General features: G+C 49.5%; 181 protein-coding genes, 2 tRNA genes and 1 riboswitch (1 of these 184 cut by a window edge). Of the genes, 90 read left to right on the top strand and 93 right to left on the bottom strand.

The window, feature by feature from the left end:
* The first annotated feature begins 1 nt into the window (after nucleotide 1).
* Together COW20_18100 and COW20_18095 are read left to right on the top strand one after the other, a co-directional pair.
* Nucleotides 2-790, top strand: coding sequence for a hydrolase TatD (locus tag COW20_18100; GenBank protein ID PIW46234.1), 789 nt, complete (start codon nucleotides 2-4; stop codon nucleotides 788-790).
* Nucleotides 723-1,652: a hypothetical protein gene (locus COW20_18095; protein ID PIW46153.1), complete on the top strand. Its 930-nt coding sequence runs from the start codon at nucleotides 723-725 to the stop codon at nucleotides 1,650-1,652. The genes COW20_18100 and COW20_18095 overlap by 68 nt, the downstream gene beginning before the upstream one ends.
* Before the next feature lie 146 nt (nucleotides 1,653-1,798).
* Here the strand turns inward: COW20_18095 and COW20_18090 are convergent, their stop codons facing one another.
* A complete protein-coding gene (locus COW20_18090) occupies nucleotides 1,799-2,977 on the bottom strand; it encodes a hypothetical protein (GenBank protein ID PIW46152.1) in 1,179 nt (392 codons plus the stop codon).
* A gap of 121 nt (nucleotides 2,978-3,098) precedes the next feature.
* On the opposite strand from COW20_18090, the gene COW20_18085 reads away from it, so the two are divergent.
* From COW20_18085 to COW20_18075, 3 genes are all read left to right on the top strand, one after another.
* Nucleotides 3,099-3,686, top strand: a complete 588-nt coding sequence (locus COW20_18085; protein PIW46233.1) for a uridine kinase — start codon at nucleotides 3,099-3,101, stop codon at nucleotides 3,684-3,686.
* Nucleotides 3,687-3,843: 157 nt separating this feature from the next.
* Complete coding sequence (locus COW20_18080) at nucleotides 3,844-4,440, top strand: bacteriocin-protection protein (protein PIW46151.1); 597 nt, start codon at nucleotides 3,844-3,846, stop codon at nucleotides 4,438-4,440.
* A gap of 17 nt (nucleotides 4,441-4,457) precedes the next feature.
* The gene (locus tag COW20_18075; GenBank protein PIW46150.1) at nucleotides 4,458-4,973 is read left to right on the top strand and encodes a hypothetical protein; all 516 of its coding nucleotides are present in this window, start codon (nucleotides 4,458-4,460) and stop codon (nucleotides 4,971-4,973) included.
* Here COW20_18075 and COW20_18070 read toward each other — a convergent pair.
* On the bottom strand, nucleotides 4,970-5,428 hold the full coding sequence (locus COW20_18070) for a hypothetical protein (protein PIW46149.1): 459 nt from the start codon (nucleotides 5,426-5,428) through the stop codon (nucleotides 4,970-4,972). The genes COW20_18075 and COW20_18070 overlap by 4 nt on opposite strands.
* Before the next feature lie 132 nt (nucleotides 5,429-5,560).
* Here COW20_18070 and COW20_18065 point away from each other — a divergent pair, with 132 nt between their 5' ends.
* Together COW20_18065 and COW20_18060 are read left to right on the top strand one after the other, a co-directional pair.
* Nucleotides 5,561-6,151: a TetR/AcrR family transcriptional regulator gene (locus tag COW20_18065; GenBank protein PIW46148.1), complete on the top strand. Its 591-nt coding sequence runs from the start codon at nucleotides 5,561-5,563 to the stop codon at nucleotides 6,149-6,151.
* 63 nt (nucleotides 6,152-6,214) lie between these two features.
* Nucleotides 6,215-7,570 (top strand): alpha-amylase, encoded by a 1,356-nt coding sequence (locus tag COW20_18060; protein PIW46147.1) that lies wholly within the window; start codon nucleotides 6,215-6,217, stop codon nucleotides 7,568-7,570.
* A 156-nt stretch (nucleotides 7,571-7,726) separates the two neighbouring features.
* On the opposite strand, the gene COW20_18055 is transcribed toward COW20_18060, so the two are convergent.
* From COW20_18055 to COW20_18045, 3 genes are all read right to left on the bottom strand, one after another.
* Nucleotides 7,727-8,854, bottom strand: coding sequence for a hypothetical protein (locus COW20_18055; protein PIW46146.1), 1,128 nt, complete (start codon nucleotides 8,852-8,854; stop codon nucleotides 7,727-7,729).
* On the bottom strand, nucleotides 8,854-9,156 hold the full coding sequence (locus tag COW20_18050; protein PIW46145.1) for a hypothetical protein: 303 nt from the start codon (nucleotides 9,154-9,156) through the stop codon (nucleotides 8,854-8,856). Before COW20_18050 ends, COW20_18055 begins: the two co-directional genes overlap by 1 nt.
* Nucleotides 9,157-9,342: 186 nt before the next feature.
* Entirely contained in the window at nucleotides 9,343-9,846 is a 504-nt protein-coding gene (locus COW20_18045) for a hypothetical protein (GenBank protein PIW46144.1), read from the bottom strand.
* 288 nt (nucleotides 9,847-10,134) lie between these two features.
* On the opposite strand from COW20_18045, the gene COW20_18040 reads away from it, so the two are divergent.
* Nucleotides 10,135-10,782 (top strand): hypothetical protein, encoded by a 648-nt coding sequence (locus COW20_18040; protein ID PIW46143.1) that lies wholly within the window; start codon nucleotides 10,135-10,137, stop codon nucleotides 10,780-10,782.
* 106 nt (nucleotides 10,783-10,888) lie between these two features.
* On the opposite strand, the gene COW20_18035 is transcribed toward COW20_18040, so the two are convergent.
* Entirely contained in the window at nucleotides 10,889-11,263 is a 375-nt protein-coding gene (locus tag COW20_18035; GenBank protein ID PIW46142.1) for a hypothetical protein, read from the bottom strand.
* Between the two features lie 361 nt (nucleotides 11,264-11,624).
* Here COW20_18035 and COW20_18030 point away from each other — a divergent pair, with 361 nt between their 5' ends.
* Nucleotides 11,625-11,855: a hypothetical protein gene (locus COW20_18030; protein PIW46141.1), complete on the top strand. Its 231-nt coding sequence runs from the start codon at nucleotides 11,625-11,627 to the stop codon at nucleotides 11,853-11,855.
* Between the two features lie 374 nt (nucleotides 11,856-12,229).
* Here the strand turns inward: COW20_18030 and COW20_18025 are convergent, their stop codons facing one another.
* On the bottom strand, nucleotides 12,230-13,582 hold the full coding sequence (locus COW20_18025) for a hypothetical protein (protein PIW46140.1): 1,353 nt from the start codon (nucleotides 13,580-13,582) through the stop codon (nucleotides 12,230-12,232).
* 77 nt (nucleotides 13,583-13,659) lie between these two features.
* On the opposite strand from COW20_18025, the gene COW20_18020 reads away from it, so the two are divergent.
* Entirely contained in the window at nucleotides 13,660-14,289 is a 630-nt protein-coding gene (locus tag COW20_18020) for a hypothetical protein (GenBank protein PIW46139.1), read from the top strand.
* Here the strand turns inward: COW20_18020 and COW20_18015 are convergent.
* On the bottom strand, nucleotides 14,286-14,645 hold the full coding sequence (locus COW20_18015) for a hypothetical protein (protein ID PIW46138.1): 360 nt from the start codon (nucleotides 14,643-14,645) through the stop codon (nucleotides 14,286-14,288). The genes COW20_18020 and COW20_18015 overlap by 4 nt on opposite strands.
* On the bottom strand, nucleotides 14,642-15,247 hold the full coding sequence (locus tag COW20_18010; GenBank protein ID PIW46137.1) for a hypothetical protein: 606 nt from the start codon (nucleotides 15,245-15,247) through the stop codon (nucleotides 14,642-14,644). The genes COW20_18015 and COW20_18010 overlap by 4 nt, the downstream gene beginning before the upstream one ends.
* 947 nt (nucleotides 15,248-16,194) lie before the next feature.
* Between COW20_18010 and COW20_18005 the strand changes: the two genes are divergently transcribed.
* Complete coding sequence (locus tag COW20_18005; GenBank protein PIW46136.1) at nucleotides 16,195-18,288, top strand: hypothetical protein; 2,094 nt, start codon at nucleotides 16,195-16,197, stop codon at nucleotides 18,286-18,288.
* Here the strand turns inward: COW20_18005 and COW20_18000 are convergent.
* Nucleotides 18,274-18,999, bottom strand: a complete 726-nt coding sequence (locus COW20_18000; protein ID PIW46135.1) for a hypothetical protein — start codon at nucleotides 18,997-18,999, stop codon at nucleotides 18,274-18,276. The genes COW20_18005 and COW20_18000 overlap by 15 nt on opposite strands.
* Nucleotides 19,000-19,154: 155 nt before the next feature.
* Here COW20_18000 and COW20_17995 point away from each other — a divergent pair, with 155 nt between their 5' ends.
* Together COW20_17995 and COW20_17990 are read left to right on the top strand one after the other, a co-directional pair.
* On the top strand, nucleotides 19,155-20,744 hold the full coding sequence (locus COW20_17995) for a hypothetical protein (protein ID PIW46134.1): 1,590 nt from the start codon (nucleotides 19,155-19,157) through the stop codon (nucleotides 20,742-20,744).
* A gap of 114 nt (nucleotides 20,745-20,858) precedes the next feature.
* Nucleotides 20,859-21,377: a hypothetical protein gene (locus COW20_17990; GenBank protein PIW46133.1), complete on the top strand. Its 519-nt coding sequence runs from the start codon at nucleotides 20,859-20,861 to the stop codon at nucleotides 21,375-21,377.
* 3 nt (nucleotides 21,378-21,380) lie between these two features.
* On the opposite strand, the gene COW20_17985 is transcribed toward COW20_17990, so the two are convergent.
* The 4 genes from COW20_17985 to COW20_17970 are packed head-to-tail and all read right to left on the bottom strand — an operon-like array spanning nucleotide 21,381 to nucleotide 25,275.
* Nucleotides 21,381-22,511, bottom strand: coding sequence for an ABC transporter permease (locus tag COW20_17985; protein ID PIW46132.1), 1,131 nt, complete (start codon nucleotides 22,509-22,511; stop codon nucleotides 21,381-21,383).
* Entirely contained in the window at nucleotides 22,504-23,457 is a 954-nt protein-coding gene (locus COW20_17980) for a multidrug ABC transporter ATP-binding protein (GenBank protein ID PIW46131.1), read from the bottom strand. Before COW20_17980 ends, COW20_17985 begins: the two co-directional genes overlap by 8 nt.
* Nucleotides 23,450-24,598: a hypothetical protein gene (locus tag COW20_17975; GenBank protein PIW46130.1), complete on the bottom strand. Its 1,149-nt coding sequence runs from the start codon at nucleotides 24,596-24,598 to the stop codon at nucleotides 23,450-23,452. The genes COW20_17980 and COW20_17975 overlap by 8 nt, the downstream gene beginning before the upstream one ends.
* Entirely contained in the window at nucleotides 24,595-25,275 is a 681-nt protein-coding gene (locus COW20_17970; GenBank protein PIW46129.1) for a TetR family transcriptional regulator, read from the bottom strand. The genes COW20_17975 and COW20_17970 overlap by 4 nt, the downstream gene beginning before the upstream one ends.
* A 160-nt stretch (nucleotides 25,276-25,435) precedes the next feature.
* Here COW20_17970 and COW20_17965 point away from each other — a divergent pair, with 160 nt between their 5' ends.
* A complete protein-coding gene (locus tag COW20_17965) occupies nucleotides 25,436-26,302 on the top strand; it encodes a hypothetical protein (GenBank protein PIW46128.1) in 867 nt (288 codons plus the stop codon).
* A 225-nt stretch (nucleotides 26,303-26,527) separates the two neighbouring features.
* Nucleotides 26,528-27,142, top strand: a complete 615-nt coding sequence (locus COW20_17960) for a hypothetical protein (GenBank protein ID PIW46127.1) — start codon at nucleotides 26,528-26,530, stop codon at nucleotides 27,140-27,142.
* Between the two features lie 28 nt (nucleotides 27,143-27,170).
* Here COW20_17960 and COW20_17955 read toward each other — a convergent pair whose 3' ends face one another.
* From COW20_17955 to COW20_17945, 3 genes are all read right to left on the bottom strand, one after another.
* Nucleotides 27,171-27,959: a hypothetical protein gene (locus COW20_17955; protein PIW46126.1), complete on the bottom strand. Its 789-nt coding sequence runs from the start codon at nucleotides 27,957-27,959 to the stop codon at nucleotides 27,171-27,173.
* Nucleotides 27,960-28,022: 63 nt separating this feature from the next.
* Nucleotides 28,023-28,592 (bottom strand): hypothetical protein, encoded by a 570-nt coding sequence (locus COW20_17950; GenBank protein ID PIW46125.1) that lies wholly within the window; start codon nucleotides 28,590-28,592, stop codon nucleotides 28,023-28,025.
* Between the two features lie 76 nt (nucleotides 28,593-28,668).
* On the bottom strand, nucleotides 28,669-28,983 hold the full coding sequence (locus COW20_17945) for a hypothetical protein (GenBank protein ID PIW46124.1): 315 nt from the start codon (nucleotides 28,981-28,983) through the stop codon (nucleotides 28,669-28,671).
* A gap of 77 nt (nucleotides 28,984-29,060) precedes the next feature.
* On the opposite strand from COW20_17945, the gene COW20_17940 reads away from it, so the two are divergent.
* The gene (locus tag COW20_17940; GenBank protein ID PIW46123.1) at nucleotides 29,061-29,957 is read left to right on the top strand and encodes an RluA family pseudouridine synthase; all 897 of its coding nucleotides are present in this window, start codon (nucleotides 29,061-29,063) and stop codon (nucleotides 29,955-29,957) included.
* A gap of 58 nt (nucleotides 29,958-30,015) precedes the next feature.
* On the top strand, nucleotides 30,016-31,335 hold the full coding sequence (locus COW20_17935; protein ID PIW46122.1) for a peptidase S8: 1,320 nt from the start codon (nucleotides 30,016-30,018) through the stop codon (nucleotides 31,333-31,335).
* A gap of 5 nt (nucleotides 31,336-31,340) precedes the next feature.
* Here the strand turns inward: COW20_17935 and COW20_17930 are convergent, their stop codons facing one another.
* Nucleotides 31,341-31,715, bottom strand: a complete 375-nt coding sequence (locus COW20_17930; GenBank protein ID PIW46121.1) for an RNA-binding protein — start codon at nucleotides 31,713-31,715, stop codon at nucleotides 31,341-31,343.
* Between the two features lie 214 nt (nucleotides 31,716-31,929).
* On the opposite strand from COW20_17930, the gene COW20_17925 reads away from it, so the two are divergent.
* Complete coding sequence (locus COW20_17925; GenBank protein PIW46120.1) at nucleotides 31,930-32,607, top strand: hypothetical protein; 678 nt, start codon at nucleotides 31,930-31,932, stop codon at nucleotides 32,605-32,607.
* A 14-nt stretch (nucleotides 32,608-32,621) separates the two neighbouring features.
* On the top strand, nucleotides 32,622-34,238 hold the full coding sequence (locus COW20_17920; GenBank protein PIW46119.1) for a hypothetical protein: 1,617 nt from the start codon (nucleotides 32,622-32,624) through the stop codon (nucleotides 34,236-34,238).
* Here COW20_17920 and COW20_17915 read toward each other — a convergent pair whose 3' ends face one another.
* The gene (locus COW20_17915; protein PIW46118.1) at nucleotides 34,239-34,955 is read right to left on the bottom strand and encodes a short-chain dehydrogenase; all 717 of its coding nucleotides are present in this window, start codon (nucleotides 34,953-34,955) and stop codon (nucleotides 34,239-34,241) included.
* Between the two features lie 111 nt (nucleotides 34,956-35,066).
* On the opposite strand from COW20_17915, the gene COW20_17910 reads away from it, so the two are divergent.
* The gene (locus COW20_17910; GenBank protein ID PIW46117.1) at nucleotides 35,067-35,645 is read left to right on the top strand and encodes a hypothetical protein; all 579 of its coding nucleotides are present in this window, start codon (nucleotides 35,067-35,069) and stop codon (nucleotides 35,643-35,645) included.
* A 2-nt stretch (nucleotides 35,646-35,647) separates the two neighbouring features.
* On the opposite strand, the gene COW20_17905 is transcribed toward COW20_17910, so the two are convergent.
* Together COW20_17905 and COW20_17900 are read right to left on the bottom strand one after the other, a co-directional pair.
* Nucleotides 35,648-35,890: a hypothetical protein gene (locus tag COW20_17905; GenBank protein ID PIW46116.1), complete on the bottom strand. Its 243-nt coding sequence runs from the start codon at nucleotides 35,888-35,890 to the stop codon at nucleotides 35,648-35,650.
* 4 nt (nucleotides 35,891-35,894) lie between these two features.
* Nucleotides 35,895-37,058 carry a lipid-A-disaccharide synthase gene (locus COW20_17900; protein PIW46115.1) on the bottom strand — a complete coding sequence of 388 codons (1,164 nt, stop codon included), beginning with the start codon at nucleotides 37,056-37,058 and terminating at the stop codon, nucleotides 35,895-35,897.
* A 21-nt stretch (nucleotides 37,059-37,079) separates the two neighbouring features.
* On the opposite strand from COW20_17900, the gene COW20_17895 reads away from it, so the two are divergent.
* Together COW20_17895 and COW20_17890 are read left to right on the top strand one after the other, a co-directional pair.
* The gene (locus tag COW20_17895; protein ID PIW46114.1) at nucleotides 37,080-37,568 is read left to right on the top strand and encodes a hypothetical protein; all 489 of its coding nucleotides are present in this window, start codon (nucleotides 37,080-37,082) and stop codon (nucleotides 37,566-37,568) included.
* Nucleotides 37,565-38,380, top strand: a complete 816-nt coding sequence (locus COW20_17890) for a hydrolase (GenBank protein ID PIW46113.1) — start codon at nucleotides 37,565-37,567, stop codon at nucleotides 38,378-38,380. The genes COW20_17895 and COW20_17890 overlap by 4 nt, the downstream gene beginning before the upstream one ends.
* Nucleotides 38,381-38,403: 23 nt before the next feature.
* On the opposite strand, the gene COW20_17885 is transcribed toward COW20_17890, so the two are convergent.
* A tRNA-Leu gene (locus tag COW20_17885) sits at nucleotides 38,404-38,487 on the bottom strand.
* 168 nt (nucleotides 38,488-38,655) lie between these two features.
* Between COW20_17885 and COW20_17880 the strand changes: the two genes are divergently transcribed.
* Entirely contained in the window at nucleotides 38,656-39,351 is a 696-nt protein-coding gene (locus COW20_17880; GenBank protein PIW46112.1) for a hypothetical protein, read from the top strand.
* 4 nt (nucleotides 39,352-39,355) lie between these two features.
* Here COW20_17880 and COW20_17875 read toward each other — a convergent pair whose 3' ends face one another.
* Complete coding sequence (locus tag COW20_17875; protein PIW46111.1) at nucleotides 39,356-41,248, bottom strand: glycoside hydrolase; 1,893 nt, start codon at nucleotides 41,246-41,248, stop codon at nucleotides 39,356-39,358.
* Between the two features lie 124 nt (nucleotides 41,249-41,372).
* On the opposite strand from COW20_17875, the gene lepB reads away from it, so the two are divergent.
* Nucleotides 41,373-41,942 (top strand): signal peptidase I, encoded by a 570-nt coding sequence (lepB, locus tag COW20_17870; GenBank protein ID PIW46110.1) that lies wholly within the window; start codon nucleotides 41,373-41,375, stop codon nucleotides 41,940-41,942.
* On the opposite strand, the gene COW20_17865 is transcribed toward lepB, so the two are convergent.
* The 10 genes from COW20_17865 to COW20_17820 form a co-directional block, all read right to left on the bottom strand.
* Complete coding sequence (locus COW20_17865) at nucleotides 41,939-42,832, bottom strand: hypothetical protein (GenBank protein PIW46109.1); 894 nt, start codon at nucleotides 42,830-42,832, stop codon at nucleotides 41,939-41,941. The two genes, lepB and COW20_17865, sit on opposite strands and share 4 nt — an antisense overlap.
* On the bottom strand, nucleotides 42,832-43,068 hold the full coding sequence (locus COW20_17860) for a DUF1653 domain-containing protein (protein PIW46108.1): 237 nt from the start codon (nucleotides 43,066-43,068) through the stop codon (nucleotides 42,832-42,834). The genes COW20_17865 and COW20_17860 overlap by 1 nt, the downstream gene beginning before the upstream one ends.
* 3 nt (nucleotides 43,069-43,071) lie before the next feature.
* Entirely contained in the window at nucleotides 43,072-45,438 is a 2,367-nt protein-coding gene (locus COW20_17855; GenBank protein PIW46107.1) for a hypothetical protein, read from the bottom strand.
* Nucleotides 45,439-45,501: 63 nt separating this feature from the next.
* Entirely contained in the window at nucleotides 45,502-46,533 is a 1,032-nt protein-coding gene (locus COW20_17850) for a hypothetical protein (GenBank protein PIW46106.1), read from the bottom strand.
* Between the two features lie 96 nt (nucleotides 46,534-46,629).
* Complete coding sequence (locus tag COW20_17845; GenBank protein ID PIW46105.1) at nucleotides 46,630-48,039, bottom strand: hypothetical protein; 1,410 nt, start codon at nucleotides 48,037-48,039, stop codon at nucleotides 46,630-46,632.
* Between the two features lie 104 nt (nucleotides 48,040-48,143).
* Nucleotides 48,144-49,154: a pirin gene (locus COW20_17840; protein PIW46104.1), complete on the bottom strand. Its 1,011-nt coding sequence runs from the start codon at nucleotides 49,152-49,154 to the stop codon at nucleotides 48,144-48,146.
* A gap of 54 nt (nucleotides 49,155-49,208) precedes the next feature.
* Nucleotides 49,209-51,065, bottom strand: coding sequence for a hypothetical protein (locus tag COW20_17835; GenBank protein ID PIW46103.1), 1,857 nt, complete (start codon nucleotides 51,063-51,065; stop codon nucleotides 49,209-49,211).
* Nucleotides 51,066-51,521: a hypothetical protein gene (locus COW20_17830; protein ID PIW46102.1), complete on the bottom strand. Its 456-nt coding sequence runs from the start codon at nucleotides 51,519-51,521 to the stop codon at nucleotides 51,066-51,068. It abuts the gene before it with no gap.
* Nucleotides 51,522-51,558: 37 nt separating this feature from the next.
* A complete protein-coding gene (locus COW20_17825) occupies nucleotides 51,559-54,861 on the bottom strand; it encodes a hypothetical protein (protein ID PIW46101.1) in 3,303 nt (1,100 codons plus the stop codon).
* 245 nt (nucleotides 54,862-55,106) lie between these two features.
* Nucleotides 55,107-56,171 carry a hypothetical protein gene (locus COW20_17820; GenBank protein ID PIW46100.1) on the bottom strand — a complete coding sequence of 355 codons (1,065 nt, stop codon included), beginning with the start codon at nucleotides 56,169-56,171 and terminating at the stop codon, nucleotides 55,107-55,109.
* Nucleotides 56,172-56,348: 177 nt separating this feature from the next.
* Between COW20_17820 and COW20_17815 the strand changes: the two genes are divergently transcribed.
* Genes COW20_17815 through COW20_17800 form a run of 4 tightly spaced genes read left to right on the top strand, consistent with a single transcriptional unit; the run spans nucleotide 56,349 to nucleotide 59,328 of the window.
* On the top strand, nucleotides 56,349-56,990 hold the full coding sequence (locus COW20_17815) for a hypothetical protein (protein PIW46099.1): 642 nt from the start codon (nucleotides 56,349-56,351) through the stop codon (nucleotides 56,988-56,990).
* Nucleotides 56,987-57,505 (top strand): hypothetical protein, encoded by a 519-nt coding sequence (locus tag COW20_17810; GenBank protein PIW46098.1) that lies wholly within the window; start codon nucleotides 56,987-56,989, stop codon nucleotides 57,503-57,505. The genes COW20_17815 and COW20_17810 overlap by 4 nt, the downstream gene beginning before the upstream one ends.
* 2 nt (nucleotides 57,506-57,507) lie before the next feature.
* The gene (locus COW20_17805) at nucleotides 57,508-58,869 is read left to right on the top strand and encodes a hypothetical protein (protein PIW46097.1); all 1,362 of its coding nucleotides are present in this window, start codon (nucleotides 57,508-57,510) and stop codon (nucleotides 58,867-58,869) included.
* Between the two features lie 27 nt (nucleotides 58,870-58,896).
* Complete coding sequence (locus COW20_17800; GenBank protein PIW46096.1) at nucleotides 58,897-59,328, top strand: hypothetical protein; 432 nt, start codon at nucleotides 58,897-58,899, stop codon at nucleotides 59,326-59,328.
* Between the two features lie 5 nt (nucleotides 59,329-59,333).
* On the opposite strand, the gene COW20_17795 is transcribed toward COW20_17800, so the two are convergent.
* From COW20_17795 to COW20_17775, 5 genes are all read right to left on the bottom strand, one after another.
* Nucleotides 59,334-60,530: a fatty acid desaturase gene (locus COW20_17795; protein ID PIW46095.1), complete on the bottom strand. Its 1,197-nt coding sequence runs from the start codon at nucleotides 60,528-60,530 to the stop codon at nucleotides 59,334-59,336.
* Nucleotides 60,531-60,568: 38 nt separating this feature from the next.
* Nucleotides 60,569-62,572, bottom strand: coding sequence for an ATP-dependent RNA helicase (locus tag COW20_17790; protein ID PIW46094.1), 2,004 nt, complete (start codon nucleotides 62,570-62,572; stop codon nucleotides 60,569-60,571).
* 198 nt (nucleotides 62,573-62,770) lie between these two features.
* A complete protein-coding gene (locus COW20_17785) occupies nucleotides 62,771-63,271 on the bottom strand; it encodes a hypothetical protein (protein PIW46093.1) in 501 nt (166 codons plus the stop codon).
* Between the two features lie 114 nt (nucleotides 63,272-63,385).
* A complete protein-coding gene (gene metB, locus COW20_17780) occupies nucleotides 63,386-64,582 on the bottom strand; it encodes an O-succinylhomoserine (thiol)-lyase (GenBank protein PIW46092.1) in 1,197 nt (398 codons plus the stop codon).
* Nucleotides 64,575-65,693 carry an alpha/beta hydrolase gene (locus tag COW20_17775; GenBank protein ID PIW46091.1) on the bottom strand — a complete coding sequence of 373 codons (1,119 nt, stop codon included), beginning with the start codon at nucleotides 65,691-65,693 and terminating at the stop codon, nucleotides 64,575-64,577. The genes metB and COW20_17775 overlap by 8 nt, the downstream gene beginning before the upstream one ends.
* A riboswitch (SAM riboswitch) is annotated at nucleotides 65,687-65,803 on the bottom strand. Its footprint overlaps the gene before it by 7 nt.
* Before the next feature lie 200 nt (nucleotides 65,804-66,003).
* Between COW20_17775 and COW20_17770 the strand changes: the two genes are divergently transcribed.
* From COW20_17770 to COW20_17725, 10 genes are all read left to right on the top strand, one after another.
* Nucleotides 66,004-66,990, top strand: coding sequence for a glycosyltransferase (locus COW20_17770; GenBank protein PIW46090.1), 987 nt, complete (start codon nucleotides 66,004-66,006; stop codon nucleotides 66,988-66,990).
* Nucleotides 66,991-67,064: 74 nt separating this feature from the next.
* Entirely contained in the window at nucleotides 67,065-67,865 is an 801-nt protein-coding gene (flgF, locus tag COW20_17765; protein PIW46089.1) for a flagellar basal-body rod protein FlgF, read from the top strand.
* Nucleotides 67,866-67,897: 32 nt separating this feature from the next.
* A complete protein-coding gene (flgG, locus tag COW20_17760; GenBank protein PIW46088.1) occupies nucleotides 67,898-68,683 on the top strand; it encodes a flagellar basal-body rod protein FlgG in 786 nt (261 codons plus the stop codon).
* An 85-nt stretch (nucleotides 68,684-68,768) separates the two neighbouring features.
* Nucleotides 68,769-69,119 carry a hypothetical protein gene (locus COW20_17755; protein ID PIW46087.1) on the top strand — a complete coding sequence of 117 codons (351 nt, stop codon included), beginning with the start codon at nucleotides 68,769-68,771 and terminating at the stop codon, nucleotides 69,117-69,119.
* A 6-nt stretch (nucleotides 69,120-69,125) separates the two neighbouring features.
* Complete coding sequence (gene fliM, locus COW20_17750) at nucleotides 69,126-70,121, top strand: flagellar motor switch protein FliM (protein ID PIW46086.1); 996 nt, start codon at nucleotides 69,126-69,128, stop codon at nucleotides 70,119-70,121.
* A 4-nt stretch (nucleotides 70,122-70,125) separates the two neighbouring features.
* Entirely contained in the window at nucleotides 70,126-71,274 is a 1,149-nt protein-coding gene (locus COW20_17745; protein PIW46085.1) for a flagellar motor switch phosphatase FliY, read from the top strand.
* A 180-nt stretch (nucleotides 71,275-71,454) separates the two neighbouring features.
* Nucleotides 71,455-71,817, top strand: a complete 363-nt coding sequence (locus COW20_17740; GenBank protein ID PIW46084.1) for a two-component system response regulator — start codon at nucleotides 71,455-71,457, stop codon at nucleotides 71,815-71,817.
* 28 nt (nucleotides 71,818-71,845) lie between these two features.
* Nucleotides 71,846-72,169: a hypothetical protein gene (locus tag COW20_17735; GenBank protein ID PIW46083.1), complete on the top strand. Its 324-nt coding sequence runs from the start codon at nucleotides 71,846-71,848 to the stop codon at nucleotides 72,167-72,169.
* Nucleotides 72,159-72,578 carry a hypothetical protein gene (locus COW20_17730; protein PIW46082.1) on the top strand — a complete coding sequence of 140 codons (420 nt, stop codon included), beginning with the start codon at nucleotides 72,159-72,161 and terminating at the stop codon, nucleotides 72,576-72,578. Before COW20_17735 ends, COW20_17730 begins: the two co-directional genes overlap by 11 nt.
* 56 nt (nucleotides 72,579-72,634) lie before the next feature.
* A complete protein-coding gene (locus COW20_17725) occupies nucleotides 72,635-73,414 on the top strand; it encodes a FliA/WhiG family RNA polymerase sigma factor (protein PIW46081.1) in 780 nt (259 codons plus the stop codon).
* Nucleotides 73,415-73,418: 4 nt separating this feature from the next.
* Here COW20_17725 and COW20_17720 read toward each other — a convergent pair whose 3' ends face one another.
* The 3 genes from COW20_17720 to COW20_17710 form a co-directional block, all read right to left on the bottom strand.
* Nucleotides 73,419-73,856 carry an HNH endonuclease gene (locus tag COW20_17720; protein ID PIW46080.1) on the bottom strand — a complete coding sequence of 146 codons (438 nt, stop codon included), beginning with the start codon at nucleotides 73,854-73,856 and terminating at the stop codon, nucleotides 73,419-73,421.
* Between the two features lie 149 nt (nucleotides 73,857-74,005).
* On the bottom strand, nucleotides 74,006-75,022 hold the full coding sequence (locus tag COW20_17715) for a hypothetical protein (protein PIW46079.1): 1,017 nt from the start codon (nucleotides 75,020-75,022) through the stop codon (nucleotides 74,006-74,008).
* Nucleotides 75,023-75,032: 10 nt separating this feature from the next.
* Nucleotides 75,033-75,335, bottom strand: a complete 303-nt coding sequence (locus tag COW20_17710) for a hypothetical protein (GenBank protein PIW46078.1) — start codon at nucleotides 75,333-75,335, stop codon at nucleotides 75,033-75,035.
* 244 nt (nucleotides 75,336-75,579) lie between these two features.
* On the opposite strand from COW20_17710, the gene COW20_17705 reads away from it, so the two are divergent.
* From COW20_17705 to COW20_17680, 6 genes are all read left to right on the top strand, one after another.
* Complete coding sequence (locus tag COW20_17705; protein PIW46077.1) at nucleotides 75,580-77,037, top strand: hypothetical protein; 1,458 nt, start codon at nucleotides 75,580-75,582, stop codon at nucleotides 77,035-77,037.
* A 229-nt stretch (nucleotides 77,038-77,266) separates the two neighbouring features.
* Nucleotides 77,267-78,073 (top strand): hypothetical protein, encoded by an 807-nt coding sequence (locus COW20_17700; protein PIW46076.1) that lies wholly within the window; start codon nucleotides 77,267-77,269, stop codon nucleotides 78,071-78,073.
* An 8-nt stretch (nucleotides 78,074-78,081) separates the two neighbouring features.
* Nucleotides 78,082-80,376 carry a hypothetical protein gene (locus COW20_17695; protein PIW46075.1) on the top strand — a complete coding sequence of 765 codons (2,295 nt, stop codon included), beginning with the start codon at nucleotides 78,082-78,084 and terminating at the stop codon, nucleotides 80,374-80,376.
* Nucleotides 80,377-80,594: 218 nt separating this feature from the next.
* Complete coding sequence (locus tag COW20_17690) at nucleotides 80,595-81,071, top strand: hypothetical protein (protein PIW46074.1); 477 nt, start codon at nucleotides 80,595-80,597, stop codon at nucleotides 81,069-81,071.
* Nucleotides 81,068-81,982, top strand: a complete 915-nt coding sequence (locus tag COW20_17685; protein PIW46073.1) for a homoserine kinase — start codon at nucleotides 81,068-81,070, stop codon at nucleotides 81,980-81,982. The genes COW20_17690 and COW20_17685 overlap by 4 nt, the downstream gene beginning before the upstream one ends.
* A gap of 45 nt (nucleotides 81,983-82,027) precedes the next feature.
* Entirely contained in the window at nucleotides 82,028-83,281 is a 1,254-nt protein-coding gene (locus COW20_17680; GenBank protein PIW46072.1) for an aspartate kinase, read from the top strand.
* 53 nt (nucleotides 83,282-83,334) lie between these two features.
* Here the strand turns inward: COW20_17680 and COW20_17675 are convergent, their stop codons facing one another.
* The 5 genes from COW20_17675 to COW20_17655 form a co-directional block, all read right to left on the bottom strand.
* Nucleotides 83,335-84,249 carry a phosphate/phosphite/phosphonate ABC transporter substrate-binding protein gene (locus COW20_17675; protein ID PIW46071.1) on the bottom strand — a complete coding sequence of 305 codons (915 nt, stop codon included), beginning with the start codon at nucleotides 84,247-84,249 and terminating at the stop codon, nucleotides 83,335-83,337.
* Nucleotides 84,246-85,382, bottom strand: coding sequence for a glucose dehydrogenase (locus COW20_17670; protein PIW46070.1), 1,137 nt, complete (start codon nucleotides 85,380-85,382; stop codon nucleotides 84,246-84,248). The genes COW20_17675 and COW20_17670 overlap by 4 nt, the downstream gene beginning before the upstream one ends.
* A gap of 75 nt (nucleotides 85,383-85,457) precedes the next feature.
* Nucleotides 85,458-87,692 carry a hypothetical protein gene (locus COW20_17665; GenBank protein ID PIW46069.1) on the bottom strand — a complete coding sequence of 745 codons (2,235 nt, stop codon included), beginning with the start codon at nucleotides 87,690-87,692 and terminating at the stop codon, nucleotides 85,458-85,460.
* A gap of 10 nt (nucleotides 87,693-87,702) precedes the next feature.
* Nucleotides 87,703-88,713: a tRNA (adenosine(37)-N6)-threonylcarbamoyltransferase complex transferase subunit TsaD gene (gene tsaD, locus COW20_17660; protein PIW46068.1), complete on the bottom strand. Its 1,011-nt coding sequence runs from the start codon at nucleotides 88,711-88,713 to the stop codon at nucleotides 87,703-87,705.
* On the bottom strand, nucleotides 88,714-89,703 hold the full coding sequence (locus tag COW20_17655) for a hypothetical protein (GenBank protein ID PIW46067.1): 990 nt from the start codon (nucleotides 89,701-89,703) through the stop codon (nucleotides 88,714-88,716). It abuts the gene before it with no gap.
* Nucleotides 89,704-89,758: 55 nt separating this feature from the next.
* Between COW20_17655 and COW20_17650 the strand changes: the two genes are divergently transcribed.
* Nucleotides 89,759-90,790: a hypothetical protein gene (locus COW20_17650; protein ID PIW46066.1), complete on the top strand. Its 1,032-nt coding sequence runs from the start codon at nucleotides 89,759-89,761 to the stop codon at nucleotides 90,788-90,790.
* Between the two features lies 1 nt (nucleotide 90,791).
* Here COW20_17650 and COW20_17645 read toward each other — a convergent pair whose 3' ends face one another.
* Nucleotides 90,792-92,450 carry a hypothetical protein gene (locus COW20_17645; GenBank protein PIW46065.1) on the bottom strand — a complete coding sequence of 553 codons (1,659 nt, stop codon included), beginning with the start codon at nucleotides 92,448-92,450 and terminating at the stop codon, nucleotides 90,792-90,794.
* Nucleotides 92,451-92,656: 206 nt separating this feature from the next.
* Between COW20_17645 and COW20_17640 the strand changes: the two genes are divergently transcribed.
* Nucleotides 92,657-93,619 carry a hypothetical protein gene (locus COW20_17640; protein ID PIW46064.1) on the top strand — a complete coding sequence of 321 codons (963 nt, stop codon included), beginning with the start codon at nucleotides 92,657-92,659 and terminating at the stop codon, nucleotides 93,617-93,619.
* Between the two features lie 15 nt (nucleotides 93,620-93,634).
* On the opposite strand, the gene COW20_17635 is transcribed toward COW20_17640, so the two are convergent.
* On the bottom strand, nucleotides 93,635-94,099 hold the full coding sequence (locus tag COW20_17635) for a hypothetical protein (GenBank protein PIW46063.1): 465 nt from the start codon (nucleotides 94,097-94,099) through the stop codon (nucleotides 93,635-93,637).
* Between the two features lie 196 nt (nucleotides 94,100-94,295).
* Nucleotides 94,296-95,300, bottom strand: coding sequence for a hypothetical protein (locus COW20_17630; protein ID PIW46062.1), 1,005 nt, complete (start codon nucleotides 95,298-95,300; stop codon nucleotides 94,296-94,298).
* Nucleotides 95,301-95,430: 130 nt separating this feature from the next.
* On the opposite strand from COW20_17630, the gene COW20_17625 reads away from it, so the two are divergent.
* The 9 genes from COW20_17625 (at nucleotide 95,431) to COW20_17585 (ending at nucleotide 103,505) form a co-directional block, all read left to right on the top strand.
* Complete coding sequence (locus tag COW20_17625) at nucleotides 95,431-96,960, top strand: hypothetical protein (GenBank protein PIW46061.1); 1,530 nt, start codon at nucleotides 95,431-95,433, stop codon at nucleotides 96,958-96,960.
* Nucleotides 96,961-96,973: 13 nt separating this feature from the next.
* The gene (locus COW20_17620; protein ID PIW46060.1) at nucleotides 96,974-97,402 is read left to right on the top strand and encodes a hypothetical protein; all 429 of its coding nucleotides are present in this window, start codon (nucleotides 96,974-96,976) and stop codon (nucleotides 97,400-97,402) included.
* A gap of 63 nt (nucleotides 97,403-97,465) precedes the next feature.
* The gene (locus tag COW20_17615) at nucleotides 97,466-99,631 is read left to right on the top strand and encodes a hypothetical protein (protein PIW46059.1); all 2,166 of its coding nucleotides are present in this window, start codon (nucleotides 97,466-97,468) and stop codon (nucleotides 99,629-99,631) included.
* A gap of 8 nt (nucleotides 99,632-99,639) precedes the next feature.
* Nucleotides 99,640-99,876 carry a flagellar protein gene (locus COW20_17610; protein PIW46058.1) on the top strand — a complete coding sequence of 79 codons (237 nt, stop codon included), beginning with the start codon at nucleotides 99,640-99,642 and terminating at the stop codon, nucleotides 99,874-99,876.
* Between the two features lie 14 nt (nucleotides 99,877-99,890).
* Nucleotides 99,891-100,688, top strand: a complete 798-nt coding sequence (locus COW20_17605) for a motility protein A (GenBank protein ID PIW46057.1) — start codon at nucleotides 99,891-99,893, stop codon at nucleotides 100,686-100,688.
* Complete coding sequence (locus tag COW20_17600) at nucleotides 100,685-101,515, top strand: hypothetical protein (GenBank protein ID PIW46056.1); 831 nt, start codon at nucleotides 100,685-100,687, stop codon at nucleotides 101,513-101,515. Before COW20_17605 ends, COW20_17600 begins: the two co-directional genes overlap by 4 nt.
* 3 nt (nucleotides 101,516-101,518) lie before the next feature.
* Entirely contained in the window at nucleotides 101,519-102,121 is a 603-nt protein-coding gene (locus COW20_17595) for a hypothetical protein (protein ID PIW46055.1), read from the top strand.
* Nucleotides 102,122-102,198: 77 nt separating this feature from the next.
* Nucleotides 102,199-102,783, top strand: coding sequence for a hypothetical protein (locus tag COW20_17590; protein ID PIW46054.1), 585 nt, complete (start codon nucleotides 102,199-102,201; stop codon nucleotides 102,781-102,783).
* The gene (locus COW20_17585; protein PIW46053.1) at nucleotides 102,780-103,505 is read left to right on the top strand and encodes a DNA-binding response regulator; all 726 of its coding nucleotides are present in this window, start codon (nucleotides 102,780-102,782) and stop codon (nucleotides 103,503-103,505) included. Before COW20_17590 ends, COW20_17585 begins: the two co-directional genes overlap by 4 nt.
* Before the next feature lie 75 nt (nucleotides 103,506-103,580).
* Here the strand turns inward: COW20_17585 and COW20_17580 are convergent, their stop codons facing one another.
* Nucleotides 103,581-103,838, bottom strand: a complete 258-nt coding sequence (locus COW20_17580) for an RNA-binding protein (protein PIW46052.1) — start codon at nucleotides 103,836-103,838, stop codon at nucleotides 103,581-103,583.
* Nucleotides 103,839-103,854: 16 nt separating this feature from the next.
* Nucleotides 103,855-104,094, bottom strand: coding sequence for a 30S ribosomal protein S16 (locus COW20_17575; GenBank protein ID PIW46051.1), 240 nt, complete (start codon nucleotides 104,092-104,094; stop codon nucleotides 103,855-103,857).
* Between the two features lie 173 nt (nucleotides 104,095-104,267).
* Between COW20_17575 and COW20_17570 the strand changes: the two genes are divergently transcribed.
* Nucleotides 104,268-104,798, top strand: a complete 531-nt coding sequence (locus tag COW20_17570; GenBank protein ID PIW46050.1) for an RNA methyltransferase — start codon at nucleotides 104,268-104,270, stop codon at nucleotides 104,796-104,798.
* On the opposite strand, the gene COW20_17565 is transcribed toward COW20_17570, so the two are convergent.
* The 6 genes from COW20_17565 to COW20_17540 all read right to left on the bottom strand — a co-directional run bounded on the left by COW20_17565 (nucleotide 104,753) and on the right by COW20_17540 (nucleotide 111,625).
* Nucleotides 104,753-106,348: a hypothetical protein gene (locus COW20_17565; protein ID PIW46049.1), complete on the bottom strand. Its 1,596-nt coding sequence runs from the start codon at nucleotides 106,346-106,348 to the stop codon at nucleotides 104,753-104,755. The two genes, COW20_17570 and COW20_17565, sit on opposite strands and share 46 nt — an antisense overlap.
* A 5-nt stretch (nucleotides 106,349-106,353) precedes the next feature.
* On the bottom strand, nucleotides 106,354-108,015 hold the full coding sequence (locus COW20_17560; protein ID PIW46048.1) for a hypothetical protein: 1,662 nt from the start codon (nucleotides 108,013-108,015) through the stop codon (nucleotides 106,354-106,356).
* A gap of 204 nt (nucleotides 108,016-108,219) precedes the next feature.
* Nucleotides 108,220-109,614 (bottom strand): dihydropyrimidinase, encoded by a 1,395-nt coding sequence (gene hydA / locus COW20_17555; GenBank protein PIW46047.1) that lies wholly within the window; start codon nucleotides 109,612-109,614, stop codon nucleotides 108,220-108,222.
* Nucleotides 109,615-109,850: 236 nt separating this feature from the next.
* On the bottom strand, nucleotides 109,851-110,546 hold the full coding sequence (locus COW20_17550; protein PIW46046.1) for a hypothetical protein: 696 nt from the start codon (nucleotides 110,544-110,546) through the stop codon (nucleotides 109,851-109,853).
* A gap of 13 nt (nucleotides 110,547-110,559) precedes the next feature.
* Nucleotides 110,560-111,042: a single-stranded DNA-binding protein gene (locus COW20_17545; GenBank protein ID PIW46045.1), complete on the bottom strand. Its 483-nt coding sequence runs from the start codon at nucleotides 111,040-111,042 to the stop codon at nucleotides 110,560-110,562.
* Nucleotides 111,043-111,283: 241 nt separating this feature from the next.
* Nucleotides 111,284-111,625: a hypothetical protein gene (locus COW20_17540; GenBank protein PIW46044.1), complete on the bottom strand. Its 342-nt coding sequence runs from the start codon at nucleotides 111,623-111,625 to the stop codon at nucleotides 111,284-111,286.
* A 404-nt stretch (nucleotides 111,626-112,029) separates the two neighbouring features.
* Here COW20_17540 and COW20_17535 point away from each other — a divergent pair, with 404 nt between their 5' ends.
* The 3 genes from COW20_17535 to COW20_17525 all read left to right on the top strand — a co-directional run bounded on the left by COW20_17535 (nucleotide 112,030) and on the right by COW20_17525 (nucleotide 118,580).
* Nucleotides 112,030-113,961 (top strand): hypothetical protein, encoded by a 1,932-nt coding sequence (locus COW20_17535; GenBank protein ID PIW46043.1) that lies wholly within the window; start codon nucleotides 112,030-112,032, stop codon nucleotides 113,959-113,961.
* Nucleotides 113,962-114,126: 165 nt separating this feature from the next.
* Complete coding sequence (locus COW20_17530; protein ID PIW46042.1) at nucleotides 114,127-116,022, top strand: tRNA uridine-5-carboxymethylaminomethyl(34) synthesis enzyme MnmG; 1,896 nt, start codon at nucleotides 114,127-114,129, stop codon at nucleotides 116,020-116,022.
* Between the two features lie 98 nt (nucleotides 116,023-116,120).
* Nucleotides 116,121-118,580 (top strand): glycogen phosphorylase, encoded by a 2,460-nt coding sequence (locus COW20_17525; GenBank protein ID PIW46041.1) that lies wholly within the window; start codon nucleotides 116,121-116,123, stop codon nucleotides 118,578-118,580.
* Nucleotides 118,581-118,629: 49 nt separating this feature from the next.
* On the opposite strand, the gene COW20_17520 is transcribed toward COW20_17525, so the two are convergent.
* The 6 genes from COW20_17520 to COW20_17495 all read right to left on the bottom strand — a co-directional run bounded on the left by COW20_17520 (nucleotide 118,630) and on the right by COW20_17495 (nucleotide 125,124).
* Nucleotides 118,630-119,334: a hypothetical protein gene (locus COW20_17520; protein PIW46040.1), complete on the bottom strand. Its 705-nt coding sequence runs from the start codon at nucleotides 119,332-119,334 to the stop codon at nucleotides 118,630-118,632.
* 149 nt (nucleotides 119,335-119,483) lie between these two features.
* Nucleotides 119,484-120,533, bottom strand: a complete 1,050-nt coding sequence (locus tag COW20_17515; GenBank protein PIW46039.1) for a peptide ABC transporter substrate-binding protein — start codon at nucleotides 120,531-120,533, stop codon at nucleotides 119,484-119,486.
* Nucleotides 120,530-121,525 carry a peptide ABC transporter ATP-binding protein gene (locus COW20_17510; GenBank protein PIW46038.1) on the bottom strand — a complete coding sequence of 332 codons (996 nt, stop codon included), beginning with the start codon at nucleotides 121,523-121,525 and terminating at the stop codon, nucleotides 120,530-120,532. The genes COW20_17515 and COW20_17510 overlap by 4 nt, the downstream gene beginning before the upstream one ends.
* 102 nt (nucleotides 121,526-121,627) lie before the next feature.
* Nucleotides 121,628-122,482: a hypothetical protein gene (locus tag COW20_17505; GenBank protein ID PIW46037.1), complete on the bottom strand. Its 855-nt coding sequence runs from the start codon at nucleotides 122,480-122,482 to the stop codon at nucleotides 121,628-121,630.
* Between the two features lie 14 nt (nucleotides 122,483-122,496).
* The gene (locus COW20_17500) at nucleotides 122,497-124,680 is read right to left on the bottom strand and encodes a hypothetical protein (protein PIW46036.1); all 2,184 of its coding nucleotides are present in this window, start codon (nucleotides 124,678-124,680) and stop codon (nucleotides 122,497-122,499) included.
* Between the two features lie 120 nt (nucleotides 124,681-124,800).
* On the bottom strand, nucleotides 124,801-125,124 hold the full coding sequence (locus tag COW20_17495) for a hypothetical protein (GenBank protein ID PIW46035.1): 324 nt from the start codon (nucleotides 125,122-125,124) through the stop codon (nucleotides 124,801-124,803).
* 188 nt (nucleotides 125,125-125,312) lie between these two features.
* Between COW20_17495 and COW20_17490 the strand changes: the two genes are divergently transcribed.
* The 3 genes from COW20_17490 (at nucleotide 125,313) to COW20_17480 (ending at nucleotide 127,940) form a co-directional block, all read left to right on the top strand.
* Nucleotides 125,313-125,708 (top strand): hypothetical protein, encoded by a 396-nt coding sequence (locus tag COW20_17490; GenBank protein ID PIW46034.1) that lies wholly within the window; start codon nucleotides 125,313-125,315, stop codon nucleotides 125,706-125,708.
* Between the two features lie 128 nt (nucleotides 125,709-125,836).
* Complete coding sequence (locus COW20_17485; protein ID PIW46033.1) at nucleotides 125,837-126,730, top strand: hypothetical protein; 894 nt, start codon at nucleotides 125,837-125,839, stop codon at nucleotides 126,728-126,730.
* 13 nt (nucleotides 126,731-126,743) lie between these two features.
* On the top strand, nucleotides 126,744-127,940 hold the full coding sequence (locus COW20_17480; protein PIW46032.1) for a pyridine nucleotide-disulfide oxidoreductase: 1,197 nt from the start codon (nucleotides 126,744-126,746) through the stop codon (nucleotides 127,938-127,940).
* A gap of 61 nt (nucleotides 127,941-128,001) precedes the next feature.
* Here COW20_17480 and COW20_17475 read toward each other — a convergent pair whose 3' ends face one another.
* On the bottom strand, nucleotides 128,002-129,465 hold the full coding sequence (locus COW20_17475; protein PIW46031.1) for a hypothetical protein: 1,464 nt from the start codon (nucleotides 129,463-129,465) through the stop codon (nucleotides 128,002-128,004).
* Between the two features lie 238 nt (nucleotides 129,466-129,703).
* Between COW20_17475 and COW20_17470 the strand changes: the two genes are divergently transcribed.
* Nucleotides 129,704-130,678: a hypothetical protein gene (locus tag COW20_17470; GenBank protein ID PIW46030.1), complete on the top strand. Its 975-nt coding sequence runs from the start codon at nucleotides 129,704-129,706 to the stop codon at nucleotides 130,676-130,678.
* Between the two features lie 43 nt (nucleotides 130,679-130,721).
* Here the strand turns inward: COW20_17470 and COW20_17465 are convergent, their stop codons facing one another.
* The 3 genes from COW20_17465 to COW20_17455 are packed head-to-tail and all read right to left on the bottom strand — an operon-like array spanning nucleotide 130,722 to nucleotide 133,619.
* Nucleotides 130,722-131,345 carry a hypothetical protein gene (locus COW20_17465; protein PIW46029.1) on the bottom strand — a complete coding sequence of 208 codons (624 nt, stop codon included), beginning with the start codon at nucleotides 131,343-131,345 and terminating at the stop codon, nucleotides 130,722-130,724.
* Between the two features lie 15 nt (nucleotides 131,346-131,360).
* Nucleotides 131,361-132,737 carry a hypothetical protein gene (locus COW20_17460; protein PIW46028.1) on the bottom strand — a complete coding sequence of 459 codons (1,377 nt, stop codon included), beginning with the start codon at nucleotides 132,735-132,737 and terminating at the stop codon, nucleotides 131,361-131,363.
* A gap of 30 nt (nucleotides 132,738-132,767) precedes the next feature.
* Complete coding sequence (locus COW20_17455) at nucleotides 132,768-133,619, bottom strand: hypothetical protein (protein PIW46027.1); 852 nt, start codon at nucleotides 133,617-133,619, stop codon at nucleotides 132,768-132,770.
* A 271-nt stretch (nucleotides 133,620-133,890) separates the two neighbouring features.
* Here COW20_17455 and COW20_17450 point away from each other — a divergent pair, with 271 nt between their 5' ends.
* From COW20_17450 to COW20_17440, 3 genes are read left to right on the top strand one after another with little or no spacing between them, the layout of a single operon-like run.
* Nucleotides 133,891-135,753 (top strand): hypothetical protein, encoded by a 1,863-nt coding sequence (locus tag COW20_17450; GenBank protein PIW46026.1) that lies wholly within the window; start codon nucleotides 133,891-133,893, stop codon nucleotides 135,751-135,753.
* Between the two features lie 19 nt (nucleotides 135,754-135,772).
* On the top strand, nucleotides 135,773-137,347 hold the full coding sequence (locus COW20_17445; GenBank protein PIW46025.1) for a hypothetical protein: 1,575 nt from the start codon (nucleotides 135,773-135,775) through the stop codon (nucleotides 137,345-137,347).
* Entirely contained in the window at nucleotides 137,344-140,313 is a 2,970-nt protein-coding gene (locus COW20_17440) for a hypothetical protein (GenBank protein PIW46024.1), read from the top strand. Before COW20_17445 ends, COW20_17440 begins: the two co-directional genes overlap by 4 nt.
* Here COW20_17440 and COW20_17435 read toward each other — a convergent pair.
* The 6 genes from COW20_17435 to COW20_17410 form a co-directional block, all read right to left on the bottom strand.
* Complete coding sequence (locus COW20_17435; GenBank protein PIW46023.1) at nucleotides 140,300-141,460, bottom strand: arsenic-transporting ATPase; 1,161 nt, start codon at nucleotides 141,458-141,460, stop codon at nucleotides 140,300-140,302. The two genes, COW20_17440 and COW20_17435, sit on opposite strands and share 14 nt — an antisense overlap.
* A 62-nt stretch (nucleotides 141,461-141,522) precedes the next feature.
* Nucleotides 141,523-143,175, bottom strand: a complete 1,653-nt coding sequence (locus COW20_17430; GenBank protein PIW46022.1) for a hypothetical protein — start codon at nucleotides 143,173-143,175, stop codon at nucleotides 141,523-141,525.
* On the bottom strand, nucleotides 143,175-144,431 hold the full coding sequence (locus tag COW20_17425; protein PIW46021.1) for a hypothetical protein: 1,257 nt from the start codon (nucleotides 144,429-144,431) through the stop codon (nucleotides 143,175-143,177). The genes COW20_17430 and COW20_17425 overlap by 1 nt, the downstream gene beginning before the upstream one ends.
* Before the next feature lie 51 nt (nucleotides 144,432-144,482).
* Nucleotides 144,483-145,754, bottom strand: coding sequence for a hypothetical protein (locus COW20_17420; GenBank protein ID PIW46020.1), 1,272 nt, complete (start codon nucleotides 145,752-145,754; stop codon nucleotides 144,483-144,485).
* 3 nt (nucleotides 145,755-145,757) lie between these two features.
* Nucleotides 145,758-147,254 carry a hypothetical protein gene (locus COW20_17415; protein PIW46019.1) on the bottom strand — a complete coding sequence of 499 codons (1,497 nt, stop codon included), beginning with the start codon at nucleotides 147,252-147,254 and terminating at the stop codon, nucleotides 145,758-145,760.
* Nucleotides 147,255-147,367: 113 nt separating this feature from the next.
* A complete protein-coding gene (locus tag COW20_17410) occupies nucleotides 147,368-148,330 on the bottom strand; it encodes a hypothetical protein (GenBank protein PIW46018.1) in 963 nt (320 codons plus the stop codon).
* A gap of 210 nt (nucleotides 148,331-148,540) precedes the next feature.
* Here COW20_17410 and COW20_17405 point away from each other — a divergent pair, with 210 nt between their 5' ends.
* Together COW20_17405 and COW20_17400 are read left to right on the top strand one after the other, a co-directional pair.
* Nucleotides 148,541-150,613 carry a hypothetical protein gene (locus tag COW20_17405; protein ID PIW46017.1) on the top strand — a complete coding sequence of 691 codons (2,073 nt, stop codon included), beginning with the start codon at nucleotides 148,541-148,543 and terminating at the stop codon, nucleotides 150,611-150,613.
* A gap of 45 nt (nucleotides 150,614-150,658) precedes the next feature.
* On the top strand, nucleotides 150,659-151,030 hold the full coding sequence (locus tag COW20_17400; protein PIW46016.1) for a hypothetical protein: 372 nt from the start codon (nucleotides 150,659-150,661) through the stop codon (nucleotides 151,028-151,030).
* Between the two features lie 333 nt (nucleotides 151,031-151,363).
* Here COW20_17400 and COW20_17395 read toward each other — a convergent pair whose 3' ends face one another.
* Nucleotides 151,364-151,777: a CoA-binding protein gene (locus COW20_17395; protein ID PIW46015.1), complete on the bottom strand. Its 414-nt coding sequence runs from the start codon at nucleotides 151,775-151,777 to the stop codon at nucleotides 151,364-151,366.
* A gap of 101 nt (nucleotides 151,778-151,878) precedes the next feature.
* On the opposite strand from COW20_17395, the gene COW20_17390 reads away from it, so the two are divergent.
* Complete coding sequence (locus COW20_17390; GenBank protein ID PIW46014.1) at nucleotides 151,879-153,105, top strand: hypothetical protein; 1,227 nt, start codon at nucleotides 151,879-151,881, stop codon at nucleotides 153,103-153,105.
* A 16-nt stretch (nucleotides 153,106-153,121) separates the two neighbouring features.
* Here the strand turns inward: COW20_17390 and COW20_17385 are convergent, their stop codons facing one another.
* From COW20_17385 to COW20_17365, 5 genes are all read right to left on the bottom strand, one after another.
* On the bottom strand, nucleotides 153,122-153,658 hold the full coding sequence (locus tag COW20_17385; protein PIW46013.1) for a hypothetical protein: 537 nt from the start codon (nucleotides 153,656-153,658) through the stop codon (nucleotides 153,122-153,124).
* A gap of 194 nt (nucleotides 153,659-153,852) precedes the next feature.
* Nucleotides 153,853-154,944, bottom strand: a complete 1,092-nt coding sequence (locus tag COW20_17380) for an amidohydrolase (GenBank protein PIW46232.1) — start codon at nucleotides 154,942-154,944, stop codon at nucleotides 153,853-153,855.
* A 65-nt stretch (nucleotides 154,945-155,009) separates the two neighbouring features.
* Complete coding sequence (locus tag COW20_17375; protein PIW46012.1) at nucleotides 155,010-155,885, bottom strand: hypothetical protein; 876 nt, start codon at nucleotides 155,883-155,885, stop codon at nucleotides 155,010-155,012.
* A 207-nt stretch (nucleotides 155,886-156,092) separates the two neighbouring features.
* A complete protein-coding gene (locus COW20_17370) occupies nucleotides 156,093-156,368 on the bottom strand; it encodes a hypothetical protein (protein ID PIW46011.1) in 276 nt (91 codons plus the stop codon).
* 102 nt (nucleotides 156,369-156,470) lie between these two features.
* Complete coding sequence (locus COW20_17365) at nucleotides 156,471-157,943, bottom strand: VWA domain-containing protein (protein PIW46010.1); 1,473 nt, start codon at nucleotides 157,941-157,943, stop codon at nucleotides 156,471-156,473.
* 228 nt (nucleotides 157,944-158,171) lie between these two features.
* On the opposite strand from COW20_17365, the gene COW20_17360 reads away from it, so the two are divergent.
* The 3 genes from COW20_17360 to COW20_17350 all read left to right on the top strand — a co-directional run bounded on the left by COW20_17360 (nucleotide 158,172) and on the right by COW20_17350 (nucleotide 164,021).
* Nucleotides 158,172-159,623, top strand: a complete 1,452-nt coding sequence (locus COW20_17360) for a phosphoenolpyruvate kinase (protein ID PIW46009.1) — start codon at nucleotides 158,172-158,174, stop codon at nucleotides 159,621-159,623.
* Nucleotides 159,624-159,627: 4 nt separating this feature from the next.
* Entirely contained in the window at nucleotides 159,628-160,401 is a 774-nt protein-coding gene (locus COW20_17355; protein ID PIW46008.1) for a hypothetical protein, read from the top strand.
* Nucleotides 160,402-160,523: 122 nt separating this feature from the next.
* Nucleotides 160,524-164,021: a hypothetical protein gene (locus COW20_17350; protein PIW46007.1), complete on the top strand. Its 3,498-nt coding sequence runs from the start codon at nucleotides 160,524-160,526 to the stop codon at nucleotides 164,019-164,021.
* A gap of 3 nt (nucleotides 164,022-164,024) precedes the next feature.
* On the opposite strand, the gene COW20_17345 is transcribed toward COW20_17350, so the two are convergent.
* Together COW20_17345 and glmU are read right to left on the bottom strand one after the other, a co-directional pair.
* Nucleotides 164,025-164,618, bottom strand: coding sequence for an aminoacyl-tRNA hydrolase (locus tag COW20_17345; protein PIW46006.1), 594 nt, complete (start codon nucleotides 164,616-164,618; stop codon nucleotides 164,025-164,027).
* Complete coding sequence (glmU, locus tag COW20_17340; GenBank protein PIW46005.1) at nucleotides 164,615-166,027, bottom strand: bifunctional N-acetylglucosamine-1-phosphate uridyltransferase/glucosamine-1-phosphate acetyltransferase; 1,413 nt, start codon at nucleotides 166,025-166,027, stop codon at nucleotides 164,615-164,617. Before glmU ends, COW20_17345 begins: the two co-directional genes overlap by 4 nt.
* A 257-nt stretch (nucleotides 166,028-166,284) precedes the next feature.
* On the opposite strand from glmU, the gene COW20_17335 reads away from it, so the two are divergent.
* On the top strand, nucleotides 166,285-167,091 hold the full coding sequence (locus tag COW20_17335; protein ID PIW46004.1) for a hypothetical protein: 807 nt from the start codon (nucleotides 166,285-166,287) through the stop codon (nucleotides 167,089-167,091).
* Between the two features lie 37 nt (nucleotides 167,092-167,128).
* On the opposite strand, the gene lysA is transcribed toward COW20_17335, so the two are convergent.
* A complete protein-coding gene (lysA, locus tag COW20_17330) occupies nucleotides 167,129-168,388 on the bottom strand; it encodes a diaminopimelate decarboxylase (GenBank protein ID PIW46003.1) in 1,260 nt (419 codons plus the stop codon).
* A 162-nt stretch (nucleotides 168,389-168,550) separates the two neighbouring features.
* Between lysA and COW20_17325 the strand changes: the two genes are divergently transcribed.
* Nucleotides 168,551-169,042 (top strand): hypothetical protein, encoded by a 492-nt coding sequence (locus tag COW20_17325; GenBank protein ID PIW46002.1) that lies wholly within the window; start codon nucleotides 168,551-168,553, stop codon nucleotides 169,040-169,042.
* Between the two features lie 122 nt (nucleotides 169,043-169,164).
* Here the strand turns inward: COW20_17325 and COW20_17320 are convergent, their stop codons facing one another.
* Entirely contained in the window at nucleotides 169,165-169,725 is a 561-nt protein-coding gene (locus COW20_17320; GenBank protein PIW46001.1) for a hypothetical protein, read from the bottom strand.
* A 610-nt stretch (nucleotides 169,726-170,335) separates the two neighbouring features.
* Between COW20_17320 and COW20_17315 the strand changes: the two genes are divergently transcribed.
* Nucleotides 170,336-170,941 carry a hypothetical protein gene (locus tag COW20_17315; protein ID PIW46000.1) on the top strand — a complete coding sequence of 202 codons (606 nt, stop codon included), beginning with the start codon at nucleotides 170,336-170,338 and terminating at the stop codon, nucleotides 170,939-170,941.
* A 98-nt stretch (nucleotides 170,942-171,039) separates the two neighbouring features.
* Here COW20_17315 and COW20_17310 read toward each other — a convergent pair whose 3' ends face one another.
* Nucleotides 171,040-172,554 (bottom strand): hypothetical protein, encoded by a 1,515-nt coding sequence (locus tag COW20_17310; GenBank protein ID PIW45999.1) that lies wholly within the window; start codon nucleotides 172,552-172,554, stop codon nucleotides 171,040-171,042.
* A 96-nt stretch (nucleotides 172,555-172,650) separates the two neighbouring features.
* Nucleotides 172,651-173,946 carry a hypothetical protein gene (locus COW20_17305; protein PIW45998.1) on the bottom strand — a complete coding sequence of 432 codons (1,296 nt, stop codon included), beginning with the start codon at nucleotides 173,944-173,946 and terminating at the stop codon, nucleotides 172,651-172,653.
* Nucleotides 173,947-174,082: 136 nt separating this feature from the next.
* Between COW20_17305 and COW20_17300 the strand changes: the two genes are divergently transcribed.
* Both COW20_17300 and COW20_17295 read left to right on the top strand, forming a co-directional pair.
* Nucleotides 174,083-174,700 carry a hypothetical protein gene (locus tag COW20_17300; GenBank protein PIW45997.1) on the top strand — a complete coding sequence of 206 codons (618 nt, stop codon included), beginning with the start codon at nucleotides 174,083-174,085 and terminating at the stop codon, nucleotides 174,698-174,700.
* 47 nt (nucleotides 174,701-174,747) lie between these two features.
* A tRNA-Arg gene (locus COW20_17295) sits at nucleotides 174,748-174,820 on the top strand.
* On the opposite strand, the gene COW20_17290 is transcribed toward COW20_17295, so the two are convergent.
* Nucleotides 174,782-176,428: a hypothetical protein gene (locus COW20_17290; GenBank protein PIW46231.1), complete on the bottom strand. Its 1,647-nt coding sequence runs from the start codon at nucleotides 176,426-176,428 to the stop codon at nucleotides 174,782-174,784. The genes COW20_17295 and COW20_17290 overlap by 39 nt on opposite strands.
* Before the next feature lie 170 nt (nucleotides 176,429-176,598).
* Between COW20_17290 and COW20_17285 the strand changes: the two genes are divergently transcribed.
* Entirely contained in the window at nucleotides 176,599-177,945 is a 1,347-nt protein-coding gene (locus tag COW20_17285; GenBank protein PIW46230.1) for a sodium:proton antiporter, read from the top strand.
* Nucleotides 177,946-177,954: 9 nt separating this feature from the next.
* The gene (locus COW20_17280; GenBank protein ID PIW45996.1) at nucleotides 177,955-179,010 is read left to right on the top strand and encodes a hypothetical protein; all 1,056 of its coding nucleotides are present in this window, start codon (nucleotides 177,955-177,957) and stop codon (nucleotides 179,008-179,010) included.
* Nucleotides 179,011-179,066: 56 nt separating this feature from the next.
* On the opposite strand, the gene COW20_17275 is transcribed toward COW20_17280, so the two are convergent.
* Nucleotides 179,067-179,675: a hypothetical protein gene (locus COW20_17275; GenBank protein ID PIW45995.1), complete on the bottom strand. Its 609-nt coding sequence runs from the start codon at nucleotides 179,673-179,675 to the stop codon at nucleotides 179,067-179,069.
* A gap of 149 nt (nucleotides 179,676-179,824) precedes the next feature.
* Between COW20_17275 and COW20_17270 the strand changes: the two genes are divergently transcribed.
* From COW20_17270 to COW20_17245, 6 genes are read left to right on the top strand one after another with little or no spacing between them, the layout of a single operon-like run.
* Nucleotides 179,825-181,204 carry an N-ethylammeline chlorohydrolase gene (locus COW20_17270; GenBank protein ID PIW45994.1) on the top strand — a complete coding sequence of 460 codons (1,380 nt, stop codon included), beginning with the start codon at nucleotides 179,825-179,827 and terminating at the stop codon, nucleotides 181,202-181,204.
* A gap of 9 nt (nucleotides 181,205-181,213) precedes the next feature.
* Nucleotides 181,214-183,766: a DNA mismatch repair protein MutS gene (locus COW20_17265; GenBank protein ID PIW45993.1), complete on the top strand. Its 2,553-nt coding sequence runs from the start codon at nucleotides 181,214-181,216 to the stop codon at nucleotides 183,764-183,766.
* A gap of 4 nt (nucleotides 183,767-183,770) precedes the next feature.
* Nucleotides 183,771-185,393: a hypothetical protein gene (locus COW20_17260; GenBank protein ID PIW46229.1), complete on the top strand. Its 1,623-nt coding sequence runs from the start codon at nucleotides 183,771-183,773 to the stop codon at nucleotides 185,391-185,393.
* On the top strand, nucleotides 185,383-186,417 hold the full coding sequence (locus COW20_17255) for a threonylcarbamoyl-AMP synthase (GenBank protein ID PIW45992.1): 1,035 nt from the start codon (nucleotides 185,383-185,385) through the stop codon (nucleotides 186,415-186,417). The genes COW20_17260 and COW20_17255 overlap by 11 nt, the downstream gene beginning before the upstream one ends.
* Entirely contained in the window at nucleotides 186,414-187,031 is a 618-nt protein-coding gene (locus tag COW20_17250; GenBank protein ID PIW45991.1) for a hypothetical protein, read from the top strand. Before COW20_17255 ends, COW20_17250 begins: the two co-directional genes overlap by 4 nt.
* Before the next feature lie 8 nt (nucleotides 187,032-187,039).
* The gene (locus COW20_17245; GenBank protein ID PIW45990.1) at nucleotides 187,040-187,291 is read left to right on the top strand and encodes a hypothetical protein; all 252 of its coding nucleotides are present in this window, start codon (nucleotides 187,040-187,042) and stop codon (nucleotides 187,289-187,291) included.
* 45 nt (nucleotides 187,292-187,336) lie between these two features.
* On the opposite strand, the gene COW20_17240 is transcribed toward COW20_17245, so the two are convergent.
* From COW20_17240 to COW20_17225, 4 genes are all read right to left on the bottom strand, one after another.
* Nucleotides 187,337-189,064, bottom strand: a complete 1,728-nt coding sequence (locus tag COW20_17240) for a hypothetical protein (GenBank protein PIW45989.1) — start codon at nucleotides 189,062-189,064, stop codon at nucleotides 187,337-187,339.
* A 132-nt stretch (nucleotides 189,065-189,196) separates the two neighbouring features.
* A complete protein-coding gene (locus COW20_17235) occupies nucleotides 189,197-190,435 on the bottom strand; it encodes an acetyl-CoA acetyltransferase (GenBank protein ID PIW45988.1) in 1,239 nt (412 codons plus the stop codon).
* 24 nt (nucleotides 190,436-190,459) lie between these two features.
* Entirely contained in the window at nucleotides 190,460-190,762 is a 303-nt protein-coding gene (locus COW20_17230; GenBank protein ID PIW45987.1) for a hypothetical protein, read from the bottom strand.
* A gap of 54 nt (nucleotides 190,763-190,816) precedes the next feature.
* Nucleotides 190,817-192,682, bottom strand: a complete 1,866-nt coding sequence (locus COW20_17225; GenBank protein ID PIW45986.1) for a hypothetical protein — start codon at nucleotides 192,680-192,682, stop codon at nucleotides 190,817-190,819.
* A 173-nt stretch (nucleotides 192,683-192,855) separates the two neighbouring features.
* Here COW20_17225 and xdhB point away from each other — a divergent pair, with 173 nt between their 5' ends.
* Nucleotides 192,856-195,195 carry a xanthine dehydrogenase molybdopterin binding subunit gene (gene xdhB / locus COW20_17220; GenBank protein PIW45985.1) on the top strand — a complete coding sequence of 780 codons (2,340 nt, stop codon included), beginning with the start codon at nucleotides 192,856-192,858 and terminating at the stop codon, nucleotides 195,193-195,195.
* A gap of 2 nt (nucleotides 195,196-195,197) precedes the next feature.
* Nucleotides 195,198-196,286, top strand: coding sequence for a choline monooxygenase (locus tag COW20_17215; GenBank protein ID PIW45984.1), 1,089 nt, complete (start codon nucleotides 195,198-195,200; stop codon nucleotides 196,284-196,286).
* 93 nt (nucleotides 196,287-196,379) lie between these two features.
* Here the strand turns inward: COW20_17215 and COW20_17210 are convergent, their stop codons facing one another.
* Nucleotides 196,380-198,266, bottom strand: coding sequence for a hypothetical protein (locus COW20_17210; protein ID PIW45983.1), 1,887 nt, complete (start codon nucleotides 198,264-198,266; stop codon nucleotides 196,380-196,382).
* Nucleotides 198,267-198,521: 255 nt separating this feature from the next.
* Here COW20_17210 and COW20_17205 point away from each other — a divergent pair, with 255 nt between their 5' ends.
* Nucleotides 198,522-199,016: a hypothetical protein gene (locus COW20_17205; GenBank protein ID PIW45982.1), complete on the top strand. Its 495-nt coding sequence runs from the start codon at nucleotides 198,522-198,524 to the stop codon at nucleotides 199,014-199,016.
* A 48-nt stretch (nucleotides 199,017-199,064) separates the two neighbouring features.
* Here COW20_17205 and COW20_17200 read toward each other — a convergent pair whose 3' ends face one another.
* Nucleotides 199,065-200,396, bottom strand: a complete 1,332-nt coding sequence (locus tag COW20_17200; GenBank protein ID PIW45981.1) for a hypothetical protein — start codon at nucleotides 200,394-200,396, stop codon at nucleotides 199,065-199,067.
* Nucleotides 200,397-200,608: 212 nt separating this feature from the next.
* On the opposite strand from COW20_17200, the gene COW20_17195 reads away from it, so the two are divergent.
* Nucleotides 200,609-201,535, top strand: coding sequence for a hypothetical protein (locus tag COW20_17195; GenBank protein ID PIW45980.1), 927 nt, complete (start codon nucleotides 200,609-200,611; stop codon nucleotides 201,533-201,535).
* 3 nt (nucleotides 201,536-201,538) lie between these two features.
* On the top strand, nucleotides 201,539-202,971 hold the 5' portion of the coding sequence (gene asnB / locus COW20_17190) for an asparagine synthase (glutamine-hydrolyzing) (GenBank protein ID PIW45979.1). 439 nt of this gene lie beyond the right edge of the window; the window shows 1,433 of its 1,872 coding nt (coding positions 1-1,433); it begins with the start codon at nucleotides 201,539-201,541; its stop codon lies off the right edge, out of view.

The raw sequence follows: 202,971 nt of genomic DNA, 5'->3' as shown, positions 1-202,971 counted from the left end.
AATAGTGGAATTGGCGGATATCGGTCTCAATTTGATGCACCGGCGATTTGATCCAGATCGAAGCGCCGTGCTGGAACGGGCCAAAGCAGCCGGGGTGACCCGAATGGTGCTCACGGGCACCTGTTTGAGCAGCAGTCAAGCAACAGCAGCCTATGCCCTTGAATACCCTGGGCAGCTTTACAGTACGGCAGGCATTCACCCCCATGATACCGAGCGGGCACAAAAAAGCGATTTGCAGGCTTTGCGGCATTTGGCTGCCCAGTCTCAGGTGGTGGCGATTGGGGAATGCGGGCTTGATTTTAACCGCGATTTTTCACCCCGACCTGTTCAGGAAGCCTGGTTTGAAGCCCAGGTCGCTTTGGCCTCTGAACTGCAAAAACCGCTGTTTTTACATGAACGCGAGGCCCAACCCCGTTTGCTTGAAATTCTCGCGGGCTTTCAAGGAGCCTTGCCTGCCTGTGTGGTGCACTGCTTTACAGGCTCCGCCTCGGAGCTGGCGCTGTATTTGGCCCAGGATTTTTATATCGGTATCACGGGTTGGATTTGCGATGAGCGTCGGGGGCTGCATTTGCAGGAGATTGTCTCCCAAATCCCGCTCAATCGCCTGATGCTGGAAACTGATGCGCCTTTTTTGACCCCCCGTGATCTGCGTCCCAAACCGAAAAATGGGCGCAATGAACCTGCGTTCTTGCCCCATATTTTAAGCACTGTGGCCCGTTGCTATGGTTTGCCTGAAGAAACCGTGGCTGCCGCCAGTTTCGAAACCACACGTCAATTTTTTAGGATATAAATTTTTAGGATATACAAATATGCGATTTGGTCTGCGAATTTTTCTTGCGGTCTTACTTTTCAGTGGCTGGGCCCAGGCCCGTGTGCCCCTTGGCAAAAGCTTGCCAGATCCCCCCAAACCAGGCCTGGAAGTTGGGGTGGATCGTCACCGTCAGACCCTCTGGGTCGAAAACAAAGAATACGCCCCCTACACGCTTGAGTTTACCTTTCCCCTCTTACAAAATGTTTCTGTCGATTGTAAAGTGCCCTGCCGTTTTGTGGTGCCCCCCCGCCAACGCCTTCGCCTGCTGCGCTATACCCAAATTTCAAAAAAACAGGCCTGGCATTGGAATTACCATTATCAGAGCCGAATCGGCGATTATCGCCGCCAGTCAAAAAAACACCTTTACCAGATTCCCTTTGCCTCAGGTTTTGAGGTTTTGATCGCCCAGGGCTACCAGGGCCGTTTTTCTCATAATGGCAACCATGCCTACGCACTTGATTTTATGGCCCCACAGGGAACACCGGTCTATGCGGCCCGTGGCGGAACCGTGGTCTGGACGGTGGATCTCTTCAGCCAGGGAGGCCATGAGGAGCGGTTTAAAAATCATGCCAATCAGGTTTTAATTCTGCATTCTGATGGCAGTTTGGGGCTCTATGCCCATTTCATGCACAAGGGAGTGGCGGTGCGCAAGGGGCAAAAACTGAAAGCCGGAGATTTGGTGGGGTATGTGGGCAAAACAGGCTATGCCTCCCGGCCCCATTTGCATTTTGAAGTGGTTCAGACAGGCCCGGATCTCAAACTGCATTCTTTTTCAACCCTGTTTCAAACCTCCTCTGGCCCCCAGATCTTAAAACAGGGACAAAAAGTGCGACGCCCCTAAGCCCTTAGTGGGGTTTGTTTTGCTGGCGGCGTTTTAAAAACTCGGTCAGTGCAGTAAAAAAGAGGGAGAGTGAAAACGAAATCAGAAAGAGTTGAAAGCCGTTCAGCTTTTTTTGAGCTTTGTTTTTGGACATCGGGTTTCCTTTCTCAAATAAATCGGTCGGTCAGACGGATCAGTTTGCCCAGCGCTGTTTGGGGTTTATTGCGCAGTTCTGCGATCAGGGCGGGCCAGCCCAGTTTTTCTAAGCGTGCAGCCATTTTGCGATACCCCTCCCCATAGATAGGGTCGCCGTCTTTTTCGAGACGCCCCAAAAGCACCTGGGCCAGGGGGGTGGCCTCATTCCGGTAAATCAGGGCGGTTCCCAAATTGCAAAAACCTTCGATTTCTTTTTCACCCCAGACAGCATTGAGTTCGCGCTCATTCAACCAGACATGCAGCAGTTCGTGGGCCAGCACGCCCATAAACAGCAGGCGGGGCAAGCCATAGAGAATAAAGATGCTGTGTTCCATGACGCGGGTTTGGTTGAGGTTTTTGATCAGGGTTTTGGTATAGCCGTGGCTATTGGCATTGCGCCCAACACCCAGGCGTTTTTGCAGCGTGCGCTGGTCGGCGAGATTGACAGAGATATAGTCGGGAATATAGTCAAAGCCGACGGCCTGAAGGGCTTGCAATATTATCTGCCGGGCATGGGCAATCTGTTCGGCTGTGGTGATTTCGGTAATGCGGCAAATGCCACAGACCACACGGCCATCGCCATACTGAACGCCTCCCTGGGAGGTTTTTTCTGAAATCAGGCGGGCACAGACATGGCATTGGGGCGTGGCCAAGCCTCCGTGATGGGCATGCATGCGATGCCCCCACAGATCCTGAAGAAATTGCCCTGTCATGGCCTGGCCACAGCCATCGCAGCGGGGAGCGCGGTGTTCGGCATAACAGGCGGGGTGGTAGACCCCCTCCTCATCACGGGTATAGGTGCCTGTCAGTTCCCTTCCGCAGATCGTACAATTTTCCTGGTAATGGGCACGGTAACAGGCCTCGTGAAGTTTTTTTCCATCCAGAGTCAGCCATTGATCCCCCAGCACCTGTTTGCAGTGGCTGCAGATCTGTTGAAAACGTTCCTGTCCACAGCGGGGATGGTAGAGGCGATTGTTTTTCTGGCGGTATTCCTCGCCCAGCGGTTGTTCGCAGGCGCTGCAACGAAAACAATGGGCGTGAAACAGCAGGTCTTCAGCCCGGATATATTGTTTGCCGAGGGGGGCCAGACAGCGGTTGCAGCGTTTGACTGGGGGCATGGTCTTTCTCCCGGTGGGTAGTGGCCTGATCATAGCAAATCACAGGGGCAAGCTACAATCCGATCTTGCGGCTCAGGTTTGAGGGGGCTATCCTGAGCCTATGCCACCTGAAGAAATAAAGAATTTAGCTGATTTGCAGAAGACCCTGCTGGCTTTGCCGGCAGAGCCGGTCCTGCGGGTTGCGATCGATGGGGTAGATGGGGCAGGAAAAACCACCCTGGCAGATGCCCTGGCCTTGGGCTTGCGCGCAGCGGGGGCCCAGGTGATTCGGGCCTCGGTGGATGGTTTTCATTTTCCCCGCGCCATCCGCTACCGCCAGGGCCCGCATTCCCCCCAGGGGTTTTATCAGGATTCCTATGACTATGCGCGCCTGCGTGCGGTCTTGCTCGATCCGCTTTCAGTGGGAGGCAATCTGCGCTATCGCACTGCGATTTTTGACCACCGTCAGGATCTGGCGCTTGACCAGCCTGAACTTCAGGCTGTTCCGGGCAGTCTTCTGATTCTGGATGGCATTTTTCTGCACCGTCCAGAACTTCGGCATTACTGGGATTATTCTGTTTTTCTAGCCCTCAGTTTTGAGGTCTCTGTGGCCCGTATGGCTGTGCGCGATGGCTCAGATCCCGACCCGCAGGCTCTCTCCAATCGCCGCTATGTGGAAGGCCAAAAACGCTATCTCAAGCTGTGCCAACCTGAGGAACATGCACACCTGGTCTTGGATTATACCCAAGGCTGGGTGTTTTAGCGCGAAGGTATCGCTGCTATTTTGGGGGCTGCTTGGAGCTGAAACCGGCAGTCCTGAAAGAAGATTGAATACAAATGTATTTTATTGTATACTGATTGAAGTGTCTTTGCTTTAGAAACTGCTTGATTGAAACCCGGCGCTGAACAGGAGAGAGCCCATGCCGCAAACCCAGAAGAACCGATCTCAGGAACTTGAAATTCTGAGCTTTGCCAGCCAGCAGGATTGGCAGGCCTGGCTTGCGCTTGAACACCAGAGGGAAGCGGGCGTTTGGCTGAAACTTGCGAAAAAAAATTCCCAATTTACCACACTGAGTTATCAAGAGGCGCTGGAAGCAGCCCTTTGCTGGGGCTGGATTGATGGTCAAAAAAAAGCCTGTGATAGCGATTTCTGGCTGCAAAAATTTACCCCCCGCAGAGCCAAAAGTATCTGGTCGCAAATCAACAAAGACAAAGCCCTGGCTTTGATGGCTGCTGGCAAGATGCAGCCTGCGGGCCTGCGTGAAATTGAGAAGGCCCAGGCCAATGGGCGTTGGCAGGCGGCTTATACTTCTGCGGCTCAGTCTGAGGTGCCAGAAGATTTGAGCCGGGCCCTCCAGGCCCAGCCTGAGGCCCTTGCCTTTTTTGAAAGCCTCAATCGCCAGAACCGATACGCGATTTTGTTTCGGATTCACAATGCGAAAAAGCCCCAAACACGGGCCCAGCGGATAGAGACCTTTGTCGCCATGCTGGCCCGCCATGAAAAAATTTACCCTTAGAGTGAAAGGATATTCCCATGCTTGAAAACCCCCTTGCCGAATTGGAAGGCGAAATTGATGAGGTACGTGTGCAACTCTTTGACGAGGAGCTGAGTTTGCATTTTCCCTACCACAAGTCAGCTGTGGCCTCGGTGAAGGCGATTGAGGGAGCGATTTACAATCCTTCCGATAAATCCTGGTGTCTGCCGATTACCCCCCAAAATACCTATACCGTTCAAGATGCCGTGGTCAGCCTGCGCAAATTCTTTCGCCGAGAAGTGGCTCTGGCAGAACAGCGTGAAGAAATGCGCCATGAGATTGCCGACTCCGTTGTGGAAGGCTTGCGCTCAGATTTTGAGCATGCCCGTGTCAGCTTTGAGAAGCAGGAAGGTTGCGTGGCCTTGAGTATTCCCTATGATCCCAAAAGCATTCGCTTGATCAAGAAAATTGAAGGAGCCCGCTGGGACAGCTCAGACAAAGTCTGGCTCTTGCCTGCCGATCAGGAGCGCAAAATTCGCACGGCTTTGAAGGGCATCTTTAAATTGCTGGGTTAGTTTTCTTTTAAGGCCTTGCTGATTGCCAGTACACCGACAACGGCTGCACCTGTTGCCAAGGCTCCAAGTAGGGGTTTTTTTGTGATTGCGCCGACAGCCAAACCTACCCCTATCGATGCTCCCCCTCCTACAAAGGCCACAGCCCCAGAACCAATGTCTTTGCCATCGACGATACGCGAAAGCATTAAACCTGAACCCATAATTCCCATGCCAACAGCCATACCCGTGACAGATTTTGAGGCCAGCATTGTATAGCCTCCCCCCAGGAGACCTCCAATGGTTCCCAATCCGACCAGTAAGTCTTTGGTCTTTTTGTGTTGCATTTGCAGATCCAGTGCATCTAAGTTGCTCTGCGTTACTGCTTCATGGGGGGCTGGCTGGGGAACTGGTTTGGCTGCTGTTTGAACAGGCAGGGGCTGTACGGTTGTCTGTTGGGAAATACTGAGATTACTCATCTGGATGTCTCTCTTTACTGAGAAGCTTGATAACTCATATTGTATCAGGAAAAACATGGATTGAACCCATCACTTTTGAAATGGAAAATGAATGAACTTGACAGGCTATACCATTCGGTATAGTATAGGGGCATGTCAAATACAGAAATGCCTTTCGATAACCGTCTCAAATTGATCCAGGTGGGTCTTGCCCTTTTCGCCCGCCGGGGCTATAGCTCTGTGGGGGTGCAAGAGATTGTCAAAGCGGCTGGGGTGACCAAACCCACGCTCTACCACTATTTTGGTCATAAACAGGGGCTGCTTGAAGCGATTTTAGCAGCCTATTCCCCTGCTTTTTTGAGTTGTCTACAAAAGGCAGCAGACTATCAGGGCGATTTGATTCTCTGCCTCGAAGGCCTGGTGAAGGGCTATTTGGATTTGGTACAAGCCGAGCCCGATTTCTTTTATCTGCAACTTTCCATGAGCTATTTGCCGGCTGAGCATGAAACAGAACCTTTGATTCAGCCTTTTCGTCAAGCGCTTCAAGCACTCCTGGAACAACTTTTTATTCAGGCCGTGCCCCAGCATGGCAATTTGAAAGGCCACCATGCTTTGCTGGCCAGCTCTCTGACAGGGCTGCTCAATCATTCTGCCCTGGGCCTGCTGAAGGGTGGGCTTGAAAACCGCTCCGATCTGGTGCACCGTGTGGTGAAACAGTATATGTATGGTATTTATGTTCTGTAAGTGATTTGTTTTTTATGCCGATTATACCGAACGGTAAGTATAAATTTTGAATGGAGATTTCAAATGTTCACCCAAACCCGTTTTCAACCTGCTTGTTTTTACCATGTCTATCCCTTGGGGCTTTGCGGGGCTCCTGAACGCAATCAGCGCTGGGAAGAGGCGCAACCCCGCATCCGGCAATTGGAAGCCTGGATTCCCTATTGGCAGGAACTGGGTATTGAGGCTCTGTATCTGGGGCCTGTCTTTGAATCACAGAGCCACGGCTACGATACGGTGGATTATTTTCAGCTCGATCGCCGTTTGGGCCAGAACAGTGACCTGCGTTCGCTGGTAAACCAGCTGCATGCAGCTGGCATCCAAGTTTTACTGGATGGTGTCTTTCATCATGTGGGGCGCGAATTTTTTGCCTTTGCAGATATTCAGCAAAGGGGGGCTGATTCCCCCTATCGCGATTGGTTCTTTTTGGATTTTTCCCGCCGCTCGCCTTTGGGAGATGCTTTTAACTATGCCTGCTGGGAAGGGCATGCCGAGCTGGTTAAACTCAATTTGAATCATCCCCCGGTTCGCGATTATTTTTTTACGGCGCTCGAAACCTGGATTCGTGAGTTTGAGATTGATGGTCTGCGTCTGGATGTGGCCTATGCCCTGGAAAAGGACTTCCTCAAGGCCCTGGCCCGAAAAGGGAAAAGTCTCAAGCCTGGTTTCTGGCTCTTGGGAGAAGTGATTCACGGCGGGTATCAGGATTATTTAGTCGATGATCTGCTTGATTCGGTCACCAATTATGAAGGCTATAAGGCCTTGTTCTCAAGCCACAATGACCGCAATTATTTTGAATTGTCCCATTCACTGGAACGGATTTTTGGAGCTGGAGGGTTGTGCCGAGAGAAACCACTGTATAATTTTGCCGACAACCACGATGTGGATCGGGTCGCCAGCCAACTCAAAGAGCCGGCACATCTTTACCCTTTGGCGATTTTGCTGATGAGCATGCCGGGGATTCCCGCTCTTTACGCAGGCAGCGAATGGGGGCTGGGGGGGCGCAAGCAGAAGGGCGATGATCGGCCCTTGCGCCCGGCTCTGGCTTCTGAGCAGGCTTTTCTACAGGCGGGGCTTGCCCCGCTCTGGCGCCATTATCAAAGGCTGATTGCTTTGCGTCGTCACTTTCCTCAGCTATTTCAGGGGGTGTATCAGCCGCTCTGCGTGCGTTCTGAACAATTGGTGTTTTCGCTTCAGGGGGGCGAAACCGGCCTCTTTGCTGTGAATATGTCAGCTCAGTCAGCTTCGGTTCCAGTCACAGGTCTTGAGCCTGGTCTTTATGAGGATTTGCTCAATCCTGGTGTCAGTCTTGAATTGCACAGCGCTCAGACCAGCCTTGAGTTGGATCCCCATTGGGGCAGAATTCTCAGACGCATTCGCTGAGCTTGGGTTATTTCCTGACACTGCGGCCAAAAAGCGTGAGAAACAGGGCGGCGGCAGTGAGAACGATGATCAGGGGCATAAAGGTATCCATCTGCACCCCTCCTTGCGAGATACCCCTAGTTTAACAAAGTCTCGGATTGAAACAAAGACGCTGAATCAAGGGTCTTCAAAAAGCCAGGCCAAGGCCAGCGGCAGGCGCTTGCTCCAGTGCCACTCATTGTGTTCCCCTTCGGGATCGGGCACCCAGAGAAAATGGGCCCCCTCCTCAAAGCCTTTGGCCTCGAGGATTTCGATCAGGTACTCGGCGTCTTCGAGGGGGTCGGTATCCCATTCCTCTTCGTCGTCATCGGGCTCTTGTTCGCCAGGCTCTGTTTCAGTCTGTGTCAATTCAGCTGCTGCTTGATCAAGCTCAGCCAGCGGATCTTCCTGGGTATTTTGAGAATCTAAGAGAAGGGATTCTGTTGCTTCGCTGGAGACTTCTTGAGCTTCTGTATCGCTCGCTTCAGGGCTTTGATCGGACACCTCATCAGAAGCAGCATCGAAATCATCATCGGGCAGATCTTCGGACGTGTCTTCAAAGGACTCCTCAAACGTATCCTCTGAATCCGCTTCCCAGAAACTTTCACTCCAGGCAGAATCATCATCGTCATCTTCAAAGGCACCACAGTCGATATACAGGCGCATAAAATCGAGATTATACAGAAATGCAGCTTCAGCGATATAGTCATAAATGGCACCATTGCCGACCCACAGCGAGGGCGACATGGACATGATTTTTCCAAAGAAATCACTGTTTCTGAAGCCCGCATAAAGTGCCAGCAGACCGCCCAAAGAAGCCCCCCCGATCAGCCTGTTTTCAGGGGTATCCTCAATTCTAAGTTGTTCAACCAATTGGGGGTGTAAATCATGAATAATCCAATCGAGCAGAGCGTCTCCGCGCGGGGTTTGGCCTTTTTCAGCAGGCCAGGGACAGAGTTCTTCATCCCGGTTCAGGCCATGGTGGATGCCGACAGCGATCGGCACTTCCAGTCCGTCAGCGTAGCGGGCATCCAGAATTTGGTGTAAATTCCAGCCGGGAGGCCCGCTTTCCTGGCCTTCGTAGAGGTTCTGACCATCGAAGAAATAGGCAATAGGGTAATGCTGATCGGGTTCGAGCAGATAATCGGGGGGCAGATAAAGGGTCAGGGGGCGAGTACCTTCTAAGCCTGGAATTTCAACTGGATCAGTGTGAAAGACATCGCCCTCACCCGCCTCTGAATAGAGCAGCTGTTCAAAGAGATCCATCAGACGGCATCCAGGGGGAATTCAATCTGTTTGAGTTTGCGATCGAGCACAAAGGTACCAAAGGGGATAAAGGCTGCTGAAAAAGCCAGCCCTGTTTGCATTAAAGACCACTGATACCGCAGTTTGGCCTGAAAGAGGCTGATGCTGAAGAGAATAAACAAAAGGCCGTGCACCGAGCCTGTAATTTGTACGGCCAGTGGCATATGAGCCAGGTATTTGAGGGGCATGGCGACACCCAATAAAAACAGATAGGAAAAACCTTCCAAAATGCCCGTCAGACGCAGGGCTTGAATTGCATTCATTTCACGATTCCTTTGCTGGGGTCACGGTCAATTTGCCGTTTCTGCTGCTATTGTAGCGCAGAGAATTCTTTTTGCGTCAGGATTCGCAGCGGGTTCTTTGTTTCTGTCAGTTGAAATGGCGTTTTTCTTTTTGCCCAATGAAAAGAGGGGCTTCATCAGCCCCTCTTTTTTGAATTTTATAACTGATTATTTTTTCTCAGGAGCGCCCCAATAGCCACCACCCGCGCCTACCAATGCGGCGGGTGCTGCGGCCATGGCAGCAAAGGATGCACTTTTGGTAACTGCGAAGGCGATTCCGCCTGCAATGGCGCCACTGGCTGCAGCACCCATGGCTGCGCCTGAACCTTTGGAGTTGGCAAAGGCTGCACCCAGGGTGCCACCAATCCCCCCGCCTACGCCGGCCACAAGACCGATAACAATCAAGCCACCGCCAATAAAGCCAGAAGCCAATGCTCCAGAACCTGTCGTGCCCTTGGCTGCGTTTAAGACCAGCGCACCGGCTCCGACCAGGGCACCACCGCCCAAAACAGAAGTGGCAGCTACTTTGCCCACACTTTTGGCATTGAATTCTAAATTGTCTTTTGCAAGTTCAGGGGTTTTCTTTTCTGCGGGGGCAGCTGCTTGCTGTGCTTTGGGAGCTGCGGGTGCGCTCTGGGGGATAGAAGGAGAAACAGATTGAATAGGACCCATTTTAAAATTACCTCTACGTTTTTGGATTACTTTATAGCTAGATTATCTGGTGCTTGCCGGGGGATCTGACGTTAAAATAGTAATCGTTTGAATAAATTGGCGTTAAGTAATAGATAAGTCCAGATTTGTGGGGGGCGCTATTTTTCTGACAATCAAGAAAAACGCAGGCGCGAAGTTTGCTTGCCGAGAGTCTTGAGGGCATGGCATGCTAAAAATAGGAGCTTTGTCTTTGAAAAAGTACAGGCGAATAAGCCCTGATATTTATATTGAGAGAGAGGTTTGGGAGCATTGGTTATTTCTCCATTTTATAAACGGCTGAAAGCACAATTGATTCTGCCGATCCTGCGCATGCAGGACCCAAGCCTTTGTCTTGATTTCTGCAAGGTATTGAGAGAAGAAGGGTTTGGCTTGCTTGAAATTACCTTGACCACTCCCGATGCCCTGGCCTTGATTCAGGAGTTGGCACAGCAGGGATTTGAAATAGGTGCAGGCACCGTCTTGAATTTGGCTGAAGCTGAAAAAGCAATGGCAGCAGGTGCCCGTTATCTGGTTGCGCCTGGCCTCTGTACGCGGGTGGCCGGATTGGCGCATGAAGCTGGGGTTCCCTATTTACCTGGGGTCTATACCGCAGGAGAGGTCATGCAGGCCTTGCAATTGGGGCTGACGCAACTCAAGTTTTTTCCGGCGCAACCCTTGGGGCCGGAGTATCTCAAGCATTTGAGTGGACCATTTCCCCAGATTCACTGGCTGCCTACCGGCGGGATTGAATTTGAGCAGATCCCCAGTTGGCTTTCTTTGCCGCTTTTGGGCATTGGGCAGGGCAGTCGTTTGGTTTCAGCCCAGGCCCTTCACTCCCAAAATTGGCAAGCGATTCGTGAAGAACTTCAAGATATTCAAGCCAGGATTCAGATTTGGCAAGCACAGCCGGGCAAATAAAAAGCCTCCTTTTTTCGCTTAGCTGAAAAAAGGAGGCTATATAAGAAGAGGCTATAAAGAATCGGTGCTTCAAAAACGGATAAGCTATTTTGAAGTCAGCGCTTGTTTAGACGCCGCAGACGGGAACGAGTTCTTTATAGACGTCGCTGCTTACAAAGGAAGCATAGGTGCTGGAAATGATCGCCCAGCTGGCATCGGGTACCTGGCTGATGGCTGTAATCTGTTGATCAATATTCTTTTTGCCTTCCTCAGTGGTTTGTTTGCCCTTGAGGCAGTTCAAAAAGGCGATATAGTTCTGTTTAGAGGCCATAATATGGGCAATTGAACCTGTTGTGCCGGTTCCTGTACCCGTTCCAGATCCCGTACCGGTTCCAGTTTGACTGCCCGAACCTGTGGGAGTGCCGCTTGAAGCCGGGGTGGGGCCACAGGCTGTCAGGGAAAGCGCGAGCAAGGCACTGCTCAAAAGAATCATCAAACGCATAGGAAATTCTCCTCGAAATATAGTTTGGGGCGAAAAAAGTGCCAGCAGAAAAACTCAATCGGCCCATCATCGCTGTACACAGTGTATCATGCGCTTTTTTCGGGGCAAGTGAATTTTTATTTTATTCTTTTCTTAATTTTTTTTTAGTCTTATCTTGACATTTTCTTTGCCAGGGGCTATGATGAATATCACGAGCTTCGAAGAGCAATCAAAGAAGTGTCGCGCAGGGTCCCGGTGTAAGCCCGGGCCAAAAAGCCTCAGAGGGGCGGCGGCGCACTTGAAGCGTTGAAAGACATGCGTTGTCTCAGACGGTTGAAGTGTTTTAAGCAAGCCAACTCTGAACCGGAACAAAGCCTTAAAGTTGTCAAAACAGCAGAAAGGCAGTCCCCTGGAAGCAGGCGGGCGCTGGTGCAGAGGGGAAATCCCTGAAAGGCAAAACACCCAAGAGGGTCAAGGTTTGGGCGCAAGCTCAAACACACGAAAAGCGTGGAATAAACCGCTGAAGTCCCGGCCAGCAATGGCGAAAGGACAGGAGTGGCAGGTGCCGGTGACGGTGGCCGATACGCAGGAGTGTAAAACCCTGAAGGCGTAACCACAAGAGGGTCACTGGCCGCAAGGCAAAGGATTCTGTCGGAGTGTAAAGCACTGAAGGTTTGTAAAAAGCCAGGAGTGCCCAGGTGCGAAGAAGCCGCAAGGTTTGTCCGCATAAGGCCGACAGGGGAGAATACCCTGTAGTGGCGCATAAACCTTGTAGAAGGATCCCGTGCGCGGGATAGTTGGAACCAGATACAAGCCGCTAAGAGCGCTGAACGCTGAAAGTGGTTGAGGCACCTGAAATGGGAAGTTGCCTGGGGAAGACGAAGACTTCAAGAAGGAAAAGCGATACGAGAATTTGAATCGACTTCGAGGCTTGTGCCTTTTACAGGCTCAGCCTTGTAAATGAAACCCGGTAAGCACCTCCCCCCCCTATCGCTTACCGGGTTTTTTCATTTTGCCCAATTTACTTCCCCCCGGTTTATTTCCCCCTGGTTTGGGAGGCTCAGGCCTTCTTTGCGCAAAGCGTTCACGAATCTTTTCTGCGATTTCAGGAGCCACTTCCGGACGGGGTGGGGGTGGCGTCTGCGCTGATGCTTCAGGGCGACTGCTTGCCGGAGTTTGGGCCAGACGGGCTTTGAGTTCTGCCAGCTTTTCAGCGGTTTTCGCATTCCGTTCTGCTTCAACTGAGCGCGGAGCAGGGGGTGTGGGAGCTGCTTTTATTTGCGGCTTTAAGACTTCTGCTGGCGGTGCTTCTAAGCGCTGCTCTGGGTTCTGTAGCGCTGCCAATAAAGCAGGCCAGCCCAGTTTATTTAAGCGCCAGGCCATGGCGCGGTAGCCTTCGCCATAGGCCGGGTCAGGATCGGTTTGCATGCGTTCCAGCAAGACCCGTGCCAGGGCTGAATCTTCCTGCTGAAGTGCGTTCTGGCAAATCAAGGCCGAACCCAAATTACAAAAACCTTCAACTTCTTCATGGCTGAGATGACTCAGCGGGCGTTCATTGACCCAGACATGCAGCAGTTCATGTGCCAGAACCCCCATAAAGGCCACTTTGGGCAAGCCTTCAAGAATATGAATGCTGTGTTCGAGAATCAGGCCATAACCGGGAATATTGCGTTGGGCTGTGCGGGTATAACCATGAATATTGCCTGTGGCCGAAGCGCGCATGCGCTGGTTGATCAACTGCTGGTCTTCGTAGCGTTTGACTTGGATATAGTCTGGGATATAGTCAAAACCGACCGCGTGCATTTGGGCAATGACAGCCAGTTTTGCGGCTTGGGTAGCAGCAAACCCTTCAACCTGTTCAGCATGACAGCCAGCACATAGTAAACGGCCATCGCCTAAAATATGGGTGCCCCCTGCGGCGCTGGCATAAATCAGGCGGGCACAGACATTGCATTGACCTGTGGGGCCTTCGGGGTGCTCTGGGTGCGCCTTCTGCCCCCAGCTGTCCTGAAGATAGGGCCCTTCAATCGCTTGCTGACACAGGCTGCAGACCAAATTGTGAAGTTTTTGATAGCACTCTGGGTGGTAACGGCCCTGCGCGTCTTTGTGATAGGTCCCTTGAATGGCCTGACCACAGGCTGTGCATTTGGGAACAAAGAGTTTTTCATGGCAAGCTGGATGGTAAAGTTTGTCGCCACGCGGCACAAAGGTTTTTTCAAGCGGTTTTTTGCAGCTGTCGCAGATATAACATGGGGGGTGAAACTGTTTGCCTGCGGCACGAATGGCCTGTGGGCCCAGACGTTTGCCACAACGGGTGCAGAGATTGGGGGGCATTGGCATTGATTTTTTCCTCTTTTTTATTTTAGTGGCAGGGATTTTAAGCGGCAAGAGCGAACCTCTTGCTGGATTCAGCTTGAATGGAGTATTATCCGGCTCAGAATCAATCGACTATTTTTGGGCTGGAGCTGTGTGTGATTGCAAAATTATTTTTCTCGCTTTTGATCCTCGGACTCTCAAGTTCGCCTGTGGAAGCTGCTGAGTCTTCTCCCTCTCCTGCTTCGGGAGCGGTGGTGGAAATCAATCTGGGCTCTTTATTGGGCAAGATGAATCCCTATCAGGAAACTTTTTCAACCCTCTATGGCGTGCTCAAAGAATTGAGCCATGACCCCGATAAGGTGACGAGCTATACCGCGGATTTACCCCATGAGGTGCATGTGGGGGATGAGCTTGAATTTACCATTTCTCAGGTTGATGATGAGGCCACACTTGTCTTTGATGGCATTACCCAAACCTTGAAAATGAATCAGCCCCCCTGGCGCAAGGTCGTCAAAGTACGCCGTGAAGGTGAAAATTTGGTGCTTTTCAGTATTGGTCAGGGCATGATCAATCCTCAAACCTGGCGTGGCAATCTGGTGGTGCGCAATCTGACCAAAAATGAAGAGTTGATCGACCACCATCCCTCAGGCAACGATTACCTTGCTCCGGGCCGTCGCCGGATTTATCTCTTCAAGTTCAAAGCCCGCCAGCGTATTTTTGGGGTCTTTTAAAGCGCGAAGCAGGCGGTTTCAATACACAGTTCTTGAGCAAACTGGGGGTCGGCTATTTGCGCGCTAAAACTGCCGTCTGCCTGAGGGGTGACAGTTTCCTGATGAAGCAGGGTTTGATTGCGTTTCAGCTGCAGATAGAGTTTTTCCAATTTGAAATTCAGTTGGCCAGTAATTTTCAGAATATTGTCAGCGCTGCGTTCCCAGCTGATTTTAATTGTGCCATTGGCCACTTGGCTGCTGGCACTGCCCTTGCTCAGGTTGATGCCTTGAAAATTGCTCCATTGCAGACTACAAGCGCTTGTACTGATGCAAAATAAGCCCAATATTCCGCCTAGAAAAAGAGTGGTGGCTTTCATGGGGTGAGGGCCTGGGGTTTCAGGATTTCTATGCGTTCATCGAGAATTTCGCCAAATTGTTCCACCAGAAACAGCCACATTTCATAATCGGGCATGAAAACCGTGATTTCATGCCCCTGTTGTTCGAGGGTATCGAGCAGATCGGCAACCTGATCACAGCGATCCATAAACATTTCAAGCCCGGCTTCAAATTTGGGCAGATGATAGGGCAAAATTTGCTTGCTCAGGGCAATACTTGCTTCTTTGACTTCAGCGATTTCAGCTTTGATACGTGTATCGAGGGATTTGAAAATTTCTGAAACGCGCAGCGCTTCATCCAATAAAGCCAGCCGCAGTTGCAGGGGTTTCAGATTGAGATGCAGTTGCGCTGTTTCATGGGTTTTGTCTGTATCCAGGGCATCGAGCGCGGTTTGAAAACTATCACAGCTTTTTTTTAAAAACTGTTGATCTTTACTCAGTTTGAGCAAGTCAGCTGGGTCGAGAGAGGCCTTGATCGTCGGGGCCTGTTGGTAGCTTGCGACCAGACCTGCAATCGCAGCTTCGAGTTGATCATAGTGATGATCAAGCTCCAGGCTTGTGTTGTGAAGCATTTGCACGGTCATGGGCTTCCTTGTGTCTGAATTTGGACTATGCTCAGTATTTCATGTTTTTTAGCTTTCGCAAAAAATATTTTTGAAACCCGCTCTTGGCCTCAATTTTTCTGATTGTCTTAATTTTATTTTAAATTAAATTTAGTTAAATCTTGACATTTAAAGTCGGGAGCTGTAAGATGATTTACATGAGCTTCGGAAAACAAATGAAGAAGCGTCGCAGAACAGCTGATGAAAATCAGCTGGAAAGCCTGAGAGGGGCGGCAGCGCGTGCCTGTTCCTGGCAAGGAGACGAGCCAGGTGACTTACACGACCAGCCATGCCAACTCTGGATCTGAACAAAGCCTTGAAGTCGTAGAAACGGCACGAAGGTCATTTTCTGGAAGCAGAGAAAAGCGGATCGAGAGGAGAAATCCCTGAGAGGTCAACACCCAAGAGGGTCAAGGTTTGAGCGCAAGCTCAGACACACACGCTGTGTGGAAAAACCGCTGAAGTCCCGGCCAGCAATGGCAAAAGGACAAGAGTGGCAGACGCCGGTAACGGGGGTCGATACACAGAGTGGGTAAAACCCTGAAGGGGCAACTGTAAGAGGGTCACTGGCCGCAAGGCAAAGGACATCTTTGGATTGCAAAGCACTGAAGGCTTGAAAAAAGTCAGGAGTGCCCAGTCGAGAAGGGGCCGCAAGGTTTGTTCCCGAAAAGCCAAAGATGGGGAATCCCCTGAAACAGGGCAAGAACCTTGTAGAAGGATCCCGTGCGCGGGATAGTTGGAACCAGATACAAGCCGCTCAGAGCGAGCTTCCCGCAAGGGCAAGTGAACGCTGCAAGTGGTTGAGGCGCCTGAAACGGAGAGCCGCCTGGTGAATACGAAGACTTCAGGAAGGGCAGCGACGCGGAAATTCTCGTTTTCTCGAGGCTCATCGCCTTTTTCAGGCTGAGAACTTTTCAGAGGAATTGAGCATGTCCCTGCTTTCTCTGCCCCCCTCTCCTTTTTCTTCAGATTTTACGCAATGGCAGGAATTGCTGGAACAATTGCGTTTTTTGCCCCCCAAAGAGTTTCTTTTGCTCTGGTATTGGCTGCTGGCCTGTTTAACCGAAGAGGCCTCCACTTCTCCACCCAGCCGACGTTCCCGACGTTTACTTCAGAAACGTCAGGAACTCTGGCATCTGTTTGCAAACAAAAGCCTAAGTGAGTTTGAGGAATTGCAAGAACTCTTGCCCTTGGAAGGGGTTTTGCTTTTGCTGGGGCGTGACCTGCAGGTCTGGAAAGATCCCACGGTTTGGCAGCCTGCTTTGCCCAGGCTTTATCCCTGTTCTTTGCTGATTTTACAGCTGGCCCCCATGATTCGTATGGTTCCCGATTGGAGCCGCTCTTTAAAGCAGCTGCTTTTGCGTTTGGCGATTCAATGGCTGGAGTCTGTGGCTGGAGCAGAAATTCAGTTGGAATTGCTGGGGGAGCTAACCCAGATAGCCCAGGGCCTGGGCTTGCAAACCCAAGCCGAGCTTTTGCTTGAAGAAATGGCTGTCTTGCTTAGCCAAAGTCCTTTACAGAATCAGGCTGGTTTGGCTTTTGATTTGGGCTTGGTTTGGCTGCGCTCTGGCTATGCACGGCCTGCCCGTTTTGCTTTAAAACGTTGGAAAGAAACCTTTCCTCACCTTTCTCAAGAGGCCCAGCGTGTCGAATTGGAACGCATGCTGTTTCAGCTCAATTATTTAGAGCTTGAGACCGTTCAAGGGCCCTTGGATCGCTTCAGTCTTTTACAGGCCTGGGTGCGTGAATTGGGCAGCAAGTACCAGGGCCTGACTGAAGAGTCTGAGAATGGCCTTTTGCGCTTAACCAAGCTGGTCGCAGGTTGGCAATGGCCTGTGGAGCAAAATTGGCTTGTTGATTTAAAGCTTGAAGATTTGTCCCCGGTTCAGCGTGCTGTTTATCTGGGGTATCGCGAGGCCCTGGGGGATCAGGACGCCGCGCGGGCTTTGCTTGCCGAGCTGCCAGTTTGGTTGGCGCGTTGGGGCGAGGCTTCGGCTGCCCCTCTGTTTCGCGAGTATTGGTTTTGCAGCCATGAGTTGAGAGGCGAGGCCAAAGCCTTGCTTTTGCATTTGCAGACCGCGACCCATCTGCTGAAACACAGTTCGGGCAAACGTTACCAGGCGCGGCGACGCCAGATTCTTGCCTGGGGTTTCAGTTTGATCCAGCCGCTGACGGTTTCTGAATTGAAGCGTCAGCAAAAATCGCTTTTGAAAGCGCTCTCGCAAGGACGCAAGTGGATTCTTCAAGACAGCCCGGTTGCTGCACAGGCTTTAATGGCCACTTTGGAAAATGCTTTGCAGGAAGCGCAGGATTGGGCGCTGGCCCAAGAAATGCGTACAGAAAGTCCCTGGGAACTGCGTGATTGGGTCGCTGCTGTTTTGGCCCTGCCTGCGCAGGAGCTGAGTTCAGAGCATGTGAAGCTTTTGGTTGCGTTTTTACAGGCCCGTCTGCCGGGTTGGGGGCATTGGATTTTGTGTTTGGAAATGGCGCAGGGCTTGCTGCCCCATCTGCCTTGGCATGAGGTCAAGCCCTATTGGCAGGCTCTGTTTACGGATTGGGATACCCTTGAGGCCTACCAGCCCTTGCAGGCCCTTTCTGCACTGGGACTGGCGCTGGCCCAGCACCCTCCCCCTGAACAGGAGGCTTGGTTTGCTGAACTGAAGCAGCGTGTTGAAATGATTGCGCCTGAATGGCGGGCCGATGCCTTGGGGGCCGTCGGGCATACCCAGATCTGGGCCGGTCAACTGGCCGCTGGCTTTGCCACTTTGCGCGAAATCACGCCCGTGCAGGCTCAACTTGCCTCGTTTTTACGCTTGGGGACGGTTTTGCGGGAGTCCAATCAATGGGCGCGCTATCCTGAAGTGATGGTTGAAATTTTGGCGTGCGCCCGACGTCAAACCGATCCACTCAGCCAATGGCAGGGATTTTTAGGCGTTGCTCTGGTGGCTTGGGCGCGTGCCGATTATTCTGCGGGCTTAAAGGCCATGCGAGACGGGATTGAGCAGTTCTTAAGCCAGGCGTGAGCGTGCTTCTTCCAGCCAGACAGGTGCCGTACTGCCGATCGGAAAGGCTGCTACCAATTCCTGCCAAAGATTTTGGGCTGCGTTAATTTGGCCCTGATCGTGTAAAAAACAGGCCCAATAATAGCGAACATCAGGCGAGGGGTATTGGGCCAGCAGATATTCAAACAGAGGTTTTGCTTTTTCGTTGCTGCCTTGAGCCGCGTAGCTGCGGGCCAGCAGTAAGCGCACTTTGGCCGGTGAGTAATCCGAAAGGGCCCGGATTTTGTTCAGGGCTTCCTGGGCCTGGCTGAATTCCCGTGCCTGAAAAGCAGCTTCTGCCAGTTTATACAGCAGTTCGGGGTCGTCTTCACAGGGGCCCTTTAAGCAGGCGCGCAAATGGTTGAGGGCTTCAAGGGGTTGGCCCGACTGAAGGCAGATTTCCGCTTGTTTTTCCAGACTGCGAATTTCAGGAATTTTGCGGTAATTTTCACGTTCGCTCTGAATTTCTTTTTCACTGGGCCGGTAGCGCAAGGGGTTGGGATTGGTTCTGCGCGGTGAGCCCCAATGGGGGAAGACCTCTGCCAGCAAATAAATCAGTGAGCCAATCAGCGGAAAAACCAGAATCAACCAGATCCAGTTGCGTGAAGTGCATTTGCCACGCAGGCAATGCACAGCGCAGGCAATTTGGAGTCCGACAATCAAGGCACCATAAAGCAACATCATTCTCTCCATCAAAACTGAGCTGTTTGGATTTTAGCTTAAACTTCTGAAACTTTCAAAATATTTTTTAATAGTTAATAACAATTAAAATTAAAAAAATAAACGATTTTGACTTTTATTGTTTCTCTGTCAGACTGAAATCAAATCCATTTTCAGGAGGCAAGCACATGTGGAAAGCGGTTGGTTTTGTAGCTGAGTTAGAAAGCAAAGGGCGAATTCTGGTGCGCGAGGGCACCCGTCAAATTGCTGTATTTATGAGCCAGGGGGAAGTTTACGCGCTCGACAACCGTTGCCCCCATGAGGGCTATCCTTTGCTGCAAGGCGCCTTGAATGCAGCCCAGTGTAGTTTGACCTGCCATTGGCACAATTGGAAATTTGACTTAAAAAATGGCAAGGCCTTGGTGGGGCAGGACAGCGTGCGCACCTACCCGGCCCGAATAGAAGCAGGGCAGGTTTGGCTCGACTTCAGCCCCCCTGATCGTGCACAACGCGAAACGCAGTTGAAAGAAAATCTACGCCAAGCCTTTGAAAAAAGACAATACGGGCGTTTATCGCGGGAATTGGCGCGGCTTGATTTTGAAGGCTTTGATCCGGTGCTGAGCTTGCGTGATGCCATCTTTTGGAGTCATGCACATTTGGAATTTGGCTTTGGCCATGCCTATGCGGCGGCAGCGGATTGGATTCAACTTGCCGATCGCTCAGAAAAACAGGCGGATCGTCTGATTGCCTTGACAGAAGCACTTGATCATTTGGCTTTGGATGTTTTGCGCGAACCCGTTTTCCCGTATTCTCAGGCGCGCAGCCCCTATGCGTCTCAGGCCCTGCAGAAGGCCCTTGAAAATGAAGAGGAAGCCCAGGCCCAGGCCTTGCTGAATGATGCCTTGGCCCGTGGCCTGCATTTTGCTGAACTTGAAGAGACCTTGGCAGAATTTGCACTCAGCCACTATCTGGATTTTGGTCACAGTCTGATCTATCTCTTGAAAACCCGAGAATTGATTCAACGCTTGGGTTCAGAGCTTGAAGGGCCTTTGCTCAAAGCGCTTGTGCGTTCCCTTTGTTTTGCTACCCGAGAAGAGCTTTTGCCAGCGTTTCGTGCCTATGCACCTGCCTTGGCAAAGCTTCAGGCTTTGCCTGAATGGGGCTCTCAAGCTTCTCCGCCTGAACCTGAGGCCTTGCTCGGGGCTTCCCCCAAAGCAGCCTTTGAATGGCTGTTTGAAAGCGCCAAGCTTTATCGTCCGGAGGCGATTTATCAAAGCCTTTTGGCTGCCAATGCCCACAGTCTGCTGTCTTTTGACCTGCGTTTTCAGGCCGCGACTGAGAATCCTGTCAGTGAAAATATGGGTTGGCTGGATTTAACCCATGCTCTGACCTTTGCCCAGGCCGTACATCAAATCTGTCGCGCCTGGCCACAACTCTGGCCCCAGGGTTTGTTGCAACTGGCTGCCTTTTATGGCCGCAATACCCCCTATCTCACCCAAGAGAACCGTTCAGAGGCCTGGTTCGTGGCTGATCCTGAACGCTTTTGGGCAGAAACCGATCAGCTTCTCTTGGATCATGGTCTGGGGGTTCCGATTTTTTCGGCCCATCTGCTCAAAACCTCTCAAGCCCTGCGTTCAGAATATGCTGCGCTCGACCCACGTTTTCAAGCCGAATTGCTGGCGGGTTTGAACCGCTTTCTGCATAGCCCAATCAAGCAGCGCCATGCCCGGCGCACGGCTTTGCAAAGTTTGGCTTTGGTCGGCAAGGATATTGTTTGAAGCAGGTACTTCTTGTTCTGGATCAAGATTTGTCTTTGTTGTAGATCAAGTTTTGCGTTCAGGGGCTGTGTCAGAATGAACGCAGATTGATTTGCCTGAAGGAGCGCTTTTTGTATGACAGTTCAGATTTTATCTCCGGGGGAAGATTTACAGGGCTTGGACCTGACCGGGCTCTGTGACCATCTTGAAGATACCCACCATGCCTATATCCGTGGGCAGGGCCCTGTGATTTTGGAGCAATTGAAGCGTTTGAGCAAGCAAGATCAGCAATGGGCACCTTTGATGGAGCTTTTTTGTGGTCTCTACTCCGATTTATTGATGCATTTGCAAAAAGAAGAACAGGTGCTTTTTCCCTATTGTCGGCAATTGCTTGAAACCCAGGAACCCGTAGAAATGCACTGTGGCACCGTGGCCCATCCGATTCGGGTGATGGTCTATGAGCATGACAGCGCAGAGCAGATGCTGGGACTGATGCGCAAACTCACCCAGGATTATGTACAAACTGAAAATCAAGCCTTGATGCAGGCACTACAAGCTTTTGATGCTGATCTTTGCCAACATATGTACAAAGAAAATGAAATTCTCTTTCCCCGTGCCCTGGAGCGGGAGCGTTTTGTAAACGCTGCTGAATAGGTTTTAGGCCAGGCTGCGGCGAAAACGCAGCACGCTGACGACAATCAGCACCAGGCCGAAGAGAATGACCGGAATGACATGCTGCCAGAGGGCTTCCAGCCCCACACCGCGCAGCACGATGCCGCGCAGAATTTCTACGAAATAGGTAAGTGGGATCAGCAGGCCCAGGCTGGAAATCAGCCAGGGCATGGATTCGCGTGGAAAAATAAAACCTGAGAGCATCATCGAGGGTAAAAAGACCAGCAGGGTGAACTGCAGGGCCTGCACCTGGTTTTGTGATACCGTCGAGATCAAGAGGCCGATGCCCAGCGAAGCCAAAATAAAAAACACAGAAAGCCCCATCAGCAAAGCCAAACTTCCGGCAATGGGCACGCCAAAGAGAAAGACCATCAGCCCAATCACCATCAGCATATTGAGCAGGCCAATCAGGAAATAGGGGCTGAGTTTTCCCAAAATGACCTGGGCTGGATTCACGGGCGTGACAATCAATTGTTCAAGGGTGCCCTTTTCCCGTTCACGCACAATCGAAAAGGCAGTCAGCATCACGGTCACCAATTGCATGATCACCCCCAGCAGCCCTGGAATCATAAAATTACGGCTTTTCAGCTCGGGGTTAAACAGGGTTTTGGGCCGGATTTCAACGGCTTCGCGAAAGCTGGCTCCACTGCCCAAAACCCGGCGCATGCGCTCTTGCAGCACCTTGATCGAGTTGAGTTGGCCAATGCTGCGTGAGAGGTTCAGGGCCTGGTTGGCGACTGTGGAGTTGGAACCATCGACCAGAACCAAAACATCTGCGGGCTGATTGCGCAGCAGTTTGCGTGAATAATCGGGGGGAATAATCAGACCGACCCAGGCCTTGCCCATCAGCAGGGCCTGGGTCACCTCGTGTTCAGAATGGGCAGTGGCAACCTGGTCAAAATAGCCGGTATTGGTAAAGTTTTTGATCAACTCCCGACTGGCCTGGCGCTGATCCTGATCCCAGATAATCGTTTTCATATGCTGCACGTCCATATTGATGGCAAAGCCAAACAGCGTCAGCTGCATAACGGGAATCATAAACATCATGGCCAGGGTCAGACGGTCGCGGCGAATATGCAGCCATTCCTTGATAAAGATCGCAAATATTTTATGCATGGCGTTGCCTGTCGGCTTCCCGGGTCAGATCGAGAAAAACATCTTCAAGACTGGGCCGGATTTCACGCCATTCGATCTCCTGCAAACCCTCGGCCTCAAGAAAGCCGATCAGTTCGGCCTCCGTCAGGCTGTTTTGAATCAGCAGGTGCAGGCTTTGACCAAAAAAAGTGACATCGCGCAGGTCGGAGCGGGCTTGCAGCAGGTTATAGGCTTTCATGATCGGTTCGCCACTGATCTCGATTCTGCGCCACCCCGTTTCGGGGGTGGCATGCTGGTTTTTTAAGCTTTCAGGCTGGCCTGAAACAATCAGATTGGAGAGATAAATATAGCCGATTTGACTGCAACGTTCGGCTTCATCCATATAGTGGGTTGAAACGAAGAGGGTTTTGCCCGCACTGGCCAGGGTAAAGAGCAAATCCCAAAGCTCCCGCCGGGCGACAGGGTCAATCCCTGCTGTCGGCTCATCGAGAAAAATCAGGTCGGGGTTGTGCAGCAGCGAGCAGGCCAGCCCCAGTCGCTGTTTCCAACCCCCGGAAAGATGGGCTGCCAATTGTTGCTCGCGCCCGCTTAAATGGGTAAGTTCCAGTACTTCCCGTTTGCGTTGCGGAGCCTGGGGGCCTGTTACCCCATAGACAGCGGCAAAAAATTCAAGATTTTCGCGCACGCTTAAGTCTTCATATAGGCTGAACTTTTGCGACATATAGCCAATTCTGGGGCGAATTTGTTTGGCCTGGGTGCGAATATTGAAACCCAGTACCGAGGCTTCTCCCCCACTGGGGGGTAAAATCCCGCAGAGCATGCGCATGGTGGTGGATTTGCCTGAGCCATTGGGGCCTAAAAAGCCAAATATTTCGCCACGTTTGACCTTCAGGCTCAGTTGGTTGACCACGGTGGTCTCACCATAGCGCTTGGTCAATTCCTGCATTTCAATCGCGTATTCACTCATATGGGGGCTTTTCCCAATGCACATCGACGGGCATGCCCGCAAAAAGTTTAGGCTCTGACTGCCTGACAGCAACTTTGATGGCAAAAACCTGATGAATCCGTTCTTCGCGGGTTTGAATATTGCGGGGAGTAAATTCAGCTGTGGCTGAAATATACACCACCTGGCCTGCAAAACTTTGCTTGGGCCAGGCATCGACGCGCAGCCAAACCTTTTGATTGAGTTGAACTTGCTTGAGTTCAAGGGGCGAAAGATAGACCTTGACCCATAAATCTTCGGGATCCAGCAGGGTGAGTACGGGGCTGCCTGCGCTCACCAGTTCACCCTGTTCTGCGCCCAAGACACTTAAAAGACAGGAGCAGGGTGAGAGAATACTGGCCTCCTGTAAACGCACGCGCAATTGCTCGGCCTGGGCCTGAATCTGTTTGAGATTGGCTTCTGCGACCTGGATTTCCTGAGGGCGAACCCCATTTTGCAATTTATTCAGTTGGGCTCTTTGCTGGCGGGCTTGTTGGCTGGCAATGGCGATTTCCTCACTGCGGCTGCCTTCCAGAACCAATTCCTGATTCTTTTGGGCCTGAAGCAGACCGCTTTGTGCTGATTGCAGGGCTTGGCGGGCTTGATCCAGTTTTTGGCTGGGAACCGCTGAATGGGCCACCAGTTCAGCCAGACGGGCATATTCTTTTTCAGCCAGTTCTACCTGGCTTAAACGGTTGGCGACTTCAGCCCCTGCCCGTTCTTTTTCTGCCCGCCGGCTGCCGCTCTTGAGTTCACTGACGCGCAATTCTGCGGCCTGCAAAGCGGCTTGGGCGCCCTGAATATCTTCAGTGCGTGCGCCTGCTTTGAGCAGTGACACCTGGGCGCGTGCTGCTTTTTCCTGGGCCTGAACCTGTTGGGTTTGGGCTTCCAGTTCGCGGGCATCAAAACGCATCAACACCTGATTTTTTTTCAGCAACTGGCCTTCTTTTGCCAAAACCTGGGTGACACGCCCCCCCAGACGTGAGGCCAGATCAATCGGGGTGGACTCAAGGGTGCCCGAGGCGATCAGGCCCCTTTCTGCAGCCTCAGGATGGGTATAATTCCAGCCTGTCCAGCAGGCCGTGCCCACAAGCAGAAGGATCAGGGGAATCAAGGGCTTCTTCATGTTTTGGGCTCCGGGGCCAGCCCCTGAACCAGGGTTTGCAGGGTCTGTTGAATATCCTGCTCTTCAGGTTCCTGCTGTTCTGGAAAAAGCAGCACGCGCGAGATGATCAGCCCCATGACATTGGAGAGAATCAGTCGCAGACAGGAACTAAACGCCATTTCACGGATCTCGCCACGGGCTTGAAAAGCTTTCAATTGGGCTTCGAGAGTGGGCTGCAGGTGTTTTTGAAACTGTTCTTTCAGGCTCTCAAAGAGTTCAGGGTGCAGCCAGATTTCCTGTAATATCAGGCGCAGCAGGCGGTGGTGCTGGCGCACGAAGGCCAGGCGTTCGCGCAGGAGGGCTTCCAATAATTCTTTTAAATGATGGTATTCCTGCGTCAAAATGGCTTGAATCCGGCGAACGCTTAGGGGAAAAAAGAATTCAAGCAGCAGGGGGCGGGCCAATTGCAAAAGCAGTTCTTTTTTATTGCGGAAATGCTTAAAAATAAGCCCTTCGGCGACACCTGCCTGCTTGGCGATCGCACCTGTTGAGGTGGCAGCATAGCCTTTTTCGGCAAAAAGCTCGAGGGCGGCATTGAGAATGCGTTTTTGTCCGGGCGTCAGCTGTGCAAAATCTGGGTAGAGATTTTCGAGTTCAGCTGAAAAATCGGGCAGGGGGGTCTCTGTTTTGGCTGGCATGTTTCAACCCATGGCTTCTAGAGGTGAGTGATTAATCACTAAGATACTCAGGCTGATTATTCTTTGTCAAGCGCAGGGCAGGAACTGTGCTTGACAATGTAGGCACATGATAAGCTAATCATGTGTATTTGAAAGGTTTTTATGCATTTTGGGAGGCGGGATGGCTTACGATAAAATCAAATGGCATCTTCAAGCAGATTATCCTAAGGACTTGCCAGCTGAAAATGCAGGAACGCATATTGGTATGTTCTTGGCCTGGTGTTTTGGACAGGGGTGGGCGGGAGCTCTTCATCTTGAAAATTCACCTGAGGCTGTTGCAGGGGTGATCAAGGGAGAACTTTCGGGGCGGAAGTTTTTAGAAGCTTATTGTGAGGGTGTTTTTACTGAAGAAGATCTCAACGCAGAGGGCAACGCCTTTGCGCATGTCTACTATGAATCAGAGCATTATCTTGAGGATTTTCAAGCTCTGTTTGCTGACTACCCAACGCTTTACCATGTCACTGACGATCAGCAAAATATTCAGGTGCTGGCAAAGAGACTTGCCAAGCGTTACCGAAAGTGGAGCCAGCGACAAAAAACTAAAAAAGCAGAGTCGCAGAGTTTGGTTGAGCAGGGTTCTGCAGTGGGTATTCTTGATCGGCTTACGGGGGAATGGAGCTTTACCCAGCCAGATTTTCGTTTGGGGCCTCAAACCACCCCAGAACGGTTTTTAGCTTCTGAGGTGGGGAAAAGAGCTGTGCTTGAGGTGGACAATCCTCCTTGGAGAACTTGGCGGCTTGAGGTTTCTCCTCACTTGGGGGAAATGGTTGTGAATTTGAGCGTTTGTTTTAAGGGCGATAAGCCTGATATGCTCACGATCAGATTTGAAGACCCCGATCCAATTGAGGACCCCTGGGGTGGAAATCAGGCCCGAATCAAGCTGCTTGAAAAAGCCTGGTTGAGGCAGATTTTGGCTGAAACCCGTGAATTTGACTGGGGGTTTATTTCTGACTCTCCAGGGGGTGGGATTTATGTGCGTTATCTTTGAGGACTAAAAATGTGCAATGAAATAGGGTTGCTTGAACCTTGCTGAGCACAGAACCAGAGGGTGAAGCCACAAACAGTACCTGCTTTTGCCAAAACATTTCGTCAGAAACGGATGTTTTTGAAGTGAGGTTCCTGCGATTGCTGCGGCCCAGGTTTGATTGATCCGCTCTCGGATTTGGGGTAGACTGTTGCGGGTCTCAACAACTGCAAAAGGATGGGTGCAAAAATGTTTGGAAAATTAGCCGCAGATGCCTTGGGCATCAGTGATATTGGCAGTGTCATCAGTCCCGAAGATTTTAATAAAACGGATTCTGATGATTATGTGATGCATGAGGAAGGCGAAAAAATCTACTTCCTGATCAAATCCAAATCCGATGAATATTGTTTTACCAATCTGGCTTTGATTCATCTCGATGGCACCAGTGCGGTGAGTAAAAAGCGTACTTTGCGCCGTCTCAGCTATGCGCATTATCCGCTCAGCCATGTTTTGCTCGAAACCGCAGGCACGATTGATTTGGATATTGAAATCAAATTTGTAATGGGTGAAAAAAGCTATTCTATTGATGTCAATAAAAAACAGATTGAGCTTTTGAAAGACCTGTATAAATCTCTGCTTAAAATTGCTGAAATTCAGTATGAAAATGAACGCTATCAAGCATTCGGGCATAAGAGTTTAGAGGTGGCAACGACAACCCTGGGCCGGGTGAACAAGGCTGAAATCAATTTGCAGGAACAGTTCGATGCGGTCAATCAATACAGTTTCAACTGGCTCAAGCAAATGCACAAGACCTATGTGCGCAAAGATTTTGGTGAAGTATTTGAGCTCTTTTTAAGCAAATAAATCGGTTTGAAAATTTTGAAAAAGGCGCTTAAGCTTGCTTAAGGGCTTTTTTCTTGTTCTTTTTCTTGTCTTTTTTCTTGCCTGATTTTTTATCTTTGCTTTTTTCAGCTTTGGGTTTATAGGCTTTGAGCTCTTCATCGGGGGCCTCACGCAGCAGACTGACCAAGGGGGATATTTCGACGGCCGGTGTGACCTGGGGTTGCGGTTCGGGGGCTTCCGGCGGGGCACTGAAGCCTGTCGGCTGCCAAAGCTGGAGCATGGTTTGCAGGCTGCGTTTAATTGCGCGCGGCAAGGGTTCGGGCTCCAGGAGTGCCCAGTGCAATAGACAGCCCTGCAAACTCTGATAGAGTTGTTGGGCGCGGGGCTTGCTGGGGCCCGTGCTGAGCAGTTCGGCAATCGCTGCGGCTTTTAAACTGTTTTCAAGTTCCTGAATCAGAGTTTGGGCTTGCAAAACAACAGCCTCTCGAAATTCAGGATCGTGAAGATCGGTTTGCAAAAAACTTAAATGGTGATTCAAAATCTGGGGCGTTTGAAATTCCTGATACAGGTTTTGGCAAGCCAGATAAAGTGCATTCAAGGGGTTGCGCTGTTGGCTGCGGGCCTGGCTAAAGACCTGGGGGATCTCTTCTTGGCGGGCCCGTAAAAGGGTGAGCAGAAGCCCGCGCTTGGAGCCAAAACGCTGCATCAAGGTGCCTGGCACCAGACCCACTTTTTGGCCCACGGCTTCGAGGGTCAGCTGTTGGGGGCCGAATTCAGCCAATACGGAACGTGCCGCCTGAAGAATATCTGAATTTGAAATGCGTTGTGGTCTGGCCATGCGCTGATTATAACAGTAAATGAATGATGATTCAATTTTGATGCTTAACCAAAGGGTTCTAATTTACCTTTTGAATAAAATTTCAATCTCCCGTGGCTGATGCAAATGCAGAATCAAGGGGCCGGTCTGTTCCTTTGCCCGTTCTTGATAGCGCAGACGTTGACGGGCATGTACCTTGAGGATCCAGAGCAAAAGTGAATCGCGGCTGAAAAATGTCATGCGCAGGGATTCATAATTGCCATTGCAGCAGGCTTCTTTCAGAAAATACCTGTACAAACAACGTTTCAGCGCCCGTTTTAAAACCAGGTCTTTTTCAAAATCCAACCAAATCACGACCTGGGCCTGTGGCCAGCTGAGATCCTGGGTTCGCTCGTAGTTCCCGGCGAGAACCCAGGCTGGGGTATCCACAATCTGGCGCACGCTTTCCCGCAATTCCTCGCTGGAGCGCATTTGCCAACCTGGCAACCAATTCAGCTCATCGAGATCAAATGCTGGCAGTTCAAGATGCTTGCCAAGTCTTTGGGCAAGTGTTGATTTGCCACTGTTGCTGGGCCCCACGATCATAATGCGTTGTGGTTTGAGCTCTGGCCACCAGGCTGGCAGACTGCTGGGATGGCGTAAACGGAGGGACATGATTTCTTTTGACTGTTCCTAGATTTTTATTGAGAAGATGCGTTTGTCAGCACCAGGGTTCCCTTGTGGAGGACTTTCATTTTTGATAACTGCGCCGCACGAAGGCCGATACCACCAGAAAGAGCGGCAGACCCAGCAGGAATCCTTCTCCTTTGAGACTCTCACCCAAGAGCATTTGCATGCCCAGCCAGGAACCTGGCACCCACAGGAAACGGGGACGTTTGATAACTTCTTCTGCCCAAATATACAGCAGCAGTCCTGCTCCCAGCAAAATAAAGCCTGCTCTCCAGTTTTTCTGAGAGAGAAAATGGTTGCTGAAGAACAAGCAAAACAGACTCATGGCGACAGCCAGACCGCGTACAAGTTGACTTCCGGCAGCCTGAATGCTCATGCGTTTTTCTCCACGGATTTGATATGCTGGTGATTAAAACAGCATAGGTCTCAGGTCGTCTTTTGTCCAACTTAGCAATGCGTGTCTTTACCATTGATGCTGATCAGGCCCAGGAACCACTTGAGGAATTTCTGGCCCGACAGTTCGATCTGCCCTATCTCAAAATTCGGGAGTGGATTCAGAAGGGCCATGTGCGCGTGGATGGAGAACTGGGCAAGGCACGGCGTTGGTTGAAGCCTGGTCAGCAGGTTCTCGTGGAGCCCCCAGCTCTTCTGCCCCATGCCGCCCTGCCAGAGGCTTTGTCTTTGCCGATCCGTTACCAGGATGCCGATCTGATTGTGGTCGCCAAACCGGCAGGCATGGCGACGCATCCTGGGCCTGGCTGGTGGCGGGGCAGCTGTGTCAATGCGCTCTTGTCAGCCGTTCAGGATTGGCCGGGAATCGGGGGCGTGGCGGGGCCTGGTATTGTGCACCGTCTGGATCGCGACACCAGTGGCCTTTTGGTCTTTGCGAAATCAGAATTTGCGCATAAGCGTTTATTAGCGGCTTCTCAGGCCCGGCAGTTTCAACGCCTTTATCTGGCTTGGGTTGAGGGGGAACTGGCTGGTTCGGGCACGATTGAGCAGCCCCTGGCCCGCGATCCTGCGTCTCCCCAGCGTGTGGTGGTCAGCCCCCAGGGTAAATGGGCACTGACCCATTACCAAGTGCTCTTGGGCAACCCTGAGCGCAGCCTTTTGCTCTTGCGCCTTGAAACGGGGCGAACCCATCAGATTCGGGTGCATCTTGCGCATCTCGGACATCCGCTCTGGGGAGATGCTGTCTATGGGCGGGGAGGAGGATTTTTGGCCTTGCATGCCTGGCGGCTCAGTTTTCAACATCCAAGAAATGGGCAAATGCTGGCGTTTGAAGAATCTTTGCCCGCCTATTGGGAGCCCTCAGAAGCGCTTCTGTCGATCTTGAGTTCAATCGCTTAAGCCGTTATAATACGAGTCTGTTCTGTCACGTTATCTTGAAAAACTGGAGTTTTTGCCCATGTCTTCACGTGTTTTGCTGTTTTCGAGTCTGGCCTTGAGTACCCTGATGTGTGCGTGCCAAAGCGCTGTGGGAACCTTGCCCTCAGCCCGTCTCAATCAGGCATCAACACGATCGAAAGCCAGTTTGAACCGCGTGGCCATTCGGGTGCAAAACCCTCAGCAAACTGTTTTACCCGGTGAAATTGTGCTGCGTTATCAGCCTGGGGTGGCGGCTCAAAGCCGTGACTTGACCTTGCAAAGCCTGGGCTTGCAACGTGTGCGCAGTTTGGGCAACCCGGAATTGGGGCTGGAATTGGTGAAACTGCGTCAGGGTGAAAATACGGCAGCTGCTCTGCAGGCACTCTCCAAAAATCCGCAGATAGCCTATGCTGAACCCAATTACGTGGTTTCAATTCCACGTATTCAACCCCATGAAGTTTTGCCGCCCTTTCAAGGCCAGGCACTTTATCCCAATGACCCGATGTACAATCAGCAGTATGCACACCGTGTCAGCAGTTCAGAGGCCGGTTGGCGCAAACAAAAGGGCAGTGAAAAAGTCGCGATTGCGATTATTGATACCGGGGTCGATTTGCAGCATCCTGATTTGGCTGCCAAGATCCTGCCCGGCTATGATGCCGTTGATAAAGACGATCAGGCCCTGGATGGACATGGACATGGCACCCACTGCGCAGGCATTGCTGCCGCCATCACGAATAACGAAGTGGGAGTCGCCGGTTTTGCCCCCCAGGTGGGCATTATTCCTGTGCGGGTTTTAGACAATAATGGCAGTGGCAGTTCAGCTGATGTCGCTGAGGGCATTCTCTGGGCTGCCGACCATGGTGCCCAGGTGATCAGCATGAGTTTGGGCTCTTACAGTGAGTCTCAAGCCAAGGAAGACGCCGTTAAATATGCTTTGAACCATGAAATTGTCGTGGTTGCCGCGATGGGCAATGATGGCAATAAACGTAAAATTTATCCAGCAGCTCAACCCGGTGTGATTGCGGTGGGATCCACAGATTCACGCGATAAACGTTCTTATTTCTCAAATTATGGCAGTTGGATTTCGGTTTCTGCGCCTGGTTCCAGTATTCTTTCGACCTTTCCCACCTACGGTGGAGAGGGCATGAAAGATTATGGCTCCATTTCAGGAACGTCCATGGCCACGCCTGCGGTGGCCGGGGTCGCGGCGATGATTCGCTCAGAGTTCCCCAATTTCAAGGCCAAAGAGGTAAGAGCACAGCTTGAGTGGGGTACCGATGATCTGGGTACGCCGGGTTATGATGAATTCTATGGGCATGGACGTATCAACCTCGCCAAAGCCCTCACCCGGCGTCCTTAAACGGTTTAAACTTTGTTGCGGCCGGTGGTTCCAATATTGAAACCACCTTTGCTGCTACTACCTTTGGCTTTCTTGGCACCTGCTGCCGGGCGGCTGCCAAAGCCTACACCGGGGCTGCGGCTGAGATTGCGCCCTGCTTTTTTGTCGGGGCGGGCTTCATTCAGTTTCAAGGCCTGGCCTTTGAGCTCTTTGCCTTGTAAACCGTTCAATGCGGCCTGAACTTCGGCTGCGCTGGACATTTCAATAAAACCAAAGCCTTTGGATTTGCCTTCTTCATTTTGGGTAATGGTGACGTTGACCACTTTGCCAAAGGCACTGGCGGCCTGGTTCAGATCTTCTTCAGTTACCGACTCTGATAAATTGCCTACAAATAGTTTCATCTGTGTTCTCCTGCGCTTTTGGGTACGGGAATGATTAAGATCATATCTTAGCAGACCGTGAAGCAAAGGGGGAGATGACCAGGCTCTTTGTTATAACTTTCTTTCAGGTTCTTTTCAGTGCCTTGAATTGAGCGAACAGGATGCATCGAAAACTTTGTGATATAATGCCCCTCAGGCCAATGCTTTGATTTGCAAAAAAAGGAGTGACTGTTCCATGGGAATCCTTGACCGAATTTCTACTGTACTGAAAGCCAATATTAACGATTTGATCGATAAAGCTGAAGATCCTGAAAAAATGCTCAAGCAGCTGATGATTGATATGGAAAAAGATCTGATCGAAGTGCGCAAAGAAGTCGCCCTTGCGATTCAGACAGAAAAACGCCTGCACCAGCAATATACACAAAATGAAAACCAAGCCGTAGGCTGGGAAGAAAAAGCGACCCTGGCTTTAAAAAGTGGCCGCGAAGATTTGGCCCGCGAAGCTCTGCAGCGCCGCAATACCTATCAGCAGACAGCTGTTGGGTTTCAATCTCAATGGGAAACCCAAAACAAGAACGTGGAAATGCTCAAGGGGCAACTCAGCCAGCTTGAAAGCAAAATGAATGAAGCCCGGATTAAAAAAGATTTGTTGATTGCCCGCAGCCGCCAGGCCAAGGCCCAGCAGCAGATTTCCAAAACCATGGGAAAAATTGGCGAAAGCCGTGCTCTATCTGCTTTTTCTCGGCTCGAAGACAAGGTTATGGAACAGGAAGCCCTGGCTTCTGCCTATGGCGATCTGAATCTCTTGGGGCCTGGAGCCGGTATTGAAGATGAGTTCGCAAAATTGAGCGCCAGTTCTGGCGTCGATGATGACCTTGCTGCTCTGAAAGCCAAGCTGAACGCTGGCGATTAACTGACCCAGTGCCTATGAATGCTTTTTTCAGGCTGACCCACGCGCTTGGTGTGGGCAGCCTGTTCTTTCTTTTGAGCGCTGCTCAGTCACCGCCCTCAGAGAATCAGCAAGCCCACGAACGTTTTTGCCGTGCAACCGCTTTGTCGTTTATGTCAGGGCGCAGCGGGGATCTTTTCTTTTTCCCACGCAAATACAGTTTTGTGACCTTTGATTCGGGAGACTACTCCCACGATGGTTTCAGCCATGTTTTGGAAAAAGGCCAGGAGTCCCATGTTAAGCATGGCGGTAGCAGCCATGGTTCGGTTTGGGATTATGATATTGATATCCCCCTGGCGCTCTATGGGCCTGGTTTTATTCAGGCGGGGAAAAAGATTGCCCGCCCGGCCACACAACAGGATATCGTGCCCACTTTGGCCCAGTTGATTGGGGCTGTTCCCCCCGAAGATGCCCGCCATGGCAGCGTTTTAAAAGAAGCCTTAAAGCCCACTTCCCGAAAACCCAAGGCGATTCTGACCCTGGTCTTTGATCAGGGCGGCTGGGCCTATTACCGTGCGCATCCTCAAGCGCATCCCTTTCTGGATAGCTTAATGGCCGCAGGTACGCTCTATACCCAGGCCCAGGTGACACATCTTGATTCAGAAACCAGTGTGGGGCATATTGCGATTGGGACAGGAGCCTATCCCTATCAGCATGGCATTGTCTCCAATAGTTTTTTTCTGGCGTCTTTGGGCAAACGCTCCAGTCTTTTGGGGCCTGATCGTTCCCCGATTTTTATCAACAGCCCCAGTCTGGCTGATGTTTGGGATTTGCAAACGGCCAATCGCGCGATTATTTTCAGCTATGCCTATGCCGATCGGGCGGCGATTGGAATGGCGGGGCATGGCGCAATGTATGCCGGTGGCGATAAAGACCTTGTGATTTACTATGACTCAAAAACAGGGTTGCCCACGACCCATTCCCGTTATTATCAAGTGCCTGATTATCTCAAAGACCACCAGATCAAACCCTATCTGGATGCGGTTGTGAATGCCCAAGGCCTTTGGCATGAACACCAAGTGAATAATTTGGAAGACGTCAATAAAACCCCTGCTCAAGCCCGCTATGACGCAGATCTTTTCTTGAAAATGCTGGCACATGAGCCCGTGGGTGAAGATCAGATTACCGATTTGCTCTTTCTGACGCTGAAATCTTCCGATGCCTGTGGCCATGCCTTTGGCATGGAAACCGTAGAGTGCGGCGAGGTTTTGGCTGAACAGGATCGACAGGCCCGCCGGATTGTGGAAGCACTTGAGAAAAAACTGGGGAAAGATAATTTCGTCGTGGTTTTAAGCGCCGATCACGGGGGGGCTCCTCTGGCCGAGCTTTCAGGCGGGCACCGGATTTCTGCAAATCCATTAAAAGCAGCTTTGAACAAAGCACTCGATACCCTTGATAATGGCGTGCCGCTTGTGCAAGATTTAACCGCTTCTCAGATTTATCTTGAAGAGAATGAGTTGCGACGCAATGGCAAAAGCTTTGAAGATGTACGCCAATTTCTTTTGAACTACCGCGTTGGGGGAGAACCTGTTTTTAGAGAGGTTCTCACCCGCGAGGAAGTTGTTAGGGAGCAATTGAAAATGGGGCTTTACTGATTACCAGCTGATGGGGTTGCGATCCCGGAAAAATTTTCCACTGGGTCCATTTTCGGGGAGCTTGGTCAGCCAGACGGCGGTATCTGCTCCCTGGGCTACTGAGCGGTTGGCTTGTGCACCGCCCATATCTGTTTTGACCCATCCTGGGCACATGGCGTTGACCAAAATCGGTTCACCCTGGAGTTCTGCTGCTAAAATCCGGGTCAGGGCATTCAAAGACGTTTTTGAAATTCGATAGGCGGTATATCCCCCGCCCATTTCACTGAGTTGCCCCATGCCGCTTGAGAGATTCACAATCCGGCCATAGCCTCTTTTTTTCATCAGTGGGATCAGGGCCTGACAGAGCATCAGCGGGCCATAGAGATTGGTTTCGAGGGTTTCCTGCAGAGTTTGGATTTCGACTTGAAAAATACTGGCCTGATTGCGTTGAGCATCGAGCAGAACGCCTGCGTTATTCACCAGGATATCCACACCCCCATATTCTTTTTCAAGCCATTGCGCCAAATTTGCAATATCTTGGGCTGAGGTGGTTTCCAGTTGAAAAGGGGTTACTTTCAGGCCTTCTTCTGCCAGCTTTTGGGCGGCTGACTGGGCTTTTTCAAGCGTGCGGCTGGTTAAAATCACCTGCGTATCTGAATCCTGTGCCAGCTGACGACAAATTTCCAAGCCTATTCCGCGATTTCCACCCGTGACCACCGCAATTTTTTTGTCTGTCATTTTTTTTATCCTTTGTAATTGCTTTTTCTTTCATTTTAACGGATGGCGTTTTGTTCAGAATTAAAAAGTGATACAATTCACGAATATTGCATTTTTGAAGGTAGACATTTCATGGAAGAAAAAGTGTGTCCCCATTGTAATCATACTGTGCCCCCTGAGTTTGCAGTCATGCCCGTGTGCATGATGTGTGGGGGGGATTTGAATGCCCAAGCCACCCAGGTTTGGTCAGCTGTAGATATCAAGGGGGAAAGCTCTTATAATTGCCCTTCCTGTCATGCCGAAATTAAATCGGTATTGGCAACCGAATGCCCCAGTTGCGGCGTTGCCTTACAGGCGGGTGCTCAGCCTGTGGCTGCGGCCCCTGAGCCTGCGGCACTTGAATCGGCGCTTGATGCGGTGCTTGAAGAGCCCGTGGCAGTTCCAGAACCTGTCTATCAACCTGAGCCTGAACCCGTTGTGGCTCCCGAGCCTGTGGCTGCGCCCGAACCGGTTGCGGTTCCCGAACCCGTGGCTGCACCTGAACCGGTTTCCTTGCCCTCGTTTGTCTCTGAACCGGCACGCGAGCCTGAGCCCATTGCGGCCAAGCCTGAACCCAGACCTGAGCCCAAGCCCGAACCCAGACCTGCGGCTGCTGCCAAGAAAGAAGGTTTCTTCGACAAACTGCTGCGCATGTTTGGTTTGAAGAAATAGCTTCAGTTCAGCTCTTGAAGTTCATCAAGGGGCAAACGGGCCAATTGTTCCAGCAGGGTGTGGGTTTCCACACCCCGCTGGCAGATTTCCTGTAAATGCTGGCGCTCTGAGATGACGGCGTGCGGCCCTTTTTCGACCTCAGCTTCAAGCTGTTCCAGATGCCAGCGCAAAGCCTCTAAATGTTCTTTGATAAATTCCCAGCGGGTACGTGAAGACCATTCGTGGAGCGCAGGAAGACAATCCATGTGTTCAGTTCCTTTTTATTTCTTGAAGTATGGCCTGAGCAGCACGCGCTGAAGCACCTCTTGGTTGAAGCAACTCCAGCAGTTTTGCTTGGGTTTGCTGTGTATCAGGTGGCGATTTTAAGCATTTTTCAGCACAGTTCAGGAGTTCTGTTTCTGAGAAGTTCTGAATAAATTCAGGAATCAGGGCCTGCTGCAAAAGAATATTGGGAAGGGTAATATACTCTACTTTTAGCAGACGTGAAGCCACGGCATAGGTCAGACCTGAAACCTTATAGAGTGCGATCACGGGGGTTCCTAACAGTGCGGCTTCTAAAACCATATTGCCTGATGCGCCCAGAATTAAATCTGAGGCGATCATGGCATTGTAGCGCTGTTCTGACATGAGTGGCTGGATAAATTCAGGCAGCTTCGGCCCCTTGAGAAAAGGGTCTGCAATTGGCAGTACACATTGGGCGCCAGTTGTCTGATGCAGGTTCTCTGCTGTTCTAATTAAGACGGGCAAGAGCCGATCCCATTCCCTTTGACGGCTGCCAGGCATCAGGCAGAGACACGGCCTGTGTGGGGCGAGTTTCAGGCTGGTTTGGGCTTCGTCTTTGCTTTGCGGAGGCAAAATTTCAAGCAGGGGGTGCCCCACATGTTTTACCTGGGCGCCTTGGGCCTGATAATAGCTGAATTCGGGCTGAAAGATGGCAAGAATCAGATCGCTTAGGCGGCTGAGACGTTGGGCATTTTGAGGCATGCCCCAGAGCCAGTCCTGGGGGGCGATATAGTAAATCACTGGAATGCCCAGCGATTTTGCGGCTTCTGCCAGGCGCAAATTGAGGCCTTGAAAATCGATCAGCACCACAGCCTGAGGTCTGACCTGTTGCAGCCAGCGTTTTAGGCGTTGAAAAAGGGCATAAAACCAAGGCAGGCTGTTTAGATTTTCACTCAGACCAATGGCACTGCGACTGAGGGGATTGGCTAAAATCTCCATGCCTGCTGCCTGCATTCTCTGTCCACCCACGCCACTGAAACGCAAGTGGGGGGCTTGGGTTTTGAGTGCCTGGATCAGCAGGGCAGCATAAAGATCTCCGGAAACCTCTCCAGCAGAAAGAAATATTCGCGCAGAGGTCGGATCGGATTCTTGTTTTGGGAATAAAACCATATACAATACATTAAACCTCATTATGCAGATAGGGAACTCATTATGGCTGTAGAATTGAAAGCCGTTCGCATCGAAAAACCTGAAGATGTCAATCTGATCATTGGTCAGAGTCACTTTATCAAGACCCTTGAAAATCTCTATGAAGCCTGTATGAATACCAGTCCCCATATCCGTTTTGGGGTGGCTTTTGCTGAAGCTTCAGGGGCTTGTCTGATTCGTTCTGATGGCAATGATGCTGAACTGAAAGACGTGGCCGTTAAAAATCTGCTGAAACTCGGCGCAAGTCATTGTTTTATCGTGACCATGCGTGAAGCCTATCCGATCAATCTGCTCAATACCATCAAGCTGATTCCCGAAGTCTGTACGATTTATGCCGCCAGCGCCAACCCGCTTCAGGCCATTGTGGCTGAAACAGAGCAGGGACGGGGTGTGATTGGGGTAATTGATGGCTTTCCTCCACGGGGCGTTGAAGCCACCAGTGATGCAGAAGCCCGGATCCGCTATCTGAAAAACCTGGGCTATAAACGTTGACAGCTTTGCGTGTTGCGGCTGTTCAGCTTTCCCCAAGCTCTGATCCCGAGGCCAATTTAAACAAAACAGCAGCTCTTTTAGAGCAGGCCGCTGCCCAGGGGGCCCAATTGGTCTGTTTGCCCGAGGCTTTTATTTATCGCGGTAAGCACGATGCTGAGCATCTTTTCGCTTCTCCTGTTCCTGGCCCCTTGACTGAGCGATTGGGGGCTTTGGCCCGTGATTTGCGCATCTGGCTTTTGGCGGGCAGTATTTTTGAGCGGGTTGCAGATTCTGAAAAAGTTTTCAATACCAGCCTGGTCTTTAACCCTGCCGGTGAGATCGTCGCCAAATACCGCAAAATTCATCTCTTTGAAATTCACAATGAAACCGGCAAAGAATTGTCTGAAGCCGATTATCAACAGCCGGGTTCGGAATTGGTCTGTGTTGAGATGCCTTGGCTGAAAATGGGGCTCTCGATCTGTTTCGATCTGCGTTTTCCTGAGGTCTACCGTGGCTTGGCCCGGATGGGAGCCAAACTTTTGGCTGTGCCCTCGGCTTTTTTAATGAAAACAGGCAGAGATCACTGGGAAGTGCTTTTGCGGGCCCGTGCGATTGAATCCCAATGCTACGTAGTCGCGCCCAACTGTCTGGGGCATTCGGCCACGGGAGTAGAGGGCTATGGCCGCAGTATGATTGTTGACCCTTGGGGGCAGGTCATTGCCCAGGCCTCTGATTGTGAAGGCGTGATTCTGGCCACTTTGGATTTGAATTATTTAGAAACAGTGCGCCGACGGGTTCCTACTTTGTCCAATTGCCGATTGCCGGGGTTTTAATTTTAAAAATAGACATGAAAAAATGCCGGTGGTCGGAGTCGAACCGACACGGGAGAGTATCCCGGCTGATTTTGAGTCAGCTGCGTCTGCCATTTCGCCACACCGGCATGAACAGGAGTCATTATACATGATCCCTGTTCCAGATCAGAAGTAGTTAATCTTTTCCACTGTATTCTAAAGCCATTTTTAGATCTGAAATGGCTTGTTTACAGGACTCTATCGCTTTTGTGTATTTCTCTATTTAGGTTTGAGTATTTTTCTATTATCCTAGAGATATGTCTACTGTATTGAAACCGCTTCTGCTTAGCTTTTTTTTGCTTTGGTTTCCTTTGCCGCTTCAGGCTTTGGTAGCTGATTATCTTTGCGCAGAAAACCATGAGACGGATTTTTTTCTTAAACACCGATGGTCTCCCAAAGAGTTTCCTCTGCGCGTTTATTTGCCTTATCCTGATGCTTCGATTTCATTGGCTGATCGTGAAATGCCAGTCAGAGCCGTTATGAAAGCCTTGGAAAGTTGGCATCAGGCTTGGCCTTATATTCGCTTTCAGTTTGTGGACAGTCCCCAAAAGGCCAGTATTCAGGTTGTCTGGTTTGAACAACTTTTTCGTGATAATCAAGGGCGGTGGGGAGAGGCTTTTTTCCCTGAACCCTATCGTACTCCCAAGGGTAAGCTCAGGCATTGGAGTAAATTGCATCTGGCTTTATTTACCCATCCAGGTTCAGCACAATTCTCTTCAGAACCCGTTGCCTTGAATTTTCAAGAAATTCGTGATCTTGCGATTCATGAAATGGGGCATGCCTTGGGTTTGATTCACAGCAATGATGGAAACGATGTTATGGGGGGAGGCAATTTGTTTTTAGCAACTGTGCTGGATCAACGCAATATTTCTGCTCGGGATATTGCAACACTTAAACGCCTTTACTCCCTGCCTGCAAAATCAAAAAAACAGATTTGCGCTCCCTCAAAATAAATTTTTAACGTGTTGCGCTGGTTTCGTAGAGTTGCAAGAGTTTTTGCATGCGTACCAGACTGTCACTGAGCCCGCCGCTGCGGTTGCGGGCCAGCCAGAGGCGCTGAAAATCTTTGGCAAGGCTTTTCCAATTTTCTGCCAGCGATTTGCGAATATCTTCAGGCAGTTCAGGAATCGTTTCGGCTCCCGTTTGCAGTCTGACCAAAGCCAAGCGGCAGGCATGCAAGAGCATCTGGGTAACCCAGCGGAACTCATCGAGCAAGAGGCCGCCATCGTGACGCTGGCTTTGCAGTTTTTCCTGACGGTTTGAGAGCTGATCCAGCCATTGTTTGGTCAGTTTAAGATTTTCCAGGCTGAGCCCTTCACTTTTGCCGGAGCCCAAGGGTTCTTCCGGGTTTTGAAGCAGATAAAAGAGCAGGGATTGATTGCTGAGCAGTATTTCGGGTTTGAGGTAGGTATTGCCCAGGTCTTGTGCCACTTGGGCCAAATGGCCATCGGGGTCTCTGAAAAGATGCAAATTGCTTGCTTTGCAGAGATCTCCCGCTTTGTTCTGATGCACCTGCCAGGCCAAGCCTGCGCCGTAGGCCAGGGGCAGCAGTGAAACGGCCCAGGGCTGCCAATGGCCATTGTCACCCCAATCGGTAATTAAATAGCCGATGGCCTGGTGTTGAAGGCCTTGTTCGGCGGCGTTGCGCAAATTTTTCAGGGCATTTTCAATGCGACCCGCCAGGGCGTTCCAACTGGAGGTTCCAGGGCAGACATAAAAGGGAATGCCTGCTTTCGCAAAAGCAGCGGCTTCGGATTCAAAGGGATGATCGGCTTCATAGCCCCAATTCAAGGCAATTGCCGGGCGTGGAATTTCGGGAATCAGGGCGGGGTGGTTGAGCACGATATCCCCCCAAAATTGAGGGACAGATCCCTCTTGGCTGACCAGCGCATGGAGTTTGCTGAGAAAATCGAGATAAACCCTGCCTGTGCCTTGTTTTTGACAGGCCTCCTTGCTGCGGCCCTGTCCCAAATCAAAGGTCTCGTCACAGCCAATATTGAACTGTCGGCTGTGAAAATGGGGCAGCAATTCCTGGTACCAGCCCGAAACCAGCTCCAGGGCTTTGGGGTCAAGGGGGCAGAGACTGAAGGGCTCTTGGATCTGGCGTTCCTGAAGGGGATCCTCATATCCGGTTTCAGGAACTTCTGCCAGATGGCGGTAAGGGGCATGTTTGAGCCAGCGGGTCAGGTGCCCGAAGGAATTCTGATTGGGCACCAGTTCAATAAAGCGCTCCCGGCAATAGCGATCCAGATGCAGAATTTCTTCGCCTGTCAAAGCCGAAGCATTTTTCCAGACGATTTCATGGCCGGTATAGGCAAAGGTATGTTCTGTATAGAGCTGAAGCTGGTTGAGTTTCAGTTCTGCCATCTGATCAATGATCTGAAAGAGGGTGGCTTGGGTGGGCACTTTATCACGGCTGATATCCAGCATCAGGCCGCGATGGCGAAAATCTGGCCAGTCGCGGATCAGCAGGCAGGGCAGGCCATCAGGGGGATATTGCCTGAAGAGTTGTTTGAGGGTCATCAGGCCGTAAAACAGCCCAGCCAAGTCAGAGGCTTCCAATTCAATCACGCGGGTATAGATCTGCAATTGGTAAGCTTCCTGGCCTGGTAAGTGAGAATTGATGGCCAGACGCAAGCCTTGGTCGCGTGGCGGTAAGAGTGGTGAAGCACTCAGCGCCCAGTTCAGCCCTGCGGTTTCTCGCAGCAGGGTTTGGGCCAGCAGCCCCAAATCTGTCAGGTCTGGCCCCCTGTGGTCGAGCAGAATTTTTAAATCGGGTTTGAGTTTGCAATGCCCTTTTTGTAAGTGGATATGCCGCGGGGCAGGAAGCAAAACCGGGGGGTAACTCATCTCTTTTTCTCTCCAAAACGATGCGCTGCTTTAGATTTTAACAGCCGAAGGAGGTTTTTTCTGTGCGCATCTGAACACTTTTTCAAGCGGGGGTGTCTTAAGCGTATCTTCAGGAGGAAAATCCATGTCTCTATCCCAACGTTTAAAAGAAGTTTCGACCTCGCTGCTGGTGCCTGTTTTTCTGGTGCTGATGACCCGAGGAGCCGTGGCCGAACCCCGTTATATTCCTTCGGGCTCCATGGAGCCTACGCTGCAATTGCAGGATCGGCTTCTGATTGAAAAACTCAGCCCTTTGCTGGGGGCTCCCAAAAGAGGGGAAATCGTGGTCTTTGAGCACCCGACCCAATCTTTGGCCTCAGAAAACCTTTGGCAAAAATTTGCCCGTTGGCAGGGGTATAGCCAAACCCCCCCGCTGATTAAGCGGGTGATCGGCTTGCCCGGTGAGCGGGTGGCTGTGAAGGGCGGAAAGGTGTGGATCAACCGGCAGCCGCTGGATGAATCGGCCTATCAGCCTGAAACCCCGGCCTATGAAATGGCTGAGCTGACGGTTCCCCCCGGCCAGATTTTTGTAATGGGCGATAACCGCAACAACAGCTGGGACAGCCATCTCTGGGGAACTCTGCCGCTTGAAAAAGTGCGCGGCAAGGCCGTCTTTCGTTTTTGGCCCCTGCAGCGCAGTGGTTTTCCAGGTTAATCGCTTAATTGCGGTGTACTCAGCCGAATCCGGCTGGAAACCCCAAAATGATCCGAGAGCATATAGCCTGCGACCGGTTCCGTAAAACGCAATTGGGAATCGAGCACCTGGGCGCTGATCAGCTCGTTTTTGAGTACAAAAATATAGTCAATCCGCTGCGAGCGCATTTTGGCCTGGGGATTGGCATCGTGGTGGACGGTAAAGCCACTGTGCTCGGGGTGAATTTCACGAAAACTGTCCATCGCCGGCAAGCGTTTCATCAGATCCTGATATTCCTCTAAATCGGGGTAGAGATTGAAATCTCCTCCCATCAGGGTGGGGTAATACTGGTTGTTTTCAAAAACAAATTCTGCAAGCACGGCGTTTTGGTCTTCGCGTCTGACACGCTGGGCTTCTGGCTTTTGCATGGATTGGTAATGGGTATTGTAGACATCAATCGGCCCCAGTTCAGGGTGCTGAATTCGGGTAAAGAGCACGCCCTTGCGGGCCAGGCAATCGGGCAAAATACAGCGTTTGAAGGGCTTAAAGCCTGTTTTGAGAATGGGCCAGCGCGAAAGGGTGGTCAGGCCACTGCGGATTTTGCCCCAACCGGGGTTGTGTTGCTGGTACCAATGCTGGAAACGGGCTTCCAGACCGATGGCATCGGTACTCTTGTCGAAGGTTTCTTGCAGCAGCACAATATCATAGTCCTGTATGGCGCGGGCGATGCGCTCCATACGGGGCTTCAGATCGGTACCCAGTGGGGCCGGTAGCCCCCAGACATTCAGACTGAGCACATGAATTTCGGCGGTTTTCATGGCAAATAAAGCTCCAAAAGCGGGAAATGTCAGTGTCAGGCTGCAAAAAAACAGGGCCCCCAGCAATTTGGGGGCTTTGAATTTTAAGGCCATCAGCTTTCTTCTGCTTCACCCAGATAGGCAAAGCGGGGCAAATTTTTGCCCTCGATCTCGACCTCTTCGGTAAACATGCTCAGCGGTCTGACCCACAGGCCATAATCCCCGTAGAGGGTGCGGTAAACCACCATCCATTCTTCGGTTTCAGAATGACGGGCCAGGGCCATGACCTCGTAACGGGGGCCCTTATAGTGCTTATAAATTCCGGGTTTTAAAAAAGGTTGTTCTGACATGGTTTATTGCTCCAAAATATGTGCGCTGAGCTCGGCATCTAAGATCGCATAACTTTCGATCATTTTGGCGTGGAGGGCGCTGGGGTTCTCGACGTATTCACCCAAACCATGCCGCTGCATAATGGCGGTGGCATGGCGCAGTTTGGCCTGATCTACACTTTCGCCCCCATTGATTTTCATGGGATTCTCGCCTCCGATTTGGTCTTTGCGCAAGGCCAGAAGCCCCAATTTTTTATTCTCGCCTGAATAGCCTTCTGCATCCGATAATTTCTGCAGGAAAGCACGGGCCTCGGTAGCGGCGGGGCTGAGTGTTATGCCGGTTTTGCTGATCAGATCCTCATAATTGCGGTTGGCACGGCCAAAGTATTTGGCGGCTCTTACCAATTGCATCGGGGCAGGATCCTCTTTGTGGTGGTTGATTTCTTTAAAGACATTGCCAATATTTTCGCGCCCGGCTGAAGCGTATTCTTCACTGGAAACGTCAATCATTTCAACGGGTTCCAAATCTTTTTCGGCCCGTTTTTCATTGATACCAGGTACAATTTGCTCTTTGGCCACCGTTGCACGCAAGACCCCACTGGTCATGGCGGCCTCATTGGCAAAATAGTGTGCTTTGGTCATTTCATGATCTGCTGCCACGGTATCAAGCGGAGTGCTTGCTTTGTCAGTCAGTTCATGCGCGACCTCCGAAGCTTTTTCATAGAGAATATTGCTGGCAATCAGCTCAAGTTCCTTGTCATTTTTGCCAACGTATTTTCCGCTCTCACGCAATTCCTGCATTTTTTCTTTGACGGCCAGGGCGCTGCTTTCACTGATTTTCTGGCCCGCTCCCAAACGCCCGGTTAGGGCTTCGGCTTTGTCGGGTACAATGGTTTTGAGGGTTTCGGCATGAACCGATTTAAACTGCTCAAATTGCGAACCTGACATAAAGCGGTGCATGTGCAGATACGAAATAATCGACTCATTCTTATCATCCAGTTTTTGCGCATCAGGGGGAAGTACACGGGTGCGTTCCGGCGTGATTCCGTCGCCTTGGGCCAATTCTGCATCCACATTGGGGAATTTATTGTTCATCGAGTTATAGACATTGATATCGTATTTATTGCCGGTTTGGTCCCCATGGGTGGCTTGGCTGAGGGCATTGAATTTCATAATGAATTTTGTTTCTGTGCCTATGGGCAGATTGATCGGCGTGGTATTCACGTCAATATCTGAAGACAATTCTGTGCTGCCGCAGATCGTGACTTTCAAATAGGAAGCATCTTTTTCCTGGGGCAGCGGATCACCGGGAAAAACTACTTGAATTCCCATTTCTTTGCCGATTTGACGTGAGGCCTCTTTGAATTCTGAAAGTCGGGCATCGAGGGCCATGACCATACTCAGTTTGGTGGCCGAAGTTGTTTGGTTGATATGGGTTGTTTTGACACGTTCCCAGGTGGTTTGGTGCTCGGCAGAATGGATATGCGCTTCGATTTCTTCGATGCGTGTGCCGATTTTTTCAGGATCAATCGAAGCGATGCTTTTTTTCAGGGTATTGATTTGATCCTGAATCTCAGTACCCGCTTCAGAGCCCAGAACCTCTTTGGCTTTGCTGAGATTTTGCTGCAGTTGTTTGACCTGGGTGATCAATTTATCGCGTTCATCCAGACGTCCTTCTAAATGTGTCAATTCCTGTCTTAAACCGGGCAAGGCGGCCAGACTCTTTTCAGTGGCCAAGGGATCGACAGTGCGTTTTCGCAGCAATTCATGGCCTTTTTGGACGGGAGCCATGGGGATTTCCCGGCTGCTGATGCGGGCCTTCAGGGTTTGAATATCCCTGTTGATCACATGTTTGACAATCGCAACATCTTCTTTTTCTTTGGGAGTGGTCGGCACAACCGTTGTTTCTAGACTGAACTGTTGCATTTCTTTACTGTACAGTTCCTTTTTCAAGCTGGGGAGATCGCTTTCCATTTTGACTGGGGTCAGGCTGTTTTTGGCTTTTGCCAAGGCAATGGCGGTGGTGACACTGCTGTCCATCTTGGTTTTGCCCACCAATTTATGGTCAAAAACAGGCAGGGTATTTTCGCGAATGGCTTTCATCAAGCCCTTGGTTTGAGTCGCATTTTCATCCAGGGTGCTGGGATCAATGCTTTCTGCCGCAGCCCGCACTTTTTCGATGACGCTGGGAGTGTCTTCCAATTTTTTTTGCGCGGCAATGGCCTGTCCTGTCGCGCCTGTTTTGACCCATTCGCCTGTTTCGCTTTGTTTCCAGGTCGGGGCTTTTGTGGTTGTCGTTGGGGCTGTTGAGGCCGTTGTTGTGGTGGTAGGAGTGGCTGTGGGGGGGGGCACTGGGGGAGTTGAAATTAAAGATTTTGAACGAATATCCATCGTGGTTCTCCTAGCTTGCAGATGATGATTTTCTGATTATAATTTTCTTTTGAATAAAAAACATTATTTTTGAAAACGTACAGCGATCTCATCGAGTAAATCTTGGTATTTTTCAATGCTTTGATTTAATTGTTTGTACTGAGCGAAAATAGATTCTGGAATTTGGCTTTTTTTCTGAAGTTCATCCAGTCTTCTCCCATAATCTGCGTAGTTTTCCATCACGGCCTCCAGGTTTTCTTCTAAAATGGAAAAGTCTTCTTCTGTTTCAATGGTCTGGGCTTCTTCACTGACCTGTTGCAGCAGTTGAATTTCTTCTTCAATCGTATGTTTCAACTGCAGCATCCTCTCACTGTTTTGAACCAGGTTTTGGTAGCGTTTTCGTAGAGTTTCGATCGGGCGAGAAATTTGGATCAGCGGCTGGGTTTCCAAATCTTCATTCAAAATTTCAATGATTTTTTGAAAGTTTTGCAAATGGGTTTCGATTTCGTCAAGTGCTGATTTTTGAGTTTCTAAATCTGTGTCTTGGGCGGCCAGCTCAGGAAAAGGGGTTTGCATCAAATTTCTGATCCAGGTAAAGAGACTGTTTTCTGTATTTTCATAGAGCTGATCAAATTCATCAGCGCTTTCAGGGTGTATTTCGAGAGAAAAGAGCTTGCCGATTGACGGGCCTTGGAGCAGAGTGATTCTGTTAGCAGCAGGATCTCTGCTTTCTGTTCTATTTTTTTTGAGGGGGCGTTCCTCTTGTCGACGTTCAGCTTTTTCCTGAACCAGGGCCTGTAATTGAAGAATGATGGCATGCTTGGGATCGATGCCCAAAGCGCTGTGAATATAGTGGGCGGCCATACTCAGATCTTCAAGGATATAGAAGATCGTGGCCAGGGCTGCGTAACTGCGAATATCCCCGCGATTCAGTTTCATGGCTTCAATCAGTTTTGCGCAGGCATTTTGCAGGCTGATAAGATCCTGAAAATGGGACTGCTCTGCTTTTTCAAACAGATCCAAGCCCTGGTGCAAGAGGGTTTCGGAACGTTGGCTACGAACTTGACTCAGATCTGATGTTTGATTTTGAACAGATTGCAGGGCTTTAAAATCCAAGGGCTTAGCTGAGTCCTTTTCGATGTTACTTATAGTTTAGCTTTTTTTTAAAAAAAATAACCCGGACTTTTGGTCCGGGTTATGCTTGAAAAGGAATTATCTTTTCTTGTTTTTCTTTCCGCCTTTGGTTCCACCACCTGAGGTGGCGGCCACAGCTTCTGTCTGAACAGGAGCTGCTACTTCTTCAGATGCTTCTTCTGCTTCTGCATTCAGACCGAGGCGAGTTGCGTCGCAGTGTAGCCAGAAATAGTGAATGCCTTTATAGTGCATTTTTTTCTTGGGCCATTCGTGCTGGAATTTGAAATAGCGTTCAACGGATTCGTCGATAATCGCTTCAAATTCTTCACTGGCGAAGTATTCATGGGCTTCCTGTTCAAAATTGGGCAGGCTTTCAGCCACGAATTTGTTGAAGTTGGCAGTATCGAACATTTTGTCGGCAATCGCTGCGTAGGCATCGATTTTCTTTTTATAATCCCAGCCTTCAGCATTGGCTTTGTCCATAACTTGGTGCATTTCTTCCCAGCATTGGGCGAAGAGGGGTTTCTTGTGGCCGGTGACTGCTACGAAGAGCAACCAGCGCACCATGCCCTTGACCAGTTCAGGGAAATAGAAATGCAGTGAAGTGATATTGCTGTCGGGATAGGCATTGGCGAAGTCAATCGGATGCGATACGCCATCATGGTCAATCAGAATTTCACAGGAATTGTGATCCCAATTGTAGAAGGCGTTGATAATTTTGGTGATTTTGCTGACTTCGTCATGCTGTTCAGGAGGAATAAAGCCAAATTCTACAGCCTGTTGCTCGTTACGCAGATAGCGATCATGTGAGAATTCGGCAGAGGCATTGTAATGCATGGGATACATTTGCGGGCCTACACCTACAATACGCACAAATTCTTTGTAGTCAACAGCTTTCTGAAGATTAACGGGCTTATCTTTGATTTTATGATAGGCTTCGTGTAATTCCTGAGCATTGTTGACTTTGATAACGTCTACCCAGCCGCCGCCATTTTGGGGCTTCATATATGAGGGGTAGCCAATTTCTTCGCCAATAGCTGCCAGATCAAACATTTCATAATCAGGGAAGATCAGGTCGAGCTGGAGTTTATCTGATTCGAGCAGCTCGCTGTAATCAGCTTGGGGAATGGCCCACGTGGGAGGAATATGCATACCCAGTTCAAACATATGACCGTAGCTGGTGTTTTTATCGATGGACTTGAATGAAACCATATCGTTCACCATATAGCTATGGGGCATAACCAAGTGGAAAAAACTGTTGTGGTGAGCATTCCAGTGAGCACCACGGTTCAGGATGACGTTACAGGAGGTAGAGGCTCCCAAGACGTTGTAGGGACGTGACATAATCCGGCGCGTTTCAATTTCATGGGTCTTACCCTGCCACTGAATATCGCGGGTGATATGGTTCAAGAGGCCTTCAATTGAGGCTCTGAAAGAAAAACTATTGGGATCCATAATGCCAATGATGGCTTTTTGCTTTTCAGACATAAATTAACGACTCATCTCCTTGTGGTACTCTCCCCATTTCAATGTGAGGGGTATGATACAGAACACTCCATTCTAGCATGGATCTTTCGGGGTCGGGGGTTCGCTCAGGGTTCTTCTATCTGCCCATCGAAATAGCGTGCGAAACGTCCTTTTTCTTTGCCGTGGATAGGGTCTGAATCTGGCCAGGGCCAGCCTCCGAACTGATCCTTCTGATAATCTAAAAAGGCCATCTGAATTTCAGCTTGGGTATTCATCACAAAAGGGCCATATTGTACGACCGGTTCTTTCAGGGGTTTGCCCTGTAAGAGCAGCAGGCGACTTTCCTGCTCGCTATTTTCAAGGCCCAAAGACTGATCAGAAGGCAGATCAATTCCATAGCCTGGTTGAAGCGTTTCGCCGCCAATCTTTAAACTCTCACCTTGATAATAGTAAAGGGTGCGGTTGAGACCTGTTTCCGCCACAGGCAGATGCCACTGGGCACCGGCTTCGAGTTTGATTACCCAAATGGCCACACTGTGACTGGGATCCGCAGCCCAGGAATCGGGGGGTGGAGCCGGGGGACTCAAACCCTCAAGCGAGCCAGCGATAATCTCGACTTGAATCTTTTTTCCGTTTGCATCCTGGGTTTGCCAGATTGGTTTTTGCTCTGACCAGATCATCTGAAAATGGGGGGGGGCCATTTTGCTGGCACGTGGCAAATTCAACCAGATTTGAAAAAGCTCGAGCGTATTTTCTTGGTTTTGATTCAGCAGGGGAAACATTTCGGAGTGCTGAACCCCTTTTCCGGCGGTCATCCACTGGGTATCGCCTGCCCCGTAACGACCTGCGGCGCCCAAGGAATCAGCATGATCGACCCAACCCTCTTGAACCACCGTGACCGTTTCAAAGCCTCTGTGGGGATGGCCCGGAAAACCAGGGATCCTTAAGCCGTGGTACATGCGCCAGCCGTCTTTCAGGGTAAAGTCCTGGCCCAAGGAGCGTCCTGCTAACGAGGCGTCGGGGCTAAGATCGGTTTTTCCTTTGGGGTAAAAATCCTGATGGTAGACGCAAAACAGAAAGGGGTCCCGTGTTTGCCAGGGAAAGCCCAAGGCAAAAGGTTTGGAGATGGTTTTCATGGCAAGGCCTCTGCTTGATTTTTGTTCAGCATAGCATTTGTTTTGGCTGAGAGGTTAAGCTTCTTCAGTGGATAATTCCAAGCGTTTTTGATTCAGACTTTGGCGTGTACGGGTATCCACGATTCCCGTCATGGCCAGTTTCTGGCGTGTTTGGTAGCTGCGTACTGCACTCAAGGTTTCTGGATCATACTCTGCGCTCATGGCAACTTCGAAGCCTTGAGCTTTGAGGATTTGCTGCAGCAAGAAAACTTCAAGGCCTTGAGATATTTTGGCGCGTCCTGCTGGGCCCAGATCGTGTTCAAGGGATTTGGGCAAGCCTATTTTTTGGATCTTTTGAGATGCTTCGGGGGGCAGTTTGCAGAGCGTGAGAATTTGCTCGCAAAAGTCCCGAATCTGTTCCTGTATTGGGACTGTGCTTTTGAGCCCCAAGGCTAGAAGGGTTTGGAAGAGCGTTTTTTGAAGTTCCAGCAAGAGTTCTTCCTGATCGTAACGCGCTTCCAAGAGGGGATTGATCTGATCCCGTGTGCTGGGATCCAGATATCCTGAAACGGAAAGGCCCTGTTCTTCCTGGTATTTTTTTAAGGCTGTAAAGGTCTGGAGATCAAAGGTTTGATTGATCTTCAGATCATAGCCCAAGTCGAGCAGGGTTTCCTGTAGGCGTATGACTTCCTCGCCTTCACTGACAATGCCCTGTTGCCCTTTGGTGCCCAAAAATGATTTTAAATAGATCCGGGGGGGGGCTTGAAAATCGGGCGGGGCGCTGAAGTTCTCTGCTTTTGCCTGTTTTATTTTTTCAAACAGTTCCTGAAAGAGCAATTCCCGAATCTGTTGTTTTAGGGGGCTGTCTTCAAATTGATGTTTTTCAGCATAATGCGAGAGACATTCCCAAAGTTGCAGACGGCAGTCGTTTTGCGTTTGGTTGCGTGCCAGCCGCTCTTCAAGTATTTTGTAAGTTTTATCATCTACCAAGCCTGTTACCTGGATTCGGTTTTGGGCCTGAAAACTGCGTACGGCAGCGAAGGTCTTTGCGTCATATTCGCCCTGGCCTGTGACTGAAAATCCTTCAGCGATCAGTGCTGCTTGAATTTTTTCTACCTCAGCTCCCTGGCTGATGGTCTGTGGTTGATCGGCTGGCCCGTAGACAAGCGGACGCTCTGTCTGGCTGTTTTCCTGTGTCTCAGGTTTTTGGCTGACTTCTTCAGACAGGTATTGAAAGAGGTTGATTTGTGTGGGCGCCTGATTTTGTTTGCGTGCTTCGTTTTCACGGATTTTTTGCAGACGTTGGTTTAAGATGGCGGCGGTTTTTTGATCCACCATGCCGGTAATGGGGAGTTTGGCTTTCATTTGAAAATGGCGCAATTGTGAAAAGGTATCCTGATCAAATTGACCTGTCATTTTGAGCCTGAACCCCAATTTATTTAACAAGCCTTGCAAGAGTTCTATTTCGGGCCCTTGATGTATGGCGCCCCGTCGATCCGCAGGCCCCAGCACGCGGGTAAAGCTTTCAGGGGCTTCTTCTGGTGGTTCTGTGAGGGCAGGAGGTTCTTCGGCCTGTATTTCTGGAGGCGCTTTGCGTGCGCCAAATTTGTCTTGGATTTTTTGGCGCAGTTCACTTTCAGACAGTTGCGTCTGTTTCAGGGGCCTTTCTGGGGAAACAGCCAGACTGGCTGCTTTGCGATCAAAAATTTCCAGTCGTTCAAATTGAGCTTTGAGCTCTTCTGTGCGTCCGGCGGCCTCGCGAATTTTATTCGAAAGTCGCCTGTAAGATTTAAAGATGAGTTCTATCTTATCTTTTTCCTGTGTTGAGAGCGCTTCTTCACGAGAGAATTCCAGCATCTTTAAAATAGACTCTTCTACTTTTTTGGCTGCGCGCAATTGATCAATGCTGGGTATAAAAAGATCGGTTGCCACTTAGCTTCCCCGTGCTTCTGGATAAAGTTTTTCCTGGCGTGATTTTCCTTTCAATTCACCATAGCCCAGACAGAGATAATTTTCTAATTTGAGACAGGCATACTGATCTGCCTGCACTATTTCTTCTGGTCGGTGGGCTGAAGCATAGGCTTTTTTGAGGGCAGAAAAAACTTCAGGTTTCATTTGAAAGGTATAGGTCAAATAACCATTCTCAGCGGCTGCCAGAGCCGCGAATTGTGGTTTTAAACTGGGGATACTCTCGCTTGCGATTTCAGCGATCAGCAGCAGGCCTTCGGGTGAGGGCTGTCCCTCCTGAACCCTTGAAACCAGGATCAACCTGAGTTCGGGAAGATGTATTTCTTGCCCTTGAAAGGAGGCCCTTACTTTTTTTAAATCAAACTGAAAGCGGCTGCGGCCACGACTGTCTTCTAAGTCTGAAATATCTATTTCTGTCATAGGCTGCCTGTTTTCCTGTTTTTTTCAGTGGGCATGGTTAATGGTGTCCCCCTCCGGCTTTGATCAGCCCCATTTTTTCCATCAGGGGGGTAATATTGATCGCTGCTGCCAGTTCATAGGAAGCTCCCGCTTCCATTTTGCCGTAGAAAATACCACTTGAAGCTGAGACTTCGTAGTTATATTCTCCCTCTATGCCGACTTCAAAGGCATAGTGTGGTGCTTCCCCTGGCATTTCTGCGCGTTCTATTCCGAAAATAATTTCGGATTCACCCATAAACTTGGCAGATTGGGTGGTTTTCGAAAAGAGATCGTAGTTCCCCCCCATCACGCCATCAATCAGTTCAAGAATTTGAGCGGTATTCAGGGCAACTCCGCCAGGATTGAGTTGGTTAAACTGGGCAATAAAGGCCTCTTTAAAGCTGTCTCCCATTTCGTCTACCAATTTGGAGAAGGCTTTGGTTCCTCCTTTGCTGGCGTGTTCGAGGGCGTGGGAAACCATCGCGACGGGAAGTTTGACATGGTAAGCCGTCATATGCGCAACCTGATCGGTGGGTTTGCCATCTGCCCCCAGCACACTGGAAGTGACATTGTGAATTTTAAAGCCCACTTCCTTGTGGTGCCCAAATTTAACTTTAAAATCTGTGTCGCTAATGACGTCTTCGGTTTGAATACCATTGCCGTAGGAGTTGTTTTCGGTGCGGGTTTTATAGCCTGCGCCTGCGCCAATATGCCCTTTGGTTTCGACCTCGGCCTTGACAGAACCCTCTGTAAAGGTGCCTGTATAGGCGTGTTCTTTGAATTTTTTACCCAGTTCATCGGCTTTGGACTGGAGCTCGTTGCGAGCTTCTTCACTGCTGAGATCGCCCTGCGCCAGCGCGATGACTTCGACCACCAATTTGCCGAAATCTTTGGCTTCTCCCAGATCATTAAAGGCCAGGCCACCGCTCCAGCCTGCTTTGAGTTCAAATTCGACCCCGGCTTTAATCAGCCAGGCATTGATACTGAGTTCTCCTTCCAGTGTGGCCGCCAAATCGAGATGCGCGAGATAGCTTGGGCCCATGCCAAAACTTTTTTCGACCGTAAGCGATGCTTCAACCCCAACGCCAATGCGGGCTGTAGCTCCAAAGGTGTCATTGCCGACAGAGCCTCCGATTCCCCCTGAAAGCCCCAGGTAGACACGGGCATGTGAACCATAAGCCAGGCTGACAAGGCCATGATCGCCCCCTTCACCGTGGCCCCCCTCTTCGAGTTTGATCATGTCTTCAACCATATGATCTGCCACTTTGGTCGCATCAGCGGCCTCTTCTTTGGCGCGGGTGATCATGTCTGTGAGAACTTCTTGAGACGCTTCAAGATTGGAAGTCAGCACCAATTTTGAGCCTGAATAGTTGGTTACATTATCATCAAGGCCTTTGAGAGCATTCAATTCACGCAAATCCAACTGCGAGGGAACCATATCTTCCAGGGCATGAATAATATTCTGGCGTACTTCTTCAAGCTGGTTGATTTTTTCAGTGGGGCTCAGGTTTTTGCCGTCGAGCGCTTTCAGGGTTGCCAACTCTGCTTTCAGCAGCTCAATTGTTTTGGGATTGACTGTTTTGGTGCTTTCATAGGTCTGAATCAGATCTTCCATGCCACCGACCATATTCTTCTGAATCTGATCGGCTTTTTGCGAGATATTGTGAAGTTCTTTTTCCTGGGCCTCTAAGGCCAGCACACGGTTTTCACCCATGGCAGATTTAATAAAGGGAGCGATTTGGGGGTCATTGACAAATTCTTCAATGCTGCCGCTTTTGGCTTCATGCTCTTTTAAAACATTGAGAATGCCCTGGGCCATGCCCCCCGCAAGAGTGCCTGATTTGGCCATCTGTTCAATATTGGCACGCATTTCTTTATAGAAAACAGCCTTGTTGGTGGGCAGATTATCAATGGCATCTTTGAGTTTGACCAACTCCTGGGTGCCTTGTGTCAGCTTACCCGACATCATATTGACGCCGGCAATCCGTTGGCGCATTTCTCCGTCGATTAAACGCAGGGATTTAAGTGATTTCAGGGCATCTACTTTTTCACTGGTTAAGGATTTTAAGCGATTCCCCAAGGCTTCGGTTTTGCCGAGAATATCTTTGTGCTGAGCCACCATCAATTTGACTTGGGGATCATGGATGATCTCTTCTTGGGGCAAACCTTGGCTGGAAAGCTCACTGATTCTGTTCTCAATCTGACTGTTCAGGCTTTCTGCCTGTTTTTTGAGCACGGGCAAGGTTTTGTCGCGAATCAGACTGATCTCTTCATCGGCCCGATCGATGGCGTCGGTAATGCGGATAAAAGAACGGCCCAGGCTGATATCCTTGGCTTTCTGTGCTTTTGCGGATTCTATCGTCAACCCGACTTCTTTGGTGGCGAGCCTGAGATCGTGAATATCGGCGTCACTTTCAGCCAACAAGGCATCAATATTTTGATGCACAGTTTCAAAATCGGCTTCGGGATTGGCGGATTGTTCAGGATCGAGGGCTTTGAGGGCATCTTCGTCCAGTTTGAGAATGTCTATTTCAGATGCCTCGCTGGATTCAGATGCCTCGCTGGATTCAGGTGCTTCGCTGGATTGAGATGCCTCGCTGGATTGAGATGCCTCGCTGGATTCAGATGCCTCGCTGGATTCAGATGCCTCGCTGGATTCAGGTGCTTCAGGGGTTTCCGTCTGTCCATCCAGTTTGGCGATCATGCCCTCGATCATCTGATCGAGCCCTTGTATATCTTCGGGTGTGAGGCTGTTGATACTGCCCTTATCAACCTTATCGATCAAGCTGTTGAGTTGTGCAACTTGCTCTTTGCCGAGCAGTCCGGTGCGCTCTAATAAAATGGCGTCCTGGAGCAGAATTTTTCCACCCGTTGCTTTGGCGATACTTTTGTAGTTATCGCCGGTATATTTTTCTGCCAGGGTTTGATCGGCTTTGAGATGGCCTTTAATTGCATCCACATTGTCTAAATTATCGTAGAGACGGGCCCTGCGGGTGGTGCTTTTTTCAACATCCCGGTTCATTACTTTCTGAATTTCAGAGGCTTTTTGTAATGCACCTTGTTTTACATCAGGATTTTCTGCGAAATTTAAACTTTTCGCTGCGAAATCAGAACCTTCAAAAGTCAAGACACCGTCACTGCTGTCAGTGGTCAGGGCTTCGACAATTTTATCTAAGAGTTGGGATTCGTTTTCACTGATCTCGCCATCTTTGGCGAAGACATTGATGACCTCTTCTGCGCTTGAGGCTTTTTGAATCGCTTGTTTTTGTTGTGTGGAGAGATTGTATTGATTGAGATCGATTCTTCCATTGATCGCCACCATTGTTTAAATACCGCCCTGATGAAATAATGCCCAAAGCCTTTAACATGCCCGAGAGTTTTTGCCCGATTCTAAAAGAACTTGAATAACTAAATAAATTTATGAGTAGGAATATATTTATTCTATACCCCAAAAACGCATTTTATAACAGTTTTTTGTTACGAAAATGTTTTTATTTTGCTTGTTTTGTATTCTGGTCGTAATATTTAAAATCGACCCTGCTTGGGATCAAAAAAGCAAATCCAGGTTCAGGAAACCGTCTTGAACAAGTTTTTGAAGGCCGGCCGAGATCGCAAACGCATGAATTCCCGCCGGTTCAGTGCTTCCTGTCTGAGCTGTGGTTGGAGTTGAATTGCCTGTTCTAAATGTTCAAGTGCTTGAGTCGCTTTGCCGGCTTCTGCTTCCAGACGCGCGAGCGTCAAGAGAATCTGAGCATTGCGTGGCGCATAATTTAAGGCCTTCAAATAGTCGTTCAGGGCTTCTGCCTGCATTTTTTGCTGCAGATACAGTTCTCCCCTTGCTTTTAAAAGTTCTGCAGAGGGGCTTTTCTGAATGGCTTGGGTATAGGCTTGCAGAGCTTGGGTGGGCTGCTGCAGTTTAAGCAAAGCCTTTGCTTTTAATTGAAAGGCTCCAGCGTCAGGCTGTTTTTTGAGGACTTGCTCAAGATCTTGCAGGGCTGCTTGGGCTTGGTCTGAGGCCAGCAGGCTGCGGGCCCTCCCGAGCAGGGCTTGGGTGTTTGTGGGGTTTTGTTTCAGAATTTGATTATAGGCTGTTTGAGCCTGTTTGGGTTTTCCGAGTAAAACGGCGAGGCGGGCTTGATCTTGTAGTGAAAGTTGAGGGCTCTGCTTTTGGAGCAAGAGATAATCTGCACGGGCCAGTGATTTTTTTTTTAATTCTTGGTAGAGCCAGCCCCGATTCCAACGTCCATCGATATGTTGCGGATCGATTTTCAAAAGCAACCCGAGGGTGTTGAGGGCTTCGGTTTTTTTTCCCTCACGAATCTGTACCCAGGAAAGGTTATAGAGGCTTTCGGTATCTTGAGGTTCGAGAGTCAGGGCTTTGCGAAAGTCAGATTCCGCTCCCTTCAGGTCATTGAGCCGGGCACGTAAAACGCCTCGGTTATACCAGGCTTCGCCGTCCTGTTGACTGGTTTTTAAAAGCCTGTCCTGAGCTTGAAGCTGATTGACTAAAATCTGCTCGCTCTGCCAGTTTTGCCATCTTTTCTGCACATTGCTCCATTGGGTACTGGCCAAGGCAATCAAGGCCAGTACAGTGCTGAGCAGCAATAAACGGGTCAAAATCTGGTAGGACATCTTTTCCTCAGTAGGGAACTGTGTTTTGAGTGTACCCGGCGTGACAGCAAGGGTCAAGCTGCTTGTTGGATCTAAATATCCTTGATCATTATCAAGCTTTTAAAAGATCTCTATCATGTCTCTGTCTCTTGAGTCATTTTAAACTCAAAAACAAGTAGATCCTGAGGAATAATTATCATGAATAGAGTACTTATTCTTTTTAGTTTTGTCTTGGTTTCTCTTGGGCAGATGGGCAGTTTTACTCTTTCTCCTGCTGCACAGGCAGCGAAGCCAAAGCCTTCTGCCACACCGAAACCAACTTCCCCTCCGGTTATTCCCCGCATGAGTCCGATTCCAACACCAGTACCTTCATTGGCTCCACCTCTTGCAAGCCCTGCTCCTCGAACTGTTGAAAATCCTGTTTTGGAGAGTGAACTGGGTTTTAGTCTTCAGGTTCTTGAAGCTTTGCCTTGGGGCTCGGGCTGGACGCCAGGTTCTGGGCTTATGTTGGGAGCCGAGTATGATTGGCAGCCTCAATTCGGGATTTTTGCCGGTGCCGGTGGTTTTTTTCAAAACAATGGTTTGAGTTTGTTTTTTCCACTCAGCCTGCGTTATCGGATACCACTTCAGACAGGCATGAACCTTTTCAGCGGCTTGGGTGGTTTTGTGGTTTATGCGCCAGGAGTTGGTTTTGTGCCGGGTGCGCTTGTCGAATTGGGCAGTGAATATCGTTTGAACGCCCATTGGCAATTGAGCCTGACCCTGGATACCGGGATTTCTTTTGGCTCTGGAATGGCTTTTACAACAGGATTGAGAGGCGGGTTGAATTTTAGACCATGAAGCATCATCTTCTTTTTCTCATGGCATTTTCTCTTTGGGGCATCAGTTGTACGCAGAGTATTCCCTATACAGGAATGGAAAGGGGAAACGGCGGATTGGTGTTTGACCGCTCTCAGGTCAGACAACCCACAGAGGTGGTCAAAAATACATTGCCAATTATTCAAAATCTCACTGCAAACCCTACAGCCAAGGTGGCTGCAGGTGATCGGATCAGTTTCACGGTCGAAGCAACCGATGCCGAAAAGGATGTTTTGAAATATTATTGGAGCAGTGATCAGGGAACCCTTTCGTCTTACGAGGGCTATTCTGTTTATTGGCAACCGGTTTCAGGGGGGAACCAAGGCATTGCAACCGTGAGTTTAACGGTGAGTGACGGCAAAGGGGGAGAATGTCAGGCCTTTGTCAAATTGGCAGTAGAAGCCTCAGGACAGGCTCAGGTTGGGTTGGTTTCCCGTTTGAGTTGTGCCGAAGGCACAGGACGTATGGAAGAACTCTATCGCAATGAGGGCCTCTGAAGATGAAAGTTACAATTTTTCCTTTCTTATCCATGGTTGGATTTACGGCTCTTTTGGCCTGCAATACGGCTTCTCAGCCGCTCAGTGGTCAGCGTCCTTCAGGAATTCAGGATGAGGCCACAGTCGGAAACAGTCCTCCGATTATTCAAGCCTTGACTTCTTCTGCTCTCAGCATTAACAAAGGGGGAACGGCTACTTTGCGGGTAGTGGCCTATGACGGTGAAGGAGATCCTTTAACGTATCGTTGGAGCAGCACGCGGGGGACTCTGCTTCAAACTGAAGGGGCTGAAGTCAGCTGGAACTCGCTTAAAAATGGCCAGCCTGAAAAAGGTATGGGTATTTTGATGGTCGAGGTCAGCGATGGCAAATATACAACTCCTGGGGCTTTGAATATTCTGATTAAAGAGGATGGCTCTAGCCGCTTGGAGCTGGATACACAAGCAGCCAATCTACTCTGTCGCAAAGATCCGACGGAGGGAAAGACACGCGATGCTTTGGCTACCGATGATCTCTTGCCCCCCTTGAAACTCGGCAGTAAGGTTTTAAAGACCCAAACCATGGTCTTGGATGGCAAGCCAGAGGATTGGCAGAATATTCTTCCCGTGGTTCAGGACAGCCCCCGTGATACAGGAAACAGCGAGAGCGGTATGGATTTACGCGCGCTCTATCTGGCCCGTGACAGCCGTCATCTCTATTATCGTTTGGATACCTGGGGAAAACCTGAACCGGCCAAAGCTCAGGATTATCGCTTGAGTATGGGCTGGACAGGCAATATTCATAAGGATGGTTTACCTGAAACGACGGGTTTGGAAGTTGGGCAAATTGTAGAAGGTAAGATTCCGATTGTCAATCTCAGCAGTCTGGATAAACTCTATGTCAGTGGTGTGATTCGCTCAGGTACACAGTTGGCTGATCGTACCCGTCTGGTCAAGCTTTTGGATCAACCAGAGCCTGTTCCTTCTGCGACACCCCTCCCCAGTGGAAACAATACCTCTCGGGTAGCCCGTCAGATTTTCAGTAATTTTGAGATTGCGCTGAATTATTTTTCAGATCCCAGTTGTCAGCCCAGTTTTACAACCACCCAGGCTTATCTTCTGGCAGGGGTGGTAAATTATCACAGTACCAGCAGCACTGGTCCCGTCGAAATCAGTTTGAAGAGTAGCAGTGGGCAGGTCTATGGACCTTGGCCTGCAACGGGATCTTCTACAACCGCTTCTTCGGGTGCCCGGCTTTGGACCGCCAGTCCAGCTAATCTGGTCTTGCCTGCCGGAAGCTATACCGTTCAGGATTCTGCTACCACTACCTGGTTGAGTGCGACCTCTGCTTCCTGTGGAATGAGTGTGGTACAGGGTGTGGCTCAATAAATTGAATCTTAAAAAGGAAAAAGAACCATGAAACGAATTTTGATGCTTACAGTTATTTTTCCAGTTTTATTGGCTGGATGCGATACCCGACAGAATGTTGTCGTGAATACACCTTCGGCTGTTCAGGCTACACCTCAGGCAAATCGCAAACCCATTGTTCAGCAAATGAATGCTAATCCGACAAATATCACTAAAAAAGATGATATTATCAGCTTTAAGGTGGTTGCTGTCGATGAGGATAATGATATCCTCAAATATGTTTGGTCTGCAACCAAAGGTACTCTTTCTGCGACTCAAGGTGAAATCGTCACCTGGATGCCTCAGAAATCGGATGGAAGTCTTGAAACTGGGGTCGCTGTTATTTCCGTGCTGGTTTCAGATAATAAAGGGGGCACAGATACTTCTTCCGTCAATATTACGATTGACAGCACAGGGGCTGCGCGCATTGAGGGCAAATAGAAAGCTTAAACCGCGACCATATCCCGTTCCCGCTCCTGGCGAGAGCGGGTTTTAAAAAAGGGATTGCGGCTTTGGCCTGTGAGCAGGCGCATGGTTTGCCCGATTCTTTTCCAGATCGACTGGCGGATATAGGGCACTCCGTATTTTTTACAGAGCGCTTCTACTTCAGGCTGGGCTTTTTGGTACTGCAACATGGTCATTTCGGGCCAAAGATGGTGTTCAATCTGGTAGTTCAGCCATCCCTGAAGATAATCACTGAAATCTGTGCCCCCTGTAAAATTGGCAGAGCCGATAATTTGACGCACATAAAACTCAGCTTTATCAGAAACAGGTTCATCAAAACGGTAAACATCGTCTCCGGTATGGTTGGGCACAATAATCAAAAAACTGTGTAAATTGGTCATCAATTCGGCCAGAATACTGGTGAGTAAAACGTTGAGGGTGGCGGTGATGCCCAAGGGCAAAAACAGTGCGGGCAGCAAAGCAAAACGAAACAGCGCATAGGGTAAAACACAGCGCGCCCAGAATTCCAGACTTTCACGTTGAAAAGGCCACCAGAGGGGAGCTCCGTGGAAGATCAGGGGTTGATGGGCTGCTATTTTGGCTTCCAAGCCCTTGCGACCGGGTCGCGAACGTCGTTGTTGCAGCATCCAGAGGGTATTGGGTGCGTAATAACTCAGTTTCCAGGTCAGCATGAAGAAAATCGCCACGGCATATTTCATCCAGAGCGGAAAATTCAAGCTGCGCATCAGATGAGCCCGGTCTTCCAGTACATCGGGGTCGAGTTTTTCACCGGTATGGTAGTGGTGCAGCACATTGTGCTCAAAATCCCAGGCCTCGGGTACCAACCAGTCGGGCCAATCGACCCAGCGCCGCCAGCCGCGGGCAAAACCTTTGCTGGTATAGCGCTTGGGAATATTGGGAACCCGATCATAGCCCCTGTGGCGAATATGATGGGTCATATTCGCCCAGCGGGTCATCTGGCCCTGGCTGATCAGATAGGCACTGATCGGGTTGGGCAAGAGCCAGGCGGTAGCATAGCCCAAAAGAGAGCAGACCTGCCCCCAACTTTCGATTTTGGTCAAATGGCGAAAGTCGGCTTCACTCACTCCCGCCTGGAGACGTTGATGTAAATCTTCAAGTTCTGCTGCAAATGCGGCATAATCCAGATTTTGCAAAGTATCGGGCGTTTCGTGGCTCATGATGCTCTCCGTAATGCTGAACGCGATGGGGTGAAACTTTATTTCCCGAGAAAGCCACGTTTCCCTGCTTTGGCGCGGGGAGCGTGATCGGGCCGGCCTTTGGGGGCGGGTGAAAATTTCGGCTTTTTATCAAAGCTTCTGGGAGCACTTTCTGTAAAAGCATTGCTTTTGCCCAGACGTGAAATCCGCAGGGGGTGGTTGACCACGCGGGTTTTGGCAAGGGCCTTAAAGAAGTGTTTTTCAAGTGCAAGGGGCAAATCAACGACGCTATAGGTATCGTGCATTTTGATTTTGCCGATAAATTTGCTGTCTACGCCTGCTTCGTTGGCTATCGCGCCTACCAGCATGCTGGGACGCAAACCATGAATTCGGCCTACTTCGACCCGATAGGGCACCAGACCCATTTCAGAATCGTTTTTGGGGCTTCTTTCACGGCTGAATTTGTCTTTGCGCACGCGTTGGGACAGATCAGGATCGGCTTGCAATCCAGGCGGATCGGGGGGCAAGAGCAAGGGGGTTTTGCCCTGTACGAGCAAAGCCAGCGCTGCTGCGACTTCTTCGAGCGGCACTTCATTTTCCTGCGCATAATTCAGCATCATTTCACGGAAATATTCAAGTTGAGGCAATTTGCGGGCTTGGCTAATCCGTGATTTAAAACGTTCGACGCGCTTTTGATTTAAACTTTCGGCATCGGGCATAAACATACGCGTCATCGGCTGGCGTGTGGCCCGCTCAATGGTACTGAGCAGGCGTTGCTCACGGGGTTCAATCAAAAGGATGGCCTCACCTGAACGGCCCGCGCGGCCCGTGCGGCCAATGCGGTGGGTATAGGATTCAGGGTCAAAGGGTACATCGTAATTGATGACATGAGAAATGCGTTCAACATCCAAACCACGGGCGGCTACATCGGTGGCAACCAGCACATCCAGTTTGCCGCGACGCAGGCGCTCAACGGTCTGTTCACGCTGATTCTGGGGCAAATCACCATTCAGGGCGGCTGCCTTATAGCCCGCGTTTTCAAGACGTTGGGCCACTTCAATCGTGGCGTCTTTGGTGCGCACAAAGATCAGTACGCCTTCAATCGGTTCGCTTTCGAGCAGCCGAATCAGGGCCTGTTGTTTGCTCAAACCACGTACAATCCAAAAGCGCTGTTGAATGGTGTCGGCGGTGGTAGTTTTGGCCGCCAATGCGATTTCGACAGGATCTTTCAGGTATTTACGGGCCAATCGGCGAATTTCGGGAGGCATGGTGGCAGAGAAAAGAGCGGTTTGACGTGCTTCGGGGGTTTGCGAAAGAATCCATTCTACATCTTCGGCAAAACCCATATTCAACATTTCATCTGCTTCGTCCAGAACCAGGGCTTGCAGATTGGAAAGATCCAAGCTGCCCCGGCGCATATGATCCATGACCCGTCCGGGGGTGCCAATCACGATTTGGGCGCCTTGTCTGAGATCCCGCAGTTGGGGACCATAGCTTTGGCCGCCATAGATGGCGGTGATTTTCAAACCAGGAAGTTTGGCGCCGTAACGCTCAAAGGAGTCACTGACCTGCAGGGCCAATTCACGGGTAGGAGCCAGCACCAAGATTTGGGGAGAGTGGTTGCGGCTGTCCATGCGGGAAAGCAGGGGCAGTGCGAAGGCTGCTGTTTTGCCCGTACCTGTCTGGGCCTGGCCCAGTACATCTTTTCCTGCCAAAACATGGGGAATCATGCTGGCTTGAATTGGGGTGGGATCTTCATAGCCTGAAGCCAAAACAGCTTCCAGAACAGGTTTTGCCAGCTTCAAGGCCGCGAAGCCACTGGTTGATGCCGTATCTTCTGGGGCTTCGCTTAGATTTTCAAGGGGTTCGGCTTGCAGATCTGAAGCCTGAACACTGGCTTGAATTTCAGTTTCTGGAGGATTTTGTTCTGTGTGAGATTCAAATTCTGTTTCAGGAGAGGGGAGTTCAGCGGGGCTTTCAATCTTTGCTTGGGGGGCAGGAGGAGCTTGTATTGTCGCGGGATTGAGAAAAAGGTGCTCCGGAAGGAGGGTTTCATGGGGCATAGGGAAATTCCAGTCATAGTCAAATGTGATGCCTCAGGGGCCTGTAAACAGAAGCAGCAACCGGGAAACGTCAGCAGCGTCAGCGAAAAGGACATTGAGGGGAAACTGGTTTTTTAACCAGTATATATCCTTACTATAACACAACCACAAAAAAACAGGGGCAATTTGCCCCTGTTCATTTTTGTCATTTTTTTGAGATTAGCTGGCAGCTTTGATGCTTTTGACCATTTTTGTGAGGGTTGCTTCGTGTCTGTTGAAAGCACCTTTTTGTGCTATCGAAACAACGATCAGCGGCTTGTCAGCCATGATCACAGCCACTTCCCAGTCTGCAGCTTCGCCTTCAACTTGGCCTGTGCCTTGAATATAATAGGCTTGCATGCCATTGATGGTAATTTCACCAGGCTCTTCACTCTGGTATTGGATATCTTGAACGATTTTTTCAAATTCAGGTCCGAAGGCGTCAAGCACGGCTTTGATGTCGACTCCGTCAATGACCCAAAACATCACCATTAGGCTTTCATCTTGGGGGTTTACAACCAGAATGCCATCGCCATTGACATCTTGTTTCCAGCCATCGGGAACATAGAGTTTTACATTGGCGCCCTCATGTGAAATCCAGTCTGCCCGTGCTGGAGCCGTATAAAAACCCAGACCCAGCATGGCGATCAGGCCCATTTGAATAATTTTGTTTTTGATCATGGTAGTTTCCTTCAGATTTTAAGTTTAAATTGGGTGAGGGAAATGCAGTTGCGTCATTATACCTGGATTTTAAAAGATCGCCTATCGGCAAAAAACGCGTACTGTGCTTATTTTTTAGGCATGTACCAATGACTTTGTTTGCTGCTCGGGAAGCTTCCTGCCTGCTTTTTCAAAAGCTTGGTTCAGATCCTGAATCAAATCCTGGGCGGCTTCAATGCCAACCGAGAGTCGCAGCAGACGGGGGCCAATGCCTGCCACCTGGCGATCGGCTTGCGACATCGAGGCATGGGTCATGGTGGCGGGGTGGGCAATCAGGCTTTCCACGCCCCCCAAAGATTCCGCCAGGGTAAAGAGTTCCAGTGATTCAATAAAGACAGGCAAATCTAAATCGACCTGCAGATCAAAACTGATCACACCGCCAAAGCCTGTCTGCTGGCGCAGGGCCAGTTCATGCTGGGGGTGGCTGGCCAGGCCGGGGTAATAGACCTGTTCGATGGCTGCATGGTTTTCAAGAAAATGGGCAATTTGCAGGGCATTTTCCTGGTGCTGGCGCATGCGCAGTGGCAGGGTACGCAGGCCGCGCAGGGTCAGCCAGGCATCGAAGGGTGCGCCTGTCAGGCCCAGGCAGTTGCCCCACCAGGCCAATTTTTCGCCCAGGGCGGGATCCCGTGTGATGACGGCTCCACCCACGACATCGCTGTGACCATTGATATATTTGGTGGTGGAGTGCAGTACGATATCTGCGCCCAGTTCAAGTGGGTTTTGCTGAACGGGAGAGAGAAAGGTATTGTCTGCCACGACCAGGGCTCCGATGCCATGGGCTGCTTCTGCGATGGCTTGAATATCGCTCAGGCGCAGAAGGGGATTGCTGGGGGTTTCAATCCAGACCATGCGGGGTTTGAGGGTTTGAATCTGCGCAATCAAGGCTGCACTGTCTGTAAAACGCTCAAGTTGAAGTTGCAGGTGTCCTTGGGCTTGTTTGGCGCGGAACAGGCGGTTACAGCCCCCATAACAGTCATCGGGTGCCAGCAGCCGTTCGCCTGGTTGCAAAAGTTGCAAAATTAAGGTGACGGCTCCCATGCCCGTGGCTGTAATCACAGCCTGCCTGCCTTTTTCGAGTTTGGCCAGGGCCTGGGCCAGTTGATCCCGGGTGGGGTTGCCTGAGCGGGTATAGTCGTATTCTCGTTTTTGATTGAAACCGGCAAAGGAAAAATTTGAGCTGAGGTGCAGAGGCGGCATGACTGCACCATGTTGGCTGTCGCTGTTAATGCCTTCGCGAGCGGTTAGGGTAGAAGCTTGTAATTCAGTCATGTTTTCTCTCCAGGTGGTTTTTAATGGTTTGTGTGGTTTGCAAATTTTCTTTTAAAAAGGCGTCGTGCCCATAGGGGCTGTTCAGCAAGGTGAGGTTGCCGGGCTTGGGCAGGCGTGTGTGAAGTGCCTTGAGTTGTGGCGCAGGAACCAGTAGATCGCTGGTATAGCCCAGCAGATCCACCCGAAGGGGAATCGCTTCTGCTTCAATTCGGTGGGTATCGATCGAGGTGCTTAAGCAGAGATAGCTATAAGGATCAAAGCGCTTGGCAAAGCTTTGGCCTTGATGCTTGAGATAGGGCAGGCAGCCTGCGGAACCCAGCCCTGAATCAAAACGCTGTGAAAATTCGAGTTCTGAGCGATAGGTCGTCACCGCCAGTTCTCGCGCCAGACGTAAACCTGCTTCAGGGTCTCCCTGTTTCAATGCCATGCTGACAATTTCACGTTGCACATGGCGCCAGGCTGTGGCCAGGGGAGCAGGGCGGTCTGCGGCACAAATCACCAGGGCTTTTTTGAGATACTCTGAGAAATGTTGCGCAAAAGCCAGGGTGACCATGCCGCCATAGGACGCGCCAATCATACTTTCCAATTTTTGAATGCCCAAAGCTTTGAGCAGCGCTGCAATGGCGCGGGCTTGATCCCGAGTGGTAATTGCTGGAAAATCTGGGCCTGAAAGTCTGCTGTTGTGGGGGCCTTCGCTGTTGCCACTGCTGCCCAGAAAGTCAAAACTGAGCAATTGGTATTTTTGGGGATCTAAAGCATTTCCAGGGCCAATCTGATCCTGCCACCAGCCGGGCGTGGGGCTTTGTTCTGTGCACCAGGCATAGCGCCCGGCTGAGATGCCACCCAAGATAAAAATGGCGGGCAAATGAGGTTCGCCCAATCTGCGCCAGGCCAGACGCGGTTTGTGCAGAATTTGACCTGAATCCAGAAGCAGTGGTTCTGAGAGGTTTAAAATGCCACTGTTGAGGGCTAAATAGGTGCTTTGGGGAAGATCCGCAAAGAAAAGGGTTTGGGCCATGTCGCTTACTCCAAATGAGATACTCACTTGGAAACCCTGCAGACCCAGCAGGTAAATGACCAGTTCCATCCGAACGGCTGACTGATCACTCATTTTTCAGATACCCGAAGGTATCCGCAGGAGTTGGCACCTTTTCAGAGGGGTTAGCTCCAAAGGTTGCCCCGGCGTCAAAGGGCCAGTCCCTCAGCCGGTCTAAATGAGATTAACCCTGATTGTAATCGATGGGCGTGCTGAGGTCAATCCCCTGAATTAAAAAAATGGAGATTGAAATGTGCAGATTAATACATTGAATTCATTGGCGCGAAATGCCATGGGTCAAGGTCTAATTTTTTCCAAGCTATTTGTCGCCTTTGGGTAGGTAGCTTATACTGAGACCAGCATTTCAGCACGCATTGAGGTTATTATGAATACCGCTGTCGAGAATTCTGTTCTGAGTCAGGATGAAACCAATACGATTCCTGAGGTCTCTCTGGTTGCACCGATGTACAACGAAAGTGAGGGGCTGGATAAATTCTTTGACACGGTGATTCCGATTCTGGAACAGGTGGGGCCAGAATGGGAGATTGTCTGCGTGAATGATGGCAGCCGCGATGATACGCTCGAAAAATTGATCGCCTATCACAAGCGTGATCCGCGCATCAAAGTGATTAATTTTTCACGTAATTTTGGCAAAGAAGCAGGCACCACCGCAGGCATTGATCTTTCGCGTGGGAAGGCCGTGATTCCGATTGATGCGGATTTGCAGGACCCGCCTGAAATGATTCTGGCCATGATTGAAAAATGGCGGGAAGGCTATAAGGTGGTGCTCGCGACCCGCACTGAGCGCAAAGAAGATACCTGGTTCAAACGCCATTCTGCTTTGATGTTTTATCGCCTGATCAGTGCCATGAGCGAAGTGCATATCCCCAAAAATACAGGGGATTTTCGCCTGATGGATCGGCAGGTGGTCGATACGCTCAAGCAGTTGCCAGAAAAAACCCGTTTTATGAAGGGGATCTTTGCCTGGTTGGGTTTTCCCACGACGACGATTTATTTTGAGCGCCCCGCGCGTTTTGCTGGCCAAACCAGCTGGAACTACTGGAAACTTTGGCGTTTTGCCCTCGATGGTATTTTTGCTTTTACCACTTTGCCGCTGCAAGTTTGGACCTATCTCGGTGCCGGTATTTCTTTGCTGAGTTTTCTCTATGCTTCTTTATTGGTATTTCAAACCCTTTTGCATGGCAATGCTGTGCCGGGTTATGCTTCGACCATGGTGGCGATCCTGTTCCTGGGGGGCATTCAATTGACCAGCCTGGGCATTATCGGGGAGTATGTCGGGCGCATTTATAAGGAAGTCAAAGGCCGCCCGATCTATATTGTTGAAAATACCTATGGTTTTTACACCGATTAAATTTTTCAGAATTTAAGTCGTGCTGATCTCTGGCCGATAGCTTAGGATAAGAATGCCAGAAAGGAAATCAGCAGGTGTCTTCACGGGGTTTATATACTGCAGCCTCTGCCATGATGATGGATATGGTGCGCATGGATACTGTGGCCAATAATCTGGCCAATGTGAATACGACAGGGTATAAACGGCAGCAGACACTTCACCATGATTTTCGTACGGGTTTTATTGAACGCCTGAAAAATGTTCAGCCTTATCTCGACTCCCGCTCTGGCCAGGAAAGCATAGAATACCGTCAGGCCAGAAACGCCACCTTGGGCGAGTTGGGTACTGGTACAGTGGTTTCGGGTGCTTTTGTAGGGTTTGAAGATGGCGCGCTTGAAGATACTGGCAATTCCCTGGATTTGGCTTTGCAAGGCACAGGTTTTTTTGCTGTAGAAACCCCCAATGGGGTGATGTATACCCGCAATGGCGCTTTTACGCGCAATGAACAGGGTGAACTGGTGACCGCCGAAGGTTTTCGCGTTTTGGGTGATCAAGGGCCGATTCAATTGCCTGAAGAAAAAGTCAATATTTCTGAAAAAGGTGAAATTTATGCCGGTGATCAGTATCTTGACAGCCTGCAACGCGTTGATTTTGTAGAGCCCTGGTCTTTGATTCGGCGGGGCAGTAGTTTTTTTGCTGCTCCCAGCAATGCGCCTCAATTGCCGCCCGAAGGGCGGGTTCTACAGGGCAAGTTGGAACGTGCGAATGTTGAAACCGCCCGTGAAATGGTGCAGATGATTACGGCTTTGCGTTCTTACCAGATGAGCCAGAAGGCTCTGCAGACTGAAGATGAAATGACTGGCCGTTTGATCAATGACCTGGGCCGTCCGGCCTGATTTTGAAGGATTGAAGGAGAGAAATACCCCCTATGATGCGTGCTCTTTATACTGCGGCTTCAGGCATGAAAGCCCAGCAACTGAATCTCGATGTGACCTCGAATAACCTGGCGAACGTAAATACTACGGGTTTTAAAAGTTTTCGTACAGAGTTTCAGGATTTGCATTATCAAATGCTGCGCCAGCCTGGTTCGCAGGTTGCCAATAATATTCTCTCTCCTCAAGGCACCCAGATTGGTATGGGGGTAACTGCGATTGGGACGCCTCGTTTTTTCAGCCAAGGGGATTTTCAACATACCGAAAACCCCTACGACCTGGCGATTCAGGGTGATGGTTTTTTTCGGGTGGTCATGCCCAATGGAACCTTTGCCTATACCCGTGATGGCTCTTTCAAAACAGATGCCAACGGTGCCTTGGTGACCCATGACGGTTACTATGTCGATCCCAATATTACGATTGATCAGAATGCGACCAATGTGACGATTGGGTCTGATGGCACTGTCTCTCAAACCGTGAATGGTGTGACTTCGAATTCTGGTCAAATTCAATTGGTACGTTTTGTGAATCCTGTGGGGCTTGAAAGTTTGGGCAAGAACTATTTCCGTGCAACCCAGGCTTCGGGTACGGAAATTACAGGGACAGCAGGAACCAGTCCTGGCTTTGGTGCATTGGCCCAGGGCATGCTTGAAATGTCGAATGTACGGGTGGCCGATGAAATGATTCGCATGATTGTTTCCATGCGTGCCTATGAAGCCAATTCCAAGGCGATTCAGACCTCCGATGAAATGCTTCAGATTGCAAATAACGCCAAGCGTTAGCCCTGTTTTTCGTTTTGTAAAAAATTCGCCCTTTCGCTGGGTGTAGTTTACAATGAAGATATACTGAGAGGTTTCTATCGATCCCATGCATCAGATATCTCAATTGAACCCATCTTCTGAATATACCAAAGTCGCTTCAGGTGCTGCTGTTCAAGCAGCGTCTCCTGAGCAGGCGCGTCTGAAAAAAGCTGTACACGAGTTTGAAGCGCTTTTTATGACGCAAGTTTTGCAGGAAATGCGCAAAACCATTCCTGAAGGGGGGCTTTTGGCCGGGGGCTCAGCGGGGCCTCAGCGTATGTATGAAAGCATGAGCGATGAGCAATTGGGCTACTCGCTTTCGCAGGGCCGGGGCACAGGTTTGTCGCAAGCCCTCTTGCGCCAGTTGCTTCACAGTTCTGGGCAGAAACCTGCTCCTGCTTCTCTAGCGGAGGCCTAAGCAAACGTGGCCAAGGGCAGTGAGGTTCTCTCCCAGAATCAGATCGATTCTCTTTTGTCTGCAATTGACAGTGGCTCGACCACGGTTCAGAACATGCAGGAAAAAGGGCAAACCAGCGATGTTCGCCTGTATGATTTCCGCCATCCGTCTAAATTTTCACGTGAGCACAGCCAAACCCTCTTGGCTGTGCATGAAATTTTTGGACGTTTATTGGGAACCCAGCTGACCACGCAAATGCGCCTTCCTGTTCAGATGGAAGTCGCTTCAGTTGACCAGTTGACCTATGATGAGTTTATGCGTTCGATTACCAATCCCACCGTGGTCATGATCTACCGGCTTTTGCCCCTGGAAGGTACGATTCTGTTTGAATTTACCCCAGGAACAGCGATCTCCATTATTGAGCGCTTATTGGGGGGGCCCGGCCGGGCGGGGGCGCGTCCACGTGAATTGACGGATATTGAACAGACCCTGATGTCGAATGTCTTTAATAAGGGCATGGTCTCTTTTAAAGAGGCCTGGAAACATATTCTTCCCAATCTGGAGCCCGTGATTCAGGCGCTTGAAACCAATCCCCGTTTTGTGCAAATCTGTGCTTCTTCAGACAGTGTTTTGGTGATCTCCTATGAAATGAAATTGGGAGAAAGTACAGGCTCGATGCGTATCTGTCTGCCCTACCCTACGATTGAACCTGTTTTGGCAAATATGCACCGCCAGTTTTTTATGAGTGGGCAACTGCGCAAAGAAGAGCTTCAACCGCTTAGCGAAGAGGTCAAGCGCACCATGGAGCAGGTCGAGGTAAAAGTTGCGCTTTTGCTGGGGTATACTGATATTACCGTTCGGGATTTAATCGGACTTCAAGTGGGGGATGTCATTCAGCTCGGCTCTCAACCCGCTGACAGTTTGCCGCTTACGGTTGAACAAACCTGTAAGTTTCATGCGCGGCCTGGCACCTTGGGGCGTCAAATGGCAGCCCAAATTACAGCAATTGTAGACGAAGGATAAAAAAGTGGGTCTATCTCAGGAACAAATCAACGCCTTACTCGAAGGAACAGGAACATTTGACAGTCCTGCATCAGGAAGCTCAGCGCTGGCCAGTTCAGACAGTGATTTCTTTCTGAATTTTGCCACTGTGGCGATGGATGCCGGTTCTTCAGCTGTTTCTCAGGCCTTGGGCAAAACCGTGAATGTCACGCATCCTGAGATTCTCATACAGACATTTGATGAGTTGCAGCATGAATTGCCTGTGAATCAGGTCATGATCCGCACAGGTTATCTTTTGGGGGAAGAAATTCCTTCGCTGCTTTTGATCAAAGATTATGACGTGGCTGTGATTTTTGATATTTTAATGGGCAAGGATGGGCGAAATCCGGACCTTGAAATCAGCGATTTGCAGACCAGCGCAATTGGTGAAGTCATGAACCAGTTGATGGGAGCTGCTGCCACTGCACTTTCACAGGAATATAAACAAAAATTGGCAATGAAGGCCCCCGAAAGCCTTTTGGTGCAAATCAATGATCCTTCTGTGGTTCCCCTGGAGTTCCTCAATCAGCCCTTGATGGTGATCAAATTTAATTTTGTGATTGAAGGGGTCTTGGACAGTGAACTCTATGAATTGCGTCCGGAGCCCAAAGCAAAAAAATTGAAAGCACTTTTGTCGGCGGGGCCGACCGCAGCTTCTGCCGCACCGCCGTCTGCCCCTTCTCCTCAGATGCCTTCTCAGGCGCAACAGGCCGCTCCAGCTTATTACCAGGAGCCTGTGTATGCGCAGCCACAATCGCCCCAGCAGATGGCCTATTACCCCCCTCCCCAGGCCGCTTATCAAGGGCCCCCTGCTTCTGTTCGCCCGGCTGAGTTCAGTCCGCTGATTCCAGGGCATCCCATGCCTGCCAACCCCAGTTTGGATCGGATTGTGGATATTCCCCTGCGTGTGACGGTTGAATTGGGCAGTACCAAGCTCAAGATTAAAAATGTTTTGGACTTAACCAAGGGTTCGGTGGTTGAACTGGACAAACTGGCGGGAGAACCTGTTGACCTTTTGGTCAATGGCAAATTAATGGCCAAAGGGGAGGTGGTGGTGATCAATGAAAATTTTGGTGTCAGGATTTCTGAAATCCTGGGACCGGCTGATCGACTGAACCATCTCCGTGGTGATTAAACCGAAAGATTGCGAGAGGCTCTGCTCTCTGATAAAATATGGGTTAGAACAGGAGCCTGCGAATTGCTGAAATATCTGTTGATTCTAAGCACTTTAACAGAGCAGACTTCATGGCTAAGGCATCCTAAAAGAGAAAGGTAAATCAATTCGGGTTAACCGGATTGGAATCGAGAAACAATTATGGCAGCAAGAGTTCTGGTTGTAGATGATGCCGCATTTATGCGCATGATGATTCGTGATATTCTGGTTAAAAATGGCTATGAGGTAGCGGGTGAAGCTGCCAACGGGTCCGAAGCCGTTCTGAAGTATCAGGAGCTTCGTCCTGATGTCACCACGATGGATATCACGATGCCTGAAATGGACGGAATTACTGCCGTTCGTGAAATTCGCAAAATAGATCCCAATGCTCGGATTATTATGTGCAGTGCCATGGGTCAACAGGCAATGGTTTTAGACGCCATTCAGGCCGGTGCCCGTGACTTTATTGTAAAACCCTTCCAGGAAGATCGCGTGATTGACGCGATTAAAAAGGTTCTGCGCTAAACTTAAGCGGGTTTCAGGAGGTTCTTGATTGCCGCTTTCAGAACAGGTTCTGAGTGGGCAGGTTAATTCGGCAGGTTGGCTGGAGTTGATTCTCAAACTGGCTCTGGTGGTTTTGTTGATCTATGCTACAGCCTTTCTTTTGCAAAAACGCAATCTGCGTTTTCCTTTTGGGGCTCAAGCTCTCCCTGGTGTTCCGCCCTCAGAGATTCGAACGGTAGCCGTTCATCCTTTGACTTCGGGGGTCTCTTTGTATCTGGTTGAAGTTGAAAATCGGCGATTGCTACTGAGTGTTTCAGCCCAAAGCTCAGCCCAATTGCTTCTGGACTTGGGGGGAGAAACTGATGAATCCTGAAGAAAGAAATACTTTGGGGTTCCCTTTATTGGATAAATTTCCCCTGAAATTTGCGGTTTCAGCTGTTGTTTTAACGGCGCTTAGCGCGGTAAATGCTCAAATTTCCCCTTTGCTTGTGATGGTCCGATGCCTTTTGGCGATGCTTGTCTTCTTAATGCTGGGCCAGTGCCTTGTCTGGGTATGGGCCCTGCTCGAAGAAAGTCAGGATTTACGCGGGCCTTTGTTTAAACCCCAGATTTCTCAAGCAACAAAAGTGGCTGGAATTGAGCCTCTGGTGTCCACTGAAGCCAAGCCTGTGAGTGGAAGACTTGTTTCTGAAAGCTTAAAATTGCCCGATCTTTCCAGTTCTGTTTTACCCTCTGATCTGCGCCAAGAGAAAGACCCCCTTCCTCTCCTCGTTCAGAAATAAGCAGTTTTTGTTTTCAGTGACAGAGACTTGCAGTTACAGGCGCTGATCAGGCTATAATGGCCACTATGTCAAATTTAACCCCAGAAGAAATCGCTTCCAGTTGGGAAGCGTATTTGAAGCAAGGCCAGGCAGATGCCCGTGACCGTTTAATTCGACACTATCTGTATCTGGTGCGTTATGCGGTTTCTCGCATGTTGGTGCAATTGCCAACGCATCTTGACAGTGACGATTTGATTGGCTACGGTCTTTTGGGCTTGATTCAATCCGTTGAAAAATTTGACCCAGAACGAAAAGTCCGTTTTGAAACCTATGCCATGACCCGTATTCGGGGGGCAATTCTCGATGAACTGCGCGCCATGGACTGGATGCCACGTTCACTCAGGCGCAAGGCCAGAGAAGTTGAAAAGGCCATTCACCGGATTGAAAACCGTACGGGCAAGCCGGCTCAAGAAGAGGATTTGGCGCTGGAATTAGGGATTGAACTCAAGCAGTTGCACCAGATTTTGAATGATACTTCTTATTTGGTCGTGTCTTTGGATTATTTACTTTCTGCAGGCAGTCATTTGAAAAATTGGGAAGAATCGCTTCCCGATACCCGTGCTTCCAGTGACCCGACCCGTGAGATCGATCGCCAGGCCATGCAGGAAGCACTGCAGGAAGCTTTGCGCTCCTTGCCTGAACGGGAGCAGAAATTGGTTTCACTTTATTATTTTGAAGGCTTGACCATGAAAGAAATTGGCCAGGTACTTGAACTGACGGAAGCCCGAATTTGTCAAATTCATGCCCAGGCTGTCCACCGCTTAAAAGCACGGATGCATGATTTATTGTTGATCTGAGTGATCATTCCCCATTAAAAAACTGATGCCAATCAATTTGCATTAAAATGCTGGGCTTCCGGGGAGTTGTTTTCAAGGGCATTGAAGCTTCATCCGGTGTCTTGTTGCCTTTGCGCGCATTGCAGGGGGAACAGGCGGTTACCACATTTTCCCAGGCGCTTTTGCCCCCGCGTGAAACCGGCATGACATGATCCAGCGTAAGTTTTTCACGCGAACCGCAGTACTGGCAGGTATAATTGTCGCGAATATGTACGTTTTTGCGGGTATAGGTGACTTTGGGTACAATATGTTTAACCAATTTGCCCAAGAGACGAATCACCCTGGGAATGGGAAACTGAGAAGAAATCGAGCGCAGGAAATCGCCACTTTCCTTTACGATTTCAGCTTTATGGGTATAAACCAGGGCAATGGCCCTGCGAATATCGCAATACATCAAGGGCATATAATCCCTGGATAAAACCACTACTTTCACGTTTCTTTTCCCCCAAATCAGACACTCTTTTCTGATTTGATTAAACCTGATTGCCCTTGAAAAAATCAAGAGATATTGTCACACAAGCGCTGAAAGTGCAAAAAAAGAGCGTGAAGCTTTTATTTCAATTCAGGTTTTTGCTCAGAAGGATTCAGAAAAGAACGCACTTGAGCCAGGGTTGCTTGAGGGTTGTCGAGCAGAAATTCGTGGCCGCTGTGCTTGATTTCTGCTTTTTTAACCTGTTGAAACAGGCGCATTTGATGGTTCTGAAAGGTTTTTCCAGTCAGGGTATTGCATTCGCTGATCAGAAACAGAACGGGTTTTTGAAAGCTTTTCGGGTCTTTGATAAAATCAATCGCGATTTGTCCTTGTTTTGTAAAGGTGGATTGGGTGATCGTTTTCCAGGCTTTGAATCCCCCTCTCCAATAGCTTTCAGCGGTGGGAAGTTTTTGGGGACAATGGTAACGGGGTTGTACACGGATCTGGCTGTAAACAAAGTCGGCTGCGGCTTCGCGATCGGGTTCCTGAATATGCAATGATTTGATCCAGGAAAGCGTGGTATTGAAAATAAAACCTGCAGAAGTGCGTGAAAGTTCAGGCAAGATTTTGTGGGCCATTTCGGTATTTAGAAACCCTGGTTCGGCCAAAATCAAGCTGGCTGTGCGTTGAGGGTGTCTTCCTGCATAGGCTGTGGCGAGCATGCCTCCCCAGCCGTGCCCGAAGAAACTGACCGCCTGGTCTGGAGAGATATGATCCACCAGGGCTTCAAGCTCTTCAAGGGCTTGCTGAACAGAGAGTTTGTTTTCAGGTACCCGTGCAGAAAGACCACTGCCCCGCTGATCATAAAAGACAACGCGAAATTGATCCGAGAGGCTTTTTAAGGGCAAGAGAGAGCGATAATCTGCACCAGGCCCATCGTGCAAAACAACCAGCACGGGGGCCTGTGGGGGACCAAACGTTTCGGCGTGTAAGGTCATTTGCTTTAAAACCACGCGCGGCAAATTGCTGTCTGTTTCAACCGTTGCCTTCACCGGATAGCTGCGCCAGGTCAGAAGATAGGTGGCGGCAAAAAGCAAGAAGGGCCCTGCCGCCATCACAACCAAGGCACTTAAAAAAGTCAAAAAACCACGTTTCATAAGTTTAAACCTAAAGGTCTGGGAATGTTTTGCTTCTCACATTGCCTGTTTTGGCATCGTATTCTAAATCTTGAGGATAATTTAAACTCAGATTCAAATCTTTGAGAGAATCTGGATATTTTTCATTTTGCATTCTATAGGTTGCCAAGGCGCCTGTGATTTGGGTGAGATCTGAGAGCACTTTGGCACGATCAATTTGACCCGTGGTAAGTTTTGCGCCTTCTTCAATGGTTTTTTGAGCATCTTCGGCAGCTTTGCAGGCGGTCAACGAACTGATTAAGAGTAAGGCCAGGGCCAGTTGTTTCATTTTCATGGCGTGCCTCCTTTTTCATAAAGTAGTAATTGAGAAAGCATTTCAGGTTTTGGGGAAAGCTTCTCACCGAGTGTAACGAGGGCAGGATAGGCCTGTCAATCTGATGGTGCCTTTATTTTCTTTCAAAAGCGAGTTTAAAATTTATTCACTTGGGGCTCTTCTCTGCAGACTGCTATAATAAGCCTTGCGAATCAAGAATTCCAGCCGTCTCGCAAGAAGAAAACAGGAAAATGCGCAAAAATCAATGAACTCTATCTATGCTCCCCCCCCACTGAAAGCTTCTTTGCTTGCTGTTTTATCTCTTCTGAGCCTTTCAGCTTGCCCCGACTCAAAGCAGAATGGGCAACTGAAAGGGCCCGTCAAGAAAGTTTCCCGTATCAGTCAGGAGCTCGGGCGTGATTTTAAAGCGGTCTCACAGGGCGTGATTCCCTCGGTGGTCAGTATCTCAACACATGCCACTCAAAAGACCCCCAAAATGCGCAAAAATACGCCTAAGAACCAAGCACCTTTTGAAGATTATTTTGGCTTTTCACATCCTCAGGAAGAGGAGCATGTGGGCTCTGGGGTGGTGGTGGATGCTCAAAAGGGATATATTCTCACCAATCACCATGTGATTGAAAATGCCAGTGAAATCGATGTGGTTCTGGCGGGTGGAAAAACGCTGAAAGGGCGTTTAATTGGCGATGATCAGCCCACCGATCTTGCTGTGATTCAGGTTCAACCCAATTCTCAACTGGTCGCAGCGACCTTGGGCGATTCAGGCGGAATTCGGGTGGGCGAATGGGTGCTTGCGATTGGCAGTCCGTTTGGGCTTCAGTCTACCGTGACAGCAGGCATTATCAGTGCCAAGAGCCGTGCAGATATTGGCGTTGCCGACTTTGAGGATTTTATTCAGACCGATGCCGCGATTAATCCTGGCAACAGTGGTGGAGCGCTTGTCAATATTCGGGGCGAAGTGATTGGGATCAATACGGCCATTGCCAGTCGCAATGAGGGGTATATGGGGATTGGTTTTGCCATTCCCAGCAATCTTGCCAAGAAAGTTTTAAATTCCTTGATTACCAAGGGAAGAGTAGTGCGTTCTCAATTGGGCATTATGATTGGACCCATTGATGAATTGATGCTTAAAAGTCTGAAACTTTCAGCCACAACCCAAGGTATTTTGGTGATGGATGTTTTTCCAGATACGCCCGCAGCCAAGGCAGGATTTAAAAAATATGATCTTTTGACCCATCTAAACCAAATGCCTGTCCATGAGGTGCAGGACTTTCGCAATCAGATTGCCATGACCGCGCCAGGAACGGTTGTTACGGTCAAACTTTTGCGAGATGGAAAACCCCTGGAACTCAAGCCTGTACTGCGGGAAATGACTGCTGAAAACAGCAATCCCTTAGAACCTGTTCGCCCCGAGATCTTGAAAAAACTGGGCCTGGAAGTGCAGGTGGTGGATGACCGCCTGCGGCGAAAGCTGCAACTGCCGGCCAGTCTGCAAGGCCTGGTGGTGACCCAGGTGGAGCCGGGCAGTGAGGCGATTCAACAGGGGATTCGCCCAGGGGATATTCTGACCGAAGTGGATCGGCAACCTGTCGGAAGTCTGGCTGAATTTTATGCCCAATTTGAAAAACATGCTTCCGGGGATGTTTTGTTAATGAGCATTATTCGCGGACAAGAAACTCTGATTCGCGCGTTGAGAGTGCCTTAAATCAGGGCGATTTCTTAATATGAGCGGGGTTTGTTTTTAATTTTTCATTAAATTTTTGTTTGTTTGTTAAATTTTAATTGTTTGACTTAATCTTGAGCCATCAGCATAAGCGGCCTCTAAAAGAGTTTATACTTGATTTTTAAGAGTGTTTATCTGGCAAAAAGCAGTATGCTATACTTAAGTCTGAAATATTCCGGCATTCTCGTTAAGCCGTAACCCCGGCACGCCGATGCTTACTGTACATCTTCTAGGAGGAGTGGGTCGTTTGTCCAGCAAAATTTTTTCTACCCTGATCCTGTCCCTGCTTGTGGTTACCGCTTGCAGTAACAATGATAATCCAATCATTACGCCATCACCGACAACGGATGCGCCAGCCAGCGCGACAGGACTTGTTATTGAGCCTGGTAATCTGACTGTGGAGGTCGGCAAAACGGTTAAGGTTTCTGCTCTCCTCAATCAGAATGGAGATATTAAGCGTGATCTCCCTACCCAATGGAGCAGTTTAAGTCCTGAAATTTTAACCATTGACAACAATGGGATGATTACAGCACTTAAACCTGGAAATGCTCAGATCAAAGCAGAAAGCCTGGGACGTGAATCTTTGGCGCTGGTAACGGTTTCTCCTGCTTCTGTCACCAGTGGAGCTGCCACGACCCCCGCCACGGATACTTCTGCCACTACGATTCTGGGGGATACTGCTGCAGCTTCCCCCGAACTGGCCAAATTGCGGACGATCATTATTCGTCCTGAGAATGAAGCCACCCAACCCACGCTGTTTAAGTTCAGCCGACTTCAAGAACAGCGTCAGTTTGTTGCTGCAGGCAAAGATTCAGAGGGGCAGGATATTTCAAATCTAACCTTTAGCTGGTCTTCCAGTGATGAATCGATTGCCAAGGTCAACAGCACCGGTGTGGTTGAAGCTGTTGCGACAGGCACCACCAACCTGATCGCCAGTGCAGGCAATGTCACCAGTAATATTATTCAGATTCAGGTCCAGGAAGGAACCATCCGGGCCCATATCAAGTTTACGGAGTAGTTTCGACTGTGAAAAACAAAAGAAATCAAATCACAGGTCTTCTGATTGCTGTTTCTGTGTCTTTGGCCAGTGTGCTGAGTTGTCAGACTTTGCCAACGACAGGAAACCATCAAGCCACTTTGAATCAGAGTGTCCTGCAGTTGAACACTGAAACGGCTGGATCCATTCGCCTGCATATCGATTTGCCGATGGCCAAAAGCTACCCTGCTTTGGCTGCTTATCATGGCTTTTCCACGCAATCCATTGAAGAGGGACGCATCAATCGCATTAAAGTGACGATTACTTCTGTCAGCACGGATTTTAAAGCTGAAAAAATTATTCCGATCAGCCAAGGCGGTATGACGGCAACGATCAAAGTGCCTTTGGGAAGAAACTATCTCTTAAAAGTACAAGGGATGGATGATTTGGATGAAGTTCCTGGTGCTCTGGTAAAAGGGGTTTTTACGGTTGAATCTTCTGAGGTTACGCCTGATGTGGATGTCAATTTATTGACCACAATGATTGCCACCATTATTGAGCAGGTAAGTGCTCAAGACAAGGTTGCCGCAGCCGCCGTGGATTCTGAAAAGCTAAAAGCACTGGTTCTCGAAGGCAAAAGTGCAGCCAATCCTGCACTTGTGAACGCCGCAGCTTTTTCTGCTGCGTTGGTGACAGGTAAAGGCGTTGTTCCCTCGATTGTTCCCGTCAATCCGGTTTTAAAGCCCGGAAATATCAGTGGCTCGATCAGTGGGCTGATGCCCGGTGATGCCGCTGTGGTCTTGTGTAATGATCCCGTTTCTTCGCCTGTGATTGTGGTCGCTCCTCCTCAGACAACAAGTGGTGCTTTGGCTCCGACAACTGTGAGTTTTAGAATTGACAATATTCCTGCGGGAAGTTGGACCACTCGGGTCATCGCTTCTGGCTACCAAGTTCAGGGTGACTCTATCGCAAGCACCAATGAGCTGAGTGCAGCAAAAACAGTTGTCGTCAGCAGCAATACCCAAGCTTCAATTTCCTTTGGTGTATCCAAGGTGACCTGGTCTGCAACACCGATCAATGCCTCTGGAAATATTGGCTCTTCTGATCAACCCGATGCAGAAGTTGATGGCTCTGACAATATTCATATGGTCTGGCGCCAGGATGGCTTTCAAGAGGAAAAAGAAAGCGGCATGATTTTTTATAGCCGCTACAATGGCAAAACTTGGTCGACTGACAACCGCAATGTATCTACTCAGCCTTCAGGTTTTGTCTCAATTTCAGGCGATGATAAATTCAGAGGGGCTCGCAATCCCGCTGTTGCTGTAGGGGTAGATCGGTCTCCCCATGTTCTTTGGTCGTCAAATAGCGACAACAAAGACTTCAAAGGTCGCCGCATTGTTTACAGTCATTTCGATGGCGTGAATTGGAGCAAGCCTTTGATCATCTCTGTGAATTCGCCGACAACCGAAGTTGAAGCTGATTTCCCTGATATTGCGGTAAATCCGATCAATGGGCAGGTTTACGCTGTTTGGAGTCAACTTGAAAACAGTGTGAAAACTGTTTATTTAAGCCAATTACAAGATGGCAAGTGGCAGGCTCCGATTCAACTTTCCAATCAAAATACCCAATCTTACCGGCCGCGCATCAATATTGGCACCAATGGGATTATGCACGTGGTTTGGGAGATTGAAGATACGGCCCGTGTGCAATATATCAGTTGGGATGGCAAGCAATTCCTGCCGATTGAAGAGGTTCCTTTTACCCAGGATGCCACAGGAAAGCTTCCTCGCAGTCTGGATGCGCGCGTTGACCTCCTGAACCGTTTGCATCTTGTGCGCAGGAGTGAGTCTACGATTCAGTATCTCTATCGTTCCAATAACAGTTGGTCGCGATCAGAGGCTGTTCACGAAATTGGCAATATTACCGTACCGGTCTTGAGCAATGCTTCTGTTTATCTTGATAATATTGGCAATGTGAATGTGGTTTGGACTTCTGCACTGAGCAATGGCACGCCCATTTTGCGCTTCAGACGCAGAACCAATGAAGGTTGGGAAAGAACACCGGGTTCAAGTGCGATTACTGTTCCTTCAGCTACGGCAACCCCTTCAGCCTTTCCTTCTCCCACGCCCGAACCCACAGGTACGCCTGCGCCTACGCCTGCTCCTGTGACTCAAGCCACGCCTTTCCAAGGCTTTGATGATTTACCTGCGTCTGAAAATAAGATTCCAACAGAAAAACCATTGGTACTAATTGACAGTCGCGGTAAGATCAGCGTGATTTGGAGTAATAATGCAACCGATCCTGTGAATTCAGAGATTTACCACTCACTGAAAACAGGAACGTAGATTTTATTTTATCGAAGGTCAGCCTGGAGAAATTTCTCCAGGCTGTTTTTCTTGTCGCTTACCAAAGCTTTTTATCAGGCTTTGAGGGCCCTATTGAGCCAATTGGGCTTTTGGGAGCTTAACGCTTCTGCGAGGCGTCTGAGCATTCATTACTGGATGCGGTATAATAGACAGACCGGTTGAATTGGCCGGCAACCGTCATTAGCGAGGAATAAACCATGCCTATCCTTGTCCGTTCCGTGCTTATTTTGGGAACACTTCTGCTTTTAAATGCCTGTGCTGTTCAGCGGGGGGTTATTGAACGCCCTGATTGGGCTGCTGTCCCTGTTTGGGATAGCTCAGGAATGAGTGTCACTGGACACGGTGTCTCTGATTACAGCACAAACTCCAATGATGAAGCGCAACTGGCAGAAGAAAATGCCCTGAAGGAAGCTCGCAAATTGCTTGCGCGTGAATTGGCCAAGGCCTATGTTGAATACATGGCGACGCAAAAAGAAACAGTTTCTGAAGAAGAGGCTGCAGGAAAAATTGTGCGTCAGTTGGGCAATATTGTGGCGCGTCAACGCTATTATGACGACCAGCGCCGCGTTTACTTTATTCAGCTCTACCTGCCCGCACATCGTGTTCCTGAAATTATTCATGCTGTCTTTGGTGTGCAGATTAAAGTGGGAGAAAACGGCAAGTTACACGCGTGAATCCCTTTCCTGAACTTGAGATTCGGGTTCCCGCCACGACTGCGAATTTGGGAGCCGGCTATGATTTGCTGGGTGCAGCACTCAAACTTTATAATACCTTTATTTTCAAGCCCCAGTCTGCGCTTGAGATCTTTGCTTCTGGGCCCTTTGCCGATCAATTGGGCTTTCCGCTGAATCATGAGAATAGGGTCTATCAGGCTTTTGCCTCTGTTTTCCAGCGTTTGGGTTTAGCTATTCCTCTGTTTCAATTAGAACTCCAGGTTCAGATTCCACCGGCCAGAGGTTTGGGCAGCAGCTCAACAGCTGTGATTGCCGGGCTTTTAGCTGCGAATGCCTGGGCCGGATCTCCTTTTTCCCGCCATGAAATTTTAGAGCAGGCCATTGCCTGGGAAGGCCATCCAGACAATGTGGCTCCGGCCCTTTTAGGGGGCTGTATCCTGAATATTCAAACCCCTCAAAATTATTTCAGCGCCCCTTTAGACATCCCTAAAAATTTGGACTGGGTTGTGCTTTACCCTGCGTTTGAACTTGAAACCCAGAAAGCGCGTGCGGTGGTTCCCGATTCATTCTCCAAAGCAGATTGTATTCGCAATACCAGTTTTTTAGCTGCTTTGGTCGCTGGATTTGCGCAAAACAATGATCAGCTGATTGCTCTGGGCTTGAATGATTGTTTGCATCAGCCCTATCGTCAGGTTCTGGTGCCAGGTATGCCGGAAGTGATGCAGGCCGGGCGTGAGGCCGGGGCCTTGGGGGTTGTTTTGAGTGGGGCGGGCCCCAGCTTATTGGCGTTGACCCGGCAAAACTCGGAAGAAATTGCCAAGGTCATGCAGGCCCAATGGAACCAATTGGGAATTTCCTGCGACTATGTGATTGCAGCTATAGATGCAGAGGGCGCTCTGGTACTATACTGAATAGGCAAAGCAGCAACTTCAGTACGCAATAAGAGAGCAAGATTGATGAGTATTCTCGTACAAAAGTTTGGCGGCTCCTCTGTCGCCGATGTAGAACGTATTCAAAATGTAGCCCGTAAAGTCGCGGCAAGTAAAGAAAAAAATTCTGAGGGCTTGGTTGTTGTTGTTTCTGCCATGGGAAAGACCACCGATCGTCTGGTCGGAATGGCCCGTGAAATTTCCAGCCAACCCCATGCCCGTGAAATGGACATGCTTTTAGCGACAGGAGAACAAGTCACCATTGCTTTGCTGTGTATGGCCCTGCATGAATTGGGTTTTAAGGCTGTTTCCATGACGGGTGCGCAGGCTGGGATTATTACCGAAAATCGCCACAACAAAGCAAAAATTATCAATATCGACACAGAGGCGATTCGTAAGCTTTTGGCCGAAGACTTTATTGTGGTTGTTGCAGGCTTTCAAGGGGTGACTCCCGATCACCAGATTACCACCCTGGGGCGAGGAGGCTCAGATACCACTGCCGTAGCCTTGGCCGGTGCGCTCGATGCCCCTGTCTGTGAAATTTATACCGATGTCGATGGGGTCTATACCACCGATCCCAATATTGTGTCTGAAGCGCAAAAACTTCAGGAAATCTCCTATGAAGAAATGCTGGAACTCGCTCAATTGGGCGCGAAAGTTTTGCATCCGCGCTCGGTAGAGTGCGCCAAGAAATATGGCACGATGGTGCATGTTCGCTCGAGTTTCAATACCAATGAAGGGACCTATGTCAAACCCATGAAGGATCTGGAAATTCATCGCCCGGTGACGGGTGTTACTGCAGATGCCCGCCAAGCCAAAGTCGCGATTCGCCATGTGCCTGACCGTCCAGGGGTTGCAGCGCAACTCTTTGGGGCTTTGGCTGAAAAAGGAATCAGCGTCGATATGATTATTCAATCTGTGCAAGAGAACCTTACCAATGATATTGCTTTTACGGTGCATGAAGATGATTTGACCCAGGCCATTGCGATTACCCAAGCCGTAGCAGATCAATTGGGAGCCAAGGATGTGGTCTCTGATGGCGATGTGGCCAAGGTTTCGATTGTGGGCGTGGGCATGATTGGAACCCCTGGCATTGCCGCTGAAATGTTTGAAGCCCTTTCAAAGGCTGAAATTAATATTCAGATGATCAGTACCTCCGAAATCAAAATTTCGTGTGTGGTGCAACGCGATCAGGTTAAAAAAGCGATGCAGGTGATTCACGAGCACTTTGTTTTACCCGAAGACAGCGCACTCGAAAATCAAGAGCTACTCGCACTTTAATTTTTTGTTTTTAAAAGGGGCTCTGTCATAAGAGCCCCTTTTTTAGTTGGGCTTCAGGGGGACTTTTTCAATTTGGCCTTGAGATCAATTCCTGCGGCCGCAAAGCCCTCTCTTACGCTTTTATAGTCGGCGTCATTGGCTTCTACATAGCCATCAAAATGATACAGCTTTTTGATCAGCGCTTTGCCTTCAGGGGATTGACTGTAATCCAGAATGGTTTTTTGCAGGCGTTGGGTAAGAGCTTCGGGGAAATCTTCACTCACACAAATCGTGTCAGAGGGAATGGGTTCGGTATAGGTTAAGACCCGAATTTTTTTAAGATCTTCAGGTTTGAGAAAGCGGCTCCAGGCGCTGGACTTGCCCTGGTTATCATCGGCGTAGGTAGCCCCTGCATCGACTTTATCATTGAGAACGGCTAAAATCGTCGCGTCGTGGCTGCCTGAATAAATCACTTTGTCTAAATCCGTATCAGGGTTGACGCCTGCTTCTTTCATAATCTTGCGGGCAAAGATATGCCCCGAAGTAGAAATCGGATCGCCAAAAGAAAATTTCTTACCTTTGAGATCGGTGAGTTTGTGAATTGGGCTGTCGGCACGTACAATAATCGCCCCGTAATAAGAGGCTGAGCCATTGCGTTGAGATTTGACAATAATGCGTACATTGGCTTCCTGTTTGGCTAAAACATAGGATGCTGGGCTGAGAAAGGCGGCATCGAGTTGCTTATTTTTAAGGGATTCAACAACACCTGTATAATCAGCGGCAACAGAAGGCTGAACCTCCATGTCCATCCCCTTTTCAATCACATTGAGCAGGGGTTGAATATCCTTGAGCAATTCTTCACCTGTTTCAAAGGGAACAAGCCCCAAACGTAAGACTTTGTGGTCGTTTTTCTCTTCCGATCCAGGCGCACAGGCCATGACTCCCAATAACAGAATGGCGCTTAAGGCGCTTGGAATCCACTTTTTCATTTTCTGCTCCCTGCTTCTATCCGATAAATCCGACCTTTGCTATAGTCTAGCAAGTAGAGTTCTCCATGGCCATCTTCTCCAAAGGAACTGATATTCAATCCCGAGTTGAGAAGGGGCTGATGCCAAAGGATTTTTTTCTGTTTTTGTTTAAGCCCCCAGACTTTGCCTGAGCCAAAATCGCCGTAAAGATAGAGACCTGAAAGCGCTGGAAAGCGTTTGCCGCGATAGACATAGCCACCTGTGACAGCGATTCCTGCTTGGCGACCATACGCTACGAGAGGGGCTGTCAAACCTTTACTTGAACAGTTTTGCGGCGGGGAAAAACATGAAAAACCTTCCTGTCGGTTCCAGCCATAATTTTGACCTTTCTCAACCAGATCAATTTCTTCAAAACGATTTTGTCCCACATCTCCGAGATAAAGTTCACCCGTCTGACGATCAAAACTAAAGCGCCAGGGGTTGCGCAGGCCATAGGCCCAAATTTCAGGCCGGTAACCGGCTTGCCGCTGAAAGGGATTGTCCGTTGGAATACGGTAGCCGGGGCCTTTGCTGACATCTATACGCAAAATTTTTCCGAGTAAACTGTTGGGGTTTTGTCCATTGCCATGGGGATCGTTGGCGCTGCCCCCATCACCCATACCAATATAGAGCATGCCATCTTTGCCAAAGGCAATCTGGCCGCCATTGTGGTTTTGATAGGGCTGGGGAATTTCAAGCAAAACGCGCTCACTGCCTTGAATGATGGTTTGTTTCTGAGGGTTGGCACGCCATTCCGAAATACGGGTTTTCAGGGGCGTGCCGGTTGTATAGTTGAGAAAGAAGCGCCCATGGCGTAGGTAATCAGGTGCAAAGGCCATAGAAAGTAAACCTTTTTCTCCTCCCGCTTGGATCTGTCTGCGGAGATCTAAAAAAAGTGTTTTGGGTTGGCCTTTGGCAATTTTCCAGATCATGCCCTGCTGTTCGATTACAAAGAGCAGATCGCTTCCAGCAGGAGCGGTTAAAAAGACCGGTTGCTTAAATTTTCCCGGAAGGGGCTGCAGTGAAAGACTGAGAGCCTGAGCTGAAGATGGGCTCCATAAAAACAAAAGCAGACCCGATAAACTTTTGAGTGGCAAAGCTTGAATATTCAACATGATAAAATCTCTGTTTAAATTAGTAGAAGTATCTTAGCAGGAGACCTTGGTTTTTGGCTGAATTACCTGTTTCCATTAAGCCTGCAGCCATTTATTGAGCCTGAAACTGTCCATTGGACAGATCAGAATATCTTCCCAAGGTTTTAATTGTGGAAGCAGCGCCAATTCCTGTTCTTCAGTGCCACTGAGGTAAAGCACTTGAGGAGGTGTTCGTGCTTGTTTAGCCCAGTTGTGAATTTTCTCAATATTTTCAACCGTCAGGCGGCTGATCATGCGCTGGCCAGAGGGCGGAGCTGTCTGGGGGATTTCAAGGGCAGAGTAGGTATACTCTGGGCCCAGCGAATTCTCAAGACTCTCCAGATCTTTTTCGAAAAGTCCCAGGATCAGGAGATTGGATGAAGAAGCTGGGGAGAGAGGAGTGGAAAGCATGGCCGGAAGATAAATTTCAAAACAGGTTCCTGTTTGGGGAGAACTGTTCAAGAGAATATAGCCGCCATATTCTGTGACGATGCCATAGATGATGGCCAAGCCCAAGCCGGTTCCTTCGGCTTTTGTCGTAAAAAAGGGAGCAAAGATTTTTTCCTGAATTTCAACAGGTATGCCTGTTCCCTGATCTTTGACTGAAATACACAGGTATTTTCCCGCAGGGCGGTTCCCAAAAAGCGGAACGAAAATTTCCCGCTTTTCATCTTTTAAAAAGGTTTTGATGAAAATTTCTCCCTGTTTATCCATGGCGTCGCGGGCATTAACGACCAGATTCATGACCAATTGTTCAAGGTGGGTTGGTTCCATTAATATTTGAGGGAGGTTGGGGGCGCAATCGGTGTGTAATTGTAGATTTTCGCCTAAAAGAGGCAGAAAAAGAGGATTCATTTCAAGCAGCAGTTTTTCAATGTTCAGCGGACGGGGATTGGGGCGGTGTTTACGGCTGAAGATCAGTAATTGGCCGGTAAGCGCTCGGGCTTTTTCACAAATACGTTGAATTTCGTGAACATGCTCAGCCGCAACTGTACCTGAGGCTAAAGATTCTTCAATCAGTTGGGCATACCCTTGAATGCCTGCCAAAATATTGTTAAAATCGTGGGCAATTTCCCCTGTCAGTTGGCCAATGGCATCTAATTTTTGAATCTGGCGCAGCATCTCTTCATGCTCGCGCAGGGCTTTGCTGGTTTTTTCGCTTTCGGTGATATCAATGCCTGTTGCTACGTGGTATTCAACCGTGCCTTCAACATTCAGCAAAACTGTTCCTGTCCAGGAAATACTGCGAATTTCAGCTTGCCGTGTGACCAAGGGCATTTGTGTGCTGATGGGAAAGTCTTTGACCTGAAGATCGTCAAATCGTTTTAGGTAGGATTCGCGTTCTGATTTTGGCAGCAGAAAACCGAAATGTTTTCCCTGTACCTCGTGAAAAGTATAGCCACTCAATTTTTCACAGGCTTGGTTGAAACGAATAATACGCCCCTTTTGATCGAGAACCAGAATCAAAGCGCTGCTGGTATCTAAAATGGCAGAAACGAAAAGTTGCTCATGGTGTAAAAGTACCTGCATCTGTTTTTGGGCTTCAATATTCAGACCTGTAAAACAGACCCCACAGATTTGATTCTGCTCATCCCGAATCGGAGAGTAGCTCATTTCATAGCTGACAGCTTGTCCGTCGGGGGCATGAATAATCCGTTCTTTGAAAACATGTTGACCTGTGAGGGCCTGTTCAAAACTGCTGTAAAAATCATCCAAGCGGTCGGGTTGAACATAGTTGATAAAATCTTCGCCAGCCTCCATTTCACGAAAAAAACGTTGGCGCGCAGAAATGGCGGCAACATGATTAAATTCCGTGACCCGATGCTTGCGATCTAACATGATAATCATTTGGTTACTGTTGCGAAACAGGGCAATGATTTTTTCGCGCAAATGGTGATTGCTTTGATTGGCCTGTTTCAGCTCTGTACGGTTTTCTAAGCAAGCCAGAAAACCCTGGGCAGAATGACTGATTTTTACCAAGAGAAAATCAACGTTGGGTTGTGTGAGTTTGGGGGTAAAAAAAGCTTCGAAGTGACCTTCAGGCTGGCTGCAAAAAGAGCGCCATTTGCTTTCCAGTTCGGGCTGTTCACTGCTCAAAACCAAGTCAAACCAAGGTTTTTGCAAGACTTCATTCGCATGCAATCCCGTCAATTTCTGCCAAAAAGCATTAACAGACAGAATGCAACCCATAGAATCCAACTCAAAAAGTGCCACAGGAAAATCCACTGCGGTCTTGCCCAAACTCTTCATGATGGTATCATAAGACACTTTTAAGCCTTTGTCACGCTTCAAATTGAACTTTTCAAATCTGTGAAAGTGGGTAGCGTGGGCGGGTTTGGAGTTTAAAACGCATGTCTTCAGGTTTTTTTTGCCATTGATACCAAGCGCAGGCTGCAATCATGGCTGCATTGTCTGTGCAGAGTTGCAGGGGCGGCATAAAGACCTGAAAATTTTGAGCTTGGGAGGCTGTTTTAAGACGTGAGCGTAAGAGAGAATTGGCGGAAACACCACCTGTCACAGAGAGTTGTTTGATATTTTTTGTTTCAATCAGACGTAAGGTTTTTTCCAGCAGTGTATCTATGGCGGCACTCTGAAAACTGGCACAGAGGTCTGCAATCGGCAGTTCTTGCTTGTTTTGCTCAAGTTTGCGAACTGTGTAAAGCACAGCTGTTTTCAAACCGCTGAAACTGAAATCCTGTTCCTGAAGCATGCTGCGGGGAAACGGAAATGCCTCTGGATTGCCTGACTGGGCCAGCTGATCGATCACAGGGCCTCCTGGATAAGGCAGCCCAAGCAGGCGGGCGACCTTGTCAAAGGCTTCACCGATGGCATCATCCCGTGTGCCCCCCAAGACCTGATACATTCCATGGCCATCCATTTGCAATAACTGCGTATGTCCTCCCGAAACCAATAAAACCAAGAGGGGAAATTCAATCTGATCGGGAAAACTGAGGAAGTTCGCGTAAATATGCCCTTCGAGGTGATTGACACCAATCAAGGGGCGATCGATCAGCCAGGCCAAGGTTTCTGCTGCGGTAACACCGACCAGAAGTGCGCCTTGAAGGCCTGGGCCACAGGTAACTGCAATGGCATCTACGTCGGTATAACTGAGGCCAGCGTTTTCAAGGGCACTGTTTAAAAGGGGGTGCAGGGCTTCGACATGGCAACGGGAAGCCAGCTCTGGTACCACGCCCCCATAGATTTTATGTTCTTCTATTTGAGAGCGAATTTCACTGGATAAAATCCGACGTCCGTTTTCAACCAGAGCGACCGCTGTTTCATCGCAACTGGACTCAATCCCCAGAATAATCATTTAGAGATCCTTGCGTCGATTGACCGGGCGAAACTGACGCAGTTGTTGGGCGCTTAAGCCTGTATCTGATGTTGGTGCGGCTGGAGGGGAGTCCTCCAGCGGAGCCTCTTCCATTTCATTGGCAAGGGCTTGTTTGAAGAAACTATTCTTGCGGGGTTGGGCAGTTTCAGGGGCCGCTTGAAATGATTTGGGCCTGGGAGAGACGCCCTGGACGCTTAAAAAAGGTTTAAGCACAGACTCTACGTAAAGAGGATGGTGTCGGTGCTGCAGCAGAATGACGCTTTCAAGACACATTTGCAGGTAGTGGATTTGGCGGGCTCGCCAGGCATCCAACTGCTCTGCGATCGGCATGAAAAACAAGGCTGAAAACAGCACGCCGTAAAGTAAACTGACCAATGCAGCCCCTAAAACCTCTACAGAAATCGCGGCCTCAGCAGTTTTTTGAGTCAGTTGCAGTAGGATCAGCAGCGCGCCGCCCATGCCAAAAGCGGGGGCAGATTGACCCATGAATTTCCAAATACGAATTTCGCGGCCTTTTTGAATACTGGTTTGGGCCAGTGTGGTTTCCAAGGTTTCACGGATCATGGCTGCAGTATAGCCGCCGCCGACCAGGCCCAGTCCTTCTTTTAGCAAGGGGTGATGTAAACGGGGGCGCATTGCTTCGAGTAGGCGTTGGGAAGCTTCGGGAGAATCCGCTTCCCGCATTTGTTGCGAGAGGTAAACGCTGGTATCATAAACATCCTGAAGATCAGGGTCTTGGCCTCCAGAAAAGGCAATCAGGAAACTGCCCAGGCTGCCGATCAGTTCTGACCAGGAAAATCCAAGCATGGTCGCACTGAGGGTGCCGCCCACAATCAAAGCCAGTGCTTGTGGTTGAAAGAGCAGGCCGAGCAGACGCTCATCAGAGAAGATGGCCCAGATCAAAAGTCCCAGGCCTGCAAACATACTGAGCAAGGTGGGCATTCGTTTTTGTAGAAAATGTGTCGACATTTTTCCTGGTTCCTTGGCTGAACTTGTTGTATTATAGCCGAAAGAGAAAACGATTATGTTCAGTTTTGCATTTATTGTACCCACGGGTATTGGAGCCGCTGTGGGCGGTTATGCCGGCGATGCTGGTATTGTTGTGCGCTATTTGGCTTCCTTGGCGGATTGTGTGCTGACGCATCCCAATGCGGTCAATGCCGCCATGTTTTATGAGCAGCCTCCACAGGTTCGTTATTTAGAAGGCACGTATCTTGATGCTTTTTTTCAGCGTGAATTGGGTTTTAAAAAACAAGCCAAACAAAGCATCGGGCTGGTGATTGATCGGGCCTGTGAACCCTATCTGCCGATACTTGAGAATGTGGTGCATGCCACAGCAATGAGTACAGGCTGTACGCTCAAGGGCTATACCCTGACCTCTGAACCTGTTGCCTTACATTTTGAACCCCATGCCTATGGCTATAGCGGTACGGTTGAAAATTTAGAGGTTTTGAGCGCAGCAGCGCATCGTTGTTTGGCGCAGGGAGCGACAGCTTTGGCGATTTTGACCTGGATGGACATTTTAGAGCCTGGGGTGGGGGATGACTATTTACAGGGCAAGGGTGTGGATCCGATTGGCACACTGGAAGCTTTGATCTCCCATGCTTTGGCACGGGAACTGCAAGTACCTTTGGCTCATTCCCCGATTTTTGCACCCGAAATTATTTCTGAGCGTCTGGATCCACGTGTGGCGGCTGAAGAAATTGGTTTAAGTTATTTGCCCTGTGTTTTAAAGGGCTTGCACCATGCGCCTGCGATTGTTCCCTATACAGACTCTGAAATAAAACTTGAAGATTTAGATGCAGTGCTGGCTCCCTGGAATGCTGTAGGGGGGCTTCCGATGCTGAGAGCGGTTGAAGAGGGGATTCCCTTGATTCTGGTCAAAGAAAACCAGAGCGATTTAAAGATCACCCCCGAGATTTTGGGTTTTGCTCCAGAGGCTTATTTTTTGGTTGAAAACTACTGGGAAGCTGCGGGGCTTTTGCTGGCGCTGAAAGAGGGGATTGATCCCAGAGTCTTACGCAGACCCTTGTCCCCTCTGCTTCAGCAAATTTAGGCTAATCAGCTCTTTTTCTGAGCAGTCGCCAAAGCAATCCTATAGCGGCCAAGCTGAGGAATCCAGCCATTCCCCACCGTTTTTGCTGGCGTGGAGAGGGTTTTAAACGTGGCAGGGGCGGAACCGGTTCGGTGGGGGGGATGGCTCTGCGGCGTCGATCTTCCGGTCGCCAGTCATTGACTTCATCGCGGGGCCAGGCGGGCCCATTGAGCTGAACTTCTAAGATCCGATCAAAATCAGTAATTCCCTGGGTTTTGACATAAAAACTGGCAGGACAATGGGCAGCATAATAGAGTCTGAAATGAAAGAAATTTTTGACGACCACAATATCGGCTTCTCGGACTTTCAGTCCGAGATCCTCGTAAAAATCAGGCTTCATGGGCATGGCATAGCCTTCTGTCAGAACCAGTTGCACGCAATCCGCGTCTAAAACAGCCATTCGTCCAAAGTTCTTGGTCTGTTTCAAATTGCGCAGACGCCCAGTCACACTGATGGCGGGATTGACTTCAGGTTGTAAGCGCCCCCCCACAGAGAGTGTGACCTCATCGCCTATTTCAAGCTGAGAGAGTTTTTCAACCGCAACGGGGTCACGCAAGGGAATGAGAGAAAGCAGATCGTGTTCTTCTAAGAGTGCTTTGAGCAAATGGGTATTTTCCCCCGTTCCGCCCGCGCCGACGACATCTGAAGCATCACAGAAGGCGATGGCGCCGAGTTTTCGACGGAGTTTGGTCTGATGCACTTTGCGCAGGGCCTCATCAACTTCCATAAAGCGTGGCGGTTGTTGGTGGCGTACTTTCCAGCAGCGTTCGGCCAAATCTTCGGCCAAAGATTCAGCCAAATCCTGATTATTTTCGCTGATCACGACCACTGACCAGCCCAGTTCAGGGTGTTTGAGATAGGGGTGGCACATAAAAACAGAGGCATCCAGAATGCCGGGTTGGCTGCACAGGTCTTTAAGATATTCAAAAATCCCGCGCATGGGGGGCCAGAAATCAAGGGTATTGCCGCCTCCTAATAAAAGGGGAAGGCTGCGCCAGGCCAGGGTGGGGCTTGATTTCTTGTCTGCAAGTGGAATTAAAAGCTTGCCTGCGCGAAAGCCCGTACGTGCCATATCCCAATGGGGATTGGTATGGTAGGCGCAAAGACCATTCAAAAGTGCAATTTTTTCAGCTGTCATCAGCCCGTGTAAATCAAAACTGGCGATAATCGGCAGATCGGGTCCGACCACTTCGCGGATGGCTTTAAGCAGGCGAACCTCAGGATCCTGTTCATTTTCTACACCCAGGGCCCCGTGCAGAGCCAGATAAAGGCCATCCAAAGGGCCTGTCTGTTCCAGCAATTCCTGAAAGCGTTGGCAAATCTGATTGAAATAGGTCTGTTCAACTGGCCCTCCTGAAATAGACCAGGCACTGAGGAGGGGGACTGTTTCAATCTGATCTGCCTGAGTGGACTTGCGAACAGCTTTCAGAAAACCAGATAATTCAAGGTTTTTCAGAAAGCCCTCAACTTCCCACTGTCCCTGTTGACAGGCTTGCTTCAGCGCCTGCCCTTCGAGATAATGGGTACGCTCAAAATCTTCGCGGCGGGTGAGAACCGAAGAAAAAGCATTGCTTTCCTGCATAAAACGTCCAAAAGCCAAACGAAGAGGGCGCTGATTCATCGGGGGTCTCCTGTTTCAAATACAATCTCAGGGATTGCTTTGATTGATCTTTCTGCTGCCATTATACCGCTCTTGTTCCTGTCGCGATTTTCAGATCCACGAGATTAAGACCAACTTAATTTTTACTCAAATCCATTTAACGAAAAGCAGACTCTGGTCTGTTTACCCATATAAAAGTCTGAGAACCCAGTCCACAAGGAGTATTTATGCAACTGAATTCTCTGGTGTCTTTGGCCCCTGACCTTTTGTTGGATCCCCGCCGTTTGTTTCAATTGCCGCAAGCGAAAAAAAACACTATTCAGACGCAGAGTTCTCCCCCGCAAGCGTTTGCCCCTTTTGTGCTTGCGCCCATGCTCCAGCAAGGACAAGCGGCAACTTCCCTGAATCTCTTTCCAGCAGAGGCAACCGAGCTGAGCCTCGATCAGATTCGTGCAGGAAGTATTGCCGGAGTAGGTTCAAAAGGAGCCGCTGTACGGTGGTTGCAGGAAAATCTGACAAAGCTGGGTTATGCCGTTCAAATCACGGCTGAGTTGGGGCCTACCACAGAATCACGATTGCAAAAATTTCAAAAAGATTATGGAGTTCAGTCCACAGGCAAATTTGGCCCTACCACCTTGAAAGCTGTCGAATGGGCGATTCAACAGACCCATGCGATTCAGGCCTTGAGAAAAGTCAGTCCAAGCCAGCTAAAAAAAATGGATGCCAGCCAATTTTTTAAAACCCTTTTACCCGCAGCCTTGGAATCGGAACGGGTTTATCATGTGCCTGCCGCAGTCACTTTGGCGCAAGCAGCGTTAGAGTCAGGTTTCGCGGCTTCACCGATTGGGGGCTATAATATTTTTGGTATCAAAGGCCGTGGACCTGCGGGTTCTGTCATGGTGGGTACCACAGAATATTATGGGGGCAAAAAGACGGCGATTCAGGATCGGTTTGCCAAGTACCATGATTTTTATGAAGCTGTCAGTGCGCACGGAAAATTGTTTCACAATGGCTATTATGATAAAGCGGTGACACAATTTGCGAAAGATCAAAATACCCACCGTTTTATCGACAATATGGCCAAAACCTATGCAACCGATCCCCAGTATGCAAGCAAACTGAAGTCTATGATTCAGCAATATGGTTTGGAGATCTTGGTCAATTCAGCGCGTAAAATTCCCACGGTTTAGCTTCTTGGGTTTGGCTTAACCGTTGCTGAGCACCATGTCTCGCCCCAGGTGTTGAATGCGATTTGCCTGCTGGTCATAGCCATAAATTGCGTAACTGCCGGTTCCCAAGATTTCGTAGGTCACCAAACCCGGTGTTTTGGTGGCTGATTCATCATCATAGGAATTGCTTTTTCCCATTTTATTGGTGAAGGGGTTTCTAAACTCCTTGGCTGCTGGCTCGTTGATCATGGCAATATCTGTCATGAGAGCTGTCACATCATCTGGATAGATTGCAGAATAGATTACACCATAGACTTCGACCATATTTCGGAAAGTCGACATATTGGTCTTGGTGCTCGCAACTTTGGCGCGGGCTTGCGAGGAAATCATATTGGGCAAGGCAATCGCAATTAAAATACCCAGAATGACGATCACGACCATCAATTCAATCAAAGTAAATCCTGATTGGTTACGAAGCAACGGTTTTTGAAAAATTTGCATTGATACACCCTATTAAAATGAGAAACAATGTAGCTTTTTAACGCAAAACGAAAGCGTATTTACAATTTTGTTACATTTTCTCTAAATAAATTAATTACACCTGTTATGAAATTATATTCCCAGCTTTTTCGAAGTGTAAACCGGAGTATGCGAAAAAAATCAAAAAAGCGAAAAAAAAGACAGAAATGTCTGCGTTTTAGCTGTGAGAGCGATGGGTGAAAATTCTTGCAAAATCGGTGCGGTGGCGGGTGGCTGTCCAGATTGGCGGGTTGGTCGCCAAAAGGGTTAAAAGTGCTTGAGAAAAATCAATTTTAAAGGCATCTGCTGAGAACCAGCGAAATCCAATCCCAATTGAATGGCTGAGATTGCTGACATGGTGCCACCAAGAGGGAGGGTTAAACAGAATATCCCCGGCCTGCAAAACACATTCGTAGTGATCGAGATGGCGCATGGCAGGATAAGTTTCATAGTCAGGGTTTTCGGGGTTAAATTCACTGTGAAAATAAGGGGTTTTGGTTAAAGGTGGATTCAAGACACAGTCATATTCCGGTGGATAAAGAATCCAATGTTTCTCCCCATAGACCTGAATAAAAAGATTGTGTTCACTGGCGCTGTGCAAATGCGTTTTGCTGCCTTTTCCGCCAATGAAAACCTGAAATGTTCTTCCTGAGGCGATCTGATTGCGATGTTTCAGCAGCCAGGGCAAATCAAGATCAGCCTGCAGTTCAGGGTGTTCGTAGAGTAAACGATTAAAACGGCTGTATTTTTTGAGGGCTTGGGCATCCATATTGGCGATCACATCGGCCAAGGTGGTTTCTTCGGGCGTGCGTCTGATGGTTTGGATATTGTCAGGTGCAGCATCAATTAAGAGGATTTTGTCCTGGCCATAGTGCTGCGATAAAAATGCAGGGGTCCATTTGCCTATACAGGGCCAATCTTTCGCAGCACCTTGCAATATAACTGGAATACCCCGCTGAAGATAGACCCGTTGAAACTCCTCAAGAGAAAGATTTTTTCGCCGCTCGATTGGAAGTGTTTTTCCGGGGGTGGAAGGCAGATTTGCCAAAATTTGATGCTTAATTTTTTCTCGTTCTTTTGCGGGCCATTCACCCAATCGGGAACCCAATAAATGTTCAAGGATCCAAACTTGGCTAAAAGCTTGTCGCAGCGATTGATTTCCCGGTAAGCGGGTCATCTCCATCTTTTTATACTTCTTTCTGAATACTCACCCTTTAATTCTAGACTTCGCCTTTCTGTATGTACAGAGGTTTTTATTTCTAAATTTAAGTTTGGGAAGACTGTGTCCGATACCCAATGAAGAGGTAAAAAATATGCAGTGTGTTTCAGCGCTGACACCGGTTTGTCCTGCGACCATCCAGACAGAAAATCAAAACCTGACCCAAGCGGCTGTTTCTTCTGAAGATTCAGGCGGATCTTTTCGGTCTGTTTTTCAGGGGGTCAGGGCGGAGCTGTCTGATACTGTTGAGGATAATGCGGCAAATGGGGCTGAAGAGTGTGCTCCCTCCGTTCCTGTTGCGGAAGAAGAACCAGGAGCTGAGGAAGAAAACGCTGTCGCTTTATCGGATACAGGTTGGCTTCAGCCCAGTATTCAAAGTTTACTGCTTCAATCCGCAGTGCATGTAGAAGACGAACCTGATCCCATTCAGTCAGAAATCGAGCAGAATTCGTCTTCTCTCCCAGTGCAGAAGACTGAAATGAAGGATCCGTCAGCCATGACTGTTGATCCGACAGTAAAAGGCCCTGATGAAGCAGGGCAAAATCCAAAATCTGCGTCTGCTGAGACACAAAATCAGAGCTTGGCTGTCACCACAGAAGAAACCGAATCTGTTGTGCCTCAGCAGCAGGAACCCCAGCAGTCGAATCGAAAAAGTGACTCTGAAAAAAACGCAGAAAGTTTAACCGCTCAGCCTGAGATCTCAATGGTTTTGCAAAATCCAAAATCTGAAAATACGACCGTTGCGAAGCCTTTTGAAGAGCCGGTTTTAGAAAAAGAGACAGCCAAAGCAGAGCCAAAGGAAACCCAAGAAGGGCCTGAAGAAGCACCCGTTTCTCAACAAAACATAGGGCATGCGCCGACTTTGATTATTCCAGAATTGAAGTCTGATCTCCAAGCTGTTCTGGGGGCGGATGCCAGCAGTATCAAAACCCAAACGCTTCCAGCCACCCTTTTTTCATCGGCCTCAACCCAGCTTCAGCCGATTCTAACGGCAGAACTTCCTGTGTCGAAGGCCGAGCTTGCCTCTGCTTCTGAATCGACTGCTTCGTCAGAACGCTTAGCCCCCATAGCGTCTGCCTCTGTCTTCGGCTTGGGGCAGAGTGGCAGTCTGAAAAGCGAAGCTGATCTTTCTGCTTCGGGGCCACCGCAGCATTTAGAGCCGCACTCTCCCCTTCCTGAAAAAACGGGCCTTCAAATGATGGGAGAGAAAATCCGGCTTTTGCGTCAGGAAGGGGGGAATGAAATTCGTTTGAGTTTGAAACCCGCTGAACTGGGCAAAATCTCGCTGCAAATGGTACAGCAAAATCAGGAATTGAAATTACATATTTTTACAGACACTGTACTGGCCAGGGAAGTGCTGGAAAGCCATTTGCCACTTCTCAAACAAAATCTCCAACATCAGGGGCTTTCATTGCTGAATGTAGAGATTGAATTTAACCCTCAAGAAGCCCAGGGTGGTTTTTCAGAGCAACGACAGTCTTCATGGGCTTCACAACAGGGAGCTCAGCAACACAGAACATTTTTTTCAGAAGCAGAGGAGGATGAGAGTTTGGATCTAAGTCAACATCTCAGTCCCCTTGTGATAAAGCAAATCGAAACAACGCGCGTCAATTTTCTGGCATGAAGGAGAGCATACGATGACTTCACTCGATCCGATTTTATTCAGTGGAACGGCCCCCAAAAGCGCCGATTCAGTACCCAATCAACAATTGGGAAAGAATGACTTTATGAACCTTTTGATGGTGCAACTGCGCAATCAGGATCCCCTCAATGTGCAGGATGATCGTCAGTTTATTGCGCAAATGGCGCAATTCAGCTCTTTGGAGCAAACCACCAATCTTTCGTTGGCGATTGAAAATTTGGTGGGGTTTCAGCAATTGACCCAGGGCAGTGCTCTGTTGGGCAAAGAAGTCGAGGGGCTTTATTTTCCACCTGGATCTGATACCGCTGAAACGATGCAGGGAAAGGTGACCGAGACGCGTATGACAAACGGTGAAATGCATGTTTTAGTCGATGGGCAGGAATTGCCAATTAAATATATTACCCGGGTGATTGAACCGAAATGAAGACAGAGAACCCCATGACGCTCAAGACAAATCTATTAAATTTTCTTTCAGGGAGGCTGATGCATGTATCGCGCATTTAATACGGCTGTTTCAGGCCTGCAGGCCAATCAAACGCGGATGGAAGTGATTGGCAATAATATTGCCAATGTGAATACCACGGCCTTTAAATCCAACCGTGCAACCTTTGAAGAACTTTTCGCCCAAAACTTGCGCGGAGCAGGGCAACCCAATGGCAACCGAGGTGGGATTGACCCCATGCAAGTGGGCTTGGGTACCCATGTGGTCTCGATCGATACGATCTTTACGCAAGGGGCTTTGCAAACCACAGGCAAGAATACTGATATCGCGATTCAGGGCAAAGGATTTTTGGTCTTACGCGATGTTCAAGGTGCACAGATGTATAGCCGGGATGGAAATTTGGGGCTGGATGCCGATCGACGTTTGGTGAGCGCCACAGGCTTAATGGTGCAGGGCTACACGGCTGACAAACAGGGTGTGATTAATGAAAATGGACCGATAGGGAATATTACGATTGAAGCCAATCGAACCTACCCCCCCCGTGCCACGACCAAAGTAAATGTTGCTGGGAATATTTATCGTCCCAGCAGTTTAACGGCTGCAGAAGCCTATGCCCATTCTCAACAGGGGCGGGTGACCTCTGGGGTGACCGTTACGGGTTTGGGCAATGGCGCCGGTCAGTTACAACTGGGAACCGCCAATCCCAATACCTTAGATGCGGGAGAGTTTACGATCAACAATGTGTCGATTGTCGGAACTGTCCCTTTGGTAGCTACGGATACAACGACCACGGTTATGCAGAAATTGGCAGATTTGATCAATTTTCACAAGGACAAAACCAATGTGGTGGCAACGGTCAAACAGGCAGCGAGCGCAGGGGCTGGTGAAAATCAAATTGTTTTAACCCAGCTTCAGCCCAGTACAGACAAGCAGATTGTCGTCGGAGGGACGGGTTTAGCGGGTATTACCTTGAATGCCTCACAATTGTTTACAGCGGGTACCACCACGATTGAAACCCTGGCCACCAACACCACTGGGCAGGCAACGGCTGCTTCGATTTCATTAACCAGTGGCGATATTCTGGTCAATGGCGTGGATATTGGCTCTTTAGCCGCGACACCTGCGACAAGCACAGCAGAGCAGAATGCCCAATCAATTATTTCTTTGATCAACGCCAAAACCGATGTAACCGGTGTGACCGCTTTTAGTGATGGCAATGGACGCATTTCGCTCAAAGCCATGGCGCGCGACATTATCCTCAGTGGGCAGACGGTTGCTGCGGGACTGGTGCCTACGGCGGCTACCCCAGGGGGAGTTACCAAACCCAATGTCTCCGGCTTGTTTACAGGTCTGAATCAGGCCAAAACCGCAACAGTGATTGCTGGAACTTCCACCGATGTCTTTGACGCTTTGGGTGCCAAGCATACGATTGCCATGGATTATATCTCTGATTATGATGTGGTGGTTGCTGGGGGCATTGTTCAAGGAACCCGTGATTCAGGGATTTGGAACTGGGCAGCTACTTCAGGAGAGGCCAATGTGGCTGTTTTAAGCAGCGATGGCAATACCACCACCAGCAATTTGCCTTTGCGCCAGGTGAGTTTTAACGATAAAGGAATTCTCAGTAATTTTTCAGGGCGTTTTACCTTGAATTTCTTGAACAGTGACGCGATCAATGCAAATTCAATTTTTTCATTCAATACCAATTTGAGTCCGAATATTTCCCAGCCTCAACCCATGACTGTTGATGTGGGAACGGCGGGCGATACCAATGGTTTGACGCAGTTCAGTGGCCCACAGACTTTGACGGTGGCGACGCAGGATGGTTATTCTGCGGGTGATTTAAGTTCGTTTACGATTGCGCCTGATGGCACGATTCGTGGGCTTTTTTCAAATGGTCAGCTCCTGTCTTTGGGAAAACTGGCAATGGCGAGTTTTGTCAATGAAGACGGCTTGATTCGCGGTCAACAGACCTCTGGACAGGGGGGCAATGTCTATCAGGAAACTTCAAATTCAGGTTCTGCACGAATTGGTTTTGCCCAAGCCGCTGGCAATGGCACGATTATAGGCGGTGCCTTGGAAGGCTCGAATGTGGATCTTGCCGAGCAATTCACAGACATGATTGTTACTCAACGTGCCTTCCAGGCCAATTCGCGTACGATTACCACTGCTGATGAAATGTTGCAGGAGGTTCTCTCCCTGAGAAGGTAAGCTGAAATATGATTGAACTTACCCGTTTAAATGGACATAAGATAGTGGTCAATCTGGATTTGATAAAATTCATAGAGGCGACTCCAGATACCCTGTTGACGCTTTCTACGGGCGATAAACTGATGGTTCAGGAATCTGTTGAAGAGGTTCTGGAACGGGTGATCGTTTTTCGGCGCAGCATTCAATTTCCCCTGGTACGCCCTCTCGAAATTGAGGGGCTCCAGGGGTGTGATACAATGGGCTGAGGTATTTCTGAACAATGGATTTAACTGCACCCATCGGACTTTTAATTGCACTGGTAGGAATTGTTGGGGGCCGCGTTCTTGAAGGCGGTAACCCTCTTTTCCTGATCCAGCATACTGCCTTTGTGATTGTTTTTGGCGGCACGGTGGGCGCGATGATTTACGGATCACGCAGTCTGGATATCCTTTCCTTTCCGAAGCATCTCCGTAAAACCTTTGTCAAAAATGAAATACACCCTGAAGAGGTGATTCCCCAGTTGGTGCGTTTTGCAGAAAAAGCGCGCCGTGAAGGCTTGCTTTCCCTTGAACGCGAAGTACCCAATGTTCAGGATGAATATCTGAAGCAGGGGCTGCAATTGGTGGCCGACGGAACCGATCCTGAAATTGTAAAATCGATTATGACGATCCAGCTTGAACAACAGGAAACACGGCATGAGCGCGTGATTAAAATGTATGAATCGGGTGCAGGGTATGCTCCTACAATTGGGATTATTGGGGCGGTTCTGGGCTTAATCAGCGTCATGGAGCATTTGCATTTGGGCATTGAAAAGGTCGGGCCCGGGATCGCTGTGGCTTTTGTTGCCACGATTTATGGCTTGGTTTTGGCCAATATTCTCCTTTTTCCCATGGCAGGAAAGCTAAAATTAAACAGTCACGCTGAATTGCATGTGCGCGAAATGATTTTGGAAGGAATTCTTTCGATTCAGGCCGGAGACAATCCCCGCATTATTGAAGAGCGCCTGAAAGCCTTTTTGTCTGCAGAAGAGCGCCTAGCCTATGAAGAAAGTCGCGAAGCCCGGAAAAACAAAGCGTGAGCAGGCGTCGTAAAAAAGCAGAAGGGCATATTAACCATGAACGTTGGATGGTTTCTTTTGCTGATTTCATGACTCTGCTTTTTGCCCTTTTTGTCGTACTCTTTGCGGTTTCCAGTGTGGATCAGCATAAATATGAGCAAATGACAGTTTCTGTAGAGAAAGCCTTTGGTGTGGTGCCTGGTCAGGCCGCTGATCTGCTCGAAAAAAAACCTGGAGAATCAGCCGGTGTGAGCATTGTGCGTCCGATTGTGGCCCATCCCCCCATGGAGGCTTTGCGCAAAGCCAATGCGGATACCAACCAAAAATTAGAAAAGATCTTAAAAAATTCAGAGCAGTTGTCTAAGCTTTTGCGCTTGCGCAAAGAAGAGCGCGGGAGTGTTCTGCAGCTTCAGGACAGTTTATTTTTTGCCAGCGGCAGTTCTCAACTGCGACCAGAGGCCTTTCCCGTATTGAAAAAATTAGCGCAGGAACTGCACCAATTGAATCTGCCTTTGCGGATTGAAGGGCATACAGACAATGTTCCGGTTCAGGGGGGGCTGAGTTCAAATTGGGAGCTTTCAGCCCTGCGGGCGACCCAAGTCTTGATGTTTCTGGCAAAGAACAGTAAAATCCAGCCGTCCACCATGTCTGTGGCTGGCTATGGTGAATTCCGTCCGATTGCATCCAATCAGACAGAATCTGGGCGTGCACGTAACCGACGTGTGGATATTGTGGTCTTGAGTTCGATTGCGAGTCTTCAAGAACCCGTCAATAACAGCTATACTACCCAAAGCCCTGATCAACTGAATCAGGAATTGGAAGCCAAACTTTTAAGCAGGAGGAAATGAGTTATGGCCGCACGATTAAGTGGTAGACCGGCTCCCCGACGTAAAGGGCCAGGAATGCCTGAGGATGAGCCTGCTGCTCCTTCTGTTCAAAAAAATAAGCCCTCCAGACAAACCCTTCTCTTGATTTCTGCATTGACAGCTGCGATTCTTTTGGCTGGCCTCTCTACTGCAGGGCTTTTATTTATTACCTTAAATCCCTCTGCAGGCCTTTTGAGGGGCTCAGAGGCTTCTTCTGGAGCAGAGTTTAAGGCCGGACCGATGTTTAATCTGGGGCAGTTTACAGTGAATTTGGGCGATGTGGACCAGCGTCGTTTCCTGCGTACTTCTTTGACACTTTTGTTTACCACTTCGGATAGGGCCTATCTTTCAGGAAATACCTCCAAGAAAGAAGCCTGGCTTGAAAATCTTAAAGCGAGCATGAAAGAAAAGCAACCCGTTTTTCAGGATATTGTCGTTTCAACCTTGAGTGCAAAAACTGCCCAAGCCCTGGGAACACCGCAGGGCAAAGCTGAATTGAAAGCAGAGCTTACCACGCGCTTGAATCAGTATCTCGACAAGCAGACTTTTATCCAAGATGTATTTCTGACTGAATTTATTATTCAGTAGTCCATGACAGGAGAGCCAAAGAGCTTCTTGCTTTTGAGACTGGACGAGATCTGAGATGAGTGGATATAATACAAGTCATGGCGAATATTGCTAATTGCAACAAATTATTTCTTTGTGTAAAGGCCTTCGTGCTGTCTTGCTTGCTGTGGCCTTTGGCTGTACAGGCTCAAACACGTAGCTTTGCTGCTCCCCAGATTTCATCTGGGGTGTATCAAGCGTTCCAGAAAGATCTTGTCAAGCACCCTTTGATGGCGGTGTCCTTGCCTGAGCAAAGCTATGCCGTGCTCCGTTTGCTGGAATACCAGCGCGAAGATGCACAACGCAGTTATTGGGCGCAGTTACGTTTGGATGAGCAGCAGCAGGTTTTCAAGATGCGCGTACGTTTTGAAGTTTGGCAAGCGGGTCTATTGCGCTGGCAAGTGACTGTAGCTCCGCAAAGAGCCCTGCGCTATCTTTCGGATGAGGTTAAAAGTACAGGGCAACCTATTTTGCCCTCTTATTTATCACAAGAAGCAGGGCTGCTTTATTTTCCATCACTTTCGGGTCCGCAGGAAGCCAAGTTGCGCCAGGAATTGGCTTTAGAGGCTGCGGATTTAATTTTGGCAGATTTAGAAAAATATTTGAATCAGAGCACAACGCAAACTTCGGGGGATGAGTCATGAACAAAGGCAAAGTGCTGGTTGTGGACGATGAAGCAAGTATTCGGCAAATCGTTGAGGCCCGTTTAAAAATGGCTGGTTTTGAAGTCACCACAGCCTGCGACGGCGCAGAGGCCATGGAGTCTTATTATGAAGTGCATCCTGATTTGATCGTCTTGGATATCATGATGCCACGTATGGATGGTCTGCAGGTTTGCCGGGAAATTCGAAAAAAAGATACCACACCGATTATTATGCTGACCGCCAAAGGCGATATTGCAGACCGCATCAATGCCTTGGAGATGGGGGCAGATGATTATATTATAAAACCCTTCAGTCCACGTGAGCTTGAGGCGCGCATCAAGGCAGTTTTGCGTCGGACCTATGTTAAACCCGCCAAGCCCGCTTTGATCGAGGTGGACGAGATTTCGATTGATTTGATGCGCCGGCATGTCTTGAAAAATGGAGAGCGCGTCAAACTCACAGAGATGGAGTTCAGTCTTTTAGAATTGCTGGCTTTGAATCCTGGCAAGCCTTTTTCCCGCAATGATATTCTTCAACAGGTTTGGGGCTATCGCCTCAACCAATATTCGGATACCCGCGTGGTGGATGTGCATGTCAGCCGTCTGCGCAGCAAGCTCGAAAAGGACGTCAGCGATCCTGAGTTGATCCTGACGGCCCGTGGTACAGGGTATATGTTTCAACATTATAATCTGAATGAGTTGAGCGAAGACGAAAGCCTCTGATCGCTCTTATAAATATCCAGACTAAAAAGCACCCCATCGGGTGCTTTTTTCGTTTCGGTCCTGTAAAAGGTTAGATTAGTTATCCAGAACTTCTATATTAATGCGCTGCTGAGACTTAACCGCAGCTGCTTTAATGACCGTACGCAACGCATTGATTGTTTTGCCCCTGCGTCCGATTACGCGTCCGCGGTCATCTGGATGTACCTGGAGGCTAATGTCCAATTGGGACAGATCCTCTTCTTCAGGTTCAAAACTATTGACCTGAATGCCGACATCTTCAGGGTATTTGACCAACATTTTGACGATCAATTCTACTGCATCGGTAACAGCCATGATTTCTGTTCCTGCCTTAAGCGCTCTGGGCTTGTTTGATCAGACGCTCTACCACATCTGTAGGTTGAGCACCTTGGTCGAGCCATTTTTTCAGAGAATCTTCTTTAAAGCGGATGATGGAAGGTTCCTGACGGGGATCATAAAAACCAATTTCTTCGATCGGACGACCATCGCGACGGCTGCGTGAATCGATCACCACAACACGGTATACGGGTCTTTTTTTTGTTCCGAAACGTTTCAGTCGAATCTTGACCATTGAAAAATTCACCTCTGGAGTCTAACTTGCTATCTATTTTAAGGATGCAAATATTTTTGCATCTCTGCTTTGGGACTGGGTTTGGATTTACATTCTGAATTTGAAAAGGCGGCTCAAGAGCAGGGGCTCTATGACGCAAACATCGGTCAGAACAAACAGTTGTCCACAAATCTATGTCATTATACGATACATCCACAGGTGTGTACACTGAATGCAAAGGAAATGCTATGTCTGAAATCTATTTAATCCTGCACAATATCCGCTCTTTGCACAATGTTGGGAGTTTGTTTCGTACCGCAGATGGAGCGGGTGTTTCAAAAATATATCTGACAGGCTTGACGGGTTTTCCTCCACGCAAAGAAATTCATAAAACCGCATTGGGGGCTGAAGAGTTTGTGGCCTGGGAGCATCACTGGGAACTTGAACCTGTTTTAAATCAATTAAAAGCAGAGGGGGTTCAATTGATTGGCGTTGAGCGTTGTGAACGCTCTCAGCATTATCTTCGGGTAGATTACCGCTTGCCAGTGGCCTTTTTACTGGGCAATGAGGTTTGGGGACTTGAGCCCGAGGTGATAGAATCCATGGACGCCTTGGTGAATATTCCCATGCATGGCCAGAAAGAATCTCTGAATGTTTCTGTTTGTGGCGGTATCTTGCTCTACGGTGTCAGGGCCTGGGCGGAATTCAAGGGAATTTCCTTATAAAGGGCTTCTTGCAGTATCAATTTGCGTGCATTCAACTCACTGACTTTCAGACAGACGGGGCCAGAAATATTTTGAGTGATACTTTGTCGATACGTGCCCATATTGATTTCAATGCCTGCAAAGATCTCTGTTTGAATCTCAAGCTTTTCTCCTTCAGGGTAGAGCAACCAGTTTTGCCCTACAAAGGAGAGTTCGTCCCGCAATTGCTCAAGACTGAACTCCTGTTGGTTTCGCCTGATTTTTAGAGTATCGTGTGTCAAGGTTTTTAAGGGCCTGGTTCGGGATTGAATCATGAGTTTTAGGGTGTCCTCAAGCTCGATACGTGTCTCTTTCAATTCCTGAACCAAACCTTCATAGCGGTTCATGAACCATTGATCCAGGCCCATATGTAAAAAAGTTTTTGTATTTTTGTGGCTGCCCAAGATTCCAATATGCGCTGCTTTTAGGACGATCAAATGTCCTCCTTCTACCTGTGCGGCCTGTGCGTTTCGCCCACAACGGACATGGCTGTGGCGGATGGCTTCCCTGATCTTGAGATCGCGTTGGCACTCAATAAAAGAGTTTTGAAGCGAACGGGCTTGAAGTTGGCCTTTGACCCAGACGGCGCAGCATTCTGTTATGTCGCCATGGACATGCAGATCACCTGCGATTTCAAGCCGAGCCCCGTTTAAATTGCCAAGTACTTCAAGATGCCCCTTGGTTTTGACCGTATAATCTTTTTCGATATTTCCCAAAACCAGCACACAGCCATCATAATCGATATTGCCCGTCTGCCTGTCTACTTTTTCGAGAGTCAGAATTGGGTCGACCCGAATCGTATTGAAACGTAAGACTGGACAGCCTTGGCGGGTTGAGACCAAGACCTGGGGATTCGATTCTGAATGTTTTGAGCCCTGTGAACTGAGCAAAGTCAAATTTTGGCCTGGATGGGCAGATAATTTTTGGCCCGTTACGAGATAGCCTTCTGTGCCCGCCGTAGCGGGGTTTAGGCGTCCCAAAGTGGTATGGATGTCTACAGAATGAACGGTTTGACCTAAAACAGGCAAATTGGAGGGGGTTTCTTGCCAAAGGGGCTCGAGCCAGGCCGCTTGGCCATGGACAGGTAATTTGCCCCGAGCAATTAGAAGATTCTCGGCCTGTGTGTGCTCAAGAATATAGGCAATAGCGTCTTCGAGATAGCCTTTGAGAATATGCGTATAACTTAGGCGTTCGATAAGGCGTTCACGCTGAATCTTTTCTCCTTCATAGGCCGCTTGAATGCTGACCCAAGCCGACATCTTATCTTCGGAAACGCGGGTTTGCATGTTAAATTCAATCCGACGGGCAAGGCAACGTATGATCTCATTATCATGATGGGCCCAAGATTTTTGAGTCAATTCATCAAATACTTTTTGATCCATTTCAAATTGAAATGAGGAATAATCGGTTTCCAGCAAGGCTTCGAGTAAAAGTTCAGGATCGAGAATTCCTGTTTCAAGGGCCAGGGGGTTGAGAATTGCGTAAATTTGGGTTTTATCTTCTGAGGTTTGAATGCGTAGAGCTTGGGACATGAAAATCAACGCTTGCTATAGGGTGACCAGGCAACTTCAGGCCCGCTTTGAGACTCTCTGAGGCGGAGACGGGAGGGGCCCATATCTTCATTCACCAGATAGGGAATTTCAGCAAAAAATAGGCGTACACCGGCATGCAATTGTTCCATGACGCAGACTTCAGATTGAGAGCGTGACATGCGCAGGCTTTCATGTAAATTATTGATATGCTCAGAGAGCATATTGACGGTTTCAAGTAACTCGCTTCTTTTTTCTTCAAGGTTTCCCAATTCACTGGCTTTTTCCATGGCCCGGGTACGGATATAAATAATCGATTTAATCACCTGTTCCAATTCGTTTTTATGGTGGCGAAGATTGTGGTCGATATCCTTGAGCTTTTGACGCAGATAGGGGTCTTCTCCCAGAGAAATATGGGTAGCAGTAGAGGCCATTGAACCCAGAATACGTGCTTTTAAAGAGTTTGCTCCCCAAATTTTGCCACCGTTTATTTGGCCCTTGCCCCCATTGCAACCGACAAAAATATTGCCCATGACGCGGATTTGACAATGAAACAGCCCATCATGAATGTGGAGGTCACCAAAGCATTCAACAGAAGCGTTTTGAATAAAAGCGGCCTGAATATCTCCCCGAGCAGAGAGTGAGGTGTTTTCCCGACCATAGACACTGCCTTTGATTTCGATATTGCCACCGGCTTCCAAAATGGCATCTTCAACGGAGCCGTGCACAATAATATCGCCGCGGGCTCTGACTTCAAAACCGCTGTTGACGGAACCCATGATCATCACCGAGCCATTGAATTGAATATTGCCCGTTTCAAGCCCTACGTTTTCAATGCTGATCACATCCTCGACTTTGACTGAACGGCTCAGGCGTACGGGGCGTCCTGAGCGTGAGGACAAGAGCAGATTTTTGTCCTGATCTGAGATGCGGGTGCCGGGGCTTTCGGATAAATGGTAGTCCCGACCTGTTTCAGCAGGAATTTCTTCACCCGTGACCCGTTTGCCGGGGGTTCCCGGCTCAGGAGGATGTTTCCGCATTAAGGGGGTATCGGGTTCAACTGATTGAATCTGATTGAGTTCACGGTAATTGACGCTGCCATCGGCCCTGAGTTTGGGGCCTTGGCTGTCCTCTGGGTTGGCCAAGAGAAACTCAAACCAGGCGCCTTTGCCTTTCTGAGCAGGTAGGCCTTCAGCAATCAGTACTTTTTGAGCACGCCCTTGAGTCAATACCGCATCGAGAATATCTTCTTTAATTCCGTAAACAATGCCTGCTTTTTTCAGGCTGTTGAGAATCTGAACCCGTTCAGGCGGGCTGGATGCAGGAGAGGGTTCCAGGGTCAGCCATGCTTTGAGCGCATCTGCTGAGATTTGGATATCAATGCCTTCGAGGGGCTTTTGCAACGCACAGATACGTGTGACGGGGCCAGATAATTGACTTAAATCCAGAGCCGTGAGTTCGTCTAAAACCTCAGGACGAAGCGCGAAGCCCTTGAAGCCCATGGCGGCAAAAGCCGATTCCAAAAAGGGGCGTGTCAGAGGACCTGGAATTTCTGCAGGATCAAGAATCAGAATAATTTGAGTTTGATCAGGGTTGGGGTAAAAATGCAAGCCCTGCTGTTCTTGGTTTTCAGAGGATAAGTCCGGTACATGGTAGGTTGAATGACTCATGATAGCAGATCAGATCCTTCTGATTCCGTTTACTAACTCTCTCGCAATGCCCTTGTAGATGATCCATCTGAAAAGCTGAAAAATGCAGATCCTGCAGTGGGCTGAAACATGTTCTTCTATAATTAAACACCAAACAAAGGATAAAATGAAGGGCTGAAAACAAAATCCTTGAGATAAAATGATGTTTTCAGCCCCGTAAATTGCCTATTTCAGGCCCCCGTAAAGGCCTCTTTTAAGAAAATGCCCATCCCCTTTGCGGCCAATATAGTTGTTTTTCTCGACAACGACTTTGCCTCGGGAGATAACCGTTTCTGCAATGCCCTGAACTTCTACCCCTTCATAGAGGCTATAGTCTACGTTCATATGGTGCATATGGGGATTGTTGATGCTGATGGTCTCTTTGCGTTCAGGATCAAAAATAACGATATCAGCGTCAGAGCCGATGGCAATGGTGCCCTTTTTGGGGAAGAGCCCAAAGGTTTTGGCCGCTGCCGTTGAGGTCAGTTCCACGAATTTATTCACAGAGATGCGTCCGCCAACAACCCCGCCATTATAGACAAGACTCATGCGGTTTTCAACGCCTGGGCCGCCATTGGGGATTTTTGTAAAATCATGCAAACCCAGTTCTTTTTGGTCTTTAAAACAGAAGGGGCAGTGATCGGTGGCGATGGACTGAAGATCGCCAAAACGCAAACCTCTCCAGAGTTTATCCTGGTTCCACTGTTCGCGCAGTGCTGGGGTCATGACATATTTGGCGCCTTCAAAACCCTCTTTAAAATAATAGCTTTGGTCAAGAAAGAGGTACTGAGGGCAGGTTTCTGCAAAGGCAGCAACCCCCCGTTGACGGGCCAGCGAAACCTGCTCAAGGGCATCAGAAGAAGAGAGGTGAACAATATACACAGGCACCCCTGCCACTTCGGCGATCGAAATGGCGCGGTGGACGCCTTCTGCCTCCATGCGGGTGGGGCGGGTCAAGGCATGCCATTTGGGATCGGTTTTGCCTTCGCGGATGGCGTCTTTGATAATTTCATCAATCACGATGCCATTTTCAGCGTGCATGCAAATCACGGTTCCGTCTTGACCCGCTTTGCGCATGGCGCGGAAAATCGTGCCATCATCGGCATAAAGTACACCAGGATAAGCCATAAACAATTTATAGGAGGTAATGCCTTCATTGGCCAGACGGGTCATTTCAGGAATGCGTTCTTCAGGTAAGTCGGTAATAATCATATGAAAGCCATAGTCAATTGCCGCTTTGCCTTCGGCTTTGGCATGCCAGGTATCGAGCGCTTCAAAGGTTGATTTCCCTTTGGTCTGAATCGCAAAATCAATAATCGTGGTGGTTCCACCACAGGCGGCAGCCCGTGTGCCTGTTTCAAAATCATCCGCTGAAACGGTGCCTCCGAAGGGCATGTCCATATGGGTATGGGGGTCGATTCCACCGGGAATTACCAGTTTACCGGCGGCGTCGATGACCTGATCCGCAGGCATTTCCAAATTTTTTCCGATCAGGGTGACCGTATCGTTCTCTATAAAGACATCGGCGTGATAATCGTCTACTGCGGTTACAATGCGGCCATTCTTAATCAGCAATGACATAGATTCATGATTCCTTTCCGATTCAGAGGTGAGTTACAGGCTTGGGATGTCAGTCCTATTTTGCTGAATGCGCTCTGAGATAAAGACTGTGACTTGCACTCAGGCTTTTACTGACAGGTTTATGTTAGCACAGAAGCGTGCTTTCTCCAAACCGCCAAGCAGTTGTCTGGTCTCAAGAAAGTTTAATCTGGGGATAAAGTCAAAGAAAAAAAAAGAATTCTGTTGAAAAATAAAATTCAATGGCTTTGTTTTGAAAGGGGCTGGGCTAAGATCTCAGGCAATTCTCTGACATGATTGAGCGTAAAGTCAGGTTCTTCAAGCTTGTTTTGCGGCAAAATATGGGCGCATTCGCCGTGTCGAATCCAGACAGTGGTCATGCCCAATTGGTTACCGGCGACAATTTCATTGTTGATGCGATCTCCGATCACGGCAAATTCGTGGTTTTCACCGCCAAGGCTTGTTTGAAGTTCGTAAAAAGCCTTGTACTTTCCGTTTTTGTCTTTGATATCTACGAAATGAATTCCCTGAAAGAAGGGAGCAATTTTTAAGAGTTCGACTTTGCGCTTTTGGGTTTTTTCATAGCCTGAAGTGACGAGAAAGAGGGCGTAGTTTTGAGCCCAGTTTTCAAGCAAAGCGCGTGTACCCGGAAAAAGGTCCAATTCTGTCAAATGGGGATTGAAATAGGTTTCAAAGCCGGCTTGAATCACGGCCTGAGACTGGCATTGATAGTGGGCAGCCAAAAGTGCATTGATTTCAGCTCGGGGGTGCTGAAGCAGAAGATTTTGGCGGGTTTGCATCAGTTCCGCAGGGGAAATCTGCAAACCCGCCGCATGCATGGCCAAACAGGCTTGCCAATGGGCTTGATAGACCAGTTGGCCATGGGTGTCGATCAGGGTATCATCCAGATCGAAGATCAGGGCGCGTAGCGACATGCTGGCTCAGAACTCAAAAAGGCGGCAGTTCATCATCGTCTACAAATTCATCTCCGCCAAAATCATTATGAGATGAGGAGGGGGCTGCTGCGCGCGCTGGAGCAGCTTCACGCCGAGGAGCGGGTGCCCCTCCGCCAAAATCACCGGTGCGCTCTTCACGGGCCCGGCGGGATTCGAGCATTTGGAAGTTTTCACCATGAACATAGTATTTTTGACGTTTTTCACCTTGGGGGCTTTCCCAGTTGTCGACACGTAACGCGCCGGTCACGCTGATCAAATCCCCTTTTTTGACAAACTCACCCAGGCGTTCGGCCTGTTTGTCCCAGAATTTACAGCTGATCCAGTCGGTGATGGGATTGCCTGAAGCGTCTTTGGTGGTGCGGTTGACAGCCAAACGCACTTCTGCGATGGCGGTTCCACTTTGGGTATGACGCATATCGTCGGAAACATTGTTTCCTGCGCGTCCAATCACGACAATTTGATTATTAGCGGCCATTCAGTATATTCTCCTTTTAAGAGCATTCAAAATTACGTAAAAAAACAAGTAAAATGCATTCAGGACAAGGGTCTGTGAGGGCAATAGAAAGTTTCTCTCAGTTAAAAGTTGACTTTTTCAAGCCCTCATTTTCAAGCCCATTTTCAACTCTTTGAGCCTGAACCTTCAGCATTTACATACAGAATAACATACGCACAAATACAGGTCAAGAGGCTTTCCTCAAGCCAAATGAGACAAGTTTTTAGCTTGTGAAATCATCATCCTCTTCGTCTTTGGCTGAGCTGCCTTTGCTTTTGCGAAAAGCCCGAAAATCTGTAATCTGGGCCACTTCGCTCTGGGCCTCTTTTTTGGCTGCAGGCGCAGCGGCAGGGGCCGCAGGCGGTGGGGCTGAGGAGGCTTGAAAGCCACGACCTGTTAATGCGACCACAGATTCTTCTACCATTTTGGCGAAGTGCATAAAATCTTCGCGGGAAAAATAGAGTGCGGCCTGGTAGGCATTGACGACCACTTTATTTTCGCTCTGTACTTCCCAGATCGTGCCAAATTCGCATTCACCGAGTGTTTTGAAATCTTCTGCATCCATAAAATTCAATCCTGGTTTTTTGATCTAAGACGGCTGGGGGGTCGTTGCTTGAGCAAGATTCCCGCTGGAATCAGCAAAAGACAAGTAATTGCGCTCATTTTAACACAGCTTTTCAAGTGCGGGTAGGGTCAGCTGTGCTGAGACGGGAACAAAGATTTTGCCAGCAGACACTGTTTTAAAGCTTAAATTCTGTTGGCTGGGATTCTTGAAAGTACTTGCTTGAAAAGATTTCTATCGCAAATATTCTGAAATGAACAGAGGTACTGTGCTAAATTTTAGGCAAGATTTCTGGCTGTTTTCGGGATAATACCCTAGAAATAAAGAATTACCTATATTCAGAGGTTTTCGAATTCTTCGATACTTCAAACTGAAGGTGGGTTTAGTTTGTACAAAGGAGTTTTTCCATGGCAGAGGGTGGTCTCAATATTGGTTCTCATGACAAGGGGTTTTGGGATCCGAACAATCCCGTAAAAGCGAATAAAACGCCCTTGGCTTCTGGCTTAAGCCTTGAACAGGCGCTTGAAAAAGCCAAACAGCATGAGGGCGCAGAACTGGTCATCGTCGATGCTGATGGCAAGGCCAATGTGCATGCCCTGACGATTGAAGATGGCTTTTGGAAAGAAAACAAACAGATCTTAATTTCAGAGCTGGATCGCGATCCCAATATCAAGCAGGATCATGGCAAAACACCGCTGGCGATAGACAATAATATTGCCCAGGCTTTTTCAGGCCGGGGGGCTTTTTTGGTGGATGAAAAAAATCAGAGCACCTTTTTAGGCGATGATGTCGATCAAACCACTGCCAATGTCAAACTTCAGGCCGCAGATTCCTATCTCAAGCAACCGACCCAGTCACGCGTCGATGCCGCTTATGTGATTGCAAAAGATGCAGGCCAGGAAAAGCACGTAGATCAATTCCTTGCGGTTCAGGTGCTTGACCGTTTGAAGGCCGATTATCGCCAGACTGCCCCCGCTGCACAGCAGATTTCACTGCTGAAAACCGGAGCGGTCAAAACGAAAATGGAAGATCTGATTGGCAATCTCTCAGGTCTGGCAGGACAGGAAACCCAGCGGGTGGGGGAATTGCGTGGACAGTTAAAAACCCGTACCGATACATGGGTCGCTGATTTAAAAACACCCACCCGTGAGCGCGACAGTGCCCTGGATGCCTGGCAAACCGCTGATCGTCGTGAAACAAAGCGGGTAAACCAAACGGCGCATGATTTGCGTGAAGCCCGTTTCCCGCATGTCTTTGAGTTGGAGGCTACCCTGGCAGATGCCAAAGATCATCGCAGTGAGATGCGTTCTCAGCTGGAGCGGGCCTCTCAATCCAGAAGCCAGGCCCAGGCGAATGTGAATGCCTTGGAACGCTTGCCCGGCGAAGCAGAAGGCCATTTGCAGCAAGCCCGCCAACTGGAGTCTGAAAACCGGGGCCTGTATGCCCAAATTCAGACCTATACCGCTTTAACGCTCTCGCAGGTCAGTTCAGATCGCCGCCAGGCAGAAAGAGATTATCAGCGGGCTTCGACGGATCTCGATTTTGAACGCGCGAAACCGAATAAACCCAGTGCGCCTCCTTCCTCGGGCGATGGCAGCCCCTATGGTACCGATCCCTTTAAGCCAGGGAATGGTTCTCCCTATGGAGCAGACCCCTTTGCCGACGCCAATAAATACCGGGATTTGAATCGGATTGATCAATTGGAAAGGCAAGTCTCGCGTGCCGGGCGTGAGGTTCGCGAATTGAAAGATCGGGAATCCAGTTTAGAATCGGTTAATTTACGTTTGGCATTTACCCAGGATATTGATCAGATCAGCCTGCTTTTTTATAATTTGGATCCGATTGACCGCGTGGCGCTGAGCCAATACAAAGATCGCAAGGACAGCAATGTGCGCTCGATTGCCAATCATCAGCAAAGCGCTCGAAATTTACAGTCGCGCTACCAGAATGAAATCAGTGGCGCCAACCGCTCGCTGAATTCGGCGCTGAGCAATGAAGAGGCTGCAAGAGGGCGTTACAGCCAGTCTGAAAGCCAGGTTGCAGGTCTGGAGCAGGACTTAAGCGATTTGCTTGCCCATCCGCGCTCTGATACCCAGGCCGAGGTCAAGCCCTATTTTGCGGCCCATCAAAAGGCACTTGAGCATCAAGAGGCCACCGTGGGAGCGAAAGCACCGCTGACTGTGGCGCGGGATAAAACCCAGGCCCGAGTGGATGAGCTGAACCGTGTCTATCGGGGAGACAAGTCTGTTTTGGACGGCCAAATCGGCAATGTACAAGAGACTCTCCTCAATGAAGCCCAAGCGAAAATTCAAGCAACCCGCACTCAGGTGGCTCACTGAAGCCTTTGACAAGCCTTTTGATGGATAGGCCTGCGCCGGATTTCTGAACAGGAGATCTGGCGCATTGTGGTTCATGGCGTTGCGGTGGCTGTGCTAAAATATTCGATAAAACAGAATAAAATGTCTGAATTTAAGTCTGACCCTGCAAATTAAAAGGAAGCTGCCATGTTGATACTGAACCAGGACGAAAATAGCTTTGACGTGATTGTGGTGGGCGCAGGCCATGCTGGCTGTGAAGCAGCTTTGGCAGCAGCACGTATGGGCTGTAAAACGCTCCTGTTGACTATCAATCTCGATACGATGGCCTGGATGCCCTGCAATCCTGCCGTGGGCGGCTTGGCCAAGGGAACTCTGGTCAGAGAAGTGGATGCCTTGGGTGGTCAGATGGCCAAGGTCACCGATCGCAGCTATTTGCAGATTCGTACCCTGAACCGTTCCAAAGGGCCTGCTGTGCAGGCCTTACGCGCCCAGAGCGATAAAAAACTCTACAGCCGCATCATGCGCCAGGTACTTGAAACTGAACCCAATCTCAAAATCAAACAGGCCATGGTGGATCAGGTGATCCTCGAAAATGGAAAGATCGCAGGTCTGCGCACCCATTTTGGCATGGAATACCGCACAGAAGCCTTGGTCTTAACGACCGGCACGTTTTTGCAGGGTAAAATATTTGTGGGCCAGACCGCTTTTTCAGCGGGTCGTTCCGGTGAGTTTTCGGCTGAACAGCTCTCACTCAATCTGCGTGAATTGGGAGTGCGTACCCACCGTTTAAAAACGGGCACCTCGCCCCGGATTGACCGCCGCAGCATCAATTTTTCGATTCTTGAAGAACAGCCGGGCGAAGAACCGATCCGTTTTTTCTCGTTTCAACCGCCAGAAACGGCCTTGCCCCAGCATGTCTGCTGGATCACCGCGACCAATCTGGAAACCCACCGGGTGATTACCGATAATATTCAGCTTTCACCCATGTACAGCGGCATGATTGATGGGGTGGGCCCGCGCTATTGTCCTTCGATTGAAGACAAGGTCGTGCGTTTTGCCGATCGTGAACAGCACCCTGTCTTTTTGGAGCCAGAAGGCGCAGACAGCACTGAGATTTATGTTCAGGGCATGTCGACCTGTTTGCCCGAGCCCGTTCAGTTGGCCATGTTGCGCACCATGAAAGGGCTTGAAAAGGTTGAAATCATTCGCCCAGCCTATGCCGTAGAATACGATGCCATTCCCGCTACGCAACTGCATCCCTGGCTGGAGCTGCAGGCGGTTCCTGGGCTGTTTACCGCAGGCCAGATCAATGGCACCAGTGGGTATGAAGAAGCGGCTGCCCAGGGGATTGTGGCGGGGATCAATGCCGCCCGCAAGGCCCAGGGGCAGGATTATATTATTTTCAAACGCTCTGAATCGTATATCGGCACCCTGATTGATGATTTGGTCACCAAAGAAATCTCAGACCCCTATCGCATGCTCACTTCGCGTTCAGAGCACCGTTTGATGCTGCGTCACGACAATGCGGATCTGCGTTTGACGGAACTGGGCTATCGGATTGGCTTGGCGGGCGAAGATCGTTGGCAGCGCCTGCAAGAAAAGCGTGAAACGATTGCCCGTGAACTTGAGCGTTTGAAACAGACCCGCGTGAAGGCCCATGAATTGAATTCAGTGATTGAACACCTCGATCTTCCGGCCGGCAGCATGACCTTGGTTGAATTGCTGCGCCGTCCGGATATGCCCTATGCGCTTTTAGAACGCCATTTCCCGCCTGAAACAGGTTTGCTCGATCCTGAGTGTGCCGAACAGGTTGAAATTCAGGTCAAATATGCAGGCTATATCAAGCGCCAGCAGGTTCAGGTTGAGCGTTCCCAGCGGCTTGAAAACCTTGAGATTCCACTTGCCTTTGATTATTACGCGGTCAAAGCGCTTTCGCGTGAGGCCCAGGATAAACTGAGTAAATTAAAACCTGCCTCCCTCGGCCAGGCTGCCCAGGTGGGCGGTGTGACCCCGGCAGATATCTCGGTTTTGCTGGTAGCGCTTGAAGCGGCCAAGCGGAAAACCGTGGCGGGCGTGGTTTAGATTATAAAGCCTTTGGCTTGAGAGGTAAGGATGCGTTGGGCTTCCCGTTTTGCTAAACTGTCTAAGTCTAAACAGAACGGATAGAAAAGGACCTGCCCATGCCACACCGTTTACCCAACCCCCGCACCGGAATGGAAATTCAGTCGATCGAGACGGATATTCGCGAACATTTGCGCTATACCCTGGCTGAAGACAAATATTCCTCAACTCAGTGGGACAATTACCAGAGTCTGGTTTTGGCCGTGCTCGATCGGGTACATGACCGCTGGTTGGATACCCAGGATAATTTTTACCAAAAAAAATCAAAGCAGGTTTATTACCTCTCCATGGAGTATCTGGTGGGTCGCCTGCTGGATAATTGCCTGATCAACCTGGGCATTCAGAATGAAACCCGGCAGGCGCTCAAGCATTTGGGGCTCGATTTTGATCAAATTCGCAGTGCGGAATGGGATGCGGGTCTGGGCAATGGCGGTTTGGGGCGTTTGGCAGCCTGTTTTCTGGACTCAATGGCCACCCAGGGCATTGCGGGCATGGGCTATGGCATCCGCTTTGACTATGGTATGTTTTTCCAAAAAATTCACAATGGCTATCAAATTGAGTCGCCTGACCAGTGGCTGCGCTATGGCAATCCCTGGGACATTGTGCGCCCTGAAGTGCAATTCAAGATCAATTTTTATGGCAATACGTCCTTTCACGAAGACAGCGAAGGCGAAGTGTTTGTGAAATGGGAAAACACTGAAAAGGTCTTGGCAGTGGCCTATGATACGCCGATTCCTGGCTACCGCAATGACAAGGCGATTACCCTGAGGCTTTGGAAAGCTGAAGCGATCAATTCTTTGGATTTGACGCATTTTAATCAGGGCGAATATATCAATGCCATGCGCGATAAAACCCTGAATGAAAATATCTCCCGTGTGCTCTATCCCAATGACAAGGAATTTGTGGGCCAGGAACTGCGCTTAAAGCAGGAATATTTTATGGTGGCCGCTGCCCTTCAGGATATTTTCAGACGCTTCAAGAAAATGCATACCGATCTGCGTAAGTTCCCGGATGCGGTGGCAATTCAGTGCAATGATACCCATCCCAACTTGGCGATTGTTGAGTTGATGCGGATTTTGATTGATATTGAGCGTTTGCCCTGGGATTTGGCCTGGGAGATCACCACGCGAACGATCTCGTATACCAACCACACCCTTTTGCCCGAAGCACTTGAAAAATGGCCGGTTTCATTGATGCGCCTGCTTTTGCCCCGCCATTTGGAATTGCTCTATGAAATCAACCGCCGGTTTCTCAGCCAAATCACCCTCAGCAGTGGTGATGATTTGAGCTCAAAACAACATCTTTCGATCATTACCCAGGGCGAAGCCCCGATGGTGCAGATGGGCCATTTGGGCGTGGTGGCTGCCCACCGTGTGAATGGGGTTTCTGCGGTGCACAGTGATCTCATGACCAAGACCATTTTTCGCGATTTTGCAGAGCTTTGGCCTGAGAAGTTTATCAACGTCACCAATGGGGTGACTCCCCGGCGTTGGATCAAACAATCCAATCCTTTGCTTTCAGATTTGATTACCGATAAAGTCGGTCTTGGCTGGGTCAAGCAATTGGATGAGATCAAGCAGCTTGAAAAATATGCCGATGATGCGGGTTTTCAAAAAGAAATCTGGGATATTAAACAAAAAAATAAAGCCACTTTGGCCGCCTATTTGAAAAACCGTCATGGCTTTGAGCTCAACCCCCATGCGATTTTTGATGTGCAGATCAAGCGAATTCATGAGTACAAGCGCCAATTACTCGCGGCTTTGCATACGATTGTGCTCTATAACCGAATCAAAGCCGATCCTGAGGCCTGTATTCACCCGCGCACCCTGATTTTTGCAGGCAAAGCGGCTCCAGGTTATGCCATGGCCAAACTGCATATTAAATTGATCAACAGCATTGGCGAGAAGATCAACCATGACCCCGATATGCAGGGTAAACTGCAGTGCTTTTTTATTCCCAATTACAATGTTTCCCTGGCCGAACATCTTTTTCCGGCCTCAGACCTGTCTGAACAGATTTCGACGGCGGGCTTTGAAGCCTCAGGCACAGGCAATATGAAATTCGCGCTCAATGGCGCGCTGACGATCGGAACTCTCGATGGCGCCACGATTGAAATGATGGACTTTATTGGCCGCGAAAATATGTTTATTTTTGGTTTGAGCGTGGATGAAGTTCGTGATTTGCGTATTTCAGGGTATCAGCCTGAGCTCTATGTCAAAGCAAATCCTGAATTGGAACTGGCTTTGAATCAGTTGCGTGAGGGGGTCTTCAGCCCTGAGGATCCCGCACTCTTTGAACCGATTCTCGGTGCGCTTTTGGAGCGGGGGGATTATTTCATGGTTTTGGCAGATTTTGAAGCCTATGCCCAAGCCCAGGAAACCGTGGCCCAGCTCTACCGCGACAAAAATGAATGGAGCCGCCGGGCGATCTTGAATATTGCGCGCATGGGCTATTTTTCTTCAGATCGCACGATTTTGGAATATGCCAGCAAGGTCTGGGATGTGAAACCTGTGACCTGAAGTTTCTCACCTTAAAAAAGCCCCTGTTTCTGACAGGGGCTTTTTTGTTTTAAATCAGGAGCAAAATCCGCTCCCGCTCATGTTCGGGAATATAGCGGTTGATATAGTATTTGATTTCCTGGCGGGTATAGCGCATGGAAAAATGCATCAAGACGATAAACTGGCTGCGAATCTGCGGTAAATAATTGACCAAATCACGGATATGAATATGCTTGCGCTTGGCCGCTTCTTCATAGTGATCATCGGCTAAAAAGGTACATTCTGTGATTAAAATTTCACTTTCCATGATCTCGGGGTGCATTTCAAAGACCTTGATGGTCGAGTCGCCCACATAGGCCATGCGTGACATGCGAATCGGATAGACAATCTCATGGCCTTCGCGCTTGAGCTTGACGATTTCCTGTTGGTTCAGGCCGATATATTCGGGTTTGAGCTTGGAACGGGTTTCAATCACTTCAAAACCGACCGAGGGAATGCGGTGATCGGTTGCAAATATCTTCATTTGATTCTGACGTTTGAAGTCGATCAACATGCCCGGTTCAACCGGGATCAGTTCATAATCCCGGCGGGCCTGTTCCAAGGCTGCTTGGGAACGAATGAGGGCTTGGGCTGGTTCCAAAGCTGCGGCAGGCACATAAATTTTACCTGTTTCAAGCTTGGCCAAATTGCGGTGGGCAATATAATAGGTCATGCCCAGGCTGTGATCGCCATGAAAATGAGAAATAAAAATTTGCGGTACAAAAACCAGATGCATGGGACATTTGCCGATATCAAAACAGATATTCAGCTCATTGACCTTCAGATAGGTTTCAATGGTACTGCGGGAATAACCTTCCAGGGTAAAAGCGCCACAGAGAAGCTCTGTGGCATGGGCAGGAGGATGAATTGCTCTGGCTCCTGCTTCTAGTTGGTGGTCCGCAAGGGAGTTTCACCTGCCGCTGCTTTGTGCAGGTGGCAGGCCACGTAATGCCCGTTGCCAGTATCGACCAGCGGAGGCTCAGTGGTTTTACAGATATCTTTTACTTCCCAGCAGCGGGTATGAAAGCGGCAGCCTGAGGGAGGATTCACCGGGCTGGGAATATCCCCTTCGAGAATAATACGCGCTTTGCGCTCAGATCCACGCATCAAGAGCGGATCGGGTTCAGGAACAGCCGACATCAGGGCTTGGGTATAGGGGTGTTTGGGATTGGCGTAAAGCAAATCATTTTCAGCCAATTCCACCACCTTGCCCAAATACATAACGGCGACGCGGTCGCTGATATGGTTGACCGTACTCAGGTTGTGGGCAATGAAAATAAAGGTCAGATTGAACTGGGCCTGCAAATCATTGAGCAGGTTCAAAACCTGGGCCTGGACGGATACATCCAGTGCGGATACGGGTTCATCTGCAATGATCAGCTTGGGATTCAGGGCCAAAGCGCGGGCTATCCCGATACGTTGACGTTGGCCACCTGAAAACTCGTGGGGAAAACGCTCAGTATAGGAGGGGTTTAAGCCTACGCAATCCAAGAGTTCGCGCACGCGTTTTTTCATATCTTGCGAAGAAGAAAACATTTTATGCACGCGCAGGGGTTCAGCGATAATATCGCCGACCGTCATACGCGGGTCGAGCGAGGCATAGGGGTTCTGAAAGACCATCTGCAATTGCCGACGCATGGCGCGCATATCGTTGTTATTGAGTTTCAATAAATCTTGCCCCTGGAAAATGACTTCTCCCTCAGTGGGTTCAATCAGGCGCAAGATCAAACGGCCTGTGGTGGATTTTCCGCAGCCGGATTCGCCTACCATGCCCAGGGTTTCGCCTTCACGCACAAACAGGTCAAGACCATCTACGGCTTTAACAGCACCTACTTGCTTTGAAAACAGAATGCCCCGCTTGATCGGAAAATGCTTTTTGAGGCCTTTGACCTCTAGCAAAACGGGATTATTGGATTTATCGGTCTTGTTGCTCATTGTGCTTCCTCGGCCTTCCATTCATCGCGCATCAGGCAGCGTGCAAATTGGTTGACGCCTACCCGGATCAGTTCGGGTTCTTTTTGTTTGCAGATTTCTTTGGCTTCAACACAACGGGGTGCAAAAGCACAGCCTTTGGGCAGTTTGCTCAGGCTGGGGGGTTGTCCGTCAATCGAGTCCAGCCGATCTTTGATTTCATCCAAACGGGGGATAGATTTTAAAAGACCCAGGGTATAGGGGTGGCTGGGGGTTTTAAACAGGGTAAAGACATCGGTGGCCTCTACCACTTTGCCTGCATACATAACGCAGACAAAATCACACATTTCAGCCACAACACCCAAATCGTGGGTAATAAAAATAATCCCGGCATTGTATTTTTCTTTGATTTCACGCATCAAATCAAGAATTTGAGCCTGAATCGTGACATCGAGGGCTGTGGTGGGCTCATCGGCAATCAAGAGTTTGGGTTCGCAGGAGAGAGCCATGGCGATAATGGCACGCTGGCGCATCCCACCTGAAAATTGGTGCGGGTATTGATCGACACGTTTTTCGGGTTCAGGAATGCCCACTTTGCGCAGCATTTCAATCGCTTTGGTTTTAGCGGCATCCCGCTCCAAACCTTGGTGGAGCATGATGGCTTCCATGATCTGTTCGCCAACGGTTAAAACAGGGTTGAGCGAGGTCATGGGGTCTTGTGAAATCAGGGCAATTTTATTACCGCGGATTTTACGCATATCTTCTTCAGAAAGGGCCAATAAATCTTGGCCTTCAAAGAGAATTTTGCCTCTGACAATTTTCCCTTGGGGCTTTGCAATCAAGCGCAGTACCGACATGGAAGTGATACTCTTGCCGCAGCCGGACTCACCGACTACACCCACCACTTCGCCACGGCGAACTTCAAAGTCTACGCCGTCTACAGCCTTAACAGTACCCTCTTCAGTAGTGAAATAGGTTGCCAGGTCTATTACCTTGAGTAGTGCCTCTTGCGCCACGCAGGCCTCCTTCGTTGAGCGGATCGATTTTTCTATGTTTTGTAATTTGGGGTAGGAATAACTCTATGGAATATTACAGGATTTCAGCCCTGATGTCTATTTTCAGAAATAGTTCGTAAAGCCAATATTTACCCCATGGAACATGTCTTCAAGTGTTCGGGTCAATTTCACTTCACTGCCCGTTGAGGCTGAAGTCGCACTTCCATCCCCGCTGCTTCTGAAAAAATTAAACCGGTAACCCAGATTAAATGCCAGGTTGGGGTTTAAAAACCAACGGGTATTGATTTCACTCAGCAAGCCCATGCCATCGGGCAAGGGGTTGGGGGTGCGTGAATTGGGCACATAAACCAGTTTATAACTGATTTCGCCCAGCTCTGAAATTGGATGCTTCCCTTCTAGGCCAATGCCCGCGCCAAAATAGGGCGCGGCTTGAAAAGGCAGGGGGGGCAGGTTATTGTAAATCATATTGAAATAGCTGATATAGTGCCCGCTGAGAACGATATTGTTTTTCCAGTCCTGGTCATGCCAAAGCGAGACCTTGGCAAATTGAAAATCCATCATATAGGTCATCAGGCGCACGTCCTGAACCAATTGATCCATATAGTCCACGGAAAGGCCCAGGCCAAAAACAGTGCCTAAAAATCCCAGCCCCTCAGGGGTTACAATGCCAAACCAATAATCGGTATTGACATTGAGCATGCCCAAAGAGAGCTTGGTATTGTTAAAAATATCAATCCCGCTGCTGCTGTCTTTGCTCTTTAGCCATTGGTCGATACTGTTGTTTCCATACCAGTAACGCAGGCTGAATTGCCCCTTGTATTGCCGGTTGCCAAACTCAAACCGTGCATTGACAGGTGAGTTGGCCGGTTGGGCTGTTGAAGCCGGAGTTTCTTGGGCAATAACAGGGCCTGTCAGGGCGGTTGAGAGGATCAATGGGGTGAGCAAAGCTTTTTTCAAGGGATTTACCTTTCTCAGGGTTCCGTTTTTACGACTTCAAAGGGGCTGTGCGTAAGCGTGGATAAATCTGTCCAAATGGCTTGATAACCTGGGTGTGCATAGGTTTCTTTGCTGTTTTTGAGCGCAGGTTTGAGCCCCTTGAGGGCCGCCACCGAGACCGTATACAATTCACCTTCTTTGAGGCGGCCATTGCTGGTTTTGAGTGGATAGACAATACGCGTGTCTTTGGTCCAGGCTTCCCAAACGACCTTATTGTCGGGGGCATTTCCGGCTTCCAGCAAGATGCGGTAGTACTCTGCACCAGGAACTGCTTCCCAGGCAAATTGTGGCGAGGTGGGTACCGCATTGTCTTCTTCGCCTTCAATTTCAATTGCAGTGGGAGCAGGCATGAAACTGGCCTCAAGTGCTTTGGCGTTCTTTTCACCAATTTCGTAAATATGGTGGTAAAGCAAACTTCCAGGCTCTTTGGCTGCGGCGGTAAATTGAAAATGGTAGCTTTGGCCTTTTTCCAGACTGGGCAGGCGCAGCGCGAAATCTTGAATTTCAGGCTGGCCAGGGTCTGCTGGCGGCGTTCCTTTTTCTGTTGGTTTTTTGCTGTCTTTCTTGCTTTCGTCGTCTTCACTTGCTTTTGAATCCGGTGATTTGCCAGGCAGGGTAAAGAGCAAGACTTCCTGGGGGCGCTGATCTTTGGCGGGTTTCAAGGTCAAATAGACTTCCATGCCCCGATAATGAAATCCGGGGGGAACAGTGACTTTGCCCTCAATTTTAAAATCACTGAGCACAGAATGCAGGGTGATCACAGGGTAGACCGAGCCATCTTTGACGCTCTCTGCGTCCTCTGCTTTTTTTCCGGTAACCAGTTCATTGACGGCACTGAAAAGATTAAAGGTTTTTTCCTTTTCCTCTTCTTCATTTTCAACAGGATCTTTTTCAGGCGGTGTATTGGGAGCCGCTGTGCCTTTGGGTTGAACAGGTGCAGAAGCGCTGGGGGCTGGCGATGGGATCGCCTTGGGCTTGGGTGATTCAACAGGCGGTTCAGTTTCGTCTGGAGAGGCTTCCGGCGCGGGTGTTTCTTTGAGGATATTTTCGACCTTGTCCTCAAGCTCTTTGCGTTTTTCGCTTTCCGTGCGTGGATCAGAGGGCAGTTTGACGCCTGAATCTGAAGCCGGAGCAAAGACTGGAGAGGTGGACTTGATGCTTTTGGCTGTCACAGACACTTCATCGCTGAAGCCCAGCTTCTGAATGACATAGTCCTCGTCCATGACAAAGGCTGCCAGGATATGGCTGCCGTAGGGAACTTCCTGGAGCAAATATTCGCCCAGGGCATTGCTCTGAGCGGGTAAACCTGCGCTGTCGCCCCAAAAATAGGAGGGGGAGACATGGGCGCGGGCCACAGGGGTATCCGAAGCAGACAGCACCATGCCGGTCATATCTGTGGTCTGGACGGGGTTTAAAGGCGATAAGGCAATTTCAAGCTGGCCAGTACCGACTTGGGTCAGGGTCAGGGTGCGGTATTTCGGCGCCTGAACGGTCACCGTATAATTGCCTTCTGGCACATCATTGATCCAAAATTTTCCCTGATTGTTGGTTGTTGTGCGGAAAATACCTGTCTCTTTATTCGACGCTTTGGGAGGCGTGGCGGCTTGTGCGCCTACGCCCCAAAGCCAGCCTTCTCCTGGCGCAAGCCCTTGGGGCAAGCCATTGGGGGGAGCCGGGGTAGGAACGCTGTCTGTGCCTGGTGGAATGGGCAGCGGAGGCGCAGAACTGGCAGGGGGTGGAGTCGGTTGTGCCGTTGGGGGTGTTGCGCCTGTGCTGGGCGGGGCAGGCGTTGCGGCTGGCGCCGCTGGCGCCGCTGTCGCTGCACTTGCTGCAGGCGTTGCTGTTGTCGGCGGTGGAGTCGGGGTTGTGGTGCCGGAACTGGCGGTCGGAGTTGGGCCTGCTGGATCTGTACTTTGAATCCAGATCATGGCCTGTTCAATATTTTCTCCAGTGCTGCTGTCAAAAATATGTCCACTGAAGCGAATTTTTTTCAGTTGGCTGCTCTGGGGGGTCGGTTGCGTGGCCAATTGGGGAATATTCCCTGTATTGGGGGTGGGAGCCGAGGTACTGCTCGGATTTCCGCAGGCTGAAACCGAAAGGATTGCAGCCAGAGTGGTGGTCAAAAAAAGTGTACGGGTGGCGCTTTGCTTCATTTTCATTTACTGATCTTGATTTAAGAGTAATTTTTGAGATGCTAAGTATTATACCTTATCCCCAAAAATTAGGCTGCGAGCATACCTTTACTCGCAGCCAGTCTCCGTTTTAAACTCAGAAATGCTTTAGTTCAGATGAAACTCTTCAAAAGAAGGTTCTCGTTCCTGCAAAGGGGGATTCATGGCCTGCCGCTGAAAATCGTGACGTGCAGATGCCAAGCGATGATCTGCTTGAACCTGGGTCTCAAGCTGAGTTCTCTGAAAACTCTGATTGGCGCGAGTCAGTTTACCCAAGCTCAGTTTGGGCTGATTTTCGAGTGAGATCAGAGCTTCACCTCGGTGGGCCCGTAAATCAACTTTGATCAGCTGACAACGGGGGCAAACCAGAAAAATTTGACCATTTCGGGATTTGTTTTGCAGCTCTGCTGCCTGACAGCGTGGACAATTCATACTTCCTACTTCTCCTGTGATTTTGTTTCACAGGCACATAGCGTTGGGCAAATTCTCGAGATTACCGGGTATCAAAACTATCGTCTTTTCCTGACGTTCTCCTGTGGTTCAAAAAAAAAACAAAATCAATTTTGAATCTGTTTTTATTCCTCTGCATGAAAGTATTTGAAGAGTGTTAAGATATGTTTATGTCAAGAAAGTTAATACTTCCGGTTCTCTGCGCAGTCTGTTTTTTCAGCCCTGTTTTGGTGGCCTGCCAAGTTTCTCCTCCCTTGAGCCCCGAGGTTCAGAGCAAGGCCCAGCCCCGTTTGGTGGGGCCCTTGTCTCAAGCTTTAGATTTTGCACTCAAGGCCTCGCAACAATCCCGTACCCCTGAAGAGGCTCGTCAAAAATCACAGCAAGCCTTTTACAGTGAGTTTTCAAGATTATTACAGCGCACGCTCTCACAAAAAGACGTACAGTTTCAGGCCCAGTCTCAATGGACGGCTTCGGGGTTGATTCAAATTCAATTGCAGGTTCAGATTTCTGAGCAGACCATTACCGCACAAGCGCAACGCCAAAGCCAATTTGCCCCCCAGCCTTGATTGCAGCTTCGTTCGCAAATTTTATAAATTCAAAAATTTCAAATTCGATCTAAAAATTGACCTGGATCAAGAAATTTTTTGCAGAAATAGTGTATCATACGGTCTATAGTATATAGGAAGGTGCCAGTATGAGCCCACCCGAATTAACTTCTGAAGCGATTGTCAGTCGTCTGGATCAAATTTTGGCCCGTCTCGATCAACTCGAATCCCGACTTGAAAAATCTGAAAAAGCCCTGCAGGAAATTCCAGGAATGGCGGCCACAGCCGTCAATACCCTCGATGAGCTGAGTGCCCCGCTGCGGGTCGAAGGGGCTCAATGGCCTGAACGCCTGCCTTCTGCCCTGCGCATGCTCGATGAATTGACCGAACCTGAGGTACTTGAAACGCTGGAACACTTGGTGCATAAAAAAGACCAGTTTTTACCCTGGTTGAATATTCTGGGCGATATGCCTGGCATGATGAGTACTGCTGTTGACAGTCTTGATGCTGAAGCTGCCAGTCTGAAAGCTTCTGGCACCGACCTCAGCAATCGGTTGGAACCGGTTTTGAAGCTGATGCTTGAAATTTCCCGTCCTGAAAACATTCAGACCCTTGAAGCGCTCAGCCGCTTTCTGCCGATACTTGGGCGCCCAGACATGCTGGAAGCCTTTGAAGTATTGGCTCACCATGCGGATCAGTTTGTTCCCCTGATTAAAATTCTGGGCGATATTCCTGGGATGATCGGAACAGGTGTCGATACTCTGGATGATCTCTATAAGAGTTATATGGCCGGGCACGATCTGGACCGCTTAATCGCCAGTTTGCGCCACGGTCTTTTGGATATTCATACTGTTTCCGTGGTGGCTTCGGCAGGAGAAGCTTTGGCTCGCAGTGAGCAGGAATATCAGCCTGCTTCGATCCTCCAGATGGTCAAAGCTTTGATGGAGCCTGAGTTCCGTAGCAGTATGGGCTTTTTATTGAGTTTTGTTCGCCATTTCAGTCATTCTCTGCAGGCCAGCAGTCTGCCCCACTCCAAAAATTAAGAGGTAAATTACCATGTCGAAAACCCATTATAAAATTCTGATTGTGGGGGGTGGAACCGGGGGAATTGCCGTTGCCGCCCGTCTGCGCAATGCATCTGAAAGCCTTGAAATTGGCTTGATTGAGCCTTCCAATAAGCATTATTATCAGCCCCTCTGGACCCTGGTCGGCGGGGGTGTTTTTCCCAAAGAAATCTCTGAGCGCAATGAAGTCGATTATATTCCTGCCGGTGTGGACTGGATTCAGGACAAAGTTGCCAGCTTCCAGCCCGAAGAGAAAGCGATTACCCTGGCCTCGGGTCAGAAAATTGGCTATGACTACCTGGTGGTCTCTGCTGGGATGGAGCTGAACTGGGACAAGGTGACGGGCCTGCGCGAAAGCATTGGCAAATACAATGTTTGCAGCAATTATTCCTATGAAACCGTCGACAGCACCTGGGATTTGGTCAAAAATTTTAAAGGCGGAACTGCGATCTTTACCCAGCCCGGCACCCCGATCAAATGTGGTGGAGCCCCTCAAAAAGCCCTGTATATGACAGAGGATTATTTCCGCAGCAAATCCCATGTGCGCAGCAAAACCAAGATGGTCTTCGCCAGTGGTCTTGCCAGTATTTTTGGCGTCGCCAAGTACAAAACCGCGCTCGAAAAAGTGCTCAAACGCAAAGATATCACCGATACCCATTTCCGCAATGAGTTGGTTGAAGTACGGGGCGCTCAACAGGAAGCTGTCTTTAAGCACCTCGATACGGGCGCAGAACAAGTGCTCAAATACGATATGATGCATGTTACCCCACCCATGAGTGCACCTGCTTTCATTCAGCAGAGCCCATTGGTTGATGCCGCTGGCTTTGTGGAGATCGATAAAAACACCATGCAGCAGGCCAAGTTTCCCGATATTTTTGCCTTGGGGGATTGTACCAATGTGCCAACGGCCCGTACCGGTGCGGCGATTCGCAAACAGGCGCCTGTTCTGGTTGAAAACCTGATGGCCTATATGCAGAACCGTCCACTGACAGGCTTTTACAATGGCTATTCTTCCTGCCCCCTGGTTACCGGCTATGGCAGCCTGATCCTGGCTGAATTCGACTATGACAGCAAACCGGTCGAATCCTTCCCCTTTGATCAGTCACAGGAACGTTTCAGCATGTATATGCTGAAAGCCTATGGCTTGCCCCAAATGTACTGGAACGGCATGATGCGCGGTCAACTTTAATCAGGGCAATCTGCCCATAAAAAAAGCCCCCTGATTTTTCGGGGGGCTTTTCAATTAAACCTTAAGGCATTTCAAAGGCAATCACGATCGAGGCCATCTCTCTCTGAATCGAGAGCAGAACCACGTCTCCACTCTTCAATTTATTGAAGATGGAATTGAACTGATCACTTGATTTTACGGGCTTGCGGTTGACTTCGGTGATGATATCGCCTTCACGCAAACCTTTTTCATAGGCATCACTCAGGGGAGAGACCTGATTGACCACCACGCCTTCTACCTGAGCGGGAACCCGCAGTTGCTGACGCAGGGCTGGATTCAGTTCCAGAATTTGAAAGCCTCTTTTATCGTTGAGTTCTGGCACCTGATTGTTGGTGTTGTTTTTACCGCCACTTTCCATTTCGCGCAGTTGGGGTTTGACCTTCAGGCGTTGGCCATTGCGTAAGACTTCGATTTCCAGAGTGGAACCAGCTGGGGTCATGGCGACTTGGTTTCTGAACTGGTTGCTGTCGTTGACCGTCTTGCCATTCAGGCGCAAAATCACGTCGTATTTTTTCAGTCCGGCCTTATCGGCGGGGGAGCCTTCGATCACGCCACTGACCAGAATGCCTTCACGGCTGTCTTTCAATCCCAGGCCTTGGGCCATGGAATCATCCAGCGCTTGAATGAAAACACCCAGTTGAGAACGGTTGACCTTGCCTTTTGAAATCAGGTTTTGCATGACCTGTTTGGCCATATTGCTGGGGATGGCGAAGCCAATTCCCATATAGCCTTTGGAGCGGGTTGCAATCGCTGTATTGATCCCAATCAGCTCCCCTTTGATATTCACCAGGGCGCCGCCACTGTTGCCAGGATTGATCGCGGCATCGGTCTGAATAAAGTCTTCAAAATCGGCGACGCCCACATTGGCGCGTCCCTTTGCGCTGATAATGCCTGCCGTGACAGTGGAACTCAGGCCGAAGGGGTTGCCAATGGCCAAGACCCATTCGCCCACTTCAAGATCTTTGGAATCTCCCAAAGCAACCTGTTTCAAGTCTTTTGCACCATTGACCTGAATCACGGCCAAGTCGGTGCGGGGATCGGTGCCGATGATTTTTGCTTTAAACGTGCGGCGATCGCTGAGCGTGACTTTGATTTCATCGGCATCTGCAACCACGTGATTATTGGTAAGAATATAGCCCTTGGCGGCATCGACCACCACCCCAGAGCCTACGCCCTGTTGCTTTTGAGGGCCTTGTGGCTGAGACGGCAGGCCAAAAAATTCTTCAAATTCTTCAGGAATCTGGGGGTGATTTTTTCCGGGGCTTTTCAGGGTTTTGCTCATGGAAATACTGACCACTGCCGGTGTGACGGTTTCAGAAATCGCGATGAAATCCTCATTGAGTTTATTCAGAGTTGGGACATTTCTGGTCTGGGCTTCTACTGGCGGTGTCACGAGCGGAGCCAGATGCGGTGCCGCCAGCCCTACCCCCAGACCTAACACGCCCGTCAGGGAAAGTGCCAACAGATAGGGGGTTGTTCGTTTCATTTCCAAATCTCCTTGTGATTACGGTGTTGATTCTACCATTGGAAAGAGGGCAAAGATAAGTCTTTGCTCTCTCCAAACTTTTAGACACGGTGCTTCAAACGAGTGTTCAAAAAAAATCTGAAAAAAAATTTAAAACTTGAAAAACTCACTTTTGCAGTGTAAGCCAGCTCGCTTTACATTCCCGATTTCCTACTTATAATGAGAGTGGAAAAAATCCAAGGAGAATTTCTCAACCGTCATGAAAAAAAGCTTACAAATTCTACTTTCTACGGCTCTGTTGGTCTCTGCCGCCAGCCTTTCAATTTTGCCCCAGGCCACCCAGGCTCAATCGGTAAATGTGATGCAGACCATGGGTTCTGGCAGTATCGATTGGACTCAGAAAATGATTACCGTTACCGGCAGTGGTGCCCCCCCAGAGAATGGTTCTTCAGCCCAAAAGCGTTTGATGGCGAAACGAGCAGCGACAGCCGATGCCTACCGTCAACTCGCAGAAATTGTGAATGGGGTGCAGGTCGATTCAGAAACCATTGTTAAGAATTATGTCACTGAGAGCGATACCGTGCGTCTGAAAGTTTCTGCTTTGATCAAGGCCGCGCCTGTTGGCAAAGAGCGTTATCTCAGTGATGGTTCGGTTGAGGTGGATCTTTCAATGCCCATGTTTGGTTCGCAAGGCTTGGCCCCTGCGATTGATCTTGAAAAGACCTTGCGCAGACAACAGGAGCGTTATAAACAGTCCTGGTTGGGGGTTACCGATTCTCCGCTGGCCTGGATTCCGGGGCAACAGTATGCCATGGTTACCTTGGCTGCCAAACCGAAAAAAGTGCCGATCATAAAACCTACCGCCAAGCCCAGTCCGAAGCCTTCTGCCAAGCCAGTGGTTAAGCCCCAGGGCTATACCGGCTTGATCATTGATGCTTCGGGCCTGACCGTGCAACCCGCCATGTCACCCACGGTCGTGACCGATGAACAACAGGTCTATATCGGCAATTTTGAATTGGATATTGATCGTGTCATTGCAGAAGGCATCATCGCCTATCACCGCAGCTTGAACAGTGTGCAGCGGGCAGGAAGCAATCCCTTGGTTGTAAAGGCGACGGGCACCAGTGAAAGCGGAGTTGACTTTGTGATTTCGGCTGAGGATGCAGCCAAAATTCAAGCTGAAGATGCCAAAACAGGATTTCTCAGCAAATTAAATGTAGCAGTGGTGATGTAAGTAAAATAAAGGGGCTGTCGACAGCCCCTTTTTTCTTGCGGGTTTAAGGGCTTGCGCTCTGAAGTGCTTCAGAAGCTGCGTGGGTGTATTTAAATCTAACCTTTGCATCATGAAAACCCAGATTTTCAAGCCAAAGCGTTAGCCAGCGCGTGGCCTGTTTTTCTGCCTCTGCCATCAATTCAGGGGAGCGGGACTGTTTATTGAGTTCGATTTGCATCTGGTTTGCTGCACGGGTTCTAAAAATCTCAAATTCTTCCTGGGTGGTAAACCATGATTTTTGAGGGGCGGCAAAATTAATCGAGTCGGGATTCAAAATGACATGCAGCACTTCCACTCTTGGCAATTCGAGTTTTAAATCTTTACCTGAACCTGCAATCTGGGCTTTTTCAAGATTGACTCCGTAAACAGCTCTGCCACGGGCCAATACAACGACTTCATGGTGGCCAAAGGGAATCGATGCCCCTTCACGAAAACTTTGAGTACCCACCAATTGAGCTTGTAAAACTTCAAGGTTCTGAAGATTTTTCAAACGCTCCAGTATGACTTGGGGGCGGCGGCTGGTGGATTGACCCTGAAGCCAAAACAAAAGACAAGCCAGTGCCAGGGCGGAAATGCCAATGGTCATGACAATAACAGAAAAGAGATCCTTCGTCACGGGTTTTTGCATGGGGCTGAACGAAGCTTAGGACATGACCCGGTTCAGATAGGTGTGCATATAACCGATCGTCGCCAGGGTTGCTTCATAGGCCGCTACAGGATTGTATTTGACAGCGTCTGGAATTTCACCCGTCACGGCGTGAGAGGTAATACGGATATGGCCATGGGCAAAGGCATCCTGAATGCTGTGCAGCCCGAAGCCCAATTCCTGTTCAGCCTGTTCAAACTTGCCGCGTTTGGCAAGTTCTACAGCTGCATCCAGGTGACGTTGAGCCCAGATAAAGCGGGTATCTTCTGCTTCAGGCTTGTCTTTGTTTAAATCGAAGTGCTTGCTGACCAAACCGTCGGGGAAAGCGTCAGAGTTTCCATAGACCGTATTGTTGAGATCCATGTCAAAATCGGCTTTTGCAATTCTGCGGGCCTGGGCATCTGTAAAGCCCAGTTGACGGGCAATGGCATAAGAACCGTAATGTTGTTCGCCATCTACACCATCGGGGATGCCCATGTGGAAATCGTCATCAAATAGGGCACCCATCTGATCGGGATCGGCATGCAGGAAATAGGAGTTAAACAGCGTTGCCGCATCGGGATTCCAGCCTGAATTCAGGGCTTTTGCGGAATGGGTATCGGCATAAACCTGTTTGATCAAATTGGCAGGAACCAGCGGATCTTTAGGGTTAAATGCGGGTTGTGGGACTTGAACTTTTTCCCAGCTTTTGTTTTTAGCATCTTTGCGGGTGAAGTAGTATTTGTCGGTTTTGTCGGCGATCCAATTGAAGGTTTTGGGGAAATGTTTAAAGAAGCTGAAGAAGATTTTTTGAACAAAGCGCAGGGTTTTGGAGACATTGGTACTGTTGGGCGTATAGTCAATGGTAGAGAGCAACTGGTGCACGCCTTTGTCATCCCGGCCATAGGTATGTGCGCCTTTTACGCCGATCGAGGCCAAGAAAGCCTTGGGATCATAGGCTTCTTGAGGTTTACCTTGAATGGCAGCGATATAGGCTTTCTGAGACTCGGGGGTTTGATAGGCGATGGGTTTACCTGTTACGGTTTCAACCCATTTAAAGGCCATTTGATAGTCTTCATTCGTATTTAAACCATCTTCAAGGGTTGAGGGTTTTTGGGCTATCTGGCCAGGCGGCGTTAAAGGCGTCGCTTTGATGGAGGGGGGAACTTGAGGTGAATCGAAAAGACTCAGCGGTGTGGCTTGCGCCAAACGCTGGGCAGCACTTAAATTGCCTGTTGCGGCAGCAACAGGGCGCGGAGTAGACAAGCTCAGTTTATCTGTTCCCTGAGCTGGCAAAGTTGTGTTTTCAGTAGCTTTCAAAGCAACTGCTGCGGGGCTGGGGCTTTGCAGGCTCCGCAGAACGGTGACGGTTGAGGTATTGTCTACGCGAATCATTTTGTCTCCACTCTTCTTTTTGAAACGATCTTAATAAATCAGCGGCTCAAGGCTTTTTGCTTCTTCGGTCCAGTCTTTTAACTCATCGAGGCTGGGAGCATCCATGCCATATTGAAAGGCCATTAGAGCCAAAGATACCTTGAGGGCACCGAGCTCAATCACATTGCGACGGGCCAGATCGGGTACGCTGGTAATCCCGTTTGCGACCAAAAGCCAAGCTTGATCACGGCTGACACCTGTAATTCTAAGCAAATCTGCTTGTTCTACCCAGAAAAGAATTTGCTGTTCAAAACCACGGGGAGCCCAAAGCCCTTCAAATTTTCGTTTTAATAACCAACGGCGCAAGGGAGAACGACCTGCCATGAGCAATTCATTGGCATTGTCGATGCCCCAAAACTTAGCAGATTTGCTGTATTTGGGGTTATAAAGAAACATCTCAATCTCAATATCTTTGCCATGATCGGCAGATTTTGTTTTAAAACCCTGTGTAGAAGCATTCTTTTGGTCTTCTTCTTTGATTTGGTCTGCAAGTGAAGCTTCTAATTTTTTCAGGGCATCAAGTTCAGTGGCGCTATACAGGGGCGTGTTTTCGTCTGCTTTGGGGGTAGCCTTTTGAGCCCGCAGTTCAAGCTGGGCTTTAACTGTTTCAGCGGAAACGGGTTGCAGAGCCAAAGCCTGTTTTTCTTGAGAAAGATTGTTGACGGTGACTTGCGTTGTTTTTACAGGAGATTTCTGGGTTTGAGTGCTTTGACGGGCAGCGGCTTGAACAGAAGCGCTTTGGAGGGGGGATTGGGTGGCTACGGTCAGGGTTTGTGTACCACAGGCACTGAGAACCGTGCTGAATAAAAGGGTAAAGGCAAGACTGGCGCGGGAGAAATTCATGTTGAGGCATCCTTCCCAGAGGGCGTGAATTTAATCTTTCTTTAATCTTTTATAGCATTAAACTTAAATATTCTTGTGAGGAAAACCAAAAATAATATTAATTTTTGGTTAAGGTAGATTTAATATAAGTATAAGTTTGATGCTGGAAAGCGCAAAGCAAACCAGGGTACTCTTCGCCTCTTAAACAGGCTATACTGAAACGTGTTTGCGGCCTGAATGGCCTGCACAGGAATTTGAAATTTGGCCCCAAAATTGAGCAAGGAGCTTTTTGATGAAGTCTAAATTACTTTCTCTTTCCCTACTGAGCAGTTTAGCTGCTGTGAGTCTTTGGATAACGCCGGCCTGGGCCAGTCTTGAAGATAATCTCCGCTATACTCCCCCCGGTGCAGATGCCTTTATGGCAATCAGTACAGATAAAAATGACTGGTCTTATTTTTTAGGGCGTAAACCTTTTTCAACCATGGTGGAAGATGGAATGAAAGACATTCTGCCCGCACTTGGGCAGGGGCTGGGCCTGGATGCAGAAAAAGATTTGGTGCCTCTCTTTGGCAGCCATGTTTCTGCTGCCGTTTACGAAAAAAATGTTACTGCCAAAGAAGCCTTGCCTGCTCTGATTGCCGTTGATATTGCCGATCAAAAACTTTTTCCAGGTGTGGTTGCCAAGCTGAAAGATAAAGCGACTGCTGATAAAGATAAATTGCTTCAGGAATTTGACTATCAAGGACATACTTTTTACGGCTTTGCTAAAAAAGAAGAAGGGGCAAAAGAAGCCAAAGCTGAAGTGTTTATGACCCTTTCAGGCAATACCTTACTTTTTGGCAGCCGTTCTCTCTTAGAGCAAGCGATTCAAGCGGCTGCCTCAGGAAAATCCTTGGGCACAGACAGTCAGTTTGCGGGAACGCTTAAATCCATGGAAAAAGAAAAGTTCTGGGTTTACTTTAATCCCCGCAATTTGAAAAAATTTGCCAACCTGATTCCCGAAAGCTCAGAAAAAGAATCCCAAGAAGTTATTCAGGAGCTTGAAAAATCTTTTAACCTCTACAATAGCTTTGCGATGGGTTTGGATATAAACAAAAGAGGGTTGCGTCTGAAATCCTTTGTGACTTTTCGCCAGGACGGGCCCGACACCCCCCAGCGCAAATACTTGCGCCAGGCAGAACAGGCTATTCGCAATCCCATGGCCCCCTTGCGGACTGTTTTGAAGGCTGCGCCTGAAAGACCTTTGCTGTTTGGGGCTTCTCAAGGTTTTCATCTTTTGCCCATGGGGCTGAAATCATTTTTGGCAGATCAGGCTGAAGCACGTCAGATGATTGATGAAATTGTTTACAAAGGTTTCCGTTCTCTGACCCATCTGGATCTTGACAAGGATATACTCTCTCACAGTGATGGACGTGTCGGTCTGGCGATGTTTTACCCTGAAACCGTCAAAACTGTAGCCCAGCCTCCGCATACTGTGATCTATTTGGGTGTCAAAAACAACGATGCTTTTTTGAAGACCCTTACTCAGAAATTAATACTTGATTTTGATGCGCTTGAGACAGGCGCTGAGAAAAAGGGCAAACAAAAGAAAAAACAGGCCCTGAATATTACCTTTCCGAAAACGCCTCAGGCCCATTATCGGGGAGCGCCTTTGTATATGGCGAATATGACCCCTGCAGCTCAAGGGCTTAAAAATGAAATGGGGATTCAGGCCGGCTATACCCGTGTTGGAAACCTGTGGTTTTTTGGCAGCAATATGGACGCCTTGAAATCTGCGATTGACTACGCCCATGCGCAGGACAGCAGCCTGGATGACAATGGCTATTTCAGAGCCTTGCGTGAAAAATACGCGCTTCAGGAAGATGCTGGCATGTTCTTCGTGGATCTCGGCAAAATAGTGAGTTTGGTGAAACTTTTCATGGGTGAAGATGAAGAGGTTCAAACCCTTTTGCCTACTTTGCAGGCCATGAAATCGATGATGGCAGGTGGCAGCTACAAGGACGGCGGTGCTGAAGGTGTTTTCCTGATTGATGTGGATATGGATCAGGTCGATTTTGAATTATTAGGTAAAATGCTGGGGGATAGCGACTTAGAGAACGCTGAGCCTGCAGGGCCCGCAGAGCCTGAAACCAAATCGGAGACTGAAACGCCCTGAGCCTTTTTCGGGGTTTTGGATGTCACTGAGTTTTGAACATTTGGGCTCCACGGTCTTGGCCCGTTGGGAGCCGGTTCCAGGGGCAGACCCTCCACAGGGTTCTGACTTGAGAGATTTCCTTGAGGAGCAGGACTTTCTGGATTTTTTTCTGTTTGAAGAAATCTGGGAATCCTTTCTCCTCAAAATTTATCAAGCACCTCAGAATCCTTTGGCCTGTACGATTGCGGAAGCCAGACCTTATCAACTTGATTTGGAGCTTAGCAAGGATCGCATGCAGGCCTGGATCTCTCTGACCCCAGCCTATGGGGGGCAGCAGGCCTGTCTGGATGATTTGATTCTGCTTTTGCGGGAACAGCGGATTGTCTATGGGGTATTGCCAGATATTCTGGAGCGACTGATTCAGAGTGAAGTGCCGGTGCGTTTATTGGTTGCACAGGGAGAGCTTCCTGTGGACGGTGAAGACGCCTATTTTGAAGCCCTGGTAGAAGAGCCACCCCATTCAGGCCAACCCTTGGTTTTGTCTGATCAACGGGTTGATTTTCATAATTTGCAATTGATGAAAACCGTGGAGATGGGCGTTCCTTTGATGCGTCGGCATCCCCCATCTCCTGGAAAGCCGGGCATGAATCTTCTCAAGCGACAGGTGCCTCAGAAAAAAGGGCATGATTTGCCTTTTGGCCCCTCTCGAGGAGCAGAGGTTGCTGCGCATGATTCCAATCTTTTGATTTCCAGTATTCCAGGGCGGATTCGGGTGCGCAGCAATACCGTCTACGTAGAGCCTGTTTTTCATGTCGCTGAAATAGGGGCCTCGACGGGTGATATCTATTTCCCAGGAACAGTATTGGTGGATGGTACTGTTTTTCAGGGCTATGCCCTTGAAGCTTTGGGCGATATCTTGGTAGACGGTACGATTGAAGCTGCCTGGATTAAATCTCAGGGACATTTATTGGCCCGGCAGGGAATGGTGGGCAATCGCAACAGCCGGATTGTGGCAGGACAGAACTTGGAAAGTCGTTTTATTGAACATTCTCAGGTTTTGGCTTTGGATTCAGTTTCTGTTTCAGATATTGTCATTCACAGTCAGGTGCATGCCAGAAATGAGGTCAAAGTTGGGTTTTATTCAGGCAAAGGGCAAATTGCGGGGGGGGTTGTCTCTGCCGGAAAAAGAATCCAGGCCCGGATTGCAGGTTCGCCCTCCAATACCAAGACCTATTTAAAAGTGGGGATGGATCCTGTTTTAGAAACCCAGGAAATTCTTTTAAAAAAACGTCTTGAATATTATCGCCAAAAATTGGACAGGGTGGGTGAATCGCTGGTCTTTGCAAGAGTGCGCCAGAATACACGTGAATTATTATCTGCCTTAGAAGCCTTGCGAGAACAATTATTGCTCAGGGTGAACGAAATTTCAGAGCAGCTCAGTCAAATTCCGGTCTCCAGCCACACAGGTAAAATTATCATTACCGATCATATTTATGCTGGGGTGACGGTGACGATTGGGGGCTATTCACGTTATTTTGATCAAGATTTTTCAGGTGCGACACTCTATGTGGATTCTCAAAAACAGGAAATTGCGATTGGCAGTGTGCGTCTATGAAGTCGTTTGAGGCACTTGAAGCTGAACTTGAGCGGGCCTGGAGTCATGATAAGTCACTTCGTATTCTTCAGCAGATGGTTGCGCAGGATGCCTTGCGATCGGTTGGTGTACTGAGTCAGTTGCTTTTGCATGGCGAGCCTGAATTGCGTCTTTCAGCTCTGGAATTGCTGATTGAAATCAGTCTCAATCTGGATGCCGGGATACAAGACCTGTTTTTCTTGATTTTGCAGGATCCGCTTTGCTGGGAATTGCGGGCTCCGATTCTCAAAGCTTTGCTCTATCGCATGCCCCATGGGCCTGCTTCGCGTGAACGGCTTTTGCAATTATTACAAAGTAAAGATTGGGATTTGGTGGCGCATATTGTACAGGCGATTGGCCCTTTGGCCGATCCTGAACTGCAAGCCTGGTTGGCTGATTGTTTAAAACATCCACATTATTTTGTACGAAAAAAAGCAGTCGAAGCTTTGGGCGCTCAACCCTGGAGCCAGGAAGTGGAAAATTATCTTTTGGAAATGCTTTCAGATGCCCAGCCTGAGGTGGTTCTGAAGGTTTTGCAGACCTTGAGCAATACTGCCTCTTACCGGGTCATGCTGCAATTAAAGGATTTACTCGTTTTGCCGAAAACCCCTTCAGAACTTAAACCTGCGCTTTTAGATGCCGCAGAAAATATTGGCCAGCAACTTGAGGCTTTATTGCAAAAAGATCCCGCACAATTGGTGGCTTCTGAACTGATGGCCCTTGCGGTGTGGCTCTGCGATGAAACGGATGAAGCGCGGGCTGCTTTGGTTGAAACCAGTTTAAGCAGAGGCTTGAATCAGATTTACCGTTTTGTTCGGGCCGATCAGATCCATTTGATTCAGCGTTTATTGGAAATTCCACCAGAGAAAGGCAAGTCGATTTATTTATTGGCCTTGCGTTGGGGACTCAAACTCAATTGTTTGGAGTTGCCAGAGTCTGCTCCTTTAGAGCTGAGAGCCCTTTTGGAAAGTCTGCTTTTGGAACAGGCTGGAGCAGATACCCCGCCCTCAGAACAGGAACAGGCCTATCAGTTATTGGCGCGTTATGGGGGGCTGGGTGCTCTGGATGCTCTACCAGAGTTTCTTGAGGCTTCTTCGGTTCTTTTTCTACAAATTTTGCCGCTTTTAAACCGCAATGGGGATGTGGTCTGTCAGCGTTTGCAACATTTGAGCTTACGTGAAATGAGCCCCCAGGCTCAGGAAAACAGTCTATATTTTTTAGAGGGATTTCAAAACACCGGCGGGTTGCCGATTGCACTGCGTCTCTTAAAACAGTCTTCATCTGCACTTTTGCGTCAACGCCTCTTACAGTACCTGCTAAATTTTGGAAATCTGATGCTTCCCTTTTTATTGCAAGAACTCCAAAGAAGCCAAGACCCTCTTTTTGTGCGAGAAGGGCTTGAGTTGCTCTTGCGGCTTGAACCCTATGAAGAAAGTCTTTCTTGGCTGATACAAATTTTGATGCGGGCTGAGCGAGGCGACCAACTGCGTGCAGCATTGGCGCTGAGGCGTTTAAAGGGGGGAGCAGAAAACCTCTGGCGCTGGGTTTGCGAAGATATTTCAGCGGAAACCCGTGAACTGATTTTAGAAATCTTGCGTGAACGGGGCTTGCGCATTTTGCCTGAAATCCTTCAATTTCACGTGCCCGAAGAATTTATTGAAGACTGGCAAGCCTTGTTTGCGCACCTGGTCAATCAACAGACCCTTTCTGCACAGGAATTGGGTGCGCTGCTGAAGCAGGCAGCCTCTGAAAATCTCCGCTTGGTTTTGGTTCTTTGGAATATAAGTTCAGCTTCTCATTGGGCAGAATGCCTTACGCAGTTTCTCGAAGACCCTGAGCACGGTTTACAGATTGAAGATTTATTGGTGGCTTGGGGGTCTGCTTCGCTGAAGGCTGTATTGAATTGGGCTCTGATTTCACCGCAAAGAGAGCCCAAGACCCTCTCTCTTTTGGTGCGCTATGAAGCCCAGGATTTGCGTTTGGCCTTGCATGAAATCCAGCATGTTCAGGCGCGTGTTTTATTGATTCAAGCCCTTTTAAAGAAGGGTTGCGTTGAAGGTCAAGACGAACTTTGGCAGCTCTTGCCCCTGTCTCCCCATCCTTTGCAATTGGCGCTATTAAAAAGCTTGAGTAGTTTTGGCAAAGATTTGCGTTGGCAGCCCCTTCTGCCGATGCTTGAGGAAAGCCATCCTGAGTTAAGGCGGGAAGCCTTGCGTATTTTGGCGAAAACACGTGCTTCAGAAGTCATTTCAGCGGTGATGGCCTGTCTTCAGGATTCGGACACCGGGGTGGTCTATGCCGCGATTGAAGCGTTGGGAGATCTGAAAGCCACTCAGGCTTTTACGCTTTTGTCTCAGCTTTTGCAGTCAGCCGAAGCTGAGTCTAATTCTGAATTGCGTGCGATTTGTCTGATGGCTTTGGGCAAGCTGCAATTGGATTCTGTTTTTCCGCTTTTACTGAAGCGTTTGAATCTAAGTGAACCTACCGATCAGCATTTCCCCGTACTGCAGGCTTTGGCTGAATTTAAAACGCCTGAGGCGTTTCAACGTCTGATTGAATACTTTGAAAGTATTCAGGATTCGCAGCAGAAAATAAAAACCCTTGAAATTTTGGGAACCAGTCGCGAGCCCCAGGCGATTAACTATCTTTTGGATCATCTGCAGGAATGGCCCTTGGCTTGGCAACGTATTGCGCTGGTGCAATTGGCAAAAACAGGTGAACGTTGGATTCTTGCAACGCTTGAAAAACTAATTCACTCAGGTTTGCCGTGGCCTTTGCTGCGCAGTGTGATTGAGGTTTTGGACTATTTTCCCCGGATTGAAGCTCTGCGACTTTTAAAACAATTGCAAGGTCAGGAACAATCTCCCAGTTTAAAGGGCTGGATTTTAAAACAGGCGATTCGGGACACCTTGGCACGTTTGCGCGAGCGTACAGTCAGCGAAACCTGACCTGCAATTCTCCATTGCGAAATTCTGCCTTCACAGGCTCAAGCATGGCCAGGGTTTGAGGCAAAATAATCGATCTTCTGACATTGCCGATCGTGAGAATGAGTTCATCCCCTTTTTTTCGCAAATCAAACCGTTCAATTTCAAAGGGTGGAAAGCGTCTTTTCAAAAGATATTCGCCACCTTCCAGTTTGTGAACTTCCTGGATCTTTTCCTGAAAATAGACTTGGGTGGGATCTTCTTGCGCTGAAAAAGTCGCCTTTGCAATTTTTTCGAGGTTTTCAAGCCCGACAATCTCACCCACAAAGAGGGGGATTTGTTTCATGGGCACTGGCGTAAATGATGTTTTGGCCTGGCTGATATACCCCGCCTGGACCGTGCGCATGCTCTGTAAGAGTTCAGAATCCCCTGTTTCTTCAACAATGCGGTTGAGTAAGACCAAGTCAACATTGTAGCCAAACAATGAAAAATAAGTAAACGAGCGCAGGGCTTCTTTCAAGACCATTTTTTCAGGGTTCATCACGACTCGGATCGAGGTAATTGCAGGATCGATCAATTGCGCTTGTAAGGCGGTTACACCGCCAAAAAGGGTTTGAATGGCTTTAAATACGGCCTGACCTGGAATGGCCAAGGCTGATTTCAGCACAGGCTCGAAAATGCCTGCGCCTTTCAGGGATATCGAAAACATTTTCTCAATATACCAGTCAATGATATCGGGCATGCTGATCAAGCGGATGGTTTCACCCGTGGGGGCGCAATCCAGAATAATCAGGTCAAACTGCCCAGATTGCGCTTTTTCATGCACATGTAAGAGGCTTGCCACTTCTTCCATACCAGGCATCACCGCTAATTCATCGGCCACAACATTGTCGAAGCCTTTGGTGACTAAGAGTGCACTTAAAGAGGCCTGAAGCTCCCCCCAATATTTGTGAATATCTTTGAGAACGTTAATCTCCTGGCCCCATAAATTTTCACGGATAGAAGTGGGTTCATCGGAGAGTTGCAAGTCAAAAGAGTCGGACAGGCTGTGGGCAGGATCTGTACTGATAATCAGGGTTCGGTATCCCATTTGGGCCGCTTTTAAGGCTGTTGCGGCAGAAAGGGTGGTTTTGCCTACACCGCCTTTGCCAGTGTAGAGAATAATTCGCATAGCTTCGTTTCCAGGATCAAGGTGCTTCTATTGTAGCCTGTCCCAGTGCTATCGGGCAGAATTCAGGGGGTCTGAATTTTAGCTAAGAGCGTTTGGGCTGCGCTGTGGTGGGGTTCCAGTTTCAGACAGTTTTTTAGGCTGTCTTTTGCTTCTGCTTCCTGTGCCAATGCCAAATAGGACAAGGCCAGACTGTAATAAACGCTTGCGTATTCTCCCTGCTCGATGAGTGAGAGCTGAAAAGACTCGATAGCTTGCGCTGGTTCCCCCAGAAAGAAAGCGATCTGGCCCCGTTGATAATCAAAATCAAATTGCTGGTATAGATCGATCACCGGAATATCGAGCATTTCTTCCGCCAAGCGAAAGGCTCCCAGCCGAATCAGGCAAGCTGTCAGTTCATGCACAATGCGGGGCTCTCCGGGACGGTAACGCAGTGCCTTTTGGTAAAAGCCCACAGCGGTCTGATCATCGCCTTGGGTCTGATAATCCTGAGCTGCACGCACCAGTCGGGCGGCATCTAAATTATTGTTTTGCAAAATAAAATGGGCAGCAAAGTTTTCTCTCCAGCTGTTCTGGGGGCTGGGCCTCCAGGCTGCGACCAAGGTTTGCAGGGGATCAAAAGGATAGGGAGTATGTGCGGTCTGCCAGCCATGTAGGCGCAACCAATCACTGATGAGATCCAGATGCAGGGGGTAGGCCAGGGTGTTTCCATGCAGGGAAGGTTGAGAGAGATCGGCAGGAACACTTTGCGAGCTGAGGTAGTAACCCTTATCCGATAAAAAGAAGAGCGCATTGGGTGCTAGCCAGTTTTCCAGTTGCTTGAGCCGTTCCCAAAGCCCCTGGGGCCAGGGAAAACTTTGCTCTCTCAGCGCTTGGCCTGCGTTCAAGAGCAGTTGAATTTCTTTCTCTGAAAGACCCGAGAATTGAATTGGTTCGTAATAACTGCTTTCATCCAATTCATTCATGAGTTCAAAAGGCAGAACTTCGGCCCATTTGGTCAGCTTTTTCAAGGTGTCGGGGGATTCCTGACTAAAAATTGCATGCAGGTTTTGCAGGGCTTGCGCAGAGATCTTTTGCGAAACAGCAAGCTCTAAAACCCACTGTTTGAGGGCTTGACTTTGCTCAGGGCTGAGATCTGGAAAACCCTCTGGCAGGTGCAGCCAGGTTTTACACCAGCGTTCCTGCAGTCTTTCTTCCTGCCAACACAAAAGCGTGGTTGGCAAGGTGCAGGCATAGTAATTGCCGATGATGGCATGAAGCTGCTTGGGGATTTCGAACTGAACTTCTGAAATGGCGACCAGGGCTTCAGGTCTTGGGGTATCCAATTGAAAAATACCCAGGCATCCCGTTTCAACCATGACCTGAAAGGCGGGGCGTGCTGCCACCCCTTCGAGCGTGGCACGGGAAAAGTCGGTTAAAAGGTAATGTATTGGCCTGTCTGGGGCCAGCTCCTGCCAGGCCTGAAGAAAATGCCAGGCAAAAAAACCAGGGCCAGCTCCCAGCTCCAAGACATAGACAGGATCTGTGCCCTGTGGCAGGCTTTCAAATAAAACATAGGCTTTTTGGCGGGCCAGGGCTATATTGCCGGTCACGCTGTAGGGGATACGAAAATCCAACCAGGCTTGCATGCCTTCCTGTGCAAAAGCCTGGGCATGAATTTTCCAGCTCAGCGATTGCGAGGCCGGGCAAGCCTCTTCTAAAAGTAAGCGATCCGACATCAGGGGCGGGCTGGAAGAGGCTCCAGAACCGCTCGGGCAATATCGACACGCCCAAAGCCTGAATATTTGTCTTTTCCTGTCATAATCACGTCTTTGGCTGTGCGCTCCAATTGCGCACGCACCTGTGCCTGGCTCCAATCGGGGTGTTCACTGCGCACCAAGGCGGCGGCAGCCGTGACAAAGGGGGCAGCCATGGAGGTTCCATCCATGATTTTATAGCCATTGCCCAGGGCCAGGGGATAGGTTGAGAGCACATTTGCACCGGGGGCCGCCAGATCCACCCATTCGCCAAAGGTTGAAAAAGAGGCCCAACGATCATCAGCATTTACGGCAGAAACACCGATGGCTTCAGGGCTTGCGCCAGGATAATATTCGGTGTCTTCTTTGCCTGAATTGCCGACGGCAGCTACAAAAACCACATCTTTGGCGATGGCGTATTCATAGGCCGCTTTGGCGGCCTCACCTAACATGGGGCTGCCCCAACTGGCGTTAATCACTTTGGCTCCATGATCCACAGCCCAGAGAATCGCCTGAGTTGAGAGGCCCCCTTCGGAACTTCCCCAATTATTGAAAATACGTACGGGCATCAGACGGCATCCCGGTGCAATACCTGCAATGCCGATGCCATTATTGGCTTTGGCGCCAATCACACCTGCGACATGGGTGCCATGGCCATAGCCATCATGCATTCCACCAGGAACAGGTACTTTTTCTGTGAAATCAAAGCCTTCCACGACCTGGCCCTGCAATTCAGGATGACTGGCATCAATGCCTGAATCTACGACTGCGACAATCACTTCGGGGCGTCCGGGCTGACGTTGCCAGATTTTATCTGTGCCTGTCAGGGTAAATCCGTATTCTGCTGGAATCAGGGGATCATTGGGCAGCATTGGATTCTCTACGCGGGGGAGGGGGGCCGAGAGATTGCGCCCTTGCATGGCTGGCAATTGAATTTTGTAATCGGGTTCTGCCCAAACCGCAGCCGGATCGCTCGCCAAAACGGAAAAGGGCTTGAGCCCTTCAAAGACATACATGCCCAAGCCCAAGCTGTGTTTGAGGCGTAACCCATGTTTCTGTGCGAATGCTTCAGGTGCATTGCCTGGTTTCAGACGGACAATGGTTTGCCCGGAAATCGCTGAAGCTTGAATGCTTGATTGAGCGAGAAAACGAGCTGTCGGTTGAGTTTGTGGCAAGAAAGAGGGCAATTGGCAGGAAAACAAAGCCAAACTACAGAGCAAAGGCAGATATTTTGACATGGAGGTCTCCAGAACGCAGGAAGTACCCCATTTTAACACAATTTGCAGGGCTTATTCCGCTTGAGGTGAAATCAAAACTTCTCCCTGACAAATAACCGTTAACCGACCCATGAGGTAGTCGACAGCTTTTTCAGATTCAAACTGCGCTACGAGAGAATCGAGCTTTTTACTTCGTTTTAATTCCATAAACAAGGCTTCAGGACTGTCTCCACCGAAAGTATCAGCCGTGGCCATCATGAGCGCTATCACCTCACTGGGATCTACGGTGAGATTTTGTTCTTTAACGATTTGATACAGAATCAAACTGTTTTTGAGCTTATTTTTAGTTTGTTCTTTGAGAGGGGGCAAACTTTGCCAAGCCAGCCAGGATTGTTCCAGTATGGTTTCGGCGTATCCCAATGCGATTAAAGGATCCCGCTCCAGTCTTTCCCACTCTGAGCGCAGTTCAGATTGCAAGAGTTCTTCAGAAAATGTTACTTCTGTATTTTGATTGAGCAACTGAACCACGGCTTGACGCAATTCTTTCTGCCAGGCATTTTGATTGTGAATCAAGACATCTTCGGCAATTTGTGCGTAAAGGGCGTCCATATTTTCAAACTCACCCACGCGTTCGAGAAACTCTTGATCAGATTGCACATGCTGGGGTTCCATCACCTGATAAACCATTCCGCGGTAGGTAACTGCCTGGTTCTGAGCAGGTGGATGAAAATAATCAGCAGGGGCTTTGAATTGAAATTCAAATTTTTCTCCTGCTTTCAGGCCCAAAATCTGTTCTAAAAATTCAGGGTAAAACAGTGCACCGTTGATAATCATGGACTGACGTTCACGGGTGCTCAAGGGAATGGGCTGATTTTCGCTGTCAAAGGCGCTAAAACCCAATTCTACAATATCGCCCCACTGAATACCGCGCGTAACTTCTACAGGGTTAGAGACCAAATATTTCAACTGAAACAGTTCTGCTTGCATGCCTTCTTCGGTGGGCATGGGCACAGGATTGACTTCTAACTGTAGGTTTTCATAGTTTGGCAGTTTGATTTCTGGAAGCAAGGAGAGCCTGGAAATAAAATTTAGACCAGACTCAGTGGCTTCCTGTACAACTTTATAGCGAGGAAGCCCCCAAGTGGTCAGACTTTCCTTTTTTAAATAGGCTTGTACCGCATCACGCATGCTCGTTTGACGAACCAATTTATTAAGCTCATCTGGGCTGGGTTTTTGTGGCAAGCGGGTTTCAATTTGCCTTTGTTTCATGGCCAGTTCAGCGTTTGATAGCTGAAAGGAGACATCTATCCAGGCGTTTGATTTTTCTTTAACTGCGTATTTCATGGCTTAAAACCAGCTCTTAGCCCAGGTATAAGCGCTGCTGGCAGCACTGCTGGCGGCACTGACGGCATTGCTGGCTGCGTTGGTGACTGTCGTGGCAGCCTTATCAGCGGCAGCCGCAATTTCATGCCGATTGTTGTAGACCAATTTGGCGGCATCAGAAACGGTTGCTACGGCGGCGCCCACTTGAGATACCACCGGAACATTAGAAGCCGCAGCAATCGAGCCCGCTGCGGTAATACTGCTAAATGCTGCGTTTACAACATTATCTGTGGTGGGATTTTGCACCGCTTTGGCGATGTCGGTGGCCGCGACAGCTGTGTCCACAACGGCCATGGCAACATTGACGCCTGGAGCCAGACGGCCCACAGCACGGCTAGCACTTGCTGCGACGTGGGCACCCGTTTCTGCTGTGCGCAGAGCTACGCGACCCGTTGTGGTGGCTGCGGTTCTTGCGGTTGAAGCCGCGTGAACTGCATCGAGGGTCGCCTGAGCGCCCTTGGCACCATTGGTGACGCCTTGAACTGCTGTGGTCAGGGCTTTGCTGTCATTTGCAACCGCACCGAGATTTTGAGCCGAGGGATCTTCTGCTGCTTTGGCGATATTGGCTTGTAATTGGCCGTTCGAAACCGTCGTTACAAGATTGACGGTTGAACCGACAAGCGTACCCACCTTCGCTGCTTGTCCAAGTACCTGTCCGACTTGTGCGGCACGTGTAGAATTCTGAAGTGCTTTTGAGGCATCACCCAAAAGCTCGGAACCCGCTTTGATATCGGCGGCATTGGCATCCCCATCCAATAAAGTGCCGATGTTTTTCGCTGTGGTCAAATGAGAATTGACTTTGGCTGCACCACCCGGTGTAGCGGAGGCTGTGGGGGTTTTTCCCTGATTTTGTGTGCGCACAGCTTGTACAGCTTCATTGATTTTAGCTGCCCCTGTGCCTATTTTTCCACCTATGGCTGCCATTTTTGAAAGTGAGAGATCTTGGGGCGCATGAGCGGCTACGGAGGGAGCTTCGTTTCCATCCTTATCTGTCTGAGCCGCTTCAGTTCCTCCCGACTCGCTTGTTCCACTGCTGCTTTCGGTTTCATCTGACCCGCCTGATTCATCAGTGGCTTCGGTTTCGTCTGACCCGCCTGATTCATCGGTGGCTTCGGTTTCGTCTGACCCGCCTGATTCATCAGTGGCTTCGGTTTCATTTGATTCGCCGCTTTCAGCGACTTCGCCTGTCTCAGCTTCAAAACCCTGATCCAAGCTTTCTACCGATTCTTGTTCAAAACCTGTGCTTTCATCTGGAATTTCAGGGGTTGAACCATCGGGTTGAGGACAATTGTCTACCGCAGAGCAAATGGCTTCTTTGTCGGTGGTAATGACTTGGGTCGCTTTGGGTTCAAAAGCAGAAGGGTTGGGGGTTGTTGTCTTGGTTGGTTGTTCTGTTGGCGTCGCTGTACGTGTAGGGGCAATGGAACTGGGAGCCATTAAGGGCCCTGTTCCCCGAATCATAGAGCTACCACCACCTAATCCTTGCATACACTGAACCTCTCTTTTTTCTGACTCACAGGCGCTTCAAATACAATGCTGTTTTTCTTTATACCCAAATATTTCAATTTTATAACTTAATCTTCCAGGAGTTTTTCAAGACGATGACATGCCGCTGAAAACTGGTTGTAATATTTCATCAGTGCTTGGATATCAAAACCAGAGCCTTCCAGTTCATCCAATTCATCAGCGAGTTCATCGCTGCGATCCATCATTTCATCAAAATGGCTGTCAATTTCAGCTTTTTTTTCTGGGGCAGGATGCATCTCCAGAACCTGATTCCAGTCTTGAACCTTGCTGGTTTCTTCCTGAATAGATTTTTTCAGGGCAATCATTTTGCGTGAAAGCTTGCAGGTATCCTCCATCAGATTGAGATTGACTTCTAATTTCTGAAAGTCTCTTTCAAGGGGCTCAATATCAAATCCCTCTTCTTCCAGTTGATCGAGCTTTTGATTGAGCTCTTCATAATTGGTTTCAAGCTGTTGATGAATTTCTTCAAATTTTTGCAGGTTGATCGGCACCAAAGTGGGTTGAATGCCTTGCATCCGCTCAAAGGATTCGCGAATTTGAGTCAGTATCAGTTCCTGGGTTTGGAGATAAAAGGCTTTGCCTGTAACGGGGGCGGCTTCAGAAAGTTTTTGAACCTTTTGTAAGCTCAGCCCCTTGTCCTTTTTCAAATTTTTAATTGCTTGGGTGGACTGTTTTTCAATATGTGCCAAGAGTTTTTTTGCGTCCTTGTTCTCTGGGTCCAGTCGCAAAGCCTCATTTAAATAGCGGGTTGCCAATTTTGTGTCTCGAAAAACAGTGGAGATATAGCCCAATTTGACCAAAGGACGGGGATCTCTGCGATTATTTTCAATCGCCTGACTGAAACAGATTCCCGCTTTTTTGACCAAAGAACGATCACTGAAATCCGTTTTTTTTGCTCGTTTCAGATATTCTGCGCCCATACGATAGAGCCTGTCAAATCGCTTTTGACGCTCATCTTGCATATTCTGCGTTTTTTTGGATGAGATCTTAGAAAGTGCTGAAAGATCCATGATTTAGATTTTATTCCCCCGGATACCCAATCTCAGTTTATTAACTTAATATTAATCTTGATTTGTATTTAGCTTTTTAAAACGCTTGATTTTATTCAGTTTGGCTGGTTTTTATCATAACATAGACTTTTTGATCGCTGGCGATGAAAACGTTTCTTGAAAAAAGCAATTGAGGTTTGCTTTGCTTTGGCTGCAGCCTAGAATAGGGATATGCAAAATTTTGAATCGATGCTCAATGCGCTTTGTCAGAAATATCTATCCGATTCTCTGCCAGAGCGGCATTCCCCTGCTGAACGTCTTGAGCAGGCCTATCTGCGCGCCTATTGTTTGTGGCGAAATGCCGAAACCGATGCTTTTTCCCTGGCTTTGTCCGAGCTTGAAACGCTTTTCAGTGAAGGAAGTTCCTTTCCGCTTTGGAAATTAGAAATTTTAAAATTAGCTGTCAGTCAGAATTTGTCTCAAATGGAGCAGATCTGCTTCAAACTTTTGAATCAGTTTCACTCCCGTTTGAGTCTTCAGATTTTAAAGCAATTTCTGGAGTTTTATTTCCCTGAATGGGACATAGGGTTGCTCTGGGCTGGGGCCAGTGCCTATTTGGGGCGGCAGGGAAATTTTCCTGCCGCTCAACAGGCTTTTAATCAAGCGAAAACCAGTTTGTATCCCTTGCAGGTCTTCGCCTGGTGGGCATTTGTGCTTTGGGAGAGCCCCGAGCGTTTCAAGGTCTGGCAATGGTTGGGTTCAAACTCAATTTTAGCTTTGCCAGCCGGGTGGCTTCTTCACTGGTTTCAGCATTTGCGTGCCCAGGGATATGCCTCAGAAGCTTTAAATTTATTGGAAAGGGCTTGGGCGCAACAGGCCGAACCCAGTTTGGGGCCCTATCTGGCGGCTGCCTATGAGGAGCAAGGAGCCTATTTAAAAGCCCTGGCGCTTTACCCAGATTTGCCTCAGCTTCCTGAAAACATTCAGAGACAGGCCGAAGTATATAAAGCCTTGGGAAAAACGGATCAGGCCGCCTTACTTTTAAGTCAGGCACTTGCTGCTTATGATAAAAAGCAAGCCATTTCCCTTGCCTCCACTTTGAGCTGGGCCCGACTGTATTCGCAATATTTGATTTGCTTGGAGAGTTTGGCTGAAACCCTGCCTGAACAAAGAGAGCTGGCTTTTCAGGGCTGGAATCACAGGTTTGCTGTAGCGCAAAAGAGAGCAGCTTCAAGCCCACGAACCGATGGCAAACTGCGGGTGGGCTACCTCTCTCCAGATTTTGGATTGCATTCTACTTTTCCAATGATTCAAACCCTCTGGACGCAACACAATCGCTCTCGAATTGAGATTTGGGCCTATTCAGGCCGTGAACGCCATGATCTTGCTACCCAGCAATTGCAGGCTTTGTCTGATCACTGGCTGGATCTTTCTTTTTCAGACCCTGCCCTCATGGCTGAGCGGCTTGCTGCCGATCAGCTGGATATCCTGATTGATCTCAGTGGCCATACTTCGCAAAGTCTTTTGGCGCTGATGGCATATCAACCTGCACCGATACAGATCTCGGGTCTGTGTTTCAATACCGAGACAGCTCTCTCGGCCATACAATACCGGTTTACAGATCGTCTTTCAACACCTCAAGCGCAGGACACCCTGCAAAGTGAGTTGCCGCTTTTCCTCTCTTCCTGGATTTATTGGTCTGTTCCACAGCAGCCAGTGCCGCTGGAGGAAACCACTGAACGTCTGCATTTGGCTTGCCTTCATCATCCTGGGCGAATTTCTGTCAAAATCTGTGAACTGTGGGCGCAAATTTTGCACGCGTTTCCACGGTCTATGCTGATTTTCAAGCATGCCTGTTTTCGCAGTGCTGATACCCGTCAGGTGTTTCGGGAGCGCTTTCAGCAGTGGGGGATAGCCTCGGAACGGCTGGTCTTTGAATGCAGTTCAGCCTATTATGATTATCTTGCTTTTTACAATCGCTTGGCTCTGGTCTTGGATGCCTATCCCTACCATGGGGGGCTAACGACCTGTGAAGCGCTTTGGATGGGGGTGCCTGTTCTGGCTCTGGAAGGACCCATGCGTGGCAATCAAAGTCTCTTGGCACAGGTTGGGCATCGAGAATGGTGTGCGGCCTCTGAAGCGGAGTTTCTTGCACAGGCCGCCCAGTTGCTGACTCAACCCTTTCAATTAAAAGATCGTCAGGCTTTGCGTGCCAAAGTTTTAGCAGCTCCCTTTGCGCATCCTGAGCAAATCATTCGCGAGATAGAAACCCAACTCTTTCAGATTTGCAGCTTCACCACTTAAGGAAAGTCTCTGGCTCTTCTCTCAGGGCTGCCCTATAATAACGCTATGCATACCCATTCCTCGCTTGCGAATGCCCAGGAGGGCGATCCCCTCGACCAATTACTGAACGCACTGGTGGCCGATCAGGTTTGGCGAACTGAAGACAAGGCCCGATCTGAAGGGCAGTCTGAATCTGAAATTCGTTTGACCCTGCTCCAGGAATCTTGGCGTTTGGTGGTTTTGATGCTGCGGGATCGCTATGATTCGCTCTGGCCAGACACGGATATGTTTGAAACGGTCTTGCAGGTTTTGCTCCAATGCGAAGCGCAAGAAACCCAATTGCTCTGTCGGGAGTTTATCGGCGCGGGTTGGTTGAATGCTGAGTACCAGATAACGGGCGCCGGCCTTTGGATAGCCGGTTTGGCCCGCGAAGGCTGACTTTTTTTTGGATTTCAGCCAGTTTGTGCAGCATTTCCTGAAGGCTGGAACCTTCTGCCTGAAAGCTTAACTCAGCATCTGCAATTTGATAATGGTCGTGAAGCTTTCCCCGGATCAGCAGTTTGGGGCCTTGGTAAATGGCATAGGTCTGACATTCTGGAATATAACGTTTTAAGACCAGAAAATAGGATTGCCCTCTGAACTTGAGACGTTTGGGAAAATGGGGCCGGGAGAGACAGGGTTTTGTTGGCTCAGTCATCGTTCGTTTGAACTCTTGCTTTAGATATTGTTATTCTCATTTTCCCAGTTCAAAAAATTTTTAAACACAGATGTTTATTTTCGTGTCCACTCAGCGTGGTCAATCATGATGCAGCGATCCATGACGACCTCAAGGCCTGCAGAGCGCGCTGCGTTGGCCGCTTCATGATGAATCACGCCAAATTGCAACCAAAGGGCTTTGCTGGGCAGGGCAATGGCCTGTTCCACCAGCGCGGGAACTTCCTCCGGGCGGCGGAAGACGTTGACCAAATCGACAGGCTCAGGCAGGCTGAGCAAATCGGGATAGGCTTTTTCTCCCAGCACCTCTCCGAGGGCAGGATTGACAGGATAGATTTTAAAGCCAGCAGTCTGCAAATAGCGCGCGACGCGATAGGAATCACGCCAGGTCTTGTCGGAAAGCCCAACCACTGCAATGGTTTGGGTCTGCCTAAAGACCTGTTCAAAATCTGAGTTCTTAAAGGGTTTCATTTTTAAAGACTTTCTGTTTGGATTTGAGTTCACAGCATAAGGCAAGTAAACACTTTTGGCCTGCTATAATCAAGCTATCTGACAGTCCAAAAAGGCAAATTATGAATCTGAAACCGCTCTCCGTACCGAGCTTGCCCGATCTTCAACCCCCTGCTTCAGCACTTTCTGCCGGTGCCAATACAGGTTTGAATTCAAGTATCCAACTCAAGTCCCCTCAAGAGATTTTTTCTCAGGATCAATTTCAAACGATGAATCTGGCGACAGGGAGTGTTCCCCATGCGGCTCCTGCTTCAGAAACACACTATGTAAATTTTTCCTCGATGCGTGGCACCAAATTGGATATTCCCCTGTATACCAGCTATGGTACGCCGCAAAGTTTTTCAGTGAAAGGGCGGGTGATTGAGGCTGAAGCCTCTGATCCTTCTGTTTCAGACAATTGGCTGGATAATTTGCGCCGTACAGCCCATCAGTTAAAAGCTGAAGACAAGCAAAATCTTTGGGTTGATATTACTGTTTTGGGCCAAATTCACCGTGTAAAAACAGATCATGAAGGCTTTTTTGAGCTTAAACTTTCTGCTCCGGGCCTTCAGGAAACAGGCTATTTGCCTGTTCAAGCCCAGTTGGTTCCAGGCCAGAAACACTATTATTCGCTGCCAAGTTTGGGCAAAGTGGTGCTTCAGAACCCTGCTGAAATGAGTCGTGGCGTGATTTCGGATATTGACGATACGATACAGGTTTCCCACGCTGTGAATAAAACCAAAATGATGGAAACGCTTTTATTTAAAAACCCCTATACCCAGCAGCCGGTGCCAGGAATGGCTGAATTTCTGACGGCACTGGATCGGCATGCCGACGGCAAGATCGATGGCGATGTGAATTATGTTTCTGGCAGCCCCTTAAATATTGCCCCGCGTTTGGAGACTTTTTTAACCCTGCATGGTTTTCCCGAAGGAGCCATGGACCTCAAGTATATGGGGTTGGGAGCGGGTCGGGACAATCCGACTGAGCAGTTTAATTATAAACTGGGTAAAATTCGGACGCTGTTTGAAACCTATCCCAATCGCAGCTTCGTCTTGGTCGGAGACAGTGGCGAAAAGGATCCTGAGGTCTATCGTGAAATTGCACTTGAGTTTCCGGGCCGGGTGCAGGCTGTGTATATTCACAATGTGACGGGTTCTCAGGCCTCTGATGCCCGCTTTCAAGGCATGGTTCTGTTTGACAATGCCGACCAGGCAGCCGCAGATGCGGCCGCCCGTGGCTTGATTTCAGGTCAGGAACAGATGCAGGTCTTGGCTGCTGTGACGCAGGCAGCCCCCCAAGCTTATTAAGCTTTTAAAAAGGCACTTAAGCGTTAAAGGGGTAATGATAGAGGTGAAAGCCTGATTCGTAATAGCCTTTGAGGGCTTCCTGGTTCCAGCTTAAGATCTGTTTCTCTTCAGTGTGCAGACACTCAAAACCAAATTTTTCATAGGCTTTGACAGCCCATACAGCTTCAGGGTGAGCAATCAGGCAGAGACCTTCCATGTCTTTTTGCAATGCCTGTCTGCGGGCAAAGTTCATCAGGGTATGGCCATAGCCCTTGCCGACTTCAGAGGTGTCAAGATAAAGATAGCCAATATAGGCGTAGTTGTTGAAGTATTGCAATGAGAGGGTTCCAATGGGCTGGTTTTTTTCGTTATAGCCCAGATAAAAATCCCGTTTGATAAAATTGCGCGTTTGCCAATTTTCATCGACATAGTGTTCGTTCAGGTCTTCTGGATCGACAAATTCAGCGTACCAATCTGCTGAGGCGCGAATCATTTGTGCGACGAGCGGCATATCTTCGCGTCGTGCGGCTTTGATTTGAAGGGGTTGGTAACGGCTTTTAACTTGAGTTTGCATTTTGAATTCTCCTGCTGCTTAAGGTTTCTGAGGTTTCTCCTTGATTGAAAAAATGATAAAAACCTATTTTCTGAAAATTATAAGTAAAATATTATAATTTATAAAAACAAGCTTAACATATCAAGTGTGAAAGATCAAGAAATGAATAAAAAAGCAGAGGATTGGATTCAGAATAAAATAATAAAAGCTAGAAATCAGTCAAAAACGAGTTCGTTTAGAATGCCTTGAAAAATTCGGATCCCTGGAGCCAGCAATGCTTCTGGAAAATCGTAGTCTGCGCTGTGCAAAGCGAGATTAAATCCCGCTCCCAATCCAAAAAGGGCACCTGGAGCCAGACGGGTAAACCAGCCAAAGTCTTCTGACCAGCGAAAAGGCTCTTCGGGAGGCATGGCTGTCCAGCCTTGGGCTCGGGCACTGGCACGAATAATGCCAGTAGCTTCAGGGTGGTTACAGGTCGCAGGGAAGTAATCATGCCAACTGAAAGCCATTTCCAGTCCGTATTCCTGAGCAATGGCTTCTGCACAGTGGAGGGCTTTCTGACGCAGATCTTCCAGGGTTTGATCCTCATAGCTGCGCAGGGTTGCCATCAGACGGGCTTCACCGGGTGTGATGCCAAAGGATTCTTCGCCCAAACGGGCAGAAACAACGGTCAAAAGTGAAAAATTTTCGTGGGATTGAATGTTTTGATTCAGGGCTTCCAGGCTTTGAATCAGTCTGGCCAAAGCCAGGGCAGGACTCTTGCCCCGCTCGGGATAAGCGGCATGTGAGGTTGCTCCTTGGAGTTCGATTTGCAGACCCACAGAGGCTGCTGCAAAGACCTGGTCTTTAATGACGACTTCTCCCAAAGGAAAACTGGGCAAATTATGCATTGCAAAACAATAATCCGGTTTAAGGGTTTGAAACTGTGGATCTTCGAGGATTGCCTTTGCACCTTGCCCCGTTTCTTCAGCGGGTTGAAAGAGCAAGATCACACGTCCTTTTTGCGGAGGCGTTTCCTTTAAAAGGGGGGCAAGACCTGCGATAATCGCCATATGGCCATCGTGGCCACATTTATGCGAAATGCCATCATAGGTCGAGCGGTAAATGAAATCATTGCTTTCATAGATCGGCAGGGCATCCATATCCCCTCGTAAAAGCAGCGTCGGGCCTGCCTGCCCAGAATCATAGATTGCAGCTAAGCCATGACCCGCCAGACCTGTCAGCAGCTGATCGGGTTGATAGCGGTTGAGAAAATTTTCAAGCAAACGTGCAGTCACCTGCTCTTGGCCTGAAAGTTCAGGTTCCATATGCAGCAGCCGTCGCAGGGTGATGATCTCATCCAGAAAAGGCAGCGCTTCTGCCTGTTCAGGGCTCAATGGTAGGTATGCCTTTGAGCGACTGGGGGGCGGGTATAGTGATAGGTCCAGACGGTTTGTAAATCCGGTGAATCCATGAAATCTTCATTTTTAATCAGATCCCAGCCATATTTGGCGCGGTGGGCATAGACCCGTGGGGGAGCGGCAACCTGTTGCAAAGCCATCCAGGTCAGTTCGGTACAATAAAAGCGATCATCGGCCTTGTTTAAAAACAGAGAATCATAGGTTTTTCCAACTTGGGCACTCAAATAACCACGCATTTTCTGTACATCCTGAGGGCTCAGACCGGGCTTGCGCAGTACCACGAACTTATCACGGCGGATACGTTTGAGGTAGCCACTGAGTGTTTCACGAATCACGCCTAAAAATTCGCCTTTGGCATTGAGCTGGGCCAGGGCATGAATGATTTCGTCATTGCCCAGATAGACAAAGGCATGTACGAAGGAATCATTATTGCCGCAAAGTACAATATCTCCAGGTTGCAGGCGTCCCATCAGCTCGCGCAGACCCGCTTCGTCGATGGGCGGGATATTGTCGGGGGTGCTGGGTTTATTGAATTCTTTTTTGATAATCCGATCACTGATGGGGTAGAGCATGGCGCGCACAATCCAGGCCCGGTTCATGCCTTCAAAAACCAATCCGCCACGGGGGGTGGGAATGAGCTCTGCGGGGCGACCATTGTCGACATCATCGGCAAAGTTTTCTTTAAAAATATTGCGCAGCATCCGGGCCAATAAATCGGTATCATCATTGGCCATGGCTTGAAAACGTACAGGTGATTGAGCGGTATTGGGGGTGAGCAGGGGGCCAGCAGATGAACAGGCACTCAGGGTGAAAGCGGCTAAAAGGCTGGAAAGCACTAATTTTTTCATGATTAATAAACCTTGTCTCTACGCATTTTGGCAGAATCTCTGCTGCCGGTGATAAAAAGATTGTCGCTAAATCGCTGGCTGACTTTCCAGGCTTAAATGAAAAATAACGCTGATTTAACTTTTTTTGAAATTCCAAAAAGCGGATTGCGTATTCAGCAAAAGGGAAACGTCTTCGCTGTTCCTTTGAACTGCAAGCTTGTCAATTGCTCAGGATTTGGCTCTTTTGGAGGGCTTATTCGAGTTTCCCTTTTTTGTTGGCACGGTGCCATGCATTTTACGCATATGGGGGGTGACTTTGTTTTTTAAAAGCAGCTCTCCACAAATCTGACAGGGTTGATATTTATCCAGGGTATGGCTGTCATTGTGCTTGCTGAGCAAATGTTTTTTAATATTTGCGGCCTGAATCATGGATTGGCAGAAGGGGCATTTGAAATCGGGTGTCGGTAAATCTGACATGGGAGTTTCCTCTTCGATGGTTTGCATACCCTGGCAGCTTAATACAGTTTAGGCCAAGCTGGGGCAGAGTTCCTAAAAAAAGCGCGCCTTTTGGGCGCGCCGCACAATCAGAAAAAGCAGGCTGAATCTTTATTGAGCAGGGCTGGGGCTGCCTGCAATATATTCATTGGCAATTCTGACCATCAGGGCATTGAGTTTTTCTACGCTAAACTTGCCCACGGTGGGTTTCAAATGGCTGTTGCCTACGCCACTGTCATCGGTTAGAAAGACATAGCGCCCACCTGTTAGAATGGCGAACTGGCGCAGCATAAACTCTGTATTTTTATCGATGCCGCTGCTGGCAATCGGAATAATCCGAATACCTTTGGCGGCTGCACGGCTGAGGCTGGTGCGCAGGCGCAGCAGGTTTTTGGCGTCTTCATGGGCCGGGGCATCGAGAACCAGAAACAGCAGGCGGGCCCGAGCGGTGGCACTCCATTCGTGTTCATCTACAGCATCCTGCAGGGCTGCATCTACGGCTTCAGGAAAGTCTCCGCCGCCATTGGCAGCTTGTTCGCTGAATTCTTTGAGTACCGTATCCACCTGCTCGCTAAAGGGAAAGGCCCTGACGACATATTCATCGCTCAGATCCCTATAAAAATTGGCGCTCAGACGCAGTTTCAAATCCTGGCGGTTTTGGGCACTGATCTGGCTGGCAACATTCTTCAATTCGGTTTTGAGGTATTCAAGCTCATCGCCCATTGAGCCGGTGGTATCTACTACCCACATTAAATCGGCATTGACAGCGGGTTCTGGGCTGGTCTGTGTGCTGAAATTCAGATTTTGCAAGCCTGTGCTATTGGTCTCAAGATCCTGGCTGAGAGTTTCTTTGCCAAGTGAGACCTGAACCTGAATTTTATTGGCTTTGGGACTCTCAGGCAGGGCTTGGGTAAAGAGGTTGGCTTCGCCCTGGGTATTGGTGCGGGCTTCAAAAATCACAGTTTGGGTTTCGGCATCCCGCAACTGGACGGGAATATCCGCGAGTAAGCCATTGGGGCCTGTCACAACGACTTTTACCCGTCCCTGGGTATTGATTCCCCAGTTTTGAATTTGTGTTGACCACTCCTGATCCTGGAACAGACTGAGCCAGAAAGCCCAATTGTTTAAATCGTTCCATTCCCCTGCTGTCAGCGTACCGGCTTGAGGGTTGGGGGCAGGAAAGATGGGATCGATTCCGACCGGCGCTTCGAGCGCGCTGTCTGTCGGCATGCTGCTGACAGGGGCCGCAGGTTTGGCATAGCTTGCGGGCGGGAGCGCCCCAGCAGAACCTCCAGAGGCCCCACTTTCAGCTGAGGCAGGAGCAGGCATGGCACCATCCATCATGGGGGATCCCATGGCCAGTCGTTTCTCTCCACCCTGGGCGGCTGGGTTTGGGCTCGGCAAAGGGCCTTGGGAGGGGAAGCGGGGAATGGCAGGAGGTTGATTCCCTGCTACGGGGGGAGCGCTGGGGGAAGCTGAAGGTTGGCTGCTGGGTTGAGCTATGGGCAGTGATTGAAAGATACCAGAGGGTTGACAGGCTGTGATACTGAGGGCCAGAAGGGCTAAGAAGGTGAGTTTACGCATGGGGTTCTCCTAGGCTATACCGGTTTGTATAAATCTAGATTTGATTATGGCATATAGTTTACTTTTTGTAAACAGTGATTTCTTGTAGTTGACTTTGTGGTTGGGGCGGCCTTGAAACGTTGGGTGGAAAGCTCATGGGTCTTTTTTCTCTAGCTCTTGAAGCTCCCTCTCAACAGCAGCACGGGCGCATGGTATCATACTCAGCACATATCCCAAGCGGAGGAACCCATGCGCAGATCGCTTCCCGATTCTTTGATTTCCCAGGTTGCTGAACCTTTGAATACTTCCAACCAAGCCTTTGCCGATCGCTATCCGGGCATTATTGTGGGGCGTCAACCTGTGCATACCCTCTATGGGGGGGCACAACTCTTTAAGGCAGAGACTGCTCAAAAAATGGGAGAACTTTCCCTCAAAGCCCTGGAAAACTATGCGCCGAATTTTGCAATATTTGCGCGTGCTGCGGGCTTGAATGGCGCCGAATATTTACCCGCAGGCTGGAATGAAGCGGAAGCACTGGCCGAAAGTATTGCTGCCAACCCCGACGAGGCAAAAAAATTAAACCGGCAGGCTTGGCTGGCCTGGACGATTTACGAACGGGTCAAAGAAAAATTAGGCCGTGAAGCGGTTGAAGATTTTCGGATTGATTTTGAAGATGGCTATGGCAATCGGCCCGATGCCGAAGAAGATGCAGATGCCGTTCGCAATGCCCAGGAAGTGGCTCGGGGCATGGCCGAAGGAATTTTGCCGCCCTTTATCGGGATTCGGATCAAGCCTTGGACAGAGCAGCTTTTTCAGCGCAGTGTGCGCACGCTGGATATTTTCATGAGTGCCCTGCTCGATGCCACAGGAGGGCATTTGCCCCAGAATTTTGTAGTGACCTTGCCCAAGGTCACTTCGCCTGAGCAGGTGGCGGGTCTGGTGCAATTGCTTGAACATTTGGAAGCCGAAAATGGCTTGCCCCAAGGCAGTATTCCGCTTGAAATCATGGTCGAAACGACCCAGTCGATGTTTGATTTTGAAGGCGAAATTATGCTGCCTGCCATGCTGACTGCAGCGGCAGGGCGCTGTCGCGGCGCGCATTTTGGCACCTATGACTATACCGCCAGTTGCAGTATTATTGCCCGTTATCAGTCCATGGATCATCCGGCCTGTGATTTCTCCCGTCATATTATGCAGGTTGCCCTGGCCAGTACGGGGGTGATGCTCTCCGATGGTGCGACGAATATTATGCCGGTGCCCGTTCACCGTGAGACCCCCGACAAGCCATTGAATGCGATTCAGATCCAAGAGAATACAGCAGCTGTACATGCTGCCTGGAAACTGCATGTGGATCATATCCGCCATTCGCTGACCCATGCCTATTATCAGGGTTGGGATTTGCACCCGGCCCAGCTGATTACCCGCTATGCTACGCTCTTTGATTTCTTTTTGAGTGAATTGGATGGCGCGACTGTGCGCTTGAAAAACTTTATTGCCAAAGCTGCTCAGGCCACCCTCAGTGGAGATGTCTTTGATGACGCAGCAACAGGCCGTGGACTCTTGAATTATTTTCGTCTGGCCTATAATTGTTCAGCGATTACCGCTGAAGAGGTCGAGGCCGCCGGTCTGAGTGTAGATGAATTGCAAGGCGGGGCGGGTTCTGGAAGCTCGCCTTGGTTACAGATGTTGAGCAAGGTCTGAGTCTATGAAAAAATTACTGGCGCTTGCGTGTCTGGGGGCCCTTTTGATGGGAGCCACCCCGAAACGCTTCTGGTCGGGTCACAATCTTGGTTTTCAGCTTGAATTCAGCAGCGATGATTTGCGTGTAAAAGCAGGCAAGCAACCTGCGAAAACTCTTTTCGATGCTTTTCCTGCGCCTGATCCTGAGATGCCCTGCACACATTCCCGCTCTTTGCGACCACTCTCATGGGTCGGACCTTATTTCAGTTATCAACAGGAAGATTACTGGAGTTGTAAAGGCACTGCGCATCCAGGGGCTGCTACCAATTTTCAGGCGATCGATCTGCGCAAGCCAGGCAAGGCACTGCGTTTGACAGATCTTTTTCCTGACGCTGAGGTTTTAAAAGCCCTCTTGGCAGAACCTGTGATTGCGAAAACGCTTGCCGAAGCCAAAATTGCACCGCGTTTTAAGAATACAGAGGCGCTGCTGGCACAACTGAATGAACTGAATGGTGAATGCCTCTATTCTTTTGGCAAAGATATGCTTGAGCATTTCAGTTTTCATCATCTTCAAGCTTCCCAGGTGGCTGTGCGGATTGGGTTGATGCATGGTTGTGAAGCGGCTCGTGGTCATTTGACCCAATTGGGAATTCTTTTGCCTGTGCCTGCATCAATGACGACTTATTTACAGCAGTCTCAAGCCGGTAAAGCAGGTTTCCTGATGGCTTGGGCTGAAAAGAAATTCGCAGCTCAAAGCAGTGTGCATGAGCGTGTTGAGCCTGGTTCAGATTCCGATTGAAGAGCTGATCCTGCCTGATGCTGCTGGCTTGCATTCACTGGATAGCCGTGTTAACGTATCTATCGTTTGATTCAGATTAATTATTTCAGTGTGATTGTTTGAGCAGAGGGGAAAATACCATTGTGCCAGAGCTAGAGCAAGAGACGGTTTTGATTGAGAAACTGAAACAAAGATCCTTGGTGAGCCAAGAGACGATCGATACCTTGGTGGCCCGACAAAGCAGCCGTTATGAGCAAGCCCAAGCCCAGCTCAAGGGAACGATTTATGCCATTCAACGCGCTGAGCGTAAACTCGTGGTGCGGGATGCGCTCAGTGGAGAGTGTCTAAAAGAAATTGAGCTTGGTTCTGGCGGCTCTTCAACCAGCGGAGTACCGTCCGTGCCATCTGAAAGTCTTGAGGTTTCACTGTTTCAATCTGAAACAGGAGCCGCCTCTGGGCTTTATTTATGGGAGCCAGCAGATGCGTATGGCCTGCTGGTGACGGAGGCCTCGGCCTATCTTTATCCCCCTTCGATTTTTGATGCTGAGACCCTCTTGCGCTCTTCGCATTGCTATAGTCCCTTGGGTTCAGAATTCCCCGCCTTTGACCTGTTTTTAGATGAAAATGGCGACTATCTCTTGGTCTGTGAGCGTGAAGCCGGAACGGTAACGGTGATCTCTACTCAAAATCACCAGGTTTTGGCTTGTTTGGGTGTGCGCCCACAGGGTCTGAAAAAAGCCATGAATGTGATTTTTGACAGCCCCAATCTCTGTGCCTATCTAACAGATAATCAGTCTTCGATGCTTTATCTGCTTGATCTTGAGTCCTTGCAGATTGAAAAAATAGATATTGGCTTGAGTGGCTATGCTTTGGGCAATCTTGCACTCTCTCCTGATGGGCGTCATCTTTTCCTTTTGACGTTAAAACCCAATGAAAGTCTGCTTTATCTCGATCTTGAAACCCATGAGCTGATCCGCGATTTGCCTTTAAAGGGACACCTTTTCAGTACGGGGCAGTCGAAACCCTATGATTTAATGACCTTAACCCCTGATTTGCGCCATCTTTTGCTTTTGACCTATCAAGATGAGCCTGACCCTGTTTCACCCCTGATCACCTTGATTGATGCAGATCGTGGCAGGGTAACCCAACGCTATGCCCTGCAGGATCAAACACTTCCTGTGCTTTTGGCTTTTCCGCAGACCAATCCCCTTAAGGACTGCCAGAAATCTGTGCTCGAATTGCTTTTAGAAGAAAAAATCATCAGTGCGCAAACCCTTGCCAGTTTACAGGTGGTTGATTTAGATGCGCCCGATGCACCTGATGAAGGGCAAGGGGCTGTGCCGACACTGGTTCCCCTTGCGGCTGAGCCGATTGCTCTCTCCCCAGAAATTTCACTGCCGCTGATTGTGAAAGTGCTCTGTGACAAGTTTTATGCCCAGACTGAAATTGAACTTTCGGCGCAGGCAGAGGCTTTGGTGCGTCTTGAAGCTGCAGCTGAAGAGGCCCGTCAATTTCTTGAAGGGCATGATGCTGTAGATATTCAGCTCTCTGAACTGGTGGAACAGCATGCCCTGGTTGTTTATCTGACCCGTAAAGAAGTTTTGGCGCTGATTGAGCAATACCTTTTGGAGCGATCTCTTTCCGAAGCGCATCCCAAACAATGTCCGCAGTGTGCAGCGCTTTTGCAGAGTTGGGATTGCGAGAGTTGTGGGCTGGAGCTTGAAAGCCCTGAGCGCAAACAGAAAAAGGCAAAGTCATCCTTGACGCCGGCCAGCCATGCTTATTCGCAACATATTCCCCTGGCAGATCCCCTGCGAAAACGGCTTTTGGTGCTCGATCAGAATCGCACCCTGGATTGGGTGCTTGATGCGGATCGTTTGGCTGAGATGAGTCCTTGGCAGATGCTCTGGCTGCCCAATAAAAATCTACTTTTGGTAGACCGTGATAACAGCCAGATCCATGAATTGGGCCCTTCAGGCCAAGTGAAATGGACGCTTGCCCAGGAACAGCCTGAAACACAATTGAGCTTTCCTGTCAAAGCAACGTATTTTTCTGATGGGAATCAAGAACTTTTTCTGATTGTCGATCAGGGCAACCATCGGGTGCTGGCCCTTGATCGTCAGGGCCAGATTCACTGGCAATATGGGGTGCAAGGAGAGCCGGGTTCTGATTTGGGTTTTCTCGATATGCCCTTTGACCTGCAGTGGACGGCCAACCAAACAGCCTTGATCGTGGATGCTGGCAATAACCGTGTTTTGGAAGTCAATCTCAACGATGGTCAGGTCGTGCGCGTCTTTGGTGAAGAATTGGGTTTGGCGGGACCCGTCTTTGCACAGCGTCTGTATAACGATACGACCTTGATTGTCGATGCGGGCAATTACCGTGTTCTAGAGCTTGATTTAGAAGGTGATTTGGTCAATGAGTGCTTCTATTTCAGAGAAGATTTGGGCGATGCCATGCGGATTGATATGCCGACTTTTGTCATGCGCGGCGATCGGCAGAATCTGATTCTGATGGATGAAGAGAAGGTGATTGAATTATTGCCTGGCAAACGCCGTTTGATTTGGTCTTCGCTTTTGGAGCATCTGGCCCGCCGGATTGAAATTGCGAGTGAAAGCCAGGAAGCTGCCGAACACTACAGCCAGTCCTTTTTTCAGTACAAAATGCCGAATATGGATGAATTGGTTGAGCGTTTGCGCAAAAAAGGGCAAGGCCATGAATTGGCGGGCTTGAATGCCCGTTTGATGGAGAAATTTCAAGAGCTGCTGGAAGTGCGCCGGGAAATTGACAGTCAACGCGCAGAGCGGGTTCGGGTCAAAGACTTTAAGCGGACGCAATTGATGAATTTGCCAATCTATTGTATTGACCGTACCCACCACTATATTGCAGCGGTCAATCGCAAAGGCCAGCCGCTCTGGCATTTTGGCACAGATCCCAGCCATCGTTTGCAGCGTCCGGGGTTGGTCACCGAAACAGAGAACAGCTTGCTGATTCCCGATACTGGCAACCACCGTGTCTTGGAAGTTGAAAAAGAAAGTCAGAAAATTCTTTGGCAGGTGGGAGGCAAGTTGGAGCGGGTTCTCAATCAACCCCGCAGCGCGTATCGCACCCTTTCAGGAAATACCCTGATTGCCGATCAAGGCAACCGCCGTTTGGTGGAATTCAATGCCCATGGGCAGCAGGTTTGGGAATTTAAAAATCTGGTACATATTGCCAGTCCCTATTTTGCGGCAGAACAGGGCACAGGCACGATTCTGTTTGCGGATTGGGCTTTGCAGATGATCAAAGAAATTCGGCGTGATGGCACGCTGATCTGGTCCTATGGCCAGTCTCGGCGTGTGGGCCGTGGGCCAAATCAGCTTTCTTCGCCAGAATACGCAGTGCGTTTGCCTGCCGGTTCTACCTTGATTGCCGATACCCACAATGATCGGGTAATTGAAGTCTCACCGCACCAACAGATTTTATGGGAGTATGCCGGCAGCGAAGAGCAACCCCTGAGCAAGCCCTGTTTCTGTAAGCGTCTGGCCAATGGCAATACTTTGATTGCTGCTGATAATTTCCGGCAGATGCAAGAAGTTGATGAAAGTGGGCATCTCTGTTGGAGCTTTGAATTGGGAAATCAACCCCTGGTCAAAGATTAGCGTTCAGTTTTCAAAACCTGGCAAACGGTAACCATTGGCAAAGGGAATGGTGGCTTCGACTCCGTTCTGAATACAGCGTTCAACGGTATCAGCCATCACGCCCATATATTCGGGCAAGGCCTCAAGCTGAGGCTTGGGCAGGCGGTCGAGCACAAAATTTGCCATATCGCGCCCCTGTGGAAAGGGGCCAACCCCCATACGTAAGCGGGCAAACTCATCACTGCCCAGGCGTTGAATAATATTCTGAATCCCTTTTTGCCCTCCTGAACTGCCTTTTGCGCGTAAGCGGGCCCGCCCGAAATTGAGGTGGACATCGTCTGAGAGCACAAGCAGGTTTTCTCGCGGAATATTATAATAGGCCATCAGGGGTTGAACGGATTCACCACTAAGATTCATATAGGTTGTGGGTTTGCAGAGCCAGACCTTGACCGAGCCCAGACGGGCTGAACCCAAGAGGCATTTTTCTTTGCTGCGGGCTTGTAAAGAAGTCTGCCAACGGCTGCACAGTTGATCAATCAGCATCCAGCCAATATTGTGTCGGGTTTTTTCGTATTGTTGGCCGGGATTGCCCAAACCGACGACTAACCAATCACTCATTTTTTCGGGCGCCGGTGTTCGGACCAGCCCTCCTTATTGGTTTGGCGACTGCGGCCCAGGCCCAATGCACCAGCGGGCACGTCTTCACTGATCACTGAGCCTGCGGCGATAAAAGCCTGTTCGCCCAGGGTTAGGGGGGCGATCAGGGTGCTGTTGCTGCCCACGAAAACGCCTTCTTTGAGGGTGGTTTGGTGTTTGTTTGCGCCATCATAATTGCAGGTAATCGTACCCGCGCCAATATTGCAGTCTTTTCCTATTTCTGCGTCACCCAGATAACTCAGATGTGAGGCTTTGGCTCCCTCGCCCAGGTGTGTTTTTTTGAGTTCGACAAAATTGCCGACCTTGGCATTTCTTTCGATCACGGTTTCAGGTCTTAAATGGGCATAGGGGCCAATTTTGGCCTGATCTTTGATTTCAACCTGATCGAGTACCGAAAAGCGAATTTCACAGTTTTCACCGATCACCGATTCGCGAATTTCACAGTGGGGGCCAATTTTTGAGCCGTCTCCAATTTTGGTATATCCCTGCAGCAGGGTGCCCGGCAGAATCTCGATATCGACACCCAACTGAACCTGGCTGTCGATATAGATCGAAGAGGGGTCCCGCAGGGTAACGCCAGCTTCCATCCAATGATCATTGATGCGTTTGCGCAGAATACATTCCATTTCAGCCAGTTCTTTGCGGCTGTTCACACCCAATACTTCGAGGGGGTTTTCTGCTGTGACGGTGCCGATGCGTTGGCGATCATGTACCAGCATTTCAATCACATCGGTCAGATAATATTCGCCTTTGGCATTGGCATTGCTGATCTTTGGCAAATACTTCTCGAGAATGGGCCAAGAAAAAATATACACGCCCGTATTGATTTCTTTCAGCGCCAGTTCCTGAGGGGAAGCGTCTTTGTGCTCTACAATCCGCACAAATTGTTCATGCAGGCGCACGATTCGTCCATAGCCACTGGGGTTTTCCACGCGGGTAGTCAGCAGGGTGGCTGCATAATCCAATTCCTCATGGGTTTCGAGCAATTCTTTCAGGGTTTCGCTGCGCAGCAGAGGCACATCGCCATTGAGGATCATCAGGTTGCCCTTAAAGTTTTCGAGCACAGGCATCAGTTGCATAATCGCGTGTCCGGTTCCCAACTGTTCTTTCTGCTCAACCCAACCCAAGCGTTCATGAAGCGTCGGTGAACCATGGGTCTGTACAAAGTTTTGCACCTGTTCGGCACAATGCCCGACAATCACGTGAATTTTTTCGGGGTTTAAGGCATAGGCGGCGTGAAGGACATGGCCCAACATACTGCGTCCGGCTAAGCTGTGTAAAACTTTGGGGGTGGTTTCAGATTTCATGCGGGTGCCTTTGCCGGCGGCCATAATTGCGATTGCAAAGGGGCGTTGAGAGGTATTGCTCATGTTCGTGTTCCTGGTTTATTAGCTGTAGGAGTCTGCTGTGACTGCATTTCAGGGTAACATACCCGATCCGCTTCTGTGAGGCATTCTGTTTGGAATTCAGTTAGTAAAAGCCTTGCTGCTCCTTGAGATGTTAAGGAACATGCTTTTCTCACTCCACCCGCAAAATGGGGGGAAGATCTTGCGCTCTTCTGTTTTATTCTTGCCGATTTGGGGTATAAATCAGGCAGCATGCTTTATGTATTTTATAAGGAGCCTCCATGGGAGATTTTTTTAGCAATATTTCACGCAATTTGCAGAGCCTGTTTACGGGGGCACCCACTCCTCCCCGTCGGCGTCAGGGAACACCTGCTCCACAAACCCAGCCCAGACAACCTGCCCCTCCCCGTGATCAAAACAGTGCACAGCCTCGGCGTACCGCCAACTTGAGCCGGGGGGATGTCAATTTTCCAGCCCCTGCCATGTCTCCCCAGGTCAAAGTTTTGTATGATGCGATTCGAGCCTACCCTGATAATCAGGCGACAGAAGCCCAGGCCCGCGAAATTGCCACCCATGTCGATGCTGCCTGCCGCACGTTTCAAGTTGATCCCAAAATGTTGCTGGCGATTCTGGCCCATGAAAGCGGTGGTTTTGACGTTGATGCCCGCAGCCATACCGGAGCAGGGGGCTTGGGCCAATTGACCGACAGTGCCATCAATGAAACCCGTCGCTTGAGCTATGACCCCACCTACCGGGGGCCAGGGGAGCGTCAGCACTATCCAGACCCAGATATCCGTGCCCAGTTTGAAAGACCTGAGATCCAGGCCATTTTTAGACGGATCGATCAAAGTCGAGCCAATCGCAATAATATTCACGACAATATCTGGACCTCGACGGCCTATGCCCGAATTGTGATGGATCGTGCAGATGGCGGGCGACAAAACGCAGCCACCATGGGGATGTGGGGGGTTTTAGGCCGTTACAATGCGGCAGGGGGTTCTGAACAACGTGCCTATGATGATCGGGTCGCTGAGGCCTATCAGCGCATGTTCCATCAGCCAATCCCTGTGCGAGTGAGATCGGACTGAGTCTCACCGCTTTTAGCGGACAGGCTGATTGAAACGATTACAATTCAAAGTGGGGGCTCTGCTCACTGCGAATTAGATCTGAATAGTTCTCTCTTTCACGGATCACTGCATATTCATGGCCCTTGACCAAAACCTCAGCCGGTCGGGGATAGGAATTGTACTGAGAAGCCATGCTAAATCCATAGGCTCCGCTGCTCATGACCGCCAAGAGATCACCCGGTTCTACTGGGGGCAATTCACGGTCAAGCGCCAAAAAGTCTCCACTTTCACAAATGGGGCCGACCACATCTACAATCCGACCTACCCCTTCACGTGGTTTTACAGGGCGTATGGCTTGCCAAGCCTGGTAAAGTGCAGGGCGGATCAGAGCATTCATGCCTGCATCGACAATCACAAAGGTTTTTTCTTCGTGTTGTTTGAGGTACTGAACTTCGGTTAAGAGAATCCCGGCATTGCCTACCAGTACGCGACCGGGTTCGAAAATCAGGGTGCAGTCCAGATCGCGTGTCTCCTCCCGTATCCGAGCTGCATACTCATCGGGGTGCGGCGGGGTTTCCTGGTGATAGGGAATGCCCAGCCCTCCGCCAAGGTCCAGAAATCGAATCGGCAAATGGTATTCTTCACGTAGTTCGTGGATCAGCTCTTTCAGTTTGTGCAGTGCATCAATAAAGGGGTTCAATTCTGTGATTTGCGAGCCAATATGGCAATCGACACCGCTGACCTCAATATGGGAAAGCGTGCTGGCGTATTGAAACAGACGCAAAGCATCTTGGATGGCGATGCCAAACTTGCTCTTTTTTAAGCCTGTGGCGATATAGGGATGGGTTTTGGGATCAATATCCGGGTTTACGCGCAGCGCGATGCGGGCTTTGATACCCAAATTTTTTGCGACCTCTTGAATGCGGTTCAGCTCACCTTCAGACTCCACATTGAACATCAGAATATCAGCCTGCAGAGCCTGGGCTATTTCAGCAGAGGTTTTGCCAACCCCTGAGAACACAATCCGTTGCGGAGAGGCCCCGGCTTGAATAGCACGGTAAAGCTCTCCCCCAGAGACAATATCCAGCCCGCCTCCCCGATTCAGGAAAATTTGCAGAATTGAACGGTTTGAGTTGGCTTTCATGGAATAGCAAATTAAATGCGGGATATCTCCCAAGGCCTCAGAAAAAATTCTGAAGTGACGTTCTAAAGTGCGGTGACTGTAGATATAGGTGGGGGTTCCTACCTGTTCCGCGATCTGACTTAAGGGCAGATCCTCACAATAAAGTTCTCCATTGATAGCTTCAAAGTAATGTATGGTCCTGCTCCTTAAAAAAAAATCTATTTTTTTTGCATTTCATGGATTGTAACACGCAAGATGTAATGTTATGATTTCTATAAGAAAGTTAAGTAAAGATTAAGCTAGATTAAACGAGGTTAAGGATATATGTACGTAGGATTAACTCCATACCATGCACGCATGGTGGCAAACAATGTGGATTATAATTGGAATGGTCGGATTGACCGCCGTGAACTTGACTTTGAATATGGTGCAAAGTCACGTGTGGATTGGGATCGCAATGGTACTGTAACCACTGAAGAACTTGCCCAGTCGCTGATGCGTGGCGATATTTATATTACTTCTGATCGCAAGGCCTATCCTGCTTATTATGGCAATCCCTATGGCAATCCTGGTTATGTTCAACCGGGCTATCCACGTCCTGGCTATGGAATGCCCCCCCATCCCCGTTATCCCGGTGGCTATGCTCCCTATCCCCAAGCGCCTGCTTACCCCTATGCCAATAACCCCTATCGTAATATTTCACGGGGTGAAAATGCCCTGATTACCACTGTTGTCGGTGCCGGTGTGGGTGCTGGTGTGGGTTATGCTGTCAGCGGACCCGTGGGCGTGGCTCCTGGTGCCGCTATTGGTGGCGTCATTGGTCTGATTGGTAGTCTTTTTGACAATTAAACTGCGTAAACTTTAACCTCAAAGCCCTCAAAAGAGGGCTTTTTTTCATGGAAAAAATGCCCAGAAAAAAAGCTCTGGAGGAGGAGGTTTCCAGAGCCTGTGAGCGAATCTTAAAAACAGGTTCAGGGGACTGTTTTTTGTTCGATACGATGTTTTAAATCCAGGTTGAGGGGATCCAAGGCCTTGGCCGTTTCAAAGAGTTCAAGGGCCTTGTCCATATTGCCTGTCTGCTGATAACAACAGCCCAGATTATAGGCCAAGACAGGTGATTTTGCATCATATTCGCAGGCTGCCTCAAAGAACAGAGTCGCTGTTTCATAGTCTTGGGCTTTGTAGGCTTCTTTGCCTTCGTCAGCCAGCATTTTGGCAGCACCAAGCGCTGCAGGATCTTCGCTTTCGAGCGAAACAGTCTGAACGGACTGGACCGCTTGAACCGATTTGAGTTTAGAGCTTTCGCCCAAAGAAGCGCCAAAGCTGATATCTTTTTCAGAAAATTCATAGGTACGAGAACCATTAACTGAAGAAGTATCCTGAGGAGAAGCCGCTTCAGTGGTTTTGGGGGGGGATTCAACAGCTTCTTTGGGGGCCGCAGGGGAGGCCGGTGTAGTTGACGCCGGTTGTGCAGGGGACTGAATACCTTTATTGATAAAAGGATCGTCAAATCTATTACTTATCGTCGTCATGGCTGTTGTCCTTCAATTGCGAAAATTCGCTTCGACCTTTGTTTTATTCTGTTATGTATATACCCATGCCCCTTCTGTTTTATGCAAAATATTATTTTTTTTGCAAAATTAATTCTCAAGAGAATTTGGGGAACGGATCTTGGAGCGCTTAGGCGCGATGGGAAGTCGAGCCTCTGGATTGGGAATGAGAGGACTCATGGCTTAAAAGGGAATCCAGGCATTTAGAAATGGACATATCGGGACGCTCTTTGCGAATGGATCTGAATTCATTGATGAATTCTTTAAAGTCAGTGGGCTGGGTGGGGGTATTGTTCTGTAACATAAAGGCTCCTAGAATGCTGCGATACATTTAAACGGATACAGCTTTTATTTTTTCGAGCCTATTTTACCATGAAACGGTGTGTCAAAGCATGAGATATAGCTCACAAGGTTATCTACTCTAAACAAAAACCGTCAAGCTTTTGCGGGAAATGAGCTTAGAGGGTACTAACTTTGATATAAATAAAAGTTTATTTTATATTAATCTATATTTAAACTTTTGCTCTTCAGTTTCAACTGGGCTTGCGGGATAAATAAGCAGAGCCGAATTTTAACGTAGAGGTATCTGTTTATGTCTTTATCTGTTCAATCCAGCAATCCCATTGCCTCCTGGTTTGGAAGTTCTTCTACAGCCCCTGCTGCCGCTTCAACAACAACGACCAGCACAACCGCCATGCCACAGGACAGTGTTCAGCTTTCTGAGGCTGCCAATCCCCCCATGGAAGCTGGGTTCTTTAAAAAGTTTGGTGATTCTGTAGGCCAAATGTTTAGTAATATGGCCTATAGCATGCATATGGGTGAAACCTATAACCTGGTGGAGCGTGAATTCCGTCAAGTCGATTTGAGCGGCGATGGCACTCTCAACCACGGTGAATTTACAGTTGCAACCTTAAATCCCTTTGAATTTCAGAATGCTGATCGCAATTATGATGGGCGGGTTACTCTTCCTGAATATGCCAAATACCGCAAAGAGCGCCTTGAAGTGGCTTTCAAGCAAAAGGATGCAAATGCGGATCGTTTTCTGAATGTGGCTGAAATCGGAGCGGTGGGTCGCTATTACCTGGCCAACCGTGATCCGCGCGTAGACACCAATATGGATGGTTTGATGAGCAAACGTGAATATGTCAAAGCTCAATTGACCCTTGGAATTAGCATTCGCGATTTGCTCGGCTTCTAATCGCCTCCCCTTACAGATACTTCAAAGCCCCGCCTATAAGCGGGGCTTTTCGTTTGCGAAGAACCCAGAGAGAAAAACTTCTCCCTGGGTTTGTATTTTTAGAAGCGGAAACGCAGGTTCAGTTCTCCACCCATATCACCAAAGACGGTATTGTTGCCGACTTTCATATAGCGGGTGTCTTTGAAGCCCAGTTCGACAGAGAAAGTGGTGTAAGCGGGAATGGTGAGGCCCAAGAAGGCATCGTTTTTCCATTGATAATTATCGCTGACACTGCTGCTCTGACCGATGAAATAGGTAAAGGCATCGCGAGCGACCAGGCTGAACCAAGAGCCGATTGGGATTTCCAAATCAACGCGACCGCGGGGGCCATGGTTGACATAGGTATAATCCACACCGAAAAGTTGCAGATAATCATAGCCTGCACCTACGGTCAAGCCAATATCCTGAGCTGAACCTTGGAGTTTCCAGAGCAGTCCGCCACCGGCTGTCAGACGTGAGTTCAGGGGGGTGGAGACGCTTTGGCCATTGGCATCTACTTTTGAAGCGTTGAATTTGTTTGCTTCATAGAGCATCATATCGCCATGCAGGTCAATCCCGAAATGGTTGTATTCGTTGGCGCTGAGGGGAGTCCAATCGATCATCAGATTGGGGCCATAGAGCATGCCCAAACCATTGGGATCGGTTGCGGTCGGAACGCTTGAGACTTTGAAGTCTCCGCCCACGCGAATATCCAGTTTTTTCACAGGCACCTTGGTAGGAGCAGGAACGGGAGTTGGTGTGGGTTTGGGGGTGGGTACTGCTGTGGGGACGGGGGTGGGAACGGGAGTGGGGACGGGAGTCAGCGGAATCAGGTAGGTGTCCACATAGCGGATAAACTCACGGATCGTAGCTGCTGCTTCATAGCGGGTCAGGCGTTTGCCCCCCTTGAATGAGCTGTCGGGATATCCGTTCATGATTTGGTATTTGTCAACGATTTCATTGACGGCTTTGGTGGCCCAATGATCCGCAGGCAAATCGTTCAATTCACTGGCACGATCCCGGCGGGAAAGAGCTGGAGAGGTGCCATTGCTTTCGAGCAGGGTGAAATAATTGAACATTTCAAAGGCGATTTCATAGCGGCTGATGGGCTCATCACCCATGAAGCGTTTGCCGGGCATGGGTTGCATAATGCCGTATTTATTGACAATTTCATCCACCACTTTGGCGTGACTTGAATCGAGATCTGTCATTTCTGTATTGGGAGCTTTGCTGATCCTGCTTAAATCTTTGCCACTGATGCTTTCGAGTTTCATCATCGCGCGGTGAAAAATATCGGCCAGTTCATAGCGGGTCAAAAGGTCTTGGCCTTTGAATTGATTGGCTGTTTTGGCTGGCATGATTTCGAGTTCTTCAACCAAAACCTTGACGGCATTATAAGCCCAGTGGTTTTGAGGAACGTCAACCAAGTCTTCAACGTTCATGGCCACTTGATAGGAAGCGGGAGCAGCGATTGCTTGAGAGGCATTGAAGGCCAGAGGCGCACTGAGAAGCAGTGAGCTGGCGAGCAATAAGCCGAGTGTCCGTTTATTCATCGTTTTTCTCCTTGAAGAGTGGATATGTGATTTATACATCATTCTAACCAAATTCAGTTCGGCTTGGGATTATTCACTGAGAATCCAGCTAAAAATTTACAATCTGAAAAGATAAACGGCGCAATTGAGCCCAAAAAATTAAGCTTGTAAACGTGAGGCCAGAAGATTGGCAAGATATTGAAACTGTGTTTCTGAAAATTGCTGTACCATATCTGAAAATGGGTGAACCTGTGTAAAGTCGGTTCGTCCAAAAAAGCGCCCGAGGTGAATTTGGTAGCGCATTTCAAGCTCACGTACTTCACCATTGAGGGGATCGGTTTCAGTAATTGAAAAGGCCTGTAAATGCTCTATCATCAGCGCGTAAGCGAAATCAAACACATAGGTGTGCTGAAGGGGCTTGAGTTCTCTGACCAAAGATTCAAGTTCCTGTCCCCAGATGGGGCCAATATGTTCTCTGATTTCAGGGGTTGCCGACCAGAGCCAGGCCAGACGTGTATCAAAACTGAGCAACCAGTTTTTATACACCTGTAGCCGTTCGTTCTGCTCCATTTTTCTTTGAATGGGAGGCACACAGTTGACCTGAATTTCGGTTTCTCCTACAAAAAATCCCACCTCGGTACCGGCTGGTGATTCGAGCAATTCAACCAGCTCTCGTTCATCTTCGTCGTCAATACTTTCAGAATGGCTGAGAAAAACACTGAGAATTTTTTGACCGGGTTGAATTTTCCCCTGCAGCGGAGATTCAGGATAGATATAGATCACCATGGGAAACCAGCCATCATAGGTGGGATCATAGCTCATCACGACAATGATTCCCAGGGTGGGCAAGAGTTTGACCAATCTGACAATTTCTTCTTTGGGAAGCACGGGGCGGGCTTTGGCGATCCGTTCCAAACTTTCGCGGGCATAGGTATTTTCAGCGTCGAATTTGAGCACCTGTTCAAAGACTTCGGTGGCTTCCTGGGGTCTGAAACTGGTTTCATAGAGCATGCCCAGGGTGAGCAGGCTGGTGGTGTCTTTGCGGTTTTCTTTGACTGCCTGGCGGTATTCGCGAATGGCAAAGCCATAAAAATTGAGCTGTGTATAAATATAGCCCAGATTGGCGTAGATAAAAGCTTTAATTTCGGGCGGCTGATTGAGTTTGAGCGCACGTCTGAATTCTGCCAGTGCCGTATTGTACTCGCTTTGCTGAAGATAGGCCTGGCCCAAATTGGGGCGAACCTGACGCTCCATCTCTTCGGAACTGTCGATTTCAAGCACTTGCATGAATTTTTTGATGGCGGTTTCAGGCTGATTGTTTTTCAGGGCTGAAAGCGCAATATTAAAACTGCTACTGGCATCCTGGGTTTGTTCGACCAACGCTGAAATGTTTTTTTTCAGGTGGGCCTTTTTTTCAACCGCGGCTGCCAGGGGATTATTTTCATACTTACTCATAGCTTTTATTGTAAGCCTCCAGCGCAGCTTCTGCCAGAGGGCAAATGAATTCTCCTGCTTAATTTTCCTGGTAAGTTTTAGGTTCCTTTGTTCTATACTTAGCGTATAATTTAATTTTTTTTTCAGGAGCAACTGCATGGCAATCAATAATAATCCCTTACGTCAAACCACATCAGCCTTTCATAAAATGAATGAAGTGGTAAAAACTGCTGCCGAAGCGGTGGTAGATCAGGTTCATGATTTTGATGGTGACCAAACAGGTTTGGCTGAAGTGAAAGCTGAAGTGAATAAAATGTCAGCGGGTGAGAAAGCCGCTCTTTCAGTGGGTGCTTTGGCGACAGGCGGTGCCTTGCCCTTGGTTTCTTTGATTGTTGAAGAAGCAGTAGACCTTACCAAAAAAGGTGCAAAAGAAATTGGCCATGCTGTGAATGGGATCAAAGAAGCAGCAAAAGAAAAATACAGCAATCCTCCTGAAAAACCCCTGGCCGACAAGCTTGAAAAGGGTTTGAAAAAAGCGGGCAATGCGATTGAAGAAAAAGTCGATGACCTGAAAGATGGACGCGTGGGCCGCGATCTGAAGAAGTCTGTTTCACGCGGGTTTCGCGATAATTTTACCCATCAAACCCCTGCAGAAAAACTGGGCAACGCAATCAAAGACACTTTTGAAGATGCTGGTGACGCGATTGAGGATTTTGTAGATGACGTGAAAGATGGCCGTTTGCAGAAAAAAATCAAACAGGCCTTTGAAGATTAGTTGAATAGATGGCCGTTTCAGCCATCCTCCGGTAAGATAAAATACATGCCCCCGTAGCTCAGTGGATAGAGCAACGGTTTCCTAAATCGTGGGTCGGACGTTCGAGTCGTCTCGGGGGCATGTCTTCATTAGGCCCCAGCGGGCCAAAAAGAAGCCTCCCACACAGGTCGGGAGCCATTTGAAAAGCCCTTGCTGCCACAACATTTTCAAAGCTCCTGCATGTAAAAAACCACTTTCAGCCCGTTGCCAGAGCAGGGCGCCCAATAGGATGCTCAGTCCTGCAAAAAGTCCTCCCAATACCCAGGGTTTTGGAGGTTTTTTTTTGTCTGTTTGCGGGTTGAGCAAGCGCTCAGAGAGTGCAGTTTCAGCTATGAAGACCGCTTGAGATATCACCCCCGGCTTGAACCACTCCAGCGCTAAAATCACAGCCAAGGGCCCAGCCGGTTGCACGCTTTGGCTATAGGCTTCAAAAAAAACGGGCAACAGACTTTGCAGGCTGGTCAGGGGAAGCACCCGAAGTTCCTGAAATAAGAAGAAGGGAATCGCCAAAACCTGGGCTGGGTTTTTATAATATTCAGGCAGGGTGTCAATCAGTGCCACTGCTTGATAACTCAACCAAAATGACCCCGTTAAAATTCCGATGCGCTGCCAATGGGCATGTGCTTTTGCCGTAAAGGTTTTGCGCAGATGGATCAGCAAAAGCATGAGCAGGCAAAGCTTGGCGCTGTGCAGCGGGGCGATCAGATGAAACTGTCCCAAGAGTAAAAGGGCTCCCAAACCGAATGTGAGTAAAACCAATTCGCCCCAGCCATGCTCGGGTTTCCAGAGCAGAGTAAGCAAGAGTCCTATCCAGCCATAAAAATAGAGTTCACTCCAGATTTCACGCCAAAACTCATGGTGGGTGGCGGATTTGTTTGAAAGATTGAGGCGTTCTCCCAGCCAGTTTGAGGCTTCAGCCAGCAGGTAGGGATCCTGCATTTCTGTTTGGTGGCTTGAAAACCCTGAAATAACCAGACGTGTGTTGAGCGTTTGTGTCGTGCCATTGGCGAGTTTCTGCCGCATCTGTGAGGGCGGGTGAAAGGCGTCATAGAGCCCAATTCCAAACCAAAGTGGAAGTTTTTCGCTGGGCTTTGTTTCGGGGGCCATGCCCAAAACCACCCCGCCTTTGAGGCTGGGATCTTCTTCCAGGGCTTGAATGACGGTGGTTCCTCCCATCGAGTGCCCGCCCAAGGCGATACGGGAATTGTCGATTCCCGGAAATTGACGCAACCAGGCAATGGCTGCTTGGGCATCGGCCAGATTGTCTGCTTCGGATTCTGGGCGGGGGTCGGATTCTCCATAACCGCCTAAATCAAGACTGAGCACTGCCAATCCCATTTGTGCCAGACTTTTTGCAAAATAAGACATATACTGCCGGTTCACGATCACACCATGTACCAGCACGACTCCCGGAAGGGGCTTTTCGCTGTCTAAGCTGGGGAGCAATAAACTTCCCCTGAGTTGCCGCTTACTTGCTTCAACTGGGATAGCGACTTCCTGACTGTTGTAGGCCGATTGCGTGGACAAGGCAAAGATCCCAAACGATCCACAGAGCATCAGCAGAATGCAGAACAGGGGAACAAGCCCGGGCCGTGAAAGGTATTTTTTTAGCAACGACACCCCATTACCTCTGTCTTTTCTTTGGGGGGGACCCTGGTATAATGATTCTTTAATCTGTTGTGCCTTCATTGAAGCACATATCCCTCATTTTTACGGAGTATCACCGCAGCATGCAAATCCAGTTGGCAGAAGCCACGACCCATGAAAGCGGCGCGCATTCAAACCCGCATGAAGTCTCAGCCGTCGCCGGTCACACTACAGAAACAGGTCATCATACCGATCTGAGCTATTGGCAGAATATGGGAACAGGAGCTGTTATTTTCAATGTAGCCCCATTTGTTGCCCTGCTTTTGATGATCGCCATTCTTCCTTTGACTTCTAAACTCAGCCATTGGTGGGAGCACAATAGCAATAAGCTCTTGGTTGCTGGAATTTGTGGCATTTTGGGAATTGGCCTTTATGTCTTCCCAACCCATGATCTGGTAAAAATTTTTCATACCTATGTTGAATATGTCGCTTTTATTGCCCTGCTGGCTTCTTTGTTTATTGTCAGTGGCGGCATTCATATTTCGGGTGCTTTTGCGGGTTCGCCCAAGGTCAATACAGCCTTTATGGCAATAGGCGCGGTGTTGGCGAATTTAACGGGAACCACAGGGGCCAGCATGTTGTTAATTCGTCCTTTGATTCGCGCCAACCAGCACCGTGAGCACAAAACGCATATTTTTATTTTCTTTATTTTTATTGTCGCCAATTGTGGCGGTTTGCTAACCCCTTTGGGAGACCCTCCTCTCTATCTGGGCTTTCTGCGCGGCGTACCCTTTGCCTGGACGCTGGGTTTGGTCAAGGAGTGGGCTTTTGTGATTGGTGCGCTCTTGACCATTTTCTATTTTCTCGACAGCCGCATGCATGCCCGTGAAACCGAAGAAGCCCGCGAAGCCGTTAAGCAACAGGCCACAGAATTGGTTCAGGGGAAAAAGCTGTATATTGAAGGGAAATTCAATCTGGGGCTCCTGATGGGAGTTGTGGCTGTGATTTTGGCGTCTGGTTATTTGGTATTTCCTTTGCTGAGCCAGATGGCGGGTCATGAAATGGGCGATTTGGGTTCAAAGGGTTTCCAAATTGTGGCCATGGGCTTGATTGCCCTGATTTCGTATAAAATGACCCCCAAACATATTCACGAAACCAACAGTTTCTCCTTTGTGCCGATCCTCGAAGTGGCCTGCCTCTTTGTGGGGATTTTCGGGGCCATGATTCCGGCCCTGACCCTCTTGGAAGCCAAAGGCGGCTCAATGGCAATCAACCTGCCTTGGCAGTATTATTGGGTGAGTGGCGGTTTAAGCGGATTTTTGGACAATGCCCCGACCTATGTCACGTTTGTGACTCTGGCGGCTTCAAAAACAGGTCTTTCTTCAGAGAATCTGGCTCATTTGGCGATGCAGCAACCTCATTTGCTGGCTGCCATCTCCTGTGGTGCCGTCATGATGGGGGCGCTCTCGTATATTGGCAATGGCCCCAATTTCATGGTCAAGGCGATTGCTGAACATGCCCGCATCAAAATGCCTTCTTTTGGGGGCTATATGGTTTGGTCAGGTATGGTCTTGGTGCCTTTGTTTATTGTGACTACGTTTCTGTTTTTTCTGAAATAGGCTGAACGGGTGGCTGCTGAAGCGTTTCCCTACGACCAGGCCTTACCCGCTCAAATCTGGCCCCGTGCTGATGCCCAGGCAATGCCTGACTGGCCTGGTGCGGGGCCTGTTTTTACGCCTTTTATTACCGCTCAAACCCGGATTGTTTCTGCTGGGAGCTGTTTTGCCCATTCCATCGCCGCTTATTTACAGCAAAAAGGTTTTGCCTATCTGGTGACTGAAACAGGCCCGCCCTGGTTGCGCCCTGAGCAGGCTCAAAAATTTCAGTATGGGGTTTATTCAGCCCGCTATGGGCCTGTTTATGGCCCACTTCAGTTCTGGCAATTGGTACAAAGGGCCTGGGGGCAGTTTTCTCCCCAGGACGATTGCTGGGCCGCAGGTCAGGGGTGGGTGGACCCCTTTCGGCCCCGGATTCAACCGGGGGGCTTTGTTTCACCAGAAGCGATGCGTTTGGATCGCGAGCACCATTTGGCAGCTGTACGCGAAGCCTTTGCCCAGGCTGATCTCTTGATTCTCACTTTGGGTTTGACCGAGTGCTGGCGCTCGTGTTTAGATGGGGCCGTTTACCCGCAATGTCCGGGCAAGCAGTGGGGCGTCTTTGATTCAGAGCGCTATGTCTTTCACAATCTGAGCCTGGCAGAAATAGAAGCCTGTTTAAGTGCTTCCGTTGCCTTTTTAGCTGAAATCAACCCCAAGCTGCGCTGGATTCTCACGCTTTCTCCTGTGCCCCTGGCTGTGACGGCCGAGCCCAAACATGTACTGGAAGCCACGGGCTATTCCAAGGCGCTTTTGCGTGTGGCGATTGAAAACCTCTGTCGTGAATTTGCCCAGGTGGATTATTTTCCGGCCTATGAACTGGTGATGCACGATCGCCAGGCGGCCTTTGCTCCAGACGGGCGGCAGGTTTTGCCTGAAACGGTGGCTGCGATTATGCAAAGGTTTGAAAATCGGTTTGTGCGCGAGTTTCCCGCTTTGGGTGAGCAGGTGGAACCTCCAGGGTTTGCTGTGGAACCCTGCGATGAAGAGCTTTTGCTTGATTTGCTGGAGCAGGATTTTGGGGCTTAAAAGTATTAAAGCCTGTCCCCTTTTGGAGACAGGCTTGCTATCAGTGACTGAGAGGCTTAAACGCCACCGCCCTGAGATTGGGTATCGAAATAGCGTTCGATTACGCTGGTGACTTTGTCGGATACTTTTTCACGCAGGCCGGTATAGTGGTAAAGGGTATCAGCGAGGGCAAAGCCAATCGTGCCTGCAATCAAGCCCATCGTGCCCATGGTAAAACCAGAGGATTTGGCCATCATGCCCACAGCCAGACCGGCACCGGCACCTGCCGCCAGGCCACCCACGGCACCGCCGAGAATATCAGCTGAAACATTGCCGCCTGCGCGGGCCACGTTGATTTCACCCTGGGCCAGATGAAAAACATTGCGGGCAGTGGATACAATCCCGCCCACCAGAGCGCCTTTGCCTGCGGTACGCATCATGGTACTGCCCATGACGCCAGCTGTGGTCGCTTCATTGTTTTGAATCGTACGGAATTCCAATTGTTGGATTGCGGTTTTTGAAGCCATGCGGCCTACCAACAGAGATTTAATCCCAATTTCAACGCCATCCATGACCATATTGGGCTGGAGCTGGGGCGAAGAAGCCGTGGAGACGCCACCTGCCAGGACAGTGCCGGGAAAGCTCATATTATAGGGGTTATAGAGCGAGGTTGCGCTTATAGCCATTTAGCAATCCTTTTCTTTGTTTTCAAGTTACCTTAATCTTCTTATCGATTATTTAATCATAAAAGTGACGTTTTAAATCTTATGCTTTGGTTAAGCCCAGTTGAATGTTAATATAAGATTTGGTGATCACTCTTTTATAAAGGAAATCCATGAGCAAAAAACGTGAAACCTGGATCTGCAATGCCCTGATTGTGACCCAGAATCAAAACCGTGAAATTCTGCACGGTCATTTACAGATCCTCGACGATCGGATTGGTCAGATCATCAGCTCTGATCAGTCTCCCCCTGCAGGGGTTGAGGTGCTGGATGCGACAGGTCTTGCCATTTTACCAGGCTTTATTCAACCCCATATTCATCTCTGCCAGACGCTTTTTCGCAATATGGCCGATGATCTTGAACTTTTGGACTGGCTCTCTGACCGGATCTGGCCCTTTGAAGCAGCCCATAGCCCTGACACCCTGACCCTCAGTGCCCAATTGGGAATTCAAGAACTGCTGGCTTCGGGAACGACCTGTATTTTGGATATGGGCACCCTGCGGCATACGGAAGCCATTTGCCAGGCTGTGGCCGATGCTGGGCTGCGTGCCAGTTTGGGCAAGTGTCTGATGGATCATCCCCAAACCTGTCCGCCCTATCTCTGCGAAAGTACAGAAAGCGCTTTGGCAGAGGCCCAAAGTCTCTATCAGGAATGGAATGGGGCCTGCAATGACCGAATTCGCATTTCCTATGCCCCGCGTTTTGTGGTTTCGTGTACCGAGCCTCTGCTCAGGCAAGTGGCACAGATGGCAGAAGCCCAAGGGGCCCTGATTCATACCCATTCCAGCGAAAACCGCAAAGAAGTCGAGTTGGTACGCGATTTGGTGGGCATGGACAATGCCGCCTATCTTCACCATATCGGCCTGATGTCGGAACGCCTGGTTCTGGCTCACTGTATTTGGCTTTCAGAGACTGAAACCGCTCTGATTCGTGAAACAGGGACACATATTGCCCATTGTCCCAGTTCGAATTTAAAGCTGGCTTCAGGTTTGGCCAAGGTGCCCCAAATGCTGGCAGAAGGAATCAATATCGGCTTGGCGGCAGATGGCGCGCCCTGCAATAATGGTTTAAACATGTTTCAGGAAATGCGCCTGGGAGCTTTGATTCACAAACCTGCCAATGGCCCGCGCAGTATGCCGGCTTCGCTGGTTCTGGATATGGCGACCATCCACGGAGCCAAGGCTTTGAACTGGTTTGACCAGATTGGTTCACTTGAAACCGGTAAAAAAGCCGATCTCTTTGCCGTGGATCTTTGGCAGGCAGCGAATCTGATGCCGGTTTCAGTGGGTGAACTACCAACCCTGGAACAGGTGGCCTCAGCGTTGGTCTATGCCACTCAACCGGCCCAAGTGGCCTGGACCCTGGTGGATGGTGAGATGGTGGCCCGGCAGGGCAAGGCGCTTAAAATTCCCCAGCAAGCGCTCAGCCCAGAAAAGGTCCATGCCGCTCAACGCGCTATTCTGGAACGAAAAAGTGAATTTGAAAAAGGTTAGTCCCAAACCATGACGCAAAAGCTCAACTATTCTGAACTGGATCCCCAGGATTATACCCCCATGATGCAGCAGTTTCTGGAGGTCAAACGTCAGTATCCACATACGCTTTTGCTCTATCGCATGGGAGATTTTTACGAAACCTTTTTTGAAGATGCGCAAATCGCAGCCCGTGAATTGGAAATTACCCTGACTGCCCGTGAAGGCGGGCAGGGCAAGAAAATCGATATGGCGGGCATTCCTTTTCATGCCCTGGAAGCCTATCTGCCCCGTTTGATTGGCAAGGGCTATAAGGTAGCGATCTGTGAGCAGATGGAAGCCCCCCGCCCTGGCAAACTGGTCAAACGCGAAGTGATTCGTGTGATTACGCCAGGAACCCTGCTCGAAGGGGCCATGCTGCAGGAGAAGCGCAATAATTATCTGGGGGCTGTTTGCCGTCACAAGGGCAGCTATGGCTTGGCCTATACCGATATTTCGACGGGTGAATTTCGCCTGACCCAGATTTCAGGTGAAAATGCAGCCGATTTGCTGACCCGTGAGTTGGCGGGTCTGGAGTTGGCCGAAACCCTGCTGCCCAGTGATCAGCCCTGGGGAGAAGCCCGAATTGAAGACAGTGAGTGGGCTGGTATGATTCCCGACCCCCAGGGCGTGACCTGGGAATCCCGTCTGATCTTTGACCCCCGTACCGCTGAAGATCGGATCAAACATCATTTTGGCATTCAGTCCCTGGAGAGCTATGGCTGTCAGGACATGCCCCAGGCGGTGGCTGCTGCCGGTGCGGTGCTGCATTATCTCAGCCAGACCCAAATGAGTGCCCTGAAACAGCTTCAGCCCCCTGTCAGCTATCTGCTCAGTCAGTTTTTGGTGCTCGATCGCAGTACCCGCCGCAATCTTGAACTGACCCAAACCTACCGCGAAAACAGCTTTGAAGGCTCTCTGCTCTGGGTGTTGGATCAAACCCGAACAGCGATGGGAGGGCGTCTCTTGCGCGATTGGCTCAACCATCCCCTCTTGGATATTCCTGCGATTGAGGCCCGTCTCGATGCCGTGCAGGAACTGACTGAAGCGGGCAATCTGCGCTTTGACCTGCGCGAACAATTGGATGGCATTCGCGATTTGGAGCGCCTATCAGCACGGGTGGCGACCCAAGCGGCGAATCCCCGTGAGTTGCGCTCGCTGGCGGAAGGCCTGCTGCGTCTGCCCCGGCTTTCGCAATGCCTGGAGAGCCTGCATTCTTCGTTGTTTCAACCCCTGCGCCAGGTGCCTGTGGAAGTGCTCGAAATGGCTGAAAAGGTTTTGGCCTGTCTGCAGGAAGCTCCCTCGGTCAAGATTCAGGAAGGCGGCATTTTTCGCGATGGCATTCAGCCTGAACTGGATGAACTGCGCCAGCTGATGCGGGGCGGCAAAAGCTGGATCAATGAGCTGGAGCAGCAGGAACGTGAACGCACTGGCATCAAATCACTCAAGGTGGGCTATAGCAAAACCTTTGGCTATTTTATTGAAATCACCCATTCCAATAAGGATGCCGTGCCCGACGATTATCTGCGCAAACAGACCCTGACCAATGCCGAGCGCTTTATCACCCCTGCCCTGAAAGAAAAAGAAGCGGCGATTCTGAATGCCGATGAGCAGGTCAAACACCTGGAATATGAACTTTATCTCGCCCTGCGTACTGAGGTGGCTGAGCATCTGAGCATGCTGCAAATCCTTGCTTCGGCGACGGCCAGTCTGGATGTACTGGCTGCTTTGGCCGAAGTGGCCGTGCAAGAGCACTATACCCGCCCACGTCTGCGCCCTGAAGCCCTGCTCTTGATTCAGGGGGGGCGTCACCCCGTGATTGAAAAGACCCTGCCCGCTGGGCAGTTTGTGCCCAATGACGCCTATCTGGATATTCAGGATCAACGCCTGATTATTTTAACGGGCCCGAATATGTCGGGCAAATCGAGTTTTATGCGCCAGACGGGGCTGATTGTACTGATGGCGCAGATGGGCTCTTTTGTGCCGGCTGCCCAGGCTGAAATTGGGATCTGCGACCGGATTTTTACCCGTGTGGGCGCTGTGGACGATATCGCAACCGGCCAGAGTACCTTTATGGTGGAAATGGTTGAAACCTCGAATATTCTGCACCATGCCACGCCACGCAGCCTGGTCTTGCTCGATGAGATTGGGCGGGGCACAAGTACCTTTGATGGGGTGAGTATTGCCTGGGCGGTCAGTGAATATATTGCCCGTGAGTTGCGTTCACGTACCGTCTTTGCGACCCACTACCATGAACTCAACCGCCTGGCAGAGAATGTGCCCGGGGTGAAAAACTTTCAGGTTTCGGTTCAGGAAAACGCCGATGGGATTGTTTTTCTGCACAAGGTGGTTCCTGGGGGGGCCGATCGCAGCTATGGGATTGAAGTCGCCCGTCTGGCGGGTCTGCCAGCCCCTGTGCTGGAGCGCGCCAAGGGCCTGCTCCAGGATATTGAAAAACGCAGCCGGATTCAGTCCGGGCTGATGAAAAAAGCGCGGGCCGATGCACCTGAGCCCGATGTGGTGCAGCTCAGCCTGTTTGAAGGTTAAACCGATGATACGTCTGACAGAATTTAAACTGCCACTGGAACACAGCGAGGCAGAATTGCGTGAAGCCCTGCTCCAACGCCTGGAGATTCAGGATTCAGATTTGCTCGAAATCAAAATTTTCCGGCGCGGGGTCGATGCCCGCAAGCCCGAAGCGATCAAATTTATTTATACCCTGGATCTGGGGGTGCGTCAGGAGCAAAAACTGCTCAAACGCTTTAAAAAAGACCGCCGGATAGGCCCGACCCCAGATACCCGTTACCGTTTTGTTGCCAAAGCCCCTGAAAACCTGAGCGAACGCCCGGTGGTGGTGGGGTTTGGGCCTGCGGGCCTGCTGGCGGGTTTGGTCTTGGCCCAGATGGGCTTTCGCCCCCTGATTCTGGAACGGGGCAAAACCGTGCGTGAGCGTACCAAAGACACCTTTGGGCTTTGGCGCAAAAGCAAACTGCACCCTGAGTCGAACGTGCAGTTTGGTGAGGGCGGAGCCGGTACTTTTTCCGATGGCAAGCTCTACAGCCGGATTCAAGACCCCAAACACTATGGGCGCAAGGTGCTTGAAGAGTTTGTCAAAGCGGGAGCACCTGAAGAAATTCTCTATGTCTCCAAGCCCCATATTGGCACCTTCCGGCTGGTGAGCATGGTCGAAAAAATCCGGGCTGAAATTCTCGCCTTGGGCGGTGAAATTCGCTTCGAAAGCCGGGTAGATGATCTGCTGATTGAAAACGGTCAGCTGGAGGGGCTGGTGCTGGCCAATGGCGAGCAGATTCCTGTGCGGCACCTGATTCTGGCCGTGGGGCACAGTGCCCGGGATACCTTTGAAATGCTCTTCAAGCGGGGGGTCTATATTGAACCCAAGCCCTTCTCGATTGGTTTTCGGATAGAACATCCGCAATCGATCATCGATCGCAGCCGCTATGGCCCCCTGGCTGGGCATCCCCTCTTGGGAGCCGCTGATTATAAACTGGTACACCATGCCAGCAATGGGCGTTCGGTTTACAGTTTCTGCATGTGCCCAGGGGGCACGGTGGTGGCCGCCACCTCTGAGCCCGGCAGGGTGGTCACCAATGGCATGAGCCAGTATTCACGCAAGGAACGCAATGCCAACAGCGGGATTGTGGTGGGCATCAACCCCGAAACCGATTATCCGGGCCACCCCTTGGCGGGAATTGAATTGCAGCGCAGATTGGAATCGCTGGCCTATGAACTGGGCGGCAGCAATTACCAGGCACCGGGGCAATTGGTGGGGGATTTTCTGGCAAACCAGCCCTCTACTGAGTTTGGGCAGGTGATTCCCTCCTATACCCCAGGCGTGCATTTGACCGATTTGAGCAAAGCCTTGCCTGATTTCGCGATTGAGGCCATTCGCGAGGCCCTGCCTGTTTTTGCGCAGCAAATCGAGGGCTTTGATAAACCCGATGCCGTGCTGACAGGGGTTGAAACCCGCACCTCTTCTCCGATTCGGATCAAACGTGAGCAAGAAAGTCTGCAAAGCCTGAATGTCAAAGGGCTTTACCCCACGGGGGAAGGGGCGGGCTACGCTGGAGGGATTCTTTCAGCGGCGGTCGATGGCATTCGCGTGGCGGAGGCCTTGGCTTTGGACCTTTTGCAAGGAAACCCCCATGCAGACTGAGCTGCTTTTGCCTGAGCCAGAGGTTTTGGCACGGGCAGCCCACTTGCTCCAGCAGGGAGAAGTGGTGGCCATGCCCACCGAAACGGTCTATGGTCTGGCGGGTTCGCTCTGGAGTGAAGCCGGCCTGATGCGCATCTTTGCCTGCAAGGAACGCCCGCGTTTTGACCCTTTGATTGTGCATCTCAGCCCTGAAATGGCCAAAGATTCTGAATTTTTGGCTCAGTTGGTAAATTTTTCAGCCATGAGTCCGCTTTGGCGCCGCGAAGTCGAGCAACTGATGCAGGCCTTCTGGCCCGGCCCTTTGACCCTGGTTGTGCCCAAACAGCCCAAGGTCTCGGATTTGGCCACTTCGGGGCTTGAAACGATTGCCTTGCGGGTGCCTGCCCACCCGGTGGCCCAGGCCCTGATCCAGGCTGCAAAGGCCCCTTTGGCAGCCCCCAGTGCCAACCGTTTTGGCCGCATCAGCCCGACTTCGGCCCAGGATGTGGCGGCTGAACTGTCGGGACGGATTCCCCTGATTCTTGAGGGCGGTCCCTGTGCCGTGGGGCTGGAATCGACGGTTTTGGGCTGGAATGAAGCCCATGAACCCCTCTTGCTGCGACCGGGGGGCGTTTCGGCTGCTGAACTGGAGGCTGTTGTGGGGCGCGCGCTGCAGCTCAATCCACCTCATCCGGCAGAAGTGCTGGCCCCTGGCATGCTGAAAAATCACTATGCGCCGCGCAAACCGCTTTTTCTGCTGCCGTCTGGCTGGGCCCCCCATCAGCCTTTGCCCCAGCCTCAAACCGGCAACCCTGCGCTTTTATTGCTCAGCGGCTCTGCCCAAGCCCTTTCTGCGCAATTGGGCTGTGAAGTGCAGACCCTCAGTGAAACCGGCGATTGGGCAGAGGCAGCCCGCTCGCTGTTTGCCACCCTGCGGGCTTTGGATGCGGGCTTGGCTGATTATCTGCTGGTGGAATGCCCCCAGCAAACGCTGGGTCTGGGCTATGCGATTGCCAACCGTCTGCGCAAAGCCGCTGGGGTGTGAAACGTTTGGATTGGCGGGTTTTAGGTCCGCGCTTGATTTTTCTGCTTTTCTTTGTTTTGCTTCCCGCTGGGGTCGTTTTTTCTTTTTATCATTCAAGCCTTCTTTTTCAGACCCCTGTTTCCAGCCTTGATTTTAACAATCCCCGTGCGGTCTCTCATTGGCTGCTGGCCCAATTTCAAACCAAAATATCAGAATTGGATGAACTTCGTTTGACTGCCCAGTATGAAAAGGGAGCTTTGCGTGTTGAAACCTATCAGATGGCCGTCTATTCAGCACATGAGGGAGAAGTTCAGAAAAGACCCGCTCAAAAGGGAGCGCGCTTACTTGAGTTGAAAGTAAAGTGCCAGCAAATTTTAGCGCGCCAGCTTTCTGAACGCGAGCGTTTTCAAGATCGGCCTGACTGGGATGCTTTTTATGAGTATTTGCTTTCGCTTACCATCGGTCAGATGATGAATGAAAGCCCAGGATTGTTTCTGGATCATGACACGTTGGATTTAGAAGTCTGCTGGCCGCTACACAATCTTGAGGCCCGTATCCGAGAACAGGGTCTTCAGAAGCAGCGTTTTCAAGTGATTCTGGATGCACAGTGCCGACTTTTTTTAGAAGCCGTTTAAGGCTAAAATTGAGAACCAGACAAGGAGCAGGCTATGGCAATTTGGTGCATTTTGCGGCTTTCAAGGCCCATATCGGCTTTTATCCAGGGGCGGCAGGCATTGCGGCCTTTGAAAGTGAGCTTCAGGCCTATCAACACGCCAAAGGATCGGTTCAGTTTCCTTTGGGGCAGCCCCTGCCTTTGGAGTTGGTCAAGCGCATTGTGCGTTTCAGACGGGCTGAAAACCTGAACAAAGCAGCCCAAAAATCAGCAAAAAAGTAAAAGCCCGCTGAAGCAATTCTTCAGCGGGCTTTTCAATCGCTGGATTTAGTAGGTGGTTCCAGTCTGGGGATAGGGCATATTGGTCTGTGGATAGAGGCTGCCACCGGTTTGGGGCTGGGCATAGCCGTAGCCAAAGTCGCCACTGAAATTGCCGAAATTACCTTGGTTATTGCGGTAGTTCAGGTCGTATTGGTGGTGCATAATCAGACCATTGTCACCCACGATGATGCCATTGCCATTCTGAACCACGTCAATACCATTGAAGGCCTGGGGCAGGGCTTTGACATTGTAATCATGGCTGGGAGCCAGAGTAGAACCATCGGTTCTCATCAGGTTGCCATTGATCTGGTTATTGGCGGAGAGGTCGAGCGCTGCCGTAATGGTGGCGCCCAAAACCCAACCATCAGTAGGGCTCAGCATGCCCACGGCATTGAAGGTGACCTGCTCAAAACGCTTGTCAATGCCATCAGCCATGGGAACTTCAGCCCAGATATCGTTGATGGCGTCGTATTTGAAGATCGCGCCCCGTTTGCCGGTTAAGCTGCTCAGGACGGGATCATATTCACCCACGGCCCAGCCCACAGAAGAATTGGCCATTTTGATGCCGCGAATGCTGTAACGGCCGGTGGGGCGTTTCCAGTCAATCAAATTATTGGTAAAACGATCCTTGACCCAGGTGGTGCCATTGAAACGGTAGATGGTGGGGCGCTCAAGATTGCCAGAATCTCCGCCGACCCAAACATTGTTGGGGCCAACTACACTGATGGTATTCAGGGGTTTTTCAATGCCAGAGGCCACGGGCTGCCAGCCCATGGGGCCCGCCAGACGCAGGACCACGGCACTGCCACCACTTTCACCGGCAATCCAGCCGATACCAGGGGCGAGCATATCAATCGATTTAAAGGTGCCATTGACGGGAACAGGAACACGTTCCCAACGGCCGCTGATATAGTGCAGAATCAGATTGTCACCGACGGCCCAGCCTTCATAATTGCTGATCATATCGATGCTGTAGATATTGGCACCATTGGTCATGGGGGTCAGCTGTTGGGTCAGGTTATACCAGGTGCCCTGCAGAAAATGCAGCACGGTGCCACCTGCGCCTACGGCCCAGGCTTCGGCATCATTGACCAGTTTGACCCCATAGAGATTGGCTTGGGTGGGAGAGGCCATCTGTTGCCAGATGAAATTGCCAGGGGTAACTTTGACGACCATGGTGGCGGCGACGCCCCCAATCGAAGCGATGACTTGGGTGGTTCCTTCACGGACGGGGGTGAAAATGCCTGCGCTTGAGATCGTGCCCACGTCGCGATTGGTAGAGGTCCAATTGAGATTGGTGAAATTGCTCAGGAGCTGACCGTCATCCAAGGTAATTTCAACACTGAATTTTTTGGTGGTGCCAATCGGCACGCCCATTTCATTGGCGGCGGGCTTGGTGGGTTTGGGAGCAGCCGTTGCAGCGGCAGTACCAGTGGCCGCAGGAGAAGGAGAGGCAGAGGGAGTCGCAAGTGGAATGGTGGTATCTTTGGGGGCTTCAAAAGCCATATCGAAACGGATATCGGTTGCACTTTTGCCTTCAGGCAGGGTGGGTTGTTTATTGTCGAGAATGACTCTGGGAAGCACGGCTGAACGGGTGACGGTTGGAGCCGGTGCCTGCTGTACGGGAACATACTGAGCACTGGTAATTGGATTGCTGTAACCGCCGCAGGCAGTTAAAAGACTGCTGGCGATCAAACCGGTCAGGATACGCTGGATGCCTTGAATACGTTTCATATTTGTTTCACTCTCTCTACAAAAAGACTCTCTCTGAAATACTTATGCCCTGATCGAGGCGGGAGCTTGCGGTAGATTACCTAAACTTAATTTGAATTTTAGCCATCAATAAATTTAAATTTGATTTTTAATTTAGATCCGCTCAATGATCGTGGCAATTGATTGCCCGCCCCCGATGCAGAGGGTAATCAATGCAGTGCCCAGCCCCTTGGCTTCAAGGGCGTCTAAAACTGTGCCCAGAAGGATGGCGCCTGTGGCCCCCAAGGGGTGCCCCAGGGCAATGGCGCCGCCCCAAATATTCACTTTTTCGGGGCTAAGATTCAAAGCTTGCATGGTTTGTAAGGGCACCACTGCGAATGCCTCGTTGATTTCCCAGAGATCAATATCTGCGACCGACATGCCTGCCTGCTTGAGTGCTTTTTGAGAGACCTCAGCCGGGCCGGTGAGCATAATCAGCGGTTCACTGCCGTGGGTGGCCATGGCCCGGATTTTGGCACGGGGTTTGCATCCATTTTGTTGAAGATAGCGGTCTGATACCAATAAAACAGCAGCTGCTCCATCGACAATTCCGCTTGAATTACCGGCGGTATGCACGTGTGGAATGGTTCCCGCCTGTGGGTATTTCAGCAGGGCAATATGATCCAGGGTTTCGCCTTGGGGGCCGACAGCCATTGCTCCCATTTTTTCAAAGGCGGGTTTTAAGCTGGCCAGACCTTCCAGCTGGGTATCGGGGCGGGGATATTCATCTCGCTCAAGCAAAATCGCTCCTGTTTCAGGATCTTGAACCGCAAACAGGCTGCGCTCAAAGACTCCGGATTCAAGGGCTTTGGTTGCTTTCTGCTGGGATTCCAGTGCAAACTGATCCAAGTCTTGACGGTTGAAACCATAGAGTTTGGCGATTAAATCAGCACTGATGCCCTGAGGCACTTGCGGTGTTTTCAGGCGCAGACGCAAATGGTTGCCATCAATACCACCTCCATCAGCCCCCAGCGGCACCCGAGACATACTTTCGACACCGCCTCCAATTACAACCTCCTGCATACCCGACATAATGCCCATGGCGGCAAAATTCACAGCTTGCAAACCTGAGCCACAAAAACGATTGAGGGTGACCGCTGAAATCTCTTGGGGCCAATCCGCCGAGAGCAGGGCATTGCGCGCCAGATTGGCGCCTTGTTCGCCCACTTGCGAAACGCAGCCCACAATCAGATCGTCGACGTGTTTGGGATTGAGTTGGCTGCTGCTGGCGAGATGCTTCAGAGTTTGGGCCAAGAGTTCCTGGGGGTGCAAACCTGAAAGCGCTCCCTGATCTTTTTTTCCTTTTCCACGCGGGCTGCGTACGGCATTGAGAATATAGGCGTTATGGGGCATCGGAATACCTTTCTTTGCAAGGGATTATGGGCTTTTGTGAACGGTTTCAGCCTGGATATGAATCACAGGGCCTTCACTGAAAAGCGTTTCTGTCACAGGGGCTTCTTGAGGGGTGGCAAATGCGTTTTCTGTTTCTTGCGCCATTTGCTTGAGCTGTTTTTCAGTTTTTTTCCAGAGGTGGCGCAGGTAGAAATAAGCTGCGGTAAGCCCCAAGGCGCCGAGCAAAAACAAGCCCGCGAAACCCATTAATATCAGGTGCGCGTATCGAATTGCAAGAATCAAGATCGCCGTCCAGAGCAAGACAGTCAGCCAGAAACGCCATTTCATGGAGCATTCCTCCTGTATCAGCTTGTTTCAGCATAACATAAGCCTTGAAAAGGATTATAGTCGGTCCTGAAGTCTTTCTTCGAGAAGATTGAGGCTTTTCAAGGCGCCACGGTAATCCAGAAAGCGTATTTCCTGCTCAAGTCGGTTCAATACTTCCTGAACCTGCGCGTTTTCGAGCAGGCCTTGAATGCGGGGCAAGACCAGCAGTGCATCCAAACTGTTCTCTTCCAAGAGCCGTTTGAGATGAGTCAAGAGCTTTGGCAGTGTGAGCAAGGCCGACTCCTCTGGCGGCATTTCTGAGTCGGGGGAGAGCTCTTGTTTTGCGGGACATTGCAGCATGAGATCCTGAGCGCGACAGAGCTGAGCTGAAAGACTGGAGAGCAAACTGTAGAGTTCGATTGGTTTGGGAATATGCTCATCCATGCCAGCCTGGAGGCATTTCTCTCGGTCCCCTTTTAAATTATGGGCAGTGACAGCAATCAAGGGAATATTTGACCATTCTGAACGGGAGCGGATTTTAGCGCAAGTTTCGAAATCTTCTTTGTCCAAAAGGTGGATATCCATTAAAATAATCTCGATCGCCGGGTTTTCTTGCTTGAGACGTTCGAGTGCTTCTGTTCCCTGCTTTACAACCTCAACCTGCATGCCTGCCAAACCAAGCATTTCTTGCAGTATTTCCTGGTTTTCGGCCCTGTTTTCAACGATCAGAACGGTTCGGCCTTTTAAACAGTTTGCAAAATACAAGTGATCTGGCAGGGGTTCTGATTGTGTCTTTAAACTTTGAGCGCTTGGCGGTAAATTGAAATTCAGCGTAAAACTGAAAACACTTCCTGCGCCAGGTGTGCTGCTCACTTCAATTTCTCCCCCCATGCGGTGCACCAAAAAGCGGCAAATGGCCAAACCCAAACCAGATCCTCCATACTTGCGCGTTGAGCTGTCATCGACCTGGCTGAAACTGTGAAAAATTGATTCGAAATTTTCAGGGACAATGCCAATGCCTGTGTCGGAAACACTGAACTGAATACAAATTGAGCTGTTTGTTTGTGAAATTTTGCTTATTTTTAAGCCAATCGTTCCTTTGTCTGTAAACTTGATGGCATTTGAAAGTAAATTATTTAAAATCTGATTGAGTCTCAGTGCATCTGCATAGAGGGTCTTTGGAATTTCAGGATCCAGGCTGAGTTCAAAGTTTAACCCTTTGGTTAGGATACTTTGAAGATACTGATCTTCAAGATTTTTGAGAAAGGATGGCAATTCAAAGCTCTGGACTTCCAATTGCATTTTGCCGGCCTCGATTCGGGAGAGATCGAGAATATCATTGACCAGGGCCAATAACTGCTTGGAAGAAAAAATCACCTTGTCGAGATAGCCTGATACGCGGGCAGGGGGTTCGGCCAATTGGGCCAATTGTGTAAAACCTAAGATTGCATTGAGGGGGGTGCGGATTTCATGGCTCATATTGGCAAGAAAACTGCTTTTTGCGCGGTTGGCTGCTTCCGCTTCTTCTTTGGCTCGGCGCAGATCCGCTTCAATTTTCTTGCTTTGGGTGATATCAGTGACGATCATGATCGCGCCTGCATAATGTGCTTCGACCTGAAAAGGGATCAATTTGGTGCGATACCAGCAGACAGGCAGGTCGGCGCCATAGTTTGAAAGATCGACTTCCATTTCATAGGCCTGGGGAGTGCCTGTGGTTTGAATTTTTTTCAGGGTTTCCTGCATCAGTTCAATCTGATTGGCTTCAAGGTTTTCAAAGGCTGAGCGCCCCATATAATGGGCAGTGGGGAGGTGGGTTGAACTGCGGTTGATATAGCGTATTCGGGCATCCTGATCGAGCACGATAATGATATCATCCGTATTTTCAGTCAGCGCTTTCCAGTTTTCCTGACTGAAAATCTGATCGCGATAGCTTTGACCCATTCCGTTTCACCCATTCAGGTATTTTCTGGAACTCAGTTGTACGACAAGCGCAACATGTCTTTATTCTAACCTGAGTATCGGATAAAATCATCTGCTCTTGCCCGCCCTTCAAGCGCCGTCTCGGCTTGTAATTCCTTTGCTATAATGAGGGAAATTCCCCAGGAGAAGCGTCTATGTCTCAGAAACCCATTTTCCACGACTCAGCCAAAGGCCATGTAAGCGGCGAATCGATTTTTTTAGACGATCGTCCACTTCAGCGGGGGGAATTGCATGTGGGGCTGGTGCTCAGCCCTGTGGCCCATGGCCGGATTCGATCTGTGGATACTTCAAAAGCGCTTGATTTGCCTGGGGTTGCAGGGGTGTTTACAGCGGCAGATCTTCATCACAATCTTTGGGGAACGATTATCCAGGATCAGCCCTTGCTGGCCGATCAGGAGGTCTGCTTTCTGGGGGAACCCATCGCTGTTGTCGCTGCTGAAGACCGGAAAACCTTGCTGGCTGCAAAAAAATTAGTCCAATTGGATATTGAGCCCTTGCCTGCGATTTTGACGATTGACGAAGCGCGGGCTGCAGAGGCCTTTATTGCGGTTGAACGCACCATTTTACGCGGTGACCCTGATCAGGCTCTGGCGCGTGCCCCCCATCGTTTGGAGGGGGTTTTCGAAAACAAAGGGCAGGATCATTTTTACCTGGAGTCGCATATCTCGATTGTTTATCCGCTTGAAAATGGCCAATTGGAAGTGCATGCCTCTTCACAGCATCCGACGGAAGTCCAGCATTTGGTAGCAGAAGCCTTGGGTTTGCAACAGAACCAGGTGACCTGTATTGTCAAACGCATGGGCGGGGGCTTTGGCGGCAAAGAGTCTCAGGCCGCTACTTTTTCGGTTTATGCCGCCTTGGTGGCTCAAAAGCTGAAGCGGCCTGCCCGTTTGGCCCTGAGCAAAGACGAAGATATGCAATCTACAGGCAAACGCCATCCCTTTAAAGATTGGTATCGGGTGGGGTTTGATGCCGAAGGCCGGATTTTAGCTTTGGATGTCCGTCTCTTTGCCGATGGCGGAGCCTATGCGGATCTTTCGACTTCGATTCTGGAACGTGCCATGCTCCATTCTGACAATGCCTATTACTTGCCCGAAGCTCGGCTTGTGGGAAGAATTTGCCGCACGCACAATACGCCACATACGGCTTTTCGCGGCTTTGGCGGCCCCCAAGGTGTGGCCATGATTGAGAATATTCTTGAAGAAATTGCGCTTTACTTGGGCAAAGATGCGCTGGATATCCGTCTTTTGAATATCTATCAAGGCGAAAAGAATCTCACGCCCTACGGCCAGAAAGTTGAAAACAATACCCTGCCCGAACTGTTTGCCAAATTGAGTGAAACTTCTGCTTACCGCACCCGGCGTGCTGAGATTGAAGTTTTCAATGCGCGCTCTCAAACCCAATTGAAGGGATTGGCACTGACCCCCGTCAAATTTGGGATTTCGTTTACCACCCGCTTTCTGAACCAGGGCAATGCCTTGGTCAATGTTCACCGTGACGGGACAGTACAGGTGGCTACAGGCGCCACAGAAATGGGACAAGGGGTCAATACAAAAATTCAACAGATCGTGGCTGAAGCGTTTGCGATTGCGCCTGAGGCGGTGATCCTTCTGCCGACCTCCACCGATAAAAATCACAATACTTCGCCTACTGCAGCCTCAAGTGGTTCTGATATCAATGGCGCTGCGGCTGAATTGGCCTGCGCCCAGATTCAGGAACGTCTGAAGGCTTGCCTGGTAAAGCATTGGCAGCAACCTGAGCGGGGCCCCCTTGAAGAAATCAGTCTGAATGGTCAGGAAGAAACTGGAAACCTGGCTTTTGAAGCCGGTTATATTGTGAATACTCAGCAGCCTGAGCAGCGCATGTCCTTCGTCGAGGCTGTCAATCTGGCTTTCCTCAACCGGATCAGTTTAAGTGGCTATGGTTTCTATCGTACGCCGATCCCCGGTTATGACCGGGATCGGGGCCAAGGGCATCCTTTTCTGTATTTCACCAATGGCGTGGCTGCCAGTGAGGTGCAGGTGGATCGCTTTACCGGGGAATTGAAAGTTTTGCGTACAGACATTCTGATGGATTTGGGCCGCCCGATCAATCAGGGCATTGACCATGGGCAGGTGACCGGCGCTTTCGTTCAGGGAATGGGCTGGGTGACCACTGAAAATCTGGTGTATTCCTCTCAGGGAGCGCTTTTATCGCATTCTCCCACCACCTATAAAATTCCCAATATTCAGGATACCCCGCGTGTCTTTAAGCTTGAATTTCTTGAAAATTTTGAACCCACCAATGTGCGGGGCAGCAAAGCGGTGGGCGAGCCTCCCTTGATGTTGGGCATCTCTGTTTGGGCTGCCGTCAAGAATGCTTTAAGTTATGCGAAACCGGGTCAAATTCCTGAATTGAAATTGCCAGCCAGTGCTGAAGAAATTCTGATGGGCTTAAAAGCCCATCAAAAGCAGGAAGAGAGTGTTGTTGTTTAAACATGTTGTTCTTTGAGATCGATTCAGATATCTCTGTCGCTGAAACCTTGCCAGCTGAAGCCTATCGCAGCCAAAGCCTGCATGAACAATTGATAGAAAGAGTGCTTGCTCCCAGTTGGCAATGGTTTGGCAGTGCTTCTCTGCTTTCAGAGGTGGGGCAGGCCATTCCCTGGTCCTTTTTACCAGGCAGTGTACAGGAACCTCTGCTTTTGACTCGCGACACACAGGAGCACCTGCATTGCCTTTCCAATACCTGTACCCACCGTGGCAGTATCTTGCTTGATCAACCCTGTCAAGGGCGTTTTCTGCGCTGCCCCTATCACAACCGCAGCTTCGAATTGAATGGCAAATTTCGTGCCATGCCAGGTTTTGAGGATGTGAAAAATTTTCCGACTGAGCGCGACTCGCTTCCCCGTGTGCCCTTTGAGAACTGGCAGGGCTTTTTATTTGCCGCTCTGCAGCCTTCTCTTAAGTTTGCAGATTGGATTGCGCCCATTCAGGAGCGCTTGGGCTGGGTGCCCTGGAAAGAGTTTCAATTCAGTCAGGAGCGCTCTCGAGATTATCTGCTGAAAGCCAATTGGATGCTCTATGTGGATAATTATTTGGAGGGGTTTCATATTCCCTATGTACATCCTGCCTTGGCGCAGGTTCTAGATGCTGATACCTATGAGGTCATGCCTTTGCCCTGGGGGGTTCTCCAGATTGGTTTTGCCTCTGATCCAGCGGTTCCTGTCTTTGATTTTCCCTCTTTTCATCCGGATGCCGGGCAAAGAGTGGCAGCCTATTATTTTTGGCTGTTTCCAAACCTGATGTTGAATCTTTACCCTTGGGGACTTTCAGTGAATATTATTTTGCCCCAGGCGGTTGATCAAACCTTGGTGCGTTATCAGACCTTTCTTTGGAAGCCTGAATTCTTGGGGCAGGGCGCTGGCGCAGATCCTGGTTTGGTTGAGCAGGAAGATCAGCAAATTATTGCGCGGGTGCAGGCCGGTATTCAATCGCGTCTTTATCACCGGGGGCGCTATTCACCGAGCCAGGAAACAGGTGTGCATCATTTTCACCGACTCTTGGCCCAGGTCCTTCATGCTTAAAAATAGAGGCAATCAAGTTATTTGTGTGGCAGTCTGAAAAAAGAGCGCTTTTACTTAGTAAAAGCGCTCTTTGACTCTTTGACAATCAGACGATCAATCCAATGCGTCGGTATCCACGTCGGGTTCTTCGGCCATGGCGCCCTCAGGGCCAATCAACATGCCCTGACCCTCGCCTTGCCAGTCTTCGAAATCAATATCATCCGTTTCACCATCGCCGAGTTCAACATCATCTTTTGAGTAATCGGCTTCACTGCCATCGTCATTGACACGCTTGACTTTTACATCATATTTGTCTGCGCCCCCTCCCGAATCACTGACTTGGAGTTTGCCTCCGACTAAATCTGTGCCCAGTTCTTCGTCATTGTCTGCATCCAGATTTTGGACTTCAAACTCATAGTCTTTGCCATTGGGATTGTCAAAACCATAGCTGAAGACGGGCGATTCTTTATCCGGTGAATTGCCGGGTTTGTATTTCATACTGTCACCATCCGCTGGCAAAGTGAGCGTGTCTTCTTGATCGGGGTCGAGGTCAATTTTGTCGATTTTCATGGATTTGCCCTGGCCAAAAATAGACACCCCGACATTTTCTGCCTGCTTGAGGTCTTTGCCTGAAACTTTGATCTCAAAAGCTTTTCCTGTGGGCACCTGAATCACGGGAGCTGAGGGCCTATCTCCTGACTTCAGCACGGATTTATCGTATTTAAAGCTGGCACCGGGTAGATTATTGACCCAGCGCTGCGTTTTTTCATCCCAGCCGATAAATTTACTGGGGTCATTTTTATCCACAATTTTGATATGGGCATTGCCGGAATTGCCTGCGTTGAGGAAAATCTGTTTGGATTTCTCTTCGACGGCTTCAGGCTGATCACAATAGGGGCAGGTGGCTTTTGAAAGGCGCGCTGAGAGCAAGGTGAATTCGAGCGTTTTGGATTCGGCATCCCCTTTCCAGGCGTCTGCTTTTTCAGTGGGGTTGGTGGCACCAAAATTGTAAATCCAGGTATTGGCTTGGGTATCTACTTCAATATAGCGTTCCTGACCTGGCCAGTTATTGTCATACATCAGAATATGTTGAATGCCATTTCCCTTATCCACAATGGCATAGGGGGTGGTGGCATGTCCCCCCTTGCCATCAGGCGCATAAAATCCCAGGGTGACTGGATCTTTCTGCTGATTGCTGAGATAGGGTTTGAGTTTTTCAATAATTTCGACAGGGGTCCCCTTGATGGTGGCCTTGGCGACTTCCTGGGTATATTGATAGGCGAAATAATAACCAATTTTTTCTTTTACTGCGCTGTTATAGCTGAGATCAAAGGTTTTTGTTTTGCCTGCTTCAAGCGGGTTAATCGATTCAATGCCTTTGAACAAAGCCAAAGAGAAAACCGCCATGCCTTCGCATTGACCGCCGTTCATGCCTGTATTGATTTGATCTTGCCATTTTTTTGCGGCAGGGGTGGGTACGCAATTGCTGCCAGAGGTGGTTCCTGTGCAGACCTTATCGTCGCCGAACATTTTTTGCATGCTGCTGAGCGTGAGATAGGCTGTAGCGGGATTGGCGGGGTCATATTTGTCGGTATCGCCATTGGCAAAGCCAAATCCGTTGACTTTCACTGCAAAGCCCAGATCGGCGAGAGTGCCTGAATTTGAAGGGGGATTGTTAGTATTTGTTGTATTTGAACCGGAGCTGGAATTGCCGCTATTGCCTGAATCTGTACTCGGCAATTCACCCGTATCGGTACTGGGCAGTTCGCCTGTTTCTGTGTCGGTCAGCTCACCTGTTTCGGTGCTGGGCAGCTCGCCTGTTTCTGTTGTAGGCAAAGTGCTGTTTTTACCTGAAGTTGGATTCGCCGTATTGCCTGAGTTTGAGGCTGTGGTCGGTTTGGCTTGTAAATTTGCCGGAGTAGTGGCCTGGCAACCTATTAGCAGACTCAGGGAAAGACCAGCCAGGGTAACACTGAGTGGGGCATAGAATTTCTTTTTCATTTCAGCACAAAACCTCTTTTTTGCTTTGTAAATTGGCGAGGAGGCGCCAACTCTTTTTTTCAGGGGTGAAAGTTATAAGTAAAAAATTCTTACATAGAAAATCTTTCTTGACAAGATCTGTTTAGAATAAGGGAGTTTTGGGCTGAAAGAGTTAGCTGAAAATTCAATTTGATTTAATCTGAAGATAATCACGAATAATCGTTTATCTGAGATAATCAAATTATCCAAAAGAAAAGCATCCAGGAGTAGACCCCCATGAGCATCACCTCTATTCAAAGCAATCCTCAGCTTATCACCCCCCAAGCCCCATCTGCCCCTCCCGCAGCCAAAGCCCCAGTGGCCGAAAAACCAGTATCTGAAATTCAGGGTGATTCTGTTGAAGTGAAGAAAAGTGCGCTCAATGGAGCGCTTCGGGGCGGTTTAACAGCGGCTGGAGCTGTTGCTGTTCCTGGTTTGCTGTATATGGGCGCTGCACATGGCATTGAAAAGACCTTATCTATGTATTTGGCTGGTGGTGGGGCAGCTATTGGTGGATTAACCGGTGCCGTGGCAGGTGCTGTGGCTTCTCAAATGACCGATAGCCCCTGGAAAGGTGCCGTAATTGGCGCGATTACCGGAGCGGCTACAGGTGCTGCCGTATTGGGTGGCATTGGTCGCAGTCTGAATGGCGCAGGCACAGGCGCTGCGGTTGGAGCGGTTGCTGGTTTGATAGGTGGTGTGGCTGGAAGTTTCGCCACCGAAAAGAAATAGTTTTTTCCAATAAAAAAGCCCCTCGTTTGAGGGGCTTTTTTATTGGGGCTACCAGCTGGCGTCAACAATACAATAGAGGTAGCCACCGGCAGCGATCAGGATTTCTCCTTGATTGGAGATCGCCGGAGAACTGAAAACCGCATCTCCAATATTGGGATGGGTATAGGTGGCTCCCCCCCCGCTGGTAATGCCTTCGGGAAATTTTTTACCTGCCAAGTTGGGCTCACCGATATACAAAGACCAGGCGGGTTTGCCTTTGGCAGCACTGAGAGAATACAAGCCCCCGTCATGGCGGGGAATAATCACCAGTTCACCACTCAAAGCGGGAGAGGCCCATTGGGGAAACATTTCAAAGCCCAGGGCCGTACTGCCCAGGGCTTTGCCTGTATCGGCTCGAATGGCAATGACTTCGTTGGAATAGGGTTCGGCATAGATCAGCAAATCTTTATAGAGTACTGGAGAAGTACGGATATTTCCCCAATTGCTGCGGTCATTATTGGCATCACCCTGCCAGAGCTGTTTGCCTGTGCGGATATCGAAGGCCAGGAGTGCAGGGGTGGGGTAGAGGGTATCGCGGGCAAAGCCAATAATCGCACTTTGTTTATAAATCGTGGCCGAAGCATAGACTTCAACAGGGGTTTTGTATTCGCCTTGGCTGTACTCGGGGTAGAGTTTCTGAATGTCTTGCTGCCAGCGGATCTTCCCTTTCAAACTCAGGGCATAGACCTTGCCTGCCGTGGTTCCTAAAATCAGACGGTCTTCTGCCAAGGCTGCCCCTGCGCGAATGGCGCCTTCTAATTGTGTTTTCCAGAGAATTTTTCCACTCTTGGCATCCAAGGCAAAGAATTGACCTTGGTTATTGCCGCTATAAACCACACCTTGATGAACCAGCAGTTGGTAGGTGGTCGAACCCAAGGCCGTTTTCCATTTCTGAGTACCTGAGCCAGCTTCAAGGGCCCAGACGGCTCCTTCGTCGCCAGTGGCATAAACCGTATCCTGATCATAGGCAATGCCATTGACATCATTGCCCGCTGGCGCATACCAAAGTGCTTTTCCGCTCTTCAAATCAAAGGCATAGACCCCATCGGTTTTTAAAGATTCACTTTCATTGCCCTCTTCAAAATCGGGCATTTGCCAAAGATAGCCAGAACTGCCAATAAATACTTTCTGGTCGGCAATCAGGGGGGAGTTGAGCCACCCTGAAACGCCGACAGGCATTTTCCAGCGAATGACAGGATCCTTCACGCTGCGGGAGACCTTGCTTTGACCTGTGTGTTGAGGATCTTTCTGAAACATGGGCCAATCGGCTTCTGCTGCCTGAAGCGGAAGGCTCAAGGCCAGGCTGAGCAGACTGGTGGAAATAAGGGTTGGCAATTTCATGCAGGTTTTCCTTTCAAAAGGGCGTTTGTTTTCATTATTCCTTGAATCCAGGTAGGCTGGCAAATCAAATTCTCAGTTAGTGTTTGGCGAGAAGCGGGTAACTTTGCAAGGGGGCTGGATTTTATCTGGCTATTTAGTGTAAAATTTACATATAATAATCCCTGGTTCAAAAAATCAGGTATAATCAGAAAATCTTGGGGTTGTGGGGCTTTATGACAGAGATGCAGGCATTGATAAAAGCAAAGGGCACGGTTTCCCTGCAAAGTGCTGCCCAGCCTCAGCTCACGGGTTTAGATCAAGTCTTGATTCGGGTGCATACGGCCGGTTTGTGTCGTACAGATTTGGCGGTGATGCGCGGACTCTTGCCGACTCCTGAACCTTTGATTCCTGGGCATGAGTTTTCGGGAACCGTGATTGCTGTTTCTGAAGGGGTCAAAGACCTAAATCCAGGCCAACGGGTAACGGCCATGCCCGTTTTGCCTTGTTTTTCTTGTTATGCCTGCCGGGCCCGGCAACACGAAAATTGTTTGCAGGCTCAAATCTTGGGCGTTCACTGTGATGGTGCCTTTGCTGAATATCTGGTCTTGCCTGCGGCTCAGGTTTATGCCTTGCCCGATTCCCTGAGCTGGGAAGCGGGTGCTTTTGCCGAACCCGTGGCTGCCGCCGCTGCAATCTTGGATGCGCCGATTTCAGTGCAGATGACAGGCGCCATTTTGGGGCGGGGCCGCATTGCTGAACTCAGTGAGAGGCTTTTGCGCTCCCAGGGTTTTGATAAAATATTGCGGGTCGAAAAGGCTTCCGATTTGGAGCCCGACGCCTGCGACTGGATGATTGAAACGGGCTTGGCAACAGGCGATCTCTCCCCACTCTTAAAGTCTTTGCGACCGGGCGGGCAACTGATCGTGAAATCCCGTCACTTGCCCCAACTTGAGCTTTCCCCCGCGCTCTTGATTCAGCGCAGAATCCGTTTGCAGGGCGTGTACTATGGTTCCTTTGCCTGGGCGATTCAGTGGCTAGAAGCGCATCAAAGCCGGCTTCAGGATTTATGGGGAGCTGTGCTTCCGGCCCAGCAGTGGGAAAAAGCCATCGCCCTGGCTGAAGCCGGTGAATCTGCTAAAATATTTCTGCGTTGGAACTGAGCCATGTGTGGCATTCTCGCTTACTATGCACAGGCAGGGGTCAAGCTTCGCCAATTGGAAGCCGGTCTTTTGCCCTTGCGTTCACGTGGCCCCGATGGAGCGGGCCTTTGGTTGAATTCCGATCAGACCTTGGGTCTGGCGCATAGCCGGCTGGCAACCCGCGATCTGAAAAATGGCCAGCAGCCCCTGCATGCTCCCGAGGGGCTCAGTCTGGTGATCAATGGCGAATTATACGGGGTCGAAGCCCTGCGCCAGGAACTGTCTGCCCAGGGGTTTCGTTTTCAGACACTATCTGACAGTGAAGTGGCTTTGGCGCTTTATGCCCGTGATGGCTTGGATTTTTTCAAACAATTGCGTGGGGAATTTGCTCTGATTCTTTGGGATCAGCCCCGTCAAAGATTGATTGCGGCCCGTGATCGCTTTGGTATCAAGCCTTTGGTTTATCACCAGGCGGCTGACTCCTTGGTTTTGGCTTCGAAAGCCGCTGCCCTCAAGGCTTGCGGCCTTTCCCTGGAATGGGATCTGCTGAATTTGGCCCAGATCAGTTGCCTGCAATATCCCCTGCCCGATCGCTCGCTGTTTAAGGGGGTGTACAGCCTGCCTCCCGGACATTTCCTGCTTTGGGAAGATCAGCGTTTGCAAATAGCGCCCTATTGGGAAATGGATTATCCTGAGCGCTCTGAGCTGAAGTTTGAAACAGCCGAACCCTTGATTCAGGAGCTGCGGGAAATTTTAACGGAAGCTGTTTCCCTGCGTCTGGCGGCAGATTATCCAGTTAGTTCGTATCTAAGCGCAGGCTTAGATTCCAGCCTGATCACGGCTTTGCGCGGAGATCTGCAAACCCCGGCTTTTTGCGTCGGGTTTCCGGGCTGGGAAGGCGATGAATCTGGGCTTGCCCAGGAGACAGCCCAGGCCTTGGGCCTTCCGCTTGAAACCCTCTCTCTGAACCACGAGCTCTTGCTGTCTGAATTGGCCCAAACAGCTCTTGTGACAGAGGGACTGGCGATCAATGCCCATGTCACTGCCCGCTATCTGCTCTGCCGCAAAATTCAAGCCCTGGGCTATAAAATTATGCTCACAGGGGAGGGGGCCGATGAACTCTTTGGGGGCTATGCACATTTAATCGAAGATCTGTATCCGGGCACAGGCTCTCGCGAATTGCAGGGCATGCATCTGCCCTTGGGCCCCCCCTTGGCGCTGCCTTTGCTGGAAGCTGAGCTGGGGACTTTGCCGACTTTTATTCAGGCCAAAGCTTCTTTAGGCGCACGTTTGCGCAGTTTGCTCAGCCCTGACTTTCGGGCCTCTGTTTCACTGCCTGAAATCCAGCAGACCTTGCTTCAGTACTTGCCTGTGGAGCAGATGCGCAAATGGCATCCCTTTCACCGTTCTACCTGGCTATGGAGCAAACTGGCTTTGGCGGGTTATATTCTGCCTAC

The organism is bacterium (Candidatus Blackallbacteria) CG13_big_fil_rev_8_21_14_2_50_49_14, assembly GCA_002783405.1.
Classification (GTDB): Bacteria; Cyanobacteriota; Sericytochromatia; order UBA7694; family UBA7694.
Note: the sequence above shows the minus strand (reverse complement) of the source record. Positions and strands in the feature narration are given on the sequence as shown.

Excerpts from the sequence above, each read along its gene's own strand:
- COW20_18095 (PIW46153.1), top strand. The coding sequence starts at position 723 with ATGGTTTGCCTGAAGAAACCGTGGCTGCCGCCAGTTTCGAAACCACAC.
- COW20_18090 (PIW46152.1), bottom strand. The coding sequence starts at position 2,977 with ATGATCAGGCCACTACCCACCGGGAGAAAGACCATGCCCCCAGTCAAA.
- COW20_18080 (PIW46151.1), top strand. The coding sequence starts at position 3,844 with ATGCCGCAAACCCAGAAGAACCGATCTCAGGAACTTGAAATTCTGAGC.
- COW20_18075 (PIW46150.1), top strand. The coding sequence starts at position 4,458 with ATGCTTGAAAACCCCCTTGCCGAATTGGAAGGCGAAATTGATGAGGTA.
- COW20_18070 (PIW46149.1), bottom strand. The coding sequence starts at position 5,428 with ATGAGTAATCTCAGTATTTCCCAACAGACAACCGTACAGCCCCTGCCT.
- COW20_18065 (PIW46148.1), top strand. The coding sequence starts at position 5,561 with ATGTCAAATACAGAAATGCCTTTCGATAACCGTCTCAAATTGATCCAG.
- COW20_18060 (PIW46147.1), top strand. The coding sequence starts at position 6,215 with ATGTTCACCCAAACCCGTTTTCAACCTGCTTGTTTTTACCATGTCTAT.
- COW20_18055 (PIW46146.1), bottom strand. The coding sequence starts at position 8,854 with ATGGATCTCTTTGAACAGCTGCTCTATTCAGAGGCGGGTGAGGGCGAT.
- COW20_18050 (PIW46145.1), bottom strand. The coding sequence starts at position 9,156 with ATGAATGCAATTCAAGCCCTGCGTCTGACGGGCATTTTGGAAGGTTTT.
- COW20_18045 (PIW46144.1), bottom strand. The coding sequence starts at position 9,846 with ATGGGTCCTATTCAATCTGTTTCTCCTTCTATCCCCCAGAGCGCACCC.
- COW20_18035 (PIW46142.1), bottom strand. The coding sequence starts at position 11,263 with ATGCGTTTGATGATTCTTTTGAGCAGTGCCTTGCTCGCGCTTTCCCTG.
- COW20_18025 (PIW46140.1), bottom strand. The coding sequence starts at position 13,582 with ATGCCAATGCCCCCCAATCTCTGCACCCGTTGTGGCAAACGTCTGGGC.
- COW20_18020 (PIW46139.1), top strand. The coding sequence starts at position 13,660 with ATGGAGTATTATCCGGCTCAGAATCAATCGACTATTTTTGGGCTGGAG.
- COW20_18015 (PIW46138.1), bottom strand. The coding sequence starts at position 14,645 with ATGAAAGCCACCACTCTTTTTCTAGGCGGAATATTGGGCTTATTTTGC.
- COW20_18010 (PIW46137.1), bottom strand. The coding sequence starts at position 15,247 with ATGACCGTGCAAATGCTTCACAACACAAGCCTGGAGCTTGATCATCAC.
- COW20_18005 (PIW46136.1), top strand. The coding sequence starts at position 16,195 with ATGTCCCTGCTTTCTCTGCCCCCCTCTCCTTTTTCTTCAGATTTTACG.
- COW20_18000 (PIW46135.1), bottom strand. The coding sequence starts at position 18,999 with ATGGAGAGAATGATGTTGCTTTATGGTGCCTTGATTGTCGGACTCCAA.
- COW20_17995 (PIW46134.1), top strand. The coding sequence starts at position 19,155 with ATGTGGAAAGCGGTTGGTTTTGTAGCTGAGTTAGAAAGCAAAGGGCGA.
- COW20_17990 (PIW46133.1), top strand. The coding sequence starts at position 20,859 with ATGACAGTTCAGATTTTATCTCCGGGGGAAGATTTACAGGGCTTGGAC.
- COW20_17985 (PIW46132.1), bottom strand. The coding sequence starts at position 22,511 with ATGCATAAAATATTTGCGATCTTTATCAAGGAATGGCTGCATATTCGC.
- COW20_17980 (PIW46131.1), bottom strand. The coding sequence starts at position 23,457 with ATGAGTGAATACGCGATTGAAATGCAGGAATTGACCAAGCGCTATGGT.
- COW20_17975 (PIW46130.1), bottom strand. The coding sequence starts at position 24,598 with ATGAAGAAGCCCTTGATTCCCCTGATCCTTCTGCTTGTGGGCACGGCC.
- COW20_17970 (PIW46129.1), bottom strand. The coding sequence starts at position 25,275 with ATGCCAGCCAAAACAGAGACCCCCCTGCCCGATTTTTCAGCTGAACTC.
- COW20_17965 (PIW46128.1), top strand. The coding sequence starts at position 25,436 with ATGGCTTACGATAAAATCAAATGGCATCTTCAAGCAGATTATCCTAAG.
- COW20_17960 (PIW46127.1), top strand. The coding sequence starts at position 26,528 with ATGTTTGGAAAATTAGCCGCAGATGCCTTGGGCATCAGTGATATTGGC.
- COW20_17955 (PIW46126.1), bottom strand. The coding sequence starts at position 27,959 with ATGGCCAGACCACAACGCATTTCAAATTCAGATATTCTTCAGGCGGCA.
- COW20_17950 (PIW46125.1), bottom strand. The coding sequence starts at position 28,592 with ATGTCCCTCCGTTTACGCCATCCCAGCAGTCTGCCAGCCTGGTGGCCA.
- COW20_17945 (PIW46124.1), bottom strand. The coding sequence starts at position 28,983 with ATGAGCATTCAGGCTGCCGGAAGTCAACTTGTACGCGGTCTGGCTGTC.
- COW20_17940 (PIW46123.1), top strand. The coding sequence starts at position 29,061 with ATGCGTGTCTTTACCATTGATGCTGATCAGGCCCAGGAACCACTTGAG.
- COW20_17935 (PIW46122.1), top strand. The coding sequence starts at position 30,016 with ATGTCTTCACGTGTTTTGCTGTTTTCGAGTCTGGCCTTGAGTACCCTG.
- COW20_17930 (PIW46121.1), bottom strand. The coding sequence starts at position 31,715 with ATGAAACTATTTGTAGGCAATTTATCAGAGTCGGTAACTGAAGAAGAT.
- COW20_17925 (PIW46120.1), top strand. The coding sequence starts at position 31,930 with ATGGGAATCCTTGACCGAATTTCTACTGTACTGAAAGCCAATATTAAC.
- COW20_17920 (PIW46119.1), top strand. The coding sequence starts at position 32,622 with ATGAATGCTTTTTTCAGGCTGACCCACGCGCTTGGTGTGGGCAGCCTG.
- COW20_17915 (PIW46118.1), bottom strand. The coding sequence starts at position 34,955 with ATGACAGACAAAAAAATTGCGGTGGTCACGGGTGGAAATCGCGGAATA.
- COW20_17910 (PIW46117.1), top strand. The coding sequence starts at position 35,067 with ATGGAAGAAAAAGTGTGTCCCCATTGTAATCATACTGTGCCCCCTGAG.
- COW20_17905 (PIW46116.1), bottom strand. The coding sequence starts at position 35,890 with ATGGATTGTCTTCCTGCGCTCCACGAATGGTCTTCACGTACCCGCTGG.
- COW20_17900 (PIW46115.1), bottom strand. The coding sequence starts at position 37,058 with ATGAGGTTTAATGTATTGTATATGGTTTTATTCCCAAAACAAGAATCC.
- COW20_17895 (PIW46114.1), top strand. The coding sequence starts at position 37,080 with ATGGCTGTAGAATTGAAAGCCGTTCGCATCGAAAAACCTGAAGATGTC.
- COW20_17880 (PIW46112.1), top strand. The coding sequence starts at position 38,656 with ATGTCTACTGTATTGAAACCGCTTCTGCTTAGCTTTTTTTTGCTTTGG.
- COW20_17875 (PIW46111.1), bottom strand. The coding sequence starts at position 41,248 with ATGAGTTACCCCCCGGTTTTGCTTCCTGCCCCGCGGCATATCCACTTA.
- lepB (PIW46110.1), top strand. The coding sequence starts at position 41,373 with ATGTCTCTATCCCAACGTTTAAAAGAAGTTTCGACCTCGCTGCTGGTG.
- COW20_17865 (PIW46109.1), bottom strand. The coding sequence starts at position 42,832 with ATGGCCTTAAAATTCAAAGCCCCCAAATTGCTGGGGGCCCTGTTTTTT.
- COW20_17860 (PIW46108.1), bottom strand. The coding sequence starts at position 43,068 with ATGTCAGAACAACCTTTTTTAAAACCCGGAATTTATAAGCACTATAAG.
- COW20_17855 (PIW46107.1), bottom strand. The coding sequence starts at position 45,438 with ATGGATATTCGTTCAAAATCTTTAATTTCAACTCCCCCAGTGCCCCCC.
- COW20_17845 (PIW46105.1), bottom strand. The coding sequence starts at position 48,039 with ATGTCTGAAAAGCAAAAAGCCATCATTGGCATTATGGATCCCAATAGT.
- COW20_17840 (PIW46104.1), bottom strand. The coding sequence starts at position 49,154 with ATGAAAACCATCTCCAAACCTTTTGCCTTGGGCTTTCCCTGGCAAACA.
- COW20_17830 (PIW46102.1), bottom strand. The coding sequence starts at position 51,521 with ATGACAGAAATAGATATTTCAGACTTAGAAGACAGTCGTGGCCGCAGC.
- COW20_17825 (PIW46101.1), bottom strand. The coding sequence starts at position 54,861 with ATGGTGGCGATCAATGGAAGAATCGATCTCAATCAATACAATCTCTCC.
- COW20_17820 (PIW46100.1), bottom strand. The coding sequence starts at position 56,171 with ATGTCCTACCAGATTTTGACCCGTTTATTGCTGCTCAGCACTGTACTG.
- COW20_17815 (PIW46099.1), top strand. The coding sequence starts at position 56,349 with ATGAATAGAGTACTTATTCTTTTTAGTTTTGTCTTGGTTTCTCTTGGG.
- COW20_17810 (PIW46098.1), top strand. The coding sequence starts at position 56,987 with ATGAAGCATCATCTTCTTTTTCTCATGGCATTTTCTCTTTGGGGCATC.
- COW20_17805 (PIW46097.1), top strand. The coding sequence starts at position 57,508 with ATGAAAGTTACAATTTTTCCTTTCTTATCCATGGTTGGATTTACGGCT.
- COW20_17800 (PIW46096.1), top strand. The coding sequence starts at position 58,897 with ATGAAACGAATTTTGATGCTTACAGTTATTTTTCCAGTTTTATTGGCT.
- COW20_17795 (PIW46095.1), bottom strand. The coding sequence starts at position 60,530 with ATGAGCCACGAAACGCCCGATACTTTGCAAAATCTGGATTATGCCGCA.
- COW20_17790 (PIW46094.1), bottom strand. The coding sequence starts at position 62,572 with ATGCCCCATGAAACCCTCCTTCCGGAGCACCTTTTTCTCAATCCCGCG.
- COW20_17785 (PIW46093.1), bottom strand. The coding sequence starts at position 63,271 with ATGATCAAAAACAAAATTATTCAAATGGGCCTGATCGCCATGCTGGGT.
- metB (PIW46092.1), bottom strand. The coding sequence starts at position 64,582 with ATGACTGAATTACAAGCTTCTACCCTAACCGCTCGCGAAGGCATTAAC.
- COW20_17775 (PIW46091.1), bottom strand. The coding sequence starts at position 65,693 with ATGAGTGATCAGTCAGCCGTTCGGATGGAACTGGTCATTTACCTGCTG.
- COW20_17770 (PIW46090.1), top strand. The coding sequence starts at position 66,004 with ATGAATACCGCTGTCGAGAATTCTGTTCTGAGTCAGGATGAAACCAAT.
- flgG (PIW46088.1), top strand. The coding sequence starts at position 67,898 with ATGATGCGTGCTCTTTATACTGCGGCTTCAGGCATGAAAGCCCAGCAA.
- COW20_17755 (PIW46087.1), top strand. The coding sequence starts at position 68,769 with ATGCATCAGATATCTCAATTGAACCCATCTTCTGAATATACCAAAGTC.
- COW20_17740 (PIW46084.1), top strand. The coding sequence starts at position 71,455 with ATGGCAGCAAGAGTTCTGGTTGTAGATGATGCCGCATTTATGCGCATG.
- COW20_17730 (PIW46082.1), top strand. The coding sequence starts at position 72,159 with ATGAATCCTGAAGAAAGAAATACTTTGGGGTTCCCTTTATTGGATAAA.
- COW20_17725 (PIW46081.1), top strand. The coding sequence starts at position 72,635 with ATGGCCACTATGTCAAATTTAACCCCAGAAGAAATCGCTTCCAGTTGG.
- COW20_17720 (PIW46080.1), bottom strand. The coding sequence starts at position 73,856 with ATGCCCTTGATGTATTGCGATATTCGCAGGGCCATTGCCCTGGTTTAT.
- COW20_17715 (PIW46079.1), bottom strand. The coding sequence starts at position 75,022 with ATGAAACGTGGTTTTTTGACTTTTTTAAGTGCCTTGGTTGTGATGGCG.
- COW20_17710 (PIW46078.1), bottom strand. The coding sequence starts at position 75,335 with ATGAAAATGAAACAACTGGCCCTGGCCTTACTCTTAATCAGTTCGTTG.
- COW20_17705 (PIW46077.1), top strand. The coding sequence starts at position 75,580 with ATGAACTCTATCTATGCTCCCCCCCCACTGAAAGCTTCTTTGCTTGCT.
- COW20_17700 (PIW46076.1), top strand. The coding sequence starts at position 77,267 with ATGCTTACTGTACATCTTCTAGGAGGAGTGGGTCGTTTGTCCAGCAAA.
- COW20_17690 (PIW46074.1), top strand. The coding sequence starts at position 80,595 with ATGCCTATCCTTGTCCGTTCCGTGCTTATTTTGGGAACACTTCTGCTT.
- COW20_17680 (PIW46072.1), top strand. The coding sequence starts at position 82,028 with ATGAGTATTCTCGTACAAAAGTTTGGCGGCTCCTCTGTCGCCGATGTA.
- COW20_17675 (PIW46071.1), bottom strand. The coding sequence starts at position 84,249 with ATGAAAAAGTGGATTCCAAGCGCCTTAAGCGCCATTCTGTTATTGGGA.
- COW20_17670 (PIW46070.1), bottom strand. The coding sequence starts at position 85,382 with ATGTTGAATATTCAAGCTTTGCCACTCAAAAGTTTATCGGGTCTGCTT.
- tsaD (PIW46068.1), bottom strand. The coding sequence starts at position 88,713 with ATGATTATTCTGGGGATTGAGTCCAGTTGCGATGAAACAGCGGTCGCT.
- COW20_17655 (PIW46067.1), bottom strand. The coding sequence starts at position 89,703 with ATGTCGACACATTTTCTACAAAAACGAATGCCCACCTTGCTCAGTATG.
- COW20_17650 (PIW46066.1), top strand. The coding sequence starts at position 89,759 with ATGTTCAGTTTTGCATTTATTGTACCCACGGGTATTGGAGCCGCTGTG.
- COW20_17645 (PIW46065.1), bottom strand. The coding sequence starts at position 92,450 with ATGAATCAGCGCCCTCTTCGTTTGGCTTTTGGACGTTTTATGCAGGAA.
- COW20_17640 (PIW46064.1), top strand. The coding sequence starts at position 92,657 with ATGCAACTGAATTCTCTGGTGTCTTTGGCCCCTGACCTTTTGTTGGAT.
- COW20_17635 (PIW46063.1), bottom strand. The coding sequence starts at position 94,099 with ATGCAAATTTTTCAAAAACCGTTGCTTCGTAACCAATCAGGATTTACT.
- COW20_17630 (PIW46062.1), bottom strand. The coding sequence starts at position 95,300 with ATGGAGATGACCCGCTTACCGGGAAATCAATCGCTGCGACAAGCTTTT.
- COW20_17625 (PIW46061.1), top strand. The coding sequence starts at position 95,431 with ATGCAGTGTGTTTCAGCGCTGACACCGGTTTGTCCTGCGACCATCCAG.
- COW20_17620 (PIW46060.1), top strand. The coding sequence starts at position 96,974 with ATGACTTCACTCGATCCGATTTTATTCAGTGGAACGGCCCCCAAAAGC.
- COW20_17615 (PIW46059.1), top strand. The coding sequence starts at position 97,466 with ATGTATCGCGCATTTAATACGGCTGTTTCAGGCCTGCAGGCCAATCAA.
- COW20_17610 (PIW46058.1), top strand. The coding sequence starts at position 99,640 with ATGATTGAACTTACCCGTTTAAATGGACATAAGATAGTGGTCAATCTG.
- COW20_17605 (PIW46057.1), top strand. The coding sequence starts at position 99,891 with ATGGATTTAACTGCACCCATCGGACTTTTAATTGCACTGGTAGGAATT.
- COW20_17595 (PIW46055.1), top strand. The coding sequence starts at position 101,519 with ATGGCCGCACGATTAAGTGGTAGACCGGCTCCCCGACGTAAAGGGCCA.
- COW20_17590 (PIW46054.1), top strand. The coding sequence starts at position 102,199 with ATGGCGAATATTGCTAATTGCAACAAATTATTTCTTTGTGTAAAGGCC.
- COW20_17585 (PIW46053.1), top strand. The coding sequence starts at position 102,780 with ATGAACAAAGGCAAAGTGCTGGTTGTGGACGATGAAGCAAGTATTCGG.
- COW20_17580 (PIW46052.1), bottom strand. The coding sequence starts at position 103,838 with ATGGCTGTTACCGATGCAGTAGAATTGATCGTCAAAATGTTGGTCAAA.
- COW20_17575 (PIW46051.1), bottom strand. The coding sequence starts at position 104,094 with ATGGTCAAGATTCGACTGAAACGTTTCGGAACAAAAAAAAGACCCGTA.
- COW20_17570 (PIW46050.1), top strand. The coding sequence starts at position 104,268 with ATGTCATTATACGATACATCCACAGGTGTGTACACTGAATGCAAAGGA.
- COW20_17565 (PIW46049.1), bottom strand. The coding sequence starts at position 106,348 with ATGTCCCAAGCTCTACGCATTCAAACCTCAGAAGATAAAACCCAAATT.
- COW20_17560 (PIW46048.1), bottom strand. The coding sequence starts at position 108,015 with ATGAGTCATTCAACCTACCATGTACCGGACTTATCCTCTGAAAACCAA.
- hydA (PIW46047.1), bottom strand. The coding sequence starts at position 109,614 with ATGTCATTGCTGATTAAGAATGGCCGCATTGTAACCGCAGTAGACGAT.
- COW20_17550 (PIW46046.1), bottom strand. The coding sequence starts at position 110,546 with ATGTCGCTACGCGCCCTGATCTTCGATCTGGATGATACCCTGATCGAC.
- COW20_17545 (PIW46045.1), bottom strand. The coding sequence starts at position 111,042 with ATGGCCGCTAATAATCAAATTGTCGTGATTGGACGCGCAGGAAACAAT.
- COW20_17540 (PIW46044.1), bottom strand. The coding sequence starts at position 111,625 with ATGGATGCAGAAGATTTCAAAACACTCGGTGAATGCGAATTTGGCACG.
- COW20_17535 (PIW46043.1), top strand. The coding sequence starts at position 112,030 with ATGGCAGAGGGTGGTCTCAATATTGGTTCTCATGACAAGGGGTTTTGG.
- COW20_17530 (PIW46042.1), top strand. The coding sequence starts at position 114,127 with ATGTTGATACTGAACCAGGACGAAAATAGCTTTGACGTGATTGTGGTG.
- COW20_17525 (PIW46041.1), top strand. The coding sequence starts at position 116,121 with ATGCCACACCGTTTACCCAACCCCCGCACCGGAATGGAAATTCAGTCG.
- COW20_17520 (PIW46040.1), bottom strand. The coding sequence starts at position 119,334 with ATGCATCTGGTTTTTGTACCGCAAATTTTTATTTCTCATTTTCATGGC.
- COW20_17515 (PIW46039.1), bottom strand. The coding sequence starts at position 120,533 with ATGAGCAACAAGACCGATAAATCCAATAATCCCGTTTTGCTAGAGGTC.
- COW20_17500 (PIW46036.1), bottom strand. The coding sequence starts at position 124,680 with ATGAAAATGAAGCAAAGCGCCACCCGTACACTTTTTTTGACCACCACT.
- COW20_17495 (PIW46035.1), bottom strand. The coding sequence starts at position 125,124 with ATGAATTGTCCACGCTGTCAGGCAGCAGAGCTGCAAAACAAATCCCGA.
- COW20_17490 (PIW46034.1), top strand. The coding sequence starts at position 125,313 with ATGTCAAGAAAGTTAATACTTCCGGTTCTCTGCGCAGTCTGTTTTTTC.
- COW20_17485 (PIW46033.1), top strand. The coding sequence starts at position 125,837 with ATGAGCCCACCCGAATTAACTTCTGAAGCGATTGTCAGTCGTCTGGAT.
- COW20_17480 (PIW46032.1), top strand. The coding sequence starts at position 126,744 with ATGTCGAAAACCCATTATAAAATTCTGATTGTGGGGGGTGGAACCGGG.
- COW20_17475 (PIW46031.1), bottom strand. The coding sequence starts at position 129,465 with ATGAAACGAACAACCCCCTATCTGTTGGCACTTTCCCTGACGGGCGTG.
- COW20_17470 (PIW46030.1), top strand. The coding sequence starts at position 129,704 with ATGAAAAAAAGCTTACAAATTCTACTTTCTACGGCTCTGTTGGTCTCT.
- COW20_17465 (PIW46029.1), bottom strand. The coding sequence starts at position 131,345 with ATGCAAAAACCCGTGACGAAGGATCTCTTTTCTGTTATTGTCATGACC.
- COW20_17460 (PIW46028.1), bottom strand. The coding sequence starts at position 132,737 with ATGATTCGCGTAGACAATACCTCAACCGTCACCGTTCTGCGGAGCCTG.
- COW20_17455 (PIW46027.1), bottom strand. The coding sequence starts at position 133,619 with ATGAATTTCTCCCGCGCCAGTCTTGCCTTTACCCTTTTATTCAGCACG.
- COW20_17450 (PIW46026.1), top strand. The coding sequence starts at position 133,891 with ATGAAGTCTAAATTACTTTCTCTTTCCCTACTGAGCAGTTTAGCTGCT.
- COW20_17445 (PIW46025.1), top strand. The coding sequence starts at position 135,773 with ATGTCACTGAGTTTTGAACATTTGGGCTCCACGGTCTTGGCCCGTTGG.
- COW20_17440 (PIW46024.1), top strand. The coding sequence starts at position 137,344 with ATGAAGTCGTTTGAGGCACTTGAAGCTGAACTTGAGCGGGCCTGGAGT.
- COW20_17435 (PIW46023.1), bottom strand. The coding sequence starts at position 141,460 with ATGCGAATTATTCTCTACACTGGCAAAGGCGGTGTAGGCAAAACCACC.
- COW20_17430 (PIW46022.1), bottom strand. The coding sequence starts at position 143,175 with ATGTCGGATCGCTTACTTTTAGAAGAGGCTTGCCCGGCCTCGCAATCG.
- COW20_17425 (PIW46021.1), bottom strand. The coding sequence starts at position 144,431 with ATGTCAAAATATCTGCCTTTGCTCTGTAGTTTGGCTTTGTTTTCCTGC.
- COW20_17420 (PIW46020.1), bottom strand. The coding sequence starts at position 145,754 with ATGAAATACGCAGTTAAAGAAAAATCAAACGCCTGGATAGATGTCTCC.
- COW20_17415 (PIW46019.1), bottom strand. The coding sequence starts at position 147,254 with ATGATTCGGGGAACAGGGCCCTTAATGGCTCCCAGTTCCATTGCCCCT.
- COW20_17410 (PIW46018.1), bottom strand. The coding sequence starts at position 148,330 with ATGGATCTTTCAGCACTTTCTAAGATCTCATCCAAAAAAACGCAGAAT.
- COW20_17405 (PIW46017.1), top strand. The coding sequence starts at position 148,541 with ATGCAAAATTTTGAATCGATGCTCAATGCGCTTTGTCAGAAATATCTA.
- COW20_17400 (PIW46016.1), top strand. The coding sequence starts at position 150,659 with ATGCATACCCATTCCTCGCTTGCGAATGCCCAGGAGGGCGATCCCCTC.
- COW20_17395 (PIW46015.1), bottom strand. The coding sequence starts at position 151,777 with ATGAAACCCTTTAAGAACTCAGATTTTGAACAGGTCTTTAGGCAGACC.
- COW20_17390 (PIW46014.1), top strand. The coding sequence starts at position 151,879 with ATGAATCTGAAACCGCTCTCCGTACCGAGCTTGCCCGATCTTCAACCC.
- COW20_17385 (PIW46013.1), bottom strand. The coding sequence starts at position 153,658 with ATGCAAACTCAAGTTAAAAGCCGTTACCAACCCCTTCAAATCAAAGCC.
- COW20_17380 (PIW46232.1), bottom strand. The coding sequence starts at position 154,944 with ATGGAACCTGAACTTTCAGGCCAAGAGCAGGTGACTGCACGTTTGCTT.
- COW20_17375 (PIW46012.1), bottom strand. The coding sequence starts at position 155,885 with ATGAAAAAATTAGTGCTTTCCAGCCTTTTAGCCGCTTTCACCCTGAGT.
- COW20_17370 (PIW46011.1), bottom strand. The coding sequence starts at position 156,368 with ATGCAAACCATCGAAGAGGAAACTCCCATGTCAGATTTACCGACACCC.
- COW20_17365 (PIW46010.1), bottom strand. The coding sequence starts at position 157,943 with ATGCGTAAACTCACCTTCTTAGCCCTTCTGGCCCTCAGTATCACAGCC.
- COW20_17360 (PIW46009.1), top strand. The coding sequence starts at position 158,172 with ATGCGCAGATCGCTTCCCGATTCTTTGATTTCCCAGGTTGCTGAACCT.
- COW20_17355 (PIW46008.1), top strand. The coding sequence starts at position 159,628 with ATGAAAAAATTACTGGCGCTTGCGTGTCTGGGGGCCCTTTTGATGGGA.
- COW20_17345 (PIW46006.1), bottom strand. The coding sequence starts at position 164,618 with ATGAGTGATTGGTTAGTCGTCGGTTTGGGCAATCCCGGCCAACAATAC.
- glmU (PIW46005.1), bottom strand. The coding sequence starts at position 166,027 with ATGAGCAATACCTCTCAACGCCCCTTTGCAATCGCAATTATGGCCGCC.
- COW20_17335 (PIW46004.1), top strand. The coding sequence starts at position 166,285 with ATGGGAGATTTTTTTAGCAATATTTCACGCAATTTGCAGAGCCTGTTT.
- COW20_17325 (PIW46002.1), top strand. The coding sequence starts at position 168,551 with ATGGTGGCAAACAATGTGGATTATAATTGGAATGGTCGGATTGACCGC.
- COW20_17320 (PIW46001.1), bottom strand. The coding sequence starts at position 169,725 with ATGACGACGATAAGTAATAGATTTGACGATCCTTTTATCAATAAAGGT.
- COW20_17315 (PIW46000.1), top strand. The coding sequence starts at position 170,336 with ATGTCTTTATCTGTTCAATCCAGCAATCCCATTGCCTCCTGGTTTGGA.
- COW20_17310 (PIW45999.1), bottom strand. The coding sequence starts at position 172,554 with ATGATGTATAAATCACATATCCACTCTTCAAGGAGAAAAACGATGAAT.
- COW20_17305 (PIW45998.1), bottom strand. The coding sequence starts at position 173,946 with ATGAGTAAGTATGAAAATAATCCCCTGGCAGCCGCGGTTGAAAAAAAG.
- COW20_17300 (PIW45997.1), top strand. The coding sequence starts at position 174,083 with ATGGCAATCAATAATAATCCCTTACGTCAAACCACATCAGCCTTTCAT.
- COW20_17290 (PIW46231.1), bottom strand. The coding sequence starts at position 176,428 with ATGAAGGCACAACAGATTAAAGAATCATTATACCAGGGTCCCCCCCAA.
- COW20_17285 (PIW46230.1), top strand. The coding sequence starts at position 176,599 with ATGGGAACAGGAGCTGTTATTTTCAATGTAGCCCCATTTGTTGCCCTG.
- COW20_17275 (PIW45995.1), bottom strand. The coding sequence starts at position 179,675 with ATGGCTATAAGCGCAACCTCGCTCTATAACCCCTATAATATGAGCTTT.
- COW20_17270 (PIW45994.1), top strand. The coding sequence starts at position 179,825 with ATGAGCAAAAAACGTGAAACCTGGATCTGCAATGCCCTGATTGTGACC.
- COW20_17265 (PIW45993.1), top strand. The coding sequence starts at position 181,214 with ATGACGCAAAAGCTCAACTATTCTGAACTGGATCCCCAGGATTATACC.
- COW20_17260 (PIW46229.1), top strand. The coding sequence starts at position 183,771 with ATGATACGTCTGACAGAATTTAAACTGCCACTGGAACACAGCGAGGCA.
- COW20_17255 (PIW45992.1), top strand. The coding sequence starts at position 185,383 with ATGCAGACTGAGCTGCTTTTGCCTGAGCCAGAGGTTTTGGCACGGGCA.
- COW20_17240 (PIW45989.1), bottom strand. The coding sequence starts at position 189,064 with ATGAAACGTATTCAAGGCATCCAGCGTATCCTGACCGGTTTGATCGCC.
- COW20_17235 (PIW45988.1), bottom strand. The coding sequence starts at position 190,435 with ATGCCCCATAACGCCTATATTCTCAATGCCGTACGCAGCCCGCGTGGA.
- COW20_17230 (PIW45987.1), bottom strand. The coding sequence starts at position 190,762 with ATGAAATGGCGTTTCTGGCTGACTGTCTTGCTCTGGACGGCGATCTTG.
- COW20_17225 (PIW45986.1), bottom strand. The coding sequence starts at position 192,682 with ATGGGTCAAAGCTATCGCGATCAGATTTTCAGTCAGGAAAACTGGAAA.
- xdhB (PIW45985.1), top strand. The coding sequence starts at position 192,856 with ATGTCTCAGAAACCCATTTTCCACGACTCAGCCAAAGGCCATGTAAGC.
- COW20_17215 (PIW45984.1), top strand. The coding sequence starts at position 195,198 with ATGTTGTTCTTTGAGATCGATTCAGATATCTCTGTCGCTGAAACCTTG.
- COW20_17210 (PIW45983.1), bottom strand. The coding sequence starts at position 198,266 with ATGAAAAAGAAATTCTATGCCCCACTCAGTGTTACCCTGGCTGGTCTT.
- COW20_17205 (PIW45982.1), top strand. The coding sequence starts at position 198,522 with ATGAGCATCACCTCTATTCAAAGCAATCCTCAGCTTATCACCCCCCAA.
- COW20_17200 (PIW45981.1), bottom strand. The coding sequence starts at position 200,396 with ATGAAATTGCCAACCCTTATTTCCACCAGTCTGCTCAGCCTGGCCTTG.
- COW20_17195 (PIW45980.1), top strand. The coding sequence starts at position 200,609 with ATGACAGAGATGCAGGCATTGATAAAAGCAAAGGGCACGGTTTCCCTG.